This window comes from Vibrio sp. MOR3 (assembly GCF_001557775.1).
Taxonomy (GTDB): Bacteria; Pseudomonadota; Gammaproteobacteria; order Enterobacterales; family Vibrionaceae; genus Vibrio; species Vibrio jasicida.
Map to the genome: position 1 here is coordinate 1 of NZ_LNRD01000008.1, position 230,686 is coordinate 230,686.

The 230,686-nt window shown below is 44.4% G+C and carries 188 protein-coding genes, 4 pseudogenes and 1 riboswitch (1 of these 193 cut by a window edge); of the genes and pseudogenes, 112 read left to right on the plus strand and 80 right to left on the minus strand.

Going from position 1 to position 230,686, the window contains the following annotated elements; translation table 11 throughout:
• Positions 1–689: 689 nt before the first annotated feature.
• The 15 genes and pseudogenes from ATB76_RS15785 to ATB76_RS15845 all read left to right on the plus strand — a co-directional run bounded on the left by ATB76_RS15785 (position 690) and on the right by ATB76_RS15845 (position 9,772).
• Positions 690–1,094, plus strand: a complete 405-nt coding sequence (locus tag ATB76_RS15785) for a hypothetical protein (RefSeq protein ID WP_042603429.1) — start codon at positions 690–692, stop codon at positions 1,092–1,094.
• A gap of 732 nt (positions 1,095–1,826) precedes the next feature.
• Positions 1,827–2,927 carry a hypothetical protein gene (locus ATB76_RS15790; protein WP_042603431.1) on the plus strand — a complete coding sequence of 367 codons (1,101 nt, stop codon included), beginning with the start codon at positions 1,827–1,829 and terminating at the stop codon, positions 2,925–2,927.
• Positions 2,928–3,119: 192 nt separating this feature from the next.
• Positions 3,120–3,728 carry a hypothetical protein gene (locus tag ATB76_RS15795; protein WP_061035664.1) on the plus strand — a complete coding sequence of 203 codons (609 nt, stop codon included), beginning with the start codon at positions 3,120–3,122 and terminating at the stop codon, positions 3,726–3,728.
• A pseudogene (locus ATB76_RS27325) lies at positions 3,706–3,835 on the plus strand (DUF3265 domain-containing protein). Before ATB76_RS15795 ends, ATB76_RS27325 begins: the two are co-directional and overlap by 23 nt.
• Positions 3,836–3,861: 26 nt before the next feature.
• On the plus strand, positions 3,862–4,425 hold the full coding sequence (locus ATB76_RS15800) for a hypothetical protein (RefSeq protein WP_061035665.1): 564 nt from the start codon (positions 3,862–3,864) through the stop codon (positions 4,423–4,425).
• A 194-nt stretch (positions 4,426–4,619) separates the two neighbouring features.
• The gene (locus ATB76_RS15805; RefSeq protein WP_042601281.1) at positions 4,620–4,928 is read left to right on the plus strand and encodes a transposase; all 309 of its coding nucleotides are present in this window, start codon (positions 4,620–4,622) and stop codon (positions 4,926–4,928) included.
• Complete coding sequence (locus ATB76_RS15810; RefSeq protein WP_061035666.1) at positions 4,925–5,776, plus strand: IS3 family transposase; 852 nt, start codon at positions 4,925–4,927, stop codon at positions 5,774–5,776. Before ATB76_RS15805 ends, ATB76_RS15810 begins: the two co-directional genes overlap by 4 nt.
• Before the next feature lie 52 nt (positions 5,777–5,828).
• Positions 5,829–6,215 carry a hypothetical protein gene (locus tag ATB76_RS15815; protein WP_042601283.1) on the plus strand — a complete coding sequence of 129 codons (387 nt, stop codon included), beginning with the start codon at positions 5,829–5,831 and terminating at the stop codon, positions 6,213–6,215.
• A gap of 246 nt (positions 6,216–6,461) precedes the next feature.
• Positions 6,462–6,842: pseudogene (locus tag ATB76_RS28210) on the plus strand (transposase); the annotation flags it as partial.
• A gap of 288 nt (positions 6,843–7,130) precedes the next feature.
• Positions 7,131–7,361 (plus strand): IS3 family transposase, encoded by a 231-nt coding sequence (locus ATB76_RS28220; RefSeq protein ID WP_179946842.1) that lies wholly within the window; start codon positions 7,131–7,133, stop codon positions 7,359–7,361.
• Between the two features lie 157 nt (positions 7,362–7,518).
• On the plus strand, positions 7,519–7,974 hold the full coding sequence (locus ATB76_RS15830) for a hypothetical protein (RefSeq protein WP_061035668.1): 456 nt from the start codon (positions 7,519–7,521) through the stop codon (positions 7,972–7,974).
• Positions 7,975–8,114: 140 nt separating this feature from the next.
• On the plus strand, positions 8,115–8,282 hold the full coding sequence (locus ATB76_RS28225; RefSeq protein WP_179946843.1) for a hypothetical protein: 168 nt from the start codon (positions 8,115–8,117) through the stop codon (positions 8,280–8,282).
• Between the two features lie 149 nt (positions 8,283–8,431).
• On the plus strand, positions 8,432–8,737 hold the full coding sequence (locus ATB76_RS15835; RefSeq protein ID WP_038881831.1) for a hypothetical protein: 306 nt from the start codon (positions 8,432–8,434) through the stop codon (positions 8,735–8,737).
• Between the two features lie 195 nt (positions 8,738–8,932).
• Positions 8,933–9,178, plus strand: coding sequence for a hypothetical protein (locus tag ATB76_RS15840; protein WP_061035669.1), 246 nt, complete (start codon positions 8,933–8,935; stop codon positions 9,176–9,178).
• 204 nt (positions 9,179–9,382) lie between these two features.
• Complete coding sequence (locus tag ATB76_RS15845) at positions 9,383–9,772, plus strand: MAPEG family protein (protein ID WP_038881832.1); 390 nt, start codon at positions 9,383–9,385, stop codon at positions 9,770–9,772.
• A 75-nt stretch (positions 9,773–9,847) separates the two neighbouring features.
• Here the strand turns inward: ATB76_RS15845 and ATB76_RS15850 are convergent, their stop codons facing one another.
• Positions 9,848–10,078 carry a PAS factor family protein gene (locus ATB76_RS15850; RefSeq protein WP_038872158.1) on the minus strand — a complete coding sequence of 77 codons (231 nt, stop codon included), beginning with the start codon at positions 10,076–10,078 and terminating at the stop codon, positions 9,848–9,850.
• A gap of 466 nt (positions 10,079–10,544) precedes the next feature.
• Here ATB76_RS15850 and ATB76_RS15855 point away from each other — a divergent pair, with 466 nt between their 5' ends.
• From ATB76_RS15855 to ATB76_RS28825, 3 genes are read left to right on the plus strand one after another with little or no spacing between them, the layout of a single operon-like run.
• Complete coding sequence (locus ATB76_RS15855) at positions 10,545–11,126, plus strand: DUF1287 domain-containing protein (RefSeq protein ID WP_045421411.1); 582 nt, start codon at positions 10,545–10,547, stop codon at positions 11,124–11,126.
• A gap of 14 nt (positions 11,127–11,140) precedes the next feature.
• Complete coding sequence (locus ATB76_RS15860; RefSeq protein ID WP_061035670.1) at positions 11,141–11,803, plus strand: peptidase E; 663 nt, start codon at positions 11,141–11,143, stop codon at positions 11,801–11,803.
• A complete protein-coding gene (locus ATB76_RS28825) occupies positions 11,781–12,302 on the plus strand; it encodes a tetratricopeptide repeat protein (protein ID WP_258070515.1) in 522 nt (173 codons plus the stop codon). The genes ATB76_RS15860 and ATB76_RS28825 overlap by 23 nt, the downstream gene beginning before the upstream one ends.
• 478 nt (positions 12,303–12,780) lie before the next feature.
• On the opposite strand, the gene ATB76_RS15875 is transcribed toward ATB76_RS28825, so the two are convergent.
• Positions 12,781–13,242, minus strand: coding sequence for a DUF417 family protein (locus ATB76_RS15875; protein ID WP_042601289.1), 462 nt, complete (start codon positions 13,240–13,242; stop codon positions 12,781–12,783).
• Between the two features lie 130 nt (positions 13,243–13,372).
• On the opposite strand from ATB76_RS15875, the gene ATB76_RS15880 reads away from it, so the two are divergent.
• From ATB76_RS15880 to ATB76_RS15900, 5 genes are all read left to right on the plus strand, one after another.
• On the plus strand, positions 13,373–13,849 hold the full coding sequence (locus ATB76_RS15880; protein ID WP_061035673.1) for a GNAT family N-acetyltransferase: 477 nt from the start codon (positions 13,373–13,375) through the stop codon (positions 13,847–13,849).
• Positions 13,846–14,325, plus strand: coding sequence for a GNAT family N-acetyltransferase (locus ATB76_RS15885; protein WP_038881837.1), 480 nt, complete (start codon positions 13,846–13,848; stop codon positions 14,323–14,325). The genes ATB76_RS15880 and ATB76_RS15885 overlap by 4 nt, the downstream gene beginning before the upstream one ends.
• A 211-nt stretch (positions 14,326–14,536) precedes the next feature.
• Positions 14,537–15,955, plus strand: a complete 1,419-nt coding sequence (locus ATB76_RS15890) for an SLC13 family permease (protein WP_039976698.1) — start codon at positions 14,537–14,539, stop codon at positions 15,953–15,955.
• A gap of 3 nt (positions 15,956–15,958) precedes the next feature.
• Complete coding sequence (locus tag ATB76_RS15895; RefSeq protein WP_042605821.1) at positions 15,959–17,296, plus strand: ATP-binding protein; 1,338 nt, start codon at positions 15,959–15,961, stop codon at positions 17,294–17,296.
• On the plus strand, positions 17,283–17,756 hold the full coding sequence (locus tag ATB76_RS15900; RefSeq protein WP_038872181.1) for a response regulator: 474 nt from the start codon (positions 17,283–17,285) through the stop codon (positions 17,754–17,756). The genes ATB76_RS15895 and ATB76_RS15900 overlap by 14 nt, the downstream gene beginning before the upstream one ends.
• Before the next feature lie 65 nt (positions 17,757–17,821).
• Here the strand turns inward: ATB76_RS15900 and ATB76_RS15905 are convergent, their stop codons facing one another.
• Complete coding sequence (locus tag ATB76_RS15905; protein WP_038872184.1) at positions 17,822–19,531, minus strand: EAL domain-containing protein; 1,710 nt, start codon at positions 19,529–19,531, stop codon at positions 17,822–17,824.
• 458 nt (positions 19,532–19,989) lie between these two features.
• On the opposite strand from ATB76_RS15905, the gene ATB76_RS15910 reads away from it, so the two are divergent.
• From ATB76_RS15910 to ATB76_RS15925, 4 genes are all read left to right on the plus strand, one after another.
• Entirely contained in the window at positions 19,990–21,201 is a 1,212-nt protein-coding gene (locus ATB76_RS15910; protein ID WP_038881843.1) for an HD-GYP domain-containing protein, read from the plus strand.
• 326 nt (positions 21,202–21,527) lie between these two features.
• Positions 21,528–22,154, plus strand: a complete 627-nt coding sequence (locus ATB76_RS15915; protein WP_061035674.1) for a LysE family translocator — start codon at positions 21,528–21,530, stop codon at positions 22,152–22,154.
• Positions 22,155–22,361: 207 nt separating this feature from the next.
• A complete protein-coding gene (locus ATB76_RS15920; protein WP_061035675.1) occupies positions 22,362–23,906 on the plus strand; it encodes a YjjI family glycine radical enzyme in 1,545 nt (514 codons plus the stop codon).
• Between the two features lie 21 nt (positions 23,907–23,927).
• Entirely contained in the window at positions 23,928–24,809 is an 882-nt protein-coding gene (locus ATB76_RS15925; RefSeq protein WP_039976692.1) for a YjjW family glycine radical enzyme activase, read from the plus strand.
• Between the two features lie 20 nt (positions 24,810–24,829).
• On the opposite strand, the gene ATB76_RS15930 is transcribed toward ATB76_RS15925, so the two are convergent.
• Positions 24,830–25,786, minus strand: a complete 957-nt coding sequence (locus tag ATB76_RS15930; protein ID WP_005442091.1) for a LysR family transcriptional regulator — start codon at positions 25,784–25,786, stop codon at positions 24,830–24,832.
• Positions 25,787–26,389: 603 nt separating this feature from the next.
• Here ATB76_RS15930 and ATB76_RS15935 point away from each other — a divergent pair.
• Together ATB76_RS15935 and ATB76_RS15940 are read left to right on the plus strand one after the other, a co-directional pair.
• Positions 26,390–27,157 (plus strand): TerC family protein, encoded by a 768-nt coding sequence (locus tag ATB76_RS15935; protein WP_038872199.1) that lies wholly within the window; start codon positions 26,390–26,392, stop codon positions 27,155–27,157.
• 155 nt (positions 27,158–27,312) lie between these two features.
• Positions 27,313–27,915 carry a 2OG-Fe(II) oxygenase gene (locus tag ATB76_RS15940; RefSeq protein WP_038872201.1) on the plus strand — a complete coding sequence of 201 codons (603 nt, stop codon included), beginning with the start codon at positions 27,313–27,315 and terminating at the stop codon, positions 27,913–27,915.
• 81 nt (positions 27,916–27,996) lie between these two features.
• Here the strand turns inward: ATB76_RS15940 and ATB76_RS15945 are convergent, their stop codons facing one another.
• Complete coding sequence (locus ATB76_RS15945) at positions 27,997–29,277, minus strand: HD domain-containing phosphohydrolase (protein WP_061035676.1); 1,281 nt, start codon at positions 29,275–29,277, stop codon at positions 27,997–27,999.
• A gap of 289 nt (positions 29,278–29,566) precedes the next feature.
• Here ATB76_RS15945 and ATB76_RS15950 point away from each other — a divergent pair, with 289 nt between their 5' ends.
• A complete protein-coding gene (locus ATB76_RS15950; protein ID WP_061035677.1) occupies positions 29,567–30,199 on the plus strand; it encodes an SDR family NAD(P)-dependent oxidoreductase in 633 nt (210 codons plus the stop codon).
• Between the two features lie 37 nt (positions 30,200–30,236).
• Here ATB76_RS15950 and ATB76_RS15955 read toward each other — a convergent pair whose 3' ends face one another.
• Both ATB76_RS15955 and ATB76_RS15960 read right to left on the minus strand, forming a co-directional pair.
• Positions 30,237–31,664 (minus strand): GGDEF domain-containing protein, encoded by a 1,428-nt coding sequence (locus tag ATB76_RS15955; protein ID WP_240538042.1) that lies wholly within the window; start codon positions 31,662–31,664, stop codon positions 30,237–30,239.
• Between the two features lie 8 nt (positions 31,665–31,672).
• A complete protein-coding gene (locus ATB76_RS15960; protein WP_061035679.1) occupies positions 31,673–32,170 on the minus strand; it encodes a hypothetical protein in 498 nt (165 codons plus the stop codon).
• 178 nt (positions 32,171–32,348) lie between these two features.
• Here ATB76_RS15960 and ATB76_RS15965 point away from each other — a divergent pair, with 178 nt between their 5' ends.
• The 8 genes from ATB76_RS15965 (at position 32,349) to ATB76_RS16000 (ending at position 43,071) form a co-directional block, all read left to right on the plus strand.
• Positions 32,349–33,539 carry an iron-containing alcohol dehydrogenase gene (locus ATB76_RS15965; protein WP_061035680.1) on the plus strand — a complete coding sequence of 397 codons (1,191 nt, stop codon included), beginning with the start codon at positions 32,349–32,351 and terminating at the stop codon, positions 33,537–33,539.
• 174 nt (positions 33,540–33,713) lie between these two features.
• A complete protein-coding gene (locus ATB76_RS15970) occupies positions 33,714–34,919 on the plus strand; it encodes an aromatic amino acid transport family protein (protein ID WP_038872212.1) in 1,206 nt (401 codons plus the stop codon).
• Between the two features lie 239 nt (positions 34,920–35,158).
• A complete protein-coding gene (locus tag ATB76_RS15975; RefSeq protein ID WP_061035681.1) occupies positions 35,159–36,283 on the plus strand; it encodes an HD domain-containing phosphohydrolase in 1,125 nt (374 codons plus the stop codon).
• Between the two features lie 99 nt (positions 36,284–36,382).
• On the plus strand, positions 36,383–36,598 hold the full coding sequence (locus ATB76_RS15980) for a hypothetical protein (protein ID WP_061035682.1): 216 nt from the start codon (positions 36,383–36,385) through the stop codon (positions 36,596–36,598).
• A gap of 398 nt (positions 36,599–36,996) precedes the next feature.
• Positions 36,997–37,761, plus strand: a complete 765-nt coding sequence (locus ATB76_RS15985) for an ABC transporter ATP-binding protein (RefSeq protein WP_038872222.1) — start codon at positions 36,997–36,999, stop codon at positions 37,759–37,761.
• Between the two features lie 12 nt (positions 37,762–37,773).
• Positions 37,774–38,649: an ABC transporter substrate-binding protein gene (locus ATB76_RS15990; RefSeq protein WP_061035683.1), complete on the plus strand. Its 876-nt coding sequence runs from the start codon at positions 37,774–37,776 to the stop codon at positions 38,647–38,649.
• Positions 38,646–40,622, plus strand: a complete 1,977-nt coding sequence (gene fhuB, locus ATB76_RS15995; RefSeq protein ID WP_061035684.1) for a Fe(3+)-hydroxamate ABC transporter permease FhuB — start codon at positions 38,646–38,648, stop codon at positions 40,620–40,622. Before ATB76_RS15990 ends, fhuB begins: the two co-directional genes overlap by 4 nt.
• Positions 40,623–40,848: 226 nt before the next feature.
• Complete coding sequence (locus tag ATB76_RS16000) at positions 40,849–43,071, plus strand: TonB-dependent siderophore receptor (RefSeq protein ID WP_061035685.1); 2,223 nt, start codon at positions 40,849–40,851, stop codon at positions 43,069–43,071.
• Between the two features lie 48 nt (positions 43,072–43,119).
• Here the strand turns inward: ATB76_RS16000 and ATB76_RS16005 are convergent, their stop codons facing one another.
• The 6 genes from ATB76_RS16005 to ATB76_RS16030 all read right to left on the minus strand — a co-directional run bounded on the left by ATB76_RS16005 (position 43,120) and on the right by ATB76_RS16030 (position 56,727).
• Complete coding sequence (locus tag ATB76_RS16005; protein WP_061035686.1) at positions 43,120–43,668, minus strand: hypothetical protein; 549 nt, start codon at positions 43,666–43,668, stop codon at positions 43,120–43,122.
• 320 nt (positions 43,669–43,988) lie between these two features.
• Positions 43,989–51,662, minus strand: coding sequence for a tandem-95 repeat protein (locus ATB76_RS16010; protein ID WP_061035687.1), 7,674 nt, complete (start codon positions 51,660–51,662; stop codon positions 43,989–43,991).
• Between the two features lie 146 nt (positions 51,663–51,808).
• A complete protein-coding gene (locus ATB76_RS16015; RefSeq protein ID WP_061035688.1) occupies positions 51,809–52,417 on the minus strand; it encodes a tail fiber protein in 609 nt (202 codons plus the stop codon).
• 72 nt (positions 52,418–52,489) lie between these two features.
• A complete protein-coding gene (locus ATB76_RS16020) occupies positions 52,490–53,425 on the minus strand; it encodes a formyltransferase family protein (protein ID WP_061035689.1) in 936 nt (311 codons plus the stop codon).
• A 13-nt stretch (positions 53,426–53,438) separates the two neighbouring features.
• Positions 53,439–54,716, minus strand: coding sequence for a hypothetical protein (locus tag ATB76_RS16025; protein WP_179946844.1), 1,278 nt, complete (start codon positions 54,714–54,716; stop codon positions 53,439–53,441).
• Positions 54,717–54,978: 262 nt separating this feature from the next.
• Positions 54,979–56,727, minus strand: a complete 1,749-nt coding sequence (locus ATB76_RS16030; RefSeq protein WP_240538043.1) for an FAD-dependent oxidoreductase — start codon at positions 56,725–56,727, stop codon at positions 54,979–54,981.
• A gap of 350 nt (positions 56,728–57,077) precedes the next feature.
• Between ATB76_RS16030 and ATB76_RS16035 the strand changes: the two genes are divergently transcribed.
• Positions 57,078–57,551, plus strand: coding sequence for a DUF1842 domain-containing protein (locus tag ATB76_RS16035; protein ID WP_042601311.1), 474 nt, complete (start codon positions 57,078–57,080; stop codon positions 57,549–57,551).
• 97 nt (positions 57,552–57,648) lie between these two features.
• Here ATB76_RS16035 and ATB76_RS16040 read toward each other — a convergent pair whose 3' ends face one another.
• From ATB76_RS16040 to ATB76_RS16065, 6 genes are all read right to left on the minus strand, one after another.
• Positions 57,649–60,816 (minus strand): AAA family ATPase, encoded by a 3,168-nt coding sequence (locus ATB76_RS16040; protein WP_061035691.1) that lies wholly within the window; start codon positions 60,814–60,816, stop codon positions 57,649–57,651.
• A gap of 280 nt (positions 60,817–61,096) precedes the next feature.
• Positions 61,097–61,915, minus strand: coding sequence for a hypothetical protein (locus ATB76_RS16045; RefSeq protein ID WP_061035692.1), 819 nt, complete (start codon positions 61,913–61,915; stop codon positions 61,097–61,099).
• Positions 61,916–62,250: 335 nt separating this feature from the next.
• The gene (locus tag ATB76_RS16050) at positions 62,251–64,029 is read right to left on the minus strand and encodes an ABC transporter transmembrane domain-containing protein (protein WP_061035693.1); all 1,779 of its coding nucleotides are present in this window, start codon (positions 64,027–64,029) and stop codon (positions 62,251–62,253) included.
• A gap of 2 nt (positions 64,030–64,031) precedes the next feature.
• Positions 64,032–65,771, minus strand: a complete 1,740-nt coding sequence (locus ATB76_RS16055; protein ID WP_061035694.1) for an ABC transporter transmembrane domain-containing protein — start codon at positions 65,769–65,771, stop codon at positions 64,032–64,034.
• A gap of 271 nt (positions 65,772–66,042) precedes the next feature.
• Entirely contained in the window at positions 66,043–66,534 is a 492-nt protein-coding gene (locus ATB76_RS16060) for a type II secretion system protein (RefSeq protein ID WP_061035695.1), read from the minus strand.
• 332 nt (positions 66,535–66,866) lie between these two features.
• Positions 66,867–67,742: a LysR family transcriptional regulator gene (locus tag ATB76_RS16065; protein WP_061035696.1), complete on the minus strand. Its 876-nt coding sequence runs from the start codon at positions 67,740–67,742 to the stop codon at positions 66,867–66,869.
• Positions 67,743–67,845: 103 nt separating this feature from the next.
• On the opposite strand from ATB76_RS16065, the gene ATB76_RS16070 reads away from it, so the two are divergent.
• Both ATB76_RS16070 and ATB76_RS16075 read left to right on the plus strand, forming a co-directional pair.
• Complete coding sequence (locus ATB76_RS16070; protein ID WP_005389066.1) at positions 67,846–68,133, plus strand: antibiotic biosynthesis monooxygenase; 288 nt, start codon at positions 67,846–67,848, stop codon at positions 68,131–68,133.
• Between the two features lie 11 nt (positions 68,134–68,144).
• A complete protein-coding gene (locus ATB76_RS16075) occupies positions 68,145–69,122 on the plus strand; it encodes a Gfo/Idh/MocA family oxidoreductase (protein ID WP_061035697.1) in 978 nt (325 codons plus the stop codon).
• 84 nt (positions 69,123–69,206) lie between these two features.
• On the opposite strand, the gene ATB76_RS16080 is transcribed toward ATB76_RS16075, so the two are convergent.
• A complete protein-coding gene (locus tag ATB76_RS16080; RefSeq protein WP_061035698.1) occupies positions 69,207–69,893 on the minus strand; it encodes a DNA-3-methyladenine glycosylase I in 687 nt (228 codons plus the stop codon).
• Between the two features lie 86 nt (positions 69,894–69,979).
• On the opposite strand from ATB76_RS16080, the gene ATB76_RS16085 reads away from it, so the two are divergent.
• A complete protein-coding gene (locus tag ATB76_RS16085; RefSeq protein WP_061035699.1) occupies positions 69,980–70,174 on the plus strand; it encodes a hypothetical protein in 195 nt (64 codons plus the stop codon).
• A gap of 351 nt (positions 70,175–70,525) precedes the next feature.
• Here ATB76_RS16085 and ATB76_RS16090 read toward each other — a convergent pair whose 3' ends face one another.
• Genes ATB76_RS16090 through ATB76_RS16100 form a run of 3 tightly spaced genes read right to left on the minus strand, consistent with a single transcriptional unit; the run spans position 70,526 to position 75,988 of the window.
• Positions 70,526–73,336 (minus strand): Hsp70 family protein, encoded by a 2,811-nt coding sequence (locus ATB76_RS16090; protein ID WP_061035700.1) that lies wholly within the window; start codon positions 73,334–73,336, stop codon positions 70,526–70,528.
• Positions 73,337–73,391: 55 nt separating this feature from the next.
• Positions 73,392–75,356 (minus strand): Hsp70 family protein, encoded by a 1,965-nt coding sequence (locus ATB76_RS16095; RefSeq protein WP_061035701.1) that lies wholly within the window; start codon positions 75,354–75,356, stop codon positions 73,392–73,394.
• On the minus strand, positions 75,356–75,988 hold the full coding sequence (locus ATB76_RS16100; protein ID WP_061035702.1) for a DUF2760 domain-containing protein: 633 nt from the start codon (positions 75,986–75,988) through the stop codon (positions 75,356–75,358). The genes ATB76_RS16095 and ATB76_RS16100 overlap by 1 nt, the downstream gene beginning before the upstream one ends.
• A gap of 287 nt (positions 75,989–76,275) precedes the next feature.
• Here ATB76_RS16100 and ATB76_RS16105 point away from each other — a divergent pair, with 287 nt between their 5' ends.
• Both ATB76_RS16105 and ATB76_RS16110 read left to right on the plus strand, forming a co-directional pair.
• Positions 76,276–77,817 (plus strand): sensor domain-containing diguanylate cyclase, encoded by a 1,542-nt coding sequence (locus tag ATB76_RS16105; protein ID WP_038878709.1) that lies wholly within the window; start codon positions 76,276–76,278, stop codon positions 77,815–77,817.
• An 82-nt stretch (positions 77,818–77,899) separates the two neighbouring features.
• The gene (locus tag ATB76_RS16110; RefSeq protein ID WP_038872287.1) at positions 77,900–78,430 is read left to right on the plus strand and encodes a 3'-5' exonuclease; all 531 of its coding nucleotides are present in this window, start codon (positions 77,900–77,902) and stop codon (positions 78,428–78,430) included.
• Between the two features lie 207 nt (positions 78,431–78,637).
• Here the strand turns inward: ATB76_RS16110 and ATB76_RS16115 are convergent, their stop codons facing one another.
• From ATB76_RS16115 to ATB76_RS16125, 3 genes are all read right to left on the minus strand, one after another.
• On the minus strand, positions 78,638–79,078 hold the full coding sequence (locus tag ATB76_RS16115; RefSeq protein ID WP_005433825.1) for a TerB family tellurite resistance protein: 441 nt from the start codon (positions 79,076–79,078) through the stop codon (positions 78,638–78,640).
• Between the two features lie 143 nt (positions 79,079–79,221).
• Positions 79,222–81,162 carry an alkaline phosphatase D family protein gene (locus ATB76_RS16120; RefSeq protein WP_061035703.1) on the minus strand — a complete coding sequence of 647 codons (1,941 nt, stop codon included), beginning with the start codon at positions 81,160–81,162 and terminating at the stop codon, positions 79,222–79,224.
• Between the two features lie 22 nt (positions 81,163–81,184).
• On the minus strand, positions 81,185–81,535 hold the full coding sequence (locus tag ATB76_RS16125) for a hypothetical protein (protein ID WP_038872292.1): 351 nt from the start codon (positions 81,533–81,535) through the stop codon (positions 81,185–81,187).
• A gap of 335 nt (positions 81,536–81,870) precedes the next feature.
• Between ATB76_RS16125 and ATB76_RS16130 the strand changes: the two genes are divergently transcribed.
• Positions 81,871–83,679 (plus strand): ricin-type beta-trefoil lectin domain protein, encoded by a 1,809-nt coding sequence (locus ATB76_RS16130; RefSeq protein ID WP_081094923.1) that lies wholly within the window; start codon positions 81,871–81,873, stop codon positions 83,677–83,679.
• Positions 83,680–83,729: 50 nt separating this feature from the next.
• Here the strand turns inward: ATB76_RS16130 and ATB76_RS16135 are convergent, their stop codons facing one another.
• Positions 83,730–85,763, minus strand: a complete 2,034-nt coding sequence (locus ATB76_RS16135) for a M4 family metallopeptidase (RefSeq protein ID WP_061035705.1) — start codon at positions 85,761–85,763, stop codon at positions 83,730–83,732.
• Positions 85,764–86,036: 273 nt separating this feature from the next.
• Here ATB76_RS16135 and ATB76_RS16140 point away from each other — a divergent pair, with 273 nt between their 5' ends.
• From ATB76_RS16140 to ATB76_RS16165, 6 genes are all read left to right on the plus strand, one after another.
• Positions 86,037–87,350, plus strand: a complete 1,314-nt coding sequence (locus tag ATB76_RS16140) for a MipA/OmpV family protein (RefSeq protein ID WP_061035706.1) — start codon at positions 86,037–86,039, stop codon at positions 87,348–87,350.
• A 524-nt stretch (positions 87,351–87,874) separates the two neighbouring features.
• Positions 87,875–90,322: a DmsA/YnfE/YnfF family dimethyl sulfoxide reductase gene (locus ATB76_RS16145; RefSeq protein ID WP_061035707.1), complete on the plus strand. Its 2,448-nt coding sequence runs from the start codon at positions 87,875–87,877 to the stop codon at positions 90,320–90,322.
• Positions 90,322–90,951, plus strand: a complete 630-nt coding sequence (locus tag ATB76_RS16150) for a DMSO/selenate family reductase complex B subunit (protein ID WP_005433785.1) — start codon at positions 90,322–90,324, stop codon at positions 90,949–90,951. The genes ATB76_RS16145 and ATB76_RS16150 overlap by 1 nt, the downstream gene beginning before the upstream one ends.
• The gene (locus ATB76_RS16155; protein WP_009703242.1) at positions 90,951–91,802 is read left to right on the plus strand and encodes a DmsC/YnfH family molybdoenzyme membrane anchor subunit; all 852 of its coding nucleotides are present in this window, start codon (positions 90,951–90,953) and stop codon (positions 91,800–91,802) included. The genes ATB76_RS16150 and ATB76_RS16155 overlap by 1 nt, the downstream gene beginning before the upstream one ends.
• A gap of 111 nt (positions 91,803–91,913) precedes the next feature.
• The gene (locus tag ATB76_RS16160) at positions 91,914–92,525 is read left to right on the plus strand and encodes a molecular chaperone TorD family protein (RefSeq protein WP_038878694.1); all 612 of its coding nucleotides are present in this window, start codon (positions 91,914–91,916) and stop codon (positions 92,523–92,525) included.
• Positions 92,512–93,009, plus strand: coding sequence for a 4Fe-4S binding protein (locus ATB76_RS16165; protein ID WP_038878691.1), 498 nt, complete (start codon positions 92,512–92,514; stop codon positions 93,007–93,009). The genes ATB76_RS16160 and ATB76_RS16165 overlap by 14 nt, the downstream gene beginning before the upstream one ends.
• A gap of 55 nt (positions 93,010–93,064) precedes the next feature.
• Here the strand turns inward: ATB76_RS16165 and ATB76_RS16170 are convergent, their stop codons facing one another.
• On the minus strand, positions 93,065–93,649 hold the full coding sequence (locus ATB76_RS16170; RefSeq protein ID WP_061035708.1) for an FMN-dependent NADH-azoreductase: 585 nt from the start codon (positions 93,647–93,649) through the stop codon (positions 93,065–93,067).
• A 196-nt stretch (positions 93,650–93,845) separates the two neighbouring features.
• Here ATB76_RS16170 and hrpA point away from each other — a divergent pair, with 196 nt between their 5' ends.
• From hrpA to ATB76_RS16185, 3 genes are all read left to right on the plus strand, one after another.
• On the plus strand, positions 93,846–97,877 hold the full coding sequence (gene hrpA / locus ATB76_RS16175; RefSeq protein WP_179946845.1) for an ATP-dependent RNA helicase HrpA: 4,032 nt from the start codon (positions 93,846–93,848) through the stop codon (positions 97,875–97,877).
• A gap of 214 nt (positions 97,878–98,091) precedes the next feature.
• Positions 98,092–98,571 carry an outer membrane beta-barrel protein gene (locus tag ATB76_RS16180; RefSeq protein ID WP_038878755.1) on the plus strand — a complete coding sequence of 160 codons (480 nt, stop codon included), beginning with the start codon at positions 98,092–98,094 and terminating at the stop codon, positions 98,569–98,571.
• Positions 98,572–98,786: 215 nt separating this feature from the next.
• On the plus strand, positions 98,787–99,302 hold the full coding sequence (locus ATB76_RS16185) for a porin family protein (RefSeq protein ID WP_061035709.1): 516 nt from the start codon (positions 98,787–98,789) through the stop codon (positions 99,300–99,302).
• 75 nt (positions 99,303–99,377) lie between these two features.
• Here the strand turns inward: ATB76_RS16185 and ATB76_RS16190 are convergent, their stop codons facing one another.
• From ATB76_RS16190 to ATB76_RS16210, 5 genes are all read right to left on the minus strand, one after another.
• A complete protein-coding gene (locus tag ATB76_RS16190) occupies positions 99,378–99,782 on the minus strand; it encodes a hypothetical protein (protein WP_061035710.1) in 405 nt (134 codons plus the stop codon).
• Positions 99,766–101,355, minus strand: a complete 1,590-nt coding sequence (locus ATB76_RS16195; RefSeq protein ID WP_061035711.1) for a S41 family peptidase — start codon at positions 101,353–101,355, stop codon at positions 99,766–99,768. The genes ATB76_RS16190 and ATB76_RS16195 overlap by 17 nt, the downstream gene beginning before the upstream one ends.
• A gap of 344 nt (positions 101,356–101,699) precedes the next feature.
• Positions 101,700–102,428: a type IV pilus biogenesis/stability protein PilW gene (gene pilW / locus ATB76_RS16200; RefSeq protein ID WP_038872471.1), complete on the minus strand. Its 729-nt coding sequence runs from the start codon at positions 102,426–102,428 to the stop codon at positions 101,700–101,702.
• A 148-nt stretch (positions 102,429–102,576) separates the two neighbouring features.
• Positions 102,577–103,518, minus strand: coding sequence for a homoserine O-succinyltransferase (metA, locus tag ATB76_RS16205; protein ID WP_038872321.1), 942 nt, complete (start codon positions 103,516–103,518; stop codon positions 102,577–102,579).
• A 149-nt stretch (positions 103,519–103,667) separates the two neighbouring features.
• Positions 103,668–103,970: a DUF1330 domain-containing protein gene (locus tag ATB76_RS16210; RefSeq protein WP_038872324.1), complete on the minus strand. Its 303-nt coding sequence runs from the start codon at positions 103,968–103,970 to the stop codon at positions 103,668–103,670.
• A gap of 353 nt (positions 103,971–104,323) precedes the next feature.
• On the opposite strand from ATB76_RS16210, the gene ATB76_RS16215 reads away from it, so the two are divergent.
• The 4 genes from ATB76_RS16215 (at position 104,324) to ATB76_RS16230 (ending at position 106,578) form a co-directional block, all read left to right on the plus strand.
• Positions 104,324–104,728 (plus strand): hypothetical protein, encoded by a 405-nt coding sequence (locus ATB76_RS16215; protein WP_038872327.1) that lies wholly within the window; start codon positions 104,324–104,326, stop codon positions 104,726–104,728.
• Positions 104,728–105,225 (plus strand): GNAT family N-acetyltransferase, encoded by a 498-nt coding sequence (locus ATB76_RS16220; protein ID WP_061035712.1) that lies wholly within the window; start codon positions 104,728–104,730, stop codon positions 105,223–105,225. The genes ATB76_RS16215 and ATB76_RS16220 overlap by 1 nt, the downstream gene beginning before the upstream one ends.
• Positions 105,226–105,413: 188 nt before the next feature.
• The gene (locus ATB76_RS16225) at positions 105,414–106,091 is read left to right on the plus strand and encodes a hypothetical protein (protein ID WP_038872333.1); all 678 of its coding nucleotides are present in this window, start codon (positions 105,414–105,416) and stop codon (positions 106,089–106,091) included.
• A 133-nt stretch (positions 106,092–106,224) separates the two neighbouring features.
• Positions 106,225–106,578: an SMR family transporter gene (locus tag ATB76_RS16230; protein WP_038872335.1), complete on the plus strand. Its 354-nt coding sequence runs from the start codon at positions 106,225–106,227 to the stop codon at positions 106,576–106,578.
• Positions 106,579–106,671: 93 nt separating this feature from the next.
• Here ATB76_RS16230 and ATB76_RS16235 read toward each other — a convergent pair whose 3' ends face one another.
• Together ATB76_RS16235 and ATB76_RS16240 are read right to left on the minus strand one after the other, a co-directional pair.
• The gene (locus tag ATB76_RS16235; protein WP_061035713.1) at positions 106,672–108,099 is read right to left on the minus strand and encodes an APC family permease; all 1,428 of its coding nucleotides are present in this window, start codon (positions 108,097–108,099) and stop codon (positions 106,672–106,674) included.
• 522 nt (positions 108,100–108,621) lie between these two features.
• Positions 108,622–109,251: a LysE family translocator gene (locus ATB76_RS16240; protein WP_061035714.1), complete on the minus strand. Its 630-nt coding sequence runs from the start codon at positions 109,249–109,251 to the stop codon at positions 108,622–108,624.
• A gap of 257 nt (positions 109,252–109,508) precedes the next feature.
• On the opposite strand from ATB76_RS16240, the gene ATB76_RS16245 reads away from it, so the two are divergent.
• The 4 genes and pseudogenes from ATB76_RS16245 to thpR all read left to right on the plus strand — a co-directional run bounded on the left by ATB76_RS16245 (position 109,509) and on the right by thpR (position 112,391).
• The gene (locus ATB76_RS16245; protein ID WP_038878658.1) at positions 109,509–110,450 is read left to right on the plus strand and encodes a LysR family transcriptional regulator; all 942 of its coding nucleotides are present in this window, start codon (positions 109,509–109,511) and stop codon (positions 110,448–110,450) included.
• Positions 110,451–110,698: 248 nt separating this feature from the next.
• Positions 110,699–111,646, plus strand: a complete 948-nt coding sequence (locus ATB76_RS16250) for an LpxL/LpxP family Kdo(2)-lipid IV(A) lauroyl/palmitoleoyl acyltransferase (protein ID WP_038878656.1) — start codon at positions 110,699–110,701, stop codon at positions 111,644–111,646.
• Positions 111,647–111,727: 81 nt separating this feature from the next.
• Positions 111,728–111,859 (plus strand): annotated as a pseudogene (locus ATB76_RS28680) (glutathione transferase); the annotation flags it as partial.
• Between the two features lie 10 nt (positions 111,860–111,869).
• Positions 111,870–112,391, plus strand: coding sequence for an RNA 2',3'-cyclic phosphodiesterase (gene thpR / locus ATB76_RS16255; RefSeq protein WP_061035715.1), 522 nt, complete (start codon positions 111,870–111,872; stop codon positions 112,389–112,391).
• A 69-nt stretch (positions 112,392–112,460) separates the two neighbouring features.
• Here thpR and ATB76_RS16260 read toward each other — a convergent pair whose 3' ends face one another.
• Positions 112,461–112,895, minus strand: coding sequence for a MarR family transcriptional regulator (locus tag ATB76_RS16260; protein ID WP_061035716.1), 435 nt, complete (start codon positions 112,893–112,895; stop codon positions 112,461–112,463).
• 96 nt (positions 112,896–112,991) lie between these two features.
• Here ATB76_RS16260 and ATB76_RS16265 point away from each other — a divergent pair, with 96 nt between their 5' ends.
• On the plus strand, positions 112,992–113,486 hold the full coding sequence (locus ATB76_RS16265) for a DUF2798 domain-containing protein (protein WP_061035717.1): 495 nt from the start codon (positions 112,992–112,994) through the stop codon (positions 113,484–113,486).
• A 20-nt stretch (positions 113,487–113,506) separates the two neighbouring features.
• Positions 113,507–113,806: a DUF3861 domain-containing protein gene (locus tag ATB76_RS16270; RefSeq protein WP_020197642.1), complete on the plus strand. Its 300-nt coding sequence runs from the start codon at positions 113,507–113,509 to the stop codon at positions 113,804–113,806.
• A gap of 92 nt (positions 113,807–113,898) precedes the next feature.
• Here the strand turns inward: ATB76_RS16270 and ATB76_RS16275 are convergent, their stop codons facing one another.
• Positions 113,899–115,377 carry a carboxypeptidase M32 gene (locus ATB76_RS16275; RefSeq protein ID WP_061035718.1) on the minus strand — a complete coding sequence of 493 codons (1,479 nt, stop codon included), beginning with the start codon at positions 115,375–115,377 and terminating at the stop codon, positions 113,899–113,901.
• Positions 115,378–115,742: 365 nt separating this feature from the next.
• Here ATB76_RS16275 and ATB76_RS16280 point away from each other — a divergent pair, with 365 nt between their 5' ends.
• Positions 115,743–116,378, plus strand: a complete 636-nt coding sequence (locus ATB76_RS16280; protein WP_038878644.1) for a LysE family translocator — start codon at positions 115,743–115,745, stop codon at positions 116,376–116,378.
• Positions 116,378–116,944 (plus strand): hypothetical protein, encoded by a 567-nt coding sequence (locus ATB76_RS16285; RefSeq protein WP_038872368.1) that lies wholly within the window; start codon positions 116,378–116,380, stop codon positions 116,942–116,944. The genes ATB76_RS16280 and ATB76_RS16285 overlap by 1 nt, the downstream gene beginning before the upstream one ends.
• A 68-nt stretch (positions 116,945–117,012) precedes the next feature.
• Here ATB76_RS16285 and ATB76_RS16290 read toward each other — a convergent pair whose 3' ends face one another.
• The 6 genes from ATB76_RS16290 to ATB76_RS16315 all read right to left on the minus strand — a co-directional run bounded on the left by ATB76_RS16290 (position 117,013) and on the right by ATB76_RS16315 (position 124,622).
• Positions 117,013–118,482: an aerolysin family beta-barrel pore-forming toxin gene (locus ATB76_RS16290; protein WP_061035719.1), complete on the minus strand. Its 1,470-nt coding sequence runs from the start codon at positions 118,480–118,482 to the stop codon at positions 117,013–117,015.
• Positions 118,483–118,766: 284 nt separating this feature from the next.
• Positions 118,767–119,435, minus strand: a complete 669-nt coding sequence (locus tag ATB76_RS16295; protein ID WP_039976641.1) for a ParA family protein — start codon at positions 119,433–119,435, stop codon at positions 118,767–118,769.
• A 177-nt stretch (positions 119,436–119,612) separates the two neighbouring features.
• Positions 119,613–121,085, minus strand: a complete 1,473-nt coding sequence (locus ATB76_RS16300; RefSeq protein WP_061035720.1) for an aerolysin family beta-barrel pore-forming toxin — start codon at positions 121,083–121,085, stop codon at positions 119,613–119,615.
• A 498-nt stretch (positions 121,086–121,583) separates the two neighbouring features.
• Positions 121,584–122,045: a hypothetical protein gene (locus ATB76_RS16305; RefSeq protein ID WP_061035721.1), complete on the minus strand. Its 462-nt coding sequence runs from the start codon at positions 122,043–122,045 to the stop codon at positions 121,584–121,586.
• Positions 122,042–122,791, minus strand: coding sequence for a winged helix-turn-helix domain-containing protein (locus tag ATB76_RS16310; protein ID WP_061035722.1), 750 nt, complete (start codon positions 122,789–122,791; stop codon positions 122,042–122,044). The genes ATB76_RS16305 and ATB76_RS16310 overlap by 4 nt, the downstream gene beginning before the upstream one ends.
• A 454-nt stretch (positions 122,792–123,245) precedes the next feature.
• Complete coding sequence (locus ATB76_RS16315; RefSeq protein ID WP_042605611.1) at positions 123,246–124,622, minus strand: sodium:alanine symporter family protein; 1,377 nt, start codon at positions 124,620–124,622, stop codon at positions 123,246–123,248.
• Between the two features lie 117 nt (positions 124,623–124,739).
• Positions 124,740–124,841: riboswitch (glycine riboswitch) on the minus strand.
• A 530-nt stretch (positions 124,842–125,371) separates the two neighbouring features.
• On the opposite strand from ATB76_RS16315, the gene ATB76_RS28230 reads away from it, so the two are divergent.
• Both ATB76_RS28230 and ATB76_RS16320 read left to right on the plus strand, forming a co-directional pair.
• Positions 125,372–125,530: a hypothetical protein gene (locus ATB76_RS28230; protein ID WP_010447828.1), complete on the plus strand. Its 159-nt coding sequence runs from the start codon at positions 125,372–125,374 to the stop codon at positions 125,528–125,530.
• A 32-nt stretch (positions 125,531–125,562) separates the two neighbouring features.
• Positions 125,563–126,297: a hypothetical protein gene (locus ATB76_RS16320; RefSeq protein ID WP_038878632.1), complete on the plus strand. Its 735-nt coding sequence runs from the start codon at positions 125,563–125,565 to the stop codon at positions 126,295–126,297.
• A gap of 77 nt (positions 126,298–126,374) precedes the next feature.
• Here the strand turns inward: ATB76_RS16320 and ATB76_RS16325 are convergent, their stop codons facing one another.
• On the minus strand, positions 126,375–126,758 hold the full coding sequence (locus tag ATB76_RS16325) for a hypothetical protein (protein ID WP_038872381.1): 384 nt from the start codon (positions 126,756–126,758) through the stop codon (positions 126,375–126,377).
• Between the two features lie 254 nt (positions 126,759–127,012).
• Positions 127,013–127,789 carry a helix-turn-helix transcriptional regulator gene (locus tag ATB76_RS16330; protein WP_061035723.1) on the minus strand — a complete coding sequence of 259 codons (777 nt, stop codon included), beginning with the start codon at positions 127,787–127,789 and terminating at the stop codon, positions 127,013–127,015.
• A 101-nt stretch (positions 127,790–127,890) separates the two neighbouring features.
• Here ATB76_RS16330 and ATB76_RS16335 point away from each other — a divergent pair, with 101 nt between their 5' ends.
• Entirely contained in the window at positions 127,891–129,075 is a 1,185-nt protein-coding gene (locus ATB76_RS16335) for an MFS transporter (protein ID WP_061035724.1), read from the plus strand.
• 36 nt (positions 129,076–129,111) lie between these two features.
• On the opposite strand, the gene ATB76_RS16340 is transcribed toward ATB76_RS16335, so the two are convergent.
• Positions 129,112–131,049, minus strand: coding sequence for an LTA synthase family protein (locus tag ATB76_RS16340; protein ID WP_061035725.1), 1,938 nt, complete (start codon positions 131,047–131,049; stop codon positions 129,112–129,114).
• Between the two features lie 394 nt (positions 131,050–131,443).
• Between ATB76_RS16340 and cysS the strand changes: the two genes are divergently transcribed.
• The gene (gene cysS / locus ATB76_RS16345; RefSeq protein ID WP_061035726.1) at positions 131,444–132,817 is read left to right on the plus strand and encodes a cysteine--tRNA ligase; all 1,374 of its coding nucleotides are present in this window, start codon (positions 131,444–131,446) and stop codon (positions 132,815–132,817) included.
• 70 nt (positions 132,818–132,887) lie between these two features.
• On the opposite strand, the gene ATB76_RS16350 is transcribed toward cysS, so the two are convergent.
• From ATB76_RS16350 to proV, 4 genes are all read right to left on the minus strand, one after another.
• Positions 132,888–134,297 (minus strand): MATE family efflux transporter, encoded by a 1,410-nt coding sequence (locus tag ATB76_RS16350; protein ID WP_061035727.1) that lies wholly within the window; start codon positions 134,295–134,297, stop codon positions 132,888–132,890.
• A gap of 225 nt (positions 134,298–134,522) precedes the next feature.
• Positions 134,523–135,530, minus strand: a complete 1,008-nt coding sequence (gene proX, locus ATB76_RS16355) for a glycine betaine/L-proline ABC transporter substrate-binding protein ProX (RefSeq protein ID WP_038872393.1) — start codon at positions 135,528–135,530, stop codon at positions 134,523–134,525.
• The gene (gene proW, locus ATB76_RS16360; protein ID WP_061035728.1) at positions 135,523–136,641 is read right to left on the minus strand and encodes a glycine betaine/L-proline ABC transporter permease ProW; all 1,119 of its coding nucleotides are present in this window, start codon (positions 136,639–136,641) and stop codon (positions 135,523–135,525) included. The genes proX and proW overlap by 8 nt, the downstream gene beginning before the upstream one ends.
• Before the next feature lie 5 nt (positions 136,642–136,646).
• A complete protein-coding gene (proV, locus tag ATB76_RS16365) occupies positions 136,647–137,834 on the minus strand; it encodes a glycine betaine/L-proline ABC transporter ATP-binding protein ProV (protein WP_038872399.1) in 1,188 nt (395 codons plus the stop codon).
• Between the two features lie 438 nt (positions 137,835–138,272).
• Between proV and ATB76_RS16370 the strand changes: the two genes are divergently transcribed.
• The 7 genes from ATB76_RS16370 to ATB76_RS16400 all read left to right on the plus strand — a co-directional run bounded on the left by ATB76_RS16370 (position 138,273) and on the right by ATB76_RS16400 (position 146,900).
• Positions 138,273–140,153, plus strand: a complete 1,881-nt coding sequence (locus ATB76_RS16370) for a DUF294 nucleotidyltransferase-like domain-containing protein (protein WP_061035729.1) — start codon at positions 138,273–138,275, stop codon at positions 140,151–140,153.
• Complete coding sequence (locus ATB76_RS16375; protein ID WP_039976629.1) at positions 140,150–140,899, plus strand: 3'-5' exonuclease; 750 nt, start codon at positions 140,150–140,152, stop codon at positions 140,897–140,899. Before ATB76_RS16370 ends, ATB76_RS16375 begins: the two co-directional genes overlap by 4 nt.
• 217 nt (positions 140,900–141,116) lie before the next feature.
• Entirely contained in the window at positions 141,117–142,781 is a 1,665-nt protein-coding gene (locus ATB76_RS16380) for a BCCT family transporter (RefSeq protein ID WP_038872405.1), read from the plus strand.
• 371 nt (positions 142,782–143,152) lie between these two features.
• On the plus strand, positions 143,153–143,686 hold the full coding sequence (ectA, locus tag ATB76_RS16385) for a diaminobutyrate acetyltransferase (protein WP_061035730.1): 534 nt from the start codon (positions 143,153–143,155) through the stop codon (positions 143,684–143,686).
• A 35-nt stretch (positions 143,687–143,721) separates the two neighbouring features.
• Positions 143,722–144,987: a diaminobutyrate--2-oxoglutarate transaminase gene (ectB, locus tag ATB76_RS16390; protein WP_038878614.1), complete on the plus strand. Its 1,266-nt coding sequence runs from the start codon at positions 143,722–143,724 to the stop codon at positions 144,985–144,987.
• Between the two features lie 13 nt (positions 144,988–145,000).
• Positions 145,001–145,387 carry an ectoine synthase gene (locus ATB76_RS16395; protein ID WP_005393369.1) on the plus strand — a complete coding sequence of 129 codons (387 nt, stop codon included), beginning with the start codon at positions 145,001–145,003 and terminating at the stop codon, positions 145,385–145,387.
• Positions 145,388–145,475: 88 nt separating this feature from the next.
• Complete coding sequence (locus ATB76_RS16400) at positions 145,476–146,900, plus strand: aspartate kinase (RefSeq protein ID WP_038872412.1); 1,425 nt, start codon at positions 145,476–145,478, stop codon at positions 146,898–146,900.
• Positions 146,901–146,969: 69 nt separating this feature from the next.
• Here the strand turns inward: ATB76_RS16400 and ATB76_RS16405 are convergent, their stop codons facing one another.
• Positions 146,970–147,956 (minus strand): cytochrome-c peroxidase, encoded by a 987-nt coding sequence (locus ATB76_RS16405; protein WP_038872414.1) that lies wholly within the window; start codon positions 147,954–147,956, stop codon positions 146,970–146,972.
• A gap of 634 nt (positions 147,957–148,590) precedes the next feature.
• Between ATB76_RS16405 and ATB76_RS16410 the strand changes: the two genes are divergently transcribed.
• Together ATB76_RS16410 and ATB76_RS16415 are read left to right on the plus strand one after the other, a co-directional pair.
• Entirely contained in the window at positions 148,591–150,183 is a 1,593-nt protein-coding gene (locus ATB76_RS16410) for a S8 family peptidase (protein WP_061035731.1), read from the plus strand.
• 533 nt (positions 150,184–150,716) lie between these two features.
• On the plus strand, positions 150,717–151,781 hold the full coding sequence (locus ATB76_RS16415) for a hypothetical protein (protein ID WP_231571927.1): 1,065 nt from the start codon (positions 150,717–150,719) through the stop codon (positions 151,779–151,781).
• Positions 151,782–151,867: 86 nt separating this feature from the next.
• Here the strand turns inward: ATB76_RS16415 and ATB76_RS16420 are convergent, their stop codons facing one another.
• A complete protein-coding gene (locus ATB76_RS16420) occupies positions 151,868–152,866 on the minus strand; it encodes a hypothetical protein (RefSeq protein WP_061035732.1) in 999 nt (332 codons plus the stop codon).
• A 305-nt stretch (positions 152,867–153,171) separates the two neighbouring features.
• Here ATB76_RS16420 and ATB76_RS16425 point away from each other — a divergent pair, with 305 nt between their 5' ends.
• A complete protein-coding gene (locus ATB76_RS16425) occupies positions 153,172–153,687 on the plus strand; it encodes a hypothetical protein (RefSeq protein WP_061035733.1) in 516 nt (171 codons plus the stop codon).
• A gap of 86 nt (positions 153,688–153,773) precedes the next feature.
• On the opposite strand, the gene ATB76_RS16430 is transcribed toward ATB76_RS16425, so the two are convergent.
• Positions 153,774–154,697 carry a LysR family transcriptional regulator gene (locus tag ATB76_RS16430; protein WP_061035734.1) on the minus strand — a complete coding sequence of 308 codons (924 nt, stop codon included), beginning with the start codon at positions 154,695–154,697 and terminating at the stop codon, positions 153,774–153,776.
• A 148-nt stretch (positions 154,698–154,845) separates the two neighbouring features.
• Here ATB76_RS16430 and ATB76_RS16435 point away from each other — a divergent pair, with 148 nt between their 5' ends.
• Together ATB76_RS16435 and ATB76_RS16440 are read left to right on the plus strand one after the other, a co-directional pair.
• The gene (locus ATB76_RS16435; RefSeq protein WP_061035735.1) at positions 154,846–155,088 is read left to right on the plus strand and encodes a hypothetical protein; all 243 of its coding nucleotides are present in this window, start codon (positions 154,846–154,848) and stop codon (positions 155,086–155,088) included.
• A gap of 157 nt (positions 155,089–155,245) precedes the next feature.
• The gene (locus tag ATB76_RS16440; protein ID WP_061035736.1) at positions 155,246–155,797 is read left to right on the plus strand and encodes a carboxymuconolactone decarboxylase family protein; all 552 of its coding nucleotides are present in this window, start codon (positions 155,246–155,248) and stop codon (positions 155,795–155,797) included.
• 100 nt (positions 155,798–155,897) lie between these two features.
• Here ATB76_RS16440 and ATB76_RS16445 read toward each other — a convergent pair whose 3' ends face one another.
• The 3 genes from ATB76_RS16445 to ATB76_RS16455 all read right to left on the minus strand — a co-directional run bounded on the left by ATB76_RS16445 (position 155,898) and on the right by ATB76_RS16455 (position 158,759).
• Positions 155,898–156,419, minus strand: a complete 522-nt coding sequence (locus ATB76_RS16445; protein WP_038872440.1) for a YgjV family protein — start codon at positions 156,417–156,419, stop codon at positions 155,898–155,900.
• A 98-nt stretch (positions 156,420–156,517) separates the two neighbouring features.
• Positions 156,518–157,084, minus strand: coding sequence for a Crp/Fnr family transcriptional regulator (locus ATB76_RS16450; protein WP_038872443.1), 567 nt, complete (start codon positions 157,082–157,084; stop codon positions 156,518–156,520).
• A 307-nt stretch (positions 157,085–157,391) separates the two neighbouring features.
• A complete protein-coding gene (locus ATB76_RS16455; RefSeq protein WP_061035737.1) occupies positions 157,392–158,759 on the minus strand; it encodes an MATE family efflux transporter in 1,368 nt (455 codons plus the stop codon).
• A gap of 198 nt (positions 158,760–158,957) precedes the next feature.
• Here ATB76_RS16455 and ATB76_RS16460 point away from each other — a divergent pair, with 198 nt between their 5' ends.
• The 12 genes and pseudogenes from ATB76_RS16460 to ATB76_RS16510 all read left to right on the plus strand — a co-directional run bounded on the left by ATB76_RS16460 (position 158,958) and on the right by ATB76_RS16510 (position 174,318).
• Complete coding sequence (locus tag ATB76_RS16460; protein ID WP_061035738.1) at positions 158,958–159,671, plus strand: AraC family transcriptional regulator; 714 nt, start codon at positions 158,958–158,960, stop codon at positions 159,669–159,671.
• 98 nt (positions 159,672–159,769) lie between these two features.
• Positions 159,770–160,705, plus strand: coding sequence for an EamA family transporter (locus tag ATB76_RS16465; RefSeq protein WP_061035739.1), 936 nt, complete (start codon positions 159,770–159,772; stop codon positions 160,703–160,705).
• Positions 160,706–160,893: 188 nt separating this feature from the next.
• A complete protein-coding gene (gene msrP, locus ATB76_RS16470; protein WP_061035740.1) occupies positions 160,894–161,898 on the plus strand; it encodes a protein-methionine-sulfoxide reductase catalytic subunit MsrP in 1,005 nt (334 codons plus the stop codon).
• Entirely contained in the window at positions 161,895–162,512 is a 618-nt protein-coding gene (gene msrQ, locus ATB76_RS16475) for a protein-methionine-sulfoxide reductase heme-binding subunit MsrQ (RefSeq protein WP_020197473.1), read from the plus strand. Before msrP ends, msrQ begins: the two co-directional genes overlap by 4 nt.
• A gap of 579 nt (positions 162,513–163,091) precedes the next feature.
• Complete coding sequence (locus tag ATB76_RS16480) at positions 163,092–164,600, plus strand: DUF3360 domain-containing protein (protein ID WP_061035741.1); 1,509 nt, start codon at positions 163,092–163,094, stop codon at positions 164,598–164,600.
• A 249-nt stretch (positions 164,601–164,849) separates the two neighbouring features.
• Positions 164,850–166,256, plus strand: coding sequence for a cation:dicarboxylase symporter family transporter (locus tag ATB76_RS16485; protein WP_061035742.1), 1,407 nt, complete (start codon positions 164,850–164,852; stop codon positions 166,254–166,256).
• 100 nt (positions 166,257–166,356) lie between these two features.
• Positions 166,357–166,592 (plus strand): annotated as a pseudogene (locus ATB76_RS27360) (CoA-disulfide reductase); the annotation flags it as partial.
• Between the two features lie 109 nt (positions 166,593–166,701).
• Positions 166,702–167,259 carry an RNA polymerase sigma factor SigZ gene (sigZ, locus tag ATB76_RS16490; RefSeq protein ID WP_061035743.1) on the plus strand — a complete coding sequence of 186 codons (558 nt, stop codon included), beginning with the start codon at positions 166,702–166,704 and terminating at the stop codon, positions 167,257–167,259.
• 268 nt (positions 167,260–167,527) lie between these two features.
• The gene (gshA, locus tag ATB76_RS16495) at positions 167,528–169,201 is read left to right on the plus strand and encodes a glutamate--cysteine ligase (protein ID WP_061035744.1); all 1,674 of its coding nucleotides are present in this window, start codon (positions 167,528–167,530) and stop codon (positions 169,199–169,201) included.
• The gene (locus ATB76_RS16500; RefSeq protein WP_042601367.1) at positions 169,198–170,940 is read left to right on the plus strand and encodes an ABC transporter transmembrane domain-containing protein; all 1,743 of its coding nucleotides are present in this window, start codon (positions 169,198–169,200) and stop codon (positions 170,938–170,940) included. The genes gshA and ATB76_RS16500 overlap by 4 nt, the downstream gene beginning before the upstream one ends.
• Positions 170,937–172,766 carry an ABC transporter ATP-binding protein gene (locus tag ATB76_RS16505; RefSeq protein ID WP_042601368.1) on the plus strand — a complete coding sequence of 610 codons (1,830 nt, stop codon included), beginning with the start codon at positions 170,937–170,939 and terminating at the stop codon, positions 172,764–172,766. The genes ATB76_RS16500 and ATB76_RS16505 overlap by 4 nt, the downstream gene beginning before the upstream one ends.
• Positions 172,767–172,794: 28 nt before the next feature.
• Positions 172,795–174,318: a glutathione synthase gene (locus ATB76_RS16510; RefSeq protein WP_042601420.1), complete on the plus strand. Its 1,524-nt coding sequence runs from the start codon at positions 172,795–172,797 to the stop codon at positions 174,316–174,318.
• Between the two features lie 348 nt (positions 174,319–174,666).
• On the opposite strand, the gene ATB76_RS16515 is transcribed toward ATB76_RS16510, so the two are convergent.
• From ATB76_RS16515 to ATB76_RS16535, 5 genes are all read right to left on the minus strand, one after another.
• A complete protein-coding gene (locus ATB76_RS16515; RefSeq protein WP_042601369.1) occupies positions 174,667–175,818 on the minus strand; it encodes an ABC transporter permease in 1,152 nt (383 codons plus the stop codon).
• Positions 175,815–177,002 carry an ABC transporter permease gene (locus ATB76_RS16520; RefSeq protein ID WP_061035745.1) on the minus strand — a complete coding sequence of 396 codons (1,188 nt, stop codon included), beginning with the start codon at positions 177,000–177,002 and terminating at the stop codon, positions 175,815–175,817. Before ATB76_RS16520 ends, ATB76_RS16515 begins: the two co-directional genes overlap by 4 nt.
• 18 nt (positions 177,003–177,020) lie before the next feature.
• The gene (locus ATB76_RS16525) at positions 177,021–178,001 is read right to left on the minus strand and encodes a biotin/lipoyl-binding protein (RefSeq protein WP_038867507.1); all 981 of its coding nucleotides are present in this window, start codon (positions 177,999–178,001) and stop codon (positions 177,021–177,023) included.
• A 3-nt stretch (positions 178,002–178,004) separates the two neighbouring features.
• Positions 178,005–179,420, minus strand: a complete 1,416-nt coding sequence (locus ATB76_RS16530; protein WP_061035746.1) for a TolC family protein — start codon at positions 179,418–179,420, stop codon at positions 178,005–178,007.
• 138 nt (positions 179,421–179,558) lie between these two features.
• A complete protein-coding gene (locus ATB76_RS16535) occupies positions 179,559–179,786 on the minus strand; it encodes a hypothetical protein (protein WP_038867509.1) in 228 nt (75 codons plus the stop codon).
• Between the two features lie 697 nt (positions 179,787–180,483).
• On the opposite strand from ATB76_RS16535, the gene ATB76_RS16540 reads away from it, so the two are divergent.
• Together ATB76_RS16540 and ATB76_RS16545 are read left to right on the plus strand one after the other, a co-directional pair.
• Complete coding sequence (locus ATB76_RS16540; RefSeq protein WP_061035747.1) at positions 180,484–183,498, plus strand: NADH-dependent flavin oxidoreductase; 3,015 nt, start codon at positions 180,484–180,486, stop codon at positions 183,496–183,498.
• Positions 183,499–183,578: 80 nt separating this feature from the next.
• Complete coding sequence (locus ATB76_RS16545; protein WP_042601375.1) at positions 183,579–184,529, plus strand: FAD:protein FMN transferase; 951 nt, start codon at positions 183,579–183,581, stop codon at positions 184,527–184,529.
• Positions 184,530–184,614: 85 nt separating this feature from the next.
• Here the strand turns inward: ATB76_RS16545 and ATB76_RS28475 are convergent, their stop codons facing one another.
• Together ATB76_RS28475 and ATB76_RS27365 are read right to left on the minus strand one after the other, a co-directional pair.
• Positions 184,615–184,776 (minus strand): hypothetical protein, encoded by a 162-nt coding sequence (locus ATB76_RS28475; RefSeq protein WP_038867515.1) that lies wholly within the window; start codon positions 184,774–184,776, stop codon positions 184,615–184,617.
• Between the two features lie 88 nt (positions 184,777–184,864).
• On the minus strand, positions 184,865–185,155 hold the full coding sequence (locus ATB76_RS27365) for a YkgJ family cysteine cluster protein (protein WP_039974426.1): 291 nt from the start codon (positions 185,153–185,155) through the stop codon (positions 184,865–184,867).
• Positions 185,156–185,588: 433 nt separating this feature from the next.
• Between ATB76_RS27365 and ATB76_RS16550 the strand changes: the two genes are divergently transcribed.
• The 7 genes from ATB76_RS16550 (at position 185,589) to ATB76_RS16580 (ending at position 193,783) form a co-directional block, all read left to right on the plus strand.
• Positions 185,589–187,208: a sensor histidine kinase gene (locus ATB76_RS16550; RefSeq protein ID WP_061035748.1), complete on the plus strand. Its 1,620-nt coding sequence runs from the start codon at positions 185,589–185,591 to the stop codon at positions 187,206–187,208.
• Positions 187,205–187,891 carry a response regulator gene (locus tag ATB76_RS16555; RefSeq protein WP_061035749.1) on the plus strand — a complete coding sequence of 229 codons (687 nt, stop codon included), beginning with the start codon at positions 187,205–187,207 and terminating at the stop codon, positions 187,889–187,891. The genes ATB76_RS16550 and ATB76_RS16555 overlap by 4 nt, the downstream gene beginning before the upstream one ends.
• Before the next feature lie 619 nt (positions 187,892–188,510).
• Positions 188,511–190,013 carry a glucose-6-phosphate dehydrogenase gene (gene zwf, locus ATB76_RS16560; protein ID WP_045498725.1) on the plus strand — a complete coding sequence of 501 codons (1,503 nt, stop codon included), beginning with the start codon at positions 188,511–188,513 and terminating at the stop codon, positions 190,011–190,013.
• Positions 190,010–190,726: a 6-phosphogluconolactonase gene (gene pgl / locus ATB76_RS16565; RefSeq protein WP_045481012.1), complete on the plus strand. Its 717-nt coding sequence runs from the start codon at positions 190,010–190,012 to the stop codon at positions 190,724–190,726. The genes zwf and pgl overlap by 4 nt, the downstream gene beginning before the upstream one ends.
• Before the next feature lie 40 nt (positions 190,727–190,766).
• On the plus strand, positions 190,767–192,215 hold the full coding sequence (gene gnd, locus ATB76_RS16570; protein WP_005442184.1) for a decarboxylating NADP(+)-dependent phosphogluconate dehydrogenase: 1,449 nt from the start codon (positions 190,767–190,769) through the stop codon (positions 192,213–192,215).
• A gap of 199 nt (positions 192,216–192,414) precedes the next feature.
• On the plus strand, positions 192,415–193,257 hold the full coding sequence (locus tag ATB76_RS16575; RefSeq protein WP_038881715.1) for a hypothetical protein: 843 nt from the start codon (positions 192,415–192,417) through the stop codon (positions 193,255–193,257).
• On the plus strand, positions 193,250–193,783 hold the full coding sequence (locus ATB76_RS16580; RefSeq protein ID WP_020197503.1) for a hypothetical protein: 534 nt from the start codon (positions 193,250–193,252) through the stop codon (positions 193,781–193,783). Before ATB76_RS16575 ends, ATB76_RS16580 begins: the two co-directional genes overlap by 8 nt.
• Before the next feature lie 14 nt (positions 193,784–193,797).
• On the opposite strand, the gene ATB76_RS16585 is transcribed toward ATB76_RS16580, so the two are convergent.
• Positions 193,798–194,004: a hypothetical protein gene (locus ATB76_RS16585; protein WP_061035750.1), complete on the minus strand. Its 207-nt coding sequence runs from the start codon at positions 194,002–194,004 to the stop codon at positions 193,798–193,800.
• A gap of 271 nt (positions 194,005–194,275) precedes the next feature.
• On the opposite strand from ATB76_RS16585, the gene ATB76_RS16590 reads away from it, so the two are divergent.
• A complete protein-coding gene (locus tag ATB76_RS16590; protein ID WP_042601381.1) occupies positions 194,276–195,796 on the plus strand; it encodes a DUF1254 domain-containing protein in 1,521 nt (506 codons plus the stop codon).
• 99 nt (positions 195,797–195,895) lie between these two features.
• On the opposite strand, the gene ATB76_RS16595 is transcribed toward ATB76_RS16590, so the two are convergent.
• Positions 195,896–196,798, minus strand: a complete 903-nt coding sequence (locus tag ATB76_RS16595) for a LysR family transcriptional regulator (RefSeq protein ID WP_042601382.1) — start codon at positions 196,796–196,798, stop codon at positions 195,896–195,898.
• 342 nt (positions 196,799–197,140) lie between these two features.
• Here ATB76_RS16595 and ATB76_RS28480 point away from each other — a divergent pair, with 342 nt between their 5' ends.
• Complete coding sequence (locus ATB76_RS28480; protein WP_009704374.1) at positions 197,141–197,278, plus strand: hypothetical protein; 138 nt, start codon at positions 197,141–197,143, stop codon at positions 197,276–197,278.
• Positions 197,279–197,341: 63 nt separating this feature from the next.
• Here the strand turns inward: ATB76_RS28480 and ATB76_RS16600 are convergent, their stop codons facing one another.
• The gene (locus ATB76_RS16600) at positions 197,342–199,105 is read right to left on the minus strand and encodes a sigma-54-dependent Fis family transcriptional regulator (RefSeq protein ID WP_042601383.1); all 1,764 of its coding nucleotides are present in this window, start codon (positions 199,103–199,105) and stop codon (positions 197,342–197,344) included.
• A gap of 247 nt (positions 199,106–199,352) precedes the next feature.
• Between ATB76_RS16600 and ATB76_RS16605 the strand changes: the two genes are divergently transcribed.
• The 4 genes from ATB76_RS16605 to ATB76_RS16620 all read left to right on the plus strand — a co-directional run bounded on the left by ATB76_RS16605 (position 199,353) and on the right by ATB76_RS16620 (position 206,143).
• Complete coding sequence (locus tag ATB76_RS16605; protein ID WP_042601384.1) at positions 199,353–200,873, plus strand: aldehyde dehydrogenase family protein; 1,521 nt, start codon at positions 199,353–199,355, stop codon at positions 200,871–200,873.
• Positions 200,874–201,143: 270 nt separating this feature from the next.
• Complete coding sequence (locus ATB76_RS16610) at positions 201,144–201,914, plus strand: efflux RND transporter periplasmic adaptor subunit (protein ID WP_061035751.1); 771 nt, start codon at positions 201,144–201,146, stop codon at positions 201,912–201,914.
• Positions 201,911–204,958 (plus strand): efflux RND transporter permease subunit, encoded by a 3,048-nt coding sequence (locus ATB76_RS16615; RefSeq protein WP_061035752.1) that lies wholly within the window; start codon positions 201,911–201,913, stop codon positions 204,956–204,958. Before ATB76_RS16610 ends, ATB76_RS16615 begins: the two co-directional genes overlap by 4 nt.
• Positions 204,959–205,171: 213 nt before the next feature.
• A complete protein-coding gene (locus ATB76_RS16620; protein WP_009704380.1) occupies positions 205,172–206,143 on the plus strand; it encodes a TAXI family TRAP transporter solute-binding subunit in 972 nt (323 codons plus the stop codon).
• 138 nt (positions 206,144–206,281) lie between these two features.
• Here the strand turns inward: ATB76_RS16620 and ATB76_RS16625 are convergent, their stop codons facing one another.
• The 7 genes from ATB76_RS16625 to ATB76_RS16655 all read right to left on the minus strand — a co-directional run bounded on the left by ATB76_RS16625 (position 206,282) and on the right by ATB76_RS16655 (position 214,869).
• Entirely contained in the window at positions 206,282–207,385 is a 1,104-nt protein-coding gene (locus ATB76_RS16625; RefSeq protein ID WP_061035753.1) for a porin, read from the minus strand.
• A 26-nt stretch (positions 207,386–207,411) separates the two neighbouring features.
• Complete coding sequence (locus ATB76_RS16630; protein ID WP_061035777.1) at positions 207,412–208,629, minus strand: aromatic amino acid transporter; 1,218 nt, start codon at positions 208,627–208,629, stop codon at positions 207,412–207,414.
• Between the two features lie 94 nt (positions 208,630–208,723).
• Entirely contained in the window at positions 208,724–210,139 is a 1,416-nt protein-coding gene (tnaA, locus tag ATB76_RS16635) for a tryptophanase (RefSeq protein ID WP_061035754.1), read from the minus strand.
• A gap of 559 nt (positions 210,140–210,698) precedes the next feature.
• On the minus strand, positions 210,699–211,469 hold the full coding sequence (locus ATB76_RS16640; protein ID WP_038867546.1) for a sulfite exporter TauE/SafE family protein: 771 nt from the start codon (positions 211,467–211,469) through the stop codon (positions 210,699–210,701).
• A gap of 152 nt (positions 211,470–211,621) precedes the next feature.
• On the minus strand, positions 211,622–213,148 hold the full coding sequence (locus ATB76_RS16645) for a tripartite tricarboxylate transporter permease (RefSeq protein ID WP_061035755.1): 1,527 nt from the start codon (positions 213,146–213,148) through the stop codon (positions 211,622–211,624).
• A 20-nt stretch (positions 213,149–213,168) separates the two neighbouring features.
• Complete coding sequence (locus ATB76_RS16650; protein WP_061035756.1) at positions 213,169–213,663, minus strand: tripartite tricarboxylate transporter TctB family protein; 495 nt, start codon at positions 213,661–213,663, stop codon at positions 213,169–213,171.
• Between the two features lie 228 nt (positions 213,664–213,891).
• Positions 213,892–214,869: a tripartite tricarboxylate transporter substrate binding protein gene (locus tag ATB76_RS16655; RefSeq protein WP_009704382.1), complete on the minus strand. Its 978-nt coding sequence runs from the start codon at positions 214,867–214,869 to the stop codon at positions 213,892–213,894.
• A 283-nt stretch (positions 214,870–215,152) separates the two neighbouring features.
• Between ATB76_RS16655 and ATB76_RS16660 the strand changes: the two genes are divergently transcribed.
• Entirely contained in the window at positions 215,153–215,551 is a 399-nt protein-coding gene (locus ATB76_RS16660) for a GFA family protein (RefSeq protein WP_038894117.1), read from the plus strand.
• A 158-nt stretch (positions 215,552–215,709) separates the two neighbouring features.
• On the opposite strand, the gene ATB76_RS16665 is transcribed toward ATB76_RS16660, so the two are convergent.
• Both ATB76_RS16665 and ATB76_RS16670 read right to left on the minus strand, forming a co-directional pair.
• The gene (locus tag ATB76_RS16665) at positions 215,710–216,159 is read right to left on the minus strand and encodes a GNAT family N-acetyltransferase (protein ID WP_009704384.1); all 450 of its coding nucleotides are present in this window, start codon (positions 216,157–216,159) and stop codon (positions 215,710–215,712) included.
• A gap of 92 nt (positions 216,160–216,251) precedes the next feature.
• Positions 216,252–216,740, minus strand: coding sequence for a prepilin-type N-terminal cleavage/methylation domain-containing protein (locus tag ATB76_RS16670; protein ID WP_061035757.1), 489 nt, complete (start codon positions 216,738–216,740; stop codon positions 216,252–216,254).
• 517 nt (positions 216,741–217,257) lie between these two features.
• Here ATB76_RS16670 and ATB76_RS16675 point away from each other — a divergent pair.
• The gene (locus ATB76_RS16675) at positions 217,258–220,386 is read left to right on the plus strand and encodes an HD domain-containing phosphohydrolase (RefSeq protein ID WP_061035758.1); all 3,129 of its coding nucleotides are present in this window, start codon (positions 217,258–217,260) and stop codon (positions 220,384–220,386) included.
• A 206-nt stretch (positions 220,387–220,592) separates the two neighbouring features.
• Positions 220,593–223,736, plus strand: coding sequence for an HD domain-containing phosphohydrolase (locus ATB76_RS16680; RefSeq protein ID WP_061035778.1), 3,144 nt, complete (start codon positions 220,593–220,595; stop codon positions 223,734–223,736).
• Between the two features lie 26 nt (positions 223,737–223,762).
• Here ATB76_RS16680 and ATB76_RS16685 read toward each other — a convergent pair whose 3' ends face one another.
• The 5 genes in view from ATB76_RS16685 to tssJ are tightly spaced (at most 26 nt apart) and all read right to left on the minus strand, a layout consistent with a single transcriptional unit that may run on beyond the window.
• Positions 223,763–224,479 (minus strand): protein kinase, encoded by a 717-nt coding sequence (locus ATB76_RS16685; RefSeq protein WP_038867554.1) that lies wholly within the window; start codon positions 224,477–224,479, stop codon positions 223,763–223,765.
• A gap of 2 nt (positions 224,480–224,481) precedes the next feature.
• The gene (tssM, locus tag ATB76_RS16690) at positions 224,482–227,871 is read right to left on the minus strand and encodes a type VI secretion system membrane subunit TssM (protein ID WP_038867555.1); all 3,390 of its coding nucleotides are present in this window, start codon (positions 227,869–227,871) and stop codon (positions 224,482–224,484) included.
• Positions 227,868–229,121: a type IVB secretion system protein IcmH/DotU gene (icmH, locus tag ATB76_RS16695; RefSeq protein ID WP_061035759.1), complete on the minus strand. Its 1,254-nt coding sequence runs from the start codon at positions 229,119–229,121 to the stop codon at positions 227,868–227,870. The genes tssM and icmH overlap by 4 nt, the downstream gene beginning before the upstream one ends.
• Positions 229,122–229,127: 6 nt before the next feature.
• The gene (tssK, locus tag ATB76_RS16700) at positions 229,128–230,459 is read right to left on the minus strand and encodes a type VI secretion system baseplate subunit TssK (protein ID WP_061035760.1); all 1,332 of its coding nucleotides are present in this window, start codon (positions 230,457–230,459) and stop codon (positions 229,128–229,130) included.
• Between the two features lie 26 nt (positions 230,460–230,485).
• A protein-coding gene (tssJ, locus tag ATB76_RS16705; protein WP_005451918.1) for a type VI secretion system lipoprotein TssJ crosses the window boundary here: on the minus strand, positions 230,486–230,686 show its end. It continues 282 nt past the right edge of the window; the window shows 201 of its 483 coding nt (coding positions 283–483); the start codon falls outside the window, past its right edge — the gene reads right to left on this strand; the stop codon is at positions 230,486–230,488.

The window sequence follows — 230,686 nt, forward strand, 5'->3', positions numbered from 1 at the left end:
ACGCATAACAATCTGTTTAAGAGTGATTCGCAACGCGTGGCATTTTTACTATGCGTTGCGTTTAGTGTTTAAGGTGGTATGCGGTAGCTTCGGTATTGCGTTGCTCACACCTTAACAGGGCGTTAGTACGGGTTTGACATCAAAGGTCATAAGTTGTGGTGTTTATCTGTTTTGGCGCTCGTCTTTACACCTTTCAGTTAGTGCCTTTCACGATCTTTCCGGTGGCACTATATGCGGAGTGTTTGCTTTGATTTCACCGTTTACGGTGTCTAACTCTTACCCTATTTCTTTGGCGCTTCTTCTCTTTCGTGGTTTTTACGAAGTCAGAGTTGTCTTTCTTTGGTATTGCCGTCGAAGTGCGAGGATCGAATCCTTTTCTAATTTGAAGCCAGTGAAAGTAGGGCAGTTCAGTGCGTTTTTCTTCTAGCCAACTTTCGTCTTTCAATCGGGGTAAAGTTTTGTAGCTGCCCGTCTCACTTCAGTGTTCAAAGCCTTTCATATTATGCCAGTTTTCAATATCTTGGAGCGCATAAATAGAAGTAGCGCATGTACTAACAAATTGCTTAAGAGTGATTCGTAACGCGTGGCATTTTTACTTTGCGGTGGCTTAGGGTGATTAAGGCGCCGTGCGGTAGCTTTTGTATTGCGTTACTCACACCTTAGCAAGGCGTTAGCTGTTTGGAGACTCCATGGAAAATATAGAAGTCGTGCATCTAAAAACTCATGACGATACACAGTCGCTCACACTTCAAAGTTGCAAGCTGGTAAATCGAACTTCCTTAAAATGCAATCTAACGATGAAGTCCAGAGGTTTCTCATACTCTGGAAATGTACGCTTCGATAATGTTGCTAAGTTTGCAGAAGATATTATTTCAATGTCTAAAACCTTAAGTGGCACGGTAACACTAACCGAAGAGTACGGAGTTCATTTTATTAACTTTAAAATCAACAGATTGGGTCATGTTATTATCAGTGGAACCTTTGCGGAACATAGTGCCAATTCTCAGCTGTTAGAGTTCGAATTTGTCACGGATCAAACGTGTTTGGAGGCATTTGCAAGTGACCTAAAGCTCATCGTGGGGAAAAACAGCTAACAAATTTTTCAAGAGTGATTCGGCACGCGTGGCATTTTTACCATGCGTTGGTTTTAGTGGTTAAGGTGGTTGCGGGAGCTTCGGTATTGCGTGCCTCACACCTTAACAAGGCGTTAGTACGGGTTGACATCAAAGGTCATAAGTTTTGGTGTTTATCTGTTTTGGCACTCGTCTTTACACCTTTCAGTTTGTACCTTTCACGTTCTTTCCGGTGGCACTATATGCGGAGTGTTTGCTTTGATTTCACCGTTTACGGTGTCTAACTCTTACCTTATTTCTTTGGCGCTTCTTCTCTTTCGTGGTTTTTACGAAGTCAGAGTTGTCTTTCTTTGGTATTGCCGTCGAAGTGCGAGGATCGAATCCTTTTCTAATTTGAAGCCAGTGAAAGTAGGGCAGTTCAGTGCGTTTTTCTTCTAGCCAACTTTCGTCTTTCAATCGGGGTAAAGTTTTGTAGCTGCCCGTCTCACTTCAGTGTTCAAAGCCTTTCATATTATGCCAGTTTTCAATATCTTGGAGCGCATAAATAGAAGTAGCGCATGTACTAACAAATTGCTTAAGAGTGATTCGTAACGCGTGGAATTTTTACTTTACGGTGGCTTATGGTGATTAAGGCGCTGTGCGGTAGCTTTTGTATTGCGTTACTCACACCTTAGCAAGGCGTTAACTAGCACAATGACTACCGTATAATGTTTTGATAAATTTTGGACGGCAAGCTTAATTTTGGGAAGTTTTATGACAAAAAAGTACTCAGCTATATACTATCCAGATAGCTATATTTTCAGCCAAAAGTCGTTGATGACATACTTATTTATCTATGATGAATTACATCTTGTAACCTTTGCTGATGACTCGAAAAATCCCACCGAATATTTTAAAAATATACCAGATTATACGACTGTTACTTCTATGACACAGGATGGTAGTCAAAGGGAGTTTTACATTCACGGGGATGAAGTAACTTCAAATGCTGCAGGCGATGTTAATACTGATGCGAGGCAAGTAATTCAGTTTTATCAATTTATACATAAATATAAAAGTCTAATTGGTGAGTCTATTTATTTTCACCCCAATATGATGGCTAACTTATGGTCAAGTATGACCGAGCAACTGTGGAATGGTGGACTTCCTATACAGGATCTTGTAAGTCTTTTATCAGGCAATAATCCAACATTGCTGGAATATGAAAAATTTCAGCAAGAATATCCAGAAGTTAAAAATGAAACCCTATGGAGAACAGTCCCTACGGCATTAAACTTAGCTCAGGATAAGGACTTCATACTAGTTAGCGACAAAGCTGATATATCAGTTCCGTTTTTATCTGAAAATCATAAAAATGTTAAGTTGTTAACAAGTGTCTTGGCTGAAGAATGTGTAAAAATCATGATACCAGACTGCCGCCAAGCGACCCCTGATGAAATTTTAGAGATAAGAAGTAAACTGAAAGATAACTTGTTGCCTTTCCGTATGTCATTGCAAAAACTTACTGGTGATTTAAGAGGAGCTCTTGAGTCAGACGCGAAAATTGACGATCTCAAAGGAGAGGCAAAGTTTATAGTTGAAAGTCAAATAGAACCTCAACTTTATGAGTTAAAGCAAGCAATTGAAAGAAGTAACTCTAAACTGATGAATAATGTATTTGGAAAGTTTTTACATTGGGTGCCATACATAGCAAAAGCGTGGGCTATGCCAACTCCTGAAAATATTTTATCGATAGCTCAAAAAATGGGAGAAGATACGAACTCAATTCTTGATACTATTGATGATTTTTCTTATACCAAAGCACAAGGTTTATCATTTCTACTACAGGTCGAAGAAGCAACTGGCAAAAAATGAGCATAAAAAAGCGCTAGTTAACAATCTGTTTAAGAGTGATTCGCAGCGCGTGGCATTTTTACTATGCGTTGCGTTTGGTGTTTAAGGTGGTTTGCGGCAGCTCTTGTATTGCGTTGCTCACACCTTAACAGGGCGTTAGCTGCTCACACTATGAGGTAATTTCTCTATAAAAACTATTAAGGAGTATTTGATTTGATCGCGCGTGCAGTGGTTCTTACTACCAATATCTGTTCTGAACTTGAACTCAAGGCTCATGTTCCTTTTGCTTGGCGTTTTTTCACCAATAAAAAAAGATTGATCAAGTACTATAAGAGTGCGTTAAAGACATTGCTTACCAGTCGTAAGGATGAGCTGAAATTTTACGCTCATCAAAAGTCCTTTTCTCATATGACATTATCGGTAGCTTTTTGGCACTATGATTTACATTGGAATGTATGGAGTAAAGAAGGCATGGATTTTGAGCGTCATCCAAATTGTTCTCCTAATCCCTTTATAATTCTCTCCGATTTTGAAGTGGGTAATTCAAATATCTCAAGGTTACGAGATATCTTTGAAGGTTGGGAAGTGCTGGGGTCTCTTGATGAAAGTGATGACGATGACAAAACTGAGTTTTTTATTAACCTTGCTCATGAAGCTCTAGCTGTTGCAATTCAGAGCAGAACGATAAAACCGTTGTTTTTGGAAATCTTTGCCGAAAATTCAAATATTGACGATGCTCTTTTTAACGAAAGAGTCCGAGTCAGAGATGAAGAAGGGCATTTTGATATTAATTTCTTAGATCTTATTCAACAACGCAGCTAACAAACTGTTTAAGAGGGATTCGCAACGCGTGGCATTTTTACTATGCGTTGTGTTTGGTGTTTAAGGTGGTATGCGGCGGCTTCTGTATTGCGTTGCTCACACCTTAATGCGGCGTTATGTTTAAAGGATGAAAATGTCTGCTATCAACAATGTTAGCCTCTTCTTCGCGATTTATTTTGGTATTTCAATCATTGTATTTAGACTGCCATTTGATATGTCAGGTGCGTATTTTGACTTCATTGTTTATCTATTTTTGCCTGTTTGTTCAGCTTGCTATCTGGCATTTGTAATTTTTGGGAAAGTGAATGGAAAAAGCGTGTGGGCAGTGATGGCTCATAGACTTAGCCATAAATCAGGTTTCAATCGATGGCAGGTGTTAATATTCTCTGGGCTTTTTGCTTATCCGATTATAGCAATTCTTCTTTTGCCTTTTTTTCGTGTTTTATTGATTACCACGATTTTGACAGGGCAAGACTATTGTCATGTCGGCAAACTCTCAAACGTTGCAGAAGGTAGGCGAGTTATGTTTGGTCTCAGTGATATCACGATTGAAGCCCCTCAGTCGAATCGTACTTTTTGGTATCCTACGAAAAAGCTGATGCGAGATAATATTGATATAGGCGGCACTGTAGAAGCTTGTGGTAAGCAGGGTTGGCTTGGGTTTTACATTGAAAGGGTGTCTGCTCGTGGGGAATAAACATAACAAATTGTTCAAGAGTGATTCGGCACGCGTGGCATTTTTACTATGCGTTGGTTTTCGTGGTTAAGGTGTTATGCGGCGGCTTAGGTATTGCGTGCCTCACACCTTAACAAGGCGTTAGTTTTCCGAGTACCCCACGTTTAGTAGACACTTTACTAAGTTAGATCTAGGGTCTAATTGAGAGGTGATTTATGGCTAAACATCGTAATCCAGCGTACACCGAAGAGTTCCGCAAAGAAGCAGTCCGCTTGGCCAGTCTTCCTGGCCGAACAGCCGTCTCCGTTGCCAAGGAACTGGGCATCAGTGCCCAGCAGATCCGGAACTGGAAGCGCCAGTTCACACGCCTATCTGATAAACAGTTTAACACCTTAGATGGTGTCGATTATTCGAAGAAAGAGTCCGAAGAGCTTCGAGCGCTAATGCGCGAGAACAAGCGACTCAAAGATGAAATGGAATTTCTAAAAAAGGTCTCGGCGTACTTCGCGAAGCTGCAAGAGTGAAGTACGAGTTCATTGAAAGCTATACTGGCGAGTACTCGATTAGCTTAATGTGTCGTACGTTAGAGGTGAGTCGAGGTGGTTACTACAAGTGGTGTCATCATACGCCGAGCGAGCGTTCAAAGCGGCGAGAGCGCTTTGAACAGCTCGTCATGTGTACCTTTGCCCAATATCGGGCACGTTACGGTTCAGTGCGAATAGCCGAAGAGCTAAATGAAGCAGGCCATGCCTGCTGCGTGAATTATGTGGCTGATATTATGAAGGAAAAAGGTATCAGGGCACGTAATGGCAAAGGGTTTAAATACAGCAAGGATGTGGCTGCGATGACGAATGTTGCTGACAACTTACTGCGTAGAGACTTTGTATCTGAGACACCAAATCAGAAGTGGGTTACGGACATTACGTATATCTGGGTGAAGAGTCGTTGGCTCTTCTTAGCGAAAGTGATGGACTTGCATTCAAGGCGTATTGTGGGTTGGTCGCTAGGGAGAACGATGACCATCGAGCTCATCACCAATGCCCTAAAAATGGCGTTTGAGTCACGTAAGCCGCCTAAGGGCGTCATTATCCACTCGGACCGTGGTGTACAATACAGAGCATATAAATATCAAGACTTCATGCGCAAGCATGGAGGTGTACCGAGCATGAGTCGGCAGGGTAACTGCTGGGATAATGCGGTGATGGAGTCGTTCTACAGTCGACTGAAAGTCGAACTGATATACGCAGAAGACTATCAAACCGTCGAAGAAGCCCGAATGGGCATCTTCGAATACATTGAGGTATTTTACAATCGTAGAAGAAGACACTCAGCGTTGGGGCATGTCAGCCCAGTTGAGTATGAAAGTATGTAGTTATGTACTGTCTACTTTTTGTGGGGTACACCAGTAAATTCAGGAGAGTCATATGAAAATAAGGGAACTCCGTGAAGCAATTAAAAAGCATGCATATGAAAACTATGCGATGTTATTTAAAGGATTTATCGTAACTTTCGGCGTATTTCTGACTGGTTGGGTACAAATTTATCCTCATCTTGAAGCAAATACATTATCGTCAAAAGAAGCTCAATTTTACTTAGAAGAGCAATACAATGTTCCTTTCGAGAAGGTCGACTGCACTAATCAACCGGACAAGCTAAAAGAATGTCGTATGGCTGTATTTCGAATTGAACGTCATAAGAGTGTAAATCGCTTTTTCTTGGCATTTTTTTCAATGTTAATAGGTGTATCATCAGTTTTACTTTGGTCTTCAATTGAGGGGTATTTTCAGCATATTAAGAGTAAAATTGAGTGAATTTATATAACAAATTGCTCAAGAGTGATTCGCAACGCGTGGCATTTTTACTATGATTTGAATTTAGTGATTAAGGTGGTATGCGGCGGCTTTTGTATTGCGTTGCTCACCCCTTAGCAGGGCGTTATGTGACCGAGTCCCCCACGTTTAGTAGACACTTTACTAAGTTAGATCTAGGGTCTAATTGAGAGGTGATTTATGGCTAAACATCGTAATCCAGCGTACACCGAATAGTTCCGCAAAGAAGCAGTGCGCTTGGCCAGTCTTCCTGACCGAACGGCTGTCTCCGTTGCTAAGGAGCTGGGCATCAGTGCCCAGCAGATCCGGAACTGGAAGCGCCAGTTCACACGCCTATCTGATAAACAGTTTAACACTTTAGACGGTGTTGATTACTCGAAGAAAGAGTCCGAAGAGCTTCGAGCGCTAAGGGCCGAGAATAAGCGACTTAAAGATGAAATGAAATTCCTAAAAAGTCTCGGCGTACTTCGCGAAGCGGCAAGAGTGAAGTACGAGTTCACTGAAAGCTATGCTTGCTGCGTGAATTATGTGGCTGATATCATGAGTAAAAAGGTATCAGGGCACGTAATGGCAAAGGGTTTAAATATAGCAAGGATGTGGCTGCTATGACGAATGTGCCGACAATTTACTGCGAAGAGACTTTGAGTCTGAGACGCCAAATCAGAAGTGGGTTACGGACATCACGTATATCTGGGTGAAGAGCCGTTGGCTCTTCTTGGTGACAGTGATGGACCTGCATTCAAGGCGCATTGTGGGTTGGTTGCTAGGGACAACGATGACCGTCGAGCTCATCATCAATGCCCTAAAAATGGCGTTTGAGTCACGTAAGCCGCCAAGGGCGTCATTATCCACTCGGACCGTGGTGTACAATACAGAGCATATAAATATCAGGACTTCATGCGCAAGCATGGAGGTGTACCGAGCATGAGTCGGCAGGGTAACTGTTGGGATAATGCGGTGATGGAGTCGTTCTACAGTCGACTGAAAGTCGAACTGATATACGCAGAAGACTATCAAACCGTCGAAGAAGCCCGAATGGACATCTTCGAATACATCGAGGTATTTTGCAATCGCAGAAGACACTCAGCGTTGGGGCATGTCAGCCCAGTTGAGTACGAAAGTATGTAGTTATGTACTGTCTACTTTTCGTGAGGTACACCAGCAAACGTAAAACGTGCAATGAAGTATTAATTTTTGTGCATAAATCGCAAAGAAGTCGTTTGCCTCGTACTTCTACAGCACTTTTCTCTACGATTGAGCTCTGTTTAATATATGAGAAATTAGCATGGAGAATAGTGGATGGAAGGTGATTTTTGATAAAGAAGGAACCACTAGTGATACTGTTTACACGCAAAAGATGACTATTGTAGATAGCAAGGGTGAAGTTATCGGCACTTATAAAGGTAGCTCAACTCCGAACCCATACAAACCAAGCGACGCTTCGTTGAAAGGGTTTGATGCATATCCATACGTCAAAGGGGGGGGGGGGGCATATTTGCTAACGTATGGTACGCATAAGGGTATACCAGCTTTGGTGGTTAACAATAACAAATTTGTTCCAACACAGAACGAAAATCCTAATTTTCCCGAATATGGGAAGAGAGCAAATTATATTCATGTACATTGGGGGTACAAAACAACATGGAAAGGTTCAGCTGGTTGCCCAACAATCCATCCTGGTCAGTGGAAAGAATTCTTATCAAAAGTACCAAGTGGCTTAGGCATGTTAGTTATACCATAGTATTTGCGATTTCTTTTCCAGTAACGTCCTCTGATAATATAGTAGAAAGTGAATATCAATTGCTATCTAGTCAATATGACGAATACTATCAAAAAGGAAAATACGAAGAGGCTTTTCAAATATCTATAAGGCAGTTAAATATGGATCCCAGTGACTCAGTCGCTTTTTTAAGGCTGGCTTTATCTGTAAGAGGGTCTTGTAATCTTGTAAAACCTTATTTTTCTCAGTTTGGATCAATGAATCAATTTAGAGAAGTGACCCTTTTAGCGAAAGGTGTAATTTTAAAAGAGTGTGCTATCAGCCTCTAAGTAAATTTGCCTAACAAAGCATTTGAGAGTGACTCGCAGCGCGTCGCATTTTTTCATGCGTTTACTTTTTTCTCAACGTGGTTTGTAGAGGTTGTTGTATTATGGCGATCTCACTTTAACAAAACGTATGGCTACTCAAGGGCGTATATATGTCGTTTTGGATCTTAGTTCCACTTTTATTTATTCACCTTGGTTTGGGTGGATTGATTGCTTTTGGTTTGGTTTTTTTGGTTTGCGCAGAGCGCCGAGTTTCAATTTCTAAGTTTAATAATGATGTTTGTGTGGCTTTGTGGTTTGCATATAGCATATCAATATTCGCTAGTGTTGTTTTAGTTTCTTATTACCACTTAACAAATGGTCAGGCTTCTTACTATTTTTGGCTCGCAATGCCTTGGGCTGTATTGGTTGTTCTGATTACGTACTGGAACGCAACAGCCGTCAAAGTTGAAGAGTAAACGATTCAAAATTTATTTATCTAACCACATACGTACCATCTAATAATCTAAGTAATTCCTGTTTCAATGGTGTCCATGTTACATCATTAACGCTTCACAATGTGTCTTCTGGACTAAATTCAAAATTGCATTGACGATATGATTAACTGTAGGATTGTACTCAACCTTTGTTCTTTAAGTTTACAAGGAGTGTTAATGAAAAAGGTCGAACAGTTTGAGTCCAGATTAAAGAAAATAGATGTCTTCCTGACGGTTGTTGTAGCGTTATTTGCTGCTTTTGGTGTATTTTCATCTATAGCATCTGGGATCCAGTTTGGTTTAGGGCTGATTATTTCCGCTTTGATGTTATGGGTGACTAAATTTTTTGTATGCGGTATTTCATATACCTTCATACAAATAGCTAAGAATACGAATCCTAAGACTATTGATGAAGACGCTTAATCGATAAGGCTCTTACCATTCATTACGGTATAAACGTTTGCCATAGAGAGCCCACTTCTAAGGAACAGCTTATGGAACGAGTTTACAATTGACTTGTACTAATGCAGTCAAATTAGGTACTAAATCATGAGTAATCCGGCTTATAGTGAAAGTATCGCTCATAATTTTAGAATTAACCTCTCGCGGTACCAACTAGGATGAAACATGGATATTTTGATTTTTTGTCTAATCGTAGCGGCTTTCTTACCTTATGTAGCCAAAATACCTGTGGCAATTGCTATGCATAAAGCGGGCGGCTATAACAATAATTACCCTCGCGAGCAGCAAGCTGGCTTGAAAGGATTTGGCGCTAGAGCATTAGCGGCACATCAGAACGCTTTTGAATCTTTGATAGTTTTTGCCTCTGCTGTTCTACTTGCAATATCGACAGGTGCAGTAAATGAGAAGATTCAGCTCTTAGCGTTAGCGCATATCGTTTTTAGAATCGCTTACCATGTTCTTTATTTATTGAACTTCGGTGTTTTACGGTCAATTTCTTGGGCAATCGCGATGGGGAGTGCGTTTGGGATTATGGGGCAGTGTATCTCTGGTTGAGGACAGAGGAGAGTTTATTTCCTTGAAGAAAAACGGCCCGCCAGGGGAGTAGGGCCGTTAAAAGTGCAAAGTTGATTAACGTTCAGGAGTCGCTAATAGTCTAACTGCACTATCTACCGCATTGTCGATACCTTGACGACTTTCCAGTTTACCAGAGCTTGCAGGACCGAGTGCACATGCATACAGAGCAAGCTGCTTATCAAAGGGCAGATCTAACTGCTCATAAAGGTTCTGGCGTATTTTCGCGTGGTGTTCCGGTTCTTGGTTAGCAAGGTTGACAAGCGTGTCATAAATAAGCGTTTTCATATAATTCCTTTTCTATTGCACGGGGTGCATATGTATTGTATTCGATTACAATTCGAAATTCAGAAGCCCCAATCACAGAAAAGTGGTCTGATATAAATTCGTGGTGCGAAGTAACCAAGTCGTTGGTGGGAGTTAAATAACTTGTAAATCATAGTGATAGGAATTCACTCTTCGTAGCTTCGTTGCTTGTTTACAACCGGGAAAGTTGTTCATGTGGTCGAAAAGCGTAAAGCTAATCTCGGGGTAGCTTTTTGATTCTGGTCGTACAAATTATATGAAATCAACTTGAAGCGTGTCCTACATTAGATAAAAAGCCCGTCGGTGAATTTGACTCTACCGAGAAGTTTACGCAGTTTAAAAGCAATTCTTATTGGTCTTATCGAACAACCTAAAGTCAATCTCTCTGTAACCGATAAAATAGTGTTGAAGTATTGGGTGGCTTTGATGAAAAGGACTTTAACTTGTTATGGGAAAATTCATTGTCATGTGGGCGGTTCTTGTTAGCTTGCCAGCTATAGCAGAACAACCTATTTCGCTTGCTGAGGCAGCAAAAGAACGAACACAGTACGACATTACTTATGATGGAAGTTATTACCAAATTGGCTACCCGAATGGCGATGTTGCTTCTGATATCGGGGTGTGTACCGATGTTATTATTCGTAGCTATAGAAAACTAGGTGTCGATCTCCAAGTCCTTGTTCATGAAGACATGAGAGATAACTTTTCTGCATATCCATCCAAACGAATCTGGGGCTTAACTCGTACTGATAGAAATATTGATCATCGCAGAGTTCCAAATTTACAAATGTTCTTTCAACGTCATGGGGTAGAAATACCTATCTCGAATGATGGTCATAATTTCAAGCCTGGTGACATTGTAACGTGGATGCTCCCTGGGAACCTCCCTCATATTGGTATCGTTGCCGATGACTTATCGACAGACAAACGACGACCTTTGATTGTTCACAATATAGGAGGAGGTGTCGTACTGGAGGATATGTTGTTTGATTATCCTATAACCGGTCATTATCGGTTTGAGCCAAAATAGAAGGAAGTCAACTTTTGGAAAAACATTGTGTCGTATTGGGTGGAGGCGGATGGATGATGGGAGAGCTCCCAAGCCAACTCGACCAATACATTTTGTCACTAGTGGGAAAGAATAACCCCAAAATCTGTTATCTCTCTACCGCCACCGGAGATTCGGAAGAAGTCATCACCCGTTTCCACAATGCTAAGCTGAGCGAACACCTTACACACTTTCCTCTGTTCAAGTTAGAGAAAGGCTGGCGAACCAAGTTGCTAGAGCAAGATGTGATTTACGTTGGCGGTGGCAATACCCGTTCTATGCTGGCTCTATGGAAAGAATGGTGTATCGACGACATTCTCAAAGAGTGTTACAACCGCGGCATCATACTTTGTGGGATGAGTGCAGGCGCCATTTGTTGGTTTGATTATGGGATTACAGACAGCGATCCAGAGGCTTACTCCATCATCAAAGGCATCGGTCTTTTACGAGGTTTAGCATCTGCTCACTTTATTGAGAACGACGAGAAACACGACCTATTCGAGCGCTTTGCTCATAGTCATCTTGATGCGACCTGCTACGGCCTCAGTGATTATGCCGCGCTGCATTTTGTTGATGGTAAGCCAAGCAAAGTCATTTATAGCAGTGAGGACGCACAAATCACAATCCGAAATGGCAATGAGGAAATTTCAAAGAGATAGGCCCAGCTTAGATGCGGTTACTCGATTGTGTAAAAGCGGGAGTAAATGTCTTCTCTTTTGGTTTCGAAGGCACTCAGAGGCGTTACAGTGGCAACAAATTTTGTTGTCTGACAGCTTACGAGTGCTAGGCAACTACCGAGCATCAATAACTATTGGGGAGCGTGTCGCGAAAAGTGCTTTGGACCATAAGCATCAATTTTGGGCTTTGCACGTTGTCGCAACATCAAAACAGTATATAGGGGGCTATGATGAGGCGACGAGCGTGTTTATACAAAGCCAAGCGTTTGCCTCTGAGCTGTATTTGAGCTTTAGTTATCAGCATTTGGGCAAGTTGTATGTAGAGCAGGGGCGATTGAAAGAGGCAGAAGCGCTGTTTAATGAAGCACTTAACATCAGACGAAAATACGATAAGCCGCTTCTGGAGTCATCGACGTTAAAAGCGCTCCAAGGATTGGAAGAGTTAAGGAAGAACAGTACAAGGAACGTATATGAACCGTAAGATTTGGCTTTTCATTGCCATTGTATTGCTAAGTGGACCTACCGTGTTACCTATTAGCCTAGAAGCATTCTTCCTCGTTGAGCTCGTTGGCTTTCTAGGAATATGGTCAATTTGTTCCAGCTATTTGCACGCTATCTGTGCTCACCCTTTTACCCGGCGATTTTGGGCATGTTTTTCAAGCCCAGAGCAGCATTTACTTACTCACCTTCAAATAATGGAACTGATACGTTATCCGTCTCTCCTCGTTCATATGTTGCCTTATCGAAGCGTCATCGCGTGGTCCGTCCCTTTATTCGCTGTTGCTCAGTTTCTGACTGGCCTTCGTTTTTAATGTAGAAACTCATCAATAGGCTCTACTGATACTATTGGGGTGGACAATAAGCTGTGATGATGTCTAGTTAAACGTTTTTACGGCAAACAAAAGCGCCATATCGTCATGGCGCTTTCTCTTTTCTATCTCTCGATACTTTTCCTAAAACTAGGCGATAGCTGGCGTCAAACTTGGTTTGTTTCGCTCAACCACGCTGATTGAAATCGCTAAGAACAGAATATCTTTTACAAGGAAAAAGTTCGCGATCAAAACACCGTCGGAAACTTTCCATGTATTTGGTGTCGTAACTAGGAAGCTCAGTGTCGCGAGGAAGATAACGCTTGCAGCGATACCGGACCAGTAGGCTACGGTTGGTTTTTTCAATCCAACCAATAGGCCGAGTGCGACGATGATTTCGGTTAAGCCAATGATATTAGACACGGCTTGAACGGAAATGATGCCATATAGCCAAGACATGGCAGGGTGATTTACCACCAAAGGTTCAATGAGTTTGGCTTCGGTTGGAGTGAATTTATAAATACCTAACCAAATAAGAACAAGGGCAACGCCAAATACGCCAAGGTAATAACCAAATTGTGTCGGTTTTTGGGAAACAGATGATGCATGCATAATAACTTCTCCTATAAAAGCATGTTTTTAAATGACCGACGGTTGAAATATAAAATTCTTGAATTTATGGTTATATAAAATAACGAATATCTATATAGCGAATGATTAAGCAATAAAAGGGTTAGCTTAAATGGAATTTCTCCCTGTCGATTTATCTCTTCACTTGGATTTATGCATCGCGTTTCGCAAAGATGCGTATGAGGTGAGTTTTGGACATCAAAATGGGTTTGATACCCAAGAAATTGCCTTTTGGTTTGCGTCTATTGCAGAAGATCCTGAAGCGGGGTTCTTTCATGTGAGCAAAGATGGTGAAATTATTGGTCAACTGGAATGCCGGCATCCAATTCTTGATGATGAAGGGTTAAGATTTGGCTACATTAATCTGCTTTATTTACTACCCAAGTTTCGAAATAAAGGGTTAGGCAAGCATTTACAAGACTTCTTGCTAAAACGTTTTGCTGATGGTGGTTGTACGTACGCGAGATTACGCTACATACCCGGTAATGATGCAGGTGAACGTTTTTATTACAAAAATGGCTGGCATCCGGTGGGGGAACCAGGTGAACGTGGCCAATTAATGCAGATCGATTTATTGGAGGACGTATGATCATAATTCGTGACTTTCAAGAAGAAGATGCCCCGAAACTTTGGGCTCTTTTCTTTAACACGGTCCGAAACGTCAATCGCAGAGATTATACCGAGCAACAAGTGAAGGCTTGGGCGCAAGAGGGATTTGATTCCCAACTGTGGTTAAAGAAGATGGTATCTATCCAGCCGTTTGTCGCTGTGCTAGATGGTGTCATCGTTGGTTATAGCGATGTGCAGCCTAGTGGATTAGTCGACCACTTTTTTTGCCATCATGAATATCAAGGGCAAGGCGTAGGGCGTGCATTGATGACCCATGTACTCGAGCAAGCAAAGGCAAAAGGGCTGACGCGAATCTACTCAGAAGTGAGTGTTACCGCTCGTCCTTTCTATGAGCACATGGGTTTTATTGTTGTAAACGAGCAGCAAATCGAAGTCCGTGGTGCTACGTTAACCAACTATGTAATGGAAAGGCGGTTAGACAAAAAAGATGTGTGATCAATAAATAATCCTCGCTCAATTAGTGAGCTTGAACACAGATACCGCATGTTTTCTGCGGTGAATAAGAGTTCATTGATCTAACACCAGAATTTCTCCTCAAAAGCGCGCGCATAATTTCTCTTCGGAGTGGCGAAAAAGGAAGTCAGTTAAAACAGCTCCTTACGTCAGTTATCTCACGGCAAACCATCTCAGGAAGAGAAGTAGTACTATGCGCCCTTATCTCAAATACATCATCCCAACGGTGATCCCTTTGCTCATTTTGCTGATGCCACTGTCAGCGTTTCCATTTGAAGGTATGACCATCATTCAGCAGCGCGTTATCGCGATATTTTTGCTTGCTGCACTCTGTTGGGTATTTGAACCGATCCCAATTTACGCCACCTCTGTGGTGATCATCGTGCTTGAGTTGTTGCTCGTTTCCAACAAGGGCCTGATTTTCTTTCGGCTTGATGAAGGGGAGCCTCATTTTGGTGAGTTACTGCAATACAGTGACATCATGGCGACGTTTGCTAGCCCAATCATCATGCTGTTCTTAGGGGGATTCTTCCTCGCGATGGCGGCCACCAAGTATCGATTGGACGTCAACTTAGCGCGCGTACTGCTTAAGCCGTTCGGACAAAACCCGAAATACGTCATGCTGGGTTTAATGCTGATTACTGCAATCTTCTCGATGTTCATGTCGAACACAGCAACGACAGCAATGATGTTGTCCATCTTGACGCCGGTTATCGCGGTGTTTGGCCCGAAAGATCCAGGGCGCATTGCGTTTGCGTTGTGTATCCCAGTCGCAGCAAACATCGGCGGTATTGGTACTCCAATAGGTACACCGCCGAACGCGATTGCATTGAAATACCTAGTGGGTGATAACCTTATTACCTTCGGTGAATGGATGGTATTTGGCGTGCCGTTTGTCATTGTGATGATGGCGCTAGCATGGTTCTTGATCGATTTTCTCTACAAAGCTGAGACGACCAAAATTGACCTTAACATCAAGAGTAAATTCTTGAAAACGCCGAAAGCCATCATTGTGTATATCACGTTTGCAGGCACGATTCTGCTCTGGTTGATGGGCTCGGCGCACGGCATGAACTCTTACACGGTAGCGTTGATTCCGGTCGCGGTATTTTCACTGACGGGCATCATCAACAAAGAAGATCTGAAGAAGATTTCTTGGGATGTGCTTTGGTTGGTATCTGGCGGTATTGCGTTGGGTCTTGCACTAGACAAGACAGGTTTGGCGAGGCTGGTGGTTCACAGCATTCCATTTGATGAATTCTCGCCTTATGTGGTGCTGTTTGGCGCTGCGTTTTTGTGTTTGGTTATGGCGAACTTTATGTCTCACACGGCGACGGCCAACTTACTGATGCCAATCATGGCGGCGCTTGGTACCTCAATGGCATCGTTAACACCACTCGGTGGTGAAGTGACGTTGATTCTCGTAGTGACCTTTGCAGCTTCGCTTGGTATGTCTCTGCCAATCAGTACGCCACCAAACGCATTGGCTCATGCGACAGGGCATGTGCAAAGTAATCAAATGGCGCGTGTTGGTGTCGTGTTAGGTGTAGTAGGTGTATTGCTCAGTTTCTTGATGGTGTGGATCCTTCACACCGTTGGACACATTGGTTAAGTCATGTACGAAAGTAAATTAGATACGCTGGTGGAGCGTTATTTCAATCATATCGAGCGTCGCATTACGGTATCGGCAGGCTCGGTATTGATTGAGCAAGACGGCTACAACGAGCGACTCTACTACGTGCTGTCTGGCGAGCTTGCCGGTTATTTTTCTGAGGATAGCAAAAAGCAGACTCAGGTGTTTGCGGCGTCTAAGGGCGCGTTTATTGGCGTACACAGTTTCTTCTCTGGAACGTGGACTGCCTCTTCGACTGTGATTGCACAAACGGACGTTGAATTAGCGTGGATTGAGCGCAATACGCCAGCGGTAGAAGCAGGTAAGTATGGTCCTTTAACTGCACAGTTTATGCCGGTGATGGTCAACGAGCTTTCTCGCCGTCAACGCCGAGCGATGCAAGAAGCGCTGGGTAAAGAGAAGGCATTGCAAAAGCTGCATACCGCAGAGCAAATGACGACACTTGGCCAACTTGCAGCAGGCATCGCCCATGAGCTCAACAATGCCATTGGTGTGGTGAGCAGTAAATCAGAGCGTTTGGAGTCGGTGATCATGGGATTGCTCGAAGAGGTCCATCCTGAGGCAAGCCAGTTCTTCGATTTCGGTTTGATGCAAGGGCAGAAAATCTCATCGAGTGAAGCAAGAACGCGAGGGCGCCATTTTGAGAAGTTCTATGGTTTGCCAAAAGATCTGGCCCGAGAATTAGCTCGCGCTGTGCCAACCGATTATCTCAATGAGCATTGGTTAAAGCGTCCAGAAGAAGCGATTCGTTACTGGCAGATGGGACGTGATTTGCATGATTTGCGTATTGCTTCAAAACATACCGTTGGCATCGTGAAATCAGTGAAACAGTTAGGCCGTACCGACATTGATAAAGAAGAGGGACTTAGAGTTAATGACTCGATAAACCAAGCGCTTGCTCTGCTACAAAGCGATTTAAGACGTGTCAGCGTGCGTTTTAGTCCGGCTGATTTACCTCTGTTTGTAGGCTCACAAACTGAGTTAGTGCAAATCTGGGTCAACATTTTGAAGAACGCTTGTGACGCGCTAAGAGAGACTGAGTCACCAGCGATTGAGATACAAACGCGTGTAAGCAAGAACAAGATTCTAGTGACTATCACCAACAATGGTCCTGAGATTGACGAAGTTACACGTAGAAAGATTTTCCGACCAAACTTCACCACAAAGAAAGGTGGCCTGTCGTTTGGATTAGGGTTAGGGCTGTCGATAGTGAAGCGAATTGTAGCGGGCTATAACGGTTCGATTGCAGTGAAAAGCGACAGCGAAAAAACCATATTTAGAATTAAACTACCGGTAGAGGATGAACATGGACAAGCTTAATTTAATTTGCGTTGATGACCAGCGAGAGGTGTTAAGCGCGGTTCTGCAAGACTTACAGTCGTTAGGCCAATGGCTCAACATTGAAGATTGCGAGTCTGCCGATGAAGTACTTGAATTGATGGATGAGTTAGATGCAGACGGAGAGATGATTGCGCTTATTATTTCTGACCATGTGATGCCGGGTAAAACTGGTGTGGAATTGTTAACAGAAATTTCTAAAGACAGTCGTTTTCTACGCACTCGAAAAGTATTGCTAACCGGGCAAGCGACACATACAGATACCATTAATGCTATTAATTCTGCGGGCATTGATCGTTACTTTGAAAAACCTTGGCAGGCAGAGCAATTGGTGGAGTGTGTGAGAAACTTGGTGACAAAGTACATCTTCGATATGGGCTTAGACTACACCGAATACCACGAGCACTTAGATCAGAATGTCGTGTTTGACCGCTTGAGATAATCGAATGCTCCTGAGCTGAGTAGGATGTTTAGCTCAGGATGCATTCTCGCGATTAACTGGAGTGATTATTGACTCAAGGTGTATCGACTCGCACTTGCGACAGATAAAGGTTTAGAAAACCAGAAGCCTTGCAGGTAATCGACACCCATCTCAGCAAAAAAATCGCGCATTTTAGCATCTTCAATTCCTTCGATGACCACCTCAATGTTCTGCTCAAAACACATGCTGATCAAGAATTTCAAGTACTCTCGAGACGAACGGTTTGTTAGAGTCTTCCATGCCATTAACTTATCTATCTTGATTTGCGTCATCGGTAAATCGAAGAAGCAATTCAAAGAACTGTAGCCTGCACCAAAATCATCGAGTGAGAGCGCAAATCCGAGTTCACTTAATGTGTTGAGGGGGGCGATAGCCGCTTGGTTATTATCCAGAATAAAGGTTTCTGTTAGTTCGAGAACGATCGCTTTGGGTTCGACGCCTGCCTTATCCGCCATTGCTTTTATCTTGCTCGGAAACTCACTATTGAGAAGCTGTAATACCGACACGTTCACGTTCACACGCACTTGGTTCTGATAACGTTCACGATAGCTTTTAATGAACTTGCAAGCTTTTTCAAAGACTTGGTACCCCAGCTCGACTATCAAGCCTTTATTTTCTGCGACAGGAATAAATTCATCAGGATAGATTTCACCAAACTCTTTACTGCGCCAACGTACCAGAGACTCGAAGCTGACCACTTGTAAATCGGATGCTCGGACAATCGGCTGAAATTTCACGCTCAGTGTTTTCTCTTCAAGTGCATTTTTCAAGCCTTGCTCAATAAAGAAGTAACGGTCCACCGCATGTTGCGTCTTTTGGCTGTATACCGCGATGCGATCTTTGTTTTTCTCGCTGGCATATTGACAGGTGCGTGCGGCCTTGCGGACAATTTCTTCAGCTGAGTGCTCAGGATCGATAGAAGGGTAGAGTCCGATACTGATATTACTGCCCAAATATTGGCCTTCTTCGACTACCGCATCATGATAATTCTGTTTGATGGTTTGTGCATAAGTGTGCAAATCTTCGAGTGGTATTTCATCGAGCACCAAAATAGCGAAATCATCATCATGAACACGGTAAACGGTGCAGTTGGGCGAAGGCAAATGGCTGAGTGTCTGCAATAGTTTCTCGACTAAGCCATCGACCAGCTCACTACCATACTGGTTGAGGTAAGATTTGATTTCTTCTATCTGGATATAAAAAATCGATGCTTGGCTACGGTTTGATTTCACGAGTTCATCGATATTGAGAAGCAGATGTGCACGGTTTGCCATACCGGAAGCGTTGTCATGAAAGGCCACTTGATGAATGTAGCTTTCCATTAGTTTTCGCTCAGAGATATCGCGATGGCTGCCGACCATATAGTGGCCGTGCTCGGTTTCTTTGGTCATCGCAACACCTTCAATCCATACGTATTGTCCGTTGGGTTTACGCAATCGATAGGTAGTGGTGACACGAGTGTTGTCGGTGTTGATATGGGCATCGACACGCTTAGACAGACGCTCTCTGTCTAAAGGGTGCACTAAGTCCAACCATCTATCTAGATTGATACGGCCCGCATTGATGCCAAATTGCTCATAGAATCGCTGGTTATAGAAAGCCATAGTGCCGAACTCATCCATGTAAAAGAGTCCTTCACTAAACACATCGAAGATGTGGATGAAGCGTTGCTCTACGATCTGAAGAAACTCACGATCGTGTTCGGAAATGGTTTGATCAACCTTGTTGGTGGTCAAGATGCTTCCTCCGCAATCCTAGCAGCGTTGAAGATAAATAGATAAGTCGAGCTACACGCTGATGACATTTTGGGCGGTTATCCTTTCACACTGCATACGAAACAAGTCGATTCAGGTTGGTTAGCTGTGATGTTAATGAGCTGACTTCGCTTATGTGGAATAGAAATTATATTAGAGTAATGCGACTAATAATCGGCATTTATAAAACTTAGTCAACAGTAAATACCATTTGTACGAAAGAGTTATTGATTCAACACCCAAATTATCAAAAATCAGACAAGAGATGATGATAAATTGGACTAAGTCCATAAATTAAAAGTGGTTTTTAGGGGGGCGAATGTCTCATATATTGACTTAATACTCATTAATTTTAATTGATAGTGAATTCTTATAACGATGAATGGTCAGATCCCTTATAATGCGTTTGCTAAATAATAGATGTTAACAAGTTTCGCGATATGCAGTACAAACCAGAAGACTCAATAAAAATTTCGATTGCAGATATCGGTATCGGTATGTTCGTTACTGCAATCGAACAAAATAAACGTGTGAACTTGGCCAATGCCGGACGCGTTTCTACTTCGCAAGGTATTAAAAAGCTGCAAGCCAGTGGGGTGAAGTTTGTGTGGGTTGATCAGAAACTTTCTGCTCAGGAGTGCGTGTTCAACCCTGTTGAAGAGGAACATGATGTCACGTTAGCGGCATCTGACGTTATTACCACACCGAAAATTCAGCGCGCGTTTCGTTCCCGAGAAGCCCAGCACAAGCGAGCCAAAAAACTGATTGCAGAAGCGAAAGGTTTAGCTCAAAAACTGCTGAACCAAACCTTTGAAGGCAAGATCATTGAAGTCGACGAAATTGAATCGTGGGCGGATGACATGATCGAAAGCGTATTTATTGATTCTGATGCGCTTCAATGTGTGTCTGCACTGCGCCAAAAAGATTCATATTTGCTTGAGCATTCCGTTAACGTCGCATGTTTGTTGGTATCTTTTGGTAAGCATTTAGGTTTGGATAAAGAAACGCTCAAACAGCTTGCTATCGGCGGGATTATTCATGATGTGGGTAAAATCAAAGTTGATGATGAGGTTTTACATAAGCCAGCACGACTCACACCTGAAGAATTCGAGCATATGAAGTTGCATCAGGTGTTTGCGGGTGAAATTATCGTGGGTGTGAAAGGGCTTGCCGATGTGAGTCGCGATGTATGCTTAATGCATCATGAAAAACTTGATGGTACCGGTTATCCACTAGGTTTATCTGGTGAACAGATCCCAATGCATGGCCGCATGAGCTGTATCGTCGATATTTATGATGCATTGACCGCAGACCGTGTTTACAAAAAGGGCATGAGTTCGGCAGAGGCGTTCAAAATCCTATTGAGTTTGACGCCATTCCACCTTGATCCTGAACTGGTGTACAAATTTATTAACTGCATCGGCGTTTACCCAGTCGGTTCTATTGTTCAGTTAAGTGATGGGCGTGTCGGTATTGTCTGGACATCGAATGAATCTCAAGCTCTGAAACCGATAGTGAAGTGTTTCTACTCTCGCAAATACAAACGCTATATTGATGTGGCAATGGTCGATTTGAAAAACAGCGCCCACACTATCGAAAAAGCAGTGGCGCCTTCGACGTTAGAAGTCGATCCGAAGCCATTCTACGATTAATGTGCAGTCAGTTTGCTTGTTTGTGATGCTTGTCCAATAAGTAATTACTTTACACGATTGCATATTATCAGTATGTTGATTGCATAACTAAACAACTCAACGTGAACGAGAAGATAGATAAATGGAGGCATGTTTGTTGCTCTGGCTTCTCGCTCTGGTTCCTTACTCGGAACGCTTATTGAGGAGTACGACTGGTTTTGAGTTAGTTCAGTTATGAGCAGAATGATGTGGAGCCCTCTACGTGATGTTTCATGGATAGAAACGTTGAGTAAGGCTGTTATCCCACGTGATTCACTCATTTATCCGTACATTGGAAAGGAGCGCCAATGCCACTCGATACTTGGATTTATTACACCCTCGCAATACTTGTCCTGACTGCCTCTCCTGGGCCTAGTTCGCTACTTTGTTTAAGCAAAGGTGTTAGCTGCGGATTTCGCCACGCCTTTATGACGGCACTTGGTAGCTTAGCCGCGATCACCATCATTCTTACTTTGTCTTTTACTGGCCTTGGCGTCGTGATTGCTTCTTCGGAGTTGGTCTTTAACATCATCAAATGGTGTGGCGCGGGGTATCTGGTTTGGCTAGGTATCCAAGCTCTACGATCCAAACAGACGGATTTTTCTCACGCAAAGTTAGAACAGTCTTCTTCTAGTTATCTCAGCGCGTTTGTAAGTGGCTTTATCGTTGGTGCAAGCAACCCGAAAGCCATTGTATTCTTTACCGCGTTATTTCCTCAATTCATTGACCCTTCTGCATCGCTATTCACTCAATACATGATCTTTGCTAGTACGTTTGTGGTGTTCGAGCTGAGTTGGTTAACCTTCTATGGATTACTCGGTGTGAGGACATCAAACTGGTTATTTGCAAAGGGAAGAGCTAAATTGTTCAACCGTCTTACAGGTGGTGTCTTCATCAGCGCTGGTGTGGCTTTGTCGACCGCGCATCGAAGCTAAATAACCGCGGATTAATCTAAGCTATTAAATCATAGACTAAATTAGAAAAACCTTATTTCCAAAATGGAAATCGGAGTTTTGGTTTTTTTCATTAGTGGCAAAGACTCTTGGAGCGTAAAATTCAACGCGTCCCCTCAAACGATGATTTGAAATCAACAAATGATTCGAAAGGGCGTATTCGTTGTATTTTCTCCAGGAACATCTTAGATGACTCAAAGCCTTTCTGATCTTCAGCAGCGTTTCCTTGCTATCGCGACCGATAGCAACTTGTCTCCAAAACAGAAATCAAACTTTCTTGCTTTGGAAGCCGAAGCCACAATTCCATATATGACCGTCTCTGACGAGGTAAGCCAAGCGATGCAGCAAGGCGTCATATGTGACATGTTTGAAGGTCACGCGCCGTTTAAGCCGCGCTATGTTTTGCCAGACTACGCAAAATTTCTTTCTCAAGGTTCTGAATACTTGGAGTTAGCTCCAGCAGAAGATTTTGATGATGCGATCAACATGTTGACCATCCTTTACCATCACGTGCCTTCGGTAACCAGCATTCCGGTTTACCTAGGTCAACTTGATGATGTGTTGATGCCTTACGTCGGTGATCTTACTGACGAGCAAATTTACAAAAAACTGAAACACTTCTGGATTATGCTGGATCGCACATTGCCAGATGCGTTTATGCACGTGAACATTGGTCCGACGGACAACATCATTTGCCGCACGATTTTGAAAGTTGACGCCGAGCTAAAACAGATCGCGCCAAACCTAACGTTCATGTACGACGAAGCCGTCACACCAGACGCTTTGTTAAAACAAGCAACACAAAACATTTGTGAGTGCAGCAAGCCACACATCGCGAATTACCCAATGCACGCGAATGCCTACGAAGGTGCTCGCTTTGGTATTGTGAGCTGCTACAACTCTTTGCCATTGGCTGGCGGTTCAAACACGTTAGTGCGTATGAACCTAAAAGAAGCGGCGAATCGTGCAGACAACCGTGATGATTTCTTTAATAACGTGCTGCCAGAATATCACGGCTTGATGGTTGAGCTGATGGACGCACGCGCTTCACATTTGCATGAAAAATCTGAGTTCTTCAAAGGCTTTCTAGCGCAAGAAGGCTTGATCGAAGAATCTCGCTTTGCGCCAATGTATGGCATCAACGGTATGGCAGAAGCAGTGAATGTGTTACTAGAAAAAGAGGGCAGTGCAAGCCGTTACGGCCAAGATGCAACGGCAAACGAGCTCGGTCACGCGATCTCGGCAAAATTGTCTGAATTGGTCGAAAGCACACCAGTGAAGTTTGGTCTAGAGGGCAAAGCACTGCTGCACGCACAAGGCGGTATCAGCCTAGATTTGGATGTAACACCGGGCGTTCGTATTCCTTACGGCAACGAACCAGACCCAGTGTCTTACGTGCAAGCAACGGCAGGTCATCACCAATACTACCGTTCTGGCATCAGTGACATTCTGACTATCGACGAAACAGTGAAATCAAACCCAGAAGCGATGTTCAACCTGTGCAAAGGCGCATTGAATGCTGGATACCGTGAGTTCACGGCAAACGTTGCGTCAAACGACTTGGTTCGCGTAACGGGTTACATGGTCAAACTGTCAGATATCGCAAAGTTCGATGCAGAAGGGTCACGTACTAATACGACGTTCCTAGGCGCAGAAGCGGCGAAGAACACCGGTATTTTAGAGCGTTCACCACGTGTGGTGAGCCACGAAATGTCACCGACTTACGCTAAGTAATGGGTGACGGATAAGAATAAGATGACTAGACGTTCGGAAAACCTCTTGGCTAAGGTAACTCGTATCCTTCCGTTCTCTTGTGTTGATGGACCGGGAAACCGTCTAGTCATCTTTCTACAGGGTTGTAACTACCAGTGCATCAATTGCCACAATCCACACACTATCAATCACTGCAATCATTGTGGTGATTGTGTGAGTGAGTGTCCCGCTGGCGCACTGAAGTTCGACGAAAGCAACAACGTTGTTTGGCTTAAAGAGGAGTGCACCCACTGCGACCATTGTATAGAGATATGTCAGCACCAATCTAATCCTAAAATTTCTGACTACTCTGTGGAGGCAATGCTCGATTTGATACGCAAACAGCGCTTTTTTATTAGCGGTGTTACTGTATCCGGTGGGGAATCTACCTTACAACTCCCTTTCATTATGGCGCTGTTCAAAGGGATCAAACACGATCCTGAATTGCAGCATCTCACTTGTTTCATCGATAGCAATGGTTCTTTATCCACCGTAGGTTGGGAAAGAGTCTTGCCGTACATGGATGGTGCGATGATTGACCTTAAATCGTGGCAAAGTGAAACGCACCACTGGTTAGTCGGGCGAGATAACCACCGAGTATTCCAAACCATTCAGTATTTAGCGCAAGTAGGCAAGTTGTACGAAGTGCGTTTGCTTCATATTCCGGGTAAAAGCGATTTAGATACGGAAGTTGCAACGGTGGGGCATTATCTGCAATCGTTGCCAGAATCGGTCAACATTCGTTTGAATGCCTTTCAGCATCATGGTGTCACGGGTGAAGCTCTGGAATGGGAAAAATGTTCCCAAGATGAAATGGAACGCTTCCACGCTCAATTAAGTCAATTTGTCAGCAGACCAATGACCATGCCATCGGTCTACGTGTAGCGCAGTAAAGGTGAACCAGTTTAGAGTTTATTCACTCTCGGTTTGCGGCATCCACCGAGGGTTTCACAAGCCTTAAGCACTTGTTGTTGTAGCCATCTTAAAGCGGGATCGTTCAGGCTCGCTTTATTCCATACCAAACTATACGCCACTTGTCCGTACTCAAACGGCAAAGGTCTCTCTATCAATCCCTTCGCTTGCAGCGCCATTCGTGCCCAAAGTTTCGAGCAAGTAAACAGATAATCTGAATGGTGGCACATTACCGCAGCCGATCCAAAATCGGCCACGTGCATGGCGACGCTGCGTTTGGCGTAACGTTGAGTTAAGTTCTGCTCAAAGTAAGGTTGGGACAAATCTTTATCGTGAATACCAATGTGTCTCGCACACAAGTAGTTCTCTACCGACAGTTCCTCTTTCACTAGCGGGTTATTGCTGCCCATTAAACAGATCATTTCGTCTTCTAGAATCGTCTGCCAAACCAAGTCTTTGTTGTGCGTTGGTGGTTGGCTGATATCGTGCGGCAGAATCATAAAGTCGACTTGCCCACGGATCAGAGAATCAAAACTCATTTGTTCTTTTGCATACACATTGAGTTGTGCGCGGCTCCCCATTTGCTGAGACAAGTCTTGCAGCATGGGTGCGAAAATCTCGAAGGTACTTTCACGCATTGCCAAAGAAAAGCGACCTTCGTAATACGCGGGATTAAACGAGCCTTGGTAGAGTAAACCGTTCATGCTGGAAAGAATGCCATGAACAGAAGGGCCGATGTTCAAAGCAAACGGAGTCGGGACTAAACGAGTGCCATCGCGGTAGAAAAGGTCGTCTTTAAGAATGTCGCGCAATTGGCTGAGCGTTTTGCTCACGCTGGAAGGGGTCACGCAGAGCTGTTCCGCCGCTTGAGTCACGCTATGTGTCGTGAGCAGCATGTGCAATACAGTAAGGTGTTTAAGGCTAATGCGTGAGAGTGTTATGTAATCCATTCGCAAGGCTAGGGTCTGTTTATCTTTCGTGGTTAAATTTTGTTCGAGATAAAAGCGTTTTAATCGCGGCGAGTCGATTGAAGCCTAGTGGCTCTAAGTAAAATTGACTCAACAAAGAATAAAACGCTTTTAGCCGAACCCTTTGGGCAGCGTTTGTAGGTGCTTTCTACTGCGTTATCGGCTTATCAGGTAGAATAGCTACATATCAAAGCCTCTGCCTTGTATAAAACATCTACAAACTGCTGCAAAAATCATCACGAAAGGTCAACAGACCCTAACTCGTGTGATTTTTCTCAGTATATCAAAATATTATTATGAAACATTTTTTTACGATTGTTGAAGCACGCAAAAAGAGGCGTTTCTTTTCGTGTTCGATGTAATAGTTTGGCTCAACTCGGCACTTGATGGGGTGAGTATGGCTTATATCCCTTAGAGGACGAAAGATGCTTTACACAAGCCTGACAAAATAAGGAGTTGCGTACAACTGGAGGAGGTGATTTACTCGCGTTTCCTAAGTAACAGAGGTTTTAAAAACTTAATGGACGACCCCTTTAGTCGACTGAACAATTCACTGTATGACTTCCAATCACCGGAGGCGTACTCATGTTAGAACTTTTCATGCAACCAGAAGCGTGGGCTATCTTCGCTACTTTGTTTGCTCTTGAAGTAGTCTTAGGCGTTGATAACGTCGTATTCATCTCCGTTCTGTGTGAACGATTACCACAACACCAGCGTAAACTTGCCCGAAACCTAGGTATTGGCCTAGCGGTGATGGCGCGTATTGTTTTGGTGTTCTCGATCTCTTGGATCATGCAACTTACTCAGCCGTTAATTAGCTTCAGCGACTATGCGTTTACTGGTCGTGATTTGATTATGATTGCGGGTGGTGCATTCCTACTGGCGAAAAGCTTGAAAGAGTTGTGGAGTTGGTTAACCCACACTGAGCACGGTCACTCGACTCATGTTCGTACTGGTCTGGCTGTGGTTCTGCTTCAGATTGTTGCGGTTGATGCTGTGTTCTCGATGGACTCGGTGATTACTGCGGTTGGTCTAACGAGCGAAGTACCAATCATGGTGGCAGCGATCATTTCGTCAGCGATTGTGATGGTGTTAACGGCGGAGAAAATCAACAATCTAGTGACGCGTTATCCGGGCTTTAAGACCCTTGCTCTACTGTTCCTAGTTTTGCTAGGTGGTCTGTTGATGGCAGAAGGTTTTGCTATTCACATCAACAAAGGTTACGTGTATTTCGCGATGGCGTTTGGTTTAGTGTTGGAAATGTGTCATATCCAACTTAAGAAAAAACAACGCCCAGTGATTCAACGAATTCGTCCAATTCGACCTCGTTCAATTGCATTGCAAGTGCGATAATCGAACTCAAAACTGGCCGCTCTCCTGAGCGGATTTTTTATGTCTGGACATAAGGAAAAGCAAGGGTTTGTCGTGTCGATTAAAAATGGAATTTGTTGTTGTAGCACGAATTTCTTATATAGACCGCCCTAACTCTTACAAGTGAACGAAATAGAATGAACAAACTGATCGATGCGTTATCGACGGACGGATACTACATCTGGGATGATTTCCTTTCTCAAGAAGAAGTGGCTGAGCTGCGTGACTGTATTCCAGACAATTGGAAGAAAGCACGTATTGGTCGTAACGACGATGTGACACGTGTTGAATCGATTCGTAGTGATAAGATTCAATGGTTGAAGCGTGACATGGGCTCGGCAGTAACCTCATTTTTAGACAAGATGGAAGCGATTCGCTTAGAAGCAAACCGTTACTTCTATCTCGGTTTGTTTGAGTACGAAGCGCATTTTGCGAAATATGAGAAAGGTGATTTCTACCAAAAACACCTCGACTGCTTTAAAGGCAATGAAAATCGCCGTCTAACAACCGTGTTCTACATGAATGAATCGTGGAGCGAAGAAGATGCTGGCGAGTTGGTGGTTTATGATTTGAATGACAACGTGATTGCGACGATCCCACCACGTTCTGGTCGCTTGTTTGTATTCTTATCAGAGCAATTTCCTCACGAAGTGTTACCGACAAATGCAGAGCGTTTTAGCATTGCAGGTTGGTTCCGCATTAATGGTGTGAAAGACAACCAGCTTGATATCGCTCACTAAGCGGTTTCATTGATTTCAAGAAGACAAAGGGACACCCACTTGGTGTCCCTTTGTTGTTTGGTTTGTCTAGAACGCTCGGCGTTACATACCTACTGAGAGCTCATAACACGCTTGCCTGTTTGACCATAACACCTGATAAACGTCGGCACAGAGTTTTCCCGAATCTACTTGTTCACCCATGATGATTGCGATTTCTTGTAATGTCATACGGCCTCGATATGGGCGGTCTTGAGAAAGCGCTTGAAAGACATCGACAACGGCAATGATACGAGAAGGCACATCCAAAGCTTCCGCCGTTTTATGATAAGGGTAACCTGAACCATCTAACCGCTCATGATGGTTGGAAGCCCACTCGGCAATCTTGGCATTCGGAAATACTTTGTGCAGGGCTAGTTCAGTATCAATCGTGTGGCGCTTGATGCGAGTGTATTCTTGCTGGTTCAGTGGCCCTTCTTTATGAAGGATTTCATCTGGTGTTTTTAGCTTGCCAATGTCATGTACCAACCCTGCGATGTAGATCATTTCTTGGTCGTGCTCATCCAACCCGATTTTTTTCGCTAAGTAACGAGACAGTTCCGCCACTTTTTGTGAATGTTGATAGGTGAAAGAACTTTTTGCGTCGACAATTCTTGCAAGGAAAAGTCCTAAACTGGTGAGATCTTCGATATTTAATTGCTTTTGCAGCCAATCGATATTTTCAAACTGCATTCCAATAGTTTCGATGTGTTCGGATTCCATGGCGAACCAAAACGCGTCTGTCATGATAAGTTTGACCATGGCACGGCACATTTCGGGATGAAACAAGGTACCTGCATTAACCAAGACACATTCAGCGATCAGTTCTTCATGTAAAGTGACAAGATCACTATGGCAGTTAGTGACGTAGTGGGCGCGCATAAAATCTAAACGGTCCGCGAGATAGAGTAATGCGGCGACGTTTTTTTCGAAAGGGGGAATATCAATCTGTTCCAACTCATCCCAGTGCGTGTGATGGTAAAGAATCGGAGTAGCGAATTGTGCCAGCAAGCGACACTGCTTAAGTGTGTGGTAACCACGAATGCAATGGGCTTTGGCGTCTTGAGGGACGAGCTGTTCGAGCAACATCATGTGCTCGCGGGTTTCTGAGACGCCACAGTCGTGAACCATTCCCGCGAAGTAACAGAACTCGGCTTGGTGATTATCCCAACCTAAAGCGAGAGCGCATTGGTATGCGATGTAAGCCACCCGATGGCTGTGGTGAGAATCGTCGACGCCTACGTAATCTAACGCACGCGCCACCCAGATAAGGGCTTGTTTTAGATCGACTTCAAATTCGTGATTACTCGACGAATCATAAGCCTGATTCTTTGTTAAAACCGACATGGTAAATACCGACGTTTTTGTTTTCCCTATGCTCATTTTTCTAGTTTTAAGGGAATGCAGCAGCGAACTGATAGCAAATATGACGAGCATAGGATGTGTTTATAGTTATGGCGGGAATAATACTGGTTGTCGCACGTAAATTTCATCACTAGGGGAAAAGTATCGTTCAGTTCTTTGAACTACGTATTGATTTAGAAAGAATTTTAGGTGTTCGATTGACTTCCTTTGAAAAGCCACCAATTAGTGATGTAAAGTATTCTCATTATCATTGTTGTGTGGAAGGTAAGTTATGAAAAGAGTGGTGGTTTGGGGTGCAAGTAGTGGTCTTGGTTTGGCAATTGCACAGTATTTTGCAGAGAAAGGTGCTGAAGTTATCGGTGTGGCGAGAAATCCAGACAAAAGCCCAGAATTAAAGGCGATTTGTCAGTCAACGTTTGCATGTGATGCCACTGTTGCGGAAGAGGTTAACGCGGTGGTTGCACAGCTCAATCAAGATGACATTATCATCAGCACCATGGGTAGCTTCCGTGCTGATATCCCAGTGGACTATCTTGGGCATCGACATCTGGTTGACGCTGCGTGTCAGGCTTCTCTAAAGCGTTTTGTTCTAGTGACGTCACTTGGTTGCGGTGATAGCTGGAAATACCTTTCTGACCGTTCTAAAGCGGGTTTTGGTGGTGTTGTGCGTGAGAAGTCATTAGCGGAAGCATGGCTACAAACCAGCGACTTGGATTACACCATCATTCGTCCAGGCGGCTTGAAAGATGGTGAAGTGACGGGCAATGGTGTGTTGGTTGAACCTAAAGAAGTGCATGGTTTGGTATACCGCCAAGAAGTGGCTCGTTTACTTTTTGAGATGCTGGAAAAAGGTCAGGGCAGTGGTGAGATCTTCCACTGTGTCGATCCAGAGCTGACTTACTAGGTTGGCCTTTTAAGCGAATGATTTTGAGGGGCTGGGTTTAGGCGCTGTCCCTGCTTTCGTTTGAATAGAGCACGACTTGGTCGCGGCCTAGATCTTTTGCTGCATACAAGGCTTCGTCTGATTCATCTAACAGGCGGTTTGGGTCTATGATGTCGGCTTGCGTGCGCTCTGAAAGGCTAATACCAATGGAGATGGTTAGATACTTGATGATCGGCTCATCATGATGAATGATTTCCAGTTGTTTAACCCGTCCGCGCAGTTGGTTGCCTCGCGCTAACGCCTCTCTAGTATCGTGAACAGGGGCAAGCACAACAAATTCTTCGCCTCCTAAGCGCAAAGCATAGCCGTGAGTTTGCACGGCGAAAGATTCCAAGGTCTTCGCAACTTTTTGCAAGGCTTTATCACCCTGCAAGTGACCTCTATGATCATTAAACTCCTTAAAGTGATCGATATCGATAAAGAAACACGCGATGAACATTTTGTTCGATTGATAACACAATGAGCGAAATGATGCTTCAAGAGAACGGCGATTATACAGACCGGTTAAGGGGTCGTGCTTCACCATGTCATCGAGTTCTCTGTTTTTGCGGACAACTTTGTCGACAAGATGGCTAAAGGCGCGCGCTAAATCTCCGATTTCATCTTTTCTTTTGGTATTAGGGACTTGAAACAAACTGATGGTTTCAAAATTTTGACGCATAAAAGTAGATAAGTTGTTGATTGGCGAAGAGATGTGATAAGAAAGCAACAACAAAAGAGGATAAGAAATCGCCATTCCTAACACGATTTCGCGGATAGAATCGACAACAAATTCCTCTCGAATATCCCTTACGAGCTGTATGTCGTAAAGCAATTCAATGTTGCCTTGAATGTCCCCGTTTAATGGTAATGTGATATAGAGGATGTCTTTCTCAAAGCTTATGTGGCTTTTTCCGATTACCCGACAAGGGTAGAGATCCAACGTGTGGTCTTCTTCCAACTCTTTACTTAAATAGTACTGCTCACGGGCGTCATTGAGTCGGGCGAGCAGGTATTGCACTTTTACACTCGATTGTGAGCCTGTTTTTTTCACGGATGTTAGTCTGGCAATGCGTTGATCTAAGTCCTGTTCAAAAGTTGGGGGATAATCGGATCGCCAAATCTCTTGGGCATTTCTATTGTAAGTGACGGACACTGGGGTTTTCGACACTGAGGAATAGCCGTTGACGTAGAGGTAACGCAAATCCGTATGCATTTCCAATTCACCTTTAAAGCTTGGCAACATTAAGTTTGCATAGTTGCCGCCATGAACCGCATCGCTGATGTGATGAATTAGCGCGCTCGCACTCTGCTCACGAGAGACGATCGTCGTTTTAATGATGGTGTCCATTGAGTTATGAAAGTTGTAGTAACCCAAAGCACCAATCATGAGAATGACGAGAACAAAATGCGAGAGGAAGATCTTTATTCTTATTGATGTTCCCACAATATGAATTACTCATTAAACACATCAATGATGGGCACCGCACAAGTACCATTGACGCAGATGTCTTTGTATCCGTTATGACAGCGATAGCAAGCTTCAATTCTCAGAGAGGGGTGACTATCGGATATGTCGTTTCCCTGCCGATCATAACTCCCGTAAAGCGTTTCACCAGCAAGATGCTCGGTGACAAAAATAATGTTTTCTTCTTCGTATATCGCAACTGCCGTTAAGCCATCGGTATATGGGCCGTGCTTTTTATAAGCTTCTACTTTGTGTTTTGGGACATATATGCTCAGGTTTGTGCCTCTTCCTTGATTCGTCCAGTTGTACATCTTCACTGTTTCTTGCACAAAAGTGGGTGTGTTTGGTGGCAACACTACATCTCTGGCCGGAATAACGCTCTGTTTTACAAGCACAAGTCTGTCGAGGTTTTCTGGAAAGCTCGCTAATGAACTCGCGAAAACTGAGCCAGAAAAGGCCATCAGAGCAAACAGCTTGTATCCCATGGCATGTCCTCAAGCGTTGGTACATAAGTAATAGAATAGTCGATAATCATTGGTTTGGTCGGGTTGGGCTGTGAGAGAAACAAATACAAGATTCTGTGAGCTCTCGATCTCGAAGTGATTGAAAAAACATCTAGAATGACTAAGTCATACGCTCAGCCAAAACACAAAAGGAATTTGTATGCTGAAACATTTTCTCTATCGCGGTTATACCAATGGACTCAAAGTGGCCGCTCACGTTCTTCCTCTGCCAAAACCAACGCTATTTTCGGGTTCTGGCTCCGTTAATGAACTGTGTGAGGCGGTCAGCGATCTGGGCTTTCAGCGATTGTTGTTGGTGACAGATGAGGGGCTTGTCCAGATCGGAATGGCAGAGCAAGTTGCAGAGCGCGCAAGCTCTAATGGATTAGAGGTTGTTGTATTCTCAGAGGTGAAGCCAGACCCAACTTATGACCATGTTGAACGTGGCTTAGATGTTTATCTGGAATCCGGATGCGATGCGATTTTAGCGCTGGGTGGTGGCTCGGCAATGGATTGTGCCAAGGTGATTGCCGCTAAAGTGACGAATAAGCGTCCCATCAAAAAACTCGCGGGGTTGTTTCGTGTCTGGAGAACACCAGCGCCTTTATTTGTTATCCCAACCACATCGGGTACAGGATCTGAGGTGACCATTGCCGCTGTAGTTTCCGACCCCGTTACCCACCTTAAAACGCCGTTAATGGACCCTAAACTCGTGCCATTGATGGCGGCATTGGATGCAGATCTGTTGTTGGGCTTACCAGCAAAGATTACGGCGGATACGGGGATTGATGCATTGACGCACGCTGTTGAAGCGTATGTATCCCGCAATGCATCACAAGAAACAAAAGCCTATTCCGTTGCAGCCATTAAACTCATCTTTAAGTATTTGCCTAAAGTGGTAGAACAGGGGGAAGACGTAGAAGCAAGGCATAAAATGGCGATGGCATCTTATTATGCTGGGTTAGCGTTCACCAAAGCGAGCTTAGGTTACGTTCATGCCTTTGCCCATATCTTAGGAGCAAAATATGGATTGCCACATGGAATGGCGAATGGTCTTGCTTTGTTACCGGTTCTTAAGTTTTCGCTACCAGAGATAGAGCCACAACTGATTGCTTTGAGTGACGCCTTGTTAGGAAGTAGCGCCGATTCTGCCAGTGCCCAAAACTTTCTCGATCGTATCGAAGAGTTGTATAAAGCGATTGGCATCGAAAAACACACACCAGTGCTTAACAGTTCGGACACAGAAGAGTTAGTGGCGTTGATCTTGAAAGAAGCGCATTGGAACTACCCAGTACCCAAATTCATGAATGAGCAAGAATGTGCTCAGTTACTTTCTGAAATTCGCACTTAAGATATGGCTGTAAATTAAAATGTACAGTAGTGGTTTTTTATCCTTACACTTTACTTGATATTATTCTAAAGATCCTACAGAATCAGCTTCATTACGAACATGGTGTTAGGTTTATGGTGCCGTTGCCCGATCTGATGCTAATAAATCTTATTAAGCTGTAAAGATAAATATACAATGAGTCGATCTAAAGTGTTTGGTAGTACCCTGATTATTGCAGGGACTACAATTGGTGCCGGTATGCTGGCACTTCCTCTTGCCTCTGCGGGTATTGGTTTCACGACTTCCTTGCTGATCATGCTAGGTCTGTGGGCATTAATGGCGTTTACCGCGCTATTGATGTTGGAGCTTCATCAGTATGCCGATAGCAGTGCAACTCTTCATACTCTAGCGAAACAAATTCTTGGTCAGAAGGGCAAGTGGGTTGCAAGCTTTGCCATGCTTTTCTTGTTTTACTCATTGTGTGCTGCTTATATCGCTGGTGGTGGTGCTCAGTTTGGTGACAGACTCACCGAATGGTTTGGTCTAGATATTTCAGGTTCGACTTCAACCATCATTTTTACTCTCATTGTGACCATGGTTGTGACAGTGGGTACTGGCACTGTAGACAAAGTAAACCGCGTGCTGTTTGGTCTTAAAATGGTGACCATGATTGCAGTGTTGTCATTTCTTGCGCCAAATGTGACCGAATCTTACCTATTAAGCATGCCTGTAGAGCAAGGACTGATTGTTGCCGCCATCCCAGTTATTTTTACTTCGTTTGGCTTCCACGGCAGTATTCCGGCGATTGTGAACTACCTAGACGGCGACACATCATCGCTACGTAAAGCGATCATTGTGGGTTCGACCATTCCATTAGTGATTTACATCTTCTGGCAGATCGTCACTTTAGGCGTCGTAAGCCAAGAAACACTGGTTGAAAATGGTGGTTTGAGTGCACTGATTGGACAGCTTTCTCAAACGGTTCATCAGTCCAATCTTGGCAGTGTTGTTGGTGTATTTGCCGACTTAGCTCTTCTGACCTCTTTCTTGGGAGTGAGTTTAGGCCTGTTTGAATTCTTGGGTGACACCATCAAAGGCGATAGTGAAAAACCAAACCGTTTGGTGGCGGCTGTCATAACTTTTACGCCACCGCTTGGCTTTGCACTGTTTTACCCACAAGGCTTTATTATGGCATTAGGTTATGCTGCAATTGCGCTGGCAATCCTTGCGATTTTCTTACCTCTGGTGATGGTGGTGAAAGTACGTCGCTCTGAAGAGTTTACTGGTGAATACCGCGTTGCAGGAGGCCAAGGTGCGTTGGCGGTAACGGGGATTGTAGGAACAGGCATTGTTTTGGCACAAGTATTGATTACTCTGGGAGTATTACCTGCGCTTGGTTAATAAAAACGGTGAATAAAACGAAAGCCAGTGTGTTACAGCGCACTGGTTTTTTTGATCTGGATTAAATTACCGTAGAATATTCGGTGAAAATATTGGCGGGAAACTGTTTTTATTTCGTACACTTATATTGTGGTATGTCGATAATTTAGGTGGAGAAAAGCCGCTCTAATCACATCAAATACGCTGACTTTAATGAGCCTTTTCTTCGGTATTTCTCTACTTGGGTGTGGAGGTGAAGTATGGCGCACCGGAGTTTTTACCCGTTTGCAAAGCCGCTTAATGAGCAAATGCAAACATTGAAAAATAGGATGCAGGTCCATTTGCCATGCATTGATAGGGTGTCGTTTGCCAAATATCACCCTAAGCAAGGTGTGCTAAAATCTTTTGCTGAAAGTGAGTTTGATACTTGGTGTCTAGCGCATCATGAAGCGCCTTTGCGCAAGCTTCACAATCTTAGTCTCGCGGCTGATAACGCCGTCCCTCGTGTGGTTAACGATCTCTACGACATCAACCATTGCTCACGTGTTCAGACATTACTTAAACACGGTTATCATTCCTCTGTTGCTGTCCCTTGCTATGATCAGCAAACCTTTACTGGTTTTGTGTTCCTCAACTCCATCCAACCAAATGCCTTTAGTTTAGAAGCGCTGAATGGCCTCAAACCGTATTTCGAAATGGTACAGTTTGCTGTGGAATCGGAGGACCATGTGGTTAATGCAATCGAAATACTTGCAGAACGGATGCACTGCTTGATGCCAGGCTATTCGCCCGAAGTGTTTTCTCATAGCAAGAGGATGGGACTTTACAGTCAAGTGATCGCCACTCACATTGCCGACCGTTACCAACTCTGTGATGAAGTGGTGGAGCAGATTGGGATGTTTGCGAGATACCACTCTTTGAGTGAGACCGCTTTACCAGCCGACATTGTTTGCCGTCGCCATCATTTATCTTGCGAGCAAGAATCGCGACTACAAGAGCACATCGAACAATGCATAGAAGCCGCAGATAACATTGTTGCGAGAATTGGTAACCCAGTGCATCCAAGCATTGCCTTGTTCCACCAAATCATGACATATCAACACGAGAACTTAAATGGGTCGGGTTATCCGTATGGATTGAAGGACATCGATATTCCTATTGCGGCCAAAATTGTCGCTGTCGCTAATGTGTTCGATGTGATGACTACCCACCATCCATATCGTCAGGCGTGGTCGATCCCATATGCGTTATTAGAGTTAGAAAAGCTTGTGTATCAGGGATTGTTATCAAGAGAATGCGTCAACGCTTTACGTGATCATCAAGATTACTTAAAGCAAATCATCCATAAATACCCAGAGCATTATGCAGGCATGGGATTAATGTGAAAGTAGAGGAGTAAACCGTGAAGGGAATCAAAATGTTGACTAGGAGGTCATTATAAACAATACTGTATATGTATACAGTAACTCGTTTGGAGGTGAAGTATGTTGTGGGAAACCCTTGAAAGAGTAAACCGCTTACGCCAACAAGCACTTGCGAATGATGAATTCGTAGAGTCTGCAAAAGAACACGAAGAAGCTTTGCATGACCAAGAGCATTATTACCAACCTAAGAAGCGTTCAGTCAAAGACAGACAAGGTAAGAAGTCGCTGGCCGATATCTATAAAGAAGTAGAATTTGGCGCTGACGCTCGTCACTAATGTCATCAAACGGCTGCGGACCTCATCCACTTTTTCTCACCGCCGCAGCGTAATTCATCTTATGGGCAAGTGCCTATCACTTAGCCGCTTGCCCAATCGTCTCGAAACGTAAATTCCCCCTTCGTTTTGAATCCTGCTTCTTGAAGTCACTTGGTTATCTTCCTTATCGATAAGCAAGGAGCGCACTCGATCTGAATCACCGATCCTTACCATCTTTTAAATTTATAAAATAATCAACTAATGATAATAATAATGGTTTGCATTTGTATCTACCTTGTTATATAAAGCCAAGCTTATTAATCGTTTTGTTGAATGAAATAATGAAACGTAACGGATAGGTGAATGGGTTAATCACGTATTACCGATGCCGATAGTTAAATGGATTAGGTGAAGTAGGGATGTTAGAAGCCAAAGCTCTTCAGTTCAATATTAACGGAAAGTCTCTGTTGAAAGCATTTGATTTGACGTTTGAAACTGGAAAAACGTACGCGCTCGTTGGCCACAATGGTTCAGGAAAATCCACGCTTCTCAAGTTGTTAGCCCAGCAGCAGGCATACAGTGACGGTGATGTTTTGTTGCACGGCGACAATATTAATCATTTTTCCGCAAAAAAATTCGCACAACATATCGCATATCTACCCCAACACTTACCGATGACGGACAGTATTCTTAGCCGTGATTTGGTCAGTTTTGGTCGTTATCCATGGCATGGCTTGTTAGGGCGTTTAAGTGCAAAAGACAAAACCATAGTCGAAGAAGCGATGGAGATGACTGGAACGTTGAAATATGCTGATCGTTTAGTCGACACGCTTTCTGGTGGTGAGCGACAACGTGTGTGGCTGGCCATGCTACTTGCTCAAAAGACGGAATACTTGCTACTTGATGAGCCACTGTCGGCGCTCGATATTAGCCATCAGGTCGATATGCTTTCTTTGATCGCTAAGTTAAGTAGAGAGCTTGGATTAGGGGTCATCATTGTTCTGCATGACATCAATTTAGCCGCTCGCTTCTGTGACCACATCGTAGCCCTACATCAAGGTGATTTGATTGCACAAGGTGATGTTCAACAAGTGTTCACTGAGCCCAAGCTGAAAGAAATATATGGCATTGAAATGCGTATTTCAGATCACCCCGCTGGATATCCAGTAGCAATGCCAAGCTAAGCGGAGTCGACAATGAACTGCATACTTCGTTTTTCTTGGTTAAAGCACGTAGCCTCCCTTACGGCTCTCTTTTTAACCTTCCCAGTTGATGCAACCTCGCAACGAGTTATGTCTGTCGATTGGACCCAAACTGAAACCATGTTGGCACTTGGTGTTGTGCCTGTGGGAGTTGCGCAAGGGCAAGATTACGATGCTTGGGTAAAAGCGCCATTGTTGCCAGTGCAAACCAAAGATGTGGGTTTGAGGACGCAACCTAATATCGAACGTATTTATGAACTCAAGCCGGATCGTATTTTTATTGCGCCTTATTTCTCTGCTATGAAAGAGCGCCTTGCTGATATCGCGCCTGTGACTACCATCGATCTCTATGGTAAAGGCATTACGGATTGGTCGGTACTCACTCAATTTACCCGTACTTTTGGAAAGGAGTTGGGAAAAGAAGCGCAGGCGGAAACTCTAATAGCACAGTCTGAGGTGCAACTTTCCAAACTCAAGCAAACAATAGATGCAGATTCTGCTCCTTTATTGATGATTCAATTTATGGATACCAAGCACGTACGCGTTTTTGGTGAAAACAGTCTTTATTCTCAGGCGATTGCCAAGCTCGGTCTCTCTAATGCATGGAAAGAAGAAACCAACAGTTGGGGATTTAACATGGTTGGGATTGATAAATTGGCAGGAATCTCAGCACAGCTCGTCATTGTAGAGCCACTTCCTCATGGAGGGGAGCAGCAACTCGCGAGTGATAAATTTTGGCAATACATTGTTGAGCAATCAGGCCATCCCGTTATGCGAGTCGCTCCCGTTTGGAGCTTTGGTTCGATGCCTTCTGCTGTTCGATTTGCGCACTTAGTGGCTGCAGAAAAAGAAAAGGAGCAACGTGAATGAAAACCGTTCCTTTGACGCTGGTGGTGTTACTTTCGGCACTTACTCTGTTTGTTGGTGTGGTTCATCTGCACAACACAGCGGCATTTCCGGTTGCGCTGAAAAGCCTTTGGCAACCAAATTTTCAATCGATAGATTCGGTTTTACTGCATTTTAGCTGGTGGCCGCGAGTTTTCACGACCATTATTTCGGGCGCAGGATTGGCGGTCGCTGGCGTATTGATGCAACAAGTCTTGCGTAATCCACTGGCTTCACCAACTACACTTGGTGTCGCAAGTGGTGCGAATTTTACCTTAATGTTGGCGACGTTATTCGCCCCTTGGTTGCTGGATCTTTCAGCCAACCTTGTTGCGTTGATTGGCGGTGTTACGTCTATGGCGCTGGTGATGTTGTTATCTTGGCGACGCGCTTTGTCTCCAACTGTTGTTGTGGTTTCCGGTCTGGTAATTAACTTGTATTTTGCTTCGCTAAGTACGGTCATTTTGATGATGAATACCGAGAAGCTTAATGGATTGATGATTTGGGGAGCAGGTTCTTTAGTTCAAAGTGGGTGGGATGACTTTCGCTATTTGGCCCCACGTGTCGCGATTGCCGGCCTGGTCGCATTTCTGTTTGCTAAGCCATTAACTTTATTGGAGTTATCGGAACAGGGAGCAAAAAGCTTAGGTGTATCTCTAGCAAAGCTAAGATTTGCATGCCTGGGTTTAGCGGTTTTGATTACCTCTTGGGTGGTGGCGACGGTTGGTATCATCGGTTTTATCGGTCTAGCTGCTCCGGCAATCACGGGTTTAATTGGTGTTCATCAGATTAAGCACAAGCTTTGGATATCGATGTTGATCGGCGCAATGTTATTGACATTGACCGATTTGGTTATTCAGCAGTTACCCGGTCTAATGGCTAGCTTTATTCCTACGGGAGCTGCAACGGCTGCGCTTGGTGCTCCGCTCCTACTTTGGTTACTGCCGCGGTTGTCGCAAAAGACACAAGGGCATACCCAAACAGTACTTACTCGACACTCCGAACGAGTCAATAAGCTGAATAAACACGCCATCGCTTTTACCTTTCTGATTATTCTGGCGGGCGTGGTTCTTTTCAGTACGGTTTCTGTACAGAATCAAGGTTGGACGTCGCTTTTCTCGACTAAAGAATGGCTATTTTTAGAATGGCGAACGCCAAGACTCCTAGCCGCGGCGATTGCAGGTGCTATGTTGGCGATAGCAGGAACCATTATTCAACGCTTAAGTGGCAATCCAATGGCCAGCCCTGAAGTTATCGGTATCAGTTCTGGTACGGCAATTGGCTTAATTATTGCCATGTTTACTGGCGTTGGCGCGTCTGTGGTTACTTTGTCGATAGGTGGTTTGATCGGCGCTTTACTTACGATATTCGTAATCGTTTTACTGAATAGAAAATCTGGCTTCCAACCAGAGCGCATTTTGCTGACAGGCATTGCGATTACTGCGCTGATGAATGCGATACAGAGTTTTATTTTGGCTACCGGTGATCCACGTAGTTATCAGGCGTTAGCTTGGCTCTCTGGCTCTACTTATTACGTTTCTTTGGATACCTTGCTGCCTTTGGCCGTGTCGGCGTTGACCTTCATCGGCTTGAGCTTTGTGTGTGTAAGATGGTTGGATATTTTGCCAATTGGCGCTTCTTCTTCAAAGGCATTAGGGCTAAATGTAGATCGCTCCCGTGCCGTTCTGTTACTCCTTGTCGCTTGTCTCACTGTGAGTGCAACGTTGGTCGTCGGTCCTATCAGCTTCGTCGGTTTACTTGCGCCACATTTGGCACGTCTATTTGGATTTAATAAAGCATCTCAACATATGTTGTGCGCGGCTTTAATTGGCGCTGGCGTAATGTTGTTGGCAGATTGGCTAGGCAGGCAAGTACTTTACCCTCAAGAGATACCCGCAGGTCTCATGGCCTCAATCATAGGGGGCCTGTACCTAATGTGGGGGTTACGTCGTTTGTAAGAGTTTAAATCCACTGGGCAAGACGACGAACCCAAACAAAGACAACTGATAAGAATTCTATGACTGGGTGATCGCTCTCATCACCCACTAAGTAGTGCTCGCAAAACACATTCTGTGCTTTTGCATTTATGGAAAACAGTGGTTATGCCGGAACCAACCTCATCGTATTCGTGCGTTGATATTGCTTATAAAAGGTTGGAAAGGTTGCCGACTAAAGGAGAAAATAATGAATCGGCAGTTTATGCTGACACCAGCGTTAATGGCTATTGCAATGGTGTTAGCTACCCCTCAAGTGCTTGCTCAAGAAGATGAAAATCTGGTTGTTATTGGCCTGGAAGAAGACAGTGCTGTTGGTCCCGACTTTAGCTATCTTGGCGCTAAGAGTCGCACTGCAACCAAAATGGATTTAGCGATCAATGAAACGCCACGCTCGGTTTCTGTAGTGACTCGCGAACAAATGGATGATCGCGCATCCATCAGTGTTTCAGATGCGCTGCAATATACGCCAAGCATTCAAACCAACTACTTTGGTGAAGATAACAAGCAAGACTGGTTTATCATCCGAGGTTTCAAACAGGCAAACAGCGGCTTGTACCAAGATGGCACTCGTCTTTACTCATCAGGTTTTTACAGTTGGCAGATAGACCCATTTGCACTAGAGCGAGTAGAAGTGTTGCGCGGTGCTGCTTCTGTTCTTTATGGCCAAAACCCACCGGGTGGGGTGATCAACCTAGTAAGCAAACGCCCACAATTTGATGGTGGTTCTGGCCAGGTGTCTCTGGAATTTGGCTCTGAAGATCGTAAGCAAATTTCGTTAGACGTGAACTCCGAAGTGAATGAAAAGCTCGCGGTCCGTGTTCAAGGTCTGGCGAGAAAAAATGGCACGCGTGTTGATGGCGTCGAGGCTGAGCGGTTCTTAATTGCTCCGTCACTGACGTACAAATTTACAGATATGTCGGAAATTACCTTGCTGACTAGCTACCAGAAAGATGACTCCGACCCGTATCTGCAATTCTTACCGGTTGAGGGGACATTAAAGCCAAACAAAAATGGAAAGATCAGTGATAGCCTTGCAATAGGAAACACGGATTGGGAAACATTCGAGCGTGAACAGCTTTCTTTAGGCTACGAGTTCTCACACAGGTTTAACGACACTACGTCTTTTGTGCAGTCGACGCGTTACAGCCAAATGGAGGTGAACCTGAGGCAGATGTACTCCTATGTGTATGCAGCAGACGTTCCAGGGCTAGGTCCATTGCTTGACCCGCTTAACGAGCGTAAGAGTATTTTACGTGCAGCGACCACAGAAGAGGGATCATCAGACGCGTTTAATATTGATAACCGTCTGATACACAATATGAAATGGGGAAGTGTGGAACATAACCTCATGGTGGGAATTGATTACCAAATGGTGAGCATTGATGGCAAAGACTTTGCCAGTGATCCATTGGTTGCGGACGGTGACTCTATCTTAACAACGCCAATTGGTATGCTGCCTGACCCACGTTTTGATGTGTTTAACCCAAGTTATTCAGACAACGTTTGGTTACTTGACTCAACCACACTTCAACCGCTAACGGACGCAGATAAACAACGTACTAAGGTGGATAATGAACAGCTTGGTATCTATCTTCAAGATCACATGTTGATCAACGATAAATGGGCTGTGTTATTGGGGGCGCGTTATGACAATACGAGTAATGAAGTACATAACGTAACCACAGGCTCACGCACCAAAGTGGATAATGAAGAGTGGACGTTAAGCTTAGGTACAGCGTACATCACGGATTCTGGATTTACGCCTTACTTTAGTTACTCACAATACTTCGACCCAATCATTCAACAAGACAGTGCTGGTAAACCCGCTAAACCGGAAAGCGGTGATCAGTTTGAAGTTGGTGTGAAATACCAACCTCGTTCGTTTGATGGTTACTTTAACGTTGCTGCATATCAAGCAACTAAAGAGAACCTCGCTCGTATTTACCTCAACGAGCTGACTCAGATTGGTAAGGTAGAGAACAAAGGGCTCGAATTAGAAGCGGTTGCTAACGTGACGCCGTCACTAACTCTGCTTGGTAACATCGCTTATGTGGATTCGGAAATCAAAGAGGATGTAAATACATCTTGGGTTGGCAATACGCCGTCTCAAGTAGCAAACACGGTATCTTCTGCATGGGCACATTACCGTTTCCTTGAAGGAACTTTTGATGGTTTATCTTTCGGGCTGGGTGCTCGATATACGGGTGAATCCTACGGTGACAACACTGAAACGTTGAAGGTCCCAGGCTATTTCTTGATGGACGCGACGGTAAGCTATCGTATTGGTGATTACAAACTTCAGGTGGCGGCGAAAAACCTAGCTGATAAAGAGTATGTCGCGACGTGTGACGGCTTCTGTTGGTATGGTGATCGCAGAAATGTGATTGCGAATCTTACCTACGATTGGTAAATCATCGAGAGCGAAACGAAAAGTCCCCCGAGCAGTCGGGGGATTTTTTTAGAAATCAGCTTTACGGACGTAGTGGGGGTTTTTGTATTTCTTCTCTGGTCCAAAACTAGAAACCACCAACTTGTTCCAAAGCGTTTTATCGAACTCTCCTTTAGGAATGGAAGGGTATAGTGTTTCTTCTTCTTCCCTTGCAAAGTTCATGTACTGCTTTTTCTTTATTTGGTTGTATTTCTTCGCGATTTGGTTGTGTTTTCTCACCCATTCGAGCTTATATTCACGCAACACGTTTTCGCCTTTTTCGGCGTTCATACGTGATAAGAAAAGGCGTTTGTACGACACTTTTCTGTCGAGCATAGTACGCATTACCGTCTGGATATACTTACCATGATGAGTGATGGTGATATCTTTCTCGTCAATAGGCGTGATAAACCAGCTCTTCGGTAAAAAGCTCGGCTTCTTAAATTGCTTATTACGTTCCACTAGCACCTGATGAAGAACTAAATCAGATGTGCCGCGAAAGGTCTTTTGCCACTTAGCGATTCGTATCTGTAACGAACCTGGTAAGCGATAGATGTTAGTAAACTTATCTTGGTCCATGGACTTCTGTCATGAAATTAATATGCAATGTGAAAATTCGCAAACACAAACCCACAAACGTCATAAACAGGTATTGTTTGAATAGGTTGAGTCGGTAGTTAGCGCGATTTTACAACGACCTTGCTGATAATAGCGAGGGGTTATGTCAATAATAGGTAAGAAATAAAGAAATTGTTTAGATTATGAATACTTTATTGTTTCACCGTTATGACGACTTAAGGCTCGCATTGCTATACAAAGATTATCGACATATTAGTCTTAGTGTTTAAGTACGTAATATGAATGCATGTAACAAGTCGATTTTTGATCGCTTAACATGCTTATCGGGGCCATTGATAACGTAAGATAGCTGTTGCAGTATCGATGTCATTCTCATCGAGAAAGTACCGAGATAACTTTAAAGTGATACTCACTCGATCTGTTACGGTATAGCCAACGCCTAGACCTGCATACGAATCGATTCCATCGAATTGAGTCGTAATCTTGTTGTCTAAATATTTACTCTCTACCTCTGTTTCCCAGCTTATTACACCAAGTGTCACATCAGTAAACCAATCTCCCTGTTGCCAAAAGCGATAGCGAGTATCAAAGCCAAAGCCCTGTACAAGAATGGGAGCAATAGATGCGACACTTTGGTGATACTGAGTGGGTGTTGTTGTCGTTGATTTCAAGCGTGCACTACCTGAGCCCATGTCGATATAACGTAAAGAAACTGACCAGTCTGGATCGATACTGTAGCTAACAGCTACGGAAAAAAATCGGTCAGAAGTATCTGTGGAGTAGAGTGTTTCTGTGGATGATATATTTCTATCATCGGCTTCGCTGATGCCCAATTCCCCTTCAACAAACCAATTTGCGCGACTATTGAAACTCACGGCTAGAAGTGCGACAAAAGCACACTGTAATTTGTGGGATCTCATCGCCGTTAAGAAACTTAATAGAAATAGCCATATCAGATTCATCGAGCCCGCACCGGACTGATTCGATACGACTGCATCATGTGTTAGGGTTACTTTCACTGTTACTTTCCCTTTTGCCTCTAAGCCATGCGTATCTTGAATTAAGTAAGTTATTGAGTCTTCACCCTCAAACCCAAGAGGTGGTGTATAGAGTAGGGCTTCTTGGTCATTGATAGTGACGGTTCCTCGAATAGCGACTGCGGAGACTACGCTCAATGCATCATTGTCGGGGTCATAATCATTACTTAATACATTAATTGTTATCATTGAGCGGTCATTCGTTTGGCTAAAATCATCGATGGCATAAGGGGCTTGGCTGTTAATTACCGTTACAGCCACGTTGGCACTTCCTGTACCGCCAACACTATCCGTAATGCTGTAGTTAATGTTGTCTTCACCAATGAATTGACTTGCAGCAGTGTAATACAACTGATTATTGACAATCGAAACACGACCAATATTGGTGGTTGCATGGCTAATTGACAGACTTTGTCCATCAGAGGTTGTGTCGTTGTTCAAGACATCAATGGTAGCTGAACCATTACGATGAATTTTAATTTTGTCATCAGTGGGTTGTGGCAAAACAGTGTCACTTGCTCGAACCGCAACCCCACTTGGATCAATGATGGTTCCGTTAGCGATGTTATCATCATCATTTGGCCCGCCATCTTTTATAGTGACTTGAACGCACCAATGCCCCTCATTTAAACCGTCAATCCAACTCGCGCCTCCTGGTGGAGGGCAGTAACCTCGCTCACCAAGTGTTGATGCAACTGAGTTGTTCATGTCTATTACAAAATCCTGCCAACCTTGCTCGGCTTGGAGTTTACGGTAGACAGCATTGGCGGGTATAGGAAGGCGTTGTGGTATAACCAATTGATAGCTTTGTCCAGCTTGCGGCAAACCTGTGGCGACAAAATCGAAGATACCGCCAATATTACTGGCTTGTTCATCTTGCAGTAATTCACTCTCCAACAATTCGACACCACCAGTTTGATTTTCTAAGGTACTCACACCTTTGCGTAAACATACCCCTGGTTGACCTTCTACTAAAAAGTTATTTAGATCGATGACACGTTGTTGTACTACGTTACAGTCTGAAATCGCATCAAGGTAATCTGGGATCCCATCATTATCACTGTCATTATGACCTTCTTCAGCATCAGGAATTAAATCACCATCACTATCGATAGATGCACTCAGTGTTGGCAGTGCTTCATTTACCTCAATGAAAGCGTTTTGGGTGACTGAAAGCGACTCATCACCATCATCAGTTACTCGAAGAGTAAGGGAGTAAATTGCGTTAGGCAGTTGTTCTGCAGAAAAATATAGGCTGGCGTTGGCTTCTTGTCCCGCAATTAAAGTAGCTAATTCATCATTATCTGTTGACCAACGAAGTATATGCCTGTCACTGGTGTTGGCATCCGTCAGTGCAGCAGTAACTGTGACGATATCATTTGTTTTTTCAATGCGGCTGCGCTTTTCTCCAGATTGATAGATGGTAATCTCTACAGTAGGTGCCACATTGTGCTCACTGATGGTCAATACATATTGATACTTGCTGCCTAGGTTCAGTTGAGCATCAAGGTCAATAATAATGGTTTCTATGCTCTCGGAAACATCATCAGTAAGAACATCAAAGTCAATTGTTCCAGTGGTGCCAGACTCAATCACTACTTGACCATCTCGTAAAGAATGGTCAGAGCTACTTGCAGTGCCAGATACTGTGTAAGGTATTGTTACAGGGTAGGACGGGGAACTGCCGTTTAGTATAACGTTAACCGAATGACTTGTTCCTTCAGTGGTTTGCCCATCTTTTTCGATACTAACTAACGGATGTACTGTGACGAGTTGTACATCTTGCGCGATATTTCCTTCAGAATCTTGAGTGCTCCAGAATACCGTAGTAATGCCTGGAGCAAAAAGAGTTCGCCCATCGACCAGACTGACCGGCAGATCGTTGCCAATGCTGTCTTTGGCCATTGCTACACCAAGTGGCACCTTAGTATATAAACCTGTTGCATTAGCTTCGATGTCCGCTGGTGCAGTAATGCTCGGTGCGTTAAGTACAGAACTTTCTATGCTGACTTCAACGGTTGCATTAGCTTTACCACCATTACCATCACTAACGCCATATTGGAGTGTTGTCGTGCCTACCTTGTCATAGGTAAATTTTAGCTGACTGCCCATTACCTCAACACTTCCAGCTGAACTACTTATCCATACTAACTTGAGATTGTCTCCATCTTCGTCGCTATCATTACTTAAAACATCTAATAGATAGGTGCCTTCATCTTCTTGGGTAAATATATAAATGTCGTTAATTGCTTGAGGTTCATCGTTCACATTATTAACCGTTAGATTGAAATGTGGTAATGAAGTACTAGTCTTTCCATCACTAACGGTTAATAGAACGTTAGACACAGAGCCTACGTCGTCATTTGATGGTGTGCCAGTCAGTGTCCCGGTCAATGGATCAAGGATTAACCAGTCTGGTAAGTTTTTTGCACTGAAGGTAAATTTACTACTATCGACATCGGTTACGACCGGCGTAAAGGTATAAGTCTCTCCTTGATTGAGCAACGTACTCGGGGTGCCAACAATGATTGGAGCATCATGTACGTTAGACAAGGTTAAGCTGACTATTGCTGCATCAGAATCTAATTCGCCATCGTTTACGACATAGGTAAAACTGTCTTCACCAAAGTAGTGGTCGTTTCCGTGATAGGTCACTTTAGTACCATTAAGCGTGATACTACCGTGTTGCGGTTGGTTGATGATGCGATAGGTTAGGGGGGAACCTTCAACATCTTCTCCTTCTAACGTGATAGTTAAAGCTTGTTCTTCTCGGCCTTTAATGGCCATATGCTGGGCGGAAGGAGCATCGTTAGTGGCGAGTACGCTGAGTGTGATAGTCGCGGGTTCTGAGCCTAGTTCACCATCATTTGCAATGAATTCGAAACTATCAGAACCATGGTAATCAGCGGAGGGTATGTATCTCCACATGTTATAAGAAAGTTGGAGCAGTGTGCCGTTAAGTGGTTGGGTTGTGATGGTATAGGTAAGGCTATCGCTCTCAATATCACGGCCGATTAGCGTGATATCAAGGTTTTCATCTTCGCTTAATGTTAGTGATTGCGATGTTGCTGTTGGGGCATCGTTAACTGGAGTCACTGTCATGGTTACAGTGGCTTCGTTGGAGAGTGCTCCAGCCGTATCTTCTACTGTATAGGTAAAGCTGTCTTCGCCATAAAAGTCCGTTTTTGCCGTGTAGATGATTGTGCCTGTGGAAGTCACCTGAACAATGCCGTTGTTAGGTTTTAGGCTAACGCTAACGCTGTTTGTGTTGAGGGCATCTCCTGAGTCAACATCAGTATCGTTACCCAAAACATTAACTTCAAATTGACCTTCTTCGAATAGTTGTGCTTTGTTATCAATTGCGATTGGAGCATCATTGATTGCGGTAATGCTTAAAGTCACCACTGCACTATGCGATACCGCTTGTCCACTGTCTGTCAGCGTATAAGTAAAGCTGTGTACCCCAGTGATATCCTGTGTTGGGGCTATTTTCAAAGTGCCATCCTGATTGATACTTACGGTAGCAAAGGGATAGATACCACTCCCTTGCCCCAGATCTTGAAGAGTGATATTGCTTTGCACAAAAGCTGATTCTTCAATATCGGTATCATTGCCAAGTACATCCAATGTGGATGTGGTATCTTCATCGAATATCAAGCTATCTGCATTAGCTATTGGTGCATCATTGATTGCTCCAATGTTGACACTAACCGTTGCAGTATTCGAAACCAAACCTTCGCTATCACTTACTGTGTATGTAAAGTTATCACTGCCAAATGCATTCGGACTTGGTGTATAAACTATCGTGCCAGCTTCCTGATCTAGGATGACCTCGCCAATTCGTGGTGCGGATACAATTTGAAGCTCACCGGTCGGGATATTATCCTCCAAATCAGTAGAGCTATTACGTACATTTAATGCGTTACTCGCGGTATCTTCATCTGTATTGATTACAAGATCCGTTGCTATAGGCGCGTCGTTAATCGCATTAATGGTAATTGTGGCGATAGCGGTGTTCGATTCTTGTAACTTTGCGTCTTTAACTGTGTAAACGAAACTGTCTGCTCCTGACACATTGGCATTGGGTGTATAGGTAACAATACCGTTGGTAATGCTGATTCGCCCCTTCACTGGTTGCGATTGAACAATTGCTGATGAAGCGACGAGATCATCATTAATATCACTGTCATTCGCTAATATATCGAACTGTACGCTTGTATCTTCATTAGTAGAGAAACTATCGTCCATTGCCACAGGTGCCGCGTCATATTGTTTTGCAACTGTATCTGTGACCGCTTCTGAGACGTTTTCTGAAGTGTCAGTGAGTACGACGGATAACATCAAATCTGTTTCTAATAATGTCGTGACATCTAACCCCGTGATTTGTTGAACCGTTGAAGTAATGAGCGTTGACCCCGGACTTGCTATTGTTGCAACGCCATCAGTGATCTCATAAGTAAAGTATGATCCTACCTCTGCATCATACAATGTAAAACTCATGGCAGATTCATTGGTTGCATCAATGGAGGCTTGATCGATTTCAATACGGTGTCCATTTGGGGGAAGAGTATCGAAACTGAGGGAGAGTGGTGTTGCGGCAATATTTACGTTACCGGCTTGATCAGAAAATACACCAGCTTTTATCTCTAGTGTCACATTACCTTCAGCGTTTTCGGTTGGGGTGAGAAGAGCAACATAAGTGGTACCACTACCAGTAAAATCCGAAAGTTGGCCATTACTTGCTGTAACATCAATTAGTGAAAAGTTAGAGCTTGGTTCGCTTAAAGTGATGTCAATTGTTGAGTTTTGGCCTGCTTTTAAAGCGTTTTCTGATGTTGTGAATGTGGTAACCGTTGGTTTACTTGTATCCAATACGATGCTTTGTGAAGACGGTGTTGAAGTATTGCCTGAAGCATCCTTCTGGGTCGCTGATACAGTGAGTGAGCCATCATTTAGGCTGCTTAAGTCCAATTCACTGCCACTTAGAGTCCAATTCCCACCATTGTCCGCGATGACGTTGCGCGTCACGGTAGGGTTGATGCTATCCGATACAGTGACAGTAATACTGTTGCTGGCTTCTGCGTCGCTACCAGAAATCAATACGCTATTGACCTCTGTGGAATTTATCACGCCATCACCTTCAATAGGTGTGGTGATTGACAGCGAAATAGGGGCTACATCGTCTAAAACCGTAATCGTAACGCTTTTTTGAAAGGTGGTCGTCGTATCGTCAGTTTGTACGCAAGCGACATAAGTTCCGGGAATCAAAGCGCTTCGTGTTTGCAAATTGTCACCATTGATGACGAAGCTACTATTACCGCTCCCTGAAGTACAAGTACCGTTTTCGCTTGTGTTTGCTGCCACAAGAGAATAGGTGTGGCTGTCACTTAAATCGGCATCTTCAGTGCTCAATGCACCAACAGTGATGTTGTCGCCAGTAGAGGATTGATTAATTGATGCAAGTGACAATGTAATGTTTGATGGTGCTCGATTCAGGGCTTCTACATTAATAGTTGTAGAGCGAGAGGTGCTATCTGCACTTCCGTCGTTGATAACAACAGTAACAATACGAGATGTTTCGTCTGGTGTGATGAATGTGTTGTTGTAAGTGAGAGCGTCTAGAAATGCAGAGATTTCAGAAGCCGATGCCATCATATTCGACATTGAAATGGTGTCTTGTAATACAATATCGGATGCGTCCGATACGCCTGTCAGGCTATTTTGGGCTGATGCTGTGACACTTAATCCTTCAGCTGTACCATGGTAATCGTTTGTCAAAGTTATGGTTATAGTTTTGATTGTGTCGTTATCGGACTCAGTAACCAAGGATGAAGTTGTAATGTTGACGGCTCCGCCACCTTCAATGAAGTTTACTTCATTATCGCTCCCACTTATTTCGGAGTTTAAGTCCACGTTGGGTGCAGTATTTAGTGTAATAAAGTTAAAGGTGGTGTTGTCATTGATTCCTGAAAAGGAATTGCCGTTATTATCTTGGATCACGTTAGCATCGATATGAATTGCAAAAGTTCGGTTACCTAATAAGTCGTTGGTTGGATTTATATAAAGCTTGTTACCACTGATGCTTACTCTACCGGCGGCAGGGGAGGTTGAATAGCCATCGCTTTTAAGCGTTACATCGAAGGTTTCAAAGTCATTATCATCGGTAACGTTATATATTGCGATATTACCAATGCCCAAAATGATGTTTTCGTCAAAAGCGACAACGATATCATTGTTAATGGATACATTGGCGCTATCATCAATAGGAGTGGAGTTTGTTCTGATATAGAGTGGGGCTGCGGAATCTGTTGTCGTTGCATCATCTATTGTGATGTCTCGAACTGCATAGCGTGATTCGTTACAATCTTGGGCGGCTGTACAGAAGAAAGCCATTGTCACCGTATCTACATCTTTCCAAGCTTCATCAATATAGTCCGTATCTCTAGAGATTGAAAACGCATCAAAAAGGTTAGAGTTTGCCTCTCCTCCCTTAGGTAACTCTACAGACTCAGTAACCGTTTGTTGCCCGTCAGAATATCCAGTTAAGGTAATAGTGTAAGTTGTATCGTTTGATCTGTCCGAGCCTTGTATAAACGTAATACTATCAAAGCTAAAGTTAGTGCCTGAGCTTTCATAGAATCGAAACCCTCTGTCTGTATTATCGTCACTAATCATAGTACTGGAAAAAGTGGACTGAATTGCGAAAGAAAAATCGTTTAGGCCTGTGAATGGTATTCCATCACTATTCCCCCCAGCATCCAGTACCATCGTTACATCACCTGTATTGTCTAGGCTGATATCAGATACACCATTAGCTCCGTCTTGTATGTGGCTTAAATTGTCACCTGAGCCATAAGAATAATCTACCGTCTTCTGCGCTGCCCAAGTACTTCCTGAGAAAAAGGCAGCGGATATGAATGCCAAAGAAAAAGTTTGTGCAAACTTACTCAATCTCATATTCAGATCTCCGTTTATGATTGCGACTTGATCAATAAAACATTCAGTTGGTTAATGTTTTGAATGTCGTTCTTAGTCTTGTGGGTTATGTGGAACTAACGTAAATGTGAACGAAATTAACAGTTCGCTACATATGGTGTCGCTGCTTAGTCGTTACGGGAGGGATAAGCCCCTTTCATGGAAATCTGCCAGCTGATTGGCAACGCGGGATTAAGAATATTCAATGGTTGAGAGCCTCCAGTACCTCCGACCGAAACCGTACCCCCAGTTATTCCTCCAGAAAGAGTCATCCCTTTAATGTCAGTGAGAGTCTCAGTTTCGAACCCAGGCTTGAAAAAGCTTTCGGAGGTATTTTGGGCAAGATAGGAATCCGTATCAGGAACTTTTGTATTGGCTTTATTGGTGGCGACTTTCAGAGAGGCTGAAGTTGCGCTACCTAGCGGAGAAAAAATAGCCGAATGAGAATGCTCGGGCATGTTCCCGATAGCAATGATTACTTTTTCATCCCCGATTTGTTTTCCTCGAATATAATTGAGTCCGCCGGGCCTTTGGCCGATGCCAACGAGACTTCGTCCTTGTAGATCAGGGAGTTTAAAGGTCGAACGCCCGTCTCCTCCATAAGTAGTTCCTAACAAGGAAAACAAAGCCTGATTGTCAGCAATAGAAACGGTTTGTCCTTTACATAAGGCAAAGCCTCTGATGGAAAAATTTCCGGCAAAGGCAGTCATTGTTCCTAGAAGAGGTTCAGTAGCCATAATCACTCCTATGATTTGAATTTCACTAAGGGGCATTGGATTTAGGTGAACTCGCACTAACCGTGGTTCTAGTTACACCAATTGGTTGAGGTTCATCCCTGCATCTAATCCAAACAATGTAGCGAACCGATAGCCATCAAATACTCCCTGCTGAGTAGCGAGAATATCCAACCGTATCGCACTATCGATGGTCTTGATGATCAACCCGTTATTTTGGCTAGAGGCCAAGATGGTTCCAGTAGCGATACCTTTGATCCTGGTGGCTGTAGCTGTAGCCTGAAGTAGATTAATTGCTTCGCCTCGAATAAGGACTCGTGATCCACAAAATTCGGGATTAGATGCTCTAGAAAAATTAACGATTTCTAAACTGCTCTGTTTTTGCCAGTCTATGAATAAGTCGCGCTCCCGAACTTTGGAAATTACTGCGGTTTCAGTCTGGGGTGAAAAATGGAGTTCACCACTCATTTTCAATTGTTGATAACGTTCAAATAGCATGGGTAAAGCCTGTGACATTTTCGAGAATAAACATTGAGAAGTGTCAAAAGGGTGGATGGGAACTTCCAGTTGCAACGCTAATTCACCGGAGTCCACCTTTTCTGTGGCGCGATGTAAAGAGAGCATTGCTGACTTTTCACCTCTAGCAATCTGCCAAAATATCGGCGTCGAGCCTCGATAAGTAGGTAAATAACCAGGATGTATATTCAATAATTCGTGTGAAAAATAAGATAATAGAGGTTGGGGGATGAGGTGTCTGAAAAGATAAATTAGACCTGATGTCACTCTAAGTTCATCAAGCTGAGATACGCATTTACTCACATTGGTATTGTCATATTGGATCGTGGGGATTTGATGTTGTGACAAGGTTTTTCTCAACTGAGCTAAGTCTGAGTTTTCTGCGACCTCTTGGGTTGGTAAAACAACAGCAGCAAGCTTATTATGCTGATACAGAAAGTCGACTAGGCTCAAACAGTAACAACTACCACTAAACACAACGTATCTTTCAGTCATTTTTTGTCCCGCCTTATTTCGTTGCAACAAAACCAGGTAAACCTGATAAGCGGTAGTAGAAATTGATTTGCTCGCCACTTCGAGCAATGAAGTGAGCACTGTCAATTGCCAAAGGTTTTGAATCTACATAGAAATCCATATCTGGCTTGGGATGTGTAATACCTGAGTCATACGCATTGATCCGTTCCTTATTGTAAGTATCGATCTGTGCATAAATAGCCAGTATCCGCTGTGAAATATCAGAAACGTTTTTTGGGAGAAGAATTGAATGGGCAGGAATAACTTTGACACCATTATTCAGAACGATTTCTTTCATTTTGAGCAAAGACGACTTACTTATTTCCATCAACGTACCGATTTCTACTCGGTCTTTTTGGGCGGATATAGATTGATGGTTTGAGTGTGCATATTCCGCGGATTTCCATTGTTGATTAAATTCAGTTTCTCCATGTACTAGAATGCCTTTGACCTGTATTTTCTCAGGTAGCATAGTTCCATCTACTTTTAAAAATTTTATCAGATGTTTAGCTATGCTGAGGTGCCCCTCTTGAGTAAACCCATGCTGTAAGGCTTCTAAAAGCAGAACATCATATTCACGTTTCGTTTCATATGTGCAGGCGTCTTGCTCAATAAGGTTTATGGTGACATCGAGTTTTAAGTCTTTAATGAGTTGGTTCAGTACGAGAACAGCGCCTCGTTGCGCGTCTATTAATGTGATGTGAAAGAGCTTATTTTCATAGAGCCTGTGATTCTTATAATAGGCAAACAAGGGCAATACTAATGGAGCAAATGGGCCGCAAGCAGGGTAGAGAATAGAAACGTCATTTTGGTGCTTTAATTTATGCTCGATTACCTGATGTAAACCGCGAGCATAACTACGAATTCGATATATATCTTTGATGGTGTGCTTACTGTTGTGTACTGACATGAGTAGACCGGTTGGACAGATGTACTGAAGTGTTAATTGTTCCTCTGTGATTCCTGAAAATGCCATAGACTGTACTGAACACGAATACATCTCTTCAAAAAGGGGCTCCAATTGTTGATGATTAATAGCCTGGTTTGATAATGCGCACTCTATTGCAATCGCGAAACTCTCTCGCAGTCTTCGGCATCGCTCTGCCTCTGAAAAGTGTTGTATTGTGAGTCTTTGGAGTTGCTCTCGAATTGTGTGTTGTAACAGGGTGTCTAGATCTGTACGTAGGCATGCGAATTGTTCTTGTTTTGAATTTCGTTGTTTATCTTGGTGAGACATATGTAGTAGCAATACATCTTCTAAATTATATTCCATGCCCTGTCTTCCTAATCAATCGTTATGTGATTGGTGACCTTAAATAGATGGTCGACTCTATTAACTACAACACTAGTACATTGATATTTGCGTTGTTGCATATTTATTGGCTGAATGTATTTTGTATGCGCTGGAACGCATATGTTGTGATTTTTATTAAGTATTCTAATTACAACAAGCGTAAGAAACGAGGAGGACAGAAGCCGGATCGGTACTCCGGCTAGCGATGAGTAAATCTACGATGACTCGATTAGTTCACCGTTTAAAAGATGGTTTTATTAGTTCGTAAATGATTGAACGGATCTTTAGCATACACTTTTTTAGCCTTCACCAATCTTTCATAGTGTTCCCCAAAATAGATTTCGGTTGGTATTGAAGGATCTTTGAAGCTGATAAATGCGCCGCCTGTCCCTTCTATCTTTTGTTCACGGGCTTTGCCAATCCAGTCCATAGCGCGGTTTATATCAACCAAAACAGGGTTATTTTGAAATTCGAACTTTTGCTTTATCTCTTCGTTCCACCAAGTCTGATATTGAATCGTGTACTGGCAATTACGATAAGGGAAAGCAATATCCTCTAAGTCATTTGGTTGAGTTATCGAGTAGAAATCGCCTGCGATAGCGCCCAGCGTCACATAGCTAAACAGACCTAATTCACGATTTTCAGGTTTGATAAGAGGAGAGATCAGACTTAACAATAGTTCTCTATAACCCTCATCAGACAACCCATCTTCCTTGACCAAACGAGAGGTGATCTTGTGGGGAGCTGGCGCATCATAATCTGGAGGGAATGGAGTGCCATTTTGTCCCAAAGAGTATCGACCCCAAGAGCTCATGAGACTATGATCGTATAAGTTGTTAGGATAGTTAGCACCGTGAGGTGTATGAATGGTCACCTCGTTTGGCATGCATGTCTTAAATCGAGAATTTAGGAATTCTGTCAGCGAGTCTGGCGTTCCTTCCCAATACCCATACATTAAGCAGTGATGGCTGAGTAAACCGATATTGTTTAAGTCTTCTTGGGTTGGAAAGTCGTCAATGGCGGGGAAAGCATCAATTTTTAAATTGGTTCCCAGTAATTGGCAGGAATCTGTCTGGGGAGTTTCGTTGACTACTTGCTCCCATGCTTTAAGTATATGTAATGTGCTTTGGCAAGGTTGTGGTTTCGAGTATTCTAGTTGTTGTGGACATTTTTGTTCCTCTTTATGATAAGGATTCCACTCTAGCTCAAAGCGAATAATTTCGTTGGGTAAAGCAAAAGTTTCGATCTCCATTTCAGTGATGATGCCGTAACTCATGCCACCTCCACCACGTAACGCCCAAAAAAGTTCGGAATAACAGTCTTTCGAAGCGCGAATAATACTACCATCACCGAGCACAAGAGTTGCACTACGTAGGTATTCACAACACATACCATACTTTCGTGTCCATGGCCCCCAGCCTCCACCTTGAATGAAACCGGTTAACCCTACAGTTGCACAAGTTCCATGCGCGATCATTCGGTTATGTTCCGCCAGTAATGGCGTCAGTTCATAAAACCTAAACCCAGCGCCAATAGTCGCAATTACGCCATCCTCATCGAGCTTGAATGTTTTTATTCCGGTGACATCAATTAATACCACATTATCACCGCTGCATTCCCCGGCATGGTCATGCCCTCCTGAGCGTACCCTAATCGGAAGCTGCAATTCTATTGCGGTCAGGTAGGCTTGTTGAACCTCTTGAGTGCTTTGACACATCACGATCACAAAGGGTTGATATTGATATCGGGTATTAAACACCATTCGCTCAACTTGAAAGGGAGTCAGCCCAGGTACTTCCGAGAGAGACTTATCTTCAGCGGTCAGTAGTCTGTGTTTATCAAATCCATCTTGTTCCATTTTTTGGACAAAACGCTTGGCATTATTTGTGAAGATTGCAAAGGTTGAGAGGACTGCTAAGCGTTGAGTATGTGGATCAGGAGCTTTAGTTGACGCTTCTAGAATAAGTTCATGTTTGTCACATGGTTTCATGGTTTCTTCCATTGTTGTTGTAAGCCTACTAAGAGCTTAATCAAGAGGGAGAATGGTCCTAGTATCAGTTTGGTATCAGTTGCTCCATCTTTCTGATAAATAAAAGATCTGAACCTTTAGTGAGATACTTTTTCTTTCTGCTATGCGTAAGCACGATATGAGTAGAGATGATTTGCGCTGCTAAGAATACAGTTCGTGCCACTTTTACTATCCTCCAATTAGACAGAGTAGTTAAGTTGATGATTAAATTGACAATCGTGATGTGAACCTAAAGTGATACGGATAATCATCTCGCCTTTCTCTAGCTTTAAGATGTCATTAACGACATGTTCAGTTGGAGAAAATACAAAATGAAAAATCAAACTAATCAATCGCACGATGTCTTCTTAGCGAGTTATATCATTGGTAATAAGTTGGCTGGTGGTATCCGCTTTGACGTTAAACTGTTGGTTGGCGGACCAGGGCAGTCGATCACTGGTAAGGGGAATATTACCCAAGCGGTGAGTCCACCGCTTCATGTTCATACTGAGTTGACGGGTAACTATCATTATCAAGCGACTATGCGTGACTGTCATATCATGATTAATTTGCAAGGTTACCAAGCTTATCCTGGAATCCCACCAGTTGGTGTCGATCTGCACAACGTAACATTACGAATTTTACTTAACGATGACTGGAAATCAGGTGTTGCTTTTTACAGCTACAAAGACTCCGATGGAAACTGGGTTGACGTTGAAAACCAACCTGTAACTTTGGAGTCTAACGACCAAGTTGAAAACCTTGAAAAGCTTACAGCGACACATAAAGAGTTAAGTGAGGCTTAAACTGTAAACCTCTTGATGGTGCGCCGATATCTAGGACTGCTTAGTTATCGGCGTATTGATTTGAAATCAGCGTGTTGGGTTATATAGTTTTTAGTAATTAGGTTTCAGGCGCATATAGCCATTGATTGAACTCATCGACACTGATTTTTGCCTGTTCGAGGTGATGTAACTGTGCTGCTTGATTAAAGTGCAGTAGATCAGAAACAGAGCTTGATTGATTAAGTAAGGCGAGCATAATGTCAGCTTGCTCTATATAGAATTCACTCCACGGGTTGCAATCATCAGCAGTAAAGGTAGCTAACTTGTCTCTGTAGCGCTTTAAAAGTGAAGGTGTTTTATATTCCCATGCAACCTGAATAGCTTGTTGGTAAAACCGTAAATAATTATGCCCGACACAAGTTGATTCTAACCAAAATTCCCCCAGCTCTAAATATGCGAAAGCGCTATTATGCTCCTCGCAAACTAGTGCTTGGGTTGAGGCTAACCAAGGCCCAATAAAATTATGCAGTTTGTAACGTTCGACTAGCTTGAGTCCCGCCTCTATATCTTTGTTTGCATTTTCTTTGTGTCCTCGATACCAATTTAGCCTCGCCCGTGATTCTAACAAGAAAGCGACAAATCGATGTGCTTCTAACTGCCTTGAGAGCTGCAGTGCCGTTTCAATTTCGTGTTCTGCTTGCGCTAAATCATTCCTGTCAAGAAAGATCCAACTTGCGGTTAATCGAGCGACAATTTCGGCACGCCTGTTTGCTGTGAGATAAGCTAGGTTGGAAGCGTGCTGTGCGTGCTTAAGGGCTTCAGAGGACTGAAGTTGATAAATCATGACCGTGGCGAGCATATAGCGGTTCGTTGTTTCGGTACTTAATAGATTATGCTGCTCGCACAATTCAAGGCACTGAGTTAAGTAATCATATGAGTTAACCATTTTTCCCTGTGCGTAAGCGCAATCGCCGAGTCCTCCGAGGGATTTTGCTCTAGCTTGCACGCAATTTGCTTGCTGGCTGTAATTCAAGGCAATGACATGTTCATGTTCGCAAGCGTTAAGTTGACCTGTGGGAAAAAGCATATTGCCTCGCATTGAATGGATCTCACACAGTTGTTTATATCGCCCTTGTTGTTCAGAATACCGTTGAGCTAAATCTAATATATTCATAGCTTGTTCAAAGCGGTCAGTTAGGCGATATGGATTGATTAAATCGAGGTGAAACTGTGTTTTATCTAAGTCGTTGATTGCATTCTCTACAGCTAGCTCGAGTGCTTCGATGCTCTCAGGTACTTTCCCCATTGAGTAAAGGCAGTTACCTTTCATGTTTAATGCGTAGGCGAACTTATGAGTGGGGGCGATTTTTGTGGCCCTATCAATTAGTGAAAGTGCTTTTTCAAATTGAAAGTTGTTCAGGTAGTGATGTGCGGTTTGATCGAGTATCTCAAAAGCGTTGTCTGTACCAGAGCATTGAGTATGTATGGCGTATAGATAAAGGTCTTTATCTTGATACCACGTCGCACACCGTAGGTGTATTTTTTCTCGTTCTGATCGCTCGATTTGGTTGCGTATCGCACTGCAAATCAAGTCATGATGGAAAACATATTGAAGTCCTTGAAGTTTCACCAGTCCCATTTCTAGCAGAGTGTCAGGGACATAGTTCGGTAAAGTGGCTATTTCGCGTAGCTGATCGAGTTGAAAATATTGACCTAACACCGATGCAGTTTGTAGAGCTAGGTAATCATCCATTGGCAATTGAGCAAGCTGGGTCGAGACAACATGTTCTAGCGATTCCGGGACGCCTGTAGAAAGCTTAGCGCATAGTAGGGTCTGTCTTAGAAACAGTGGATGACCGTTGGCAAGCTTTAGACAGTTTTCGATTAACTCGTGTTGATCAGGAACCATTGAGTTAGCCAATTGATACGCTTCTTCTTCTGATAGTTGGTTTAGCTCAATCAAGGAGACATATTTGAACCAAGGTTGGGGCAGTGAGAGTTGTTGCTGTTGCCTAAAGGTTAAGATGAGAAAAACGTTAGAGTTCGTAATGTGGGGGAGTAGGTTAGCTAATATGGTAAACATTATGTCGTCAGCCCAATGAACATCCTCAATGATAATTAGCTGAGGTGGCAAACTCCGGCTATGGTTGAGCCAATATGGTACTGATTGTTCGATCGTCTCTTGTAAAGAGTGAAACTCCATCAGATCAAGGAGGCGTTTTTCCGTTTCGTTAAGCGATATGCCCATTAACCAATAGAGACACAAATGACAAGATGATGGAATCCTAGATTCAATAATATCTCGCCTGATATGTTCGTCGCTATCTGTTCGTAAAAAGCCACATATTGCACGAACTAGAACGTTGGTTGGTGACTGGGGTTCAGCTTGGCCATGATTTAAGTTCTGGATTTGAGTGATGGAATCACAGTAGCTCTCAAAGGTTTCAATGGTTTGGTTTAGTAAACGGGTTTTTCCTATTCCCGCCATACCAGTTAGGCAAAAAGCTTGACCTGTTTGATGCTTCAACCAGTATTTGATTCCGGCGCTGACCGCCTTTAACTCTTTTTGGCGTCCAATAAAGTGCCCATTGTTAGTTTGGCTTAATGACACTAAATACCAGTGACCAGTCTGATCATTTACATGTAAACGTTGCTTGGGGGAGAGGCAATTAGACGAGACAAAGCAAGAACAAGCCGCGGCCTCGCCCCATGCTAAGTGATTGAAGAAACCATTGGCTTGGCTAAAGTCAAAAGGCTTGGTTTTAAGCCAATGAAAGTAGGGATCATTATCACTGGTAAGAATTATCCGGATGGCGTTATTGAACTGTCTCTGTAACTGGCGAGCAAGTTGAGTAATATGAACAAAAATAAACTCATCACACTCGTGCATTGGCCATCTTATTACGCTACGTTGGCCTTGGGTTAGTATCTCTAAACTTTCATCTTGTAGTTTGCGCTCAAGCTGAGTAGCAGTTAGAGGTGGCCTGATGTCGACAATAAGGGCTAGCGTTTTGTCATTGATAGTAGAAGGCTGCACTAAATCGATTTTACGCGATTGTCTAGCAAGTAAGTGTTCTACTTGAACTTCGAAAAATTCGGCTAGATTGGCTGCCGTTCGATGTAACACATTTGCCCCTGATTCGGCACGTTTAATCGATGAAATTGAAACGACTAATCCACGTTCGAAACATAACTCCGCCAACTTTTCTTGGCTTAATCCCTTTGCTCTACGTAGTTGCTTGAGAAGAGAAATATCGAGAGGAACCCTACCATCCCTGTTAGTCATCCGTGTACTCCATCAATGAAATTAATTCTACTTTTGGAAGTAACATTATGAGTCAGTATGCATATAAATCAAATTGTAGAAACGCTCCTCTATCAATACTTTTTGATTGGTCTCTATACCTGTTTGCTTATTTCGGTTTAAAGTCGCTGATTCGTAATGAAATGACTTGTCTAGAAAAGTTCAGAAGCCAGTGATTAAAGGTTGGCTTCTGAATAAGGTTGTGCATGCCCAATTTGGGGACTGTGTGATGGTAATCTGTTAACTGTTCATTAAACCGTTATCAATCACAGAGTACCATTCGTTGCCTTTCCTTCCAGAATGGGGAATTTAACCAGCGATGTTCTCTTCGATAAATATCTGCTCTGATCTGAAGGTACTGATTAAACAAGACACGAGAACTCGCTTGGTATTTTTTGTGAACTTCTCGGGTTCCTTCCATTAACGCTTGAGCGCCATGACATGCACTGCTCAAAGCAAATCCTAGCCCCATGGATGATATCGGATCATAGGAGGCAGCAACGTCACCAATTGCAATGTAGTTGTTAGGGTAGGAAGAGCTTGTGATTTCACTACTAGCTTGTTTGATCCACAGTTTGGAGTGCATGCTTTGAGAGCCTTGGACAAGTGAAGATATTTTATGAGTGTGTTTCAATTGGGTGGACCAATTATCTACTCTATTAAGTCTGTTAGACTTCACCAGTTTCATCTCTGTAAAATAGGTGACGACGGCAAGATCTTTCGAAAGACCAGCGCAATACCACCAACCAGATTCGCAACTTTCGATGAACTGCCTTTGTTCAAACTGACGATTGGGTCTTTGGATGAATGCGCCAATGGCGACGAGCTGATCATACTGGGCTCTTTGTATGCCGAGCTTTTTTCCAAGATTCGTGTTTCGTCCAGACGCATCAACGATATATTCGCTTGAAAAAGTGACGACTCCTTGAGTCGGATGTGTTGTTTCGACTTGCCATCCGTTGCCATCTAAACAACACTCATAGGGTAAACCGCCTATCTTTGTAGGATTGAGTATAAAATCTTCACGTTCAGAGTTGCCTAATCGAGCAACGCCGACAGACGGGGTTATTGAGATATTCATGATTTTTCCTTTTTTAGCCAACAGTTTTATTGTTATGCCGCCAGTGGGTTGGGTGACGTGCTAGCGCCAAACTTTTTGGTGACTAAGAAAAGTTATAAGAGGGAGATAAAAGTATCCGTATCAGTTTGGTATCAGTTAATGAGGCATTCGATTGGGTGATGAGAGCTTATGTTACAGCTGGTGGGTTATGGTGGGCAGCCTATTTGGCGATATAAATGGTATTGCTTTAATGTTTTATTACGGCGTTTCTTTAGTTTCTCATATACCTTAAAATATAAAGCCCGTAGCATAGCTAACGGGCTTTAAAGTCAGTATTGGCTTGTCGTATAGGCTGTTTAAACAGCTTCCTCGAACTGCTTATCATCCTCTTCTTCAATTTGCTGAATATGGCGGTTTGCTTGTTGAAGTTGGTACATTTGCGCGTAACGCCCATTTTGCTTCAATAGTGCTTTATGGGTTCCGCTTTCTACCAAATCACCATGGTGTAAGACGATGATCTTATCGGCATCCAAAATGGTCGATAAACGGTGCGCTATTACAACAAGCGTCATGTCTTGGCGAAGTACTTCTAGACTCTTCTGAATCAACGCTTCGGTCCCCGAGTCGATGTTCGCAGTCGCTTCATCCAAAATAAGAATCTTTGGCTTCGCTACTAATACGCGCGCGAGTGCAAGCAATTGTTTTTGGCCTGCCGAAAGATTGGTTTCACCTTGGCCAAGTTGCGTATCCAAGCCATTCGGATAACGACGAATCTGTTCAGCTAATCCGACTTTTTCAAGAGCATCCCAAATCTGAGCGTCTTCCATTGGTCTACCCAGAGAGATATTTTCTCGCACGCTTGCTGGGAGAATGTGCGGATCTTGTTGAACCATGGCCACATCTTTACGAAGGACATCTTTACCTAACGACTTTAATGGACGCCCATCAATGAGCAGTTCACCGATCTCTGCTGGGTAGAAACCCATTAGCAGGGACGCTAGGGTACTTTTGCCGCTTCCGGTATGACCAACAAGCGCAATAAAGTCTTGGTGGTTGGTCTTTAAAGAAATGTCCTTCAATACGTTTTGTTTTCCGTCGTAACTGAAAGTCAGGTGGTTAAGCTCAATTGATCCAGTTCTTAATGGCTGATGGTCATCACCGTAAGTTTGCTCTTTCGCATCGATCAATTCGAACACACGTTCACTTGATACGAGCGCTTGCTGAAGTAATGCCAATTGTTGAGTCATCTCAATTAAAGGTTCGGTAACGCGAGCAAGATAACTGATGAACGCATAAAGCACACCCACACCAATCAGTTCGATACCATTGAAACCAAAGATAGCTACCAAAGAGAGTAGGGCGAGGCCCGCTAACAAGTCCATTAACGGGCGCAATAAGTAGCCATTCAAACGAATCACCTTTTTAGAAGCAACCAAGTGCTGCTCGGTTAGGTCATTAAACTGTTTGTTAAAACGCGCTTCTTGTTGCATGAGCTGAACAACACTCATCCCTTGGATTGATTCGCTTAAATTCGCATTGATATCGGTGAGCAAATCGCGCATGTTGCGGTAGTTCGCGGTACTCAGCTGTTTGAATAGGTACATAAAGCCAACGACGATAGGCAGTAGTACCAACACAACCAGTGTTAACTTCCAACTCATGTAAGTCATTACGCCAAGCATGACTAAGATCATGACAACATTTTTCACCACCGTCGCGATAAGCAGTTCATAAAACTGCTGAAGCGATTCCGTATCGTTAGTGATGCGAGAAACCAGCTTCCCTGCAGGTGTGTAATCGAATGCTGATAGCGGTTGTTTGATGACACCAGAGAAAACTTGTTTACGAATGGTTTTTATCGTATCGGTCGCAACAATACTGAATTGTAGCGACTGAAAGTATTGGAAGGTCGCGGAGATGATTTGCAAAGCGATGTAACCAGCCGCAAGCGAAATCAAAATATCGCGCGAGTAGTCGCCTTTGGCAATATGTTCATCGATAAAGTATTGGATCAACCAAGGCCCACCGGCACTGGCTAACGCCGCAATAAACAGCAGAGAAAGCCCTTTAATCATTGGCTTTGGTTGCGACAATGGGTAAGACATTAACCGCTTAAATGTTGTTGATTGCTTCATGATTAGTCCTCCATTGCCTGTTCAAGTTTTTGGTACTGATACATTTCAGCGTACCAGCCTTGACGTTCAAGCAACGCTTTGTGCTGTCCGCGCTCTCCAATGTGACCGTGGTTTAGTACGATGATTTCTTCAGCCGCCTCTAGAGCCGTTAGACGATGGGCAATGACAATCAGCGATTGGTCACGATAATAAGTTTCTAAGTTCTTAAGTATTTGATGTTCTGTGCGGCCATCTACGGCAGACAGTGCGTCATCCAACACGAGAACCTGAGCATTTAATAACATCGCACGAGCGATCGCGATACGTTGTTTTTGACCGCCAGAAAGGGTAATGCCTTTTTCGCCCACTTCGGTTTGGTAACCTTCAGGAAACTTTTCGATATCGTCATGAATGCACGCCAATTTTGCTGCGCGGTAGACTTCGTCTTTCGACGCATCTGGATTACCCAAAGCGATGTTGTCGAAGATCGATTTAGAGAATAGGAAAGGACTTTGGTTAACGACGGCAAAACGATTTCGCCACTCAGGTAATACGGCATCTTTAATGTTGATGTCACCGAACTGAATCGTGCCATTATCCATATCATGTTGACGGAGCAAGAGAGTCAGCAGCGTTGATTTGCCACTACCAACCGGTCCCGCAATACCCAACATCTTTCCAGGTTCTAATGTGACGTATAAATCGGTTAGTGCGGCGGGTAAATTCTTAGACCAATAGAATTCATCAATTTTGATGTTCAATGGTAATGGCTGTTTACCTAACGATTTCTCACCACTGATGATTTCAGGTTGTTCATCGAAGATTTCTTGTAGGCGATTCCAAGCGGCAGAGCCACGCTCAAGAATATTAAACAAAAATGCAAAGGCCAGCATTGGCCAAATCATTAAGCCGAGATACATGGTAAATGCGGTTAAGTCCCCCAAAGTGATGTCGCCTTTATCTACCAAGTAAGCGCCAGAAGCCACACTTAGGAAGAATGACATACCAATGGTAATCTGGATGGCAGGATCAAAACGAGCATCCACTCTTGCAACTGCAATGTTCTTTGCACCTGTATCATCAACGACGTCTTCGAAGCGTTGTTGCTCTTGGTTTTCTAATCCAAAAGCACGCAACATGCGAACGCCATTGAGAGATTCTTGCGTCATATCTGACATTGAAGAGAAGGCTTCTTGAGCAATTTTAAAGCGTTTATGAAGAATACGAACAATGAAGAAGATAATTACCGCCAAGAATGGCATTGGTAACAACGCCATGACAGTGAGCTTCCAACTGACTTGAGTGACCATCACAATCAGTACTGCAATGCCAGTAATCAGTGAGTCAGCTGCCGTTAGTACACCTTCTCCAGCGGTCATCACGATATTACGCACGTCATTAGTGCCTCGGGCCATGAGGTCACCAGTTTTAAAACGCTCAAAGAAACGAGGAGGTTGAGTCGACAAGTGACGATACAGGCGATTACGCAAAATGGTCCCTAATTCCCAACTCGCGCCAAACAGCCATATACGCCAGAGTATTCGACAGGCATATATCGCAAAAAACAACACGATAAGACTCAATAACCACATGACTAATGTACGGGTTTCTAGCGTGTTATCGACGACACCGTCAACGATAATACCAACCGCTTTGGGAGGAATTAATTGCAGGGCGGAAATGACAGCAAATAATAGGATTGAACCTACATAATGTTTCCACTTTTGTCGAAAATACCAACGCAATTGCCAGAATATTCGCATTTCGCCTCCTGCTTAAATGATTGAATTTATTATGGAACCATTATTGAGCGAAATGATGAGTTTACAAGCATAATTTTTGAGCGAAATAAAAAACAATACAATGTGTCGATTTTGTCATGGTCCATTGATTTAGAGCTTTATCTATCTCTGTAAGGACCGGATGTAACAAAATATTGTGAAATTTATGTTAATGTTTTGTTTTGCGGGTTTCTGTCGTGTAAAAGAGGGAAGGCTTCAAAAGTAAGTCTCTTGAAGCCCATTTTAAGGCGTTTTAGCAGTCGTCAGTTTTAATTTCGTACTTTATTTGACCACCGGCTGTATGTGGGTAGTATACCTCAACATAGCAAAGGTGAAAGATGTCTACAGGCTTGTTAGCAAAACCGATGAGGAAATAGGGTTCATTTTCGTCTTCAACCCCATACCATCGATTGATCGTTAATTGCGGATCAAATCCTGCTAAATCATGAGCGGGAATCACATTCTTGATATAACCGTAATAACCAATCAAATCGTTCACACCATCATTATCCAAGTCGATGTTTTTAAGATCACCTGAATCGACTTGCTCTTGAGATTGAATAACGGCTTTAGCGTACACCTGACTATTTGCTGTCATTAAAGCTTCACGTGCCCCATAAAGCACGGCGACTCTCGCATCCTTTTGAATGTCCAGAAACTTGGGAAATGCGACGACACTCAATACGCCAAGAATGACGATGCAAATCACTAATTCTATCAGTGTAAAACCTTTTGTATTACGCACAGCCAACCTCCAAATTTGCATTTTTATCGTCTGCTATTCTGGAGCAAAATTATGGCTGGGAGAGGATTGAAAAAGAATGAAGTTTTTGGATGAATAACATGGTTCTTGTTTATTAAACAAGTCGCTTAAAATTACAGAAGAAATTCATTCATTCTCACACAAAAAGTAAGTTTTCTCTCAACAAGAAGAGGTGAAACACACGTTGGAATAAGGTGTTGAAGATGATGTCCTCAATCGTGCACACCCTCTGATGAATTTGACATTTTTATCACTGATGTACCAGCGAAGTTTGTCATGGTAAATGAAATCGGCTTTTGGCGACGAGAGGTGGATTAGTTAGTGTCAGAAAGAACAAAATCGACAAACGTGCGATTTTTAAGGGAAAGCTGTTTTGAACGGTAAAGCAGGTGGATCGGTTTTGGCTTGGGAGCATGTTGCTGGAGAATTTCTACCAAGGCACCAGATTGGATTTCCTGTTCAACTAAGATCTTTGGTTGCAGAAGAACACCAGAGCCTTTTAACGCGGCAAACTTAAGTACATCGCCATTATTTGACGTTAATCGGGTGTTGCTGTTTCCAAAGGTATTAGATGGCATGTTCACCACTTGTTGGCTTTCTCCTTGGTGATACTGAAACCCCAAACAATGATGATGTTCAAGGTCATCAAGCGATTGGATAGGGGCATGTTGCTCAAGGTAAGAGCGTGAGGCGCAGTAAGTCATGTGGTATTCACCCAATTTTCTCGCGACTAACGACGAATCGACCAATTCACCGATTCGAATAATCACGTCAGCTTCGCTTCGATATGGGTCAATCAAATTGTTATCCAACATCAGCTCAACGTTCAAATCGGGAAATTCAGCTAAGAAGTCAGCCACGATAGGAGCAATGACCTTTTTGCCATACGTGACAGGGCAGTTAACTTTTACTGTTCCGGTTGGACGGTTAATCAGCGTCTGGATCAGGTTCTCTGCGTTGGTGATGTCTTCAATAATGCGGCGGCACTCTTGGTAGTAGAGTCTACCGGCTTCGGTCAAGGACTGTTTGCGCGTGGTCCGATGAATCAGCTGTGTACCTAAGCTTTGCTCAAGAAAGCTCACGTGCTTGCCAACCATGGTCGGTGAAATATCAAAGTGGTGTGCTGCATTACGAAAGCTGCCGTGTTCGACCACGTAAGCGAAAACTTTCATGCTTGTTAATTTATCCATTGCACACTCAGAGTTGATAAAGAAATAACTAAAGCAGAGTTTATCAATCAAATGAGGTTAATTACAGTGGGCGTATGATTAAGAATGGAGAAAGAGATCCATCATGAGCGAGACGATTTTTGTTACCGCCGAACTGAAAATGAATGCCGATAAGCCAAGACAACAAGTGGTTGAAGCCATTGAACAATTTTGCCTTGATATGCAAAGCGAAGCGGGGTGCTTGCAAGCGAATGCGACCTACGATTCTAAAGATCCACAACGTGTGATTCTTTGGGAGCGATATGAAAACCGCGCCGCGATTGAAGCGCATTTTGCTATGCCGCATACACAAGCGTTTATTGCGGCTGAAATGGCAGAGTTAGTTCAAGCATTCGAAACCCAAGCTCAATAGGAGAGGCGAACATGAAATGGGGTATTTTAGGCACAAGCTTTATTTCAGGTGTTATGGCTGAGGCAATCCAAGGCGATGACAAGAGTGAACTGTACGCGGTTGCTGGGCGTTCGGAACAGAACTTAAAGGCATTCGCTGAGCAATATGGCATCGAGAACACGTTCAACGATTACGATACATTGATTGCCGATGAGCAAGTCGACATTATTTACATCGCATTGCCAAATCACCTTCATCATGACTTTATCGTCAAAGCGGCAGAGCTAGGAAAAGCGATTCTGTGTGAAAAGTCACTTTCGGTAGATATGGAAAAAACCGAGCTGGCGCTTCAAGCCGTAGAAGCGCACAAGGTGTTCTTTGCTGAAGGCTTAATGTATTTACATCACCCGTTGATCAGCGAGTTGGTTTCGGTGCTTAAATCGGGAGAGATTGGTGAACTTCGCTCCATCCATACGTCTTATATCGCGTCGATTGCACAGTTTGTTAATCCAGACAGCAAAGGTGCTTTGTATAACTTAGGTTGTTACCCAATGTCATTGGTGCATTTGGTGGTGAAAACCATGTTGGGTGAACAAACCTTTGAGAGCCGCTCTATGACGGCGATTGGCCGATCAGGTAATGATGGGAACATCTGCGAGTCGAACTTTATGATGCAATTTGGTGAGCAACAAACGGCGAGCGTACACACTGCCGAAGATCACGGATTGAAACACCAATTCACCATTCTGGGTAGCAAAGGCTGTATTACGTTAGATTCAAACCCATGGCTACCAACGCAAGAAAACCAGTTTAGTGTGGAAATTTACGAGACGTCAAAGCGTGAAGTGTTTGTACCGGCGGCAGGGGATGCTTTCTTCTATCAAGTGCGCAATATTCGCCAAGCGGTTGAAGCCGGGCGTACATCGTTAGAAAACCCTTGTGCAACATGGGAAGACTCTCACCGTATTATGCAGCTACTGACGGAGTGGGAATCACTGGCTTCAAAGTAAATGTGTACTTGAACCAATGAACATAAAAACGGCGCACTAAATATAATGATTAGTGTGCCGTTATTGTTTTGTGTTGAGTCTGGATTAAATACGGTTATCGCCGGTGCTGAACGCAATAATTTGGCTGATCTCAGACAGGCTTCTACCACTTTCTTGCTGCCATTGAACAAAGGCTTTGTTGGTGGCCTCGAGCGACTTTTTAGTATCTTTGCCACCCTCGATGATCTTGCAATTACGCAGGTAAGCTTCAACATCGCTAGACAGGATAAAAGTGTCGACGCCCATCTGGCGAAGTGTGTAAGGACCAGTATTTCCACCTAGGCGATTACCGCGTTTCTTCAAATATGCCCATAGGTCGGTGATTTTCTCTTGCGGCCAATCGGCAACCATTTTGCCAAACGAGCCGTATTCGATTTTTGCTTCGTGGATCATGCGAGCGTTGGCAGGAATCGACATGACTTTAGTGAGGTGGCGAATGATGCGTTTGTCGGTTGCTTTGGTTTCCCATTGCTCATCTGACAGCATCAACAGCGGCTCAATCTTAAATCCGAAGAACACTTCTTCGAAGTTCGGCCACTTGTTGCGAACTACGCTCCACGAAATCCCACTTTGGAATACTTTCATCGAAAAAGCGGCCAGCCAACGGTCGTCGGGAATCGCTGCCAATTCTTCTTTGCTTAGTGGATGAGACAAAAGTGCTTCAAGTTGATCTTCACCACCTTTACGCTCAGCAGCGCGCTGATAAATCGCGTCAAATTTTTCGATACTCATAAAAGAAGTTAGTCCTAGTTTATGTCGATATTTGCGAAACATACTACGCTTAAGTGGCTGAATCGTAAATTGATGGAGTGTCACAAATGAAGAAGGTCACATTAACGTTTGTCGGGGAAGGTTCGGATCGTATTGCGGAAAAATTCTATGCGTGGATGACCGTTGGTGGGTTAGAAGACAGCATGATTGAGAATTTATCTGACCGTGAAATCTCAGTGGTCGGCATCAGTGATATGGATAATGAAACGCGTGATGTGGTGATCAATACGGAAATGAATTAGGGTCTGTTGACCTTTTGAGCTGATTTTTGCAGCAGTTTGTGGGTTCTTTATACAAGGCAGAGGCTTTGAAATGTAGTTGCCCTACCTGATAAGCCGATAACGCAGTAGAAAGGAGCCACAAACGCTGCCCGACGGGTTCGGCTAAAAGCGTTTTACTCTTTGTTGAGAGGATTTTGCTTAGAATAACTAGGCTACAAACCTCTCGCCGCGATTAAAACGCTTTTATCTCGAACAAAATTTAACCGCAAAAGATCAACAGACCCTTATGAGTCGTCTTTCGTCAGCTATTAGAATCAGATAAAACAAAGCCCTTCACTCGAAGGGCTTTGTTGCGCTTATAAGCATGGGAGCTTAGTTATTTACCAGCGTTAGACCGCTTGGCAGTGCATCACCGAAGATACGCTTCGATTCGCTCTCAGATAGCTCTTTGACTTCTTCAACCAGTGATACCCAAGACTCAGGTACCTTGCTTTGCTTCAACTTAGCCAGTACCTGTTCACGGTAGTCGTCTGAGATATCGAATAGGCGGTCGCCCGTCTTACGACAAATCATTACGGCTGCGAAAGCGATCATTGGCTCTTTCTGCCAGTTCTGCTCCAACAGCTTAGGCAACCACTGTTCCGCTTGTTCACGAGGAACGACGTTATGCTGACTGCCATACAAAGGCGTACGTGATGCCAAGCGACCCATTGCCCACCAGTGTGCTTGTTCGAACTGGTTATGGTTGATTGCTTTGCTCAAGAACCACGTAGCCAATAGAACCTTGTCTTCGACTTCTAAATGCTCTAGAGAGGCAGACAAGCGAACCATCGACTCGTAACCCATATCTTGTGCCGCTTTAGCGGATTGTGGGTTTTTCATCGCGCCAGGGTGTAGATATTTCGCAATGTCCGCCAAGATAGTCTCTTGCTGCTCTTGGCTTAAACCACCGGCAATACGACGCCAGAATACCCACCAGTCAGTCCAACCTTGATGGTTCTTAAACTGAATGTTTTGCTGGTAGAGCCCCCAAACTTGCTCAATGCGCCATGAGTCGGTTGGATCGCCAAAGCCCGGACGCAACGCAAAGCCAGCCAAACGAAGCCAGTTTTTCTCGTGTTGTTCAGAGCGGCGGCGACGCTTACGACCTTGTGCAAAGGTATCAAAAAGTTGACGTAGGGTAGTGAAATCCCACTCGTCACGTTTGCCAAGTCTCTTCTCAAGATCTTTGGCTAAGGTTTTGATCTCTTTGCTTTCTGCGCTTTTCTTATTACCGCTGTATAGGCGAGCGATCAGCTCCTTACATTCGTTCAGTTTAGGGTGAAGCTTAACTTGCTCACTGTCGTCGGTTTGCTTGTTACGAACTTCGAACTCCAGCTCCCAACGTTTGCTGTCATCTTCTGCGCTGACACATTCCATCTTAAGCGTGCCGACTTCGGTCAACTGACACGCCAGTTGCACTTCTACACGCTCTTTCTGGTTGGCTTGCAGTTCAGCGCCTTCACCTTCAAGGGTGGTGATATAAGGCGGCAGAGGAACAAATAAGTCCGGATCAACGTCAACCATCACGCCGTTTTGAATGGCAGTGTTATTGGTTAAGGTGTCGTGGGTAGAAGTCAGCAGGTTAAAGCGAACGGGTTCACCTAGGGTAAGCGAGAAACGACGACCACTTAAGCGGATCTCGTGTCCTTCTTCTGTACCTTTTGCAAGCAAACAGAGCGCTTTGCCCATCTTGTTCTTTTCTTGAAGATGCAAGAAGTAAGAACGCGCTGCGCCACCACCAATTTTAAGTTGTGCGCCACGACGTGCTTTACCAAATGCAACGGCACCCAACGCAACAGACCAATCTGGATGTGGGTTGTCTAGTACCGTAACGGGTGCGCCGCGCCAATCGGAAAGGAGGGTAGTGACACGCTCGGTCACAAGTTCACTGTTGAATACACCACCGTTGAGTAGTAAACCGACTGGAATGGCATTTTGTTTGTCGTCTTCAATGCCAAGAGCGGCACGAGCAACTTGTTGGTGCTGAGTTAAGAACTCGGCAACGTGCTTGCTTACCGCTGGGTCAGCAACGTATGGAAGACCAAACTCGACAACCGCGCTGCGGCGTTTATCTGGTACTTCGCTGAAATCAGAAAGCGGGAAGAAGCCATCCAAAGCGATTTGGTGCACTTCTTGTTTGCTCAACCCAATACTCTTTGTTCCGCCAAGAAGTTTTGAGCCGCTGCCTAGCATGGTGATTTTTACTTCTTCAGGTGCACTCGCTGAAAGTAGGTTTTCTTTCGCCTTGCGAGTTTGCTGAATCAGCTTAGTCAGGCTTGCTGCAGTGAGCTTCTTACTTTGGTTGAAGCGGCTCTCTGCAAGATGTGCTAATGCTAAGTCGAGGTTATCACCACCAAGCATCAAGTGCTCGCCAACACCAATACGATCAAGGGCTAGTTCATCTTGAGAAGAGAAACTTGCTTCAATCAAGCTCAAGTCGGTGGTACCACCACCCACATCGCACACTAGGATCAGTGGCAACTCTTTGAGTTCATCGGCTGCGGTTTGCTGGTGGCGCGCGTACCAGTCGTAACATACGGCTTGTGGTTCCTCGAGCAGGACGATTTTTTTCAAACCTGCCAGTTGTGCAGCTTCAAGCGTGAGCTTACGAGCGGTTTCATCGAACGACGCTGGAACGGTCACAACCACATCTTGGTCTTCTAGCTTATTGCTAGGGTGACGGTAGTTCCATGCTTGACGAATGTGGTTGAGGTAGCTTGCGCTGGCAATAACGGGTGAGACTTTATCTACGTCTTGCGCACCAGCCCAAGGAAGAATGTCTGAACTACGATCTACTGCTTGGTGCGATAGCCAGCTTTTAGCACTGGATACCTGACGTCCTTCCACCTTAGCGCCTAATTCACGAGCCCATTCACCCACGATCACATTACTAATGTCGCCAGATACTGGTTCGTTTTCCCAAGGAAGTGTCAGGTCAGAAGGGGATATTTGACCAACCGCAGGATGGTAGCGGAAAGAGGGCAGCAGTGGCTTACGAACCACTTCACCCGGGCCAATCAATTGGTCGATGTCGAATAGGGATACTTCGGATTGTTCAAGGTTGTCGGTGATTTCACAATACGCCACCACAGTGTTTGTGGTGCCAAGGTCAATACCAACAAGAAAACGAGGAGATGCCATACAAACCTTCGTGTATTTAAAAACGGCACCCGATTGGATGCCGTTTGATTTCTATTTATTCTTCTTCGTTTGAGTTGCTTTTCGCGTCTTCGCGCACATCGAACTCAACATGCCATTTTTGACCGTTATCAGCGGCAATGGCTTCTAAGTAAAGCGTACCAAGCTCTGTGACGCGAGAGGCTAGGGTTACCGGAACCACTTCACCTTCACGACGACCTTCAGATACAGGCAGTGTTACTTGGATTTCTGGAAGCTCTTCAAGCTCTTCTGGTGCCCAGTAGTCTAGGTGAGTACCTGCTAGGTCATCACGACGAACGGTTGAGCCAAAGAACTGGAAGTTAACTGGCTGACCGATGATCAAACCAAACTCTTGGCTTGGTACGTCAACGCTTGAACCTTCTTCCATACCAAATGGTGCTACACACAGTGCTTCCATTGGAGGCGCCATGCCAGGAATCGCAGGCATTGCACTTTCGATACCCACGTAGTAAGCCGAAGCAATACCACCACGAATACGAACGCCTTGACCACGACGTACAGAGCCGTAGTAAGCTGCACCGCTAGCAACTGCAAGGTCTAGATCCACACCTGTTAGGCGTTTTGCCATTTCAGTATCTGCTTCAATTAGCCATTCGTTGATCGTGTCTTCTAGACGAGTTGCTAGAAGTTTCGATTTCAGAACACCACCGTTGAATAGGATTGCGGTTGGCTTGATGAAGTCAGCTGATTGCGCTACATCCGCACCTGGCATACCAGGCATGTTCGCGAATGGGTTGAAATCTTGAGCTGCTGCTTCTGCGCCATTTCCTGAAGTAGAAAGAGCATTGGCTTGTTTAGACAAGAACGCAGCAATGTGACGAGTAATGCCTGCATCTTGTGCGTAAGGCAGACCCATTTGCGTTAGTGCACCACGGTTACGTTGAACAGGGTGGTCCGTAATCGCAACTTGAGGGAAGAAGCCGTCAACCAGTGTTTGTTGTACTTCTTCTTGAGTCAGTTCTGTTTTCAGCGTTGCGCCAAGCAGTTTAGAACCACGGCTTGGTACTACGATTGGCACTGACTGAAGTTCGCTGTCGTTCAAGAGCGCTTCTTTCGCGTCGCGACATGCGTGTGTCATTGCCTGAACTTGCCATGGCTGTAGCTCTTTGCCTTCTTGCGCTAGCTTCATCTTCAAGCGGTACGCAAGTGCAAGGTCCATGTTGTCACCGCCAAGTAGGATGTGTTCACCTACCGCGATGCGGTTCAGAGTTAGGTTGCCGTCGTCTTCAGTTACTTCAACCAAAGAAAGGTCGGTTGTACCACCACCGATATCGACCACAAGCACGATGTCACCAACTTCAACTTCGTCGCGCCATTTGTCGTTGCTGTTATCGATCCAGTTGTAAAGTGCAGCTTGGGGCTCTTCTAGAAGCGTTAGGTGCACAAAGCCAACGTTGCGTGCTGCTTCTGCAGTTAGATCGCGGGCAGCAGGATCAAAAGAAGCTGGTACCGTGATAGTCACGTCTTGATCGGCAAGGTTGTGATTTGGATTCGTGTGATTCCAAGCGTCTTTTAGGTGCTCTAGGTAAAGCTCTGTCGCGCGAAGAGGGGATACTTTTTCCACTTCTTCTGGGCTACCTGCTGGCAGGAAAGCATCACGACGGTTCACACCTGCGTGGCAAAGCCAAGATTTCGCACTTGCAACAAGGCGAATTGGCGTTTTCGAACCTAGGTTACGTGCAACTGCACCAACCAGAGCTTTTGGCTCACTCGACCACGGAAGAACGCGTGATTGCGGGTTCATTTCGTGCTCGTGTGGTTGGTAAAGGAAAGAGCCTAATTGGCTACGAGTCTCTACCGTGCCCGGCGCAGTAAGTTGCGGGATAGGCATCACTTCAACGCGAGCGTCTTCGTTGTGTGTATCAACAAAAGACATGACACAGTGTGTTGTACCTAAGTCGATACCAACACTGAATTTAGGCGTCTGTTGAGTTTCAACAGACGCTTCTTGAGAATGGTTTTCTTGGTTCATGTGTTCCATTACAGCTCAACCTCAGCTGGAGCGATCACAGATGCATCGTAGTTCTCAGCCAGTTTAGGCAACGTCATTGATGTTGCTTTCCAACCTTTGTGAACTAGCGTGCCATTGAATGGCGCGCTGCCTGTTACGTTGCCAATTAGGCGGATTTCTTGTGGGTTGAAGCCTTCTTCAACCGTAATGCGAGTTTCTTCGTCTTCGTTACGAACGTGTGCTAGCGTCACGTAGTCGCTTAATACTTTTTGACCACCAGTGTGGATTACGCGAGCGGCTGCGCCAACTTCCTCATCAGAGAATGACGTTAGGTCTTCTTTTAGGAAGTCAATCAGACGAGCTTCTTGCTGCATGATAGAAAGCAGCTGCATTGCAGAGTCTGTAGATGCAGTAGCAAGCTTAGATTCAACTTCTACAACACGCTCGACGACTTTTTCTACTTCCACGACTTTTTCTACTTCTACGATCTTCTCGACTGGCTTCTCAACCTCGACGATTTTCTCGACTGGTTTTTCTACCACTTTCTCGATCACTTTAGATTTGCGAGATACCGCGATTAGAAGAAGTAAAACACTCGAAGCCGCAAGGCCTGCGTGAAACATATCGAACGTTTGAGGAATTAGGTTCAAATCAATGTTCATGACATTTTTCTCTTTCTATTGATTTACTGGTGCTCAGTATTGGCTCATGTGTGTTTACTAAAAGGATCGGCTTTGCGACCTGCACCAAGTTTAGACATTAAAATGATGGTGGATGGTAGCATATTCAAGGCTTAAGACTGTAATAATTCGTGAATATACCGCATGATTAGCATGAAAAATCAACGATTAGATAGGGATGCAAACGTTGTTGCTTGATGTTTATCCACATGTGGCGCAGTATTTCCATCATTATCGAAGCTTTGCACGTAATTAACGTGGAACACTAAATGACATACAGCACGGCTCAACAGAGCATTCTCAAACGGTATTCTGCTTCTATTGTCGCTTTCATTGCGGTGCTTATCGTGACAGCGGCTATGGTTGGTGTTGCTTATAAAATCCAGCAGCGCTATACGATGACCATCTTCGATACCTTGGCGGATCGCCAAGCTGAATCTTTAAAATCTGCAGTAGAAAATGACCTTGAGTTTATCGGGGCAGGAGCGAATTTTTTTCACTCTGTCGATGACTCATACTGGTCACAATTTCCCTTGTATGCCAAACAAGTCGTTAATGGTTCCAAAAGCCTAGTTGGTCTGCAATGGATGGAGCGTGTTGACCCACAAGATCTCGATCGCTTCTTGGAAAAAACGCGTAAAACGTTCCCTGATTTTCATATCTTTACCGTGCCAAAAGATGGGCCTAAAACCAATGGCTACATCTTAAAAGATGGCGCTCCGGCGTTTATTGCAACCGACATTTACCCAAGAACGCCGCAGAACCTTTCTCTGCTTGGCTTCTATTCTTCGCGTTTGCGTTTTGAACTGATTCTAGATGACATTCTTACTCAGGGTAGAGCCAACATTTCCGATAAAGTGCGCTTGCTTCAAGATGGATACGATCAATCCCTCGATAAAACTGGATTGTTGGTCTATCACCCAGTGTTTAGCTACGACAACCACGAGCTTCTGGGCGTTGTCGTCGGTGTTGTTCGCAGCACTGTCTACTTCGACGAGTTGATCACTAAGACAGCGACAGAGCTCGATATGTCGATTAAGGTGGAGGATTTAGGCTTTGATGCATACGACGACCCATTGCTGTTTCAGAGCGATAATTGGAGTGACCTGAAAGGGAAAACTATTAGCCGCAAGATTCAACTACCCAATAGAGAATGGAAGGTAGAATTCAAGCTAACGGAATCCGTTTCTGCTTGGGAGCGCTCCGTGCTTTACGGGACGGGGATTGCGGGCTTGGTTATTGCACTTTTGATCAGTTATATAGTGAATCTACAGTCACGGGAAAAAGAGCGTTTAGCGGTCATGCTGGATAATAAAACGGTAGAACTAAAACGCATGGCAGAGTTAGACCCGTTGACTCAGTTACTCAATCGCCGCGTATTTAACGACAACTTACTGCATTATATTAATACTGGCGTTGCCTTTAGTTTGGTTGGCTTTGATATCGACCACTTTAAACGCATCAATGATAAGCACGGTCACTTAGCTGGTGATGAAGCTTTGCTCCATGTTACTCGATTGGTCAATGCGAATTTACTTGAAGGCGATCGCTTCTACCGAGCTGGCGGTGATGAATTCTGCATACTCTCTCGTTTAACCAATAAAGAAGAGTTGGCTGCTTATTTAGAGAAACTGCGTGGTATTGTCGCCAGCTCTCCTTTTGAATACGGGGCAACTCCTATTATCTGTTCTTTGAGCATTGGTGCAGCAGTGCATAAAGATGAAGATCCTGAGAGTTTGTTCCACAAAATGGACGTGCAGCTCTACCAAAGTAAGGAAAATGGCCGAAACTCAGTATCGATCGGTGATTAATTCAGCGAGCAAATTCGAGTTTTGAGATTGGTTACGGTAGAATCTCACGCTTTCAAATTTACGTTAGGAATCAAGACAAACTATGAACCATAACCGTATCGTCTGCTTCGATTTAGAAATGTGCTGCTGGAGTGAAAACGGCGTAGGTCGCACGGGTGAAATCATTGAAGTTGGTTTGGCTGAAATAGATTTGTCGAAAGGTGAAATCGTTAAGCGCGCTCAATACTACGTAAAGCCTGAACATGATGAAGTCTCATTGTTTTGTGCAGAATTAACTGGTATCACACCACGTAAAATTGAAAAGCAGGGCAGACCATTAGAGGAAGTGCTGAAGTCGATGCTGAAGAACTTTGGCGGTCGTAATAAGATCTATGCCTCTTGGGGACGTGATGACCTCATCTTGCTTGAAGAGTGCCAACAAAAAGGCATTGATGCCCCGTTTAGTGAGTTCATTAATCTAGCGACCTTGTATCGCATACAAAACCGCTTGAAAGAAAAACGCATTGGTCACAAAGCCGCACAAGAGGCCAAAGGCATCGAATGGGAAGGTCGCCAGCATTCCGGTTATGTGGATGCATACAACTTGGCGAAACTTGCACTGACCATGCTATAAGCTTCTGTTTTCATAAATCTTTCATCGGATTTCAGTCTTCTCGTCATAAGCCGGCTTTACTTTGGTTGTTAGTAAATAACAACAATGTTGGCTAGCCTCTTGCGGAGATGACGATGTTTGATTCGGCTTAATCCAGACTAGAGACACAAAAAACGCGCTCATGTAGCGCGTTTTTTATTGGTTCTTACTGTTTATGGAGACTGTGCTTCACTGAGACTGCAATTTCGCACGAATAAAGTCACTGTGGTCAACATAGAGCAGTTCGGCCGTTTTACGGATGACGGCATCTTCTAACGGATCAACTTCTCCATCAGCGTACGCTACTTCCCACATACTCTTGATGAGCTCATAGCGGGTTTCTTGAGAAAGCTCACGCAGCTGAGATGTAAAGTCATAAAGGGAAGTCGACTCACTCGATTTGCTTTGAGCCTGAGCTAGGAGGGTGTTGGTCTCTTCTTCCGTCAATGAGAGCAATTTCATTATCAGAGAACGTTTGGTTGCTTGCTCTCTTTCATCGATTTGATGGTCTGCACCCGCCACTTCACAAAGCAAGCATGCTATCGCCATATTGGGTGACAGTGTGTTGGATTGGCTAAGGTCTGAGCCTTCAATAAGTTGTTTGAATAATGAAGTAAGCGAATTAAACATGTTGAACACCAAGCTGTTATCTATTTATTTAAGATGGTAATGGTTCGAGCAAATCTCAAGGTCTTGAAGCAATTCGATCAAGAACTCATACGATTGAGAAGGTGATTTTGCTCAATACTCTGTTTGACCGCAAAAGCGCTGATTTATTCCTCAACTTGTGTTGGGGGGAAATATATTGAGTTACCTTCGCCTGTTAATATACTGATATTACTTGGCTTTCCATCTTCATCTAGTCTCAGCTCCCCAATCGCACTTTGGTTCACTAATCGATAGAAATTGTGATGGCTTGGGGCGCGTTTAAAAATCTTCAAACGCTTGCGCTTTGTGAACAAGTTCAATGGTGAACGAGGGCTATACAGCAGACGATCCATTGCATCACATGCGCTCAGCAGTTGTGCAGGAAACTGGTTCTTAATCCCACTGCAAGTGATCTGATAGATGTTTGGACTATTGCGGCGGAAGCGCAACTTGATGTCATAAGCGAAAGAGTAGTGCACATCACCAGAGAGAATCACGAAGTTAGTTGGTGTCTTGGTGTGAGTGAAAATACTGATCAAGGTATTCGCACTGCCCGGATGCGCCATCCAGTTTTCTGCGTCAATCAGTAGTGGCTGACCAAAGCCCGTCATGATGCGTTGCAGCGTTTCAATAAACTTCACACCAAACATGGGCGCGGCAGAGACGATGATCACTTTGTCTTGATGCATCAACTCTTGTTGGAATTCAATCAAGGCTTCCCAATCCATCAAGCCTGATGGTTTGTTCATACGAGACTCTGAACGCCAGCGACGAGTACGCGTATCCAACACTACCACTTTTGGTGAGGTGTGAATCGTATAGTGCCAATCTTCAAAACGATAGAGGTACTTTATGAACTCGTCTTGGGATTCTGAAGTCAGGTCTTCAAAGTAGCGGCGCGCATGCTCCACAAACGAGGCGTTGAATTTTTCTGGCGCGTTTCCCCAACCTTGGCATAACCAGTAAGCGATCAGGCTGTTACCGATGATGCGATGTGAGAAGAGGTTCTCATTGGCTGCTTTTTCCCATCCAACCGTTAGGTTCCAATCGTCGGTCACGTCATGATCATCAAAGATCATGTAAGTAGGAACGTGAGCAAGCAAACGTTGGACTTTATCTAAGCCTTCGACAAACGCATCGATGTGGACTTTCTCATCACGCCAATGCTGCTGCCATTTCGGCTCTAACGCTTTTCCGCCCGTTGTAAATTCTCTTTCCAATAAACGTTCACGATTGACTAGCGTCCATGGTACTGGAGACCAAACGAGCAGGTACATCGCAAACAGTTCGGCAAAACTGATGAGATGATTTTCACATTCACGTGAACTGAAAATAGGGGTGCCACGATGGGGGAAGAACTTGCTAAGTAAGCTTCCGTCGTCCACGTAGTGGGGCAGAATGTTATCTCGACCATAAAAGCAATCTGGGCTTTGATACAGTTCTTGCGTGTTTCTTATTGGTGCTTGAGCGAACTCTTCATCAGGTAAGCCCAATAACTCGACCAACTGTTCGATGGCGTCCAGCATTGGCCCCGCCACATGATCGGCATAGATTTGATCGCCGCTCATGATCAGCATATCTGGGCGGTCTTCTATCTGCTGACTAGCAACTTTAGCGTCTGCTTGGACGAGTGTGTCCTTACTAAAATGATGTGGGTTACGACAAGAACCGTGCAATACATAATCAGCTTTCTCGCTGATCAAGAATTTTACACCTTGCTCTGTTTGCTTATCTTCGCCATAGATAAGATGGGGTATCAACTCGGTTAACAAACCGGATTGAGTATGGAGCTGATAACGCAGTGCACGGTGGGTAGGAAATTCGCCTTGCAGCGTCAGCATGCAAACCCAAGCACGTTTACCGACTTGTAATAGATGCTCTTTTGAAACAGGCTGAGAATAGTATTGTTCACCCGTGCCAGCATCGCTGATTTCAACCAAGCCTTCGAGAGGTTGCGTGGTCACCAACCAAATATTCACTTCCTTCGCGGTGACCTTTCTTAAAATCGGGCCGGCAACAATCAGGGGAAGAGAGGAAAGTTCATTGGTGTTGAGCGATGTTGGCAAAGTGGTTCCTTAGTATTTTGAATCAGTGTTCTGAATCTTCTTCGAGTATTTCGATAACTTGTGAGCTGCTAAGTTCATGTCCCATCAGAAACAAACCTAACATGGCGTCGGCTTTTGACGCACTGTCGCTATCTTCATCAAGGATTTGTTGTAGGCGAGTACGAATCAAGTCAATTTCATGCTCAACAAAACCACGGCCTTCTTCTTCGCCTTGGCCATCTTCTGGTGCATTATCGAAATGCATAAACAGCATATCACCATCAAGCGTGGTGCTCTCTAAACGCTCTGGTAGCCATTCTTCACCCATTACGATATCGGGATCGCTACCATCAGGCAAATTGTTGATAAGGGAGATGAGTTCAGATGCTTTCACGATAAACTGCGGCTTTGGTCATTGGTTTTCTATTGTATCGACCAAACCGGAAAAAACTAAGCCCTTTCATCATCGAAACGTTTTAATTGCTTGCATTGTCATCATTTTGTTGTTGTAAGTAGACCGCCAAATATCGATAACTTTCACTTTAAATAAATTAGGAGATATAACTAATCAATCTTCAAAGGTGAAATCACGAATTCAATTATTGGTCCGATGAGTAGATTGATTTCATCAACAAATCTCAGCACTCTACGTCACCAATCGGTAATGAGAATGATTATCGATAATTAATTTGACTGACGTATAAATAGAGTTTTGAAATGAAACGAATAATGACCTTACTTTGCTTAGCGCCTGTATTTGGTGTGAGTGCTGCTGATAACAAGATTGAATCTTTCATGAATGCTTTTCATGAGAATCCTTCAAAAGTAATGAACGAGTTACCCCAGAAAGAAGGCGACACGTCTCCCATCATTGTTGAAGAATCGGAATCCATTCGAGCATCCGTGCGTGATGTCATTATGGAGAGAGCGACATCAGAATCTCATCACTCATTTTCTGCAAATCTTAATAATGACAACCCGGCGCGTTTGGTGGATGTGGGTACTGGCTTGATTCGCAATCTCGATGAGCTTCACCGTCAAATACCGAATTCAAAGCGACTTGAAGTACAACCTTGGTCCGACACCTACTGGCCTCTGTATTCTGGTGCTGCTGCTTGGCGTTATGGCGACAGGGAACTCAGTGCGAGCAATTGGCAAGAGTATTTTGACTTTTCGCACATTCAAAAACCGGTAGTCTCGGTTCAAGGACAGGATCGAGAGGATTTATCTCCGGCAGAAAAATACGATTTGCTGGTGGGGGATACTCAATTTACGCTATCAAAACGTTCGTGGGACTCTGGCAAAGGGTACTACGAATCGAATGGCAGTGTAGAACGCTGGATGGGACTGTGCCATGGCTGGGCTGCGGCTGCGTATATGCTTCCTAGGCCGACGCAATCTGTCACTGTGCCAGATGCTAACGGGGAGCCTTTAAAATTTTACCCTTCAGATATCAAAGCACTTGGGACATTATTGTGGGCAGAAGCGCCGTTTGAAACTCGTTTTATTGGGGGGAGATGCAACATAAAGAACCCAGCAAAAGATGAAAATGGGCGAGTGATTGAACCGGACTGTAATGATACTAACCCAGCTAGTTGGCACTTAGCGGTGTTAAACCAGTTGGGGTTATCTGGCCGTAGCTTGATCATGGATGCTACTTACGATTATCAAGTTTGGAACCAACCTGTTTTAGGCTACAACTTGCAATATTTTAATCCGCAAACGTACCGCTCGGCCTCCGACCCTGCAGATGTCATGATCAGCTTAGAATCTTATGACAAAGATCGTTTCTCTACATATCGCTCACGTCGCGCAGCTTCCATTGTTGGTGTTCAAATGCAAGTTGAATACATGGTTGAAACTAACCCTACGCATCGTTCGACTGACATGCCTCGTTATGATGGCGTATCACGAGTGACGTATTACTACGACCTTGAAATCGATGCAAATGGACAAGTGATTGGAGGGGAGTGGTATCAAAATCGTCACCCAGACTTCCTCTGGACACCAACACCAATGGCGGTGGCAAAATCATACTACGATGGCTACGGCGAGTGGGATATGTCATTGCCGATTCCCCAGAACTGGCAGTACCAAGCCCCACGCGCTTCTCGTTACACGCAGCCAATGACGGCAGTTGTCGAAGCTCTGTTTGCCGCTTCGTCAGGTAAGCAAGATGACCAAGGTGGATGGAAAAAAATTAAAACCAACACGGAGAGTGGCTCGCAGTGTCTTGATGTGGAATACCGCGCATCAGGTGAGGGCTCAAGAGTATTTGGTTGGCGTTGTCATAATGGGGATAACCAAGAGTGGAAGTTAACTTCTGCAGGGAAGCTTATGAGTCGAAGTAACTCAGAATTGTGCCTCGATCAGAAAGGTATCGAGATTACTCTTGAGGAGTGTGGGGATGTTCCTACCCAACAATGGCGATGGGAAAACGGGCAGATAAAGAACCGCCTTGATAATTCGTTGAAGTGGAATGACCGCACTTGGCTAGTTGAAGCCGATGTACAAGGCAGTGAGTGGTATTTGGAATAGTTGAGATAAATACAGAGCCCGCTATCGTAGCAGGCTCTCTTTATCATTGCTTAATAGTCGTTACAGCTGCCTTCAAATGTCCAGAACCAGTAGTTCTGATAAGGGTCTGCTCCCCAGTTATCTTGTGTCGCAACAAAGCGGTTGCCCCAATACTTCACTGAAGAACCGGCAGGGTAGTAATTGTAAGGTGACCACTCTTGCAGAGATGCGCACTGGTCTTGTGGTTCTGGGTTTGGCTGTGGCGTTCCGTATGCCTCACTGACGGCAAGATAGGCGTCAGAAGCGCTCTGCGTATTTGTTACAGTGACATAAATGTCTGAACCTTGAATACCACCAAAACCACACGCTTCTTCATTACCCATATTGGTCGATGAGCAGTCGTAATCTGAAGGTGTTGCTGGGCGATCAATCGCTACATAAAGTTCCACATTACCAAAGCCATTGTAAGTTTGTACCCAAACATCATCGCTAGAGGTTCGACGCAGAACGAACTGTTGCTCTTCTGCCGTGTTTCTTTGGATCGCGACAGGCATGTTGAGCGAAAGCTCGGTCATGCCAGTATCCGGTCCAGGGTTTGGGTTCGGGTTTGGATTAGGTTGACCGCTTTCACAGTTCATCACCTGAACACCCACTTGAGAGAACGCAGACGTGACCGCGGAGCTTTCATATCCCAGCTTTTGCGCTGCCTTACATACGCCTTCTGCACCTTGCTGGAAGGTTGAGTTTGGCGTCCAGTACAACTGGTTCGCCGTTGCGTAAGCCATGAATGCTTTTTTGATGCTCCAGCCTGAGCTTGTCGCTAGGTGGTAAAAGGCTTTGTTGAAAATACCAGAGCTGTGGTGAACATCGATGCCACGGTAGTACTGGTTCACGTGACCAATCGAAGCTCCGTCGTGACTTGGGTTGATGAAGTAACGCATTGCCGGCGAGTATTTCATCACGTGTTCACCCATCTTCCAGTTGAAGCTACCATGCACGTATTGGCTAAGTGCAGCAGCAGCGACGTCAGAAAATGATTCGTTCATTCCGCCAGACATGCCGCGATATTCCAACCCTGAGTTTTGCTCGGTGAAGCCGTGGCTGACTTCATGTGCGATAACATCCCAAGTCGCAAGAGGGTACATAGAGCTGTTGCCATCACCAAAGGTCATCTGACGGCCATCCCAAAACGCGTTGCCATAGTTTGAGCCGTAGTGAACGCGCATGGTGAGTTTTTGTTGAATAGGACGTGCGCCAAGCCACTCACGGTACATGTCAAACACACGTTGGCCGAAGTAGTGTGCGTCGTTCATTGGCGCGTACGCTCCATTGATTTCTCGGTAGTTATTCACGTTGCAGTTGAAGCGATGAACTTGACCACCCCATTGTTGGTTGTTCATGTTGATCGTTTCGACATTATCACTGTTCATCTGACAGTATTGGTCAACTTGGAATCCACCAAACTTTGTATTTGGGCCAAAGTAATAACGGCCACTTTTTTGGTTGCCGCCTGGGCCTTCTGCTTCAAGAAATGCAAGACCTTCCCATTGGTCCATGATCTCTCCTGATTTTGCATCGACCAGCGTGATAGGACGAGAGGGACGTAGATTGACAATTTTCACCGCATCGACTTTGTAGATAAGGTGCGCGGTATTTTGTTCGTCTAGCCAAACCATTAGTTCCGCACGAGCATCATTCTCTGGAGACTCGTTAGATGCAAAACCGTGCTGATGAGTGCCCGTTGCGATTTCAATCGCTTGGTTTGCGCTGATCATTGGCAGCGTCGAGTCTAAGTCGTTGTCGATTCCAACCACCACATTACCGTCAATCGATTGAGCAAAGCCTTTTGCGGAAAGATCTGCGACGACAGAGTGACCATATACAGGTACGCCGTAATGCAATTGTTGCTTACGAACTAACGTTTGTTGACCTATTTCTACTCGGTTGATGTTTTGATAACTCAGTTCGGTACTTGCTGGCATATAGGATGATTCACCAGCAATATTGAGTGCTTCAGAGAGGTCAGTTTGAGAGTGTTCCACAATTTGTGCTGCCTGCGAGGCAAACGCAAAAGGGACAAGCGATAATAAAGTGACGTTTCGCATAATTAACCTTTGATTATGATTGTGTATTTTCTTATGTGTATGTATTCATAGCAAAAATGCGATTGCAGATTAAAGATAAAATCCAGAAATGCGTAAGTGCAATTGGTTGAATATTTGAGGTTAATTCAAAACAAATTTATAAATCGCCTAAAATGTGGGCGGTTATAACGAGGTTAAGTAGTCCTGTAGGAATTTTTAACCGATAGACGAATAAAGTCAGATATACTCTTTGTGATTGAATACTGTCTCTAATTACAGCGACATAGGAGAGTTATGAAACACCTACTAGGAACATCGCTAGCCTGCTCAGGCTTATTGCTAAACGGAGCCGCATTTGCTGAGTCGAAGCATGCTGAACAAGAGTGGGGCATTGCTGCGATGTACCGCACTGCTGCGATTCCTTTTTATACTGCTGACGATGACTCGACGGTAAGCACGTTTGTGCCAATGATGTTCTTTGAGAATGAGCACCTTTATATTGATGGCCTTGAAGGTGGTGTGTTCTTATATGATGAGGATGACTCAGATTGGCGTGCGAGTGCGATCATGCGCTTGCGCTTTGTTGACATACCTAAATCGGTTCAAAACGCTTTTGAGGGCGATCGTGTCGACTTCGGTGGCCAAATTCGTTACAACTTTGACGAGAACTGGCGCGCCGAATTCGAAGTGATGACGGATGACGAATTCCAATTTCATTCCAACTACCGTATCGCGGCTAACTATGAGTTAGGCGACTGGGAGTTGGAACCTTCTTTTACCATTCGTTATAAAGATGCCGATTTCAACAGTACTTATTACTCGTTTGATGAAGTAACGGGCGAGAAAATTGGTGCAGGTATTGATGCGAACTTAGGCATTAAAGCCCGGTACCACGTCATTTCTAATTTGTACCTACTCGGTGAAACGAGCATTACTCGTCTAGACAGCGAAGCGTACAACAGCCAAATTGTTGAAGACCGCTATCAGGGTGAAGTATTCGTTGGCTTTGGTTTCTTCAATGACAAAGGGAAGGCTCGTAAATCAGAGTTGAGCAACCGTCCGTATCTGCGTGTTGCACACGGTTGGGCAACGCCGTCCAATATTGGCGATATTTTCAAATTTAATGCCGAGAAGGACGAGTACAACAACCAGCTCACCTCATTATTCTACGGACACCCATTGACGGATGAAATCTTCGGTTTCCCAATTGATATCTATCTAACACCAGGTCTGGTCCACCATTGGTCATCGGAGGTTCAATCGTCCAGTACTGAGTATGTGATGGCGATTAAGGCGTATTACACCTTTAATTTGCCGACCAAATGGCGTTTCGGTGTCGCAGAGGGTATGTCTTACATCGATAACATCACTTACATCGAAGGTACTGAGATGGAAGAGAAAGGTTACACCGCAAGTAATTTGCTGAACTATCTAGACTTCTCATTTGATGTAAATGTAGGTGATCTGTTTAGCCAGAAAGATTGGGAAAACATGTGGGTTGGTTACTCATTACATCACCGTAGTGCTATCTTCGAGAGTGCTTCTCAGTTTGGCCGCATCAAAGGCGGTAGTAACTACAATACGATCTACTTCCAGTACGATTTTTAAGCTCAGCTGAAAACAAATACGAATAAGCCTCATCTTGACATGAGGCTTATTTATTTTCTGTTAATTGGTAATTATTCTTATTTTTATTCTTCTGTATTCTTATTTGTTATCCATTCAATTTAAAAACCATTCTGATATTTAATTGAATTGACACCTCTCTGACCTGTTAATATTTCATTCATATAAAACGTTGAAATGAAATATAAGATTGCATTTAGTATTTTTTAATAATTGACTGTGGTCAAGATTATCACCCCTTAAATCTACAAGGATATTAATAGTGGCAGGTGGCCATGCCTTAGTTGCTCAAGGCTTGTGCTGTCTAGCTTAATTGATGGTTTTGTAGAAATGTTGCTTTGATTTTCCTTGTGTATTAATTAAAGCGAAATTAGATGTTTTCAATGAATGCCTATTTTGAAAATACAATCTCTATGTCTTTTATTTCTAACGAGTGTTCTTTCCCCACTTAAAGCCATTAATTAAGCGCCACGACCAAATTCAAAAACGTAATTTAGGAAAAAACCATGAGTCAAAATGGTAAGTTTAATATTACTCGGCGTGATGCTTTAAAGGGCGGTTCTGCACTTGGCGCTTTGGCGTTAGCAGGAAACGCGCTTTCTCTCCCGTTTGCAACTAAAGCGGTTGCCAAAGAAACACCAGCAAAACCAAACGAAAAAATTGTCTGGTCGGCATGTACCGTAAACTGTGGTTCTCGTTGTCCGCTTCGTATGCACGTGGTCGACGGTGAAATCAAATGGGTAGAAACCGACAACACGGGTGATGATGTTTACAACCACAATCACCAAGTTCGTGCTTGTTTGCGTGGTCGTTCTATGCGTCGCCGTGTTTACTCGCCAGACCGTTTGAAATACCCACTTCTTCGCGTTGGTAAGCGTGGTGAAGGTAAGTTCAAACGCATCACTTGGGATGAAGCCTTTGACCTCATTGGTGATAACCTAAAACGCATTATTAAAGACCACGGTAACGATGCGGTGTACCTAAACTATGGTACAGGTACGCTTGGTGGCACAGTAACTAAGAGTTGGGATCCGAGCGCGACATTGGTTGCTCGTATGATGAACCTTTGTGGAGGTTACCTAAATCACTACGGTGACTACTCTGCAGCAAACATCGAATGTATGTCGGAGTACTTCTACGGTTCGTTCGTTGATAACAACTCGATTGACGATGTTCAAAATGCAGATCTATGTCTGATGTTTGGTAACAACCCAGCAGAAACCCGTATGTCGGGTGGTGGTCAGGTTCACAATTATGTGGATGCGAAAAACATCAGTCACACTCGCACGATTTGTATCGACCCTCGTTACACTGACACTGCTGCAGGCCGTGAAGACCAATGGATTCCTATCAAGCACGGTACAGATGCAGCTTTAATTGCAGCCATCGCCCATGTATTGATTACGGAAGACAAAGTCGATCAAGACTTCCTTGATCTCTACTGTGTGGGTTACGACCGTAAAACGCTTCCTGCGTCAGCACCAGAAAACGGCAGCTACAAAGATTACATCATGGGTACTGGCCCAGATGGTATCGAGAAAACCCCAGAGTGGGCACAGCTTATCACGGGCATTCCAGCGGATGTGATTTTGAAACTTGCACGTGAAGTTGGCGATGCTAAACGCATTTACATTACCCAAGGTTGGGGCTTACAACGCTCAGCAAATGGTGAGCAAGCGTGTAAAGCGGTAATGATGTTGTCATTGTTACGTGGTCAAGTTGGCTTACAAGGTGGTGGTACTGGTGCTCGTGAGGGTAACCACTCATACCCATTCCAACGCTTCCCGAAAGTGCCAAACCCGATCAGTGCTTCAATTCCTATGTTCCTTTGGACAGACGCGATTTACCGCGGTACGGAAATGACAGATCTGACCGACGGCATTAAAGGCGTTCAGAAGCTACAAAACAACATCAAGTTTATCTGGAACTACGCAGGTAACTGTCTGATTAACCAACACTCAGACATCAACCGCACACACGAAATTCTTCAAGATGAAAAAGCGTGTGAAATGATTGTGGTGATCGACAACCACATGACGTCTTCGGCGAAGTATGCCGATATCGTATTGCCAGACTGCACAACGTCAGAGCAATCGGATTTCTGTATGGATGGTGCAGCTGCATCAATGCCTTACTTCATCTTTGCAAGCCAAGCGATTAAACCTCGTTTCGAATGCAAACCTATCTACGACATTATGTCTGGTGTGGCGAAGCGCATGGGCGTGTTTGATGAGTTTACTGAAGGTCGCACTCAAGAAGAGTGGCTGCAATGGATGTACGCTCAGACCGTTAAACAAAACAACGATCCAAACCTGCCTTCTTACGATGAGATGAGAAAGCAGGGTATCTATAAGAAGCAATTCGACCGTCCACACGTGGCCTACGAAGACTTCCGTCGTGACCCAGAAGCGAACCCATTACCATCGCCATCGGGCAAGATTGAAATCTACTCAGAGACGTTAGCGAAGATCAACGAAGAATGGGAACTGGACGAAGATGAATCCATCAAGCCATTACCAGAATACGTTTCGACGTTTAATGGCTGGGATTCTCCTGATCGTAAAGAGTACCCACTTCAGTTAACGGGTTTCCACTACAAAGCTCGTGCGCACTCTACGTACGGCAACGTCGACATCCTAAAAGCAGCCGCACCACAGGAACTTTGGATCAACCCAATTGATGCAGCGTCACGCAACATCGACAACGGTGACTTGGTTAGCGTGCGCAGCAAGTTCGGTGAAATGAACGTTCGCGTAAAAGTAACCCCACGCATCATGCCACACATCGTTGGTTTGGGTGAGGGCGCATGGTACTCACCAAATGGTAAAGGTGTTGACCAAGCGGGTTCAATCAACGTACTGACGACACAACGTCCAAGCCCGTTGGCAAAATCAAACCCGAGCCATACCAACCTCGTTGAAGTGACGCTAATTAAGAAAATGGGGGCTAAATAATGAGCACAGCGAAGCAGTATGGCTTTTACATTGATTCAAGCAAATGTACTGGCTGCAAAACATGTCAGCTCTCTTGTAAAGACAACAAAGACCTGGGTATCGACCGCAACTTCCGTCGTGTTTACGAATACGTAGGCGGCAACTGGACGGAAGAAAACGGCGCGTTCCGTCAAAACGTGTTCGCGTACTATCTATCGATCTCTTGTAACCACTGTACTAACCCAGCGTGTACCAAGGTTTGTCCATCAGGTGCAATGCACAAGCGTGAAGAAGACGGCTTTGTTGTTGTCGATGAAAGCGTGTGTATCGGCTGTAAATCTTGTCACATGGCATGCCCATACGGCGCACCTCAATACAGCGAAGAAAAAGGTCACATGACTAAGTGTGATGGCTGTTACGAACGTGTCGCAGAAGGCTTAATGCCAGTGTGTGTTGATAGCTGTCCATTGCGTGCGATTGAGTTTGGTCCAATTGATGAGCTACGCGCGAAATACGGTTCAAACGCGGATGTGGCACCACTGCCAGATTCTCGCATTACGAGCCCGAACCTGATCGTGAAGCTAAATCCAAATGGTCGTCCAACCAATGACCGCACTGGTTTCCTACAGAATCCAAGAGAGGTGAAATAATGTTATACGAAGCACCATTAGTTGCCTTTACGGTTCTTGCTCAAACAGCGGTTGGCGCGCACTTAACGGTTAACGCGTTCGAGAAATTCGGTAAGCCACCACGCGTGACAGAACCTCGTATGAACATCGCTCGTTTTGCTATTTTGGTTGTGATGGGGTTGGGTTTCTTGTTCTCAACCACACACTTAGGTAGCCCACTTCGTGCCTTCAACGCATTAAACCGTGTTGGTAGTGCGGCGCTATCTAACGAGATCTTAACGGGTGCAAGCTTTCTGTCTCTAGCGGGTTTGTACTGGTTGCTAACGATTCTAAAAATCGGCAGCGAAGGCGTGCGTAAAATTGTGAACTGGTTGTCTATCGCGGTTGGCGTGATTTTCATGTTCGCGATGGCAAATGTTTACCAAATAGAAACGGTACCAGCATGGTACTCACCAATGACCACGGTTGCGTTTTGGTTCACGGTCGTGACTTCGGGTCTGATGTTCGGTTACACGCTTATCAACGTATTGGACGTGACGGCTGAGAAAACCAATCGTCGCCTAATGTGGGCTGGCGTAAGTCTGATTGCGCTGAACCTAGCGTTCTCAGTAATGCAGACGATTTATTTCGCAGGTATCTCAACGGCGATTCACAGTGGCTTGGATCAAATCACAATGCTATCTGGCTATGTTGCTGGTCATGTGTTGTTGCTTGTGGTTGCTGCTGCTCTTTGGGTATTCGCTGAGTTGTTTACCGCAGAAGGTCGTCAGAAGAACTTGCTAGTTATCGTGGCATTCGTTGCCTTGTTCGTTGCAGAGATTCTAGGTCGCAATGTGTTCTACGGCATGCACTTTACATCTGGTTTGTACTAATAACCGTTATTTGTGCTGATAACCATTAATGGAGTGGGGCGAGTGTTCGTCCCATCTCTTTTCCGTTTTACTTAATCGAAGAATAAAAACACCAGTCATCAAAGGTACTTCATGCAAATTTCTCAACTTGAACCACAAGATACCAGCATCGTTCTTAAGCTGTTTGGTGCACTGTTTTACTACCAACCAAAAGATTACCCAGCGGCAAATCTCGATACGTTGTTGAGCAATACTGATACGCCAATCGAAGCGCTTAATGACATGCTGCGCAGCTTTCAAAGCGAGAGTGAAGAGGCATTGCAAATGGAGCACGACCGTATGTTTGCCGGTATTGGTGAGATGCCAGCGCCACCTTGGGGTTCGGCTTATCTAGATAAAGAAGCAGTGTTGTTTGGCGAATCAACCATTGAATATCGTTACTTCTTGCAGCGTTGTGGTTTTGCTTTGGAATCTGACCAACGTGAGCCAGAAGACCAGATCGGCTTGATGCTGATGGTGTTAGGCATGTTGATTGAAACTGATCAACAAAAACTGGCGGCTGAAATGTTGCGCGAGCACTTGATGACGTGGTTTGGTTTTTTCAACAAGCGCTTCAAAAAAGCGGTGACTCTTGCGCCTTACTCAAAACTGTCGAACCTTACTGAAGAACTACTTCAATCTTTGAGTGAGCAATACCAAGTCGTTGTGTCAGTAAAGAGAGATTACTCGGATGCGCCAGTCTGAATCGGTTGATCTAAGCAAGCGACGTCTGTTTTCGTTCCGTCGCGCGCCAGTGGAACAAGCTCAAGAGCCTCGTGTTCAAGCGAGACCGCCGTATGCGGTGGAAGAGTCGATGTTCACAAGGCTATGTGATGGATGTGGTAAGTGCGCTTCTGCATGTCCAAGCCAAATCATTGAAATGGTTGATGGCGTTGCCGCGTTAGACATCAGTTACTCGGCATGTGATTTATGCGGTGCGTGCAAGTCGGCATGCCCTACATTGGCACTTTCTAACCAAACAGAGTCTACAGGCTTGATAGCAACTATCTCGAACAGCTGCGAAAACTTATACGGTTATTGCGGTAGTTGCGAGGACAGTTGCCCTTATGATGCTTTGCAATGGCAAGATGATGTCAAACCTAAAATTGACGCTGCCAAATGCAAAGGTTGCGGACAATGCGCGCAAAGCTGCTACAACAGCATGATCAGCTTTGACTTAAAACGATAAAAAAGGGATTGGCGCGTACCAATCCCTTTTTGTTTGTATTCAATTCTATTTAATCTTACGCCAAGGTTGCCAATTGGCTTTGCGCGTCTGAAATGCCTTTCGCTGCTGCGTCATCACCCATGTTTAGCGCTTCTGCGTAAACAAACTCCACATCCGTGATACCAACAAAGCCCAATACTGTGCGTAGGTATGGTGTCATGCTGTCGGTTGGTGAGTCTTTATGAAGACCGCCACGAGTCGTGACGACGATTGCCTTCTTATCTTCAATCAGACCTTGAACGCCGTTTTCTGTGTATTTGAATGTCACGCCTGCACGAGCAATCAAATCAATCCAGTTTTTCAGCTGAGTTGGAATCGTAAAGTTGTACATTGGTGCTGCGATAACCAAAGTATCTGCTGCTTTGATTTCTTCAATTAAGGTATCAGATAGGTCAACCACCGCTTGTTGCTCTTGCGAAAGATCTTCTGTTGCACGTAGTGCTGTCGCAACTGAAAAGTCTAAAACTGGCAGTGGGTTTGCAGCTAAGTCACGAACAGTTAGCTTATCTTGGTCTACATTTTTGATGAAGTCTTCAACCAGTTTGTTTGATTGAGAGTAATCGCCAAGGATGCTTGATTTAAGAGCTAGTACACGAGACATATGGATTTCCTTTAATAAGTGCTTTCGGCTATGTGGTGCATTATAGGTAATGCTCAGCGACTCAAAACCCGATGGATTTGCTTAAGTTGTTCGAAAAAATTGAATGATTACTGGATGCTGCTTTCCGTTATCTTGTTCTAGCCCATATGTGCTACAATCCGCGCAGTTTTATGTAATGAAAAGAATAGGAAACGCTTTGACTTCGTCACAGCCCCCAAAAAAGAATCCCGCTGAAGAGCAAGCGACACCGTCAAATGGTGCGCAAAATGCCAAAGCGAAACAGGCTAATGCATCTCAAGCACAAGCTTCTCAGAATGCTACGCCTCAGGCTCAAGTAAATAACGCGGCGTCACTACGCAAGGCACTTAACCAGTGCATGATGCGTGACCGCTTCCGCTTGAGTAAACGAATCTCTGGTGCAAGCAAAATCAAAAAAGACGCAGCGCGTAACGCTGTGTTTGATGAAATCGCATTAGACATCGCCAAATCCATGATGGTTGTGGAGCAACGCAGTAGCTACAAACCAACGATTGAATACCCTGAAATCCTGCCAGTCAGCCAAAAACGCGACGACATTGCGAAAGCGATCGAAGAAAACCAAGTGGTTATCGTTGCGGGTGAGACCGGTTCAGGTAAAACCACTCAGCTGCCAAAAATCTGTGCTGAGCTTGGTCGCGGTAAATTCGGTTTGATTGGTCATACTCAGCCTCGTCGCCTTGCGGCACGTTCGGTTGCGAACCGTATTGCCGAAGAGATGGAAACCAAGCTTGGTGAGTTTGTTGGCTACAAGGTTCGATTCAACGATCAGATCTCTGAAAATACCCAAATCAAATTGATGACGGACGGTATCTTGCTGGCTGAAATTCAGCATGACCGTTTCTTGAATCAATACGACACCATCATTATCGATGAAGCGCACGAGCGCAGCCTTAACATCGATTTCATCTTGGGTTACTTGAAAGAGTTGCTACCACGTCGTCCTGATTTGAAAGTGATCATCACGTCGGCAACCATTGACCCAGAGCGTTTTTCAAAACACTTCAACAACGCACCAATCATTGAGGTGTCAGGTCGTACTTACCCAGTAGAAACGCGTTACCGCCCACTAAGCGGTGATGACGATAATGATCGTGACCAACTTGAAGGTATCTTCGAAGCGGTAGACGAACTGTGCGATGAAGGTTTAGGTGACATTCTGATCTTCATGAACGGTGAGCGTGAAATCCGTGATACCGCTGATGCATTGTCTAAACGTAACCTGAAGAGCACGGAAATTGTGCCGCTTTACGCGCGTTTGTCGGCGGGTGAGCAAAACAAGATTTTCCAACCTCATGCTGGTCGTCGCATTGTACTGGCAACCAACGTAGCAGAAACCTCGTTGACGGTTCCGGGCATCAAGTACGTTATCGACCCAGGTACGGCGCGTATTAGCCGATACAGTTACCGTACTAAGGTTCAGCGCCTTCCAATCGAGCCAGTTTCTCAGGCGAGTGCGAACCAGCGTAAAGGTCGTTGTGGTCGTGTGGAAGAGGGTATCTGTATCCGTCTGTACTCAGAGGAAGATTTTGAGTCACGCCCGGAGTTTACCGATCCTGAGATCCTGCGTACCAACCTAGCGTCGGTTATCTTGCAGATGACGGCACTTGGTTTGGGCGATATTCAAGCCTTCCCATTTGTAGAAGCGCCAGACAAACGTAACATCCAAGACGGTGTTCGTTTGCTGGAAGAGCTTGGTGCGATTAACGCAGAAGCGAAACCGTCCGATTCTCAAGGTAACAAGAAACGCCTGACCAGTATTGGCCGTCAGCTTGCCCGCCTTCCAATCGATCCACGTTTAGCGCGTATGGTATTGGAAGCTCCAAAACAAGGCGCGCTGAAAGAAGTCATGGTTATCGCAGCGGCATTGTCGATTCAGGACCCGCGTGAGCGTCCAAGTGACAAGCAGCAATCATCAGATGACAAACACAAACGCTTCTTCCATGAAGAATCAGACTTCCTGACGTTGGTGAACTTGTGGGACTACATCCAGAAGCAACAAAAAGCGCTGACGGGCAACCAATTCCGCAAACAGTGTAAGCAAGATTACTTGAACTACTTGCGCGTTCGTGAGTGGCAAGATGTGTACTTCCAAATTCACCAATCCATGCGTGAAATGGAGTTCAAACTCAACGATGAGCCTGCGTCTTACCATGGCGTACACAGCTCAATCCTTGTCGGTTTGTTATCGCACATCGGTATGAAAGACCAAGAGAAGAATGAATATCAAGGTGCGCGTAACGCTCGTTTCCATATCTTCCCTGCATCAGGTCTATTCAAGAAACAGCCTAAGTGGATCATGTCTGCTGAACTGGTGGAAACCTCAAAACTTTGGGGGCGCATCATCGCTAAGATTCAGCCTGAGTGGATTGAACCGTTAGCGAAGCACCTAATTAAGCGCAGCTACAGCGAGCCGCATTGGTCGAAGAAACGCGCAGCAGTCTTGGCACACGAAAAAGTGATGCTTTACGGGGTACCGATTGTTCCTAACCGTTTGGTGAACTACGGAAGTATCGATCCAACGGTGAGCCGTGAGATCTTTATCCGTAGCGCGTTGGTAGAAGGCGAATGGGATACCAAACACGCGTTCTTTAAGCAAAACCGCAAACTTCTGCAAGAGGTGGAAGAGCTTGAGCATAAATCTCGTCGCCGCGATATTTTGGTGGACGATGATGAGTTGTTTGATTTCTATGACCAACGTGTGGGTACGGAAGTCGTTTCTGGTAAGCACTTCGATACATGGTGGAAGAAGGCATCGAAAGAGAACAAAGAGCTGCTGAACTTCGAGAAAGAGATGCTGTTCAAAGGCGATGCTAGCCACGTAACCGATTTGGATTACCCGAACTTCTGGCACCAAAACAACCTAAAACTTAAGCTGAGCTACCAGTTTGAACCGGGCGAAGACAGCGATGGTGTGACGGTACACTTACCGCTGCCGATCCTTAACCAAGTTGAGCCAGCGGGCTTTGACTGGCAGATCCCTGGTCTGCGCCATGAGCTTGTGGTGAGCTTGATTAAATCGCTGCCGAAGACGATTCGTAAAAACTTTGTTCCTGCACCAAACTATGCTGATGCTTTCTTAGCTCGCTCGACGCCAATGGAAGCACCTTTATTAGATTCGCTTGAAAAAGAGCTTCGTCGAATGACTGGTGTGGAAGTTCTGCGCGAAGATTGGAATATGGATCAAATTCCTGAGCACTTGAAGGTGACTTTCCGCGCGGTTGACCATAGAAATCGCAAGTTGAAGGAAAATAGCGACCTTCATGCGTTGAAAGAGAGCTTGAAAGACAAAGTTCAAGAAACGCTGTCTAAAGTCGCCGATGATGACATTGAGCAGCAAGGCTTACATACTTGGAGCTTTGGTGAACTGCCTAAGGTATATCAACAAAAACGCGGTGGTTACGACGTTAAAGCGTACCCGGCGATTGTGGATTCCAAAGACAGTGTAGAAATCAAACTGTACGAAACTGAATACGAACAGGTGACGGCTATGCAAGCGGGTCAGCGTCGTCTGATCTTGTTAAACGTGCCGTCGCCAATCAAATACTTGCACTCTAACTTACCGAACAAGTCGAAGTTGGGTCTGTACTTTAACCCTTACGGGAAAGTGCTGGATCTGATTGATGACTGCATCGCGTGTGGTGTCGATAAGCTTATCGAAGAGCAGGGCGGTTTGGTTTGGGAGCCAGAGAAGTTTGATGCGTTGAAAGAACACGTTCGTGCAGAGCTGGGTGACACAGTTGTGGATATTGCACAACAAGTCGAAACCATTCTGACGACGGCTTTCAATATCAACAAAAAGTTGAAAGGCAAAGTGGATTTCACCATGGCATTTGCGTTATCTGACATTAAAGCGCAAGTCGAAGGGTTGATCTTCAAGGGCTTCGCGACAGAATGTGGCTGGAAACGCCTGCCAGATATTCTGCGTTACATGCGTGCGATTGAGCGTCGTATGGAGAAGCTACCGATCGATCCAAACAAAGACCGTTTACACATGTTGAGAATCGAGTCAGTGGGCAGTGATTACAAAGAACTGCTTAATAAGATTCCGAAAGGCATGGTGATTCCAGAAAACGTGAAAGAAGTGCGTTGGATGATCGAAGAGCTTCGAGTAAGCCTTTTTGCTCAACAATTAGGCACTCCGTATCCGGTTTCTGATAAACGAGTCAAAAATGCGATTGATGCTTGCTAAACGCTAAGTACAATAGCGACAGTTTTTCTTGTGAGGTTTATCGACTTATCAATGGTTTGTCCAGTTTAGGTCGCTGTTGGTATAGTATTTGCTAAGAATTGTTCACAAGTTATTTTAAGTCACAAGGGAGGCAATGATTCGCCTCCCTTGTGTTTGCAGTACCAACCTCTGCGACGGTGCAGAAGTGGGTAATTATAAAGAGTAAAGGTTGATGATGAAGAAAACTCTATTGGCAGTGGCACTTCTAAGTGCTTCTTCTGCAGCAATGGCAGATTCATGGATTTATGGTGGTGCTTCTGTAGGTCAGTCTGACTTCAAAGGCGAGACTGACACTTCATACTCTGTACACGTAGGTACAGGTATTCTGCCTATCATCGGTATCGAAGCGGGTGTTACTCAGCACGGTGAATTCAAGATCGCAGGTCATGAAACTAAGCTGACTTCTTACTACGCAGCGCTTAAGCCAAGCATCGACTTCGGTCCACTGCACGTTTACGCGAAAGGTGGTATCCACCAGTGGGATAAGAAAGTGTCTGGCGGTAAAGACGATGATGATGTGGATCTAATGTACGGTGTAGGCGCTGAATACTTCATTTTCGGTCCAATGTCTGTTGGCGCAAGCTACATGAACTACACAGCGGGTAAAGACGACATCGGTACGTTCTCTCTAAACGCGACATTGCACTTCCTATAATCGTCGAACATTTCGAAGATTTATTTGATAAACACCGGCAACGCGCCGGTGTTTTTTTGTCTGTAAATCACACAAATCAATATTGAGCATAAATTATTCATTTCTCGGTCTTAAAACCATCAAACTTTCGCATATAGTATTTAGCTAGCTACATAAGGAACGCGATGCAGTTCGCGTGATGTTCCGTTCAGGAATCGAACAGGAAAGGTATAACTATGAAAACAAAACTCTCGTTATTGGTTTTAGCGCTTTGCTCAACGTCTGCGATGGCTGATTCTTGGCTTTATGCTGGTGGTCAAATTGGTCAATCAGACATAGACAGTGAAAACGACACGACCTACGGCATTCATGTAGGGACGGGGATCTTGCCACTGATCGGCATTGAAGTAGGTTACTTTAATCACGGCCAAGTTGACTTGAATTTAGGCGGTAATCGAGGTGATGTGGACTTCTCGTCATTTTATCTAGCAGCTAAACCAAGTATTGATTTTGGTCCTCTGCACGTTTACGCGAAGGGTGGTATCAACGCATTTAACGTCGAATACAATGGTAACCTTAGCAACTTGGACAAAGACGATGGTGTCTCTTACATGTATGGTGTTGGCGCGGAATACTTCTTGTTAGACAACATTTCTGTCGGTGCCAGTTATCAAGCCTTTGGGGTGGATATTGATGGAGACAGTGATACAGTAAGCAGCATCACGGGTAACTTGACGTTCCACTTCTTATAGAAATAAATTGAGCAATCAATAGATAATAAAAGAAGCGCGCCGTTCTTTTGGATAAAGTGACGGCGCGCTTTTTCATTAATCCTGAATTGGATTCGGTCTACATTGAATATTCGTGAGAGAGACAAATTTATCGTCCTTCTCGTAGTAAACCCCGCAATCTTCTCCGCGTAACTGTAGGGTATATTGATCGGGCAACTCAGTTTCTGCTCCGTTTAATGGCATGTTGTGCTTTTCCATTAATTGCCCCGACACGATCAATAAGTGTGAGTTCGTCTCAAAGGTATTCGATGCGATCTTCGTCGGTGCTTGTGTTCCTTGAATCGTTTTAATTGCACTTTGGATTTCGCTCACGGTATCTGCGGAGGTTTTAATACTTAACGCATTAACTGCATCACTGTTGCTTGATGTTGAACACCCCATCAGTACAAGGCTAAGTCCAGCTCCAGTGAGTAAGGTCATTGTTTTAGTTAATTTTGACATGAATCGCCTCTTGTCGAAGTGGGTCAATTTCTTGAGTAAGTGGAGTGCCACCTAGTCTCGGCATTGCTTGATATGAGCGAGCCATTACAGGTGCTGGAGGACAAGTTCCCCCCGTTGTCATGTAGTTTAGCGCTGCAGACAGCATACCTTCGGATGGATCACCCAATGGTTTGGTTAAGTCATCTGCCACTACACAACCTTCCACTTTGTCATCTATACCAATGTTAGACGATACAAGATTTTTTGCCGTAGGGGTAAATCCATCTGCAAAGTCACCAAAGCCTTTGTCATTCGAAGATTTAAATTGAATGGTGTAATACACGTTACCGCAGTTCTGCTGAGGTGAGAAGCCGTAAGGTTTACCTGTTGTCGTTGTGCCAATTTGAATAACGTCAACGTCGATACCACGCAAGCCGTTGATTAGCAGTTCGCTTGAAGACGCAGTGTTATCCGTCGTTAAGACATATACGCGCTTTGCACTAAGCGTCGGTAGAGGGTTGTTAGTGAGCGTTCCTGTTGCCCAGTTGATTTCTTTATCGACGAAATTGTAAACGTTATCTCGTACTTGGCCAGAGTTCATGATCTTGTCGTTATAGATTAACTCGCCAAACGTCGCGTTTGGATGAGAACCCGCCAGCATGTAACCGACTTGCGCTGATTGCCAAATCAAGCCACCGCCATTGTAGCGCAAGTCCATGACGATTTCGTCCACATTTTGGGCTGAAAGCTGGTTGAATGCATTGATAAGCGGTTGCTGTGCCGTGACTTCAAATGCGTTGTATTGCATGTAGCCGACTTTTGTTCCGTTGTTGTCGATAACTTTTACATTACGTACAGGGCTTGTTGCCACATCAGAAGAGGTGAGTGTAATGATCTTCATACCGCCATTAACCGCTTCAAAGGTAAACGTGTAATTACGTCCTAACTCTGGGTTGAACAATGCTTGGTTAATGAGATCCACTTCTGCTTGGGAAGAGGTATTAACGACATCCACGCTGTTAATTTTTAATAGCTTGTCTCCACGCTCAACGCCATTGAGTGATGCTGGTGAACCATCTTCTGTGTAAGAAATAAGCACCTCTCGAGGCGCGTAACTATTAACGAATTTCCAGTTGAAACCGAAACCAGCAACAAGACCAGCTTGTTGAGATTTCATCACCTCGTCGTATGAACGTGTGAAATGAAAACGATCTTTCTTTTGGCCGCTTGCTGTGGTCGATGATGTGACGAGTGAATCAAAGTAGTTGACGACAGACGGATAATTGTTTGGATTATTGTCTGGGATTTCGTCATACCAAAGGTAGGTATCGTTACTAAATGCTCGAAGGAACATCTTTTCATACACGGTTGAGCCTGCTTTATCTGGGTAATTTTTTCCGGTATACGGATCGGTGCCCGTTCTTGCTACGCTGCATTTATTGGCTAAGCTGGCTGCTGTCTGCGAGAAATCACCTGCAGACCAAGAAAGACCATTGCTCGTCGCGGAACTTGTGCTGTCACCTCCGCCGCCACCGCAACCTAGCAGTGCAATAGGGAGGGCGGTTAATAACGCTGCTTGTTTATACTTCAACATAACGTGTCCTTACATCTGTGATATATACCCGAGCCAATCTCGCTGAGCCAAGCATTTTGAGGTTACTAGGGTATATGGTTCTATTTGTTTTTATTAATCCTTATATAAGCTACTTGAATGTATAAATTTTGAGTCTGATTGTGCAACAAATATGCAATCAAGTGTGATTGGCATCATATAAAACGTCAGATATAGGGGTGTGCTAAATTAGCCTTAACTAAAAAATCTTTTTTAAATAATAGCTTACATTACCCTGAGCAGAAATGAACGAAGAATAAAACGGAGTAAGGAACACTTGGTATTCTTTGTTTCTGAATACCAAGTGGCGTGCTGAAGTTCAACAGTTAAGACATTCGATTGAGCTGTGTTTGGTATTTCTTTTTAAGTGCTTCATTACCTGCTGCGCCTTCAAGTTCAACCATTAAACGAAGCGAAGGTTTTTTGACCCCATACATTTGATTAAAGCGCATAAGACGAATGCGTGCATCTGTGTAGTTGCCGCTTTCTATTTCTAACTTTGCTAACTGGAGAATGGATTTTGGACGGTGAGGGTCATGATCAATAGCGCGCGTGAAATAGTATTTTGCTCTTTCTGTATTGTCGGATTTGAGTGCGCAAAAGCCTGCATTCTCATAACTAGCAGGGATAAGGAAGTAATAAGGCTGTTCAATGGCGCGGTTGAACATTTTATCCGCTTTCTCAAAACTTCCTTGCTTACATAAGAATGTGCCGTAGTTATTAAGTACGTTACCGTTTTTGGAATGTTGTCGCAGAGAACGTTTGTACATCTCTTCTGCTTTTTTGTCTTCACCAACCGTTTCGTAATAATGAGCCATAGAAAGCTGAGCACGGTAGTAGCTTGGAGCGTGGGTGAGGGCTTGTTGGAAGTTATCATGTGCTCGGATCATGTTGCCACCGTCTAGGTATCCCAAACCAAGTGCGATACGAGACTCAGCCATGGCGACCGGGTCGGCTTTTACAACTGGACTATTACCATCTTCATTCACGGTCACACAACCGAGCAGGCCAAACTGAGTCGCCAGTATAAGAGCGCTGAGTTTTATGATCTTCATTTGTCTTTCCCACATCCCTAATTCTTTCAGCATGATATGAATTACAGTGCAAAAGCCTAATGAGGAAAAAACACAATGCGATCAGGTTTGCAAACTCGTATGAAAAAGCCGCCAGTTGGCGGCTTGGTTCACAATCTCTACGAGTGAATTAATCGTCTTTGGTAAAGGCGGCTTCGCTGAAATGGTCCAGGTCGTAAGGCGTTTGTTGATAAACGCAGTAGTTTAGCCAGTTTGAGAAAAGCAGGTGACCATGGCTACGCCAACTTGCGACAGGGCCGTTATCCGGATTGTTGTTCGGGTAATAATTAACAGGAATAGCGGGCTCCATGCCTTCACCTAAATCACGAATGTACTCATTATGTAACGTATGAGAGTCGTATTCAGGATGACCAGTGACAAAGACGTTACGTTTGTCTTTGGTTGTTGCAAGGTAAACACCCGCAACATCAGACGTGGCGAGAATATCGAGATCGGTATGTTCTTCTAAGAACTCTCGTGAGAAATCTGCATAACGAGAATGTGGCGCCAAGAAAGTATCGTCAAAACCACGCAGAACTGGGTGGTAAGGGTTGTGAATTTTATGATGATAAACCCCAGATAATTTTTCTTTGCGGGTTTTTTTGGGTAAATCGTAAAGCAGTTTTAAACCTGCTTGTGCTGCCCAACACACATACAGTGTGGAGGTCACGTGGTCTTTTGCCCATTCCATGATGGTTTTTAAGTGGTCCCAATAAATGACATCTTCAAATTGGACCAAACCGAGTGGCGCCCCAGTAATGATCATGCCATCGAAATTTTTACCTTTTACCATTTCAAATTGACGGTAGAAGGTATCAAGATGCTCAGTTGGTGTGTTCTTACTTGGACGATTATCGATACGCAGTAGCTCGACATTTACTTGCAGAGGGCTGTTTGAAAGTAGGCGAAGAAACTGAGTTTCGGTCTCAATTTTTTTTGGCATTAAATTGAGGATAAGCACTCGCAATGGACGGATTTCCTGACTTGCCGCTCGACTCTCGCTCATCACAAAGATGTTCTCTGTCCTTAATACATCGCTAGCGGGTAACTGATCTGGAATTCTAATTGGCACGGCTTTCTCTCCCTAAGCTTCACTTTTTAGACGTCTATACATCTAAAGCTAACGCAATTGCTTACGGATGTCGATACGAAATGTGACTTTGCACAAGATTTCTTTTGCCCAATAAAACAAAATGCCCAGTGGTTAACTGGGCGTAATAGCTAAGCAAGTTGGTCATTACCTTCAATTAGATAATGATTACTGACCGAGCCTTCGGTACGAGCTTTAAGATGCGGAATATAATCTGGGTCATTCATAAAATTGAGCGCAGCCTGCCGAGATGGCCATTCGATAATGATTCGAAGGGCTGGTGAGTCTCCCGTTCCTTCCAACCGTTCATGAACATTAGTACGTGCAATGTAGTTGCCACCGTGTTTCTCAACTAAATCGTTTGAAACGTTTACATAAGCGGGTACCCAGTCTTGGCTGGTAGGGGTTACATCTAGTACAGAATAATAGGTCACGGTTTGCTCCTTATTTGTGCTCTGACCAATGAATTTTAGTGTAATGAGATAAAGCGATTGTGATAAGCAAGAAGGATTGCAAAACACTTTTTAGATTCTATTGATAATGGGAATCGGATGACGATAACGCTTAACGAAAGCGTATTGAATATCCGATTAAGTGAACGACCAATTGTGATTGCGGCAAGATTTCTGATTACATCTTACTGCAACGTGTCGGCTAGCATTTGTAGGTTATTATGATATCAAGTTAGTATGATTCTTGAGCTGTGATACTAATAAATACCTTAATCAGCTAACCGACGCGTGCTTTAAGTGCGTTGTTTGGGTCATCATCGTCAGTGGAGGACATCATGTTCGGTATGTTTAAAAAGAAAGAGACGATTCAGAGTATTGCGCATCAGGTACCAACTCTCTTGCTGAAAGAGTTTGGCGATAAGGAAGCTTACTCGCCAGAAGAAATTGACCAAGCGTTAAATCAACTCGGTCATGAGAAGCATGCGGATGCTACGAGGTATCAATACGCTTATGGCATGTTTGCGAACTTAGTCAGTTATGAACGACTGGGTTTAACGGAAGAGCTTGGTAATTATGGTCATTTTCAGCGAGAAGTCGGCAAGATGCTGCTCAACACACCCGAGCCTATCGATATGCACATATACTTTGAACTTGCTCAGCAACCTGAGTTTAATACAAACCAAGTTGATGTCGGCAATGAAGCAAAGGTTGTCGAGAGCAGTGTGGGTGGCAGCCACTAGTGTCAGGGCCGAATTTTAACATCCATTTTCTTGCTGATTTCCCTGATGAAACTAGCATTATTGCTCAGTGGTATTTTGATGAGTGGGCGTACACAGTTCCGGGTGTTACGCCTTCACAAGTTCAAGAAAAGGTTTTACTCAAAGCCAACAGTCGACGTGAATTTCCTTTGGCCTTTGTTCTTCATGATGAGCACAACAAGCTTGCTGCTGTGGCGGAGTTAAAAATTCGTGAAAATGTTCATTTTCCAGTGTATGAACATTGGTTAGGTGGCGTGTATGTGGAGTTCTCATCAAGAGGAAAAGGTTATGCAGCAGCGCTTGTCACTCACGCTCAAAACCATGTCCTTCAACTTGGTATCGCAAAGCTTTTCTTACAATGTGAAGCACATAACCAAGCCTTATATGTTAGGCATGGTTTTCGTCCTTTACACAAAGCGAATCATAACGGAGTCGAGACGACAATAATGGTTTGGGAATCTGCTGGGACCCTCCGCTAAGTGTCATCCGTCCACGCACCTCAATCACTCTATTTCTTCATCGTTAAGATTGAAATTAATAAGCGCTAGTGTGCATATGTTGACATCGGTCAAAATTATGCCACTTTTTACGATCTGCATATGCAATGTGTCTAATACTCATTTCTAGTTGATTAACCAATTTTTGGAACTAGGATCATGGAGGATGCATGAATAAGTGTCTAGCAGCGGGGTTGGTCGTGAGCTTGTTTGGGTGCAGTTTGTCTGAAGAGGTACATATCGAAGGTCGAACCTTGTATTTTAACGGTGAAATCACTGCAGAAAAAGTCGCTCAAGTGATTGATCTTGCCAATGTTCAGCCAAATGGTGTTGTTGCATTAATGATTGACAGTGACTCCGGTGAGTATCGTCCGGCCATGGAGCTTGGACGTTGGTTGTATAACAATCAGATACACCTTATCGTCAATGGTGTTTGTGCGTCGGCTTGTGCAAACTACGTTTTGACCGCTGCACCAAGTACACTTGTCATGAAGGGTTCCGAGATTTTGTGGTTTGGCGGAGCGATGAGCAATGAATGGTTGCAAGACGGGTTTGATAAGCAAGAACTTGAGCAGTGGCACGAATCGCTCAGTCTATGGCGTCAACAAGAAGACGCATTTTTTGCTTTGGTCGATGTTAACCCTAAAATCACAATGTATGGCCATATAAACAAGCGTGAAAAGTTGCAAAAAGCCGGCTGTGATACTGACGATGCTGCGTGGACGTACCATATCGATGATATGCAAAAGTTGGGGCTGAACAACATTGTTTACGCGGACCCAGAATCTTTACTTGTTGCTCGTAGTGGCTCTAGCTGTGTCATCAATTTAGAAGATAATGACTTTTAGGTTTGATTATTACGTCCACGTAAATGTGATTTGTATCACTTTTTATAGCTAATCAAAGGATTTTGATTATAATGCGCCGCTCAGAGACTCGATATGTCATCGAGTTCAGGTTTTATTGAGCGTTGATTGCCTTATGTTCAAAATGCTTGTTTCTATGCCTCCACTGGTTGCTTTGTCTATCGCTATCGTATGTGAGGTGATTGCTACTTCTTCAATCCCTAAAACTGAACAGTTCACCAAAATGATGCCGAGCACCATTGTCATTATTGGTTACGGGATTGCTTTCTTCCTACTGTCTGTAACAGTGAAAAGCATGCCTGTTGGTATCGTATATGCGATTTGGAGTGGAGCAGGTATTGTTTTGGTTGCTGCTGTAGGTTATTTCCTTTACGGGCAAAAACTCGACCTAGCGGCGATCGTTGGGATCAGCTTTATTCTCACCGGTGTGATGATTGTTAACTTACTTTCTAAAACTGCCGGGCATTAAAACGGCAGAATGAAACAGCAAAAAGCCGCAACACGTTATGTGCTGCGGCTTTTTTGTTACTTGCTTCTGATTGATTGAGGCGGTTAATTCACATTAATTTGCCATTGCCTCAATGAGCTCTACTTGTCGACGGCGTTTACGATTTCGGTACATCACAGCAGCCAAGGCAGGTAAGCTGAATGCGATAAAGCCTAGGATAAGCGCGTAGGCTCCAGTCTTCTCACTGATGCCAGCAGGCACGTCGAAAGAAACAAAAATAGTTACCATGCAACTAATCAAACCTAAAGTGGCGACTAACATCATCCCTAATTTCCCACCAGGCACTCGGAATGGACGTTCAATGTCGGCGTGCTTACGACGAGAAACCAAAAAGCTGACGAAAATACAGATGTACATCACCATGTAAAGTTGTGTCATCAGAATATTCAGCAACCACATGCCTTGATTGACGTTTGGCACCAAGATGAACACCAGTGAAAGAACACTGACAATCGCACCTTGCAGCAGTAGCAGAGGAACGGGCGCTTGGTTTTTGTTTTCCTTAGATAACGCCATCGGCATGAAGTGATCTTTTGCCGCCACATGCAAACTTTTTGTCGGCGCGATGATCCAGTTGTTCAAGCTTGCTAGGCTACCGAAGACAATGGCGAGTGCGATAACTGGCAGCATGAAGGACAGGTTCAAGTCATCAAAGAAAGCCTTAAATGCCAGAATGACACCTTCACTCAAGCTTGAATGATCACTCGATACAACGGAAGAGATAGACAGTGAGCATGCTGTTAAGGACACCAAGATGAGAGCAGTAGAGAAAATCAATGCTTTTGGATAGGTCTTTTGCGGATTGTCGACTTCACTGGCGTATGATGTGGTGATCTCCAAGCCGGTTAATGACAATACCACGGCAGTAAAGCCAGCCCCAATGCCATCTTGTGAAAAATCGGGTAACCAATCTGATGCGTGACGCAGTGAAATATGCGACTCACTAGGGTTTGTGTAGGCCCAATAGCCCCCAAGACCGATGATCAGAAGAATAGGGAAGATAAGTCCTAAAGTACCGAAAACATTGGTGATGATTGATGATAAACGTAACCCAAAGATGTTCACCAAGGTTAGTGCCCAGAAAATAACGTTAATCATCACCAGCATAAAAATGTTGTTTTGTGCTAGTTCAGGGAAGAATGGATATGCCCCTGTGGCGACAATGAACGAAATCAGTGGCGGGTAATAAACAATATTTTCTGCATATTGATACCACACGGTAGCAAACCCGAAGTTTGGCCCAATGGTCTCCTTACCCCATAAATATACGCCACCTTGCTGCGGATAAGTGGTGCTCAATTCTGCGCATACTAAAGCAGTCGGGACGAAAAAGCACAATCCAGCCAACAAGAAGAAAGAAATTGCGTGACTACCAAATAAGGCGGCACCCGGAATGTTCCTTATGCTGTCGACGGACGTAACCGTAATCATGATGACAGAAAAGACACTGAGTTTGACGGCGGATTTGGCGATATTGCTCATTCGATACCTTTAGTGATTGAGCCACGCGTTTGGGTCGTAGAACCCGCGTGCTACAAGTAAGACGAGCGTATTGTAGGTCTGTGAGAATCAGCGGGTATATAGCCAAAAATGGTATGTATTTACTCAAAAATGAACCGAAATCTCAGTGGTTTATTCGTAATCAATATAATCGATTGCGTTGTTTAAAAAACGCAAAATTGAATCAAAAAATGCATATAAGTAAAGGTGTTTATAGCGATTTAATTATTACCAGAAACCTAGAAATTTGATGAAAATACACCATTGTTTGACTCTGCCCTTAGGGGAAGGTTTAGATTGAGTGCGACTCGAATGAAACAGAAGTAGGAGAATATGATGGGATGTTGCAATCAAGCACCGAAAGGTGGCACGGGAAAACTGTCCTATTTATTAGGGTTAATGGCTTTGTTGTTTGTGGTTATCTTGCTGTTAGCGGCGTTCTTCGGTTAGAAGCGAGCAAACACAAACACGCCCTAAAGCGAGTGTTGCGTTTGATTAGATTACCTAGAAGCGGGTATTGGCCAAACCAATTCCGAAGAAAATAAACAAACCGCCGCTGACATAATTAAGCCATTTACTGGTTTTAGGAGAGGTCAGTGTCGCCTTTACTTTTGTCGCGAAGAAAATCACAAACAAGAACCAGCTTGCCACAATGCTTGCCTGTAACGCACCTAGCATCATGCTCTGCTCTAGAATATGTTCTGGTTTGACAAATTGCGGAAAGATAGACAAGTAAAAAAGGACGATTTTCGGGTTGAGTAAATTTGTCAGAAGGCCTTTAACGAATGCTTGCTTCAAGGTGTGCTTTTCAATCTTACGGTCGAATTTCAATTTTTTGTCTGCGAGCTTAAAGCCATTTTTGAGGTTATTGATACCAAGCCAAATCAAATACGCTACGCCCATCCATTTTAGAATGTTGAATGCAAGTGCAGACTGAGAGAGCAGCAAGCTCAATCCTTTTGCGGAAACAAACGCATGGATTAAAAAACCAAGCGCAACACCGAGGATATTGGCGATCGCGAAACGGCGGCTTTGCGTGAGTGCAGTAAATAAAATCAGCAAAGCATTGGGACCGGGAATGACAGCAAGGAAGAAAACAATACCGCCAAAAGCGAGCAAGGTGTCGAGATTCATTATTATTCCAATTAAAGCAAAAGATTGGCATCACCTAAGATAGGCGAGACTGTACACTTGCGTGCAGGGAAAAACAAATGGCGCTTATTACGAAAGCCAGTGTTTTTCACAGATTTGAAGAACGATCGTGATTGTGTGCTGGCTGGCGTAAATTTATATGGTTGTATTTTTCCTCTTTCCTTCCTGTTCGGATGCAGCATAATAACCTAGCTCAAACCGCATAGTTTTTCGAAGATTATCAAATAGGATTAGATAATATGTTGCTTGAAGATCTTCAAGTCGTGCTCAAAGTTGCAGAGTTTCGTAGCATCACAGGAGCCGCGACGGCGTTAGACATGAGAACGGCAACTGCCAGCGCGGCGGTGAAGAGAGTTGAAGCCTCCTTAGGGGCAGAATTATTTGTTCGAACTACACGTCATTTGCGGTTATCCAGTGCGGGTGAGCGTTACCTTCCTCAGTGTGAAAAAGCGCTAGAAATGTTAGAACACGCGAAACAGAATATGCGTGAAGATCTGGATATTATCGATGGAGAAGTTCGAATCGCGCTCTCTTCCGATTTAGGGCGAAATTTAGTCACACCTTGGCTCGATGAATTTATGGATAGCTATCCAAAGGTCACGTTGAGAAGCAACATCAGCGACAGTAACGTGGACTTTTACCGAGACTCGGTAGACATGGCGCTGCGCTATGGAGCACCAACAGACTCCAACATGTACGGCTTTAAAATTTGCAATGTGCCTAGGCTATTGTGCGCAACCCCTGAATACCTTGTAGAGCACGGCGCACCAAAGACTCCGCGAGACTTAATCGAACACAATGGTTTGCTGTACCAACTGCACGATACATTGCAGGACGTGTGGGGATTTAATGATGGTTATAACGAGCACAAAATTAAACTCAAAGGTAATCGCGCTTCCAATGATGGCGATCTCGTTAGGCGTTGGTGTGTTTCTGGAAAGGGCTTAGCGATAAAGTCTTGTTTGGATATGTCGCAAGATTTGCTTACCGGAAATGTCGTCAATGTCATGAGTGCATATAAACCCACTCCGACAGAACTGTGGTTGATTTGCCCGAGCCGTCAATCAATTACGCCAACAGTGAGATTGCTACGCGATCTGTTCAGAGAAAAAACTAAAGTCATCCTTACAGATTTGGTTGAGAAGGGGATATTGGATGCTTCGGTATTAAAAGTCAGTTAGCCATATGCCGCACGTTGTAAGCATTATGTGTGGTGTTTTTGTTGCGATTCGAGCGAAATCACCTCTTTTTTGTCTAACTTGCTACGGACAACCGCAAGATCAGAAAGTTCTTATTGTGTCCTGTGTCGAACAACCATAAAATCCGCGCGCTTTAGTTTCTATAATAAGCACACTCAATGATAAAAGTTACTTTCATTTATCGTTGTTTTTAAGGATTTTATAGGCGAGTTTCGTCTGATGACACATTCATGAATAAGCAAAATACACCAAAATTCAAGGCAGAATTTCTGGCTCCTCGCTATTGGGGTACATTGATCATCATAGGGATCATGTATCTTCTTAGCCTTCTTCCCTTTCGTGTACAGCTATCGCTAGGAAGCGGAATTGGTCGTATTGCTATGCGACTGATGAAAAAGCGTCAAGTCACGATCAAACGTAATTTAGAGCTGTGTTTTCCCGACATGAGTGCTCAAGAGCGTGAAGCAATTTTAAAAGACAATATCGACAACGCGGGTATTGCGCTATTTGAAACCGCAATGGCTTGGTTTTGGTCTGATAATCGTGTCAACAAACACGTGACGATCAAGGGGATGGAACACATCGAAGCTCTAGAAAAACAGGGCAAAGGTGCTTTAATGCTTGCCGTTCATTCTATGAACCTAGAGTTAGGTGCAAGAGCGTTTGGTATTAAAAAATCAGGTATGGGCGTTTACCGTCCAAATAACAATCCCTGTTTTGACTATTTTCAATATCAAGGCCGTTCGCGTTCCAACCGAACGTTGATTGATCGTAAAAATGTGAAAGCTATGCTGAATGCGCTGAATACTGGCGAACGTGTTTGGTATGCGCCGGATCATGACTACGGGACGCGTCGTTCAACGTTTGCGCCTTTGTTTGCGGTTAAGCGTGCTTGCACCACAACGGGTACAAGTTTGTTGGTTGACGCAACAGACTGTGCCATTGTGCCATTTACTATGGTGCGAGGTGACAACGGGCACTACACGTTAACCATTAGTGCTCCGGTTGAAGGATTCCCGAAAAACGATCCAGACCAAGCTGCCGCCTTTGTAAACAAGATTGTAGAGAAATCTATTTTAGCGAGTCCAAGCCAATATATGTGGTTGCACAGACGCTTTAAAACCAGACCGAGCGGCGAGTGCTGTTTGTATAAGCCTCAGTTAGCTCCTGCAATGTAGTTCAATAGCCCAGACGTTCGCTCTGGGCCTTCTTTTATCTGTCGATTCATTTCTGCTTGGTTGTTTGCAACAATAATGACACACAAGAGTGAAGGGGATTCGCTTTATCTCTTAGCTCCAGATGGACATAAATTAGAAATCCACAGTGGTGATTTGCACTCGCGATTAGAGAGCATAAAGTATCAGTCTTATGAAGATTTAGAGTGGTTGTAGGAGCGTTTAGATGAGATTATTTTTCGCACTGACGTTTGATCAACGCAGTAAGTCACTGCTCAAGCAAATCCAAGATAGGCTTCAACAACAAGGTATAGCAGGGCGCTATACTTGCGAAGATAATTTTCATATCACGTTGGCCTTTATCGGTGAATCGACAGAAGAAGAAACGCAGCGTCTTATTGATATTCTTCATCAACTTAGCTGCCGTTGTGAGCAGATTACGGTCGATCACCTAGGTTCATTTCGCCAAAGTGGCAGGCAACTGGCGTGGTTGGGGATTAAAGATAATTTAGCGATTACAACACTGCAAAACGAACTCATAGAGGCATTAGAACTGTATGGCTTTGTGACGGAGTCACGTGACTATGTTCCTCACATCACACTTGCTCGCCATGTCGATAAGCAAGCACCACTTGATGCTGTCGAGATATCACCTTTACTACTTCCCATTTATTCTATCGCTCTAATGGAAAGCAAAACGGTTAATGGAAAACTCGTTTATCACGCGCTAGAAGAGGTGGTTTGCTAGTGCTTTCTATACCTCAGTTCAGCCAATAATCCATAATAGCTGAACTGATTTCTAAATGATTACCATTTTTTAGCTTGGCTTTTTCGACAGGTTTTCAGCCAGTTTCCCAGCGACAAGTTGGAACGCTTCTAGCTCTTCCTCAGACACATTTAACGTCATCTTTTGAAAGATCTCAGCATCGACGGCTTTGATCTTCGATAACACTTCATTGCCTTTCTCGGTGGTCAACAAACACTGGCTACGTTTATCTTCTGGATTCGGTCTCTTCTCAATAAAGCCTTTTTCAATCAATGTCTTAATTAAGCGGGTGACTTGTGCTTTATCTCGATTTAAGAAGTTCACCACATCCATTGCAGTACATGGTGACTGTTTGCTAATGATTTTTATCACCCGCACATGCATAGGCGCGATAGGGAGTTCTAGTTGCTCAATTTGCTCGTGCAGTTGACGCTTTAAGACGTGCACAAGATGGAACAGATTATCCAGCGATTTTGGATTCGACATGTAACACTCCAAACAAAAGTGGTTGACATTGTCAACTAAATAACTATGGTTGACATTATCAACTTAATTGAGAGTAACTTCAAGAGCGAGAATTGAATGACAGAATCCTTGACCATGTCGAATGAACTGACACAACCGGCGAAGACGCCACTGATTCATAAAATTGCTGTTGTATTAGGGATGATGACACTAATGGGAGGGACACTGACAGGCGTAATGACTTACATGAACGTAGGCTATTCCGATTCTTTCTTCAGCGATTGGCTGCACTCATTCTTAATGGCGATTGTCGTCCTTGTGCCAACGGGTATGGTGATGATGACGCTAATGACCAAACTGGTTGGCAAGTTATTTAGCCGAGCCAGTGAAAAGCAGAAAAACCTTGTCGTTGGTGTCTTTATGGCGCTGATTATGGAATCCGTTATGGCGTTTATCACCGCTGCTAACAACATAGGGTTTGAGGACGTATTCGTATTTGGATCTGCTTGGTTAAAAGGACTTTTCGCTGCGTTACCTGTAGCAATGGTGTTGATGACCATTACATCCATGACCATCAAACCAAAGATTGAACGCTTTCTAAAAAGCGAGTGAATATTGATTGGAGAAATGAGATGAGAAAAGATAACCACTACCGCATTACTATTGAAGAAGTAAACGTAGAAGAAGGCCGTGAAGCAAAAAGCTTGAGCTTTGAAGTCCAAGATCGCGAAGACATGTTGAATATCGTAGATAAGATCGGTCAGGGCAGCGGATTAGAACCTGCAGATGCGACACGTGTTGGTGTTGCACTTCGTCTGCTTGGTCCTGTGATGATGAAAGATCGCAAGCATCCGTTATTCGCTGATTTCATGCCACACTTCAGAAACTTCATGCAAAATATGAAGAGTACGGTGAAACGTAATCTAGCTTAATGATAAGCTTCTGAGCGCTTTGAGTAGACTCTAGCGCAAACAAAAAGGCTGGTATTAAACCAGCCTTTTTTCGTGTGATGACTTGGTAAAAGTTATTTACCCAAGTATCGGTTTTCTAGATGTGCTTTGAAGTGCTTCGCGTTTAACACTTCACCTGTTGCTTGCGTCACCAAATCATCGGTCGAGAACAGGCTACCTTTGCTCCAGATGTTGTCTGATAACCAAGTAAAGATTGGCGACAGATCGCCAGAGCGAATCGCGCCATCCACGTCCACGGTTTGCTGCATCGCTGCCATAAACTGCGCCGCGTACATCGCGCCAAGCGTGTATGATGGGAAGTAACCAAAGGCGCCATCTGTCCAGTGGATGTCTTGCATACAACCATTCTTGAAGTTACCTTCAGTCGATAAACCCAAGTACTCTTTCATCTTCTCGTTCCACAGTTCTGGAACGTCTGTATGCTTGATCACGCCGTTCATTAGATCGCGTTCAATCTCGTAACGTAAGATAACGTGAGCAGGGTATGTCAGTTCATCAGCATCGACACGGATGAAACCTTTTTCTACATGCGTGTAGATTTTTGACAAGTTATCTTGTGCAAACTCAGGGCCTTCAAAGTGATTAGAGGCCAGACGTGCTAAGTGTTCTACGAACGCTTGACTGCGACCCACTTGCATCTCGAAGAACAGCGATTGAGATTCATGAATACCCATTGAACGAGCTTCACCAGCCGTGGTGCCTGCTAGCGATTTAGGTAAACCTTGTTCGTAACGCGCGTGACCTGTTTCATGCACAATACCCATCAAAGATTGCACGAACTCTGTTTCATCGTAGCGGGTGGTAATGCGAACATCTGTTGGCACACCGCCGCAGAACGGGTGAACACTCTCATCAAGGCGGCCATGTTCGAAGTCGAATTGAAGCAGCTTCATGACTTCCAGACCCAAGGCTTTTTGTTTCTCTGTTGGGTAGTGACCGTTTGGAAGCAGAATGTTGCTCGCTTTTTGCTTTTCGATGGCTTCATCAATCATTGATGGCAACCATGTTTTTACGTCTGCAAATAGCACGTCTAAAGATGCTGATGTTGTGCCTGGCTCGTACAATTCCAACATCGCATCGTAAGGTGATGTACCAGTAGCTTCGGCGCGAATTTGTGCTTCTTCTTGCGACAGCTTAACCACTTCAGCCCAGTTCTTTTCGAAGCCAGCCCAGTCGTCATTGCCACGTTGGGTACGCCAAGCGTGCTCACATTTTGAGCCAGCTAGCGATTGTGCTTGAACCAAAGATTCAGGTAGCAGGTTCGCTTGCTGCCAATCGCGTTTCATTTCGCGAAGTACCGACTGGTCTTGTGCTGATAATGACTCTTCTTCTGCTTGAGCAAACAGATCACCTAGATGAGGTTGAGTCAAAAGAGAGTGAATATGAACCTCTAGTTCAGCCATCGCATTAGAGCGAGCTTCCGCACCGCCTGATGGCATTACGGCTGCCTGATCCCATCCTACGATTGCAGATAAATGGCCAAAGTTAGAGACTTTTTTTGAATGTTCGACGAGTTTTTGAAATGCGCTCATGTGACTACTCTTTGTTATGTTCTTTCCTTAAACGCCCCAAATGGGGTCCTTGAACGTGATGTTCGTATCTCTCGACACCGATGCAGAGCAAAATGCAGCATCAAAGTAATGTCGATAGAGAAGTGTGTCTAATTTACTATTTATTAACAAATAATGCAGGTCTATTGTGCACAAATTCAGGTACTTGTATAGATAACCGAGAGAAGGTTAACGATGTGAATTGTTGGCAATGATACGCAATGCATTTTAATGGACCTTGATATCGACACTCTGTGACTTTCAACGACTTAGATCACAAAAGTTGCTTGCGCATTAAACAGTTTGACGGTATTGATGTGTGATACTTAATCACTTATTAAAAAAATATGGATATTTTGAATTTTGAGGCATTCCTGATTGCCATCACGATTTTGACGCTGACACCCGGATTGGATACTGCTTTGGTGATCCGCAATACCACTCGAGCAGGGCTTAAAGACGGTTGCACGACAAGTTTGGGGATTTGTTTTGGTTTGTTTGTGCATGCATTTTTCTCTGCAGTCGGTATTTCTGCCGTTTTGGCGCAGTCGGCAGAGCTGTTTCAGATGGTTAAAATGGTGGGCGCTGCTTATCTAATATGGCTGGGGTTGAGCAGTTTACGCGCATTGATGAAATCGAATGAGGGAATCTCGGTTTCTGAGCAAGCACACCAAGATTACAGTGGTAAACGTTCTTTTCGTGAAGGTTTTCTTTCTAACGTGTTAAACCCGAAAACCGCCGTATTCTATCTTGCGTTTCTTCCTCAATTTGTAAATCCAGAAGGATCGCCATTACTACAATCTATGATCATGGCTTCTATTCACTTTATGATCGCGATGGTTTGGCAATGTGGTTTGGCAGGTGCACTCAATTCTGCGAAAAGTTTATTAAAAAATGCCAGCTTTATGAAATGGATGGAAGGAGCAACGGGTGCTGTATTAGTTGCCCTTGGGATTAAGCTACTTGTAGAAAAACCAGCATAATGCGCGTATTGATTCGACTGATTATTAGTTTTGTTGTTTTCCTATTTGCTGTCGGAGCGTTCGTGGCGTGGAAAACTATTCCCCAATTGCACTTTGTTGAGAAAGGAATGGAGTGGGATTGGCATTGGGAGTATTTCTTACCATTTTCCAATGGAATTCAAACCACACGCACACAAGACACAAAGCAGTTATTGCTTAGGCGAGTTTACTTGCAAGACGCGACCGCTGTTTTTGTAGGGACGACGTTAGACAACAAATTTGAAATCGATGTTGTGAATGAAGACGCTTGCGACCCTGAATCCAGCAAATGGGCGTCTGTTTCGGTTAATGGTCAACCGATGTCTCATGTGCCTATGCTGTGTGAAGCGTCGGGTGAAGGTTATATTTATCGATTTGTCGGTCCGAAGTTGAAATCTCTAGAATTTGGGATTGATGACCATTTCATTCGAGAAGACTTCCGCCTATGGCCGATTTCAGAGATAAAAGCCGACCAGTTCAAGCAACAGCATTCTACTTTTTTCAATAAACAGGGCGATAGTCAGGAACATCAATGGCTTCGTGATTAATTCATTTAGAGTTGACGTTTGATACTAAAAGAGACAAGTCATCCGCTTGTCTCTTTTTTAGTTGTAGGTCAGTTTATGGGTTGAACCAACAAGCGAGCGGCGCGGAAGCCAAGTCGGTCTAAGACGCTTGAATCAAAATCTGTTACAACACTGATATCACCAATTTGAAGGTGTTGAACGTGTGCGTTTTTATCCCAATTTAAAGGCGTATCTACGGCCAACCCACGACCTACATCTATCATTCCTATCTGCTGTGATTCGGCGTCAAAGAGCCCGGAAACATGAGAATAGTATGGCTGAAGTGTTGCGCCAGCCGCATGCTGCATCAGGGGTAAGCCGTGATTGTGAATCGCCCAACTCCAGTCCCACCATTTCGTTTCTCCCGGAATGTAGCGATGATCCCATTGATAGCGGATGTTTTCTTTGAGCTCACTGGCGCGACCAAGCGTGAAAGTATGCGAGATTGTCGGTCTATCTTTTGGATGAGCATGCCAAGCATTACCACTGTAACGTAAGAACCCATCGAAATTAACTCGATAGCTGATGTCAGCTCGAAAACGAAACGGATAAGAGATTCTAGAATGTGAGAGCTCAATACGAATCGGGAGAATTGAGCGTGCAGGCACAGTGAGGTTTGCCTCTCTGGTAGCAGGGAGAGTACTGGTGCCAGAGGTTAAGTCGGAGAATACCTGATTCCCTTTGACAATAAACCAAGGTGATGTGGTTCCAATGGTAGGCCATTGAAATGGGGAGCTGATATGAACAGATTGTGCAAAAGCGGAGTTATCGGTTTTAGACCAAGTTGCGGTTTGCTCTACATCAAACTGAATGTGGATTTGTTTGGCTTGGTCGAGAGTGTTGATCGCATAGGCTGTAATTGTGTGTGTTGAATCTTCCGTAGATTCAGTGATGTTGCCATGTGAAAAGTAATGAGGGTTGAGCTGGTAAGCAAAGTCGCTGGCGGTGATTTTAGTTTTTTCTGAGCATCGTTCACCGTTGCATGAGCCCGTGTTGTTTCCTTGTATTTCCCAGCCATCATGTACTTGATTGACAACCATGTCTTCGCCAACAAAATTGCCCCCGTTACCACTTAACCATGCGTAGCCAAGCGTATGCGCCAAATAACTCACTGGTCGAATAAAAAGCTCTTGATTGGAGACGAGTTCATACTCAATTTCAGCCTTACTCCCTTCCGCAATAGATATACCAAGGTGCTTGGGCAGTTCTGTATTTGGGTGAATAGGGTAACACCAAGTTTTATGGCTCGATTGTTCTGGTTTGATCTGGCCATGGTAGCCTGAGCCCATGATCGCCCAGCCGCTTTCGAGGCCCACAATGTCCCAGGTTTGCATGCGCGATAGAATGGCTGTTTTATGCTCTTGTGCTTCTTGGTAGGTAAGCTGACGATAGTCGGATCTACATTGATGATTTTCCAATTCGTCGATAACAAGCTGATCTGAATAGATTTTGGCTTGAGCAAAAGTGGATAAGAAGGAAAGCGCAAGCGTAATCGATAGTGGCGTACTGACGTGCAGCATAAATACAGTGTCCTTTATTTTAATGATTGAGTTCTAGTTAGCTTTTAGGCTCGTATTGCCCAAAAGCGGGCGTACTCTTTCATATAAAACAAGTCAAAAAACACTGAAAATAGTTGAAAAATAATTCTGTTATTTATCAATCTCTTGAGGTGATGAAAGTATTATTCTTATGAGGTTTTGAGTGCTTTAAAAGAAAAGCTTAAAGGTGTGAGGTTAAGTTAGTGTTGAACAATCCGTTATGATTACTCAACGTTAGTTTCATTTGCGCTTGGAGGTTCGAATCACTAGTTCAACCACTTAATGACGTTGTCCCACAGTTTTGGGTCAACGCATTTGGCATCCACGAGTTGTTTGTCCATAAAAGGTTGCTGATAGACGTGGGATTCACTCATGATACCGAGCGTTTTAAACTGACGGAAAAAGCGTAATAGCCGCATCACACGATCGAGCCGCTCATCTTGATGGACACAACGATTGATGACAAAGCCAATCTTAATCTGACGAGACTTAAAGATGTGTTTCTCGATAAGTGTATTGATGAACGGCAATGACGCATGCAAATCGATAGGCGATGGTTGCATGGGAATCACGATGTAGTCCACGTAACGCAAATAGCGCACTAAGTCGCTTTCTGAAAAGTTTGCAGGGGAATCTATCACAACGTAATCAGTGTTGGTGCTGACTTTCAACGTCACTGCGATGTTAGACAGGCTGCGCAGAGAAGGGTTATAGCTTTGATTTGGTAGTGCCTCAATGCTATTCGCCCAACTGTTAGTCGATTGTTGTTTGTCAAAATCGACCAGCTCTACCGTATGTCCGTTATGGATGAGTTTGCTTGCCAAGCTGGCAGAAAAGGTTGATTTACCAACACCACCCTTTAAATTTAAGACAATGATTTTTTTAGCTTTTGAATAAGCAATACTGGTTTGGCGTGGTTTTACTTGCGACAGCAAACGGTTATCCCCAATTTGAAAAACTTAGGCATTATGTCTGAATGGTTAGTTAAATTGGTTGGCATTCTATAAATCGATACTCTGCCGATGCTTATTCTCGTGCTCGTTTGATTAAAAAAGCCCGCGATGGGGAGTCGCGGGCAAAGTGTTAGCGATCTTTATTGTTGTTTTTGTGTGTTATTCTGCCGCGTGGATCGTCATCTCGGCGCTGCTGAACCCAAGAGCACTTAGCTCATCAGAATCAAAGTTGCTCGTGACTTCAATATCTCCAACACGTTGGGTGTTATTTTGAGATACATCATTTGCTGAACGCGCTTGAAGGCCAAGCGGTGTTGCTTTACCGATTTCGATTGTTCCTGCGTATTGTGACTCTGCGTAAAAATCACCAGACACGTAAGAATAGAACGGACGTAAACTTGCTCCAGTTGCATACTGCATGCTACTCAGTCCGGCTTCACGAATGGCCCAACTCCAATCCCACCATTTCACTTCACCTGGGATGTAACGATGATCCCATTGGTAGCGGATATCCGAAGATTTGTCGCTGCCGCCTCCCATCGTAAAGGTATGGCTACGATAAGGGCGGTTGTCTGGATGAGAGTGCCATGCGTTACCACTCCAGCGTAAAAAGCCGTTAAAGTTTACGTCGTAGCTGATGTCTGCATTGAATCGGTAAGGGTAGGAGATAGTGGAACGATAAAGCTCGACACGCACTGGTAATTCGGAATTCGCGGGTACCATTGGGCGAGCTTGTAATGTGACTTGCTCGCTGGTGGATGCGCCATTGGAATTTGAGAAGCTTTGATTCGCTTCAAAAGTAATACTCAGTTTGGTATTGCCAACTAGTGGCCACTTAAACTCATTTTCTGTTTTAACCTGTTGAGCGAACCCATAGCTATTGGTTTTTGACCAGTTAGTTGATTCATCTAATTTAAGGTCGACAACGATCTGCTGTGGCGTGTTGCTGTAGTTTCGAGCTGTTGCAGAAATCGTTTTCACCAATTCTCGTTCGGATTCAATGACCTCTCCATGCCAAAAGTCTTTGTCATTCAGTGTGTAAGTAAAGTTATTGACCGTGATTTTGGACTTCTCTCCACAGCGGTAGCCACTACAAGACCCATTGTTATTACCTTGGATGACCCAGCTATCACCAACGCGGTCGACTTTCATGTCTTCACCCACGAACTGACTGTTATTGCCACCAACCCATGCATAGCCGAGGTAATGAGCGAGGTAACTTAAGGGACGAACGAAGTTGCTACGGTCGGTCACTAAATCGTATTGAACGTCGATTTCACCGCCTTCAGGTACGGCGCGTGCCGCGTATTTGGGGATTTCAGATTGCGCTTCATCTGGGTAACAGAAGGTTTTGCCATTCGGTAAATCTTGTTTGATTCTTCCGCTGTAACCCGGGCCCATGATCACCCAATCCCCTTTAAGTCCGGTAATTTGCCATTGACCCATACGTGATAGCAAGGCACTTTTTTGCTCTTCTGCTTCATATCGGTCGAGTGGACGATAACCGCTGCGACATACGTCCTCACCCAGCTGGTCTAGTACGATTTGGTCGGGGTAGATCTTTGCATATGCACCACTTGCGAAGGTAGAAAGGATAGCGGCGGACAATAAGCTAATGTTGATGTTTCGCATGAACGTTCCCTTATGACTGTATTTTTATTTGTGTTATGAGCCGCGATTTAGCGGACAGGCTTACTGTTCCATGCTGATAAGATTGATAGTACTGAAAATAGTTGAAATATTATTACCCATACAATCAGTTAGTTATGTTGTTTCATTTGTCATTTCTCAGTCGATGACATCGATTGCGTTTATATTTTTATGAAATGGAAAATGGATTGCGCCAACCATTTTGAAATTAGAATAATTACTCATGATTAAGTGAAATAAACGAAAGGACAACTAAATTTTGATTTATACGTTTTTAACGTAATTGAGTTTATGATTTATATCAGATAAGACTAATTAAAGCGTTGGGGTTAAATAATGAAATCAGTAGAAAGTTCAATTAGAGTATTAGTAAATGGTAATTTCAGAAAAACTGTATTAGGAAAAATGAATTTAAAAGGCCAATAGTTGAGTGCTTTGTATCGAAATATTATCAATGAAGCGTACTTATTAAATTATCTATTACCGCTTAGCGAGAAGCTTTGTTCGTCCAGTCTGTTTATCTCTAATAAGAGAGAACACCTCATTTTGTAATAGAACTTCTATATCAAAATAGATAGGATCATCGTTTAATACTAGATAGGGTGAAAGAAATAAATCGTTCAAAGCAGGGCGGATTTCTTGTACGGAGAGTAGATTCATTTTACCAGAGATAGAAAGACTCGAATCGGAATAGGGTCTTGATTTGCCTTTAAAGCTAAGAATGATTGGGTTCGACATCGATTCATCTTGCAGCGATACAATATGAGTGATGACACGATGGTTTAACCGCGTTAAGCCATCAATCCGCACGGTATGCTCATGAGGGAGAATATCAACCACGCTATGGTGATAGCGTCTATCTTCCATATCGTGATAGCAAGGTAGACTCCAAGCGCCAAGAAAGACCAAACATGAAAGGGCAATAGCGATAAACGGTTTCATCGGTTTTCCTCTGCAATGAATTGAGCGACTGTCTCTGAAGCTTGCTCAAACTGCGTTTGGGTATAGAACACATTGATCGATTTTCGTGTTTGTTTGTTTAACCAAGACATCTCAGAGAACTGGTCATTTTCTTCAATGTAAACGACACAAACGCACTGATGTTTCGTCAGCAATTTTCCAAGGCGAACCGATAACTGCGTATTAGGATCGGTGTAGACCTCGAGCATCCCGACAGAATGCTCCTTCAGCGCGTTGTTACGCTGTGGATGATTGTACTTACTGTGAAACTTACTCGCCCCAACCAAGCTCGCAGCAAACAAAATGCCAAGAGACAAGATGTAACACGCTAGGCTTTTGTAGTTCGATTCATGTTTGATAGTGGGAGTGAACGTTGGCGTGTCTTCCCGTATAGCTTCAGTTGTTTTAACGGAGGGAGTGACTGCGATTAAGCATTCGTTGAGCAGTACACCTTTGACTAATCGATACCCAATTTTCGGGACAGTAACAATTGGTGATTCTCTCACTCCCACTTTAACAAAGCCTTGTCTGAGAACACTGATACTTTTTGCTAATGACGTTTCTCCGATATATTCGTTTCCCCACGCATATTGTACGATATCCTGTTTCTTAACGACTTCGGGAGATTGGTCGAGCAATAACGTGAGAATCTGTGACTCGCGATACCCAATTTTTATCGTAATATCACCATTAGAAAGCGTGTTTTTTATAGGGTTATATAAAATCATACGGTTATTTTTTTATTATAATGTTCAAGAGGTGAGAAGAATCTTCACATCTCATAGTATATGAATAAAGGTTACCAATTGGTGACTAAAATTTACTATCGCAATAACTGTCTATTGATAGAAGAAAACATAATCATAGTAAAACATCAACTCTATGCCATATTAATATTCTATTTAGTGATGTAGCTTCAGTGATGATGGATATAATTACACACAAATAATATGGTTTAAAGTTTGCTAAATAATGAGTCTTGATGGTTTTTAATAAAATATTGTCGTATATATCATTATATATTTAATTATTTGATAACTTGAAAGCGATTATTAGCCAATTGGAGAGTAAAATAGATGATGGTAAATAAATCCTAAAGAGGATCGTCGGAGAGGTTAAATATAAAACTTGAGGATAAAAAAGCCCGCTGTGAACAGCGGGCTTAAAGTTTCTAACTCGTTTTTAGGCTTTTACAGCATCAAAATCATCTGTTTGAGAAGATGGCTTGAAGAACAGCTTCGTCTCTTCCAACACCACGTGGCGTAGAGCAATCAAACCAATCAGGTTAGGAATTGCCATCAGGCCGTTTACGATATCAGCCAGTAGCCAAATCATATCAAGGTGAAGGAACGCACCAGATGCCACCAAACCAACGAAAATCAGTTTGTATGGAAGCACAGCTTTGGTACCGAATAGGAACACAACGCAACGCTCACCGTAGTAGTTCCAACCAAGAATGGTGGTAAATGCGAAGAACATAAGACCGATAGACACCAGCATTGGGCCTAATGTTTCGGCGTTCAAACCAACGGCAAATGCGTGTGTTGTCATCGCTGCACCTGCAAGGTCACTTTGCCATGCACCCGTAAGGATCAAAGCAAGACCTGTCATGGTACAAATGATGATGGTATCGAAGAAGGTACCCGTCATTGAAATCAGACCTTGTTTAACACAAGAATCCGTTTTCGCTGCTGCGGCTGCCATTGGCGCACTACCCAAACCTGATTCGTTTGAGAATACACCACGTGCGATACCAGATTGGATTGCCAGCATAATGCTTGCACCTAAGAAACCACCCGTTGCTGCGGTTGAAGTGAATGCAGACACCAAAACTAACTCAACTGCGTTTAGCAATTGGTCCGCGTTCATGATGATCACACTCAAACACGCTAGCACATAAAATAGCGCCATTGCAGGAACCACTTTACCTGCTACGCTCGCAATCGACTTGATACCACCTAATGTAACGAAAGCCACCAGTAGTGTCAGGATGAAAGCTGACAGCCCGCGGTCTACACCGAGAGAAATCTCACTTGCATCAAGAATGGCATTCACTTGTGGGAAGGTACCGATACCAAAACAGGCAACGCCCAATGCAAATACCGCGAACATGATAGCTAGCGCTTTCGAGCCAACACCATATTGCAGGTAGTACATAGGACCACCAATCATTTGGCCTTTGTCGTCAACTCGACGGTATTTCACGGCAAGAAGACACTCAGCGTATTTGGTAGCCATTCCGAATAAAGCGGCAAGCCACATCCAGAATAGGGCACCAGGACCGCCGAGTTTGATTGCGGTTGCAACACCAACGATGTTACCTGTACCGATTGTTGCAGATAGCGCAGTACATAACGCTGCAAAGCTAGAAACGTCACCCTGTTTATCAGATGACTTATCTTTACTAAATACCATCGCTAACGCAGTTGGTAGGTGCTTAAATTGGATCAAACCTAAGCTAAAAGTGAAGTAAACACCGGTACCCACGAGCAATAGTAGCAGTGGTGGACCCCAGACAAAGTTATCAATGGTTTGAAGTAAAGATTGTAGGTCGTTCATGATTTCCCCTTAATAAAACAACTAATAAGGAGAAGAGGGAAAGGACGAGATCAAGGATCTCTAATAGAGCCAAGCTATTTAAAGTAGGCGGGAACGCCAAATAGTCAGGTTGTTACTTTCCACTCCTCTGTCCTTTTGCCTGAGAGTTTCACCCTACACAAATGTGTAAGACTTGCTCCTTCGGCGACCGATTTAACGGTTCTCTCCAGAGGTTCCTCCAACTACAGTCCCCGCTACCTAAGTAGCACCTGAAATAGTTAATTCTTCGGCGAGTTACGCTAACTAAATGTTAATATTTAGTTAATAACCACTCTCCTGCAGTCTTCATCGGAACATTTACTCAATAAAATGAGTAAAGGTTAGTTAATGATGCTGGTCATCATTAACGTGTGAACTCTATCATGTTTTTTTACCATTTCAACACCCAATTGCAGATTTATTTTCAACACATTATGCGGGTTGGAATGGCATCAAAGTCATAGTCGGACGATTCTTGAACGAAATGGTTTCCTAGCGAGGGCATTTAAGTGGTCAATGGCCGGTTAAGCCCCTATCAGTTTGTTCAATGTGGTATTGGTGAGGTGATGATAAGTTGTTCAAGATAGGAGATTAATTTGATCAAAACGGGAGCAATCACTTTAAAATCTACGCTATGTTGACCGTATGCCTCGTAGAAATAGGTTACAATGAATTTTTGCGAGACTGTCTATGGAATCAGATGGGTTCTCATTATTGGACAAGGAGGCAGTATGACCAGATTATTAGCCATTGCGGTATTGGTCGCGTTAGCATTCGTGTTATTTCGTTACCGTACCAATGAAAAAGTCCAAAAAGCGACCGTTATTACATTGATCGGTGCATTCTTAATTTATACCGCATCAATCATGATAGCGGAACTCACTCGCTAGCGAATCAAGTAGAGTCCTCGGAGTAAGATACAGTGACTTCTCAAAACAACATTGAAGATCAAGACGAAGTAGTCGTCATTGAGGAGCGCGATAAGCGTACTCATTTTTACATCGGTATTGCCGCTGTGCTAGGCCTCGCTTTTGGTGGTTTAGCCGGTTCTGTTCTAACGGCAAATAAATGGGAATCGACTTATCAAGTATTAGAAGCGAAATACCAAGCACTTGTGAATGACAAGTCTGACTTGGTGTCTCAAGTAAAAACACGTGAAGCAGGTTTAGATAAAGAAATCGACGCTAAAGTCGCTACTCTTCTAGCTGAGAAAGAAGAAACACACAAGGCTGAACTAAATGCGCTGCAAGAACAACTGACAGAAGTTGAAAAAGTGAACCTGTCTCTTGAAGCACAAGTAAAGCAGCAGATGGATAAGCTAAGCTCGACCAAAACGGAGAATGATAAGCTGAACCGTCAGGCTGACATGCAAGCTACGATGTTCGAGCGTTCGCGCGAAGTATTCAAAAAAGAAATGCAGATTTCACAAGATCTGGATGCCCTTGAGAAAGAGCGTAAATCGTTACTCCCTAAGATTGAAACGCTCAAGAAAGAGTGTGATGTTTTCTTAGAAGGTAAGTCGTGGGATGTGAAATCTGATGCTTGTGATAAGCACGACGAAGCAAATTCTCGCTTAAGCCAAATTGACCAGCTGATCGAGGTCCATAAAATGGATCTGAAGCAAATTAAAGAGATTACCGAAGATATGGGATTGTAAGACCGTATCGAGAATCTTGAAATTAAAAAAGGAGCTCAATGAGCTCCTTTTTTAATGCGCAGCTACCAAGGTAGCGATCAGATGCGAGACGCGTCGTAACCCGACGCCAGTAATAATTCACGCTCGTGCTTAATGAGCTTCGCACGATCTTCAATCAATTCATTCAGTGCTTGAGAAGGTTCGCCCGCGAGCGCTTTAAATGAATCAAAGGATTCAGCGGTCTCCACCTTATCAATCATCGCGCTGATCACGTTGCGTGCTTCACAAGGGTTACTCTCCGTTGTGAAGTATTCAACTTGTTTTGCCGCGGTTTTCATCTCTGTGAGCAGTTCAAGTGGGCTGCTTTCTTTTGCTACGGCCATGTAGTTATCAAGCACACGCTTCGCATACAACAATTCTTTCAGTGGAATATCTCGACCACTTACAATTAGCGACTCATTAAGGATCATACTTGAGCTCATTGGCATTCCTTTTTTATCAATAATTCAAACTTCTTAGGCATTGGCTTGAGTCTAATTTATTGAAGTCTGAATGGGAATGCCTAAAAAGCACATTATTAAACGTTTTTCTGATTATTTACGCCTTGCTAGTGAGTAAGTACGCAAATCGCGTATTGGGTAGAATCTTCAGAAGATACGTCAGTCAGGTACTCTGAGTGTTCGATTGCTTTCTGAGTGCATCAAATGTGGGTGTTATCTGTTCTCAATATTCAATATTAATTCATGAAGAAGCAACCCGGCGTCACCCCAAAGCTATGTTTGAATAGATGATTAAAAGCACTCACGCTGGTAAAGCCACACTCCAGTGCAACGGTGGTAACTGGGAGGTTTTGCGCCAACAACGTCAGAGAGAGGAACAACCTTGCTTGTTGACGATACTCGATGAAAGACATGCCAACTTCATTGCGAAACAAACGGCTCAAAGTGCGGCTGCTGACGTTAATTTCCTCTGCCCATTGTTTTAATGAACGATTATCCGCAGGCTCATCCAACAGTGAGTTACAAACCTGCCCAAGTTTGGCATTGTTGGGAAGAGGGATTTGAATGGACGCTTGCGGCGCGACTTTCAACTGATCCAACAAAACTTGAACAATACGCCAATACGGCTCTGTGCTGGCTTGATCGGCCGGTTGCTCAGAAAGGTGAATGATCATCTCGCGCAACATTGGTGACACGTTGAGAACATCACTCTGAGTTGGCAGCTCAGTATCGATGCTCGGCAACAAGTAGACGTTTTTCATTGCCGCATCGCCATACATATACACCTTGTGGCTCTCATGCGCCGGGATCCACACCGCTCTTTGAGGCGGAACCACCCATAGCTGAGATTCTGTCTCGACCGCCATCACACCACTGCTGGCGTAAACCAATTGGTTGTGTTGATGGCAATGCCAATCAATGACGTGCCCATCGGGGTAGTGCTTGGGAATGACCACCGCTTCTAAGAGATTGATGCTGGCGTCCAGACTGATGGCTTTGATGTTCTGGCTCATTTGAGCAATAACCTGTCTTGATAGAATCTATACGCCAAATGCTAGCCAGATAAACTGAGCTTGTCATTAGTTAGCTTTCCTTTATTTGGTTTGGAGTCGAGATGAACCGTTCCTTTCACGCAGGTGTCCTCAATGTGGGGCATGCGCTCAATCATTACTTCTTGCTCATCTTTCCTTCTACTGTACTAACGCTTCATAAAGAATGGGACATGAGTTACGCAGCGCTGCTCCAAGTGGGGAGCGTAGCCATGTTGGTTTATGGCGTGATGTCCCTGCCTGCTGGTTGGCTGGCGGATCGTTGGAGCCGAAAAGGCATGATGACCGTTTTCTACTTTGGGATGGGCACCTCTGCATTATTTACTGCTCTTGCGCAAACGCCATGGCAAATGGGGTTGGGGCTTTGTGCCATAGCCTTGTTTGCGGCGATTTATCATCCCGTCGGTATTGCACTTATCTTTAGCTCTGCAAACAAAACAGGCAGGGCTATCGCAGTAAATGGACTAGCAGGTAACTTGGGTTTGGCGTTTGCTGCAATGGGAACCGCTTTGTTGTGCCAATGGTTCTCTTGGGAAGCCGCATTTTATGTTCCAGGCCTTGTGTGTTTATTAACTGGTATTGTGTACTGGTATGCATCGAAAGGTGTTACTGATATCGAACATGCGAAAAGTAGACGTGACGACGTAACGATGTCTTTGCGACAACTCAAAGTGCTGTTCGTTTGCGCTGCGGTGGTTGTCTTCTTCGGCAGTTTAGTCTTTCAATCTACGACGACCTCGTTACCGAAAATCATGGACGCACAATTTAGCCAATCATTGAGCCTTTCAAGTACGTTAACCACATCGATTTTTGTTTGTGCCGCGTTTATTCAGCTTGTTGTGGGTGAGCTGCTTGACCGCGTTGATATCAAGAAGCTGCTCGCCTGCATTGCTGGTGGGCAACTGTTATTCCTCCTATTAGCGACGGTTACTCATGAATGGTCATTGGTTCTTGTGTTTGTTGGTTTGATGTTGTGTACATACGCGCAAATACCAGTGAATGATTGGCTTATTGGCCGTTATTCCGATGTGAAATGGCGCTCGAGAATCTACGCCGTTAAGTACACATTAAGCTTTAGTACTGGACCTATCGCGTATTGGCTTATCGCAGCGACTTATGCTCATACACAAGAGTTTGTATTGATGTATTTCATCCTCGCTGGTGGGATGGGGATAGCACTGTTGAGTACAACGTTAATGCCTTCGTCAAGCAAAAGAAAAACGGCTAGCACCGCATTAGTAAAACAATGATACAAAAAGGAGCGCATGTTGCGCTCCTTTTTGTAGTTACTGTATGGCTTTAGAAGAGTACCAGTCGTTTTGATAAGCCTTAGAGGCAAACAAAGCGTTGGCCTTAGCGCGTTCAATGATAGCTGGGTCCACTTCAATAGGCTTCATCGTTTGGTTATCGAAGTTGTATTGCATGGTCGATACCTTTTCGCCCGGCGAGAATACAACGAGATTGTCTCGGGTTAAGTAACCAAAGTTCTTGTCGTATTGCATCATGGCACGTTCGTCTTTGCGTGCGAGAGGCTTAGTAAGATCACGGCCAATCATCGGCGTTTTCGCATCCACACCAATCAAAGAAAGTAGCGTAGGTGGCATATCTAGGTTATTAGCAATACGGTCGTCTTTACGTGGCTTAATGTCTTTACCAAGAATCAATGCTGGGATGTGGAAGTGTTTTACAGGCACTAAGTTAGCACCAGATACACGGGCATCGTGATCGGCAATCACAATGAATATCGTGTCATCCCAGTAAGACGATTTCTTGGCTTTATCAAAGAACGTACCAATTGCGTAATCCGAATACTTCACTGCGTTATTGCGTGTCATGTATTCAGAGTCGTAAGGCTCGATTTTACCTTCTGGATATTCGTATGGGCTGTGGTTACTTGAACTGAATACTAAGCTGAAAAAGGGCTTGTCGGTCTTAGACAGGCGTTCAAATTCGTGGTCTGCTTTGGTGTACAGGTCTTCATCGCTCACCCCCCAAGATCCAACAAACTCTGGATTTTCGTAATCTTTCTCTTCAATGATTTGATCAAAACCATTGCCGAAAAAGAAGGTTTTCATGTTGTCAAAGTTTGCTTCGCCACCATAAATAAACTCGGTGTGGTAGCCGTTGGCTTTCAAAAGGTCTGCGATAGTAAAGAAGTTCGTCTGGCTTTTGCTTAGTTTTACAACCGCACGTGATGGTGATGGTGGGAAGCCTGTCGTTACTGCTTCAATACCACGAACAGAGCGAGTTCCTGTTGCGTATAGCTGTGTAAAGTTCCAACCTTCAGCCATAAGCTTGTCGACATTGGGCGTGAGTGGTAATCCTCCTAGTTCTCCGACAAACTGAGCACCTAAGCTTTCTTGTAGCAAGATGACTAAGTTCTTTGGTTTACCTTGATAGGTCGCTTCATTGCTGTTCATTGTAGGAAGAACTGAAGGATCAAAGTTTGATTTCGCGGAAGAGGAGCGCACAAGTTCTAGCATCTTCTGGTTATCCATTTTTCCATAGAACTGCTCTGCGCTTCTCTCTGACTTCATGTTGTTGACAGCAAACAAGAGAGAGTAAGAAGAATTTAGTGTGAGATCGTTCATCAACGGATCGTTAGAAAACGCCACCATTGCAGGGTTTAGAGGGCGATGACCCAAAGAAGAACGCGCACCTGCGACACCAATCAAAACGACAAGAATGGCAAGGATAGGTCGCCATTTCCAGTTTACTTGTTGTGCGTTATCGGTAAGCTTTTTGCTCCATTTCCAACCAAGGAAAAGGGTAACTGCTGTGCCTACAGCACCGATAAAGAGCTCTAGTTTGTAACCAGTCCAAAGCATGCTGAACACTTCTTTTGGATAAATCAGGTATTCAACAAACAAGCGGTTTGGGCGTAGGTCGTACTCTTGAATAAAGGGTGCGGTTGCCAATTCCATGTAAACAATGATCCATAAACCTGCGACCATCCAGCAACGTAATACCCATTTCCAGCATGCGCCGACCTTTCCTTGTACAGGTAATAGCGAAGAAAGTAAGCCTGGAAGGATGAATAACCAACAGATGGTGGCAAAGTCTACGCGTAGGCCCTGACCAAGAATATAAATAAGGTCGTTAAAAGATTCGATTCGGTCAGAAAGCCAAATGGCAAGTAAAATCCGCGAAACGGAAAGAAAAGCAAGCGAAAATAGCGCAAATACAGCGATGGGCTGCAAAGGCCCAAACGTGGGCTTCTTCATAAATATTCCCTAATTTACTGATGTAACTGATTTTTATGGTGTGTCTTTTATCAAATAAAACGTGAAGTAAGCGTGAAATATAAGGTTTATTTATAAATTTAATTGTAATGATTGGTATAGCTTTGTAAGAGAGGGTAATGCCATACGGCGTACGTAGTTCAGTCTGTTGTCGTAAAGTGCGTGATAACCACAAGCTTGATTTCTATGGATTTCTTATTTAGGGTATCTGTATGAACTATTTAGCGATTTCTATCTCAACGAACTGTTGTTGTTGCACTTCTAAAAATGTGCGGCGGCTTTCGTGTAGCTATTAGTTAGCAAAAGATCATACAGACATATTAAAGGCCGCCGATGTTTTCATCCGCGGCCTTTTTGCATTTAAAGGAATAACAATATGAGTCAGTCAAAATTACAATTATTCAATACACTGGGGCGCACCCTTGAGCCGTTCAACACCATTAAATCAGGTAAAGTCGGTTTATATGCATGTGGTCCAACGGTGTATGACTACGCGCATGCAGGGAACTTGAGAACCTACCTTTTTGTTGATGTGTTAAGGCGCACGCTTGAGCTCAACGGTTACGACGTAAACCACGTTATGAACATCACGGATGTTGGGCACTTGGTGTCAGACGCGGATACCGGTGAAGATAAAATGGAGAAGGGTGCGAGAAAACAGAATAAGTCTGCTTGGGAGATCGCAAAGTATTTTGAAGATGCGTTTTTAGATGATCTTACTAGCCTCAACATCACTCAGCCTTCCATCATTTGTCGCGCTACCGAGCACATACAAGAGCAGATAGAGTTCGTCCGAGAGCTTGAACAAAAGGGCTTTACCTATCAAACCTCCGATGGCGTTTATTTTGATTCGGCGAAGCTTCCGGATTATGGAAAACTTGCCAAACTGGACCGCGAGGGGTTAGAAGCGGGCATTCGCGTCGAAATGTCGGAGAAAAAGAGTCCAACCGATTTCGCACTCTGGAAGTTTAGCGGTGACACACCAAGACAAATGGAATGGGAAAGCCCTTGGGGAGTTGGCTTTCCGGGATGGCACATTGAATGTTCTGCGATGGCAGAGAAATACCTTGGGGAAGTGTTCGATATTCATGTTGGTGGGGAAGACCATATCCCAGTTCACCACACCAACGAAATTGCCCAATGCCAAGCAAAGAATGGCCACGTTCAAGCGAATTACTGGCTGCATGGCTTCTTCCTCCAATTGAACAAAGAGAAGATCTCTAAGTCCGGCACGTCACTTCGTCTTGATGTGTTAATCGAGAAAGGCTATGACCCGTTAGCTTACCGTTACTTGGTGCTGACCAGTCATTATCGCAGTCATTTGAGCTTTACGTGGGAGAGCTTGGACGCGGCACAAACGGCTTTAAAGCGCCTGAAAGCGAAAGTGTCGGCATTACCAGAAGGTGGCAAAGTCGACCAAACGTATGTTGAGCGTTTTATGTCACTCATCAACAACGATTTAGCCATGCCACAAGCGATGGCATTAATGTGGGAGTTGCTTGGAAGCGAATTAAATGACGGAGATAAGAAGGCAACGGCACGCTACTTTGATCGTGTGTTTGGTTTGGATCTTGATAAGGTAGACGAAGAAGAAATTCCTCGTGAGATCTTGGAATTAGTAGAGTTGCGTTTGCAAATGAAAAAGCAGAAGGAATACCAACAAGCTGACGAAATCCGCCAGAAAGTCACCGAACTCGGCTATAGAATCAACGATGCTGGTGATAGCTCAACGGTAAGTAAACAAGGCTAGTAAGCCAGAAAACAAAAAGGCTCACTGCGATAATGAGCCTTTCTAATTGAAACGATAAACGTTCTCGTCGCTATTGAATCGCTAACTCAGGTTGCGACGCCGTATTCACTTCTGCGGTTTGATTGTACTTCTTAATCACTAGCGTCAATCGAATCAGCATTGCAATTGCTGCGGTGGTTAAGCCGGTTACGATACCAATCCAGAAGCCTTCTTCGCCCATGGCTGGAACGATTTCATCCGTGATACCCAATAACATACCCAGTGGAAGCGCTAAGCCCCAGTAGGCAAGAATCGCCAGAATCATAGGGACTTTAGTATCTTTGTAGCCACGCAGTGCACCGTTTGCAGAGGTCTGTAGCGCGTCACTGAACTGGTACATCGCAGTAAACATCAACAGAGTAGCAGCGGTCGCTGAAACTACAGGATCTGTGGTGTACAAACGAATGATCCACTCTGGGAAAAGCAGGAAGAAGCCGACTGAAATCAGCGACAGTAGCGCAGCAGTAATAATACCCACCAAACTACGGTGAGAGGCCGTTTCAAGCTTTTGTTCACCCAATGCATGGCCAACGCGAATCGTGATACCAAAGGAAAGACTCATTGGAATCATGTACGTCATGCTAGAGATGTTCAGTGCAATTTGTGCCGCGGCAACGTTCTCTGCACCGATACGACCAATCAATAGCGCAATCACCGCGAAGATACTGCCACAAACCGCAATGTTCAAACCAATCGGCATGCCGAGTTTGAACAGCTGTTTGATTTCTTGCCATACTGGTTTTAGCTCAGCGAAGTGCAGAATGTTTTTGTAGTGGTGATGGCTCTTAATATAGCTAAACAGAAGGGCAGACATCAGCCAGTAAACCAAGCTTGTTGCCCAGCCACAACCAACCGCGCCCAATGCAGGCATGCCGAACTTGCCATAAATCAGGATGTAGTTAACGGGGATGTTCACCAACAATCCGATGACAGAAATCAGCATCGGAGCGCGGGTGTTATTCATCCCTTCACAGAAACCATTCAGCGTATAGAAGAGCGCAATACCTGGAACACCAAACGCTAATGCGACAACATAATCACTGGCAATAGGAATGATCTCAGGAGCAACGCCTAAGCCAACGAGAATGGTTTCACCAAGTAGCAAGTAAACAATCAAGATGGCACTAACAAACGCGGATAGCCACAGCATCTGAATGAAAGAGATACGGATGTTATCTAAACTTTGTGCGCCGCGGTGGTAAGCAACGACAGGCGTTAATGCCATGATGATGCCGCGAAGCAATAGCGAAACGGGTAGCCATAAACTGGTGCCAAGCGCGATCGCAGCAAGGTCGGCTGCACTTACTTGGCCTGCCATTGTGGTATCGATAAAGCCCATCGACTGAGTTGCGAGCTGCATCAAAATGATTGGGATCGACAGGTGTAACAATGCGCCCGATTCTTTAAAAAAACGAGAAAAAGAGGAAGGTGTGTTTTGCATGGATGTAGTTAAACACCAATATCAATGCACCAGTGGAAGCAGGATGGCGTTGTGCATTGTAGGGTGTGCCGCGTAGGCAGGCGCAATATACGGACTTTTGTTCTGCCATTCAATATGTAATTTAGATCACAGAGAAACGATTGCGAAAGGAATTTTGGATAAAAAAGCGCCAGCAGGTTTGACTGCTGGCGCTTGGTCTTATTTAGGAAGGAATTCGATTGTTAATTACATTGACGCTTTTTTAGCTTCGGCAACCCAAGAATCAAACAGTTGTTGGTTGGCTTTGATCCAGCCATTAACGTGAGACTCGATGTCCGCCGCGCTATTTTTACCTTGGCTCATCATCATGTTTTGTGCGCTGACATCATTGATATTCAGCTTAACGATTTCGAACAGTTTTGCGGCAGAAGGGTTTTTTTCTGTGAAATCTTTGTTCGCCACGATTCGCATTGAGTTCATTTCAAACCCATAGTTTTTACCATTCTTAAGTGTGGTATCCACATCTTTACGTTCACCAGGTAGGGCAGAGAATGGGACTTCTAGCCAAACCACATCTTCGCCCGGAACGAGTACGCCACTTACCCAATAAGGTGTCCACGTGTAGTACAAGATCGGGTCGCCTTTCTTATAACGAGAAATAGTATCCGCAATGATTGCTGCGTAGTTACCTTGGTTGTGTGTGACCGTGTCACGAAGTTGGTAAGCGTTAAGCTGCTCTTCAATTACCATTTCGCAGCCCCAACCAGGGTTACAACCAGTGAGGTCTGCTTTGCCATCGCCATTGGCGTCAAATAGTTTTGCTAGCTCAGGATCTTTAAGTTGACCAATGTTAGTGATGTTGTATTTTTCTGCGGTTTTTTTATCGATTAAGTAGCCTTGAGCCGCACCACTAACGTACTGGCCTTGGCGGTAGAATTTATCATCACCACCTGACATCGTGTATTTGTCTGCGTGCAAAGGGAACCAACCCACAGCTAAGAACGTAGCATCGCCTTTTGCGATCGAAGTGTAGCCAACGTTGTAATCGACTTCCTTAGTTGGTTGAACATCGTAGCCCAACGCTTCAAGCGCGCGGTTAACAATAAGAGTTTGAAACGTTTCTTCCGCAACCGTTGATTGAACTGGTTGAACTGAAACGCCTTTACCCGGTAAGTCATTCGCTAAAGCTTGAGTCGAAAACGCCATCGTTGCTAACGTTCCAGCTGTTAGCGCTTTCTTCCATGAATTAGTCATTTATGTTTCTCCTAAGTTTGAGATCAGGTTGGTTCGATTTGTTGGTCAGTTTTAAAAGGTAAGAAACTGGACCGGTGTGGTACCAACGTAACTTCGTGTTACCCGCGTTAGCGCCTAAAACTTGTGTGATACGGTCGAGTAGAATGGCAAGGATTACGATACCTAAACCGCCCACCGCTGCTAGCCCCATATCCAAACGTCCGATTCCACGTAATACCATTTGTCCCAACCCACCAACTGCGATCATAGAGGCAATAACCACCATAGAAAGGGAGAGCATCAGGGTTTGGTTTACGCCTGCCATAATAGTCGGTAGGGCAAGGGGAAGTTGAATGCGGTACAGCATTTGCTTTTTGCTGGCTCCAAATGAGTGTCCGGCTTCAATCAGCTCTTCTGGGACTTGTTGAATACCAAGAATGGTCAAGCGAACCACGGGAGGCAATGCAAAAATAATGGTGACCACCACGCCAGGTACGTTCCCGATGCCAAACAACATGACGATAGGTACTAAGTAGACAAAAGCTGGGGTGGTTTGCATTGCATCGAGTATGGGCCGTATGAACTTAGCGGCGGTGTTGTTTCTTGCCAGCCAGATACCAAGTGGTAATCCAATGATCAGACAGAAGAATACGGATGTCAGTACTAATGCCAAGGTCGTCATTGCTTGGGACCAAGCACCTATCAGCCCAATGAAGACTAATGAAGCGAATGTCGACATCCCCAAACGCAAATTAGAAAATTGCCATGCTAATAAAAAGAGAATGATGAGCATGAACGGGGCAGGTGTAGAGACGAGCGCCGTTTCAAATGAGGAGAGAATGAAATCAATGGGAACGCGAATTGCTTGAAAGACCGGACGTCCATGTTCGACAAGCCAATCTAACCCAGATTCTACCCAAGTATCCAAAGGAAGGACCGCATCTTGAAAGGGGTTCATGATATCAAAAGGGGCTTCTTCAACGGTTTCGGAATTCAACCAGTCTATACTTGACGTCGCTTCACTGCCTTGTGACCAAGGGGCACTTTGTTCTGTTGTGGCTGTTGCCCATGGGTCGGTTTGTTCCGCTTCTGTCGTTGACCACGGATCGTTAGTGGTTTGTTCTGTTGACATGATGACTAATCCTTATCCAACGTTTGCAGAAGACGTGATTTTGTCACGACACCATAATAGTGGCCTTGCTCGTCGACAACTGGGACGGCATAAGGGACACCAGCGACGACACCAAGAATGTCGTTGATTGCTTGGTCTGGCTGGAGGGTGATTTCGTCGATCAATTGTGCACTGGCTAGTGAGCGATTTTCTTTGTGGGCAACGCGTAACGAATCAAGAGAAACAATGCCAGAATAATGGCTGGATTTATCAATGACTATGCCGTAATCGCGGTCGTGATCCATCAATATCTGCATTGCAGACCCAGGACCATCATGTTCGGACTTCTTGAAAACAGCGGCTGGCTTTTTTCGAGCGATGTCTTTCACGGTCAGTACGTTTGCAACGTTAACACCTCGGAAAAAGGCTTCCACATAATCATTGGCAGGGTTATGAAGAATCTCATCTGGTGTACCGACTTGAACCACGTCGCCATTCTGCATGATGGCAATACGATCGCCGATTCGCATGGCTTCATCTAAATCGTGAGAGATGAAGACAATCGTACGTTTATCGTCATTTTGCAGTCGAATAAGTTCATCCTGCATTTCGGTTCGGATAAGTGGATCGAGCGCTGAAAAGGCTTCATCCATTAGGAGGATATCAGGGTCACACGCGAGAGCTCGAGCGAGGCCAACTCGTTGCTTCATTCCGCCAGACAACTCATCCGGATAGGATTCTGAGTAGGCATCAAGGCCAACGCGTTGTAAGGCTGACAACGCACTTTCTTGCCTGTCTTTGAGGTTCACACCGGCGAGTTCAAGGCCAAAAGCAGCGTTTTCAATCACCGTCATGTGAGGCATGAGCGCGAAGTTTTGAAAAACCATGGAAATGTTATTGCGGCGAACTTCTCTAAGTTCATCTTCAGAAATGTGGGCAATGTCTTTACCTTTTAGGTAAACGCTGCCTTTGGTTGGCTCAATTAAGCGATTGAGAAGACGAACGAGTGTGGATTTTCCTGAGCCAGATAGGCCCATAATGACAAAAATCTCACCTTCATTGATGGAAAGAGAGACATCGTTAACGCCAACCGTTAAACCTGTTTGTTCAAAAATACGATCTTTATCGATGCCTTTCTCAATCAGTGAGAATGCGCGATCAGGATCGTCACCAAACACCTTATACAGTCCCTTAACTTCCAGTATGGGATCCATGTAAATCATCCTTAATTTTGAATGTTTTGTAGTAAAACGTTTCGTACTCTAAGTAATGTTTGGGAAAATTTCAATGTTCGATAAAAGGTTTGTGTGGTGACGTTACACAAATTAGACATAAACAGCTTAACCAATGATTTGGCTTTAAATGAAGTAAAAACAGTGCGTTATGTTTATTTGTGGTGCGTCGCAAAAGTGGGTGAAATGGCCTGTGAAATATTTTTGAATTTATTGTGGTTGATGAGTAACATTTTGATCCTAACGAAATCTTTCGTAAATAGGCCGTTTTAGAATGTTTTAAGTTAGAGTTCGAACTAATGTGTTGGTGACATGTTCTGCTATTTGAGTCGATTCATACCATCACTGGATTTATTTATTGCCTGATTGAATGCTTGGTGATATTTATCGCTGAAGTTTAGGCAATGCATGGAATAAAGAATGGAAGCCGAGCAATTAGAAGTACTCAATTTCATTAGCCAATACCCTCCCTTTGATGACTTACCAGAGACGCACCTGAAAAATATCGCAATGAACGCTGAAGTGGCTTACTACCGCGCAGGCTCAGATATTTTAAAGAAAGGTGACGATATTCGTGATCTGTATATGGTTCGCAGTGGCGTCGTCGAAATTTTCCGCCGCAAGGGGGAGCTGTATAACCGTATTGATGCTGGTGGTTTGTTTGGACAAATGGGGTTGTTGATGAATAACCGTGTCCGTATGCCAGCAAAAGCAATTGAAGATACATTAGTGTATTGCATCCCAGAGAGCATCTTCAACGAATTGTGTGATGAGTTTGAGAATTTCGCTGATTTCATGGAATTGGAAGACAGTGCAAGACTAAGAACCGTGGTTTCGAACCAGTCTGATGGCAACGATTTTACCACCGCAAAAGCGAGAAAGATTCTTAGCCGAGAGCCCGTAACCTTAGCTGCTACCGCGACCATTCAGGAAGCGGCAATACTGATGGCAGAAGAGGGCGTCACGGCATTGTTGATCGTGCGTCCAGAAGAAGAAATTACCGAAGATGATGACGACCAACTCTTAGGCATCCTGACCGACCGTGATTTGTGTATACGCGTCTTAGCTGAGGGTAGGGAGACTAACATACCCGTAAGTGAGGTGATGAGTTACGACGTCGTATCTCTTGATAACAGTGCGTATGTCTTCGAAGCCATGCTGACCATGCTGCGCTATAACGTGCACCACCTGCCAATCCTCAAAGACAAAAAACCGATTGGTGTACTTAGTATGACGGATATCGTCAGATACGAGTCGCAAAACAGTTTATTGCTTGTGAGTTCGATATTCCAACAGAACACGATCGAAGATCTTAAAGCGGTATCGAAACAAGTGAAAGACTGTTTTGTCCGTATGGTGAGTGAAGATGCGAACGCCCACATGGTCGGCCGAGCGATGTCGGTTATTGGCAGTAGCTTCAAGCAGCGTCTTGCTGAGTTAGCAGAACAAGAGCTTGGTCCAGCACCTATTCCGTATTGTTTGCTCGCAATGGGGTCCATGGCGCGTGATGAGCAATTGATCGTCACGGACCAAGATAACGCATTGATTCTCGATAACAGCTACGAACCAAGTGAGCATGGTCAGTACTTTGAGCAATTTGCTAAGTTTATTTGCGATGGGTTAGCAGAATGTGGTTACACCTACTGTTCTGGCGACATCATGGCAACTAACCCAGAATGGCGCAAAACGCGCTCAGAATGGGAAGCGTGTTTTGCTAACTGGATTGATGACCCAACACCGGAACGTCTGCTCAATAGCAGCATTTTCTTTGATCTATTAGGTGTGCATGGCCGAGTGAAGTGGGCAGAGCAATTAAGCGGATTCATTGTTCGCCGCGCGAAGAAGAACAACCGATTCCTCGCTTGTATGGCCTACAACGCAATTCGTCGAACACCACCTCTGGGTTTCTTTAAAGACTTTGTAATGGAGAAGGATGGCCGTCATCGAAACTCCATTAACTTGAAACGTCGCGGCACTGCACCGATGGCGGACTTGATTCGTGTCCATTCTCTTGCCATTGGCTCTCGCTCACAAAATTCATTCGAGCGTCTGGATGACATCAATAACGCTGGGATCTTGCCGAAAGGGCGAGGGATGGACTTGAAAGATGCCATGGAACTTATTTACATGGTACGTATTCGTCATCAGGCATTGGATATTGAAAATGGCGAAGAGCCGGACAACAACATCGAGCCTGAACATATGTCTGAGTTTGAGCGCCGTAATTTAAAAGCCGCCTTCCAGATTCTAAGTAACGCGCAAAACTTCATTAAGTTCCGCTATCAGAGAAGCAGTAAATGATGTGGTTTTTTAAACAACAGCAAGATGCACGTGATTTATTAGATACCAGCCAGACACCTGATTGGCCCGTTTTCTTTGAGCAACTTGCCGCGCAAGCGAAAGATGATCGATTAAAACGTTATTACTCTGCGCCTATTGTGAATGGTGATACGCCATTAAAAGAGGTACCTTTTGTCTCCGTCGATTTTGAGACCACGGGTTTAAATGCAGAAGAAGACGCCATTCTTACTATTGGTTTAGTTCCGTTTACTCTGGAACGAGTGCAATGCAGTGGCTCGCGTCATTGGGTGGTGAATCCAAATCGAGAATTGAATGAAGAATCGGTTGTGATTCATGGTATTACCGATTCAGAAGTGAAGAGTGCGCCGCAACTTAATCAAATCTTAGAGGCTATATTGGCAGAACTCTCAGGCAAGATTGTGGTGGTGCATTACAAAAATATTGAGCGTCAATTCTTTAACAATGCCTTGTTGAATAGCATAGGTGAGGGGATTCAATTCCCTGTTGTAGATACCTTGGATATTGAATATGCGATTCAGCGTCGTCAATGTGAAGGTTGGTTAAATAAGCTCAAAGGTAAAAAGCCGGGCTCGGTGCGTTTAGGGCACGCTCGTGAAAGATATCATCTGCCAGTATATCAACCTCATCATGCACTTACAGATGCACTTGCGACAGCGGAACTGCTACAAGCGCAACTGCAATACCATTTTGACGAGGACATGCGATTGTCTACGATTTGGCAATAACCACGCTGCAATTTAGCCATAAAAATAATTAGTCGTCCCGATAACGAAATGCAATGCGATATCGGGGCGTTTAACGTTAAAATTACACAGTAGAGTAACAATTCTAATAGCGGCGCAACGATCGCAATAAGCTTTGCAGCAAGTGGCGCGAAAAAGCCATCCCTTCGATTCCTACAACGATTTTTTAATTTGGCCACGTATTTTAAGGAGATAAATCGTGAGCACTGACAACAATGGCGGTATACAGCGCCCCGACGGTAAGGTGAACCCGATCGATACTGATTACCAGATTGGTCAGGATAACGTCGCGTTAAAAGTCGGTCCTTTTGGACTTGATATTCACAACCGTGTATTTGCTATTTCAGGCATGTCGATCATCCTGTTCGTAGTGTTAACACTGACATTCAGACAACAAGTAGAACCATTCTTTGCGGGTTTGCGTGGTTGGCTGGTATCAAATCTTGATTGGTTCTTCCTATCTGCGGGCAACGTGTTTGTCGTGGTGTGCTTGATCCTGATCGTCACGCCACTTGGTCGTGTTCGTATCGGTGGTACAGAAGCAACGCCAGATTATACTTATGCCGGTTGGCTTGCGATGCTATTCGCAGCTGGTATGGGTATCGGTTTGGTGTTCTTTGGTGTATCTGAGCCAATGTCTCACTTTAGTGCGGCACTAGGTGGTGTAAACGTTGAGAACGGCGTTCGTACCGACTGGGCTCCACTGGGTGCTGCGGAAGGGGACACCTCGGCTGCGTCTGCACTTGGTATGGCGGCAACGATTTACCACTGGGCTCTGCATCCATGGTCTATCTATGCACTGTTGGCTCTTGGTTTGGCGATTTTCTCGTTTAACAAAGGCTTGCCTCTAACGATGCGTTCCATTTTCTACCCTCTTTTTGGTGAGCGCGTTTGGGGCTGGACTGGTCACGTGATCGATATTCTTGCCGTAGTTGCAACGGTATTTGGTCTAGCGACTTCTCTTGGTTACGGTGCATCGCAAGCAGCAACAGGTCTAAACTTCCTGTTCGGTGTACCAATGACAGACACCACGCAAGTTGTGTTGATCATTATCATCACGGCACTTGCATTGATCTCTGTGGTTGCGGGCCTAGATAGTGGTGTTAAGCGTCTGTCTGAAATCAACATGGGTCTAGCGGCGCTATTGCTATTGTTCGTGATCATTGTTGGTCCAACTATGGCGATTATGACGGGCTTCTTTGACAACATTGGTGCTTACCTAGCGAATATTCCTGCATTGTCGATGCCGTTTGGTCGTGAAGACGTGAACTACTCGCAAGGTTGGACTGCGTTCTACTGGGCATGGTGGATTTCATGGTCACCATTCGTAGGTATGTTTATTGCGCGCGTATCTCGTGGTCGTTCTGTTCGTGAGTTTATCGTGTGTGTAATTTTGATCCCATCTACAGTGTGTGTGTTATGGATGACCGCATTCGGCGGAACTGCGATCAGCCAATACGTGAACGATGGTTACCAAGCAGTATTTGATGCAGAACTGCCTCTTAAACTGTTCGCTATGTTAGACGTGATGCCACTTTCTCAGATCACTTCTATCGTGGGTATCATTCTAGTAGTCGTATTCTTCATTACGTCAGCTGACTCTGGCTCTTTGGTTATCGATACGATTGCCGCGGGCGGTAAAGTGGATGCGCCAACACCACAACGTGTGTTCTGGTGTACATTCGAAGGCTTGGTAGCAATTGCACTGATGCTTGGTGGCGGTCTAGCAGCGGCACAGGCGATGGCGGTAACAACGGGCTTGCCATTCACAATCGTACTTCTTGTGGCGACAGTGTCTTTGGTGAAAGGCCTAATGGATGAGCCTCGTCCAAAATCTAAATCAGCGAAAAAAGCGAAAGCGTAACGCGAATCTTTTCTCTGATAAATTTCAATAAAAAACGGCATGCTTGGGCGTGCCGTTTTCTTTTCTTATGCTTTATTTCTTTTTCTCACCCAATCTGTTGCATTAATACCGAATGGAAGGATTTCTTACGGTTGTAATCATTTCTTTGGGTGGGCTGCTGACGAATAGTGACGCTGTATCGTCTAATTTCTTACGTTGCCCTATAAATACATTAGAGCTCAAACTAATTTTCATTTCACCCTCAACCACTAATGATGTGACATTGATCGACTTAATGACGATTAATCTCTTGTTTATTTGATTTTTAGCTACGAGAGATGCCCATAATAAAAAGGAAATTTAATTAGAACACGAAGGATATGTATCTACACATGATCACATCAGCTCCTTGGGTGATGTATCCAGAAATTGGAGAAGACCCAAGCAAAAAATGGATTTTTCGTGAGCCAGAAGTGTCGGATGGTGACAACGTCTACAGCTTGATAGCAGATTGTCCACCACTCGATATGAACTCTTCATATTGCAATTTCCTTCAGTCTACGCACTTCAGCAAAACCTGTATTTTGGTTGAGCATAAAGGCGAGCTCGCAGGGTTTATCTCTGGTTATCAAAAGCCAGATGAACCTAATGTGTTGTTCGTCTGGCAGGTCGCCGTCGCTCCTCGTTTTAGAGGCAAGGGTTTGGCTTTTCAAATGCTCGACAATTTATTAAAGCGAGAAGGGCTTAAAGGCATCGACACCGTCGAAACCACAATTACTAAATCTAATGAGGCATCTTGGGCACTATTTAAAAAACTCGATGCTCAAAATAGTAATGCTGGCGAGGTGACCACTTTCTTGGACGAAAAAGATCATTTCAAGGGCAAACACGATACGGAATACCTGTATCGCATTCCCCTCAATTAACTCCCACCCAATAGGAATCAAATAACGGTCTCATCATGGATATTTTCAAAAAGCAGGAATCCAACGTACGTTCATACTCAAACAGTTTCCCGGTTGTCTTTCGCAAAGCAAAAGGTTCCTGGCTAGAAACAGAACAAGGCGAACGTTACCTCGATTTCCTTGCTGGAGCGGGATCTCTAAATTACGGTCATAACAATCCAGTACTCAAGCAAGCGCTCCTTGAGTACATTGAAATGGATGGCATTACACACGGCTTAGACATGCACTCAGAAGCAAAAGCCGCTTTTCTTGAAGCCTTGAATAAGTACATTCTTGAACCAAGAGCGCTTGATTACAAAGTTCAATTCACTGGCCCAACGGGAACCAACGCCGTTGAAGCCGCCATTAAATTGGCAAAGAAAGTGAAAGGGCGCAGTAGTATCGTAGCTTTCACCAACGGCTTTCACGGTTGTACGGCGGGTGCATTAGCGGCAACGGGTAACCAACATCATCGCCAAGGCGCAGGCTCTAGTCTTAACAACGTCACACGTATTCCTTTCGAAGGTTATGCTGATATTGATGGTCTCAAACTGTTTGAAACCATGTTGACCGATAACTCGGCGGGTATGGATAAGCCAGCGGCAGTACTGCTAGAAACCGTGCAAGGTGAAGGTGGTCTAAATGTGGCATCCAACGCGTGGCTGCAGCGGTTAAGTAAGCTGTGTAAAGCACACGATATCTTATTGATTGTTGACGATATCCAAGCAGGGTGCGGCAGAACAGGTACATTCTTCAGCTTTGAGCCATCGGGTATCAAGCCAGATATGGTGACTCTGTCTAAATCCATTGGTGGTTATGGTCTACCAATGGCTATTGTGCTCTTAAAGCCAGAACTTGATCAGTGGAAACCAGGCGAGCATAACGGCACATTCCGAGGAAATAACCACGCGTTTGTGACTGCCACGAAAGCACTCGAGGCTTACTGGTCAAACGATAACTTCGAAACGCACATTAAGCGTTGCTCAAGCATGGTTAATGAAGTTATTCAACGTTCGGTTCAACGATTCCCTGAGTTGTTTGTACAGCGCAAAGGCCGCGGCATGATGATCGGAATTGAATGTAAGAACGGTCAAATCTCAGGCGATATTGCTAAAACCTGTTTCGACAATGGCATGGTGATTGAAACTGCAGGACCAAATGATGAAGTCGTGAAGTTCTTCTGTCCATTGACCATTTCAGAATCCGAACTTACGCAAGGGCTGAATATCTTCGAGGGTTCAGTCGAAGCCATCGCAAGCAAACATTTCAAACAAGCATCATAGCAAGGAAAGAATTATGATCGTTAGAACACTCGATGAGTGTCGCAATAGCGAAAGACGTGTTGTGTCGGATAACTGGGAAAGCGTACGTATGTTATTGAAAGATGACAACATGGGCTTCTCATTCCATATCACGACGATATACGAAGGAACAGAAACGCACATCCATTATCAGAACCATCTCGAGTCGGTATTTTGCATGAGTGGAGAAGGGGAAATAGAAGTCGTGGGTGGCGAAACCTATCCAATTAAACCCGGCACACTGTACATCCTTGATAAGCATGACGAACATTATCTTCGTGCATACAAAAACAAAGAAATGGTGATGGCATGCGTGTTTAACCCACCAATTACAGGTGCGGAAGTGCACGATGAGAACGGTGTTTACCCTCTGGTTGACTAGCCTAACTCTATAAACATTTGAAATGGGGTGAAGCTTCACCCCATTTTCTTTTCCTTTCTTTCAAATTACCAATCATTAAGGCCCTCTCATGACATTTACCGTAGAAAAGATCGGCGGTACTTCGATGACAGCATTCGATGCTGTGCTTGATAACATTCTCCTTCGTCCACAAAACCCTTATAACCGTATTTTTGTCGTTTCTGCCTACGGTGGTATGACGGATGCACTACTGGAATGCAAAAAAACTAGCAAGCCAGGCGTCTATCAATTGATTGCCAAGCGAGATGAAGCATGGGAGGAGGCGTTAGATTATGTTGAAAGTCGAATGCTACTGACCAATGAACATATCTTTGCTGACCCAATGAATAGAATGCGTGCGGATAAATTCATCCGTTCTCGCATCGCAGAAGCTAAAAACTGTGTCACCAACATTCTTGAAACTTGTCAGTATGGTCAATTTTCTCTACGTCATTATTTGCCTCAAATTCGTGAATTTCTCTCCTCGATAGGTGAAGCACACAGTGCCTATAACACGGCTTTGAAATTGAAAAATATCGGCATTAACGCAAAGTTTGTCGATCTTTCTGGTTGGGATAACCAAACACCCAAAACACTGGATGAATCTATCTCTGATGCCTTTGCTGAGATTGATGTTACTCAAGAATTGCCAATTGTCACAGGGTATGCCTACTGCAAAGAAGGTTTAATGCACACCTATGATCGCGGTTACAGTGAGATGACGTTCAGTCGCATCGCTGCCATGACTAAAGCTGATCTGGCGATTATCCATAAGGAATACCATTTAAGTTCTGCCGATCCGCGAGTGGTTGGTGTCAATAACGTTAACCCTATAGGCTCGACCAACTATGATGTGGCTGATCAACTGGCAAACTTAGGGATGGAAGCCATCCATCCCAATGCTGCAGCGGGTCTACGTGAGAGCGGTATTGAGTTACAAATAAAGAACACGTTTGAGCCTGAGCACCAAGGAACGTTAATCTCAGCAGATTATCGCCCAGAGAATGATCGTATTGAGATTATTGCAGGTAAACAAAAGGTGTTTGCACTTCATTTGTTTGACCAAGCGATGGTAGGCAAAGTAGATAATGTCAGTTACGAACTGATGGAAATCATTGCGGACGCTCGCGTTAATCTGATTGGGAAGGAGATGAACGCAAACTCAATCACTTATTACCTAGGCGGCAGCATTGATAGTTTAAACAAAGTGCTCTACAAGGCTGAAAAGCGCCACCCTAAAGCATCAATTACAGGAAAAATGGTCGCGTTGATCTCAGCGATTGGTTCTCAGATTGACACTAATAAAACTTTAGCGAAAGGCGTGCTAGCGCTGATGAACAGTGGGGTAACACCGATCGCGCTCCATTCATCAATGAGAAACGTAAATGTACAGTTTGTGGTCAGTGATGGCGAGTATAAACAAGCGATTTGTGCACTGCACGAAGAGTTCTTTGAGCAAGGCAGTACAATGAAAAAATCGGTGAGCGTTGCTTAAAGCGTTTAGTTGGTAATGGAAATAGTAAAGGAGCCAATTGTGGCTCCTTTGTGTTTCTTATCGAACAATTTAGATATTCGGGCGAGCAGTCTCGTTAGTGGATGGCGGTAAGTGAGGCAACGTCACTTCCGGTTGATCACCCGTTAGAGAACGTAAGAACTCAGTGATTTTTCCAGACTCTTCCTTCGTCAGCTTTTGGCCAAGTTGTAAATCAGCCATCATCGACACCGCTTCTTCTAACTCCCAAACTGAGCCATCATGGAAGTAAGGGTAGGTCAGTTCAACATTTCTTAGTGTCGGTACTTTGAAGACAAACTTATCGAAATCATTACCCGTGATCGCTTTACGTCCCACATCTGGGTTATCCGTTGCGAACGGTTTCACTAAGCCCATTTTTTGGTACATTTGACCACCAGCGAGAGGGCCGCTGTGACACGCTGTACAACCTTTCGCTTTGAATAAGTTGTAACCCTCGACCTGTGCGGTAGTGAGTGCATTATCGTCGCCTTTTAACCAAAGATCGAATGGCGCGTTTGGGGTACGCAAGGTTTGTTCGAACGTTGCAATCGCATCGGTGACGTTATCAATATCTATGGTCTCAGTCCCATACGCTTCTTTAAACCACTCGCGATATTGTGGAATTGACTTGAGCGTGTCGATCGCAAGCTGGTGGCTAAAGGCCATTTCGAGTGGGTTTTCTATAGGGCCAGCCGCTTGTTCTTGCAAATCTTTTGCGCGCCCGTTCCAGAACTGAACAAAGTTCAAATCTGAGTTAAACACCGTCGGTGAGTTGATAGGACCAATGGCCCATTTATGACCAATGGAGCTTGGTAGGTTATCGACGCCACCTTTTGCGATGTTATGGCAAGAGTTACAAGAAATGGTGTTGGAGGCGGATAAACGAGGTTCAAACCACAACGTTTTACCCAGTTCTACTTTCTTAGCATCAAGGCCAGAAATAGGCTCAATGACCTTGATTGGCTCTGCAGATTGGCGCTCTGCATAGGCACCGAAAGATAGGACTGACAAGACGCTCACTGCTATAAGAGTTTTCATAATAACTTCCTTTTTAAGTGATTTTTCACTCTCACTAGGGCGGCGTACTTCTTATTGGTACGCTCTGGAAGTCACGGTATAGCAATCGTTTTATTCGATAAAATGCAAAAAATCGATGGTTTTTATGGCAAAAAACGATGTTAAAAACGCACAAACTTTGCACGATTTGATTTTGCTAGCTTCCCAAGCAGTTGGTCACCTTTCATTTACAAATATGCAAAGAATATAAACGACAGGTTCGTTGATTTAGGTCAATTATGCAATCAAATGAACCTTAGTAGGTGAAAAACCTAGAATGAAAGAAAAGTGAAGTCTTTATTGCGTAAATTATCGGTAGTGGGAGGGTATGTAACAGGTAATATGTCAGGTGTGTAGAATTATTCTATTTTAGGGATTTTGCTCTAAGTCTAAATGAATCTTTGCATTTCAATTTCAATAAAGCTTGGTTATTGATCATGTTTCTGAGTGTGTGAATTATTATCAATTACGCATCCGGTTGCGCATTGTTCTAGGTTGAATCGTGTAACGTCACTGCAGCACGTATTGAGCGTATTACGCTGATTGTCTGTGTTTTCGTGTTGACAGTTTGGTACTAGGTAAAAATCAACAACACTATGATTTCAAGGAACATTTTATGTCAAAGAAACTACTTACTTGTTGTATAACCTCGGCACTCTGTTTTCATTCTGCTTCCGTTTACTCTAAATCAACGGATCTGCCAGGTGCTTCTGATTTACAACAAGCCCCTGCAGCGTTGATGCTCGCTCCGGACGATGTTGCCATCGCTGATCGTTACATTGTGGTCTTTAAACAGCCACAAATGATACCGAGCGATTCTCCTGATTTTCAGCAGTCCACACAGCAATCCGTGGACAGTATGTCCGGCTTATATTCAATACAGGTAGAATCCGTATTTGATCGCTCAATTAGCGGCTTTGTTGCCACGTTGAATACAAATCAGCTGGACGAACTGCGTACTGATCCGAGAGTAGACTATATCGAACAAGATAAAATGCTAACGCTTGAACCGATAGTCTCGGTAGAAGCGAACCAAAGCAATGCGATTTGGGGCCTTGATCGAATTGATCAGCGCAGCCTACCGCTTGATAGCAATTACAACGCCAACTTTGATGGCACTGGGGTAACGGCTTATGTCATCGATACAGGTGTGAACAATTCACACGCCGAGTTTGGTGGGCGTTCTGTTTCTGGCTACGACTTTGTCGATAATGATTCAGACTCAAGTGACTGTAATGGACACGGCACACACGTTGCGGGCACCATTGGCGGCAGCCAGTACGGTGTGGCAAAGAACGTGAATATTGTTGGTGTAAGAGTGCTTAGCTGTTCTGGCTCAGGTTCGACATCCGGTGTCATTGCCGGGGTGGACTGGGTGGCGGCTAACGCTTCAGGGCCTTCTGTTGCCAACATGAGTTTGGGAGGCGGCCAATCTGTCGCTCTCGATAGCGCGGTGCAAAGTGCAGTTCAGTCTGGCGTGAGCTTTATGCTGGCTGCTGGCAATTCTAATGCGGATGCTTGTAACTATTCACCTGCTCGTGTTGCTTCTGGTGTGACCGTTGGCTCCACAACGAGCTCAGATTCACGCTCGAGCTTTTCAAACTGGGGTAGCTGTGTCGATGTATTTGCACCAGGCTCGCAAATCAAATCTGCTTGGTATGATGGTGGCTACAAAACCATCAGTGGCACCTCAATGGCAACGCCACATGTAGCCGGTGTTGCAGCGCTATATCTTCAAGAAAACAGTGCATTATCACCAAGCCAGCTAGAGGCTCTGATTGCTGAACGAGCATCCAATGGAAAAGTCTCAGACACTCGCGGAAGCGTAAACAAGCTGCTCTATAGCTTGTCAGATTCTGGCTGTGGTCAAGATTGTGGTGGTCCAAATCCAACACCGGATCCTGAGGGCAAGCTAACCTCTGGTTTACCAGTGAATGGCTTGAGCGGCGCAACAGGTGCGATGGACTATTTCTATGCTGACCTAGAGGCAGGCCAACGTCTAACTGTTCAAACCATTGGTGGAAGTGGGGATGCTGACCTCTACGTACGCTTTGGCTCGAAACCAACACGCAATAACTGGGATTGCAGACCATACAAATATGGTAACAACGAGACATGCACAGTGACCGCACCGCAGAGCGGTCGGTACCACATCATGATTTACGCATATTCTAGCTACAGCGGTATGACCATTCAGGCGAACTACTAACTACAACACCAAGCCCACTTTACGGTGGGCTTAGTTTTTGAAAGCTCTATGTTTGAGCCTATTCAAATACATTTGTTTGTCGTTCTAAAGGGGTAACTAGATGGGAGTAGCTGTCGCTCTAAATAATATTGAATTTGAATTTGAATTTGAATTATGGATAGAGATGTAAACGTCTGTCGTTGTATTCACCAAAAATTTTCCGTTGTTTAAATCTCGTGAATAAATAGCGCTCAAATTCATTTTTTCTGTGAATTAATTAAACTAACAGTTATCTTAAAAGAAAGGGAATAATAGCCCTTTGAGATTTCATGATGAGCTTTTGAGTAGTAAAAACATCTATTTTAATGGTTAATTTGTCGCCACTATTTATCTAATTGTTAGAACTATCATATTGTAACAAATTCTTACATTTGGTATTTAGGGGCAGTTTAATGCGATATCAATCTTCACCAAGTAACCATACAGAACAACTACAACAGTCAACTCAAGAACGCGCTGAACAACAACGTCTGGCTCGAAAAGAAGAGCTTAAAGTGACACAAGAAGATAATAAGCGTTGGGCTGCAAATCGAGAAAGAGTCATGGCTGAACGCAACAGTGAAAATACTGAAGTCACCTTAACTCAATTAAAAGAAAATAAGAAAAAGGGTGGGCTTAGTTCTTTGTTGTGCGCGAAACCGAGTTTTTCCAAGCTCCCAACCAAGACCGTTGCTTATTGTTGGGTTAATACAAAAGCGGAAAGTGGTGAAGACAATATTATTCCAAGCGTTGAGAAGGAGCATGGTCTATTGAACGTCATTAGTAATGCAAAAATCACCCCGAAGGTAAAGCACATTATATATGTTGATAGACGCACTAAGGGGCGAACCTGTTATGACTCACGCGTTGAGCTTCCTGATAATGTTAAGTTTGTTTCGGTTGATGAATTGTTGAGCAAGAAAAACATCGCGACGCCAGTCATTGCCAAGAAGGTGACTGAATTGTATGAGGCAAGTATCAACCATGGCAGCCCAGCTTTTGCGAAGAATATGGTCTCTTTACTTGCCCTAAATGCTGGAGATTACTTCTTCGATATTGGTGTTAGCATCAAGCCAGACGGGAATTTAGTTAAGCATCTTAATGGCGAGAGCAAATTTTCCGGCGGTGCAGTAGGTAACGGGAGTTATTTGATGGGTGGACACGATAAAGAAGATATTGAGACAGTTGTTGAGTACCTCTACGAAATGTATACCTGTGAAAGACCACCAACGGTACATCCTAAAAAAGCAGTGGAGGTATTAGAAAACCTCGATAAATCGTTGAAGCCAGCAGATGTGATAAGTGAAGTGACAAGCAACTCGAAACTAAACGAAAAAATCACACCTGCAGACTTCGTTACTTACTCTCGTAGGATGGAGAAGGGATTCGCTGAGCGTGGCGTTAAGACTACGATGTGTGAATATGCCCGTTACACGGACGTCGTCTTTGGTAACAACATTGCCGTGCTCACGACTAAAGTGAAAACGGGCTTTAGGAGCGGAACAGATTTCGTTAATACCCATAAGATGAGCCACATTCACAAAACTAAAGTGGAAGCGCATCACGTGCCAGTTTTATAAGGTAAGCAGCTCAAAAACACAAAAGGGACTCATTTGAGTCCCCTTATATTGAAATTAGATTGCGGGCTTTAGGTTAGAGGTTGAAGCTATTTTACTTCGTATCTCAGTAGAACTTCATTGTCCAATACAACGTTTGTTGACCAAATGAAACTTGCTCCAGCCCCACTGAATTTCTCGATGAAGTTCATATAAGATTTTTTGTTGTTCACTCCAATATCATCTTCTGAATATTCAGTCGCTTGAGGCCATGACGCTGCGTCAAAGTCTTTTGCCATCCAGTTGTTTGGGGTTTCCCAGTGAGCGGCATAAGCATTTTCACCGTTATCCGTGCCTTCTGTTGTGCAGTTCTCCGATAAGCGCAGTTTTTCAAGGTTATCGCCATCAACTTCACTTAGGCAGCTAAGATCATAGATTGGCGCAGTATAGAATGTCTGTGCTTGCCAGTCGGAACCTGTCACAGTACCGTCACTAAAGCTTGCGATAAAGCCACCATCACCTGGGTGGAATGCCTTACCGCGGTTATCTTCTGTACCTAAACCTAAGTTTTCTTCCCAATCAATTACTTTTACAGCAATAGTGTATGGTTTACTTACTTTGAACTTGACGATATTAGAGTTAAACGGTGTGAAAGGTACAGTGTCTACTGCAATAAGCTGGCCATTAATATATAACTCGAAGTAGTTGTCAGCAAAGATATAACCAGTGATCTCTTCACCGTCTGAATCAATAACAGCCACAGGTACAGAGTCTTCATCAACATCGGCAATGCTATTAGGAGTGATGTTGGCGCATTCCTCATAAAGGTCGGCTGCTTTTGGCGCAGTTGTGAAATGGTTTTGTGCCGGGACGGTCCACACCTTGCCGTCAGCATCAGCAATTTCACCGATACCTGCAACTCGGCTTCTCCCGTTCTCACATTCAAAAAGATTTGTTTTTACTGTAGTTGCAAGACCTTGGGTAATGCTAGCTGAACCTTTGTAATCATCGAGGCTTTTATTAGCTTTTACGTCTGAAGATGGAGAACAACCAGCCAACAACAGGGTGATAAACGAAAGAGCGAATACTTGATTGTTTGTAGTCATCATCAACAAAATCCAGTCGTAGGTGTGAAGTTTAAGTGTAGGAATTAATCTACCTAGATCAATGTTTTGAAAAGGTTAGATAGTTGGAGTGCATAATAGTCTGTGTAATGTAAAACAACGTAAACAATGTGCAATTCTCGGTAAATGAACTTCTGCTTCGAGGCTGCAAAGTTGTCTAGGAGGCAAACTGATACGTAATTCAATCATTCATTTTTGAATGAATAAGAATCAAACCTGTCTATTTTTGAACTCTATTGTGTTTCATAAAATAGCGCCATCAACTTGTTAACACATAATGAAGGTTTGCTATGAGCACATCACAATTAATTCTTGAGTTATCTCTCATCGGCACAATGCTACTCGTTACGGGTGTCTTTTTGGTTCGTAGTTATGACAAAACCGATAGCGTAGGGACGAAAGTTCAAAAGATCTTAACGGGTCTTCTTGGTGCCTTTATGGTGATGGCGGGAACAGTAAAATTCTTTGACCCGTTTACGACTATGTTCGCAAAACAAATCGCACTGAGTGAACTGCCTTTCCCAACTTTGTCTCGTTGGGCGGGTCAATTAGGTGAGATTTTTGCAGGTTTACTGCTGCTGGTGGTGATGATTGGTAATAAGGCGCTCGCAGCACCGATTAAAGATAGAGCGATGCAATTATCAACGCTATTAACGACTGCAATTATGATTGTCGCGGTGTATGTTCACCTATTGCCAAGTGTGCCGGCAGAAGTGCTACCGCTTCAGTCTAAACCACCGGTAATGACACTGATCATTCTTGGGTTAGCTTGGTTAAATGCATTCCTATATTTTCGTAAAAAGTAATCGTTAAAGTCACATAATAAACGCCAGATTAGTTCGTCTAGTCTGGCGCATTTCATTTATAAATAGGCATTTCTTAAATACAATAACTACGAGTTTCGCTCTGAGTGAATCGAAGCCAGAAACTCCGCCGATTGCCCAAACCGTTCAAAAATCATATCTCTAAAGGCAACCACTCTGGTCGCTATCAGCTTTCTGTCTGCCCACACCAAGAATGCTTTACCGGTTGGGTATTCAACGTCTGACAATACCTCTACTAACTCTTTGCTTTGTGCATGCTTTTCAAACGCTGCTCTTGGCATCATACAGATCCCAGCTCCTGTTATTGTCGCATCAATATTTAAACGCAGACTGCTGACTGAGTAACGAGGCTGATAGGGAATGCGGATCGCCTTACCATCTTCTTTTAGCTCCCAATATGGCAAGTTATTACCTGAGAGTAGTTGATGGTTCATCAACTCTTCTGCTCGTTTTGGCTGACCATGTTTTTCAATATAGCTGGGTGATGCGGCTAACATTAATGGTGATTCAAACAACTGACGCTGTATTAAATGATTGGCGTGAGGTGGGGTCGTCACAATCGCAAGGTCAATCTGCTCATCAAAGAAACGTTCTGTGCCTGCGCTAAATTGAATGGTGACGGAGACCTCTGGGTGAAGCTGCATAAACTCAATCGCCATCTTTTGCAGGAAATTATCAGCAAATGGCTCAGGGCAAGAGACTCGGATTTCACCCGTTAATACTGGCTGACTATTCGAGAGCTGTGTCCATTCATCATTCAGCTGCATAAATAGGGCAGCGAAGCGCTGGTAATATTCGTCGCCAGCTGTTGTGAGCTGGAACTGTTTTGCATTCCGGTGTACCAGTTTTTCACCCAGTTTATCCTCAAGACTTGCCACCGCTCTTGACAACGTTGGGGCTGAAACGTGTGTTTTAAGGCTCGCTGCTGCAAAGCCACCGCACTCGACAGATTGGCAAAACAGATAGAGATTGGAGATGTCTTTTGCTTTCATAATTGATCGCTCTTGAGGATTGCACTCTGAGTTAATCATTCAAATATGAAAGATTCAAGTTCAATGTTGTCTATTTTTGATTGTGATGGGCGGGGCTAATATGAACCCATCAGTTAGCCAATCGAAGTCAGGCATAAGAGAGTCAATCATGAAAAAACTTTCACGCAAGTTCCAATACCCACTAATGGTTTCTATGGTTTTACCTACTATGCTTCTTAGCATGCCAGCCATCATGGTAGCTAAAACACTGCCAGAGAACGGCGTATTCTTTGATGCATGGTTAAACGCGGTTTCACAAATGGTGCCATCTGCACTGTTAATTTTAGCCCTTGTAGCACCAGCGGTTCGTCTGTTCGTAACCAAAGTTCTACTAGAGCCAGAAGTAAAATAATTATACCCGTCATACTTGAAGCTGCAGCTTTGTTAACTGCACAAGCTCACCCTAATCACATAGAACATTATGCTCATAGGGATGAACTAGCTTGTTGCCGCGCTGCAACTCCAATTATTTAGGCTATAAGTCAGTAATAGAGAATAGGAAAGAGAAAATGAGCGAATTTAAATTACACACTGTTGAGTCAGCACCAGAAAAAAGCAAAGCAATCCTTGAAGGTGCACAAAAGCAAATGGGGATGATTCCTGGTCTTTACGCAGTAATGGCTGAGTCTCCTCAAATCCTAACAGCGTATACGCAACTGCATCAGCAATTCACGAACACATCATTCGACGCTGAAGAGCTAACAGTTGTGTGGCAAACCATCAATGTTGAACACGAGTGCCACTACTGCGTCCCTGCACACACTGGGATCGCTCACTCAATGAAGGTTGATCCTGCATTGACTGAAGCACTGCGTAACAATGAAGCAATGCCAACTGAAAAGCTTCAAGCACTAAAAGACTTCACTCTTGCTGTCGTTCGTGAGCGTGGCAATGTATCAGAAGCAGACCTAGCGGCATTCTTCGAGGCAGGTTATGGTCGGCAACAGGTACTGGAAGTGATTCTTGGTCTATCGCAAAAAGTGATCAGTAACTACGTAAACCACGTGGCTCACACGCCAGTAGACAAAGTATTTGAAAAGTTTGCTTGGTCTAAAAAGTAATCTAACAATCTAAAGCATATTGAGCGGGCTATAAGCTCGCTCTTTTTTTTGCCAAAACTACCGTTTTTATAGTGTTTGTCACGTAAGTATTGGCATCTATTTATGTGGACTTTTTTTGAGTCAACAGACTCAAATGTATCCCGTAATAACGACAATAGCCGATAATATTGCTGCCAATAAACAACAACTCCATCAGTACAGCAGTAGGAGAACCTGCGAGGTAGTTGTGTATTAGCCAGAGCAAAGTTCCTACAATCATTAATTGACGTAAGCGTTGATCACTTTTGCAAAATGCAGCTGTGGTCTGAAATAGCGTTCCGCCAAAACTAAGCAAATTGATTAGGTCAACAAAGGTCACCACAGTGATCATTAAGGCAGAGCTTAAATAAAGAAACATCCACCTTTTCGATGTAGTAAAGATACTAGTGAAATAGCGGATGCTCGCAAGTAACATTAGGCTTGCGGCGGTCCATTGCTCTAGTAGAACAAAGTGGGTGCTAATCAAGATGCCGGATGCACATAAGCAACAAACAATTTTTTGTCTTTTTTTAAATTGAAATGATATCAGATCGAATACGATGGCGATTGCTATCAACACTTGGGACCAAAGAAATGCCGACATGCTTCCCTCCTACAAAATTTAGAATAAATATGGAGGTGGGATTATGCGTAGATGTTCCGAAGTAGAAATTAACTAAAGTTAATTTCTACCTTTTATATTTAGCTTTTTATTCTGGCTTTCAATCTCGATAGGCTGACAGGGCTAATACCGATATAGCTGGCTATCTGAATGTTATTAAGTTTGGCTAACCAATGTGGCCAATACTGCAGTAAGTGCTGATACCTTTGCTCAGGCGTGTGGAGTAACAGCAGGGCTTCTTTCTGCTCCTTAAAAATTAACTGTTGTTGTAACAGTGTGACTTTGGCTTGTGAGAACGAAGGCAATGCCAGTAAATTCAGGGGGACCCTTATTACTTCTACGGCTGTAATAGCTTCAATTTGATATTGGGCAGGCATTCCCTGCAACCAACTTGAATAGAGGAAGCATAGCTCATCTTGAAAATAAAACTCTTTGCATCGCTCAAGACCGTTCTCACCGTAATGGCAAGCTCTAAGTATTCCGGACATGATAAAAAAGCCATAGTCCTGCTGGGAGCCCTGTGCGAGCAAGATATCTGATGGGTTTAGTGAGAGCAATTTAAACTGAGTTGACAGGGGTTCAACCGTTTGAGGTGGAACCCCCATATCAGAGAAATAGTCAATCACCTTAGTGAATTTACCCAACATAAAAATAGGTTCCATATTTGCTTTATTTCACCAAGACTAACATATTTAATCACTAGAAATATCCTAGGTATTGTTGATTATCGGTGTATTTCAGTGGTGAAGCGAAGATGACCACTTGCAAAGACGTTTTCAATACAAAGCCTCATCTAGAGGGATACAAATTGAACTAGTTTTCTAAATCGCTTTGCCCAAAAACATGCCAGAACGAAGAGCAACTAAACCTTCCGCCTTCTCAGTTCTACAAACAAAAACGCCCACACTTATTCAAAAGTATGGGCGTTTATCTTTTTCAATCCAAAATCCGTTGCTACTTCACCGCTTCCACTTCCAATATCGACGTTTGAGTCGCAGACAAGTTTTGTTTTACATAGCTAGTAAGTTGTAACCATGCAAACAAACCTGCTAGAACGTTAGCAATTGTCGCTGCGATGACGATTGTAAAAATGTCACCCTGTAACGAACCAATAGCAATCGCTGGGATGTATAGAACCACCAATCTTACAAAGCAAACGAATAGGGCAGTTTTTGGTTTGCCTAATGCGTTGAAGATAGAAGTGACAACCATACACAAACCTAAAGGGCCGTAGCTAAACGGAATCACCCAAAGTGCTAGCTTTAACCAGTCTTGCATTGTGTTGTCCGCCGATAGTAGAGGAACAACAATTGGTAAACTCATCACCAACAAAGTTGCGATGGCCAAGTGGAACAAAATAACAAAGCGAGAAGCCGATTGGACGAGTGCTTGGATTGAATCAAAACGTTCGGCACCGAGTTCACGGCCAATCATTGGTGGCAAAGACATGGTTAGTGCCAGCGTGAAGATCAGCAAGAAGCTTTCCACTCGGTTTAATAAGCTCCAAAATGCGATTTCATTAGTACCAAGATGAGCGATGAACATAACCGTCACGAAAGCACTGACTGACGGTAAGATCTGATTCATCATGGTTGGAATCGTGGTTTTGATCAGCAGAGCAACATCGTCTTTGCTAGCTAAAGCCGAAGAGAAAGGTGCGAACCATTGTCGACCTTTAGCTTTGTGCATCATGTAACCCGCGCTGATGGCAAAGCCAAGCATCGATGCTAATGCAGCACCCGCAATTCCCATGTTTAGAACGAACATAAAGATCGGATCGAGCACGAGGTTGATAAGGCTTGCGATAACAAAGACAGAGCCCGTGACTTTAGTATCACCATTCGCACGGTAAACACAGGTCATTAAATACAGCACGGCACTGGATAGTGCGCTCAACAACCATAGGCCCCAGAACTGACCAAATAACGTTTCGAGCTGCTGATATTGTGCGCCGCTGTCTTTCAGAGAGACAAATGCAGAAAACACACTTTGCTCCATCAACCACAACGCAAATCCAATGAGAGCGATAAAAGCGCTACCGACCAGTAACGCAAGTGAAGCGGTATTTGTCGCGCGTTGCGTATTATTCGCGCCAAAAGCATGTGAGATGATCGACGTTGCCGCGACACCAATGCCGACTTGAATGCCAATAAAGCCAGCTTGGAACGGCATGGTGATACCTTGCACGGTAAGCTCGTTCACGCCGAGCATGCCGATAAACACTGCGTCGATAAGTTGTACTGACATGATCGCAAAAAGACCGACAGTCAGCGGCAGTGTTTTTTCGAGAACGGATTTTAAGGTCGAGGAAATCGCTATCATCACAAGGCTCTTGATTCGAAAGTTCGGGAACAATGCCAGTATAGAGTTGCGATTGTTAATGATAAGAGGGCTAATCCCTAAATCAGTTTTTAGATTTGGTTAATAATCCAAATCAGTCGGTGTGTTTGTGTTGTGTGTTTGACTGGTTATACTCAACGTATCTTCCTGAAAATAAGCGTATTCGTTAGCTAATCTGATATGAAAAATAGCCTCAGTATTCGAGCTTATACCAAGCAATTACAGAGTCATTCACACGGGGATTATCATCAATTGGTGTTGCCAATCCACGGCAATATTGCGATTGAGATGACAAACTTTATCGGTAAAGTCACCGTTGGAGAGTGTGTCGTGATTCCTGCTGGCACTGAGCATGGATTCAAAGCTGATGAAATGGCGCGTTTTATTGTTGCGGACTTGGACGTTTTGCCAGAGCACTTTCTTACGGAACAATTGGCTGTGTTTTCTGTTACGCCACCACTGTTAAGCTATCTTCATTTTGTAGAAAAACAGTTGCAGCACCAAGTTGATAGTGGGTTAGAGAGCTCGATTTTGAATGTGTTCTCTATGCTCTTAGAGCAGCAAACTCACGCAAAGCCTGTTGACCCAAGGATTCGAGCAGTACAAAGCCATATTGCTGAAAACATAGATACGGCTTTGTCTATCGATGAGTTGGCGAAGATAGCTTGCTTGAGTCCGACTCAATTTAAAAAGCGATTTAAAGAAAGTCTTGGTGTTAGTACATTGCAGTACATTACTGAGTTGCGAATGGAAAAAGCCAAAGCTTTGCTCACTCATACCGACTTACCAGTTCAATTGATTGCCGAGCGAGTCGGGTACACCGATCTATCTGCGTTCAGTCGTCGCTTTTCAATTCATTTTGGTTTGTCACCACGCGAGCTAGCCCGTCAATAACGTCTCATTAAACGATTGTTGCGTCCTTTCTGCAAAGTTATGCCTTCTTAATCAACGTATCCTTTTCTCTATTAAAAATCATTATAGAGAAATAAAGCATGTCATTTGTTGCGATTCAATCGACAAGCCAATATCAAGCGGGCGCACTGGCGATCTTGTTCGCCTCTTTGTTGTGGGGAACGACAGGCACAGCCGCGAGTTTTGCTCATCAAGTCAGTCCGTTAGCCATTGGTGCTTTTGCTATGGGCCTTGGTGGCGTGATTCAAACAATGTTATCTTGGCGTAGCATCCGTCATCAATTCCATCAGATTTTACTGTTTAAGTTAGCGTTAGCAATAAGCAGCGTTGCATTAGCTGTATATCCTTTGGCGTTTTACACGTCGATGAAGCTTTCTGGTGTTGCCGTTGGTACCGTTATCTCAATTGCCAGTGCGCCTTTCTTTACTGTTTTGATGGAGTGTCTTTTTAGCAAAGGTAAGCGCATTTCTACCCAATGGTGGGTGAGTTTCGTATTTGGTGTGGTGGGCATCATGATGTTAGTCATGGCGAAATCGGGTGGGGTGGTTGAATCAGACCAAGCCTCTTATCTTTTGGGCATCATTTTGGGGCTCATCGCAGGGTTAAGTTACGCCATTTATTCGTGGGTTGCTAAGCGAATGATTGATGGCGGAATCAAATCGCAAGCGGCGTTAGGTAGTATCTTTGCTGGTGGTGCTCTGTTGTTATTGCCCAGCTTAGCGTTTACCGGAGAGAACCTATTCACCGGAATTACGAACGCTTCTGTTTCCGTCTATATGGCGATCGTTCCAATGTGTTTGGGTTATCTTGCCTATGGGTATGGACTAAGATACGTTGATGTTAGCAGTGCCAATCTTCTCACGTTGTTTGAACCGGTTGTTGCGGCGGTGTTGGCGGTTTGGATTGTTGGGGAGAAGATTGCTATCTCTGGTTGGATTGGCGTTGGATTGATTGGTGTATGCTTGATTCTTCAAACCTTAGATAAAGATGCGAACAAACCAAAACAGATTACATGACTTCCTAGCGAATAAGGTTTCCTCACTAACGAACATAGCCTCCTAGCAGACGTCGATGAAAAGCGTTAACTCGCATGCATATCTGTTTTCATTTTCTATGAAATAGAACTGCCATTGCTACGGTCTGTCTTAATCAACGTATTACCAGTTCGCTATTTACTAAAGTATGAACACATTCGGGGAAGATTATGTGGATTAAGAAGAATCATCGCTGGGCTTTATCTGAAAACGAAGCGACGCCAGAGTCCGTCTATAAAGAGCGTCGAGAGATATTGAAAAAGCTTGGCATTGCGGTTGTCGGCATGCCGCTCGCTGCAAATGCACAAGCTGGCATTTTGGATATCTTCTCCTCAAAGGAGAAGCCAGTCTCAGACAATCGAATTGACCTTAGCGCTGCGAAGCCACAACAATACCAAGCGGATCTTTCTCTTACTCCTGAAAGTAAGGTTCTGAAATACAATAACTTCTATGAGTTTGGTACCGATAAGTCTGACCCCGCGAAAAACTCTTCTGAGTTCGTGTCTGACCCATGGACGGTTGAGATCGACGGCTTGGTGAATAACCCAATTAAGCTTGACTATGATGACCTCTTTAATAAGTTCACACTAGAAGAGCGAATCTATCGCTTACGTTGTGTCGAAGCATGGTCAATGAACATTCCGTGGATTGGTTTTCCTTTAGCGGACATTATCAAAATGGCCGATCCAAAAAGTAGCGCGAAATACGTGGCTTTTGAAACTCTCTACGACCCGAAACAGTTCCCAGCCCAAGGCTCGTTTAGCAGTATTGAATATCCTTACGTCGAAGGGCTTCGCCTTGATGAAGTAATGAACCCGCTTGCGCTGATTTCTGTGGGTTTATACGGTAAGACGCTTGCGCCACAAAACGGTGCGCCGCTTCGCTTAGTTGTGCCTTGGAAATACGGTTTCAAGAGCATCAAGTCTATTGTTCGAATTCGTTTAACCGACCGAGAACCACCAACAACGTGGAATCGTTTAGCACCGAATGAATACGGTTTTTACGCTAATGTGAACCCAAATGTTGATCACCCACGTTGGAGCCAAGCAAGCGAGCGTTTCATCGGAGAGGGCAGTGTACTCAGCACTCGCAGACAGCCAACATTGATGTTCAACGGCTACGAGGAAGAGGTGGCGCATCTCTATAAGAATATGGATCTGAGGAAGTTCTATTGAGAAAACTGACGCCAAAACACATCATTGCGCTTAAAGTCCTGATACACCTTGTCTCTCTCGGCTTTTTAGGTCTGTTGGTTATTGCGATTAATACCGACAACTTAGGTGGTGACCCTGTTCAAGGCATTATCCATTACACGGGTATTAGCGCGCTGAATACGCTGTTTATTACCTTGTTAGTTTCTCCGCTTGCGCGTTGGACCAAGCAGGGATTGTTAGTTCGAGTTAGGAGACTACTCGGGCTCTACAGCTTTTTCTGGGCAGTGCTTCATTTGGTTGCGTTTGCTGTGCTCGATTTAGGGTTAGATTGGAGTTTACTTGCTTCTGAAATCGTCAAACGCCCTTACTTGACCGTTGGTGCAGCAGTGTGGGTGATCTTGTTACTTCTGGCGGTGACTTCGACTCAATCCATTCAACGTAAAATGGGTCCTAAATGGCAAAAGCTGCATAACTGGGTTTACTTAGCTGCGATATTGGCACCGATTCATTTCTATTGGTCGGTGAAGTCAGAGGTAGCAGAGCCAACCATCTATATCCTAATCGCCATTGGTTTGTTGCTGGTGCGCTGGAAGACATTGAAGCAGCGAGTGTTTCGAAAAATGTTATCCAGTTGATGCGCTGTTAGACCAATTGCGATAAATGAATCAACAGACAAAAAGGGGCCATGTGAGCCCCTTTCTTCATTGGATAAAAAGCCGCTAACCCAAGCATTCCGTTGCTGTTGGTTCACCACGCTTCCACACCTTTCGTTCGCTCTCGCCAAAGACCTTAGGCTAGTTCTATCCAATCCCACTACAACGCTCATACCGTTAGCCCGAACCCTACGACTAATGTCTAACCACCTGAGACTATTTGTATTTTTTCGTTTGGTATAAGGTACTAGCAACTGAATTTTAAGAGTTCATAAAGATCAGTCATCGAGTTCTTGTAATACCAATCACAGTAAATAAGTGATCAGAAATAGCGTAGGGAAAATGCTTGAGAACAAGGCGCAATTTTTCGATAAGTAGTTATTCTACAATCAAAAATTGCAACGCAGTTATCGAGTATTTTAACAAGCTAGAATGACCAGTTATTTACTACGATTGGTATAACAGAGAATTTATAGACAACGACGCGCTTAATCTTCGTTTAGTGAGTAAACAACGTTGGTTGGAAAAACACACCTTAGAGTGTGAACGAAAGGAATCACAATGAGCAGCACTTTAGAGTCCGTACATATTGGAACAGATAAGCCTAAAGCCAGTGAGGATGAACTCACTTATGAGCAACAACATAAACCAAGTTCGGAGTTTGAGTCCCGAGAACAATATTTAGAGCACGAGTTGCAAATCATGGCGCCTAAACGTTGGCGTCCCAATTTGCCGTTTAAAGATTATCGATTCGAGGTAGAAGACACCATTCCAGCGATGGCTGCGACCATTGGTAAAGTCGTTATGGTGGGCGCCATCGCAGCAACCTTTGCCGGTGCGCTAGGGTTGAACGAAGGCTTTATTTTAGAAAATGTTCGTTATGAACTACTCATCGCCTCTGTTTTCATTATTCTTTTTTCAGGCTTTCTATTGCCGACTGCAAACCTCGCGGGTACACACGGCCCACTCATTCCATTAATTCCTATCGTCGTTGCAGCAGGCGGGCACCCTATGGCCTTTGGTCTGCTGATTGGCGCCTTTGGCATACTGTTAGCGATCAGTAAAGGTGGCAGCATGTTGGCAAATCTCACCAGTAAAGGCGTGTGTGGCGGCTTATTACTCTACCTAGGCTTTGTTGGAACCGTCTCTCAAGTGAAAAAGCTGTTCGCTTGGGCAGAGGGAATAGGGATGAGCCACATCGCTTTTGTCGTGATCTTTTGCACCATTATTTTATATGCATTGCTGGAACATTTTCGTAAGCGTTGGCTAGCAGTCCCTCTTAGTTGCTTGTTAGGCGGTACGTTAGCCTTTGCCATGGGTGCCCCGTTTTCTTTTCAAACTGAGCCCGGCTTACCCAATATGAACCCTATGTATTGGTGGGGGGAAAATACGGGCTGGATGCTAGGGTTACCTACGATTGAGCATTTCATGGTCGTGCTGCCTTTTGCTATTTTGGCCGTGGCTATGTGGTCGCCAGATTTTTTAGGGCATCAAGTGTTCCAAAAAATCAGCTATCCAGAACGTACAGAAAAAGTACATATGAACATCGACGATACGATGACTACAGCGTCAATTCGTCAGACGTTCGGCTCTCTGCTCGGTGGTACTAACTTTACGTCTTCATGGGGGACTTACATCGTTCCGGCGGCTATCGCTAAACGTCCAATTCCTGCTGGGGCTTTGCTGACGGCGCTGTTTTGTATCATCGCCGCGGTTTGGGGCTACCCAATGGACTTAGCGATATGGCAACCTGTACTTTGTGTTGCGCTCATTGTTGGGGTATTTGTGCCTTTGCTAGAAGCAGGAATGGAAATGACGCGTGAAGGGAAAACCACACAATCGGCGGCGATTGTTGTATTTTCTTCAGCGCTCGTTAACCCTGCATTTGGCTGGTCGCTCACTATGCTGTTAGATAACTTAGGTTTAGTCGGCTGTAAAGAACGTAGTGGGGAACTCAGTAAAATGAGCCGTTGGGTGTTGCCTGGCATTATGTTTGTTGTGCTAACAAGCGTAATGGCGCTGGTTGGTCTACTACCGGGAATTCCAGCGATTATCCCAAGTTTCCGTTAGATAGGTTCGTAGTACGATTTATGGTTTGAAGAACCTTTTTCTAACGTGATAGAAACGGTTTAGTTCAGTGGAGCTAAACCGTTTATGCCCCAAACCGTGTTTGCTGCCTATCTTCGTTAGTGATAAAACGAGATCGAAGATAAGAAGAACGCCCTCTCACTAGCTTCTCGAAACCACATTTCCATAAATTTTGCGTCTTTTCTGCGGTGAAAGCGTCTTATTGATATAACCAATTAATAGGAAGCTTCTATGAGCATAACGTTCATTGTTTTGAGCGCACTTTTCTTCGGATTCTATGCGCTTCTAGTGACATTTAAAAAACAGAAAAAAACATTCAACTTCAGAGTGTTAAGCGCACTGGCTGCTGGATTGCTATTCGGTGGTGCTATTCAAGTGGTATTCGGGATAGAAAATACTGCAACGGTGGGTTTTGCTGAGCTTATTTCATTGTTCGGTAAAGGGTACATTAAGCTGCTGCAAATGATTGTTATTCCATTGGTATTTGTCGCCATGATTTCATCCATTATGAATGTGGATGGAAATGGTGCCTTATCTAAGATTGCTCCTAAGATCATTGGCGTATTAATAGTGACCGTAGCCATTTCAGCGGCCGTAGGTATTGCAAGTGTTTACCTATTTGGTATTGATGCGAATGCACTCGTAAGTGTAGTGGGTACTAACAGTGCTATTGAAGCTCGAGGTGATTCACTGCTTGCCACACAAGATGCAATGGCAAATACGGGTCTTTCGGGGTTAGCGCTGTCGATTATCCCTACCAACATATTTGAAATGCTGACTGGGTCTGAGCGTACGTCAACATTATCGACCGTACTGTTTGGCATGTTCCTAGGATACAGCGTTCTACAAGTGAAGAAACGTAAGCCAGAAAAAGTAGAAAACTTTGTCGCTTTCATTAACTCGGCAAAAGAAGTTGTGCTGTCCATGGTACGCGAAATTCTTAAGCTGACCCCTTATGGTGTGTTTGCGTTAATGACCTCATTTATGATGACTAACGACTTGTTTGCATTGGCTGAAATGGGCCGATTCTTATTGGCTAGTTACGTAGCGATTGGCGCAATGTTTGTGATTCACTTTATCTTAGTGTCGGTATTTGGTTTATCTCCAATCACGTTCATGAAAAAAACATGGCCGGTGCTCGTTTTTGGCTTCGGCTCTCGTTCAAGTATGGCTGCGATACCACTAAACGTTGAAACTCAAACTCAACGTCTTGGTGTTGATGAAGAAACCGCAAATATGTCCGCTACGTTTGGTACCAGTATTGGCCAAAATGGTTGTGCCGGTATTTACCCAGCCATGCTTGCCATCATGGCTGCACAAGTCATGGGTGTACCTGTTGACATCAGCTTCATTCTGCAACTGATCTTGGTGATTGCGATTGCGTCATTTGGTATTGCTGGTGTCGGAGGCGGAGCGACGTTTGCTGCTGTTGCTGTGCTTACCATTATGGGGTTAGACATTACTGTGGTTGCCATTCTAGTTTCAATCGAGGCATTAATTGATATGGCACGTACTGCACTGAATATTTCGGGGTCAATGCTCTCTGGTGTGATCACCTCTAAGACAAATGGTTCACTGGATATTGAGCAATACTCCGCTGACAGTGCCGCTACAACAAGCGATGAAATCGCAGCGTAGAGCAGATTGAAGCATATCAACATTTAGAACAGCTTTAGAGAAGTACGTCGTTAATGGTCGTATTTCTCTTACTTATCTTGTTCAACTTTGGAAATATGAGATGAAAGTGGTCGTTATTGGCGGAAACGCCACAGGAATGAGTTTCGCCGCAAAATACAAAAGAAACCAACCATCAGATGACGTTGTTGTGATGGAGAAACGAGATTACCTCTCTTTTGGAGCGTGTGGATTGCCTTATTTCGTGGGGATGTTTGAGATACCGAGCGAATGATATCTCGAACCCCGGAGCAGGCGATTGCCTCAGGGCTAGAGGTTCGAATGAACACCGAAATATTGTCAGTCAGCCGAGTTGTTGATTGAACCGCTTGGTCTTTGTGCTTTACATTTCTTATATTTCCATTATTATCGAAATGTTGTGAGTACATATCGATAATTGAGGAAAGCTATGTTAGCGGAGTGGATTGCACACAAAGACCAATTAAGAAGTTACATAGTGAAAAAGACGGGTGATCTTGATTTAGCTGATGACATCTTGCAGGACGTCTACATCAAGGCCAGTCAAAAGATTGAACAGTTAGAAACAAGAGATAAACTTCAGAACTGGCTGTATCGCATAACTCATAATACGATTATGGACTTCTATCGGACCCACCAAACCCATGAAGAGTTGGTCGATAATCAAGTAGAAGAAGAAATCTCTTCAGAGTTTAAGAATCTGCAAGAGGTGGGGCAGTGCTTACGTCCAATGTTTGATTGCCTGCCAGAGAAGTACCGTCAAGCGATGATCCTTGCAGAACTTGACGGACTATCGCAGCAAGCGGTTGCTGATCAACTAGGCTTATCGCTTTCTGCAACAAAAAGTCGAATTCAGCGTGGTCGTACAAAACTAAAAGATGTTTTAATCGATTGCTGCAACATAGAGGCTGACGGTGAAGGAATCGTAGACTTTCACCCTAAGCCGGAATGTGCAAACTTCACCAAAAACAACAAGTGCAATGAATGAACTTGATCATGAATCAGTACAGGCGATCGCTACCGTGATTTCTTAAATATGGAGGCGTCCGATATTTAAGAATGAACACGCCTTCGCGATAATAGATCTTTCGCTCAACATGCTACTTAAAAGTCGATCTGCTGTTCAGGTCGACTTTTTCTTTTGTTAGACAGATCTTATATATCTTCTCTTTTTTAAAAAACGAAAAAAATGTGCGTCTTTTTTTGTTTTGTTGCGTCTTAACTTAGTGAATAAACATTTTTATCGAATACGACGAATGAAAAAAGAAGCCTCCCCCAATGAAATGCACACTCTGACGAACGAGTCGTTGTTGGCATTTATCACAAGTGATGATGTAAAAGAGACTCTGCAAGATGTTCGCCGCGGAATTGAGCGCGAAATGGTTCGAGTGACACAAAGCGGTGCGCTTTCTCAGCGGCCTCATCCTGAACCTCTAGGCTCATCACTGACTCACCCATACATCACCACCGATTTCTCGGAAGCCCAATTGGAGCTTGTGACGCCTGCGGCGACGGATAGAACAGAGACATTTAGAGCTTTGTCTTCATTACACCACTTTGTTGCATCAAATCTAAATGACGGTGAATCTATGTGGGCGGCGAGCATGCCTCCAATCCTGCCCGTTGATAATGATATAGCGATAGCAAATTACGGAACATCAAATGCTGGTATCGTGAAGATGCGTTATCGTGAGGGGTTAGCGAATCGTTATGGGAAGAGAATGCAGCTTATTTCAGGCATTCATTACAACTATTCGTTACCAGAGTCTTTCTGGAAGGCTCTTCATACTCATACTGAAAGCCAATTGCCGTTAGAAACCTTTATTTCTGAGCGATACTTTCATTTGATCCGTAATGTTCTACGCCATGGTTGGGTTATTCCGTACTTGTTTGGCGCTTCACCGGCGGCTGATAAGAGCTACTTGCAAGATCGACCTCATGCGTTAAACCATTGGGATAGCACTACGGATTACTTACCATGGGCTACATCGCTACGGTTGAGTAACTTGGGTTATGGGAGTAGTGAACAGTCTCGTTTCCCGATGAGCTTTAATAATAAACAAGGCTATCTAACCAGCCTATGCCACGCATTAACTCAGCCAAGTGATCTGTACGCTCACCTCACTGAACATCAGCAGTTGAATGGTTCAGTTCTTCAACTCGAGAATGAATTGTATGGTTCTGTTCGTCCTAAAATTGTTAATGCACAAATGCGTCCTTTGGTTGCCATGTGTCATTACGGAGTGGAATACATAGAGTTGCGCAGTTTGGACAATAACCCTTTGTTACCATTTGGTATTGATGAACTTCAAAGTCAGTTCATCGACCTATTTTTGCTGTATAGCGCACTCACACCAAGCCCTGAAATGAGTGAGCAGGAAAGCAAAATGATCATGCAAAGACAAGATTTGGTGGCTATGCAGGGCAGGAAGCCAAATTTGATGATTCCTACCGTGAATGGCGACATGTTACTGACAGATTTGGCTAAGCCACTAATGGGTATGTTAGCTGAAATGGCGAAAAGCCTAGATGACGCTCAGGAAACCAATAGCTATGTAAAGGCAGTAATGCGTGAACAAGCAAAGTTTGACGACAGCCAATTAACGCCCTCTGCACAGATCCTAGCGGTTATGGAACAAGAAAGCCTAAGCTTCACGACGTTAATGAGAAGGTATTCAGGCGAGCACAAGCAAGGCTATTTGAACGATACGCTCTCTGCCGAAGAAATGAGGCAACTACAAATGCTTGTGGACAACTCGCTGGTTGAGCAAAAGCGCCTAGAAGCCGAAAACGAAACCAACTTTGATGACTATTTAGCTCAGAGAAGTCAAATTGATTGTGGAGTCCCTTCTCGAGGTGATACCTCACAATCAATGCCGGAACATTTAAACCCATCTCAAGGTGATAAAGAGCACGTAAATCCATTATGAATATTCTTTGGAAGTTAAAAGGCTACTTAACAATGTTTGGCCGACACTACCTGATTGCCCTAGTGGCTCTGCAGCTGGTGGCTTTAGTTAATCTGGTTCCTTCATGGTTGATTGGTCGAATAGTTGACGGCATTAGTGAAGGAACATTAGATACACAAACCCTAGTTATCCACGTAGGTGGGATCATTGTTTCGGGCGCGGCAATGTATGGTCTGCGCTTTGTATGGCAAAGCAAGTTATATGGGGCGTCTATTGCGATTACTCGTGTGATGCGCAGTGAGCTATTTCAAAAGTTTTCACAGCTCCCTCCTGCCTTCTATGCACGCCGCAGTACAGGTGATTTAATGGCGCATGCTACCAATGATCTGAATGCTGTCGAAGAAACCATGGGCATGGGCATTATGACATTGGTGGATTCGTTCATTGCAGGTATGACCGTCATTTTAGGGATGATATTTGTTGTCAGCGGTCAGCTCACGGCCATTGCATTACTTCCCTTCCCGTTATTGGTGCTGATCACTCGTCGTTACGGTGTGCAGCTACATAAGGCCTTTGGTAAGGCACAGTCTGCATTTTCTGATTTAACAGAAGAGACACGAGAAACAGTATCGGGTATTCGTGCGGTTCGTTCACATGGCATTTCTAGTCGTCAAGAACAGCATTTTGAGCAAACCTTGGACGAAACGGTCGATGCTAACCTAACTGTAGCGAAAGTGGATTCAGCGTTCGCTCCAACAATCCAATTGGTTTATGGCCTGTCGTTTGTGATCGCTCTTGGATACGGCGCATGGTTAATCGAACAAGGTAGCATCACCGTCGGACTCTTTACGACTTTTACTTTGTACCTTGGTCAACTGCTTGGCCCATTCATGCAGTTTGGCTGGCAATTTAATGTCTTTCAACGCGGCAAGACTTCTTGGCAGCGACTAGAGCAATTGTTTGCTGAAAACCTAGAAGTCGTCGAAGGTGACAAAACGCTAGCCCCAGATTCGGATTCAAGTATGTCATTTGATATCCGTGAATTTACCTATGAGCAATCAAATCGAAGAGCTCTGGACAACGTAAAGTTTGAACTGCCGTCAGGTGGGTTAGTGGGTATTACTGGACCAACAGGCGGTGGCAAAAGCACACTTCTTCATCTGGCGTTGCGTCAATTTAAACTTGAGAAGCCATCTAGCATCCACGTCTCAGGTATGCCAAGTGACAGACTCACCTTTGATGCCTTGCGCAGCAAGTTGGCATGGGTTCCTCAAAAGCCGTATTTATTTTCCGGCACTATCGTAGAAAACATTGCGTTGTCGAAACCGAATGCGTCGCTGTCAGAAGTAAAACATGTGGCAGATATGGCGGGCATTCTAGCAGAGATTGAAGCGATGCCCGAGGGTTTTGATACCTCACTTAGAGAGGGAGGAACAAATCTATCGGGGGGCCAAAAACAGCGACTGACGCTTGCCAGAGCACTCCTGTCGGGTGCAGATATTCTGTTGCTGGATGACCCTTTCAGTGCGTTAGACATGAAGACAGAGGTGCAAGTGCGTCAAAATTTAAAAGCGTATTATTCTCACAAAACGATGCTGCTAGTCACCCAGCGTCTGACCAACCTTATCGAAGCTGACCATATCTTAGTCTTAAATGATGGTCAGGTAGAAGAGTGCGGTTCTCACTATGAATTAGTGGCAAATCAAGGTTGGTATTCGATGGTTTATCAGCGCCAAAGTCAGTTAGGAGGCAAACAATGAGAAATAGTACCCTTTATCGTCGGTTGTTGGCGTTTTCGTTGCCTCACAAAGCCCGTTTTGGTTTTGCATCCGTCATGTTGGGGTTAGCTGTCACTGCTGAAATGACGATCCCTTGGTTAGCGAAAATTGTCCTTGATGAAGTGATTGTGCCTCAGCAATTTGAATGGCAACAGCTTATCACTTTGATTGGGCTGGTTATGGTTTTCTACGTGTTAGCTGCGGTGTTCGGGTATTTGCAAGCCATCGCGTTTAAACACGGTGCATTGCTGGTGGTCAAAGATGTGCGAGAGCAGTTATTTCGTCACGTATTGAACTTCCCCATTGCGACCTTCGACAAGTTGCCGACAGGGAAACTGGTTTCTTACATTACTAACGACACCGAGTCGCTGCGAAATATGTTCGTGTCGACGGTCCCTACCGTGGTCCAAGGCGCCTTACGCATCTTAGCGATCTTTATCGCCATGGCGTTATTAGACTGGCGTTTGATGTTATTGAGCTTGGTGTTGATCCCCGTGTTACTTATGACCATGCGTTTGTATCGCAAGATTTCAATGCCAGTATTTGATGGAATTCGAGTTCAAGTCAGCAACATTAATGGCCAAATCAATGAGTCATTACAGGGGATGGCATTGATTCAAGCGTTTCGCCAGCAAAAAAGCTTTCAAACCAAATTTGAGAAAGAAAATCAAAGCTGGTTTCACTTCCGAACCAAGTCAGTGGCCATTGATAGCTTAATGTTGTTACCACTGACACGTTTGATTGCGACGCTGACCGCAGCGGGTATTGTTGCCTGGTTTGCAGGGGCTTCAATGTCGACTGTTGTGGAAGTGGGCACCTTATACGCTTTTTTAAACTATGTTGAACGCTTCTTTGACCCGTTCCGACAGTTATCGATGGAACTGCATAAATTGCAGGTTGCCACGGTATCGTCAAAACGTATTTTTGAGTTACTAGACGATGAGTCTGAGACTCATAATCAAGTGATGCCAGAGGTAGAGTTCAATGATAGTCACGATATTGAGTTTCGCAATGTCACGATGGGGTACGAAGAAGATAAACCCGTGCTTAAAGACGTTAGCTTTATAGCAAAAAGTGGTGAGTTCACCGCAATTGTCGGACATACCGGCAGCGGGAAAAGCTCCGTGATCAATCTGTTAATGCGTTTTTATCAACAGCAGCAGGGTGACATTTTCATTGGCGGGCAATCGCTTCAAACTCTTCCAGAAGCACAATTACGTAAGTTGTTTGGCCTGGTATCGCAAGACCCAACCATCTTTAGTGGCTCAATTGAAGATAACATTAACTTATCTCAGGATGTTCTTACCATTGATAAAACGAGTGCAAACACATTAGCGAATAGCCGTGAGAGAGCGATTCATGCAGCCCAATTGGTGCAAGCAGACCGCTTCATTCATCGCTTACCTGATGGTTTTGAACACAAACCAGGTAATGGCGGTGCCTCGCTTTCCGTTGGGGAAAGGCAGTTATTGGCGTTAGCTCGGGCTATTTCCCACGATCCGAAAATATTTCTACTAGATGAAGCCACTGCGAATATTGACAGTGAATCGGAAGAAGCGGTTAAACAGGCGTTGGAGAATATTCAGGATGGTAGAACTGTTATTACTGTGGCACACCGGTTATCTACCATTCAAAACGCTGATCAAATCCTGGTGATGAACAGTGGCAAGGTCGTACAAAGAGGCACACACCGAGAGCTGATTGCTCAAGATGGCGACTATCGAGATTTGTACCTAAGTCAAAAAGCGCAAGAAGAACATGACACTCAAAACAGCACGCTTGGCTTAACCGCCGTCAGTGCAGCATAAGTAGTTAATTATGACGAGCAAGAACATTATGAAAAATCAAACAACGTACATCGAATCTAATGATACTGAACAAACCCAATTTGTATCTGAGCAAGTGATTGAAGACATCCTTGAGTGGGAAATCATGCACGGCGTAGCCTTTCGTCAGGCCGACAATACCGCAAGGCATGTACCATTTAGTATTGCGCCGATGACAATGGAACGTTCAGCGTATGACCACTTACGTAAGGTCACACCATTGATTGCTAAATTGGTGAGCAACGTTTCTGAAGATCATCGTTTTCTGCAAACCTCATTGAGTGAGATGGCGAAAGCCGACCCGTTCTTCGGTCGCTTAATGGAGCTGCACCAGCAAGCTCATGGTGATGCAACCGCCCCCAAGCAACCTGCACGTCAGCCACTGTTATTAATGAGAACAGATTTTATGGATGACCGTCAATACGGGGCAAAAGTTATAGAATTTAATGGTATAGCCGCAGGAATGGGGCCCTTTGGTCAACGTGCTTACGAGCTGCATAGCTTTGTGAAAAACCAATGGAACGAGGTTTACCGAGAGTGGCTGGAAGATGATTCAGCAATCCCTGCAGATAATCAAGGGTTGGAACAATTAGCCCTAGGCATCGCAACAGCAGCAAAAAAGGTTCAAGCTCATTTTGCAGATTCTAATGCTAATAGTGACAACAAAAAAACTGCTCAAACGCCGACATTCTTAATGATCGTTCAAAAGGGTGAAGATAATGTGTATGACCAGCACATTTTGGAGGTCGCTTTGCATAAATTGGGGGTTCGTACTGTTAGGCGAACCTTCGAACAATTGAGCACTCAACTTTCAAGTGGTGATAACCAACGCCTTATCCTTGATGGTGTGGGCGCAATTGACACCGTGTATTTGCGTGCTGGTTATCAATATTCAGATTACTGGGCGCCAGAGCTGAACGAAGACATTTGTTGCCATAAATTGAGCCAGACTCGACTGTTTATTGAGAAACATTACGTGGCGATGAATGCCACTATCAGTCAACAATTAGCGACCAGCAAATCAATGCAAATGCTACTCACACAGATGCCAACCGAAGCTTATGCTCAATGGGGGCTATCGCTTGATGAAGCGAATCTGGTTAAAAGCGTTTTAGCGGATATGAAAGCCATCACGAAAGAGAGCATTGAGTGGTTTAATGAGAGTGCAGACAAAAAAGAGTGGGTATTAAAAAACCAAGGGGAAGGCGGCGGCCACTGCGTATTTGAAGAGGATATTAGTGCAACTTTGGAAAAGCTAAAGCAAGAAGAATACAATGCGTGGGCATTAATGCAGCGCCTGTATCCACATGAACGCGATACACCAACTATTGCCGTAAGAGATGGCAAGCAAACACTAGTCAACGATCTTGTTAGTGAAGTGGGTCTCTTCACTGCGCATTATCAAGGTGAACCCGTAACTGAAAATAATGGTTATGCCGGATACTTAATACGCAGTAAGCCTGCCAGTGAAAATGAAGGTGGAATACATAGCGGGCAAGGTATTTTGGACTCGTTAGTCCTGATTGACCAATAACTGGCTTTAATTTTGGTGATGTACAGCCTGAGTACAGGTTGTACATCAGCGTTTAGTTCAAATGGGTGAGAGAGTTGCGGGAAATTGGATTGGTAAGTCGATACCAATGCTTGGATTGAGTCGTATCTGTTTGATGGCACTATATCGAGCCATGTCACGAAATTAGCCCCCCTACCGCGCGATTTTCCAATACCTAGAGTTATTCGTATATTTCTAAATTAGCAAAACCGCTAACTCAGAAATGTCCATAAACGAGCCAGTGATTCTTCAGCTCAACTCAGTCATTAAAATATCTACACAAACAAAAAGGGGCTACGTGAGCCCCTTTCTTAATTGGATGTAAAGCGATTAACCTAAGCTTTCTGTTACTACTGGTTTGGTATTGCGTTTGGCAATCCAGTAAGCAACGCCTCCCCAAAGTACTGTCAGTATCCAAAGAGCAGTCCAGTGTTTAGCTACTTGTTGCCACGTTGCGCCCATTTGGTTGAGTGCTAAAAAGCCTTTGATTGCCCAAGTGCTCGGGCTCAAGTCTGCAAACCAAAGCAGCGGGGCAGGAATTGATTCAACCGGCCAAATAAACCCAGCTAGAAAGATCAACGGCATTGAGCTCACCAATACGACGAATGTCACGAGCTCGCGTCTTGGCAATAAATAGCCTAGCCATAAGCCTAAGCCACAGCAGCTAAGTAAGAAAGGCAGGAGCAAGGTGAGTAGCTCACCTGCGTTGGCAACATGGTTAACGTTCAAACGTTCGAAGCTATAGCCAAAGTAATATGCGCTCAGTAGGTAGTAAATCGCGACAAAAACTACGGTTCTTGCTAATAACAATGCACCGGTTGAAACCTGCGACCAATAACCGCGACCATGGCGTTGCGTACCCGTTTGTAAACCGACCGCCATCAACAATGTTTGCTGAAGGATCAACACAAACACTGCTGGCACAACGTACTCAATGTAGCCCATAGTCGGGTTAAAGGTTGGCTTCATGTTCAGCTTAATGGCAGAGTAATCATGGCTCGCCATACTCAGTGGCACGCCATCAATCACCATCTTACTGACTTTAACTTGAGCACCAAGCGTACCGCCTGCTGTTGCCAGGCCTTCTACCACGGTGCCGTAGACCAAGAAGTAGGAAGCATCAGCCGCATAAGCAAGAGTAGGACTGCTGCCAAGCATCAAGTCTTTATAGAAGTGTTCTGGAATCACCAAGAAACCCGTGATCTCTCGGTCTAAGAACGCTTGTTTCGCGTCAGCAATGGTGTGTAGGCGTGTCACAACTTTAACTTGTGGCGTCGCATCGACCATGCGCTCAAGCTTCAAGCTGGTTTGGCTTCCATCGAGATTCACGATCGCTATCGGCTGTTCTCTTGGCGTTTGTTGCGCGTACGGAAGTGGGTATAAGAACGAGTAAAACACGACGCCACCAAAGACAGTAAGTACCACGACAGGATTGGTCATCACTGAGCGCAACTCGGTTTTAATCAATTGCCATAAGTTCATATTGCCCCCTGCTTACCATCAGCACCAGTTGCGCTATTGAGTAAGGCGGTATTACGATGTTTTGCCATCAAAGCCGCCGTCATCAATAACGGAATAACGTACCCAGCCATCGGCCATAGGGAGCCGATAGATTGCGCTACACTAGCGCCGTAATTTGCTTGATCCACTTGTACTTCAATGTAATGAGTGATCGGTAGTAGACTTCGCCATGCTTGCGCCAATGTGTTCATGTCTGAAACTGGGAAGGTGATGCCCATGAATGCAAAGCTCGGTGCGGTAAATGCGCCAGCAAAGCTCATCGCGCGTGCTGGGTCCATGGATAGGAAGAAGAACAATGCCCCCATGATGATGCATGCAATGGTCGTTACGAATTGCGCGAATAACATTGCCAGATAACTCCCTTCCATCGGCCAATCAAGTACTACATAAAACCAAACTAAGAACAGCGCGCCTTGTGCCATAAATACAGGAATGTACTGGCTCAGAATTTTGCTTAGTCGAGTGAAAGGACGTTCGCCTAAGAACGCGAAGCTGTTATGGCCATTACCATATAAACGGAAATGCGCCGCGAGGATCAAAATGGTGCTGACCACGACGCAGATTTGCCAGATAGCTGGAACAATCGCGGTTACCAAGAACTGAGCGTAGTTAGTGTTACGGTTAAACAGAGCGGTAATCTGGGTGGAAATCGGCACTGCTTGCCCAATGGCGGCTAACGTTGTGGTATTGCCTTTCGCTAGATTACCCATGGCTTCAAGCTGAGCATCAAAATACCCTTGAGATTGCGCGACCGCGGAGTTAATCAGCTTCGCAACCAAAATGTATTGGCTGTTGAAAAAGACGGAGAGCTGCGGTTGGCGATGCAAAAGAATGTCTTGATCAAACTGAGGTGGAATCACTGCATAGGCATAGATATCACCTTCAATCATCGCGTTTTTGGCCTCTGCTGAACTGACGTAGTGGTAATCAACAGAAAGGGTGGATGAGGCGTCAAGAGATTGAATCATCTTGCGTGACAACTGTGAGTGCTGTAAATCGACCACGCCAATAGGAAGGTCTCTGGCAATGCCAGCAGAGAATACCCCCCAAATACTGATTGCCAATAAGATCGGCACCCAAGTAAGGCAAGACAACAACCACTTATCGCGCCTTAGGACCTGTCGTTGTGAGATTTGAATCGTCATAGTACTAAACCAACGCGATTACAGGTCAACCACGACGCTCATGCCCATTCGAAGCTCAGGCTCTGGCTGGGTAGGGCGAGCTTCGACTTCAAATGTACGAAGATCAAAACCTTTTGATGCATCTGTGGCGCGCCATGTCGCGAAGTCACCCATAACGGCAACGTGCGTTACTTTAAACTCAACGTCTTTATCAAGGGCAGGCAGATAAGCTTCGAACGTAGTACCTTTGGTAAAGTGTTTGAGCAAATCTTCACGTACGTTAAGGGTTGCCCAAGAGTCTTGCGTATCGATAACCGTCACAACCGGGAAGCCTTGAGGAGACAGCTCACCACTTTGCAGTAGTACTTGAGAGACTTCGCCATCAAACCAACTAAAGATTTGCGTGTCTTTTGCATACGCTTCTACTTCCGCTACAGCGCCAGCCGCCATACGCGCTTTCTCTGCTGCAGCGACTTTGGTTTCGCTACGCGCACCTTCTTTTGCCATGTTGTACATTTGGAACGCTGCGCTCTCGGTGTACTTAGAAGCTTGCCACTGAGTCAGCGCCTCATCGCGTTTTTGTTCTGCGACAACGCCATCTTTGTAGAGGTTATTTACGCGCTGGTAAGTTTTTTCCATCAAATTAGCAGCCGCTTGTGCTTTCAACCACTGGTCTTTTGCTGCTTGAATTTGTTGCTCACGCGCGCCTTTTTCTGCTTCTAACGCCAACGCGCCAGCGGCTTTTTCACCCGCTTTTGCTTGTTCTAGCTTTGCTTCGATTTCTGGGCTGTGAAGGGTAAAGATCAACTGACCTTTTTCGACATCATCGCCTTTGCGCACCATGACTTCATCAATACGACCTGGGACTTTTGAAGAGATGCTGTATTGCTGCGCTTCAATCAATCCTTGTAAACGAGCTGGTTCCGGTTGATACGCTTGGTAGAACTGGTAACCAACCCAAGAAGCGACACCCAAAGCGCAAATTGATAGTAGAGCGGGTTTTAGAGATTTTGCTGCCATGACTTAATTTGCCTCTTTGGATGTTGATGCTGGAACGTAAGCAGTATGTTGGTATTGAGCGAAGCTGTTCATTTCGCTACTTAGTGCTAATAGTTTGGTCAAAGAAATTAGATAGCGGAAACGCGCCGCAGATTGCTGTGTTTCTACGCTGGCGACATACAGTTGCGCGTCGACCACATCCAAAGATGAAGATAATCCTTGAGTGAAAGCTTTTTCGCGTAAGCGTAGGTTCTCATCTGCAAGGGCGATACTCGATTCTAAACCTTGGACCTCATCAATGGCTTGCTGCGCCTCTAGGTAGGTTTTCTGTACCAGAAGCGACAAGTCTTGCTTGGCTTGTGACTTTAGTGCATCCACTTGCGTGACCATACTTTGCGCTGCTTTTACTTTTTCGCTGCGACCAGTGGATTCGATAAGCGGAATATTCACTCCGACACCAACTAACCAATCGGGCTTAATTTGGCTGGCAAGTGAGTCGTCTTCATACAGGTTGTAATCACCGTACAAATAGACTTCTGGATAGTATTTGCCTTTCTCGGCTTTTATCAGGCTCGATGCTTGTTTGTGTTTCGCATTTAATAAATCCAAGCCAGGGTAGGTCAATAGAGTTTGATCGACAAAAGCATTCAATGGAGGAAGGTTGTCATTGATGAAGAGGGATTCTGATGGCTCTACCGAATCATTCTGCGCCAAGATTTTGCCAAGAGCAGCTTGGGCAATACTTAAATCGCTGGCTGCTTTACGGGTTTCTACTTTCGCTTTGTCTAGTGATGCTTCTGCTTGAAGGCGTTCAACTCGTGCAATCTGGCCTTGCTCTTCCATCTTAATTGCAAAATCACGGTGTTTGGTTAAGCCTTTTTCGACGGCTTGGCGAGTCGCCAGCACTTCTTTCGCTAATACAACCGAGAAGTAGTATTTAGAGAGATCTTCAAAACGCGCCTGTTGCTCCATCGCGAGCTGGCTTTTTGCTTCGTCTGTTTTACCTTCTGCTGCTGATTGAGCAGCATTAATGCGACCACCGGTAAAGATTGGCCAGATAGCACGAATCGAAGAGGAGAAGATGTCACGCTCAGTGATCGTTGAAGTAGTATTCGCAAGTGCACTAAAGATAGGTTGAAAGACTGGTGGCACACTGATTTGTTGCCCAGTACTGTCGAATAACTGCTGACCCGAGACCGTTACGTCAGTGTCTAAGCGCGTGTAATTCGCTCCGATGCTGACTTGTGGAAGATTAAGGTTGTCTGTCGCACTTTGTTGGTATTCGTAACTTTCAACGTTCGCACGCTGTGCTTTTAGTGAATAGTTGTTTTCTAACAACAATTTCCATGCGTCATCAAATGTGATGGGAGCCGATTGACAGGCAAGAGAAATTGAGCTGCTGAGAAGGCCCAAGATCCAGAACTTTCCGGTTTGTTTCATAGTGGCTGCTTTGCTTTAGAGTATTAGCTCTAATATAAAGTATTCATTCGAAAGTGTTAAGTGATTGGCGAAAAGAATTGTTGGAGAAATGTTGCGCTCAATTGAGTGTAGACCACTTGAGCGCAGCTGTGTTGTTTTTTATTTCATGGAAGGGCAGTGAAACTCTGCTCTCCACTCAAGCTGGCGAGAACCTCGCATTGTATTCAGCAGGTCTTTACCACTCATCTGTGGGAACGATAGCAGCACCTTAAGATCTGGGGAGCTGGCATCACTCTTTTCGTAAGCTCTGACGTGAGTAAACGTTGAATACATATTCTCTGACAGCATAGCCTTATTCAGGCAAATTCCAAATGTATCGCGTTCCATGTTTAGGTGTTCCTTCTAACTATAAAAGCGCCTCTGTTTATAGTTATTGCAGTGGCAGATGGTGTCTAAGTGATTGTCTTAACGTCAGTATTTGTATTTTTATCAATGTGTCTTCAAATTTTCTGACGCAAGTGTTGAGCGTTAAATAGACTTCCAGTTGGCTGCTTTCTTTTGCCGAAGCTCTCTCTGGCTTCTTGACTAAAAATTATACGATGGAAAGTCTCAAAACGCCTCAAAAACCGATAAATTTGATGTGATCGTGTTCAAGATTTAGATGGCAATTTATGTATGGTGTTGAATAAATAACAACATTATTTGGCTGGCGATTTGATTGCTTTTTTATATTTCGTTTCGCTTATCAATGATGGATCGCGTACGTGACATAAGCGTGAACCTGATGATTTTAAAGCGCCAAATGTTGTCACTGTTGCAGCGTTGTTAACTCGTACTCCCTTTTGCCTTTATCTCTACTTATTTCGACTCAACTCTTTGCGAGAAAGGCATTCTGATTTTTATTAATGCAATAAAGTCATGTTAAAAATGCAAACGATTCATTTTACTCATGCGCATAAATCAATAATATTTTTGAGGTTATTAGAGGATCTGACTGGTTCTCATATCAAAAATGCTTGTGATGAGTAAATCCTTTTTGCAGGTGCGTTTCATATGAGAATTAATCTGTTAAAGGAAACTATTTATGGCTCAGTTAGTCGATGAAATCGTATTTCAGTCAGGGGTCAAACTCAGCAATCGCATCGTGATGGCACCGATGACGATTCAGTCCGCTTTTTTTGATGGCGGGGTGACTCAAGAGATGATCAATTACTATGCCGCTCGCTCAGGTGATGCTGGCGCAATTATTGTTGAAAGTGCTTTCGTTGAGAATTACGGTCGTGCTTTCCCTGGTGCTCTGGGGATTGATACTGATAGCAAAATAGCAGGTTTGAAAAAGCTCGCCACCGCGATTAAAGCGAAAGGTTCCAAAGCCATTCTTCAAATCTACCATGCCGGTCGTATGGCTAACCCTGAATACAACGGTGGTCATCATCCTATTTCGGCAAGTCCTGTCGCTGCACTTCGCGATAATGCGGAAACACCTTTAGAAATGACAAAAGAGCAAGTCGAAGCCATGATTGAAAGCTTCGGTAATGCAGTCAATCGTGCCATCCTCGCTGGTTTTGACGGTGTTGAAATTCACGGCGCAAATACTTACCTGATCCAACAATTCTTCTCACCACATTCAAATCGTCGACGCGACAAATGGGGTGGTAACATTGAGAAGCGCACCAGATTCCCTCTTGCGATTTTAGATAAAACGAAACAAGTCGCGTCATCTCATGATAAGTCGGATTTTATTATCGGTTACCGATTCTCGCCAGAAGAGATCGAGCAACCGGGCATTCGCTTTGAAGACACAATGTTCCTATTGGATAAGTTGGCGAGTTCAGGCTTAGATTACTTCCATTTCTCGATGGGCAGTTGGGCACGTAACTCAATTGTTACTCCAGAAGATCAAGAGTTACTTATCGACAAGTATCGTCAACTTCAATCTGATGCCGTAGCAAAAGTGCCTGTCATTGGTGTTGGTGGTATCGCTCAACGTGCAGATGCGGACAGTGCATTGGCACAAGGTTATGACATGGTCAGTGTTGGTAAAGGCTATTTGGTCGAACCAACATGGGCAGGTAAGGTGCTGGATAACGAAACTTGCGCTGAGTTTGCTGATATTGCTCAGCAAGAAGCATTGCAGATCCCAACACCGCTTTGGGAAATCATGGATTACATGATTGTTGATAGTGCAGCCGAAGCGCTAAAACACCAACGTATTAAAGAGCTCCAAAACATTCCGATTAAATTCAATTCGGGCGAGTACACGGCATATGGGCGCGGTCACAATGGTGACTTACCAGTAACGGTTACCTTCTCTGAGGATAAAATATTAGAGATTTTTGTCGATTCATCTAAAGAGTCTGATGGTATTGCAAACCCTGCTTTTGAGCGTATTCCGCAGCAGATCCTTGACGGACAAACACTGAATATCGATGTTATTTCAGGTGCGACAGTCAGCAGCCAAGCGGTTCTTGATGGCGTGTCAAATGCGGTTGATTTGGCTGGTGGCAACTCAGAAGCATTGCGTTGTAAAGCGAAGGAAGCGGTTGAATGGTCATCAAAAACCATCGAAGAAACCGTTGATATTGTGGTTGTTGGCGGCGGTGGTGCTGGTTTGAGTGCAACGCTGACAGCGCTTGATAAGGGCAAGTCAGTTATTTTGCTTGAGAAGTTCCCTGCGATTGGTGGTAACACTGTTCGAACGGGTGGTTGGGTTAATGCTGCAGAACCTGAATGGCAAAATGACTTTGCTGCGCTTCCAGGTGAGAAAGAGACGCTAATGTTGCTGGCGAAAACGCCAGAGTCAGAATTTGTGGATGAGTACCTTGCTGATTTCAAAGTGCTGAAATCACAACTCGATAACTACTTCACTGACCTAGAAAGTGGCCAACAGTACTTGTTTGATTCGGTAGAGCTACATCGCATCCAAACTTACCTTGGTGGTAAACGCACTGATTTAAATGGTGAGTCTATCCATGGTCAGTATGACTTGGTTGAAACGCTGACTTCTCGTTCTATGGAATCCATCGATTGGTTGAGTGAAAAGGGCATCGACTTTGACCGCAGTGTCGTGGAAATTCCAGTCGGGGCGTTGTGGCGTCGAGCACACAAACCAAAGCGTCCAAAGGGCGTCGAGTTTGTCGATAAACTGTCAAAACGTATTCAAGACCAAAACGGGCGCATTATTACTGATACGCGAGCTACCGATCTGATTGTAGAGGATGGCAAAGTCGTTGGTATCAAAGCGGTTCAAGCGAACGGCACTAAGCTTGTACTGCGCGCAAATCATGGTGTTGTTCTGGCCTCTGGTGGTTTTGGTGCAAACACTCAAATGATCAAAAAGTACAACTCATACTGGAAAGAAATCGCGGACGATATCAAAACCACCAACTCACCAGCGCTTGTCGGTGATGGTATTGAAATCGGTGAAAAGGCCGGTGCAGAACTTGTAGGCATGGGATTTGTGCAGTTAATGCCGATCGGTGACCCTAAGTCGGGTGCTTTGCTTACGGGGCTGATTGTTCCGCCAGAGAACTTTGTGTTTGTTAACCAACAAGGTAAGCGCTTTGTTGACGAGTGCGGAAGTCGCGACGTGCTTTCGGATGCCTTTTTCGACAATGGTGGCCTTATCTACATGATTGCCGACGAAAATATTCGTCAAACCGCGGCGAACACATCGGATGAAACCATTGAGCGAGAAATTAAAGAAGGCATTATTGTTCAAGCCGATACGCTAGAAGAGCTGGCTGAGAAGATTAATGTGCCAGTTGCTGAATTGACCAATACGATTGCACAGTACAATGCCTGTGTAGAGCAGGGGCATGATCCTGAGTTTCATAAGAGTGCGTTTGGTTTGAAAGTGGCGCAAGCCCCGTTTTATGCCACACCTCGCCAACCATCGGTTCACCATACGATGGGCGGCTTGAAAATCGATACTAAAGCGCGCGTTATCGGTAAAGATGGCAACATCATCGAAGGCTTGTACGCCGCGGGAGAAGTAACGGGTGGCATCCATGCGGGTAACCGTCTGGGCGGGAATGCCTTGATCGACATCTTCACCTACGGCCGAATCGCAGGTGAAAGTGCATCTGACCTTGTTTAATCGCCATTAAGTTAAGAAGTACCAGTTAAGAGGGGAGCGATGCTTCCCTCTTTTTCGCATTGGACATTCAGGATCTTCAGATGAGCATAAAGAAATACAGCGCACGATTTCCGATGATGGGCACATTCATCGACCTTGTCGTTTACCACGCCAATGGTGAAAAGCTGATAAAAGAAGCTTATTTTCAGCTAGAGCAATTCGCTCAACGTTTTACGGTGAATCAACCAGATTCGGAACTGATGCGCGTTAATCAAAACGCAGGTATTGCTCCCGTTTGTGTTCAACCGGACCTTTTTGCCCTAATTAAACTGGCAAAAATGGTCAGTAAAGACCGAAGTCATCCTTTCAATATTGCGATTGGTCCTCTTGTGAAAGCGTGGCGAATCGGATTTAAAGATGCCAAGGTTCCGAGCCGTGAAGAGATTGAAACAAAGCTCAAATTGGTTGACCCTAGCCAAGTCATCCTTGATGAGCACCAATGCTCTGTTTATTTAAACCACGTCGGTATGGAGATAGATTTGGGTGCCATTGCTAAAGGATATTTCGCCGATCAGGTTAAACGAGAGTTAGTCTCTGCTGGCGTAGAAAATGGTTTTATTAGTTTGGGGGGGAACGTATTAACGATTGGTCAATCACCAACTAATACGAATCAAGCATGGAATGTTGGCATTCAGAATCCGTTAGGAGAACGTGGTGATGTGATTCGCGTTGTTCCACTTAAAGGGATGTCGATGGTCACTTCCGGGATCAACGAGCGCTTTTTTCAGAACAATGGGCAACGTTACCATCATTTGTTGGACGCAAAAACGGGAATGCCGATTGAGACTGATATCGCTGGGCTTACGATTCTATCGGAGCATTCGGTCGATGGTGAAATATGGAGCACAGCAGGTTTTTTACCATCAATGCAAGAGTCTATGTCTTATTTAAATCAACAAGTTGGCATTGAAGCAGTGGCGATTTCAAAGCTAGGTGAGGTTGTTGTTACCGAGGGACTAATCGATCGAAATGGCGGGATTTACCTGCGCTGAGGTTTATCGAAGCGAGACACGAAACAGAGGCAGAAAGTATACATTCTCCCCCTTGTTATCTCATGATGTTATTGAAGTCAGGTGATTAGTCATCGGCTCCACACTTTACGCATTCTTCATAAGTGCGTTCTTCTTCACTGATCACCACATAGCCACTGACACACTTGTCACACAGCGCGAGTTTTGGGTAAGCCAGTTTTTGCTTTTTGGCGCTCGTATCGCCTTCAACAATGTAATATTTTCTCATGTTATTTTTTCATTTTAGAGCGAACCGTGTACTTTAACATGCCGCTAGTTAAGGGGAGCAAACGCAAAATAAAGCCGCTGATTCTGCTTTATAAGAACTTAACTCGTTCATCAAGGCATTCATCCGATCCCATTTCGAACTCGCGACATATCCAAGGCCGATTTTCATAAATAGTGCACATTAAACTGTCTCTATCTAACGCTGCGCACCAACCATCATCCAGTCGCATCATTGTCTCACCGCCATATTGATCACGTTCGATAAATTCTTCTGGAACGCCAGTATCTGAGATAATCATAACTTCAAGACGACAGCAGCATGCTTGGCAGTTTGAGCAAGAAACATTGGAGGATAACGGGTTTTTAGTGGGTATGTTCATGGATAGCTACAACTAGATCAATTGTGCATGATACCGTAAATGCTAGTTCAAATGACCTTTATTTTTTAGCTGGGGGCGCCTAGCTGAACCCTTTGGGCAGCATTTGTTGGTCATTTCTACTACGTTATCGATTTCTCATGTAGGCAAGCTACTCCGCAAAGTCTCTGTCTTGTATAAATACCCAACAATTCGCTGCAAAAATCAGCTCAAAGGTCAACAGACCCTAACTTTGTCAGCCAGAAAGTAACTTAAGTAGGAGAGTGGACGATCATATTCTCTTCCCTGGCGCCTAAAAACTGAGCACCAGCCAGCGAGATTATTTCCCTCGTTCACATATTTGTCATTTAGCGGGTACGGCTTTGTTAACTCAGTGTTAACGTAGGAGCGTCGTCACAGTGATGTGGTAGTTTGAGAGTCGATAAAGGATATATCAATGAGTTGGAGAACGATCAGCTTTCGCAAGCGCATGCTCATTATTATGACGTTATCGGGTTTGATTGAACTTCTTATTCTTGTTGCCGCAGGCTTTACTTACCTCAAATTCGATCAAGAACAAGAGATGGGTGAGAAGGCACTGGGTGTTGCGCGTTTCTTATCGACATCCCACATCGTCATCGAGATGATCGAATCTCAAAACCCTGAGCCATACCAACAGCGAATTCGTGAAATGACCGATGCGTTAGGTGCTGCGTTTATTGTTATCGGCGATAAAGATGGCGTGCGTCTGATTCACCCTGTCGATGAACGTATTGGCAAGCCGATGAAAGGCGGTGATAACCAAAGAGCGTTGGTGGAGGGGAAGTCCTATATCTCAACGGCTCAAGGTTCTCTAGGCTATTCCGTTCGTGGTAAAGCGGCGATTTTTGACCAGCAAGGCAACATCATTGGGGTGGTTTCTGTCGGTTATCTCTTGGAGCGTCTGCAAGACCGCATCGAGCCGTTTCTTGCTTTTCTAATTGTAATGGCATTGGTTGTGGTTGCAGCCAATGCTGTTGTCTCTAACTATGCGTCACGTAAGTTCCAACGAGCGATCATGGGCTTTGAGCCGGAAGAGATTGGTCGCTTATACGGTGAATTGGATGTGACTATGAGCACCATTAAAGAAGGGGTGCTCAGTGTTGATGCGCAAGGTGTATTACGCTCAATCAACCGTAGCGCATGCCAAATTCTAGGTATTAACCGAGAGGCTGCGCTCAACAAACCGTTGACCGATACGCTCCGAGATAGCGATTTGTATACGGTGTTAGAAACAGGACAAGAAGATCACGACATCGAGATCTTCCTCAATCACAAACGCTTAATCGCAAACCGTTCGCCGATCTTTGTGGATGGCAAAATTGTCGGTGCCGTATCGAGCTTCCGTTTGCGTGATGAAATCAATGAACTCACCGAGCAACTTTCGCAAACCAAAGAGTACGCGGATTTGCTTCGCTCACAAACGCATGAACACAGAAACAAACTCAACACCATTAGCGGCTTGGTTCAAATGGGTGAACTAGATGCGGTGCAGCAGCTTATTGGGCAAGAGACAGCACATTACCAAGCGATGATTGAGTTCTTGCGGGACACCATTAAAGATCCACTTATCGCTGGCATGCTTTTAGGCAAGACAGAACGTGCACGGGAGCTTGGTTTGCAACTGGTGGTCGAAGAAGGCAGTCGCCTAGAACCGCTACCTGAATGGCTCAATGCCGAAGATTTGGTGACCATTCTTGGCAACCTAGTCGATAACGCATTTGACGCAACTTTGTCTGCTATTCGTGTTGAATCTGCGTTTGCTCTAGAGCGTCGCAGTATTGATGTTTCGATCAGTGATTACGGAAACGAAGTGATTTTAGAGGTGGTCGACCAAGGTTGTGGGCTACCGGAAAATATTGAGCCACAAGAGCTCTTGAAAAAGGGCATTTCAACCAAGTCGCGTCAGAATCGAGGGGTAGGATTACACCTTGTGAATCAACTGGCGACGCGTTATCACGGTTATGTTGAGATGCTACCAAATACAGAACATGGAACGAGAATTACCGTGTATTTGCCTAAGGAAGAACAAGTATGAATACGGCAACGCGAGTCATGATCATCGAGGATGATATTGCCATTGCAGAGCTTCACCATAAATATCTTAGCCAACTCGCTGGCTTGGAAGTAGTGGGCATTGCAACGACACGGATGGAAGCAGAAATGCAGCTAGAGATCCTTAAACCAGATTTGTTACTGATGGATGTTTATTTGCCAGACGGAACGGGTTTGGAGATTCTCAATACGCTGCGCTCAAACAATCAAACTTGTGACGTGATTTTAATTACTGCGGCGAGAGATGTGGATACGCTTCAACAAGCGATGCGTGGCGGGGTCGTTGATTATCTACTCAAACCTGTCATGTTCCCTAGATTAGAAGCGGCATTGCAAAAGTACATTTCTCAACGCCAACAACTGAACGTTGCAGAAAGCTTGGATCAGAACCTAGTCGATAAGATGCTTCAATCGAGTACGAGCGCAGATAGCACGCCACAACGCTTACCAAAAGGGATTGATGGCGTAACTTTAGACAAGATTCGTGCTTTGTTTGTTGGAGAAGGTATGTTTACAGCGGACGAAGCAGGCGAGCAGATCGGTGCCAGTCGCACAACGGCCAGACGTTATCTTGAATACCTGATCAGTTCGGGTGAACTGGAAGCCGACTTAAACTACGGCACAGTAGGGCGACCAGAGCGCTGTTATAAAAAAGTGATAAGGTAATCATTGTCGTATTAACTCATAAAGTGGTGGCTTTTATCTAGCCATCCTTTCATTTCTAAGTATTAACCACTACCCCTCTACCTGCTTTCCGATAGAACACTCGGTTATAATTCATTAAGTATCATTCTCAACGAGTTGCGAATTGAGGAGTAAACTCCACCTGAATCGCATTACTTATGTAATGGATTGCAAATTTGAACATTTATTCTTCAACTTAGAGTTTTTGCTTAAATTTTATAACTCTCGAACAGTTATTGATTACTTCTTATTATTCAATGCTTTGTTGCGTATTGTGTAAATTATTTAAACGTTTGCACTACCAAGTGTTGATGTAAATCAAATAGTCGTAGACAATACGCCCCCGTGTCGGAAATCTCCTCCGTAGAGTGCAAGGTTGTACTCGAGAGACATAAGTGTCCTAAAAGACCGCCAGTTGTTGAATTTCAAACTATGGTTAAGGAGTTCAACCGTTGAGGTGGGTTTTAGGGCTATAGGCTTTACCTATCAACGTAATAGGTAAGACCAATTTTCTATTTTGGGGTGCCATTGATAGGGTTGGCTCAATCCTTTTAGCCGTATCCGGGCACACAATAAGTACCTCGTTTTTAAGGGAAAGATGATGGTAATACCAGAAAACAGCAGCATCGTTATTTTTGGTGCTTCAGGTGACCTTACATACCGTAAGTTAATTCCTGCTCTATACCACCTTTATGCGAACAAGCAGCTTCCAGAGAATTTTGCCATTCTAGGTGTAAGTCGTACTGAATACAGTGACGAGTCTTACCGCGAGAAGTTGAAAAAATCGCTTCAGGAAATGGAAAAGACAGAGCCAGAAACGCTTGATGCATTTATCAACCACCTGCATTACCAAGCAATCAATACTTCTGACACACAAGATTACAGCAAGTTGGCGGTTCGACTAGACCAACTCGCAGACGAATATCAATTCGAACAACGTAATACGCTTTTCTACCTTGCTACACCACCAAGCCTTTACAGCGTGATCCCTGCAAGCCTTGCAGCGCACGGTCTGAATAACGAGGATGATGGTTGGAAACGTCTGATCATTGAGAAACCTTTTGGTTACGATCTTGAATCAGCGCGTACGTTGGATAAAGAAATTCACGAGCACTTCCAAGAGCACCAAATCTACCGTATCGACCACTACCTAGGTAAAGAAACGGTTCAAAACCTTCTTGTACTTCGTTTCTCTAACGCTATGTTTGAGCCGTTGTGGAACCGTAACTTCATTGATTACGTTGAAATCACAGGCGCAGAATTCTTAGGCGTAGAGGAGCGTGGCGGTTACTACGATGGTTCAGGTGCAGTACGCGACATGTTCCAAAACCACCTGCTACAAGTACTGGCAATGGTTGGTATGGAGCCACCTGCACAAATCAATGCCGATGCGATGCGTGATGAAGTCGTGAAAGTGCTTCAGTGTCTTAAACCACTGGATGAAGACGCACTTCGCAACGACCTTGTATTGGGTCAGTACACGGCGTCTGAAGTTCGTGGTCAACAACTTCCAGGTTACCGTGAAGAAAACGGCGTAGCAGATGATTCTCGTACTGAGACTTACATCGGCCTGAAAGCTTACATCAACAACTGGCGTTGGAATGGCGTGCCTTTCTACGTACGTACAGGTAAGCGTCTACCGACTCGCGTGACAGAGGTGGTTATCCACTTTAAACAGACACCACACCCAGTGTTTGGCCAGAACGCACCAGAGAACAAGCTGATTATTCGTATTCAGCCAGACGAAGGCATCCAAATGAGCTTTGGTCTGAAAGAGCCGGGCGCAGGCTTTAAAGCGAAGGAAGTAAAAATGAACTTCCACTACGCTGATCTGCAAGAAACCCAAATGCTAACTGCTTATGAGCGTCTACTACTTGATGCCCTAAACGGTGATGCGACGCTATTTGCTCGTAGCGATGCGGTTGAAGCGTGTTGGAAATACGTGCAACCAATTCTAGATTTCAAGCAAGACCCACAAGCGCTATTCGGATACGCATGTGGTACATGGGGACCAAAAGAAGCGGATGACTTGCTACAGCGAGCTAACCGCGCATGGCGCTTCCCTTGTAAAAACCTAACAGATACGGACTACTGCGAACTATGATCAACCATAAGATCTACCAAACAGCAGAGCAGGTAGTAGAAAGCCTTGCTAACGACATGAAAGCGTTTAGCGAAATGGGCCGACCTGTTCACATCTCTCTTTCTGGCGGCAGCACACCTAAAATGCTGTTTAAGCTATTGGCAACAGAAGCTTACGCGACGTCAATTCAGTGGCAAAACCTACACTTCTGGTGGGGTGATGAGCGCTGTGTTGCTCCTGATGATGCAGAAAGCAACTACGGTGAAGCGAATGCACTACTATTTAGCCAAGTAAGCATTCCTGCTGAGAACATCCACCGCATTCGTGGTGAAGACGAGCCAGAAGCTGAAGCACAGCGCTTTGCGAAAGAGATGGCAGAAGTGATTCCAACTGAAAATGGCACTCCTGTGTTTGATTGGATCTTACTTGGTGTTGGCGCAGACGGTCATACCGCATCGCTGTTCCCAGGTCAGACAAACTACGATGATGAGAACCTATCAGTATTGGCGTCTCATCCTGAGTCTGGTCAGATTCGTGTATCGAAAACGGCACGCGTACTAGAAGCAGCGAAGCGCATCAGTTACTTGGTACTTGGCGCTGGTAAAGCAGACATTATCGAAGAGATTAATAGCTCACCAGCACGCGTACTTCCATATCCGGCAGCGAAGATCCAAGCGAAAGCGGGTCTGACGGAATGGTATTTAGATTTAGACGCAGCGGCAAAAATCGCTTAATGCGGCCGCTGGTCGAATAAAAGACAATCGGAGAGAAACAATGAAAGGTGATATCGGTGTAATCGGCCTTGCTGTAATGGGTCAAAACCTTATCCTAAACATGAACGACCACGGCTTTAAAGTTGTGGCTCACAACCGTACTGCTGCTAAAGTAGACGAGTTCCTGGAAGGTCCAGCGAAAGGCACAAACATCATCGGTGCATACTCTCTAGAAGAACTAGTAGAGAAGCTAGAAACACCACGTAAAGTGATGCTTATGGTTCGTGCAGGTGACGTTGTTGACACGTTCATTGACAACCTAATTCCGCTTCTAGACGAAGGTGACATCATCATCGACGGTGGTAACACTAACTACCCAGATACAAACCGTCGCGTAGCACATTGCCGTGAGAAAGGCATTCACTTCATCGGTACTGGTGTATCTGGTGGTGAAGAAGGTGCACGTTTTGGTCCTTCAATCATGCCTGGCGGCGCGGCTGAAGCTTGGGAAGCGGTTAAGCCAATCTTCCAAGGTATCTCTGCAAAAACTGACGCTGGCGAGCCATGTTGTGACTGGGTTGGTAACGATGGTGCTGGTCACTTCGTTAAAATGGTACACAACGGCATCGAATACGGTGACATGCAGCTTATCACTGAAGCTTACCAGTTCATGAAAGACGGTCTTGGTATGTCTGCAGACGAGATGCAAGCAGTATTCGCTGATTGGAACAAGACTGAGCTAGACAGCTACCTTGTTGAAATCACTGCTGACATCCTTGGCTACAAAGATGAAGACGGTGAGCCTCTAGTTGAGAAGATCCTAGACACAGCAGGCCAAAAAGGTACTGGTAAATGGACTGGTATCAATGCACTAGACCTAGGTATTCCACTAACGCTTATCTCTGAGTCTGTGTTCTCTCGTTGTCTATCTGCACTGAAAGACCAACGTGTGGAAGCTGAGTCTCTATTCGGTAAGACAATCACTCCAGTTGAAGGTGACAAGCAAGAGTGGGTTGATGCACTACGTCAAGCGCTACTGGCTTCTAAGATCATCTCTTACGCTCAAGGCTTCATGCTAATGCGCGAAGCGTCTAACGAGAACGGTTGGGACCTAAACTACGGTAACGTAGCACTAATGTGGCGCGGTGGTTGTATCATCCGTTCTGCGTTCCTAGGCAACATCCGTGATGCGTACGAAGCGAACCCAGACATCGCGTTCCTAGGTTCTGATGAGTACTTCAAAAACATCCTACAAGGCAGCCTAGCAGCATGGCGTAAAGTAGCAGCGAAATCTCTAGAGTCTGGTATCCCAATGCCATGTACGATTTCAGCGCTATCTTTCCTAGACGGTTACACAACAGCTCGTCTACCAGCGAACCTGCTTCAAGCTCAACGTGACTACTTCGGTGCTCACACTTACGAGCGTATTGACCGTCCACGTGGTGAATTCTTCCACACTAACTGGACTGGTACAGGCGGCGACACAGCGTCTACAACTTACGACGTTTAATCCGCAGTCAGTAAACGGATAAAAGCAAAAGGATGCCCAAGTGGCATCCTTTTTTATTACCTGCAATTCGTGAGAGAGATACTACTAAAACTAACAGTTTCACAATGATTTGAAGTCAAACGCAGTTCTCACAAATGGAGAAGAACCTTTCAGCACTCTCCTTAAAATACTTCTCAACATCAGGTTTGGGAATAAGTGTATGGCAAGCGATAGATTTCAGTGTTTGAGCAAGAGAAACAAAAGTCAAAGAGATCAATGTCTAAAGTCTTTAGACATGCATGAAGTAGATATTTATGTACTAGACCAAAAGGGACTCGTCGATCTTTGGTTATTTGAAAAGAAAATGAAAGGGTTAAATGAACAGCAAATAACCGACTTAATAACGGGAATGGAGTTAGTAGAGGTTATCAGTGCAAAGGGAAGTTTAATACATGACTTATCTGCGTTTTATCTCTTAGCCGAGGACCTTAAGAAAGGTGGTTCAATACTAGGGAAGTATGAAATCACAAAGAAGGGAGCACAAAGTTATATTAGTTTTTCTGGCAACCATAAATTACGTAGTATTATCAAACAGTCAAGGTATTTATCCTCGAATGCACAGATGCTGGCTTTGGGGATAGGAAAACTTGGCTTAAAGGCTGCTGCAAAAGGTGGTGTGATCTTAACGGTTATTTATTCTGTGCCTTTCAGAACACTAGAACTTGCTCTCAAAAAAGACTACTTACTGTCTAACTGGGTTGTAAATGTTTCAACTGATATTGTAATAGCCGCTATTTCTGGAGTACTGGGCTATGTCGCTGGTGTAATGATTTCTGCTGTGACAACTACGGTATTAGTGCCAATAGGATTCGGTATCGCTGTCGCAGCAATCTTCGGATTATTTTTAGAGTATTTGGAGGGCGAATACCTAGTTAAAAAGAGACTGATCGCTCAGTTAAACAGTTTTGTTGAGGCTCAAGTAAAACATGAAAGCGAGATGAAGATTCAAAGATATAAATCAGCTCGAGCTATGAATCAGTTTCTAAGGTTTAATAATGGATGATACGCCAAGCATAAAAAAAGTTAGCCTGGTCGCTCTTGTTATCAGCTTGATTACATGTGGCATTGCTTTTACGTTGCTCAGTGATCATTTCGAATCTCTAAGCTTACAGGTTCAATTAGCTAAGCAATATCAAATAATCTACATTAATACGCGCTATGTAATCGTTATTGGCGCTAGTATCACTATTCTTGTAAGTTGTGTTTATGCCATATACAAAGCAAAGATAGGCAAAGCCGTGTCGACGGCATTAAGTCGTTCGCTTGAAGTTATGTTGTTGTCAGCAATAGCTCTAGCGTGGCCCGCTTCTCTTATAGAGCAAGAAAGATTAATTTCACTCGCGACAGGTCAAGGCTACTATGAATGCCCGTTATTTTCTTTAGCATCGAGTAAGCCGAGCATTGAGGTAATGGTCAGAGAGCCTGAGTTATGTCGAGATGAGACGATGTTGACTATGACCGAAGACGGCAACTTATATCAACTTGATGAAATAAATGCTTATCTGAAGTCTAGGAGCATTGTTCATTAGTACTCAAAGAGCGCCTAAGCGCTCTTTTCTTTTACATTGCCTTTTGGGTGATGGCCGAATCTGTCATTCAAGTAGAGCAATCCACTGACGAAAAGTGCCACAACGGAAACCGTAAAGAGGGCATACATATTTAATACCCAAGCGAATGTGGCTGTCAGAAAGGCAATGAAGGAAAACATTCTGCTGAATGACATTACATGACCTAATTTTTTACTTTTCATAACGCCTCCCAGAGCTGAGTGGGTAGAGCCAGAGTGCTTTCACTCCGCATTTGCATTGTCTCTTTTTTGCTCAGAAGATACCCAAAAAGTAGGCTAAATATTTCTCAAAAAAGATTAAATATTGACCTGGTAGACAGTTTTCAATCGCCAATTGTTGTGAGTTTCATTGCATAATGCTTAGGACAGCATTTTTGATTCTGTTGAGCGTCAAAAATGATTTTTATCTTTGACTAAAGTAAATGCATCCCAACTGAAAACGCAGGAAACTCTTATGTTAAAGACTCAACTTAAACGTGTCGCATTGATTACCAGCCTATTGGTTTCATCATCAGTGATGGCAAGCTCTGGCGCTTACAACACTGACATTCCATCAAGCATCATGACACCTGATAAGGTTGAAACCAGCATTGGTGCTCTGAATTTCAAGGATGGCGTGCCAAGCCAACAAACCATGGATACGCTGTACAACAATCTCGATACCATGCGTGCGACAGAAGTGTTTATGAACGCGATTCCTATGGCCTCTATGGAAGCGTTGAGAGTCGGGCATGAGAAGATGGGGCTAACCAATTCAAATCAGGTGATGCTGTTTGATGATCTGATGGATTCAAACCCTCTATTTTTAACGGGTAACACGGATACGGTTTACGCATCGGCGTTTCTTGATTTAGAACGTGATGGTCCAACGGTTGTGGAAATCCCGCCGGGCATGGGACCAACCACAGTGAATGATGCCTTCTTCCGTTTTGTGACCGATATGGGCGTTGTAGGCCCAGATAAAGGTCAGGGTGGTAAATACCTTATCTTGCCACCAAACTATGACGGTCCAGTCCCTGAGGGTTACCATGTCTCGCAGTCAACAAGTTATACCAACTGGTTTATTGCGCGTGGCTTCCTGAAAGACGGTAAAACCGATGCAGCGGTTAACTCATACCACACAGGTTTGAAGATTTACCCACTGGCGAAGAAAGGCGAACAACCGAAGATGGAATTCATCTCAGGTAGTGGTAAGTCTTTCAACACTATCCATGCGAATGACGACCATTTCTATGATGAGATCAAAACGGTGATCGACAAAGAGCCGATTGAATTCATCGATCCAGAAATGCGTGGTTTGATTGCGACTATCGGTATTCAGAAGGGCAAACCATTTGCACCGGATGCTCGCATGCAAAAGATCCTTGAAGATGGTGCTGCGATTGGTAATGCAACGGCACGTGCACTGATGTTTAACCCACGTACCGAGAATGCATATATCTGGAACGACCGTAACTGGAAAACCGCATTCATTGGCAACGACTACCAGTGGCTAATTGAAGAAGGGAACGGTGGACGAAACCTAGATGCACGTACCTATTTCTTCTACATGGCAACGGTTAACACGCCTGCAATGGCATTGAAGATGGTAGGTAAAGGATCGAAATACGCGATTGTCGATAAGTCTGTACAAGGCGAGTACTTTGATGGCGGCAAGAATTACAAGCTGACGATTCCTGCCAATGTTCCAGCGAAGAACTTCTGGTCTGTGGTAGCTTACGATACGCAAACACGCTCGGAGCTCCAAACGAGCCAACCGTTCCCAAGCAAGAACGACAAACGTGATGAGATGATTGAGAACTCAGATGGCTCGATTGATTTGTACTTTGGTCCGAAAGCTCCAAAAGGCAAAGAAGCAAACTGGATTCAAACCGTACCTAACAAAGGCTGGTTCACCATCTTGCGAGTATATGGTCCACTAGAACCTTGGTACGACGGCACTTGGAAGCCAAGTGATATCACTGAGGTTAAATAAGATAAGAGCTTAAGTCCTAGAAGCTGAAGAAGGAAGCCGGCCTGTTTATTGGTCGGCTTTTTTGTATTCGTTAACGATGTGGCAATTGAATTTAGTGGCTTAGCTAAGTGCTCGTTTAATAAAGGCTTCTACTTGAGCAATGATTGGATGTTGGTAGAAGGCGCGATGGTACTGAATGCCAACGTCAAACATCATGGGTTTACCTTCTAACTTCAAAGGTAATCGACGAATGCCTGCGGGCAACTCTTGGTCTTCGATGTACATACCGACAAATACATACGGGCTGACTTTGACACAATCTAGCGCAGCACTCATGGAGGAGACAGTCAGTTTTTGTTCTAGATTCACGCCAGTCAACTTACGTATTCGCTCGTAATAGGCGCTCACATCGAGCGAACCCATTGAGACGCGCACAGTATCTAGGTTCTCCATATCGCTTAGCTCAATTTCTTGTTGTTGACTGAGTGGGTGTTGATCATTGACGTAAGCGAAAATCGGCACTGAGCTGACTTTGCGTTCTACCATCCTTTCATTGAGTTCATTCGGAAAACCACCAATACCAATCGCGACAGCACCACGTTTGGGGTTTTCTATGCTTTCAATCGACCAATCAATAAAGGCGATCTTAGGCTTTTGCTCTTCTGTTGTGAGGGCGGTGACCAAAGGAATCGTCAACATGGCAGAAAGAGGATTGATAATGCTGAATAGGTATTCGTTCGTATGCTGATTCGCATTGTAGCTTTGTGCTAATTGCGGTATCTGCTCAAGTTGTTCTAACGGCTCGCTTATGGCTTCACATAGCTGCTGGCAAAGGAGAGTGGGGGTGTAGAACCCTTTCTCCGCATTGAACAGTTCGTTGTCAAATCGCTGGCGACATTCGGCGAGTTGTCGAGTAAAAGTCGCTTTGCTGATGTCGAGGGTGTGACACACTTTCGCCTGCGTTTTTTGCTGGCTGAGCAGATAAAGAAAGCGATATAAATTTAGGTCAATGGTATTTTTCACGAAGTAAGCGCCTCAAAACATTGAGCTTTAAGTATCAACGCCTCTCATCCTCTGTTCCAATAAAATCTGAATCATTTTTTTCTTTTGTGACATCGAGTTAGCTCGTAAGGGTATGGCGTATCAATACTGATATCGAAACTAAGATTACGTAAAAGATGAAAAACAGTGTTAGGTAAGCCTTTGATCTCCTCCTATAATTAGTTTGTATATGGAGGATGTTTAGTAGACAAACATCCTCTATTTTTTGAAACCTACAACAAGGAACCGGCATAAGTCGTTTTTGCTGGTGTTGTTTACATTTACCAAGAAGGTGATTTAACACTATTAATTGAGGTTCTTACGATGACTCTTAACAAGTACTTTGTTTTCATTCCGGCAGATATGGATCAGGAAACGCACAAGGAACAGAAAGTGAATTCTGAAACGGAAACTCAACGTCAGGCATTAGTAAAACAGGCGCAGCAAGAAGGCGGACTGTAAGGCTAGGTTTCAAAATAAGAAGAGCACCCAAAGAGGTGCTCTTTTTTTATCTCTCACACTTCATCATTTCAGCATACCAAGACTCTTGAGTTTGCGATAAATGGTATTGCGGCTCAGACCCAACATGCGCGAGGTTTTACTGATGTTGCCTTGGTTTGCTTGGTAGGTTTTCACCAACTTATCTTCCACAGTCGTACGCATGTCTCTGGTTTTTGACGTACCCACTTGTTCGATAACATTTGTTTGGCTTAGCTTTTTGGCAAGATGAGTAGGTACGTGGCTAAGCTCGAGTTGCGTTTCTCCTTGCGCCATCAAGGCTGACACTTTTATTAAGCTGTCGAGCTCACGCAGATTCCCCGGCCAACCATAGCCCAACATTAATGACAGCAGGTGAGGGCAAATGCTTTGTTCAGACTCTGCGTGACGACGATGAATGTTCTCAATCAGTGCTTGTTTGTCGCTACGCTCTTGGAAACGAGGCAATTCGACGATGAGCCCGTTCAGGCGGTAATAAAGATCCTGACGAAATGCACCTTGCCCAACCAAGAGCTCTAAGTCTTTATGCGTTGCGGCGATGATTTGTGTATCCACTTGGATGGTTTGGTTTGAGCCGACAGGCAACACGGTTTTGTCTTGGAGCACATGCAGCAGTCGGCTTTGTGCTTCTAATGGTAAGTCTGCGATTTCATCTAAGAACAAGATGCCTTTGTGTGCTTGACGAATTTTACCTTGGTAGCCTTTGTTGTTTGCTCCGGTGAATGCACCTGCAACATAACCAAACAGTTCGGATTCGACCAAGTCTTTCGGCAGCGCACCGCAGTTCACGGAAACCAAGGGGCCGTTTTTCCTCTGGCTGTTCTTGTGCAGAGCTTTAACAAACTCATTTTTACCTACGCCCGTCTCGCCAAGTATCAACAAGCTAATGTCTTTGTCGATTACGCGATTGGCTTGTTGCCAGCAGTGTTCGACGGTGGTGTCGCCGTAATGCAGGTCATTCGAGGCAGAAATAGCACGAGATGATGTTTTTCGCTCCGATAATGGCTGAGTTTTGAAGACTAAAGATTCGTTACTGGCAGAATCGTCAAGTATGGAGGCGAGTTGTTGTCCAACAACATTGGTTTGATCCAGCAGTTGTGAGGCAACTTGGTTATGAGCCAGAATCTGACCCTCCTCATTGGCAATGATGATGCCTTGCCAACCGCTATTCAGTAGACCTTGCTCACAAGCTAAATCAACTCGAATGTGCCCTTGAGGAATTTGGTTGAGCAGTTGATTCTCCACTTGTTGAACCATGTTTTGCACTAAAACTTGCGTTGAAAAGTCATGCTTCTTTTGTTCACTGGTGATGTCCAGAACCCCAATCAAGTGACCCAAATGATCAAAGATAGGGCTGGCCGAGCAACTGATGAAACGATGATGTTGTATGAAGTGCTGGTCACCAATCACAGAGACAGGCTTTGCTTCCACTAATGCGGTACCAATGGCATTCGTACCTTTGAGCTTTTCTTGCCAACATGCACCAGAACTGAGTGCAATCTCGGTCAACTTTTCGCGGAATTTAGGTTGTCCCCAGCTCCCAATGATCACGCCTTCCGCATCGGTCAATATTAGGCGACTGTCGCTGTGAGCGAATAGCTGGTTAAACAAGGGAAGAGCGAATTGTTTGACCGCATCGATCAAGAAATTGAGTTGGTGGCGTCTGTCTTCAAGAAACGCGGAAGTTACGCGAATATCGTCTGGTCGACGTCGCTGTTTTAAACCGGCTTGCTCACTTCTATCCCATGAGGTGGAAAGCCAATTGCTGTTGGTAATGTGTTGAAGTTCCATGACTGTACCATTTTGTCACAGTGAGGGTGTGCCATTTTGGAACACTTGAACACTGGTGTTCACACCATACATCCGCTCAAACGTCACTCACTTGGTTTGTTATCGCTTGGTAATCATAGCTTTACATTTAATTAACAACAAGACGCGCGTTGTTGGCATGTGACTTGAGTAATGAAGTGAACAACACAACAGAGTTGAACACTCGGTTGTTTAAAACAAAAACTGAACGAGAACAAAAGGAAGAGTTATGATTTATGCACAGCCAGGTAGTGAAAATGCCATCGTTAATTTCAAATCGCATTACGACAACTACATCGGTGGCGAATGGGTAAAACCAACGGGTGGTGAATACTTCGACAATACATCGCCAATCAATGGTCAAGCGTATTGTAAGGTGGCTCGTTCTGGAGAAGCAGACATCAACCTTGCACTGGATGCTGCACATGGCGTAAGAGCGCAATGGGCGAAAACCAGTGTGACCGAACGTTCGAACATTCTACTCAAGATTGCAGATCGCATTGAGCAACATCTTGAAGAACTGGCTGTGGCAGAAACATGGGAAAACGGCAAACCCGTGCGTGAAACATTAGCAGCAGACTTGCCTTTGGTCGTCGACCATTTCCGTTACTTCGCAGGTTGTATCCGTGCTCAAGAAGGCAGTGCGGCTGAGTTAGATGAGCATACCGCAAGTTATCACTTCCCTGAGCCGATTGGAGTCGTGGGGCAGATCATCCCTTGGAACTTCCCAATGTTGATGGCGGCTTGGAAGTTGGCTCCAGCGTTGGCTGCGGGCTGTTGTGTTGTGCTAAAACCTGCCGAACAAACGCCGACTTCGATTCTCGTTCTCATGGAGAAAATCGGTGATCTTCTGCCCGCTGGCGTAGTGAACGTAGTCAATGGCTTTGGCTCAGAAGCAGGGCAAGCACTGGCGACCAGTAACCGAATCGCTAAGTTGGCATTTACGGGGTCAACGGAAGTCGGTAACCATATTCTGAAATGTGCGGCAGAGAACCTTATTCCATCGACGGTTGAGCTTGGTGGTAAATCTCCAAATATCTACTTCCCAGATGTGTTTGATCACGAAGACGAATACCTAGATAAGTGTATTGAAGGCACCTTACTTGCGTTCTTCAACCAAGGGGAAGTGTGTACCTGTCCATCACGTGTATTGGTGCATGAGTCTGTGTACGACAAGTTTATCGCTAAAGTTGCAGAACGCGCGCAGACAATCAAGCAGGGTAATCCACTTGATACCGATACTCAGGTTGGCGCTCAAGCCTCGCAAGAGCAGTTCGACAAGATCCTGAGTTACCTAGAAATCGGCCGTCAAGAAGGCGCGAAAGTCGTGTTTGGTGGCGATGTAGCGAAACAAGAAAACGACTTGGAGCAGGGCTACTACATTCAACCGACTTTGTTACAAGGTCACAACAAGATGCGCGTATTCCAAGAAGAGATCTTTGGCCCGGTCATCGCAGTGACCACCTTCAAAGATGAAGCGGAAGCACTAGCGATTGCCAATGACACGGAATATGGCTTGGGTGCAGGTGTGTGGACGCGAGACCAAAACCTTGCTTATCGCATGGGGCGAAATATCGAAGCAGGGCGTATTTGGATTAACTGTTACCACGCATACCCAGCACATGCTGCGTTTGGTGGTTACAAGAAATCGGGTATCGGTCGTGAAACCCATAAGATGATGCTCGATCACTACCAGAATACGAAAAACCTGCTCATTAGCTACGACGTCAATTCGCTAGGCTTCTTCTAGAGTAAAGATAGAAAACACTTTAATTAGAAAGCCCTGAATCATTCAGGGCTTTGCTCATCTCTGAAAACCCAGTCATAACGACTCACTTTTTTTCCACACCGTCACTGATAATTTATATATCAAGCATCAATGAATAAATGTGTTAACTGTTTGCTTTGTTCTTGGTTAATGCCTTATTAAACATCAATGGCTTGTATGTTCAACTCAGTGGTTCCTTTAGGACAGAACAATTACACAAGTCATTTGGTTCATCGGAAATGAGATAACTAAATGAAAAAAAGATCCGTATTAATACCCTTGTTTCTCTTATCAAGTGCAGCTCATGCGGCGAGCGATTATGTCGTTGGTCAATTGATTCCTGAAAAAAGCGTCGTGGTAAAAAGTGAAGTCGTCGGCGTGGTGGATTCTTATCGCTACGATAACGGGGACTCTGTGATTAAAGGGCAGGAGCTTTTATCTTTATCCTCAGAAGATTATGCATTGAGTTTGGACTTAGCCCGTAACGAGTTAGAGGTGAGTCGCGCCGAGTTAGATATTCAAGAAAAGCAATTAAAACGTTATCAATCCTTGCTGACCAGCAATGGCGTCTCGGCAAGTGACGTGGACAACCAAATTCGTGTGACTAACATTGGTCGAGCTCAATTCAACGTAAGCAATACTCACTACAAAATTGCCGCACGAACATTGGATAAAGCCTCTCCAGATGCGCCTTTTGATGGAGTGATCATCAATCGCTCTGTTGAGTTAGGCCAGTTCATTTCGGTGGGCGATGCGCTCTTTACCATTGCAGATATGGAACGATTGAAAGTGCGTTTTCACCTGTTAGAAATTGATTTCAACAAGTTCAGTAAAGGCGAGAAGGTTAAGGTCGAAGTGCCTTCCGTTGAGCAAACACTAGATGGCACCATCACCTTGCTTTCTCCTGCTTTCCAAAACAGTGAACCGGGCTTCCTTGTCGAAGTGACGGTCGATAACGCCAACGGCGAGCTTAATCCGGGCATGGAATCGTACGTGTATTTCAATGATCAGGAGGCACTGTGAATTTCTTCTTAGATTTGCTCTCTCACCGAAAGTTTGCGTCTAAAATCCTGACCATTTTGATCATCAGCATTGGTGCCCTTACTGCCTACAATCTTCCCCTTGCTGAGAAGCCTCGATTTGACTTAGGAAAAGGCGATATCGTCACGGTTTATCCTGGTGCCAGTGCGAAAGACATTGAAAGCAACATCACCAGTAAAATTGAGAAAGAACTGCTGTCTATTTCAGGTTTGAAAGAGTTCACCTCCACGTCGGAAACGGGCGTCTCAAACATCAGCGTTGTGTTGGACAGCAATGTTTCTGATCCGAATGCGGTTTACCAAGACATTCGAGATGCTCTGGCAAGGGTAACGGATTTACCCGCTGGTGTGACCGAAGCACCAGCGTTGTCGATCAAAAAGTCGTACAGCTTGGATTTCATGGTGGTTGGTATCTCTGGCGATGTTGGTTATAAGGCACTGCGAGATAAAGCCAAAGACCTAGAGTTGGCTCTGCGACGCGTCGAGGGGATTGGTGAAGTTTACACTGTCGATTTGCGTGCACCAGAATTCTTAATCCAACTCGAACCAATTTCTTTAAGACGCTACGGCTTAACATTGGATCAAGTGGCGGCATTGATTGCAGAGCGTAATACGCTGATCAGCGGTGGTCGTCTAGAAACCTTAAAGAACAACCCTGAACTGATGACCGCTGCCGAGCTGGATAGCATTGAAGAACTGCGTGAAATGTTCATCTCATTCAGCCCGAATATTCAGCTCAAAGACGTCGCAGGTCTCATTGAGGATGGGTTTGAAAAAGGTGAGGTTTATGGCTCAATCAATGGTAATAAGAGCATTCTTTTTGACTTAAGAACCAATGAAAGTGCGGACGTTATTAGCACCTCTAACGCGGTGAAAGCTCTGATTGCAAATCAGCAAAATCTACTCGGTGACAAATACACTATCGCCATCGGTTCTGATTTGTCTGAGGACATCCAAGAGAAAGCGCGCATCGTGCAAGACAACGGCTTGGTTGGGCTTGGCTTGGTGTTGATTACGTTGGCGCTTTTCCTTGATAGACGCATTGTATTTTGGGTCGCGGTTTCTATTCCCGTATGTATCTTCGGCACGCTGGCTTTGCTACCTCCTTTCGGTCAGATACTCGACGTGTTCACCATGTCCGCCTTAATTTTGATCGTCGGAATTATTGTCGATGATGCCGTGGTGGTGAGCGATAAAATCGTGGCACTAGTTGAAGAAGGTTATCCGGTTGATAAGGCGGTCTCGCAAGGGGTGAAAAGTGTATTCCCAGCGGTGTTGGCAAGCATTTTATCGACCATGATTGCCTTCATACCTTTGCTTTTCTTACCGGGGAACAGCGGTAAATTGGTGTATGTGATTCCGCTTACGGTCATTATTGCGTTGTGCTTTTCGTTTATCGACGCGCTGTTTTTTATTCCTGCCCACTTAAAAGGCATTTTGAGGAAGAAGAGTCAGATAAAGAAAAAGCCATTTTTAGATTTAAGCGCACTGAATCGTTTGATTGAATTTGTCATTCGAAACAGCAAGGTCGCGTTGCCATGCATTACAGTGGTGATTCTGACTTTAGGAGCCATTTCATATAAGAGCTTGAGCTTCTTGTTCTTCCCAACAGACGGCGCGTATTTGATAGAAATCAGTGCTGAATCGAATCCAGAGTTAGATTTGGATGACGTCTGGAAAGAAACACAACAGCTCGAAGCGCTGATCAAAAGAACTGAAGAGGTGAACTATTGGTATGGCGAAGTGAGCTCACCAAATAGCTATTGGGTGATTTCATTGACGCCACCAAACAGCCGAACAAGAACTGCAGAACAAATCGTCGAAGAGTGGGAAGAGAAAGCCACGCAAATTACTGGGTTGGCTCAAATTGAGTTCGATATTGATGGCGGCGGTCCTCCGGTAGGGCGTCCGGTGGATTTGCGTGTTGTTGGCGGTACGGATGAAGGGCGCGAAAAGCTTGCTAATGACCTGACAGCGTACATTGAATCATTAGAAGGGACGAGCCGAGTACGACGTGATTTAAATGCACCAGCACCACAGATTCAAGCTGAGCTGCAGCATCATTGGCTCAAGTACTACGGCATCAGTGCCAACAAGGTCGGGGATATCATAAAGTTTGCGATTGACGGTCAACGCGTGACGCGGATCTTTAATGGTGAAGAAGAAGTGTACTTCCGAGTCGCGCTAGAAGAAGACGACAAATCCTTAAAAGAACTGGATAACATTCTGGTTCGTGCCAGCAATAACAAGCTGGTGCCTTTAAGTGAGCTGGTTCGCTGGAAAAATGCCGATGCAGAAGCGCAAATCAAACACTTCAATGGTGAGCGAGTGATTCGTGTGTCGTCCGGTGTCGATTCGACTGTGACCGATCCAGTTGCCGTTTTTTCTGCGGTTCAAGAAGCCTTTGCCAATAAAGAATACGGCGGCGCTTCTATCATCGCGACAGGGCAGATCTTAGAAACACAAGAAGCGCAACAAGGCTTTATGATCGCGATTAGCGTGGCGTTTATTGGTATTGCGTTGCTTCTGATTCTTCTGTTTGACCGAATGCGCGAAACCTTGATTGTATTGACGGTGATTCCATTTGGCATCGCAGGCGCGCTGTTCATTCTGTTCTTACACAATCAGGTGCTGAGCTTTTTCTCTATCATCGGGATGATTGCCTTGATTGGTATTATGGTGAACAACAGCTTGGTGCTGATTTGGCACTTCAAAGAACACGAAGCGGAATGTAACGAAGCCAACTTGCTAGATTTTGTCATTCGTGGAACACAAAGCCGCGTAAGGCCAATCACCTTAACAACAATTACAACCGTTGCAGGGCTTATCCCGCTTGCGTATGGCTTGGGTGGTTACGATAACTATATGTCACCGATGGCGCTGGTGGTCGGTTGGGGCTGCGTGATCTCGATGATCGTCACACTTACCGTGATTCCATCCATTTATCTATGGACTCACAGGAAAGGGAATCAAAGTGTATCCGCAGTCAATGACAACAGCGAGGAGAGAACCTTAGCGACCGACTAAGTACGCTGGAAACACCGGACAGCCCGTAGGCAAACTCTGCGGGCTTGTTACTTTGGACTAAAGCTAAAGTCGTACGCGGTTCATAATTGCTTACCGATCAATGCCTTTTGCGACGTGGTGATAATTCTCAGGATGTGATCTCGAACGTTATCAACTTGTTAACGGTTGCTATACTTATCTGGCCATAAACAAAGGAAAAAATAAGGACGTTCAATGTTAAAGCTCAAGCAAATTGCTGTTGCGGCTTCTCTGGCTGCACTAAGTGCAAGTTTTTCAGTTTCTGCTAAAGATACGTTCGTAACCATTGGTACGGGCGGTGTAACTGGCGTGTACTACCCAACAGGTGGTGCTATTTGTCGTTTGGTGAACAAATCACGTGCCGACCATGGCATCCGTTGTTCAGTAGAAAGTACCGGTGGTTCTATCTACAACATCAATACCATTCGTGCAGGTGAGTTGGATTTAGGTATCGCTCAGTCAGACTGGCAGTACCATGCTTATAACGGTACGAGCAAGTTTGAAGATAAAGGACCTTTCAAAGAGCTTCGTGCTGTGTTCTCTGTACACCCAGAACCGTTCACCGTTGTGGCTCGTAAAGACGCTAATATCACAACGTTTGATGACCTAAAAGGCAAGCGAGTGAACATTGGTAACCCAGGCTCTGGTCAGCGCGGTACAATGGAAGTGTTGATGAAAGAGTACGGCTGGACGAATGACGATTTCAAACTGGTGTCTGAGTTAAAAGCATCAGAGCAGTCTAAAGCACTGTGTGACAACAAGATCGACGCGATGATCTACACAGTAGGTCACCCAAGTGGTGCGATTAAAGAAGCGACTACCTCATGTGACAGCAACATCGTAACGGTAGCCGGCCCACAAGTTGAGAAGTTGGTTTCTGATAACAGCTTCTACCGCATTGCAAACGTACCGGGTGGTATGTACCGTGGTTCAGAAAGCGATGTACAAACCTTTGGTGTAGGTGCGACGTTTGTTTCTTCAACGGCAGTGCCAGACGAAGTAGTTTACAACGTAGTGAAAGCGGTATTCGAAAACTTTGACGATTTCCGCCGTCTTCACCCAGCATTTGCAAACTTGAAGAAAGAAGAAATGGTGAAAGATGGTCTATCTGCGCCGCTTCACCCAGGTGCTGAGAAGTACTACAAAGAAGTGGGCTTGATTAAGTAATCTCACTCAGAGCCAATAAAAACGCCATCGTAATTTGCGATGGCGTTTTTGTTTGTGTGCTATCTGAACTTGTTGTTATTGAAGTATAAAGTAGAGGCTAATATTCAAGACCTTTAGAGGTGGGTTCTCGAACGCTATTTAGAATGCGTAAATGATCGTCATTCCGCTAAGCGTGTCGTCTCTTTTTCCTGCTCCTAATCCATCTTCTTCTGTTGCTCTTACTTCCCCTGAAATGATGAATTGTGGTGTCGCGTGGTAGCTGATGCCGAATGAGTAGACATTGCGATTGCCGTTTACCTGTAGCGTTGAGTCATCGAAATCTACGTTAGATAGGTAAATGTAAGGACGAATACCCATGGCGAAGTAGTAGTGTGCGTATACGTCATAGGCATTTGCATCAGCGTAAAGGTTGGGTTTACCTGTTGGCGCTGTACCATCAAATCCGTAACCAAACAAATCGGTTTCGTGTGCATTTTCCCCGATCGTATAGGCTGCCGATATTTGGAAGCCTTGGTTTACGTACTTTGCGGCAACAGTCGTCAGCTCTTGCAAATCACCATCATTTAAACCACCAGAACTATCTTCCACTTTGTTGCGCATATAGGTAGTTCCAAGGCTCAAACCAGAGTCAAAATCGTAGCTTAATGCGAGTGCTAGGTTGTTATCCCTAGTCAGCCCGCCCATTTGATTGCTCACGTTATTGAAGCCGTATTGAGCTGATAGGTTCAATGCATCAAAGCTGTTGCGATAAACGACAAGATTATCACCGCGTGCCGTCGCTAAAAATCCACCGTCTTTTCCATCACTGAATAGTGGTGTTGCGTCTGGATCAAAAACGATGAGGTTGTCCATGTATCCCGCTACATCGTAATAAGCAGAATATTGCTTACCAATTCGCAAGCTACCTAACTCAGTGTGGTTGACGGAAATGTAACCCAAACGACTACGGAATTTATCTCCATTTTTGTTTCCAAACTCATTTGATGGTGGATTGAGAATCGTGTCCCATTCAAACTTAACGTCCGTAGACCACTTGTCATTGAGGGTACGTGCTACACCAATGTTCAATGTACTGCGACTCGTGTTAAAGAAGTGGTCAAGAAAGTGAACAGGTTGGAAGTAGTCCATGAGAAATGCACCACCAATATCGACTTTGTTTACTTCGTCTTCATAAACAGTTACTGAATAAGCATTGTTAGAAAGTAGAACAGTGGAAGCGACAATAAGTAACTTAGTTTTCATCTTAAACTCCATTTCAAAATCTCTGTTTACTGGCTAATAAGGGTGGGTAGGAGATCCATCATCGACATGAAGTGGAAGGTGGCAGTAAGCAAACCAAACAGAAGCACCATGACGATCATTGTGTTGCCAAACGGGGTTTTAAATCCTTCTTGTCCCCCCTCGAGTTGACGAGTTTTATAAACGAGTAAGGCCGGGACAAAACAAGTCCATATGGTTGCGGCAGCGCCTGCGTATCCAATTGCTATGACGAATCCAAATGGGAATAAGAGGGATAAGATGAGTGGTGGAAGAAAGGTTACGAGACATGTTTTGGTGCGTCCTTGTCGCGTATCTGAAAACTTGAAAAGGTCAGCAAGGTAATCAAACAAACCTAGTCCCACACCAATGAAAGAAGAGAGAATCGCAGCCATTGAGAAGGCATTGATCGCATTGGAAACTTTATCTGAATCGATGACGGAATCTAACGCTGCGAGCAATGTTTCAACATTGCCGCCTTGTTCAATCACTGGAATAAACTCAGAACGAGGCAAATTACCATTAATACTCACGAGCCAAAGCACGTAGAGTGTAAACGCGATGCTTGTACCTCCGAGAATCGCAAACTTAGCGTGATATTCACATTTGTAATAAGCTCGCATGGTTGCTACCGAGTGATGGTAACCGAAGGAAGTTAACGCCACTGGTAACATCGCCATAGCGAAAGGCGCGTAATTTGTTTCTTTACTGATTTGGTCAAACAATATGTTGGTATCTATATTTATCGCTAAACCTGATACACCAAATATAAAACTCAATATCATGAAGATAATCAGAATGACTGAAATTCTGTCTACCGCTCGTGTTGAATGCCAAACAAATAACGAAAATATACTGACAAATAAAATAGAGGATATTTTGCTATTAATACCAAGAATACCTTCAATGATAAGGCCTGATGACGTGATATAAGCATAAAGTAATATGCCTCCAACAAAGTAAACTGCGATATTATTTAGAATGTTTACTTTATTGCCAAGAACGTCTTGCGTGACAGTATTAAAAGATACTTTTAAATCATATCGCTTAAAAGATTCTAAAAGCATCCATCCTGATATTGTCATCATGATCATGGTTACTAAAATGGCAATAATACTCCAGGTTGTCCAAGCGCCAGCTCCAGCACTTGGTAATCCGAGCATTCCTGCACCTACGCAAACACTTGCAATTATACAAGCGCCGCCAAATAAGGACGGTTTCTTTTCCATGTTTATATTCCTGTAAATGAAATGAATAAACTCAAACCAAATAACGTGTAAGAAAGGAATCTCGCGCATCTAATTATCGATGCGCGAGTGTCTTTTAGACCTCTTTTAAGCGAGCAGTAAAGTGCCGTAGTACTTTTGGTTCATAAGTGAAATCCAAGCCTTTTACGTTTTGAGCGTTCTCTTTCACTTTTTGGAAGGCTTCTATGACAAAGTCCATATGGGTTTGCGTGTAAGTAGCGCGAGGAATGGTAAGACGTAACAGTTCTGCGGGACACGGATGTTGTATGCCGGTAGCGGGATCTCTGCCAAGTAACAAAGAACCGATTTCAACCGCACGGATGCCCGCTACTTTATACAGTTCGCAGGCGAGCGCATGAGCAGGGAACTGCTCTGAAGGAATGTGTGGGAGTAATTTCCCGGCGTCAACAAATGCTGCATGGCCGCCCGCTTGTTGGCAGACTACGCCAATGGCTTCTAAGCCATCCACCAAGTATTGGACTTGTCCAATGCGGTATTCCAACCACTCAGTGCGCATGCCATCATACAATCCCACAGCAAGGCGTTCCATGGCACCGCCTTCTAAGCCGCCGTAAGTAGGAAATCCTTCTTGCACGACACACAAAGTTCGGCTCTCGGTGTACACATCCATCATTGAGTCATCTTTGAAACACAACAGACCTCCCATTTGTACCATTGCATCTTTTTTCGCAGACATCGCAAGGGCATCAGCGTATTTGTAAGTCTCTTTGGTGATCTCTGCGATGGTCCAGTCTTTATATTCAGGCTCACGCTGTTGTACAAAGTACGCGTTCTCGGCGTAACGTGCAGAATCCATGATGACAGGGATGTCGTAGCGTTGAGCTATCTCATAAACGGCTTTTAGGTTGGCAATAGAAACAGGCTGACCACCGGCTGAGTTACATGTGATAGTGCTGACAATGTAAGGGACGTTTTCTGCTCCCGCCTCTAATATTGCGTGTTCTAATTTCTCTAGATCAAAGTTACCTTTGAAGTTAGCAGTGACGGACGTATCGAACGCCTCTTCGGTATAAACGTTTTTGGCAACGCAGCAATTCACTTGCGTATGGCCTTGCGTTGTATCGAAGAAGTAATTGGATAGGGCCACCATTTTTGAGCGATCTAAGCCTTTTTCCTGCTCACGCTTTTTGATGAGTATTGGGATGTAAATCTGCTCTGCACCGCGGCCCTGGTGGGTCGGGATGGTCAGTTCATAGCCGAAAATGTCTTTAACCGCGTTGGCTAGGGCATAGTAACTACGACTTCCGCTATACGCCTCATCACCCATCAACATTGCAGCTTGCATTTGTTGGGTAATAGCACCAGTACCACTGTCGGTGAGTAGGTCGATAAACACATCTTCACTATCGAGCAGGAATGGGTTCATGCCTGCTTTTTGAATGGCTTGTTCTCGGTATTCACGTGTGGTGGTTTTTACTGGTTCTACGACGCGAATGCGGAATGGTTCTGGCAAATGTTTAAAGTTTTCCATAATTAAGTCTCTTATTTTATATAGACGTGCGAAGCTAGCCTTTAATATTTTTATATTTAATAAAGGAAGTGCTAAGAAAATAAATGTAATAAGGATCGACTAACCTTCTTACCGATGGTTAGTAAGATGAGACTAGAGAATAGAAAAAAGAGGTAGGACAGATAGTTTAAAGTCGTTAGTGTACCAAGCTATTGAGCTTGACCATAACTTTTCTTGGATCTGAATATACTTCATATTTAATCCTGTGAGTTATAGTGGTTAGACACATTATTATGCTTACATAACTAATATAAATTAAAAATGTAAACGTGCAATAATTGTGAGGTTGTTAATGTATATACTGGGAAAATGTTATATACGTTCACATAATAAATCCGTGATTATGCAAGGAGTTTCTATCCAGATTTTTTAACTTATAATGCTTTAGTTGGTGTTTTTTAGTATGAACAACTTTAATTTAATGAGTAGTTAAGGTTTACATAATTAACTTGTTTCTAATGTTTTCTAAAGAAATAGCAATTGATTGCGTATTAAAATGTTAGCAATAGCCATGTTCTTTTTACATATATACATCGATAAAAAAGTAGATAGTGATGGCGATAGAAGAAAGGGCAACAAAGCCTTTTACGTGGCTGGGATTCAACTGGCGAGACACACGTGCTGCCAAGTAGCCGCCCACTAATGTGCCAACCATCACAACGCTGCCTTTGGTCCAATCGATTGAACCGTTAGCAACAAAAATCACGATAGCAATCAGAGAAACACAGGTCGAAACCAGCAGCTTAAGCCCGTTCATTAGGTTGATATCTTGGTGTCCTGCAACCACTAAATAACTCAACACGATGACGCCCAATCCGGCATTGAAGAACCCACCATAAGCAGAGACCCCAATCAAAAGAAGACTCAGCGCAATCACACCCAGAATGCCGGCGTGTTTGGTCTCTTTGGTCAGAGATTTAATCAACGCAGTGATGCGAGAGCCAGTTAAAAAGAGTACGGTTGCGAATAACAGTAGCCATGGAATCGCTTCAAGAAAAACAGATTCTGGCGTATTCAACAGAACGTAAGCACCGACAGCGCCACCAATCAAACTGAAAGAGATAGTGAAAGCCAGTTCTTGCTTGTTCTTCATGATTTCTTCGCGAAAGCCGATTGCACCACTGATGTAGCCTGCGCAAGAAGCATAAGTATTCGTCGCGTTCGCCATGATGGGAGGCACGCCAACCGCCATTAATGCAGGGAAGGTAATGAAGCTACCACCACCGGCGACGGAGTTCATGATCCCACCAACGACGCCTGCCGCAAACAAGAGAGCAAATTCCAGCAGCATAGAGGTCCTTTTTTGTTCTTATAATTTTTGTTTCATAACTGTTAACACTACGCAACTCACGCAAAGAAATAAAGTAGCGATTAGTCCAATAAAAAAGCCACCGCAGAGGGTGGCTTGGTTTCAAGGTCTATCTTGAGGGAGAGATAGAATGCTTATTGCTCAACTTTCACTGGTTGTGCTTTAAGCTTTTGAAAGAGTTTTACAAACAGTGGACTGCCAAGTACCAATACTGCAAGCACTGTGAATGTCAGTGTGATTGGGCGTTCCCATAAGAAGCTCAGTCCACCGTCGGAAATCATCAATGCACGGCGTAGGTTCTCTTCCATTAATCCACCAAGGATAAAGCCAAGCAACAGCGGTGCGAGAGGGAAGTTTGCCAGCCTTAGTGCGATGGCAGCCATTGCCACAAGTAACATCACAAACACGTCCATGGTGTTGAAAGAAACCAGATACACACCCGTAATGGAGAAGAACAGAATCATCGGCAGCAACACGGTTCTTGGTACGGCCAACAGCTTTGAGATGTATGGGATCAGCGGTAGGTTAAGAATCACCAACACAATGTTGCCGAAGTACATGGAGATAATTACCGACCAGAACACATCTGGGTGCTCAACAAACAGACGAGGACCCGGCTGAATACCGTATGCGATTAACGCTCCTAGCATGATTGCGGTTGTACCAGAGCCCGGAATACCAAGAGTCAAAAGAGGAACGAAAGAACCACTAGATGCTGCGTTGTTCGCTGATTCCGGAGCAACCAAACCTCGGATGCTGCCTTTACCAAACTGCTCTTTTTTATCCTTTGGAGCTAGGTTACGTTCCATGCCGTAACTTAAGAAGGCGGCGATGGTTGCACCTGCGCCCGGAAGCACACCAGTAAAGAAGCCAAGGATCGAAGAGCGAATAGAAACCGGTGCCACTTCTTTGATTTCTTCCTTGGTGACTTTCATCGAACCAATGTTGCTCAGCTTATCTTGTTCCTCATCACGAGTGTCCTCAGAAGGCTTCAAAATGCCCATCAACGTTTCACCCAGCGCAAAGGTCGCCATTGCTAACAATAGGAAGCTGAAGCCGTCCATTAAATCCGTTAGACCAAAGGTGAAGCGTTCAACACCGACGCCTTTATCAATACCGACAGTAGACAACATCAAACCTAGAATTGTCATCATCCATGCTTTGATCACTTGTCCTTTGCCAGCGAAGGCAGCCACTGCGGATAAGCCAAGAAGCATTAGCGCAAAGTAGTCTGAAGATTGGAAGCTTAGCGAGACGTTAGCCAATGCTGGTGCAGCCACAAGCAGCATGATTGCTGAAAGCGTGCCACCAGTGAAAGAAGAGTAAGCCGCCAGCGCAAGTGCTTTACCTGCTTGTCCTTTCTGTGCCATTGGGTAGCCATCAAACGCGGTGACTACGGTTGAAGAACAACCCGGCGCGTTGATAAGAATAGAGGAAGTTGAGCCACCAAATACCGCACCATAGTAAACACCTGCCATCAGAATCAAACCCGAAGACGGATCCAAACCATAGGTGATAGGGATCATCAGAGCGATGGCAGAAATAGGACCAAGCCCCGGTAGCATGCCGATAAACGTACCGACAAAACAGCCAACAACCACCATCATGATGTTCATTGGCATCACGGCGGTGGATAAACCTTGTAGAATTCCATCTAACATAATTCAGTCCTTTCTTTTGACTACCAGATGGTGAAAATCAGACCAGGCTCAAGGTAGATATCCAGACCTTGAGTGAGCAACAAGTAAAACGCGATAACGAACGGGAATGAGGCGCCAAACAACACAGATTTACGTCGTTCGCCAAGAAGGTAAAAGCCCGCAAGCAGGAAGAATCCTGTCGCTAATACAAAGCCGATGTAAGTCAAACCTACGCCATAAAGCGCCATCAAAACTAAAAAGGCGATGAGCAATTTCCAGTTGAATGACATCACAGCGCCGCTTTGTTTATCGGGCTGACCAGTGACCAGTAGCATTAACGCTAAACCAATCCCAACGTAGGTCAGAATGGTCGGTAAGGTGCGAGCCGTGAAGGGTTCGTATTCATCCCCGGGAAAGAGAGGGATTTGCGTAGTTTGGTAGCCATAGCATAGGCAAAACAACAAAAAGATCATCGCACCGACACGATCGCGGCACAGCAGATTCTCTTTGGTAAAAATATTGGTTGAATGAGACATATCCAACTCCTAGAACAACAAGAAAAGACCGTATATGGGCGTTAATGAAGAAGGACTAAGTCATTAACAATTAAGCGCATTGCTGCTAGTCGAGTTACTTAGTGTTTACCAATCAATAAACAAAGGAGTTTTTACTTGTCGATTATCGACAATGCCCATATACGGTAAAATTAGAGTGCAAATACAACTGGGGCTAGGGATAGCTAACCCCATAAACTCGGATGAGAGTTATTGCTTCTTAAGGAAACCTAATTCGCGCATTAGATCGCCCATTTGCTGCTCTTGCTCTTCTAGGAACGCGAAGAACTCTTTATCCGCTTTGTAGTTGTCAATCCAACCGTTGCGGTCACGAACAACTTGCCATTCGTCCGTTTTGTACATCTTGGTCAGAGCTGCGTTCCATTCATCGAGTTTGGCTTGGCTTGTGCCAGGAGCGGCAAAGAAACCACGCCAGTTCGCGAACACAGTCTCATTGCCATATTCTTTCAGGGTAGGGATGTTTGGTGCAGCGTCTAGACGTTTCGGTGCCGTAATCGCCAGTACTTTTACCTGACCAGATTTCGACATCTCTAGCACTTCGCCAAGACCGGTTGAAAGCAATTGCGTTTCGCCAGACAGAAGTGCTGCCATTGCTTTGCCTCCGGCATCGTACGCGATGTAGCGAACTTTACGTGCGTCAAAGCCTTCGCCTTTAAATGCGGCTGCGACGACTAGGTGATCCATCGAGCCTCGTGCAGAACCGCCAGCGATTTTTACTTTACGTGGGTTAGATTCGAAATCTTTGACCACATCTTCCCATGTGTTGTACTTCGAATCCGCGGAAGTCACGATAGCGCCGTAGTCAGCAATCGTTGCGGCTACTGGCGTCAGATCTCGGAAAGACTGCGGGAAGATCCCCGTAAGTGAGCGAACAACGATTGGTGTTGAGTTGACCATCAACGTGTCAGGTTGACGCTCAGCGGTTTCGATGAGGTGCGCAATGGCTTTACCACCACCGCCACCAGAGAGGTTTTGGAAAGAGACATTCTCAACGATGTCGGATTTAACCAGTACATCACCTGTGCCACGAGCTGTCATATCCCAACCGCCACCAGCACCACCAGGGATTAGGAAATGGAGTTTTTCAACATCAGCAGCAAAAGCGTGGAAAGAAAATGAGGCTGCAATGATGGATGCGGCGAGCGTTGGTTTGAGTACCTTTAACATGTTTCACGTTCCTTATGTTGGTGACTCTCTTGTTTTGAAGAGCCTTATTATTTGTTCTCCTAACGAGGTAGGGAGACTCGCTAGTGATGAGCTAAAGGTTAATAAGGTGTTAACGCGATGTCTCTAATGCGTAGATAAAGAGAATATTGAGCATAAGCGACATTTTGTTCATAAAGTTCACGCAAACATCCGGCCAGAGAATGTGGTGAAAGACTAGGTTGGTCACATCAATTAAGAGTCTAAAACCGCCATAATGATGGAGGTTGAATAGGGAGGAACAGCGATGAAAGGAACATGTTTATGTGGCGCTATTGAAGTGACCGCACCTAAACACAATGAAGTGAGCTTGTGTCATTGCGATATGTGTCGAAAGTGGTCAAGTGGACCTCTGCATGCGGTGCATTGCGGCCCCGATGTGACATTTAGTGGTGCTGAGCCCAAACGCTATCAATCATCCCAATGGGCAGTACGAGGTTTTTGTGCTGAATGCGGTACGAACATCTATTACCATTTATTGGCAACGGATGAATACATTCTTTCCGCTGGGTTATTTAATGAGCCAGATTTCAAATTGAGCTTAGAGATCTTCACGGATGAGAAGCCTGCGTACTATGATTTGCAGCCACACAGCAAGAAAATGACAGCTCAAGAAGTGTTTGAACAATATGCGCCAGAAGAGTAGATAATCATGAAGTTTCTTTGGTTAAAGGTATTACTGACGGTAGCGGTATTTGCTGGTTTGTTTTTGATTGTCTATCAGCAAGTACAAAGTGGCGTAAGTTGAACATAAAAAGCCGAGTACAACTCGGCTTTTCGCTTTTTGCTCACGTGTGTGTTTGATTACTTAAGCATGTGAACATAGTTATAAAACTCGACATCGCGTACGTAACCGTGTTTTTCATACACAGATTGAGCAGCTTTGTTGTCTATGCCTGTGCTTAACATGACAAAGGCAGAGTCGGTCTCTTTCGCCAGTTGGTCTGCTTGTTCCAATAAGCGTTCACCAATCCCTCGTTTTCTCTGGGATGAATCCACATACAAATCGTAGAGAAGCCAGATCTTTTTCATTTCTAACGAACAGAAGAGTGGATATAGCTGCGCAAAACCAAGCGTTTGCCCACTTTCATCAGTCGCGTAGTACACGACTGATTCTTCATTCTCAATACGAGCTTTGATAAAAGCCTCGGGATCTTTACCTGAAACATCGACTTGGTAGAACTCAAGATACTTCAGGTAAAGAGGGGCAATTTTTGCAACGTCAGAGGCGTCTGCTTTTTTTACAACGATCATAATAAAACCTCAAAGGCATACAGGACGTTAGCAAGCATACGCCTAATGTGCAGTAAGGCTTTCCGGTAATCTAATCTCTCTAAAATGATGAGCTAACAATAGTCGTAGAATTTACTCACTTTCAGCTCATCCATGGCCACGATGCCTTCTACATCGAAAGCCGTGAAGGGACGATGAATATTGATAAAACAGCCCGCATCTCGGATTTGTTGTAGGGATTTTTCCTTACCTAAATAGACCAGCAATGAAGGTGTTTCCGTCGAGCCCGTATTGGCAAGATTGAACCCATCGATTTGCATTGCATTCGCCACGTTAAAATCATCCAACGCGAGTGAACCCATTCGAATATAAATGTCATGATCTGACAGTTTTGCCAACGGTTCCTTTTCAACCCCTTGTATTTTGGCCTTGGTCATCACGACCTCATTGGTGGCATGAAAAGCACCAACGAAAGCTTCTAGGGTATTGATTCGAGCCTCGCGTTGCATTTGCATCATCTTAGGTGCAGAAAACAGTCCAATGATCGCCAGTACTACAACTGCAACCACCACTTCCGTTAGGGAGAATCCTTTTTGTTTCATAGAGATTTCTTATAAATGGGGTGTAACACAAGAGAGGCGACATGGTAGCGAGCGAAGTGCTCAGGTTAAATTTGAGATGAACGATTGTTTCAACAGATAAAACCTATCAGTGCTTCTTCTCAACCAAATACAAGCGATGCTTTTTTCTTATTTTCACGACAAGCAGTGTGTCTTCATTCCCACTAGTATAAATATTGAGCTTATTAGAAAGGTGGTGTCGATGTAGGTGTTGTCTGGTTTTGTGAATGCCTTTTGAAGAATGGATTTGCTTGCGATATGCATCAAAAAATAATCGCTGTTAACCATCAATTTGAGTCAATTAACAAGTAATAAATTTGGTTCTGTGAAGGACAATCTTATTTATCGGATCGTTTTAAACATAGGTTTTGCAAAATTGATAGCAAATATTACGTTGTATAAGTCTACGCTTATGTATGGGGTTATTTAGTATTTTGATAGTAAATGGTGATGTAAAGCCGACAGTTTTGGCACTTTATAGTGATGCTGGGGTGCAAGAATGAAACGCAGTGCTGAGCTAAAAAGTAAATATTCAATCAAGTTCATTGTAAGTAGCATGTTCATGTTAGTGGCGGCACTTACGGCGATCTTCGCTTTGGGTATGCAGTATTACTTTGGGCAGAAAATGTCGCAGGAGCACGTCATCTCAAGGTTGAGTACGGCGGCGGCAGATGTAAGTGAATACATTCACCAAGTCGATAGCAATGCGATCAGCAGTACAAGAATGCTCAAGAGCTTTCTTTCTATGTCTGACCACAACTTTTCTGAAAAAGAAATCCTCACCTTGTTTGCTCAGGTTTTGGATGAAAACCCGTTCATTCAAAGCTTGTATGTGGGTAGCGAGAATGAAGATTTCTTTCAAATCATCAACCTAAAAACCTCGGTAACGATTCGCGATAAGATGAGCGCCGATGCGGTAGATCGCTGGGCCATCGCTAAAGCCACTGGGATTGGTCCGGATAGACAAATGATCGTGTCTTACGTGGATAGCAACTTTAATGTGAATCGAACCGTTGCGAGCAAAACGTCATTTTATCCTACCCGCAGACCATGGTTTATCGGGGCGACAGAAACAAACGTCTATAAGACCGAACCTTACCTGTTTAAAAATATGAAGGTTACGGGGCAGAGCTATGCGATCCGCAGTGGTAAAGATGTTATCGGTATCGATATTGAACTGTCGACACTGAACTCAAAAATCGCTTCAACCGCGCTGGGTATGAGTTTAGAAAGTGGGGCAGAGTCTTTTATCTTCAACCACAAGGGTGAAGTGATCGCATCGAACATCGATCTAGAACGCGATATCGAAGTGCCACCGTCCGAACCATTGACGCTGACTGAGCCTCAGCGTGCGCTTGTGATGAACTCTCCCGCATTATTGGTCTCGAACCAAAACGACTGGGGACCTTATGACTTTTCTCAAGCTGGTGAACCTCAGGGTTATGCCGTCGATTTGTTGAGAATACTCTCTCAGCAAACCGGCTTAGAGTTCGATTTTATCAATGGTTTTGAATCGAACACGCTGTCGAAAAAGTACTTGAGAGGCACCATTGATGTCCTGCATTCCGTGTCTGGAGAAGTGCCTGAGTACGGCGAGCAAAGCGCTACCATGTACACCGCAGACTTGGCGATAGCAGGGAAAAGCCAACGTTTCATTCCTATTTCACTTGAAAATTTTACTGATGAAGTGGGCGTGGTTTGCGGGTTTGGCATGAAGGAGTGGTTACAAGAAAACTACCCTAAGTTGAACATCGTTGAATTTGAAAGTCTAAGTGATGCAAAAGAAGCGCTGGAGAAAGGCGAGATACCTTATTTGGTTGACACCTATTTGACGTTGGATGAGCTGAATGGCTTGGAGAAAACATCGACCGTCACAGTAAGAAAACTGGATGCGAAGCCAGTGCCTTATCACATTTACATAAACCAAAAGCACGCGGGTTTGTTAGAGGTACTCAACCTTGCTATTGAGTCGATTACACCGGAGCAAAGAGAAGCATTAACGCAAAAATGGCTGGAATCAAACCATTGGCGCGGAACGTTTGTGCCATACCCTGAAGTATTTCAACTTTCGAAAGACACGTCTAATTACAACACCATGGTAAGACGAAGCATTGAAGGGCAAAACTACTTTGTTTATGTCACGCCAATCTCAAGCTCCAGCGGTGGTGATGACTACTTTTCGGTGGTGATTCCGAAAGAAATCGTTACCGATGCAGTAACAAAGCGTCTGTTTAACTCGCTGTTGTTTACAGCATTGGTCATGTTAGGTCTTTTCCCTCTTGCTTGGCGACTTGGCACACCAATGACGCGCTCAATTTACGCGTTGAAAGCAAGAACGCGAAAGATCCGTGCTCGTCGCTTCGATAAAGTGTGGCCGATGACGACGCGAGTAAAAGAGATTGATGAACTCTCAGATGCAATGATGGAAATGGTGGCCGAGATTCAGTCACACGAGAAGCAGCAAGAAGAGTTTGTTGAAGCCTTTATTCGCCTTATCGCACAAGCGATCGATGACAAGTCACCATACACCGCCGGGCATTGTAACCGAGTGCCAGAAATCGGCATGATGCTGGCGGAAGCGGCTGAAAAATGTCAAAGCGGTAAATTCAAAAACTTCGCCTTCCAAAATGACGCAGAACGAAGAGAGTTCCGTATCGCGGCTTGGTTGCACGACTGTGGCAAGATCACCACACCTGAGCACATCGTTGATAAAGGCACCAAGCTAGAGGCGAACTACAACCGAATCAATGAAATTCGCACTCGATTTGAAGTGTTACGCAGAGACCTAGAGATCGAATACCTAAACGCCTTGTTGCGTGGCGAGATAGACAAAGACGCAGCAAAAGCCGAGTTTGAAGAAAAAGTACGTCAGCTCAACGATGACTTTGAGTTTATCGCCAATGCAAACATTGGTGGTGAGTTCATGAGTGAAGATAAGATCGAGCGCGTGAAGAAAATCGCTGAGAAAACGTGGTTACGATACTTTGATGACCGCTTAGGTTTGTCACCATTTGAAGAAATGAACAAGCCAACTTCCGACACGCAACTGCCGGTTAGGGAAAAGCTGTTGGAAGACAAGCCAGAACATATCATCAAGCGTATTCGCCCTGTTGAGTTTGCGCCGGAACATGGCATTCAAATGCAAGTGCCAGAGCATCAGTACAACATGGGTGAAGTCTATAACCTGACGATTTCTCGCGGTACGTTGACACCAGAAGATCGCTTCAAAATCAATGAACATATGATCAGTGGCATTAAGATGCTAGAGGCCTTGCCGTTCCCACCAGAGCTAAGCAATGTTCCGCGTTATGCCTCTACTCACCACGAAACGCTGAAAGGGACGGGATACCCTCGTAAGTTGAGTGCGAATGACTTGTCGATTCCAGAGCGGATCCTAGTGATTGCCGATATTTTTGAAGCATTAACGGCGGGAGACCGACCTTACAAGAAAGCGAAGCCAGTGAGTGTGGCTATCGACATTATGTATAAGATGGCGTTGGATGAGCACTTGGATATGGACCTGTTCTTGTTGTTCCTAGAGAGCGGCGTTTACCTCGAATACGCCAAGAAGTTTATGCCAGAAACGCAAGTGGATGAGGTTGGTATTCAAAAGTATCTCTCTCATTGAATCACAATGTTTTAACCCTCCCAAAAACATCAGCTAAGAGCGGTACTTGGTATCGCTCTTTTTTATTGCGTAAAAGTGATCTTTGGCTTGTATGCGACGCAAGTCTCTGAAAAATATTTACTAGACTTGAAAAGTATATGCTTCAGGTTGCTTTGATAAAGCGAGTTGCTGAGTTTGTTGTTGAAGCCATCGGAGGGCTTTATCGCGTGAAGACTAAATCTGGTACCTCTCGTAAATTTTCGATTAAGTTCACCGTCGGGAGTTTGTTTGTAATTGCGACAGCGGTGACGGCGCTGCTTGGACTCGGCATGCAGTACTACTTCGGCAAACAGATGTCGGAAGAACATATCCTGACGCATTTAACCATGACAGCCAAAGACGTCAGCAATCATATCCATCAAATAGATGCTAGTGCGACCAGCAGCGCGGGTATCTTGCGCAGTGTCGCGGACTTCAGTGATACGCAATTCAGTGTGGACGAAATCCAACGAGTGTTCGTTCAAGCGCTCATCGACAATCCCGTTTTTTACAGCATCTATTTTGCCAATAACAATGAGTATTTCTTTCAAGTCATTAATTTAGAATCATTTCCGGAAGTGCGAAGGAGGATTGGGGCAACATCTAACGAACGTTGGGTCATCATTACCATCAAAGGTGATGGCGAAGAACGAATGCGACAAACCATGTATTACTCCGAGTCGCTTGAAGTTGTCCGCCAAACAGAACAGAAAAGTAACTTTTATCCAACTCGCCGACCTTGGTTTGCTAGCGCATCAAGAGACAGTGTTTACAAAACCGATCCTTACCTTTTTCAGCATCTAAAGATCACCGGACAGTCTTATTCTGTGCGTAGTAAAGGCGCTGTTATTGGTGTAGATACAGTCCTCTCGTCGTTGAGCGAAAAGATCAGTGCCACCGAACTTGGAATGAAAAAGGACGACAGCGTTGAGGCGTTTATTTTTAATAACCGCGGAGAAGTTGTTGCATCTAACATCAATGTTTTTCATGAAGTGGATATTCCTGATTCATCGCTTTTGGTGTTAAGCGAGCCACAAAAAGCCTTGCTAGACGACCGAGAGTTTGTGGTTTCGAATCAAAACGACTGGGGACCTTACGACTACACCCAAAGTGGCGAACCTAGTGGTTATGTTGTTGATGTACTCAACCTGATTTCACAGAAAACGGGCATGAGGTTAGAGTTCGTTAATGGTTTCAGCTCAATAGAGTTGGAAAAGAAATATCGCAGGGGAGAGATTGATATCCTCCAGCCAGTGCTTGGTACTCCGGCAGAGTTAGGTATCAAAAGTGACACTCTTTTCATCGGGCAGCTCGCAATTGCAACTAAAACAACCAATCCAATGCCTACATCATTAAGGGAATTAGGTGATGAAAGCGTTGGTGTGGTGGCGGGTTTTGGTATGAAAGAGTGGCTGCTTAAACGCTATCCGTCACTGAATATTGTCGAGCAGCCGAATCTCGATTTAGCGAAGCGAGCGCTGCATATGGGGGATATTCAGTACCTTGTAGACAGTTACTTAACCATGGTTGAGATGAAGCGGTTAGTGAAACTGACCAATGTTCATGTCGGGTTGCTCAACGCGCCACCTTTGGAGTTTTCTCTGTTTATGAAGGAGAAAGATAAAGATGTGGTCGAGCTGATTAATCAAGCGATCACAGCTATTTCACCCGAGCAAAAAGTGGCGTTGCAAGAAAAATGGCTCAAGCCACATCAATGGAGGGGGAGTTTTGTCCCTTATCCAGAGGTCTATGAGGCAGTGATTCAGAAAGACAAACATGACACGATGAACAAAGTGACCATTGATGGTGAAAGTCGATTCCTCTACATCACCAAGTTGTATTCGACTCGTGGCACGATCGATTACTTTGCTGTGATCGTTTCTGGCCAAGTAGTGACGGATGCGGTGACAAGTAGATTGTCTAAAGCGATTGCTATTACGGCGTTCGCAATGATGATTCTCTTCCCATTGGCGTGGAGGGTGGGTTCGCCAATTGTGCGCCCAATTGTTGCGCTGAGAAAAGAGACCATCAAAATCAAAGACCGTCAGTTTGATAAACTCGTCCCGGTAGAAACGCGTATCAAAGAAGTCTCTGACTTGTCCGATTCGGTCACCGAAATGACGCAAGAGATTCAGCATCACGAGCAACAGCAAGAAGAGTTTGTTGAAGCTTTTATTCGCCTTATTGCGCAAGCGATCGATGACAAGTCTCCTTATACTGCGGGGCACTGTAATCGTGTTCCAGAAATTGGCTTGATGTTGGCAGAGGCAGTAGAGAAGTGCGACACAGGCAAGTTTAAAGACTTTAAGTTCAACAATGACGATGAACGACGAGAATTCCGTATCGCGGCTTGGTTACATGATTGCGGTAAGATCACCACGCCAGAGCACATCGTTGATAAAGGTACTAAGTTGGAAGCCAACTACAACCGCATCAATGAAATTCGCACTCGTTTCGAGGTATTAAGACGAGATGCTGAAGTGGAAATGTGGAAGTCGATATCTACTGGTGAACTGTCAAAAGAAGAGGCGCAAGCCAAGTTCGCCCAACGAGTTGCGCAGTTGGACGAAGACTTCCGATTTGTTGCCAACGCCAATGTGGGTGGCGAGTTCATGAGCGACGATAAGATTGAGCGCATTAAACATATCGCGCAGCAAACTTGGTTACGTCACTACGATGATCATCTTGGTCTTTCTCCGTTTGAAGAAATGATTAAGTCAAAATCTGACGTGACGCTGCCCGTGGTTGAAAACCTTTTAGCAGATAAGCCTGACCATATTATTGAGCGCGTTCGCCCAATGGAATTTGCACCTGAGCATGGCATTAAGGTGCAAGTGCCAGAGCATCAATATAACTTGGGTGAAGTGTACAACCTGACCATTTCTCGCGGTACGTTAACACCAGAAGACCGCTTCAAAATTAACGAGCACATGATCAGCGGCATCAAAATGCTCGGTGCACTGCCATTCCCTCCGGAGTTAAGTAACGTGCCGCGTTACGCTTCGACTCACCATGAGACGTTGAAAGGCACTGGCTATCCGCGTCGGTTGAGTGCAGAAGATTTATCAACCCCAGAACGCATCTTGGTGATTGCGGATATTTTCGAAGCATTAACTGCAGGAGATCGACCTTACAAGAAAGCCAAGCCAGTAAGTGTTGCGGTCGACATCATGTACAAGATGGCGTTGGATGAGCATTTGGATATGGACTTGTTCTTGTTGTTCTTAGAAAGCGGTGTTTACCGTGACTATGCCAACAAGTTTATGCCAGCCGAACAGGTTGATGAGGTGGATATTGAGAAGTATCTGAAGTCCAAATCATCAGACGCGTAAGCCAGCGAGCTTAGAGCCTTGAATCCCTACAGCTTCAAAGAGTGGCGCATTTGTTGCCACTCTTTTTGTATCAGAACTTGGTAGCGTGTTGGTAAATCAATGTTGCTTGGGGTAGGCAGCAGTTCTGCCGCTACTTGTAACGAGAGACCAGCAAAGGGATGTTGATCGTGGCAGCTGAGCAAGGTCATTGCCAAGGCATAGAAATCATCGTTCTTACTTGCCTGACCGATTCGCAGACAAGGGCGGGTCGCACTATAGGCTCGGCTAACGGTTGTATGTGTATGCTCTCGGTATTTAGCATCAATTTGAATCACACTGCCAAAGTCGATAAGCCGAACTTGGTTCTTTGACGTCACGATGACGTTATGTGGCTTGATATCGCCATGCAGATAACCGGTTTTATGCAGGTTTAGTAAAGCGAATTCAAGCTTGGTTATTAAGTCTTGCGGTAATAAATCAGGTTCTATTGCGTTAAGTGTTTTGCCTTCCAGATATTGGCTCATTAACCAGTCGGCGTGGTTTTGCGAGCCATAACCGTGAAAGTTTGCCCAGTAATCCGACGCGTATTTAGATAGAAAGTCCGCTTCAGCCATCAAGGCCCGTTTCTCAGCCAAGCTGCGCGCTACCTTGATGACCACAGAACCATAAAGTTTGTGCTCGCACTGAAACACGTTTTCGCTCAAAGGCGCTACATAAGTAACGCCACAGGCTCTAAACAGGGTTTGGTTGGCGAACGTGTTCATCACTAAATGCTCGCAGGTAACACAAAGCCCGCAAAGAAGTTCGGCACGAACGGATTGTTCTGACCTTGAGTTTTAATCGTTAAACGAACCTTATCGCCATTGTAATCAAACTCAAGTTGGGTGCTTTGCGAAGAGGTTGAAGTGACGCGCGGCTCAATCAAGCGGAACCATGCCCAACTGCCTTTAAACTGCTCATTGGCAATCGGCGTTGCTTGTTTTTGTAGACGCACCGTTAGTGCATCTTGCGCGACAGAATCACCTTTCCAGCTTTGCTGTGTCCACAGCATCGGACCGTGTTGATAGGTGAAAATCGGTTTTTCAGCACGAATGGAAAACTCAGTTAGCGCCGAGCTCATTTCTGTTGGTTTCATCTGGAATTGAATCGCAACGTTTTTCGGGTCAGTTAAAAACAGGGCAGAGCGAATGTCTTTGGCTTTATCAAACATCAGCCAAATCGCAGGATCTAACGCAAAGCCAGTATTTGGCAATAAGCCGGACATAAACGGCGCTCGTTGCTCTGTTGAGAAACCTTTCAACATGGTTTGATAGAAGGTGTCCAATGTGCCATCGGTTTTAAAGAAGGCAGCAACATCCGCCGTGCTTGCATCGCTGTTGGCACTTTTCTTAAACGGGTAGAAAGCCGCGATGGTGTTTTCATAAGGCTGGTAGACTTCGCTGTTCCACATACTATTAAGATATTGATGAGCTAAGTTCATCACCAACTCATTGGTTTGCACTGTCACATAGCCAATCACTTCACCGGATAGCGGTGGCTGGGAATCGGTCAATGACGCCAACTGTGCGACCGGATTTTGCGCTTTTAAACCTGCAGATAACGTTTCGTAAGCCACTTTGTCTGGCGTGTTGGATTTGTAAAACTGATCGAGCCATTTTGCCGTGTTAGCGAAACCTTCCAGAACGGTATCTATTGGTCTCTTACCCTGATCGTCTGGCGTCACTTGTTTGTGGAAATCATTAAACGTCAGTGTGATTTGTCGGGCGGATTCTTTCTTCTCGTTGTCTTGCGCAGCATCGGCAATCTCTTCATCGGTTTTCTTCTTCGCATCTTTTGGCTCAGGTAGAAGAACCGAAGTATAGTTTCTGATGGTGGTGAACAGCTTAGACATTGGATTGTTTGAGGCATTGTTTAGCACGTTCAAGCTTGCATTTAACTGCTCAGAACCGGAAATGGTTTTCACCTCGATGCTGTTAATAAAATCTCGCCAGTAATTGATGTAATCGTTCTGATACATACGCTTCAAATCGTGGCTGATTCTATGCATCTCTAGCGCGCTTGGTGCTTGCCCTGCGATGCCCTCATAAGCGGATAACGCTTCGATAAGAAGAGGGGATTCCACCGAAAGATCCAACTCGTTAAAGCCAGTCGGTGTGTACAAGAAAGGCACGAAGTAACCCACGTAACCAGGTTTGAATTGGTATATTTGGTTGAAGTTGGAGCCAAGTTCTTTACGCACATCGATACGTTTCTCGTACGCATGATCGTTCAAAATGTGTTGGTAGAGTAGCGTCTCTATGTTGGACTGATTGATGACTTGCTTCGCCAGCCCTTCAAGTTCTTGATTGGCAGTTGTCGCCACCAAGTGCTGGTTAAACACATCGTCGAGCAACACTTTAAGCTGAGCGACGTTAGTTTTGTCTGCTTCGCCTTGGTGCTCTAAGTTTGCTAGGAAGTAGCTTTTGAGCTCTTCAATGTTGGTGCGATTTTTATCAAACAACAGTCGATAGTCGTTCAGCAATTCGAGCGTTCTGGCTTGATCTTCCAAGTTCACATACACATACAAATCGCTCTCAATGGTGTGTGCCATGGAAGGGATCAGTACTTGTTGCAGCTCTTTGGTGTAAGCCGCTTCAACTTCTGGCTTGATGGTCGCAGTCGGTAGGAATGGCAATGTATACCAAGGTTCAGGCTCCTGATATAGCGCGTAAATGCGATGCATGGTGTAAAGGTTCGGAATGTTGCCCACCAAATCTTCTTTGCTGTATGGCTGTGCTGCGATCGCTTCTTTGTAACGCTCTAACATACCATCGGCTTTGGCTTCACGATTGGTTTGATAATCGAAGTCGAGCTTGAGGATCGTCAGTGTACCAATCAATAAACTGAGCCAAATTAGGGTGTATGAGGTTTGGCTGAACCACAACCAATTCTCTTTATGGCGGTTAACCCCGACTAAAGTGTTTTCATTTAGCACGACATGAGACATCAAATGCTGGGCAAACAAGGTTTGTTGAACGGGCATTTGTTGGTGTTGCTGATATTGCTCATTGCCGAGGGACTGATTGACCACGTTCGCCAGTAAATCATGCTGCGCGAAATCACTGCCACTGTGGGTAAAGTAGAAGCCGCGGAAGTTGAGCCCATCTGTGTATTGGTCACCTCGATGCAAGCGTTGTAAGAAATGCCACAAATTCTGTTTAAGCAAACCAAATTGGTAAGGAGCCCCACAAATGGCATTGCGGAAATCTTGGTTAAGCTGCGCTCCCAACGCGTTACTCATGTTCGAAATCAGCTGACCAATGAGGTGGTCGTATTCGTCATTGAACCAATCGGCATCAATGCCACCATGTTTTTGCACTGGGCTGGTGGCGCCGAACACTTCATTGCGTCTCGCTTCATCAAACGCAGAAAAGAACTGACAGAAATCGCTCACTTGACCCATGTTGGTTAGGACATTGTAGACAGGTAAGTTCAAACCAAATGAACGATTGAATGCTTTGATTTGCGATTTCAATTGGTCGGCTTTTTGTGAAAGGGTTTCACTATTACCTACTAACTGTTCAATTTCTGTGGTTAGCAACAAGCCGTTAATCGCTTGTCTCGGACGCCATTTATTGAGGCACTGGCACAGTGTTTTTAAGTAAAGCGGTTGTTGATCTTCGCCCATGCTGACGGAAATCAGAATTGAGTGTTCACTGAGCCAAAACAGAATCGGAAACTCAATGTCGTTGCCAAAGTCATCCACCTTATAAGCTTCGTAACCCATCTGCGTGATGATGCTTTTGTCTTTGCTCGGGTTGTCACTGAGTAAGACATAAATCGGCTGATCGTAACGGCTGGTTAAGCGCTTTTTACGTTTTTGTACGCCGAGCATTTTCTTGAAGTGGAAAGCGAGTAACTTGGAGCGTTTGATAATTAGTGCACGCTCTTGGTCTTGCTCAAGACTCTTTTTCACCTTGCGGTTGATTAACCAAAAGCAAAGCCCAGCAGAGAGCAGTGCCACAATGGTTGTCGTGATGACGCCTGTCCATAAGAAATCAGGATACGCAACAAACCAAGTCAGTAAGCCGCCTAAGGTTGCCAGAAGCAGAAGGGTAACAAGGCCCCAAATGATTGCCTTTTTTCTTGTTGGTGTGTTTGGGTTGTCTTGCGTCATCGTGACTCAACCTCGCTTTGTTTGTTTTTGTTATGCACCACTAAGCCGTTGACGTTGGCATTCTCTCGATACCAGTTATTGATGGATTTCGCTTGTTCTGAGTTGTCACATCGAACAATGACGCGAACGTAGGAGTTGATGTTATCCGCGACAGGTTGATAGTTGGATGTCGGCAGTTGGGCGATAAACTTCTCGGCGTTTTTAAGGTTAGAGAAGGTCGCAAGTTGCACCAGCCAATCAGTGTCCGCTACAGGGCTCGTGACTAGAGCGCTCGTCGTCTCTGGCGTTGAAGTTTTCGCTTGTGGCGTCACGGCTTTTGGTTGGCTCGGGATTGGACGAGGTGGTTGAGTGGTGTTTACCGCGACTTTATTGCCTTTTAAATCATCGTCAGTGCTGACATAAACGATGTCTTCCGCACGACCAGATTCAATATAGCGTTGGCTGTACTCACCAAGCTGGACAAAATCTCGTGCCCGCTGTGGTTTGGTTTTGTTGTACCAGAAATAGGTCAGAGCAACGCTCAAACCAATGATAGTTAGGAAAAATAATGTGGTGACAAGGTAACGTTTCTTGCGCGTTGGTTTACGTGTTTTAGGCACCGAAACCTTAGTATGACAATAGATTCCACCGGCTTGTCGGTACTGACTTAAAATCTGCTCTAAGCGGTAGGTAAAACTCTTTAGCTGTTCGCTGCCCGTTTCGCGGTACTGACCTTTAAACCCGATATTGAGAAACAGATAAACCACTTCTAATAAGTCGATCAGCTTGTGCGGTTGGCGCGCTGCTTTCTCTGCCACAGTAAAGAAAAGCTCACCACCGTTGCGCATACCAAACAGTTCACTGAGTAAGGTTTTGTTCTCCCATCCGCGTTTTTCACCCCAGTCGGTGTAGACAATCAACTCATCCAAAACCACGGCATACAGGAAGCACAGCTTGTCGATCACGGCGACTGGGTAGGTCAGCTCTGCGCCTTTGGTTTTGATTTCATTGATGGAAGCCACCAGTTGATGCCTGAGCGTGGTGATGTCTTCGGGCTCCGGCAAGGTGTTGATCTTGAGCGTGACAACCAGTAACTCAGAACTGATGTTGATCAGCTGATTCTCGGCTTTATCGAAATGATGTAAGAACCCTATGTTGGCTTGAGCAGCGTTGACCGAATGCCACTTTACGTCTGGCATGTCGATGTCTTTACTCACGAAGTCGTTTTCGCTGCTATCCCAAACTAAGGTGTCTTCATCCAAATAGTTCATAACTTACTACCTCAGTGCGTACAGCATCACTTCTAGGTCGCCTACACGTGTATCGACGTGCAGCGCAAGTGCATCGCGGTTTTCAATCATTTCTAACCAATTGCGGTCTGACGTATCCACTTCAAAATACGCTGTGCCTTGCATCGGTTTTAGTTCGCTTGGCGCAACAGGAAGCGGCGTCAGTTGCACGCCAGAAAGGGCATTACGCACAATCTCGACAATCTTGTTATTGCTGCTGAGTTTGGCAGCCGCAGGGAACAATTCGTTGAGCTCGGTGCTGCTGACGTTGGAGCGGACACTAAGAACGAATCGGCGATCGGACAGGTTGTGACCATCTTTTACCAATGTACGCAGCAAGCGGCGTCGCTCAAACAACGAAGTGTCAAATGCAAACTCAATCACTGAGTCTTGTTGAACCAGCGTGAGCATATTGCGTAGATTCGAAAAAAGCGGATTAAAGCAATCGTACAGACGAAGGAAATCCAACGGTTGGCAAGGCTCTGGAATTGCGGGTGTGGACGCCATGACTTGCGCTTCAAACTTACGTAGCTCCAAATAAAGCTGATGTGTTTGAAACTTTGGATTCGACAAAGATAAATCAAACCACGGAAGCCAAGTGTTGAGTGTTTGCAGCCACAGGTAATCCTGCATCATCGACTGTGGACTCTTTTGCCCTTGTCCGGCTTGAATACGTTTGAGCAAGCTGGTGGCACGGTTGGAGGTGAGGGCATGAATCTCTTTCAAACGCTCAACCAATAACTGTGATGCACCATAATGCAAACACGCAGGAATAAAGGAACGGTCTAGCATCACTTCGCCCGTTTCGCTGCATTCCAATACTTTGGCGAAAGGAATCAGGGTAAAGCCCGAAGTGTCTTCGCCTTCGAGTTTAATCGCTATATTGAGCTGCGCGACGTCCACCTCAACGCTGGCATTCTCAGAGGTTGAAGTATCAAACACATTGATGGTGCGTGTGAGATAGCGGCTTTGTTCCGATTCATCATTGGCGTAATCATTATTGCCTTGCAGAGAGACGGGCAGTGCTAAGTAAGCCATTTTCTCAATCGTACCGTGCGGCACATCTCTGGCGACTTCGCGTTTCAGTTCGAAATGCGTGCCATCTGGGAACAAACCCGCGCTAGAAGAGACGGAAAGCTTGCCAATTTTAAGTAGATCGTGATTGATCACCAAGTCGGTCACACCATAGTAAGGGGCATAACCAGCAAGCGTTTCGACGTTTTGTCTGACGTAGTTTTGTGTGTATCTGTCTTGTTGTTGAAAGTGTTGTGGGGCAATGAACATGCCTTCTTGCCAAACGACTTTTTTGTATGCGTCCACGAGATTTCCCTATCTACTGAATCGAGTTAAAAGACATCCCACCAAGGTGAATCTGGTGTCACGGTTTGCAATGCTGCTTTGTTACCGCTGATCTTTAACTGGATATATTGTTCTTCTTCCTGAGGCGTGGTTGTCACTACCGTCGCCGTGCTTGCATCATATTCGGCAAATTCCACCAATACGCCGATGTATTGAGTGGTCTTGTTGATGTCTAAGGTTTGTTTGCT

Bases quoted from the DNA above. Each gene is read 5' to 3' on its own strand.
- ATB76_RS15785 (WP_042603429.1), top strand. From the start codon at position 690: ATGGAAAATATAGAAGTCGTGCATCTAAAAACTCATGACGATACACAG.
- ATB76_RS15790 (WP_042603431.1), top strand. From the start codon at position 1,827: ATGACAAAAAAGTACTCAGCTATATACTATCCAGATAGCTATATTTTC.
- ATB76_RS15800 (WP_061035665.1), top strand. From the start codon at position 3,862: ATGTCTGCTATCAACAATGTTAGCCTCTTCTTCGCGATTTATTTTGGT.
- ATB76_RS15805 (WP_042601281.1), top strand. From the start codon at position 4,620: ATGGCTAAACATCGTAATCCAGCGTACACCGAAGAGTTCCGCAAAGAA.
- ATB76_RS15815 (WP_042601283.1), top strand. From the start codon at position 5,829: ATGAAAATAAGGGAACTCCGTGAAGCAATTAAAAAGCATGCATATGAA.
- ATB76_RS28220 (WP_179946842.1), top strand. From the start codon at position 7,131: ATGCGCAAGCATGGAGGTGTACCGAGCATGAGTCGGCAGGGTAACTGT.
- ATB76_RS15830 (WP_061035668.1), top strand. From the start codon at position 7,519: ATGGAGAATAGTGGATGGAAGGTGATTTTTGATAAAGAAGGAACCACT.
- ATB76_RS28225 (WP_179946843.1), top strand. From the start codon at position 8,115: ATGGATCCCAGTGACTCAGTCGCTTTTTTAAGGCTGGCTTTATCTGTA.
- ATB76_RS15835 (WP_038881831.1), top strand. From the start codon at position 8,432: ATGTCGTTTTGGATCTTAGTTCCACTTTTATTTATTCACCTTGGTTTG.
- ATB76_RS15840 (WP_061035669.1), top strand. From the start codon at position 8,933: ATGAAAAAGGTCGAACAGTTTGAGTCCAGATTAAAGAAAATAGATGTC.
- ATB76_RS15845 (WP_038881832.1), top strand. From the start codon at position 9,383: ATGGATATTTTGATTTTTTGTCTAATCGTAGCGGCTTTCTTACCTTAT.
- ATB76_RS15850 (WP_038872158.1), bottom strand. From the start codon at position 10,078: ATGAAAACGCTTATTTATGACACGCTTGTCAACCTTGCTAACCAAGAA.
- ATB76_RS15855 (WP_045421411.1), top strand. From the start codon at position 10,545: ATGGGAAAATTCATTGTCATGTGGGCGGTTCTTGTTAGCTTGCCAGCT.
- ATB76_RS28825 (WP_258070515.1), top strand. From the start codon at position 11,781: ATGAGGAAATTTCAAAGAGATAGGCCCAGCTTAGATGCGGTTACTCGA.
- ATB76_RS15875 (WP_042601289.1), bottom strand. From the start codon at position 13,242: ATGCATGCATCATCTGTTTCCCAAAAACCGACACAATTTGGTTATTAC.
- ATB76_RS15880 (WP_061035673.1), top strand. From the start codon at position 13,373: ATGGAATTTCTCCCTGTCGATTTATCTCTTCACTTGGATTTATGCATC.
- ATB76_RS15885 (WP_038881837.1), top strand. From the start codon at position 13,846: ATGATCATAATTCGTGACTTTCAAGAAGAAGATGCCCCGAAACTTTGG.
- ATB76_RS15890 (WP_039976698.1), top strand. From the start codon at position 14,537: ATGCGCCCTTATCTCAAATACATCATCCCAACGGTGATCCCTTTGCTC.
- ATB76_RS15895 (WP_042605821.1), top strand. From the start codon at position 15,959: ATGTACGAAAGTAAATTAGATACGCTGGTGGAGCGTTATTTCAATCAT.
- ATB76_RS15900 (WP_038872181.1), top strand. From the start codon at position 17,283: ATGGACAAGCTTAATTTAATTTGCGTTGATGACCAGCGAGAGGTGTTA.
- ATB76_RS15910 (WP_038881843.1), top strand. From the start codon at position 19,990: ATGCAGTACAAACCAGAAGACTCAATAAAAATTTCGATTGCAGATATC.
- ATB76_RS15915 (WP_061035674.1), top strand. From the start codon at position 21,528: ATGCCACTCGATACTTGGATTTATTACACCCTCGCAATACTTGTCCTG.
- ATB76_RS15920 (WP_061035675.1), top strand. From the start codon at position 22,362: ATGACTCAAAGCCTTTCTGATCTTCAGCAGCGTTTCCTTGCTATCGCG.
- ATB76_RS15925 (WP_039976692.1), top strand. From the start codon at position 23,928: ATGACTAGACGTTCGGAAAACCTCTTGGCTAAGGTAACTCGTATCCTT.
- ATB76_RS15930 (WP_005442091.1), bottom strand. From the start codon at position 25,786: ATGGATTACATAACACTCTCACGCATTAGCCTTAAACACCTTACTGTA.
- ATB76_RS15935 (WP_038872199.1), top strand. From the start codon at position 26,390: ATGTTAGAACTTTTCATGCAACCAGAAGCGTGGGCTATCTTCGCTACT.
- ATB76_RS15940 (WP_038872201.1), top strand. From the start codon at position 27,313: ATGAACAAACTGATCGATGCGTTATCGACGGACGGATACTACATCTGG.
- ATB76_RS15945 (WP_061035676.1), bottom strand. From the start codon at position 29,277: ATGTCGGTTTTAACAAAGAATCAGGCTTATGATTCGTCGAGTAATCAC.
- ATB76_RS15950 (WP_061035677.1), top strand. From the start codon at position 29,567: ATGAAAAGAGTGGTGGTTTGGGGTGCAAGTAGTGGTCTTGGTTTGGCA.
- ATB76_RS15960 (WP_061035679.1), bottom strand. From the start codon at position 32,170: ATGGGATACAAGCTGTTTGCTCTGATGGCCTTTTCTGGCTCAGTTTTC.
- ATB76_RS15965 (WP_061035680.1), top strand. From the start codon at position 32,349: ATGCTGAAACATTTTCTCTATCGCGGTTATACCAATGGACTCAAAGTG.
- ATB76_RS15970 (WP_038872212.1), top strand. From the start codon at position 33,714: ATGAGTCGATCTAAAGTGTTTGGTAGTACCCTGATTATTGCAGGGACT.
- ATB76_RS15975 (WP_061035681.1), top strand. From the start codon at position 35,159: ATGGCGCACCGGAGTTTTTACCCGTTTGCAAAGCCGCTTAATGAGCAA.
- ATB76_RS15980 (WP_061035682.1), top strand. From the start codon at position 36,383: ATGTTGTGGGAAACCCTTGAAAGAGTAAACCGCTTACGCCAACAAGCA.
- ATB76_RS15985 (WP_038872222.1), top strand. From the start codon at position 36,997: ATGTTAGAAGCCAAAGCTCTTCAGTTCAATATTAACGGAAAGTCTCTG.
- ATB76_RS15990 (WP_061035683.1), top strand. From the start codon at position 37,774: ATGAACTGCATACTTCGTTTTTCTTGGTTAAAGCACGTAGCCTCCCTT.
- fhuB (WP_061035684.1), top strand. From the start codon at position 38,646: ATGAAAACCGTTCCTTTGACGCTGGTGGTGTTACTTTCGGCACTTACT.
- ATB76_RS16000 (WP_061035685.1), top strand. From the start codon at position 40,849: ATGAATCGGCAGTTTATGCTGACACCAGCGTTAATGGCTATTGCAATG.
- ATB76_RS16005 (WP_061035686.1), bottom strand. From the start codon at position 43,668: ATGGACCAAGATAAGTTTACTAACATCTATCGCTTACCAGGTTCGTTA.
- ATB76_RS16010 (WP_061035687.1), bottom strand. From the start codon at position 51,662: ATGAGATTGAGTAAGTTTGCACAAACTTTTTCTTTGGCATTCATATCC.
- ATB76_RS16015 (WP_061035688.1), bottom strand. From the start codon at position 52,417: ATGGCTACTGAACCTCTTCTAGGAACAATGACTGCCTTTGCCGGAAAT.
- ATB76_RS16020 (WP_061035689.1), bottom strand. From the start codon at position 53,425: ATGACTGAAAGATACGTTGTGTTTAGTGGTAGTTGTTACTGTTTGAGC.
- ATB76_RS16025 (WP_179946844.1), bottom strand. From the start codon at position 54,716: ATGGAATATAATTTAGAAGATGTATTGCTACTACATATGTCTCACCAA.
- ATB76_RS16030 (WP_240538043.1), bottom strand. From the start codon at position 56,727: ATGAAACCATGTGACAAACATGAACTTATTCTAGAAGCGTCAACTAAA.
- ATB76_RS16035 (WP_042601311.1), top strand. From the start codon at position 57,078: ATGAAAAATCAAACTAATCAATCGCACGATGTCTTCTTAGCGAGTTAT.
- ATB76_RS16040 (WP_061035691.1), bottom strand. From the start codon at position 60,816: ATGACTAACAGGGATGGTAGGGTTCCTCTCGATATTTCTCTTCTCAAG.
- ATB76_RS16045 (WP_061035692.1), bottom strand. From the start codon at position 61,915: ATGAATATCTCAATAACCCCGTCTGTCGGCGTTGCTCGATTAGGCAAC.
- ATB76_RS16050 (WP_061035693.1), bottom strand. From the start codon at position 64,029: ATGAAGCAATCAACAACATTTAAGCGGTTAATGTCTTACCCATTGTCG.
- ATB76_RS16055 (WP_061035694.1), bottom strand. From the start codon at position 65,771: ATGCGAATATTCTGGCAATTGCGTTGGTATTTTCGACAAAAGTGGAAA.
- ATB76_RS16065 (WP_061035696.1), bottom strand. From the start codon at position 67,742: ATGGATAAATTAACAAGCATGAAAGTTTTCGCTTACGTGGTCGAACAC.
- ATB76_RS16070 (WP_005389066.1), top strand. From the start codon at position 67,846: ATGAGCGAGACGATTTTTGTTACCGCCGAACTGAAAATGAATGCCGAT.
- ATB76_RS16075 (WP_061035697.1), top strand. From the start codon at position 68,145: ATGAAATGGGGTATTTTAGGCACAAGCTTTATTTCAGGTGTTATGGCT.
- ATB76_RS16080 (WP_061035698.1), bottom strand. From the start codon at position 69,893: ATGAGTATCGAAAAATTTGACGCGATTTATCAGCGCGCTGCTGAGCGT.
- ATB76_RS16085 (WP_061035699.1), top strand. From the start codon at position 69,980: ATGAAGAAGGTCACATTAACGTTTGTCGGGGAAGGTTCGGATCGTATT.
- ATB76_RS16090 (WP_061035700.1), bottom strand. From the start codon at position 73,336: ATGGCATCTCCTCGTTTTCTTGTTGGTATTGACCTTGGCACCACAAAC.
- ATB76_RS16095 (WP_061035701.1), bottom strand. From the start codon at position 75,356: ATGGAACACATGAACCAAGAAAACCATTCTCAAGAAGCGTCTGTTGAA.
- ATB76_RS16100 (WP_061035702.1), bottom strand. From the start codon at position 75,988: ATGAACATTGATTTGAACCTAATTCCTCAAACGTTCGATATGTTTCAC.
- ATB76_RS16105 (WP_038878709.1), top strand. From the start codon at position 76,276: ATGACATACAGCACGGCTCAACAGAGCATTCTCAAACGGTATTCTGCT.
- ATB76_RS16110 (WP_038872287.1), top strand. From the start codon at position 77,900: ATGAACCATAACCGTATCGTCTGCTTCGATTTAGAAATGTGCTGCTGG.
- ATB76_RS16115 (WP_005433825.1), bottom strand. From the start codon at position 79,078: ATGTTTAATTCGCTTACTTCATTATTCAAACAACTTATTGAAGGCTCA.
- ATB76_RS16130 (WP_081094923.1), top strand. From the start codon at position 81,871: ATGACCTTACTTTGCTTAGCGCCTGTATTTGGTGTGAGTGCTGCTGAT.
- ATB76_RS16135 (WP_061035705.1), bottom strand. From the start codon at position 85,763: ATGCGAAACGTCACTTTATTATCGCTTGTCCCTTTTGCGTTTGCCTCG.
- ATB76_RS16140 (WP_061035706.1), top strand. From the start codon at position 86,037: ATGAAACACCTACTAGGAACATCGCTAGCCTGCTCAGGCTTATTGCTA.
- ATB76_RS16145 (WP_061035707.1), top strand. From the start codon at position 87,875: ATGAGTCAAAATGGTAAGTTTAATATTACTCGGCGTGATGCTTTAAAG.
- ATB76_RS16150 (WP_005433785.1), top strand. From the start codon at position 90,322: ATGAGCACAGCGAAGCAGTATGGCTTTTACATTGATTCAAGCAAATGT.
- ATB76_RS16155 (WP_009703242.1), top strand. From the start codon at position 90,951: ATGTTATACGAAGCACCATTAGTTGCCTTTACGGTTCTTGCTCAAACA.
- ATB76_RS16160 (WP_038878694.1), top strand. From the start codon at position 91,914: ATGCAAATTTCTCAACTTGAACCACAAGATACCAGCATCGTTCTTAAG.
- ATB76_RS16165 (WP_038878691.1), top strand. From the start codon at position 92,512: ATGCGCCAGTCTGAATCGGTTGATCTAAGCAAGCGACGTCTGTTTTCG.
- ATB76_RS16170 (WP_061035708.1), bottom strand. From the start codon at position 93,649: ATGTCTCGTGTACTAGCTCTTAAATCAAGCATCCTTGGCGATTACTCT.
- ATB76_RS16180 (WP_038878755.1), top strand. From the start codon at position 98,092: ATGAAGAAAACTCTATTGGCAGTGGCACTTCTAAGTGCTTCTTCTGCA.
- ATB76_RS16185 (WP_061035709.1), top strand. From the start codon at position 98,787: ATGAAAACAAAACTCTCGTTATTGGTTTTAGCGCTTTGCTCAACGTCT.
- ATB76_RS16190 (WP_061035710.1), bottom strand. From the start codon at position 99,782: ATGTCAAAATTAACTAAAACAATGACCTTACTCACTGGAGCTGGACTT.
- ATB76_RS16195 (WP_061035711.1), bottom strand. From the start codon at position 101,355: ATGTTGAAGTATAAACAAGCAGCGTTATTAACCGCCCTCCCTATTGCA.
- pilW (WP_038872471.1), bottom strand. From the start codon at position 102,428: ATGAAGATCATAAAACTCAGCGCTCTTATACTGGCGACTCAGTTTGGC.
- ATB76_RS16215 (WP_038872327.1), top strand. From the start codon at position 104,324: ATGTTCGGTATGTTTAAAAAGAAAGAGACGATTCAGAGTATTGCGCAT.
- ATB76_RS16225 (WP_038872333.1), top strand. From the start codon at position 105,414: ATGAATAAGTGTCTAGCAGCGGGGTTGGTCGTGAGCTTGTTTGGGTGC.
- ATB76_RS16230 (WP_038872335.1), top strand. From the start codon at position 106,225: ATGTTCAAAATGCTTGTTTCTATGCCTCCACTGGTTGCTTTGTCTATC.
- ATB76_RS16235 (WP_061035713.1), bottom strand. From the start codon at position 108,099: ATGAGCAATATCGCCAAATCCGCCGTCAAACTCAGTGTCTTTTCTGTC.
- ATB76_RS16240 (WP_061035714.1), bottom strand. From the start codon at position 109,251: ATGAATCTCGACACCTTGCTCGCTTTTGGCGGTATTGTTTTCTTCCTT.
- ATB76_RS16245 (WP_038878658.1), top strand. From the start codon at position 109,509: ATGTTGCTTGAAGATCTTCAAGTCGTGCTCAAAGTTGCAGAGTTTCGT.
- ATB76_RS16250 (WP_038878656.1), top strand. From the start codon at position 110,699: ATGAATAAGCAAAATACACCAAAATTCAAGGCAGAATTTCTGGCTCCT.
- thpR (WP_061035715.1), top strand. From the start codon at position 111,870: ATGAGATTATTTTTCGCACTGACGTTTGATCAACGCAGTAAGTCACTG.
- ATB76_RS16260 (WP_061035716.1), bottom strand. From the start codon at position 112,895: ATGTCGAATCCAAAATCGCTGGATAATCTGTTCCATCTTGTGCACGTC.
- ATB76_RS16265 (WP_061035717.1), top strand. From the start codon at position 112,992: ATGACAGAATCCTTGACCATGTCGAATGAACTGACACAACCGGCGAAG.
- ATB76_RS16270 (WP_020197642.1), top strand. From the start codon at position 113,507: ATGAGAAAAGATAACCACTACCGCATTACTATTGAAGAAGTAAACGTA.
- ATB76_RS16275 (WP_061035718.1), bottom strand. From the start codon at position 115,377: ATGAGCGCATTTCAAAAACTCGTCGAACATTCAAAAAAAGTCTCTAAC.
- ATB76_RS16280 (WP_038878644.1), top strand. From the start codon at position 115,743: ATGGATATTTTGAATTTTGAGGCATTCCTGATTGCCATCACGATTTTG.
- ATB76_RS16285 (WP_038872368.1), top strand. From the start codon at position 116,378: ATGCGCGTATTGATTCGACTGATTATTAGTTTTGTTGTTTTCCTATTT.
- ATB76_RS16290 (WP_061035719.1), bottom strand. From the start codon at position 118,482: ATGCTGCACGTCAGTACGCCACTATCGATTACGCTTGCGCTTTCCTTC.
- ATB76_RS16300 (WP_061035720.1), bottom strand. From the start codon at position 121,085: ATGCGAAACATCAACATTAGCTTATTGTCCGCCGCTATCCTTTCTACC.
- ATB76_RS16305 (WP_061035721.1), bottom strand. From the start codon at position 122,045: ATGAAACCGTTTATCGCTATTGCCCTTTCATGTTTGGTCTTTCTTGGC.
- ATB76_RS16310 (WP_061035722.1), bottom strand. From the start codon at position 122,791: ATGATTTTATATAACCCTATAAAAAACACGCTTTCTAATGGTGATATT.
- ATB76_RS16315 (WP_042605611.1), bottom strand. From the start codon at position 124,622: ATGAACGACCTACAATCTTTACTTCAAACCATTGATAACTTTGTCTGG.
- ATB76_RS28230 (WP_010447828.1), top strand. From the start codon at position 125,372: ATGACCAGATTATTAGCCATTGCGGTATTGGTCGCGTTAGCATTCGTG.
- ATB76_RS16325 (WP_038872381.1), bottom strand. From the start codon at position 126,758: ATGAGCTCAAGTATGATCCTTAATGAGTCGCTAATTGTAAGTGGTCGA.
- ATB76_RS16330 (WP_061035723.1), bottom strand. From the start codon at position 127,789: ATGAGCCAGAACATCAAAGCCATCAGTCTGGACGCCAGCATCAATCTC.
- ATB76_RS16335 (WP_061035724.1), top strand. From the start codon at position 127,891: ATGAACCGTTCCTTTCACGCAGGTGTCCTCAATGTGGGGCATGCGCTC.
- ATB76_RS16340 (WP_061035725.1), bottom strand. From the start codon at position 131,049: ATGAAGAAGCCCACGTTTGGGCCTTTGCAGCCCATCGCTGTATTTGCG.
- cysS (WP_061035726.1), top strand. From the start codon at position 131,444: ATGAGTCAGTCAAAATTACAATTATTCAATACACTGGGGCGCACCCTT.
- ATB76_RS16350 (WP_061035727.1), bottom strand. From the start codon at position 134,297: ATGCAAAACACACCTTCCTCTTTTTCTCGTTTTTTTAAAGAATCGGGC.
- proX (WP_038872393.1), bottom strand. From the start codon at position 135,530: ATGACTAATTCATGGAAGAAAGCGCTAACAGCTGGAACGTTAGCAACG.
- proW (WP_061035728.1), bottom strand. From the start codon at position 136,641: ATGTCAACAGAACAAACCACTAACGATCCGTGGTCAACGACAGAAGCG.
- proV (WP_038872399.1), bottom strand. From the start codon at position 137,834: ATGGATCCCATACTGGAAGTTAAGGGACTGTATAAGGTGTTTGGTGAC.
- ATB76_RS16370 (WP_061035729.1), top strand. From the start codon at position 138,273: ATGGAAGCCGAGCAATTAGAAGTACTCAATTTCATTAGCCAATACCCT.
- ATB76_RS16375 (WP_039976629.1), top strand. From the start codon at position 140,150: ATGATGTGGTTTTTTAAACAACAGCAAGATGCACGTGATTTATTAGAT.
- ectA (WP_061035730.1), top strand. From the start codon at position 143,153: ATGATCACATCAGCTCCTTGGGTGATGTATCCAGAAATTGGAGAAGAC.
- ectB (WP_038878614.1), top strand. From the start codon at position 143,722: ATGGATATTTTCAAAAAGCAGGAATCCAACGTACGTTCATACTCAAAC.
- ATB76_RS16395 (WP_005393369.1), top strand. From the start codon at position 145,001: ATGATCGTTAGAACACTCGATGAGTGTCGCAATAGCGAAAGACGTGTT.
- ATB76_RS16400 (WP_038872412.1), top strand. From the start codon at position 145,476: ATGACATTTACCGTAGAAAAGATCGGCGGTACTTCGATGACAGCATTC.
- ATB76_RS16405 (WP_038872414.1), bottom strand. From the start codon at position 147,956: ATGAAAACTCTTATAGCAGTGAGCGTCTTGTCAGTCCTATCTTTCGGT.
- ATB76_RS16410 (WP_061035731.1), top strand. From the start codon at position 148,591: ATGTCAAAGAAACTACTTACTTGTTGTATAACCTCGGCACTCTGTTTT.
- ATB76_RS16420 (WP_061035732.1), bottom strand. From the start codon at position 152,866: ATGATGACTACAAACAATCAAGTATTCGCTCTTTCGTTTATCACCCTG.
- ATB76_RS16425 (WP_061035733.1), top strand. From the start codon at position 153,172: ATGAGCACATCACAATTAATTCTTGAGTTATCTCTCATCGGCACAATG.
- ATB76_RS16430 (WP_061035734.1), bottom strand. From the start codon at position 154,697: ATGAAAGCAAAAGACATCTCCAATCTCTATCTGTTTTGCCAATCTGTC.
- ATB76_RS16435 (WP_061035735.1), top strand. From the start codon at position 154,846: ATGAAAAAACTTTCACGCAAGTTCCAATACCCACTAATGGTTTCTATG.
- ATB76_RS16440 (WP_061035736.1), top strand. From the start codon at position 155,246: ATGAGCGAATTTAAATTACACACTGTTGAGTCAGCACCAGAAAAAAGC.
- ATB76_RS16445 (WP_038872440.1), bottom strand. From the start codon at position 156,419: ATGTCGGCATTTCTTTGGTCCCAAGTGTTGATAGCAATCGCCATCGTA.
- ATB76_RS16450 (WP_038872443.1), bottom strand. From the start codon at position 157,084: ATGTTGGGTAAATTCACTAAGGTGATTGACTATTTCTCTGATATGGGG.
- ATB76_RS16455 (WP_061035737.1), bottom strand. From the start codon at position 158,759: ATGATAGCGATTTCCTCGACCTTAAAATCCGTTCTCGAAAAAACACTG.
- ATB76_RS16460 (WP_061035738.1), top strand. From the start codon at position 158,958: ATGAAAAATAGCCTCAGTATTCGAGCTTATACCAAGCAATTACAGAGT.
- ATB76_RS16465 (WP_061035739.1), top strand. From the start codon at position 159,770: ATGTCATTTGTTGCGATTCAATCGACAAGCCAATATCAAGCGGGCGCA.
- msrP (WP_061035740.1), top strand. From the start codon at position 160,894: ATGTGGATTAAGAAGAATCATCGCTGGGCTTTATCTGAAAACGAAGCG.
- ATB76_RS16480 (WP_061035741.1), top strand. From the start codon at position 163,092: ATGAGCAGCACTTTAGAGTCCGTACATATTGGAACAGATAAGCCTAAA.
- ATB76_RS16485 (WP_061035742.1), top strand. From the start codon at position 164,850: ATGAGCATAACGTTCATTGTTTTGAGCGCACTTTTCTTCGGATTCTAT.
- sigZ (WP_061035743.1), top strand. From the start codon at position 166,702: ATGTTAGCGGAGTGGATTGCACACAAAGACCAATTAAGAAGTTACATA.
- gshA (WP_061035744.1), top strand. From the start codon at position 167,528: ATGAAAAAAGAAGCCTCCCCCAATGAAATGCACACTCTGACGAACGAG.
- ATB76_RS16500 (WP_042601367.1), top strand. From the start codon at position 169,198: ATGAATATTCTTTGGAAGTTAAAAGGCTACTTAACAATGTTTGGCCGA.
- ATB76_RS16505 (WP_042601368.1), top strand. From the start codon at position 170,937: ATGAGAAATAGTACCCTTTATCGTCGGTTGTTGGCGTTTTCGTTGCCT.
- ATB76_RS16510 (WP_042601420.1), top strand. From the start codon at position 172,795: ATGAAAAATCAAACAACGTACATCGAATCTAATGATACTGAACAAACC.
- ATB76_RS16515 (WP_042601369.1), bottom strand. From the start codon at position 175,818: ATGAACTTATGGCAATTGATTAAAACCGAGTTGCGCTCAGTGATGACC.
- ATB76_RS16520 (WP_061035745.1), bottom strand. From the start codon at position 177,002: ATGACGATTCAAATCTCACAACGACAGGTCCTAAGGCGCGATAAGTGG.
- ATB76_RS16525 (WP_038867507.1), bottom strand. From the start codon at position 178,001: ATGGCAGCAAAATCTCTAAAACCCGCTCTACTATCAATTTGCGCTTTG.
- ATB76_RS16530 (WP_061035746.1), bottom strand. From the start codon at position 179,420: ATGAAACAAACCGGAAAGTTCTGGATCTTGGGCCTTCTCAGCAGCTCA.
- ATB76_RS16535 (WP_038867509.1), bottom strand. From the start codon at position 179,786: ATGGAACGCGATACATTTGGAATTTGCCTGAATAAGGCTATGCTGTCA.
- ATB76_RS16540 (WP_061035747.1), top strand. From the start codon at position 180,484: ATGGCTCAGTTAGTCGATGAAATCGTATTTCAGTCAGGGGTCAAACTC.
- ATB76_RS16545 (WP_042601375.1), top strand. From the start codon at position 183,579: ATGAGCATAAAGAAATACAGCGCACGATTTCCGATGATGGGCACATTC.
- ATB76_RS28475 (WP_038867515.1), bottom strand. From the start codon at position 184,776: ATGAGAAAATATTACATTGTTGAAGGCGATACGAGCGCCAAAAAGCAA.
- ATB76_RS27365 (WP_039974426.1), bottom strand. From the start codon at position 185,155: ATGAACATACCCACTAAAAACCCGTTATCCTCCAATGTTTCTTGCTCA.
- ATB76_RS16550 (WP_061035748.1), top strand. From the start codon at position 185,589: ATGAGTTGGAGAACGATCAGCTTTCGCAAGCGCATGCTCATTATTATG.
- ATB76_RS16555 (WP_061035749.1), top strand. From the start codon at position 187,205: ATGAATACGGCAACGCGAGTCATGATCATCGAGGATGATATTGCCATT.
- zwf (WP_045498725.1), top strand. From the start codon at position 188,511: ATGGTAATACCAGAAAACAGCAGCATCGTTATTTTTGGTGCTTCAGGT.
- pgl (WP_045481012.1), top strand. From the start codon at position 190,010: ATGATCAACCATAAGATCTACCAAACAGCAGAGCAGGTAGTAGAAAGC.
- gnd (WP_005442184.1), top strand. From the start codon at position 190,767: ATGAAAGGTGATATCGGTGTAATCGGCCTTGCTGTAATGGGTCAAAAC.
- ATB76_RS16575 (WP_038881715.1), top strand. From the start codon at position 192,415: ATGGCAAGCGATAGATTTCAGTGTTTGAGCAAGAGAAACAAAAGTCAA.
- ATB76_RS16580 (WP_020197503.1), top strand. From the start codon at position 193,250: ATGGATGATACGCCAAGCATAAAAAAAGTTAGCCTGGTCGCTCTTGTT.
- ATB76_RS16585 (WP_061035750.1), bottom strand. From the start codon at position 194,004: ATGAAAAGTAAAAAATTAGGTCATGTAATGTCATTCAGCAGAATGTTT.
- ATB76_RS16590 (WP_042601381.1), top strand. From the start codon at position 194,276: ATGTTAAAGACTCAACTTAAACGTGTCGCATTGATTACCAGCCTATTG.
- ATB76_RS28480 (WP_009704374.1), top strand. From the start codon at position 197,141: ATGACTCTTAACAAGTACTTTGTTTTCATTCCGGCAGATATGGATCAG.
- ATB76_RS16600 (WP_042601383.1), bottom strand. From the start codon at position 199,105: ATGGAACTTCAACACATTACCAACAGCAATTGGCTTTCCACCTCATGG.
- ATB76_RS16605 (WP_042601384.1), top strand. From the start codon at position 199,353: ATGATTTATGCACAGCCAGGTAGTGAAAATGCCATCGTTAATTTCAAA.
- ATB76_RS16610 (WP_061035751.1), top strand. From the start codon at position 201,144: ATGAAAAAAAGATCCGTATTAATACCCTTGTTTCTCTTATCAAGTGCA.
- ATB76_RS16620 (WP_009704380.1), top strand. From the start codon at position 205,172: ATGTTAAAGCTCAAGCAAATTGCTGTTGCGGCTTCTCTGGCTGCACTA.
- ATB76_RS16625 (WP_061035753.1), bottom strand. From the start codon at position 207,385: ATGAAAACTAAGTTACTTATTGTCGCTTCCACTGTTCTACTTTCTAAC.
- ATB76_RS16630 (WP_061035777.1), bottom strand. From the start codon at position 208,629: ATGGAAAAGAAACCGTCCTTATTTGGCGGCGCTTGTATAATTGCAAGT.
- tnaA (WP_061035754.1), bottom strand. From the start codon at position 210,139: ATGGAAAACTTTAAACATTTGCCAGAACCATTCCGCATTCGCGTCGTA.
- ATB76_RS16640 (WP_038867546.1), bottom strand. From the start codon at position 211,469: ATGCTGCTGGAATTTGCTCTCTTGTTTGCGGCAGGCGTCGTTGGTGGG.
- ATB76_RS16645 (WP_061035755.1), bottom strand. From the start codon at position 213,148: ATGTTAGATGGAATTCTACAAGGTTTATCCACCGCCGTGATGCCAATG.
- ATB76_RS16650 (WP_061035756.1), bottom strand. From the start codon at position 213,663: ATGTCTCATTCAACCAATATTTTTACCAAAGAGAATCTGCTGTGCCGC.
- ATB76_RS16655 (WP_009704382.1), bottom strand. From the start codon at position 214,869: ATGTTAAAGGTACTCAAACCAACGCTCGCCGCATCCATCATTGCAGCC.
- ATB76_RS16660 (WP_038894117.1), top strand. From the start codon at position 215,153: ATGAAAGGAACATGTTTATGTGGCGCTATTGAAGTGACCGCACCTAAA.
- ATB76_RS16665 (WP_009704384.1), bottom strand. From the start codon at position 216,159: ATGATCGTTGTAAAAAAAGCAGACGCCTCTGACGTTGCAAAAATTGCC.
- ATB76_RS16670 (WP_061035757.1), bottom strand. From the start codon at position 216,740: ATGAAACAAAAAGGATTCTCCCTAACGGAAGTGGTGGTTGCAGTTGTA.
- ATB76_RS16675 (WP_061035758.1), top strand. From the start codon at position 217,258: ATGAAACGCAGTGCTGAGCTAAAAAGTAAATATTCAATCAAGTTCATT.
- ATB76_RS16685 (WP_038867554.1), bottom strand. From the start codon at position 224,479: ATGAACACGTTCGCCAACCAAACCCTGTTTAGAGCCTGTGGCGTTACT.
- tssM (WP_038867555.1), bottom strand. From the start codon at position 227,871: ATGACGCAAGACAACCCAAACACACCAACAAGAAAAAAGGCAATCATT.
- icmH (WP_061035759.1), bottom strand. From the start codon at position 229,121: ATGAACTATTTGGATGAAGACACCTTAGTTTGGGATAGCAGCGAAAAC.